This window comes from Mycobacterium shunyiense, from assembly GCF_058270035.1.
Map to the genome: position 1 here is coordinate 675,701 of NZ_JBZDPT010000047.1, position 173,108 is coordinate 848,808.

At 67.1% G+C, this 173,108-nt stretch carries 169 protein-coding genes, 2 pseudogenes and 1 riboswitch; of the genes and pseudogenes, 90 read left to right on the forward strand and 81 right to left on the reverse strand.

Annotation, left to right across the window (positions count from 1 at the left end):
• Positions 1 to 416: 416 nt before the first annotated feature.
• Positions 417 to 890 (forward strand): MmpS family transport accessory protein, encoded by a 474-nt coding sequence (locus tag AC4ELS_RS30430; protein ID WP_082963616.1) that lies wholly within the window; start codon positions 417 to 419, stop codon positions 888 to 890.
• A complete protein-coding gene (locus AC4ELS_RS30435) occupies positions 887 to 3,784 on the forward strand; it encodes an MMPL/RND family transporter (protein WP_463806346.1) in 2,898 nt (965 codons plus the stop codon). Before AC4ELS_RS30430 ends, AC4ELS_RS30435 begins: the two co-directional genes overlap by 4 nt.
• On the opposite strand, the gene AC4ELS_RS30440 is transcribed toward AC4ELS_RS30435, so the two are convergent.
• Positions 3,781 to 4,554, reverse strand: coding sequence for an ArsR/SmtB family transcription factor (locus AC4ELS_RS30440; RefSeq protein ID WP_064880025.1), 774 nt, complete (start codon positions 4,552 to 4,554; stop codon positions 3,781 to 3,783). The genes AC4ELS_RS30435 and AC4ELS_RS30440 overlap by 4 nt on opposite strands.
• A gap of 549 nt (positions 4,555 to 5,103) precedes the next feature.
• Between AC4ELS_RS30440 and AC4ELS_RS30445 the strand changes: the two genes are divergently transcribed.
• Both AC4ELS_RS30445 and yaaA read left to right on the forward strand, forming a co-directional pair.
• A complete protein-coding gene (locus AC4ELS_RS30445; RefSeq protein WP_448447244.1) occupies positions 5,104 to 5,760 on the forward strand; it encodes a C40 family peptidase in 657 nt (218 codons plus the stop codon).
• 53 nt (positions 5,761 to 5,813) lie between these two features.
• Entirely contained in the window at positions 5,814 to 6,560 is a 747-nt protein-coding gene (gene yaaA / locus AC4ELS_RS30450; protein ID WP_064879989.1) for a peroxide stress protein YaaA, read from the forward strand.
• Positions 6,561 to 6,563: 3 nt separating this feature from the next.
• Here the strand turns inward: yaaA and AC4ELS_RS30455 are convergent, their stop codons facing one another.
• The 5 genes from AC4ELS_RS30455 to AC4ELS_RS30475 are packed head-to-tail and all read right to left on the reverse strand — an operon-like array spanning position 6,564 to position 11,111.
• Entirely contained in the window at positions 6,564 to 7,481 is a 918-nt protein-coding gene (locus AC4ELS_RS30455; RefSeq protein WP_418007462.1) for a TauD/TfdA dioxygenase family protein, read from the reverse strand.
• 30 nt (positions 7,482 to 7,511) lie between these two features.
• Positions 7,512 to 8,582, reverse strand: a complete 1,071-nt coding sequence (locus AC4ELS_RS30460) for a PhnD/SsuA/transferrin family substrate-binding protein (RefSeq protein WP_082963495.1) — start codon at positions 8,580 to 8,582, stop codon at positions 7,512 to 7,514.
• Positions 8,572 to 9,330 carry an ABC transporter ATP-binding protein gene (locus tag AC4ELS_RS30465; protein WP_499050673.1) on the reverse strand — a complete coding sequence of 253 codons (759 nt, stop codon included), beginning with the start codon at positions 9,328 to 9,330 and terminating at the stop codon, positions 8,572 to 8,574. Before AC4ELS_RS30465 ends, AC4ELS_RS30460 begins: the two co-directional genes overlap by 11 nt.
• Positions 9,317 to 10,180 carry an ABC transporter permease gene (locus AC4ELS_RS30470; RefSeq protein ID WP_064879983.1) on the reverse strand — a complete coding sequence of 288 codons (864 nt, stop codon included), beginning with the start codon at positions 10,178 to 10,180 and terminating at the stop codon, positions 9,317 to 9,319. The genes AC4ELS_RS30465 and AC4ELS_RS30470 overlap by 14 nt, the downstream gene beginning before the upstream one ends.
• Before the next feature lies 1 nt (position 10,181).
• Positions 10,182 to 11,111, reverse strand: coding sequence for a TauD/TfdA dioxygenase family protein (locus AC4ELS_RS30475; RefSeq protein ID WP_082963496.1), 930 nt, complete (start codon positions 11,109 to 11,111; stop codon positions 10,182 to 10,184).
• 398 nt (positions 11,112 to 11,509) lie between these two features.
• On the opposite strand from AC4ELS_RS30475, the gene AC4ELS_RS30480 reads away from it, so the two are divergent.
• From AC4ELS_RS30480 to AC4ELS_RS30510, 7 genes are all read left to right on the forward strand, one after another.
• Positions 11,510 to 12,142, forward strand: coding sequence for a hypothetical protein (locus AC4ELS_RS30480; RefSeq protein ID WP_236734661.1), 633 nt, complete (start codon positions 11,510 to 11,512; stop codon positions 12,140 to 12,142).
• Positions 12,143 to 12,185: 43 nt separating this feature from the next.
• The gene (locus AC4ELS_RS30485) at positions 12,186 to 12,407 is read left to right on the forward strand and encodes a hypothetical protein (protein WP_055114366.1); all 222 of its coding nucleotides are present in this window, start codon (positions 12,186 to 12,188) and stop codon (positions 12,405 to 12,407) included.
• Positions 12,408 to 12,413: 6 nt separating this feature from the next.
• Complete coding sequence (locus AC4ELS_RS30490; RefSeq protein WP_499050675.1) at positions 12,414 to 13,904, forward strand: amidase; 1,491 nt, start codon at positions 12,414 to 12,416, stop codon at positions 13,902 to 13,904.
• An 81-nt stretch (positions 13,905 to 13,985) separates the two neighbouring features.
• Positions 13,986 to 14,879 carry a fructose bisphosphate aldolase gene (locus tag AC4ELS_RS30495; RefSeq protein ID WP_448447234.1) on the forward strand — a complete coding sequence of 298 codons (894 nt, stop codon included), beginning with the start codon at positions 13,986 to 13,988 and terminating at the stop codon, positions 14,877 to 14,879.
• A gap of 24 nt (positions 14,880 to 14,903) precedes the next feature.
• On the forward strand, positions 14,904 to 15,818 hold the full coding sequence (locus AC4ELS_RS30500; RefSeq protein ID WP_064879979.1) for an alpha/beta fold hydrolase: 915 nt from the start codon (positions 14,904 to 14,906) through the stop codon (positions 15,816 to 15,818).
• Positions 15,819 to 15,868: 50 nt separating this feature from the next.
• Positions 15,869 to 16,516, forward strand: a complete 648-nt coding sequence (locus AC4ELS_RS30505; RefSeq protein WP_499050679.1) for an MBL fold metallo-hydrolase — start codon at positions 15,869 to 15,871, stop codon at positions 16,514 to 16,516.
• A gap of 90 nt (positions 16,517 to 16,606) precedes the next feature.
• Positions 16,607 to 17,995 (forward strand): FAD-dependent oxidoreductase, encoded by a 1,389-nt coding sequence (locus AC4ELS_RS30510; RefSeq protein ID WP_463806351.1) that lies wholly within the window; start codon positions 16,607 to 16,609, stop codon positions 17,993 to 17,995.
• 7 nt (positions 17,996 to 18,002) lie between these two features.
• Here AC4ELS_RS30510 and AC4ELS_RS30515 read toward each other — a convergent pair whose 3' ends face one another.
• From AC4ELS_RS30515 to AC4ELS_RS30535, 5 genes are all read right to left on the reverse strand, one after another.
• Positions 18,003 to 19,271 (reverse strand): competence/damage-inducible protein A, encoded by a 1,269-nt coding sequence (locus tag AC4ELS_RS30515; protein WP_499050683.1) that lies wholly within the window; start codon positions 19,269 to 19,271, stop codon positions 18,003 to 18,005.
• 35 nt (positions 19,272 to 19,306) lie between these two features.
• Positions 19,307 to 20,539, reverse strand: a complete 1,233-nt coding sequence (locus AC4ELS_RS30520) for an enhanced intracellular survival protein Eis (protein WP_499050840.1) — start codon at positions 20,537 to 20,539, stop codon at positions 19,307 to 19,309.
• Positions 20,540 to 20,602: 63 nt separating this feature from the next.
• Positions 20,603 to 20,827, reverse strand: a complete 225-nt coding sequence (locus AC4ELS_RS30525) for a hypothetical protein (RefSeq protein WP_055114375.1) — start codon at positions 20,825 to 20,827, stop codon at positions 20,603 to 20,605.
• A gap of 9 nt (positions 20,828 to 20,836) precedes the next feature.
• Complete coding sequence (locus AC4ELS_RS30530) at positions 20,837 to 23,578, reverse strand: glycoside hydrolase family 2 protein (protein ID WP_499050686.1); 2,742 nt, start codon at positions 23,576 to 23,578, stop codon at positions 20,837 to 20,839.
• Positions 23,579 to 23,742: 164 nt separating this feature from the next.
• The gene (locus tag AC4ELS_RS30535) at positions 23,743 to 24,480 is read right to left on the reverse strand and encodes a glucose 1-dehydrogenase (protein ID WP_055114376.1); all 738 of its coding nucleotides are present in this window, start codon (positions 24,478 to 24,480) and stop codon (positions 23,743 to 23,745) included.
• A gap of 101 nt (positions 24,481 to 24,581) precedes the next feature.
• Between AC4ELS_RS30535 and AC4ELS_RS30540 the strand changes: the two genes are divergently transcribed.
• Complete coding sequence (locus AC4ELS_RS30540; protein ID WP_499050689.1) at positions 24,582 to 25,658, forward strand: NAD(P)H-dependent amine dehydrogenase family protein; 1,077 nt, start codon at positions 24,582 to 24,584, stop codon at positions 25,656 to 25,658.
• On the opposite strand, the gene AC4ELS_RS30545 is transcribed toward AC4ELS_RS30540, so the two are convergent.
• Positions 25,655 to 26,419, reverse strand: coding sequence for an HAD family hydrolase (locus AC4ELS_RS30545; protein WP_448447221.1), 765 nt, complete (start codon positions 26,417 to 26,419; stop codon positions 25,655 to 25,657). The two genes, AC4ELS_RS30540 and AC4ELS_RS30545, sit on opposite strands and share 4 nt — an antisense overlap.
• A gap of 68 nt (positions 26,420 to 26,487) precedes the next feature.
• On the opposite strand from AC4ELS_RS30545, the gene AC4ELS_RS30550 reads away from it, so the two are divergent.
• The 5 genes from AC4ELS_RS30550 to AC4ELS_RS30570 all read left to right on the forward strand — a co-directional run bounded on the left by AC4ELS_RS30550 (position 26,488) and on the right by AC4ELS_RS30570 (position 31,505).
• Positions 26,488 to 26,853, forward strand: a complete 366-nt coding sequence (locus AC4ELS_RS30550; RefSeq protein ID WP_064879967.1) for a VOC family protein — start codon at positions 26,488 to 26,490, stop codon at positions 26,851 to 26,853.
• Positions 26,854 to 26,985: 132 nt separating this feature from the next.
• Positions 26,986 to 28,116 (forward strand): nitronate monooxygenase, encoded by a 1,131-nt coding sequence (locus AC4ELS_RS30555; RefSeq protein ID WP_064879965.1) that lies wholly within the window; start codon positions 26,986 to 26,988, stop codon positions 28,114 to 28,116.
• The gene (locus AC4ELS_RS30560; protein WP_448447219.1) at positions 28,113 to 28,562 is read left to right on the forward strand and encodes a hypothetical protein; all 450 of its coding nucleotides are present in this window, start codon (positions 28,113 to 28,115) and stop codon (positions 28,560 to 28,562) included. The genes AC4ELS_RS30555 and AC4ELS_RS30560 overlap by 4 nt, the downstream gene beginning before the upstream one ends.
• A 130-nt stretch (positions 28,563 to 28,692) precedes the next feature.
• Positions 28,693 to 29,262 carry a TetR/AcrR family transcriptional regulator gene (locus tag AC4ELS_RS30565; protein ID WP_064879963.1) on the forward strand — a complete coding sequence of 190 codons (570 nt, stop codon included), beginning with the start codon at positions 28,693 to 28,695 and terminating at the stop codon, positions 29,260 to 29,262.
• Positions 29,259 to 31,505, forward strand: a complete 2,247-nt coding sequence (locus tag AC4ELS_RS30570) for a molybdopterin-dependent oxidoreductase (RefSeq protein WP_448447216.1) — start codon at positions 29,259 to 29,261, stop codon at positions 31,503 to 31,505. The genes AC4ELS_RS30565 and AC4ELS_RS30570 overlap by 4 nt, the downstream gene beginning before the upstream one ends.
• Positions 31,506 to 31,520: 15 nt before the next feature.
• Here AC4ELS_RS30570 and AC4ELS_RS30575 read toward each other — a convergent pair whose 3' ends face one another.
• Positions 31,521 to 32,111: a hypothetical protein gene (locus AC4ELS_RS30575; RefSeq protein ID WP_082941547.1), complete on the reverse strand. Its 591-nt coding sequence runs from the start codon at positions 32,109 to 32,111 to the stop codon at positions 31,521 to 31,523.
• Positions 32,112 to 32,320: 209 nt separating this feature from the next.
• Between AC4ELS_RS30575 and AC4ELS_RS30580 the strand changes: the two genes are divergently transcribed.
• Positions 32,321 to 33,568, forward strand: a complete 1,248-nt coding sequence (locus tag AC4ELS_RS30580; protein WP_064879959.1) for a cytochrome P450 — start codon at positions 32,321 to 32,323, stop codon at positions 33,566 to 33,568.
• Here AC4ELS_RS30580 and AC4ELS_RS30585 read toward each other — a convergent pair.
• Positions 33,522 to 33,791, reverse strand: a complete 270-nt coding sequence (locus tag AC4ELS_RS30585; protein ID WP_064880009.1) for a hypothetical protein — start codon at positions 33,789 to 33,791, stop codon at positions 33,522 to 33,524. The genes AC4ELS_RS30580 and AC4ELS_RS30585 overlap by 47 nt on opposite strands.
• A 160-nt stretch (positions 33,792 to 33,951) precedes the next feature.
• On the opposite strand from AC4ELS_RS30585, the gene AC4ELS_RS30590 reads away from it, so the two are divergent.
• The 3 genes from AC4ELS_RS30590 to AC4ELS_RS30600 are packed head-to-tail and all read left to right on the forward strand — an operon-like array spanning position 33,952 to position 36,160.
• Positions 33,952 to 34,728 (forward strand): helix-turn-helix domain-containing protein, encoded by a 777-nt coding sequence (locus AC4ELS_RS30590; protein WP_448447262.1) that lies wholly within the window; start codon positions 33,952 to 33,954, stop codon positions 34,726 to 34,728.
• Positions 34,729 to 34,784: 56 nt separating this feature from the next.
• Positions 34,785 to 35,507: a FadR/GntR family transcriptional regulator gene (locus AC4ELS_RS30595; protein WP_448447213.1), complete on the forward strand. Its 723-nt coding sequence runs from the start codon at positions 34,785 to 34,787 to the stop codon at positions 35,505 to 35,507.
• Positions 35,504 to 36,160 (forward strand): sterol desaturase family protein, encoded by a 657-nt coding sequence (locus AC4ELS_RS30600; RefSeq protein WP_448447211.1) that lies wholly within the window; start codon positions 35,504 to 35,506, stop codon positions 36,158 to 36,160. The genes AC4ELS_RS30595 and AC4ELS_RS30600 overlap by 4 nt, the downstream gene beginning before the upstream one ends.
• Here the strand turns inward: AC4ELS_RS30600 and AC4ELS_RS30605 are convergent.
• Positions 36,141 to 36,920, reverse strand: a complete 780-nt coding sequence (locus tag AC4ELS_RS30605) for a L,D-transpeptidase (RefSeq protein WP_064879952.1) — start codon at positions 36,918 to 36,920, stop codon at positions 36,141 to 36,143. The genes AC4ELS_RS30600 and AC4ELS_RS30605 overlap by 20 nt on opposite strands.
• 176 nt (positions 36,921 to 37,096) lie before the next feature.
• Entirely contained in the window at positions 37,097 to 38,500 is a 1,404-nt protein-coding gene (locus AC4ELS_RS30610; protein WP_448447209.1) for a DUF7159 family protein, read from the reverse strand.
• A 211-nt stretch (positions 38,501 to 38,711) separates the two neighbouring features.
• On the opposite strand from AC4ELS_RS30610, the gene AC4ELS_RS30615 reads away from it, so the two are divergent.
• The gene (locus AC4ELS_RS30615) at positions 38,712 to 40,169 is read left to right on the forward strand and encodes a peptide MFS transporter (protein WP_499050696.1); all 1,458 of its coding nucleotides are present in this window, start codon (positions 38,712 to 38,714) and stop codon (positions 40,167 to 40,169) included.
• Here the strand turns inward: AC4ELS_RS30615 and AC4ELS_RS30620 are convergent.
• Positions 40,163 to 41,116 (reverse strand): threonine ammonia-lyase, encoded by a 954-nt coding sequence (locus AC4ELS_RS30620; RefSeq protein WP_499050698.1) that lies wholly within the window; start codon positions 41,114 to 41,116, stop codon positions 40,163 to 40,165. The two genes, AC4ELS_RS30615 and AC4ELS_RS30620, sit on opposite strands and share 7 nt — an antisense overlap.
• 38 nt (positions 41,117 to 41,154) lie before the next feature.
• Here AC4ELS_RS30620 and AC4ELS_RS30625 point away from each other — a divergent pair, with 38 nt between their 5' ends.
• From AC4ELS_RS30625 to AC4ELS_RS30635, 3 genes are read left to right on the forward strand one after another with little or no spacing between them, the layout of a single operon-like run.
• On the forward strand, positions 41,155 to 41,577 hold the full coding sequence (locus AC4ELS_RS30625) for an acyl-CoA thioesterase (RefSeq protein ID WP_055114403.1): 423 nt from the start codon (positions 41,155 to 41,157) through the stop codon (positions 41,575 to 41,577).
• 49 nt (positions 41,578 to 41,626) lie between these two features.
• Complete coding sequence (locus AC4ELS_RS30630; RefSeq protein ID WP_064879944.1) at positions 41,627 to 41,839, forward strand: Rv3202a family protein; 213 nt, start codon at positions 41,627 to 41,629, stop codon at positions 41,837 to 41,839.
• 18 nt (positions 41,840 to 41,857) lie between these two features.
• Entirely contained in the window at positions 41,858 to 42,190 is a 333-nt protein-coding gene (locus tag AC4ELS_RS30635; RefSeq protein WP_448447201.1) for a hypothetical protein, read from the forward strand.
• On the opposite strand, the gene AC4ELS_RS30640 is transcribed toward AC4ELS_RS30635, so the two are convergent.
• The 3 genes from AC4ELS_RS30640 to AC4ELS_RS30650 form a co-directional block, all read right to left on the reverse strand.
• A complete protein-coding gene (locus AC4ELS_RS30640; RefSeq protein WP_499050701.1) occupies positions 42,132 to 43,034 on the reverse strand; it encodes a cytochrome c biogenesis CcdA family protein in 903 nt (300 codons plus the stop codon). The genes AC4ELS_RS30635 and AC4ELS_RS30640 overlap by 59 nt on opposite strands.
• Before the next feature lie 9 nt (positions 43,035 to 43,043).
• Positions 43,044 to 43,490 carry a protein disulfide oxidoreductase gene (locus tag AC4ELS_RS30645; RefSeq protein ID WP_499050845.1) on the reverse strand — a complete coding sequence of 149 codons (447 nt, stop codon included), beginning with the start codon at positions 43,488 to 43,490 and terminating at the stop codon, positions 43,044 to 43,046.
• Positions 43,491 to 43,663: 173 nt separating this feature from the next.
• Positions 43,664 to 44,545: a TIGR03854 family LLM class F420-dependent oxidoreductase gene (locus tag AC4ELS_RS30650; RefSeq protein ID WP_448447197.1), complete on the reverse strand. Its 882-nt coding sequence runs from the start codon at positions 44,543 to 44,545 to the stop codon at positions 43,664 to 43,666.
• 86 nt (positions 44,546 to 44,631) lie between these two features.
• On the opposite strand from AC4ELS_RS30650, the gene AC4ELS_RS30655 reads away from it, so the two are divergent.
• Entirely contained in the window at positions 44,632 to 45,072 is a 441-nt protein-coding gene (locus AC4ELS_RS30655) for a DUF6188 family protein (protein ID WP_499050704.1), read from the forward strand.
• A 17-nt stretch (positions 45,073 to 45,089) separates the two neighbouring features.
• Here the strand turns inward: AC4ELS_RS30655 and AC4ELS_RS30660 are convergent, their stop codons facing one another.
• Positions 45,090 to 45,563, reverse strand: a complete 474-nt coding sequence (locus AC4ELS_RS30660; RefSeq protein WP_064879934.1) for a hypothetical protein — start codon at positions 45,561 to 45,563, stop codon at positions 45,090 to 45,092.
• Between the two features lie 178 nt (positions 45,564 to 45,741).
• Here AC4ELS_RS30660 and AC4ELS_RS30665 point away from each other — a divergent pair, with 178 nt between their 5' ends.
• Positions 45,742 to 47,034: a cytochrome P450 gene (locus AC4ELS_RS30665; RefSeq protein ID WP_499050707.1), complete on the forward strand. Its 1,293-nt coding sequence runs from the start codon at positions 45,742 to 45,744 to the stop codon at positions 47,032 to 47,034.
• Here the strand turns inward: AC4ELS_RS30665 and AC4ELS_RS30670 are convergent.
• The 4 genes from AC4ELS_RS30670 to AC4ELS_RS30685 form a co-directional block, all read right to left on the reverse strand.
• The gene (locus tag AC4ELS_RS30670; protein WP_448447191.1) at positions 47,027 to 47,413 is read right to left on the reverse strand and encodes a cupredoxin domain-containing protein; all 387 of its coding nucleotides are present in this window, start codon (positions 47,411 to 47,413) and stop codon (positions 47,027 to 47,029) included. The genes AC4ELS_RS30665 and AC4ELS_RS30670 overlap by 8 nt on opposite strands.
• Before the next feature lie 71 nt (positions 47,414 to 47,484).
• Positions 47,485 to 48,903, reverse strand: coding sequence for an APC family permease (locus AC4ELS_RS30675; protein ID WP_448447189.1), 1,419 nt, complete (start codon positions 48,901 to 48,903; stop codon positions 47,485 to 47,487).
• A gap of 105 nt (positions 48,904 to 49,008) precedes the next feature.
• Positions 49,009 to 50,115, reverse strand: a complete 1,107-nt coding sequence (locus AC4ELS_RS30680; protein WP_064879928.1) for a glycosyltransferase — start codon at positions 50,113 to 50,115, stop codon at positions 49,009 to 49,011.
• An 83-nt stretch (positions 50,116 to 50,198) separates the two neighbouring features.
• Positions 50,199 to 51,101, reverse strand: coding sequence for a dienelactone hydrolase family protein (locus AC4ELS_RS30685; protein ID WP_448447188.1), 903 nt, complete (start codon positions 51,099 to 51,101; stop codon positions 50,199 to 50,201).
• A 67-nt stretch (positions 51,102 to 51,168) separates the two neighbouring features.
• On the opposite strand from AC4ELS_RS30685, the gene AC4ELS_RS30690 reads away from it, so the two are divergent.
• The 3 genes from AC4ELS_RS30690 to AC4ELS_RS30700 all read left to right on the forward strand — a co-directional run bounded on the left by AC4ELS_RS30690 (position 51,169) and on the right by AC4ELS_RS30700 (position 54,434).
• The gene (locus AC4ELS_RS30690) at positions 51,169 to 52,095 is read left to right on the forward strand and encodes an SDR family oxidoreductase (RefSeq protein WP_064879924.1); all 927 of its coding nucleotides are present in this window, start codon (positions 51,169 to 51,171) and stop codon (positions 52,093 to 52,095) included.
• A 100-nt stretch (positions 52,096 to 52,195) separates the two neighbouring features.
• On the forward strand, positions 52,196 to 53,986 hold the full coding sequence (locus AC4ELS_RS30695; protein WP_499050710.1) for an N-acyl-D-amino-acid deacylase family protein: 1,791 nt from the start codon (positions 52,196 to 52,198) through the stop codon (positions 53,984 to 53,986).
• Positions 53,987 to 53,990: 4 nt separating this feature from the next.
• A complete protein-coding gene (locus tag AC4ELS_RS30700; protein WP_064880003.1) occupies positions 53,991 to 54,434 on the forward strand; it encodes a nuclear transport factor 2 family protein in 444 nt (147 codons plus the stop codon).
• Positions 54,435 to 54,444: 10 nt separating this feature from the next.
• On the opposite strand, the gene AC4ELS_RS30705 is transcribed toward AC4ELS_RS30700, so the two are convergent.
• The 4 genes from AC4ELS_RS30705 to bfr all read right to left on the reverse strand — a co-directional run bounded on the left by AC4ELS_RS30705 (position 54,445) and on the right by bfr (position 58,080).
• Positions 54,445 to 54,831 carry a VOC family protein gene (locus AC4ELS_RS30705; RefSeq protein ID WP_413784894.1) on the reverse strand — a complete coding sequence of 129 codons (387 nt, stop codon included), beginning with the start codon at positions 54,829 to 54,831 and terminating at the stop codon, positions 54,445 to 54,447.
• 34 nt (positions 54,832 to 54,865) lie between these two features.
• Positions 54,866 to 55,348 (reverse strand): carboxymuconolactone decarboxylase family protein, encoded by a 483-nt coding sequence (locus AC4ELS_RS30710; RefSeq protein ID WP_064879916.1) that lies wholly within the window; start codon positions 55,346 to 55,348, stop codon positions 54,866 to 54,868.
• Positions 55,349 to 55,389: 41 nt separating this feature from the next.
• Positions 55,390 to 57,453 (reverse strand): MDR family MFS transporter, encoded by a 2,064-nt coding sequence (locus tag AC4ELS_RS30715; protein ID WP_499050712.1) that lies wholly within the window; start codon positions 57,451 to 57,453, stop codon positions 55,390 to 55,392.
• Between the two features lie 147 nt (positions 57,454 to 57,600).
• The gene (gene bfr / locus AC4ELS_RS30720) at positions 57,601 to 58,080 is read right to left on the reverse strand and encodes a bacterioferritin (RefSeq protein WP_055120222.1); all 480 of its coding nucleotides are present in this window, start codon (positions 58,078 to 58,080) and stop codon (positions 57,601 to 57,603) included.
• A 242-nt stretch (positions 58,081 to 58,322) separates the two neighbouring features.
• Here bfr and AC4ELS_RS30725 point away from each other — a divergent pair, with 242 nt between their 5' ends.
• Together AC4ELS_RS30725 and AC4ELS_RS30730 are read left to right on the forward strand one after the other, a co-directional pair.
• The gene (locus tag AC4ELS_RS30725; RefSeq protein ID WP_448447182.1) at positions 58,323 to 58,958 is read left to right on the forward strand and encodes a fatty-acid--CoA ligase; all 636 of its coding nucleotides are present in this window, start codon (positions 58,323 to 58,325) and stop codon (positions 58,956 to 58,958) included.
• The gene (locus AC4ELS_RS30730) at positions 58,958 to 59,173 is read left to right on the forward strand and encodes a (2Fe-2S)-binding protein (RefSeq protein WP_064879910.1); all 216 of its coding nucleotides are present in this window, start codon (positions 58,958 to 58,960) and stop codon (positions 59,171 to 59,173) included. The genes AC4ELS_RS30725 and AC4ELS_RS30730 overlap by 1 nt, the downstream gene beginning before the upstream one ends.
• On the opposite strand, the gene AC4ELS_RS30735 is transcribed toward AC4ELS_RS30730, so the two are convergent.
• Both AC4ELS_RS30735 and AC4ELS_RS30740 read right to left on the reverse strand, forming a co-directional pair.
• The gene (locus AC4ELS_RS30735; protein WP_448447179.1) at positions 59,170 to 59,925 is read right to left on the reverse strand and encodes an enoyl-CoA hydratase/isomerase family protein; all 756 of its coding nucleotides are present in this window, start codon (positions 59,923 to 59,925) and stop codon (positions 59,170 to 59,172) included. The genes AC4ELS_RS30730 and AC4ELS_RS30735 overlap by 4 nt on opposite strands.
• A gap of 36 nt (positions 59,926 to 59,961) precedes the next feature.
• Positions 59,962 to 60,702, reverse strand: coding sequence for an EthD domain-containing protein (locus AC4ELS_RS30740; protein ID WP_064879906.1), 741 nt, complete (start codon positions 60,700 to 60,702; stop codon positions 59,962 to 59,964).
• Between the two features lie 85 nt (positions 60,703 to 60,787).
• Between AC4ELS_RS30740 and AC4ELS_RS30745 the strand changes: the two genes are divergently transcribed.
• Entirely contained in the window at positions 60,788 to 62,809 is a 2,022-nt protein-coding gene (locus AC4ELS_RS30745) for an FUSC family protein (protein WP_448447177.1), read from the forward strand.
• Here AC4ELS_RS30745 and AC4ELS_RS30750 read toward each other — a convergent pair.
• Positions 62,806 to 63,435, reverse strand: a complete 630-nt coding sequence (locus tag AC4ELS_RS30750; RefSeq protein WP_064879904.1) for a PaaI family thioesterase — start codon at positions 63,433 to 63,435, stop codon at positions 62,806 to 62,808. The two genes, AC4ELS_RS30745 and AC4ELS_RS30750, sit on opposite strands and share 4 nt — an antisense overlap.
• 14 nt (positions 63,436 to 63,449) lie before the next feature.
• Here AC4ELS_RS30750 and AC4ELS_RS30755 point away from each other — a divergent pair, with 14 nt between their 5' ends.
• The 3 genes from AC4ELS_RS30755 to AC4ELS_RS30765 are packed head-to-tail and all read left to right on the forward strand — an operon-like array spanning position 63,450 to position 66,992.
• A complete protein-coding gene (locus tag AC4ELS_RS30755; protein WP_499050718.1) occupies positions 63,450 to 65,183 on the forward strand; it encodes a tetratricopeptide repeat protein in 1,734 nt (577 codons plus the stop codon).
• A gap of 35 nt (positions 65,184 to 65,218) precedes the next feature.
• Complete coding sequence (locus AC4ELS_RS30760) at positions 65,219 to 65,698, forward strand: nucleoside deaminase (RefSeq protein WP_448447173.1); 480 nt, start codon at positions 65,219 to 65,221, stop codon at positions 65,696 to 65,698.
• Positions 65,691 to 66,992 (forward strand): alpha-amylase family protein, encoded by a 1,302-nt coding sequence (locus AC4ELS_RS30765; protein ID WP_448447171.1) that lies wholly within the window; start codon positions 65,691 to 65,693, stop codon positions 66,990 to 66,992. Before AC4ELS_RS30760 ends, AC4ELS_RS30765 begins: the two co-directional genes overlap by 8 nt.
• On the opposite strand, the gene AC4ELS_RS30770 is transcribed toward AC4ELS_RS30765, so the two are convergent.
• Complete coding sequence (locus AC4ELS_RS30770; RefSeq protein WP_499050721.1) at positions 66,976 to 67,413, reverse strand: DUF1810 domain-containing protein; 438 nt, start codon at positions 67,411 to 67,413, stop codon at positions 66,976 to 66,978. The two genes, AC4ELS_RS30765 and AC4ELS_RS30770, sit on opposite strands and share 17 nt — an antisense overlap.
• Before the next feature lie 60 nt (positions 67,414 to 67,473).
• Here AC4ELS_RS30770 and AC4ELS_RS30775 point away from each other — a divergent pair, with 60 nt between their 5' ends.
• The 4 genes from AC4ELS_RS30775 (at position 67,474) to AC4ELS_RS30790 (ending at position 73,849) form a co-directional block, all read left to right on the forward strand.
• Positions 67,474 to 69,627 carry an adenylate/guanylate cyclase domain-containing protein gene (locus tag AC4ELS_RS30775; protein ID WP_064879894.1) on the forward strand — a complete coding sequence of 718 codons (2,154 nt, stop codon included), beginning with the start codon at positions 67,474 to 67,476 and terminating at the stop codon, positions 69,625 to 69,627.
• Positions 69,624 to 71,024 carry a mechanosensitive ion channel family protein gene (locus AC4ELS_RS30780; protein WP_499050723.1) on the forward strand — a complete coding sequence of 467 codons (1,401 nt, stop codon included), beginning with the start codon at positions 69,624 to 69,626 and terminating at the stop codon, positions 71,022 to 71,024. The genes AC4ELS_RS30775 and AC4ELS_RS30780 overlap by 4 nt, the downstream gene beginning before the upstream one ends.
• A 163-nt stretch (positions 71,025 to 71,187) precedes the next feature.
• Positions 71,188 to 72,183 (forward strand): esterase family protein, encoded by a 996-nt coding sequence (locus AC4ELS_RS30785; protein WP_463793721.1) that lies wholly within the window; start codon positions 71,188 to 71,190, stop codon positions 72,181 to 72,183.
• Positions 72,184 to 72,262: 79 nt separating this feature from the next.
• Positions 72,263 to 73,849 carry a molybdopterin-dependent oxidoreductase gene (locus AC4ELS_RS30790; RefSeq protein WP_448447258.1) on the forward strand — a complete coding sequence of 529 codons (1,587 nt, stop codon included), beginning with the start codon at positions 72,263 to 72,265 and terminating at the stop codon, positions 73,847 to 73,849.
• 2 nt (positions 73,850 to 73,851) lie between these two features.
• On the opposite strand, the gene AC4ELS_RS30795 is transcribed toward AC4ELS_RS30790, so the two are convergent.
• Together AC4ELS_RS30795 and AC4ELS_RS30800 are read right to left on the reverse strand one after the other, a co-directional pair.
• Positions 73,852 to 74,052: a hypothetical protein gene (locus tag AC4ELS_RS30795; protein WP_064879886.1), complete on the reverse strand. Its 201-nt coding sequence runs from the start codon at positions 74,050 to 74,052 to the stop codon at positions 73,852 to 73,854.
• 33 nt (positions 74,053 to 74,085) lie between these two features.
• On the reverse strand, positions 74,086 to 75,012 hold the full coding sequence (locus tag AC4ELS_RS30800) for an NADP-dependent oxidoreductase (RefSeq protein ID WP_448447164.1): 927 nt from the start codon (positions 75,010 to 75,012) through the stop codon (positions 74,086 to 74,088).
• A gap of 78 nt (positions 75,013 to 75,090) precedes the next feature.
• Here AC4ELS_RS30800 and AC4ELS_RS30805 point away from each other — a divergent pair.
• From AC4ELS_RS30805 to AC4ELS_RS30845, 9 genes and pseudogenes are all read left to right on the forward strand, one after another.
• Positions 75,091 to 76,358 (forward strand): annotated as a pseudogene (locus AC4ELS_RS30805) (HNH endonuclease signature motif containing protein).
• A gap of 99 nt (positions 76,359 to 76,457) precedes the next feature.
• Positions 76,458 to 78,782, forward strand: a complete 2,325-nt coding sequence (gene lon / locus AC4ELS_RS30810) for an endopeptidase La (protein ID WP_448447162.1) — start codon at positions 76,458 to 76,460, stop codon at positions 78,780 to 78,782.
• A gap of 102 nt (positions 78,783 to 78,884) precedes the next feature.
• Positions 78,885 to 79,676, forward strand: a complete 792-nt coding sequence (locus AC4ELS_RS30815; RefSeq protein WP_499050726.1) for a lysophospholipid acyltransferase family protein — start codon at positions 78,885 to 78,887, stop codon at positions 79,674 to 79,676.
• Between the two features lie 61 nt (positions 79,677 to 79,737).
• A complete protein-coding gene (gene cycA, locus AC4ELS_RS30820) occupies positions 79,738 to 81,177 on the forward strand; it encodes a D-serine/D-alanine/glycine transporter (RefSeq protein ID WP_064959155.1) in 1,440 nt (479 codons plus the stop codon).
• A 19-nt stretch (positions 81,178 to 81,196) separates the two neighbouring features.
• Entirely contained in the window at positions 81,197 to 81,586 is a 390-nt protein-coding gene (locus tag AC4ELS_RS30825) for a nitroreductase/quinone reductase family protein (protein WP_064879874.1), read from the forward strand.
• A gap of 1 nt (position 81,587) precedes the next feature.
• Positions 81,588 to 81,920 carry a TfoX/Sxy family protein gene (locus AC4ELS_RS30830; protein WP_448447157.1) on the forward strand — a complete coding sequence of 111 codons (333 nt, stop codon included), beginning with the start codon at positions 81,588 to 81,590 and terminating at the stop codon, positions 81,918 to 81,920.
• Positions 81,921 to 81,989: 69 nt separating this feature from the next.
• A complete protein-coding gene (locus tag AC4ELS_RS30835) occupies positions 81,990 to 82,214 on the forward strand; it encodes a hypothetical protein (RefSeq protein ID WP_003881986.1) in 225 nt (74 codons plus the stop codon).
• Positions 82,215 to 82,228: 14 nt separating this feature from the next.
• A complete protein-coding gene (locus tag AC4ELS_RS30840) occupies positions 82,229 to 83,095 on the forward strand; it encodes an oxygenase MpaB family protein (protein ID WP_448447155.1) in 867 nt (288 codons plus the stop codon).
• Entirely contained in the window at positions 83,095 to 83,346 is a 252-nt protein-coding gene (locus AC4ELS_RS30845) for a hypothetical protein (protein WP_448447153.1), read from the forward strand. The genes AC4ELS_RS30840 and AC4ELS_RS30845 overlap by 1 nt, the downstream gene beginning before the upstream one ends.
• Here the strand turns inward: AC4ELS_RS30845 and AC4ELS_RS30850 are convergent.
• Positions 83,314 to 84,012, reverse strand: coding sequence for a DUF998 domain-containing protein (locus tag AC4ELS_RS30850; protein ID WP_448447151.1), 699 nt, complete (start codon positions 84,010 to 84,012; stop codon positions 83,314 to 83,316). The two genes, AC4ELS_RS30845 and AC4ELS_RS30850, sit on opposite strands and share 33 nt — an antisense overlap.
• A 55-nt stretch (positions 84,013 to 84,067) precedes the next feature.
• Between AC4ELS_RS30850 and AC4ELS_RS30855 the strand changes: the two genes are divergently transcribed.
• From AC4ELS_RS30855 to AC4ELS_RS30875, 5 genes are all read left to right on the forward strand, one after another.
• Positions 84,068 to 84,649: a hypothetical protein gene (locus AC4ELS_RS30855; RefSeq protein ID WP_499050730.1), complete on the forward strand. Its 582-nt coding sequence runs from the start codon at positions 84,068 to 84,070 to the stop codon at positions 84,647 to 84,649.
• A 9-nt stretch (positions 84,650 to 84,658) separates the two neighbouring features.
• A complete protein-coding gene (locus AC4ELS_RS30860) occupies positions 84,659 to 85,387 on the forward strand; it encodes a DUF72 domain-containing protein (protein WP_448447147.1) in 729 nt (242 codons plus the stop codon).
• A gap of 11 nt (positions 85,388 to 85,398) precedes the next feature.
• Complete coding sequence (locus AC4ELS_RS30865; RefSeq protein WP_448447145.1) at positions 85,399 to 86,625, forward strand: NAD(P)/FAD-dependent oxidoreductase; 1,227 nt, start codon at positions 85,399 to 85,401, stop codon at positions 86,623 to 86,625.
• 153 nt (positions 86,626 to 86,778) lie between these two features.
• Positions 86,779 to 87,423 carry a hypothetical protein gene (locus AC4ELS_RS30870; protein WP_448447143.1) on the forward strand — a complete coding sequence of 215 codons (645 nt, stop codon included), beginning with the start codon at positions 86,779 to 86,781 and terminating at the stop codon, positions 87,421 to 87,423.
• Positions 87,423 to 90,572 carry a helicase HerA domain-containing protein gene (locus AC4ELS_RS30875; RefSeq protein WP_448447141.1) on the forward strand — a complete coding sequence of 1,050 codons (3,150 nt, stop codon included), beginning with the start codon at positions 87,423 to 87,425 and terminating at the stop codon, positions 90,570 to 90,572. The genes AC4ELS_RS30870 and AC4ELS_RS30875 overlap by 1 nt, the downstream gene beginning before the upstream one ends.
• On the opposite strand, the gene AC4ELS_RS30880 is transcribed toward AC4ELS_RS30875, so the two are convergent.
• Positions 90,542 to 92,029, reverse strand: coding sequence for an acetyl-CoA acetyltransferase (locus AC4ELS_RS30880; RefSeq protein ID WP_448447139.1), 1,488 nt, complete (start codon positions 92,027 to 92,029; stop codon positions 90,542 to 90,544). The genes AC4ELS_RS30875 and AC4ELS_RS30880 overlap by 31 nt on opposite strands.
• Before the next feature lie 128 nt (positions 92,030 to 92,157).
• Between AC4ELS_RS30880 and AC4ELS_RS30885 the strand changes: the two genes are divergently transcribed.
• Together AC4ELS_RS30885 and AC4ELS_RS30890 are read left to right on the forward strand one after the other, a co-directional pair.
• Positions 92,158 to 94,527 (forward strand): phosphoketolase family protein, encoded by a 2,370-nt coding sequence (locus AC4ELS_RS30885; protein WP_499050732.1) that lies wholly within the window; start codon positions 92,158 to 92,160, stop codon positions 94,525 to 94,527.
• A gap of 51 nt (positions 94,528 to 94,578) precedes the next feature.
• Complete coding sequence (locus AC4ELS_RS30890; RefSeq protein WP_499050735.1) at positions 94,579 to 95,343, forward strand: CPBP family intramembrane glutamic endopeptidase; 765 nt, start codon at positions 94,579 to 94,581, stop codon at positions 95,341 to 95,343.
• Here the strand turns inward: AC4ELS_RS30890 and AC4ELS_RS30895 are convergent.
• Positions 95,340 to 95,918, reverse strand: a complete 579-nt coding sequence (locus AC4ELS_RS30895; RefSeq protein ID WP_499050737.1) for a CGNR zinc finger domain-containing protein — start codon at positions 95,916 to 95,918, stop codon at positions 95,340 to 95,342. The genes AC4ELS_RS30890 and AC4ELS_RS30895 overlap by 4 nt on opposite strands.
• Positions 95,919 to 96,037: 119 nt before the next feature.
• Between AC4ELS_RS30895 and AC4ELS_RS30900 the strand changes: the two genes are divergently transcribed.
• Complete coding sequence (locus AC4ELS_RS30900) at positions 96,038 to 96,511, forward strand: hypothetical protein (protein ID WP_064879849.1); 474 nt, start codon at positions 96,038 to 96,040, stop codon at positions 96,509 to 96,511.
• Positions 96,512 to 96,520: 9 nt separating this feature from the next.
• Here the strand turns inward: AC4ELS_RS30900 and AC4ELS_RS30905 are convergent, their stop codons facing one another.
• From AC4ELS_RS30905 to AC4ELS_RS30925, 5 genes are all read right to left on the reverse strand, one after another.
• Positions 96,521 to 97,537 carry a zinc-binding alcohol dehydrogenase family protein gene (locus AC4ELS_RS30905; protein WP_110776926.1) on the reverse strand — a complete coding sequence of 339 codons (1,017 nt, stop codon included), beginning with the start codon at positions 97,535 to 97,537 and terminating at the stop codon, positions 96,521 to 96,523.
• Between the two features lie 13 nt (positions 97,538 to 97,550).
• Entirely contained in the window at positions 97,551 to 97,853 is a 303-nt protein-coding gene (locus AC4ELS_RS30910; protein WP_055114503.1) for a GlsB/YeaQ/YmgE family stress response membrane protein, read from the reverse strand.
• Between the two features lie 147 nt (positions 97,854 to 98,000).
• Entirely contained in the window at positions 98,001 to 99,053 is a 1,053-nt protein-coding gene (locus tag AC4ELS_RS30915) for an APA family fibronectin-binding glycoprotein (RefSeq protein ID WP_499050740.1), read from the reverse strand.
• Positions 99,054 to 99,293: 240 nt separating this feature from the next.
• The gene (locus AC4ELS_RS30920; RefSeq protein WP_499050743.1) at positions 99,294 to 100,388 is read right to left on the reverse strand and encodes a sulfate/molybdate ABC transporter ATP-binding protein; all 1,095 of its coding nucleotides are present in this window, start codon (positions 100,386 to 100,388) and stop codon (positions 99,294 to 99,296) included.
• On the reverse strand, positions 100,379 to 101,173 hold the full coding sequence (locus tag AC4ELS_RS30925; RefSeq protein ID WP_499050746.1) for an ABC transporter permease: 795 nt from the start codon (positions 101,171 to 101,173) through the stop codon (positions 100,379 to 100,381). The genes AC4ELS_RS30920 and AC4ELS_RS30925 overlap by 10 nt, the downstream gene beginning before the upstream one ends.
• A gap of 178 nt (positions 101,174 to 101,351) precedes the next feature.
• On the opposite strand from AC4ELS_RS30925, the gene AC4ELS_RS30930 reads away from it, so the two are divergent.
• From AC4ELS_RS30930 to ndh, 3 genes are all read left to right on the forward strand, one after another.
• Positions 101,352 to 102,026, forward strand: coding sequence for an SDR family oxidoreductase (locus AC4ELS_RS30930; RefSeq protein ID WP_064885613.1), 675 nt, complete (start codon positions 101,352 to 101,354; stop codon positions 102,024 to 102,026).
• 18 nt (positions 102,027 to 102,044) lie between these two features.
• Positions 102,045 to 102,971 (forward strand): LLM class F420-dependent oxidoreductase, encoded by a 927-nt coding sequence (locus AC4ELS_RS30935; protein WP_064959392.1) that lies wholly within the window; start codon positions 102,045 to 102,047, stop codon positions 102,969 to 102,971.
• A gap of 98 nt (positions 102,972 to 103,069) precedes the next feature.
• Entirely contained in the window at positions 103,070 to 104,443 is a 1,374-nt protein-coding gene (gene ndh, locus AC4ELS_RS30940) for a type II NADH:quinone oxidoreductase Ndh (protein ID WP_448447123.1), read from the forward strand.
• Here the strand turns inward: ndh and AC4ELS_RS30945 are convergent.
• The 8 genes from AC4ELS_RS30945 to AC4ELS_RS30980 form a co-directional block, all read right to left on the reverse strand.
• Positions 104,440 to 105,087, reverse strand: a complete 648-nt coding sequence (locus AC4ELS_RS30945) for an urease accessory protein UreD (protein WP_448447121.1) — start codon at positions 105,085 to 105,087, stop codon at positions 104,440 to 104,442. The genes ndh and AC4ELS_RS30945 overlap by 4 nt on opposite strands.
• Positions 105,087 to 105,773: an urease accessory protein UreG gene (gene ureG / locus AC4ELS_RS30950; RefSeq protein ID WP_448447119.1), complete on the reverse strand. Its 687-nt coding sequence runs from the start codon at positions 105,771 to 105,773 to the stop codon at positions 105,087 to 105,089. Before ureG ends, AC4ELS_RS30945 begins: the two co-directional genes overlap by 1 nt.
• A 29-nt stretch (positions 105,774 to 105,802) precedes the next feature.
• The gene (locus tag AC4ELS_RS30955) at positions 105,803 to 106,438 is read right to left on the reverse strand and encodes an urease accessory protein UreF (RefSeq protein ID WP_448447117.1); all 636 of its coding nucleotides are present in this window, start codon (positions 106,436 to 106,438) and stop codon (positions 105,803 to 105,805) included.
• 15 nt (positions 106,439 to 106,453) lie between these two features.
• Entirely contained in the window at positions 106,454 to 108,175 is a 1,722-nt protein-coding gene (locus AC4ELS_RS30960; protein ID WP_448447116.1) for an urease subunit alpha, read from the reverse strand.
• The gene (locus tag AC4ELS_RS30965) at positions 108,172 to 108,486 is read right to left on the reverse strand and encodes an urease subunit beta (RefSeq protein WP_448447255.1); all 315 of its coding nucleotides are present in this window, start codon (positions 108,484 to 108,486) and stop codon (positions 108,172 to 108,174) included. The genes AC4ELS_RS30960 and AC4ELS_RS30965 overlap by 4 nt, the downstream gene beginning before the upstream one ends.
• Positions 108,486 to 108,788 carry an urease subunit gamma gene (locus AC4ELS_RS30970; protein ID WP_055114519.1) on the reverse strand — a complete coding sequence of 101 codons (303 nt, stop codon included), beginning with the start codon at positions 108,786 to 108,788 and terminating at the stop codon, positions 108,486 to 108,488. The genes AC4ELS_RS30965 and AC4ELS_RS30970 overlap by 1 nt, the downstream gene beginning before the upstream one ends.
• A gap of 72 nt (positions 108,789 to 108,860) precedes the next feature.
• A complete protein-coding gene (locus AC4ELS_RS30975) occupies positions 108,861 to 109,262 on the reverse strand; it encodes a PaaI family thioesterase (RefSeq protein WP_082448985.1) in 402 nt (133 codons plus the stop codon).
• Positions 109,263 to 109,418: 156 nt separating this feature from the next.
• Entirely contained in the window at positions 109,419 to 110,189 is a 771-nt protein-coding gene (locus tag AC4ELS_RS30980; protein WP_448447113.1) for an iron reductase, read from the reverse strand.
• Between the two features lie 224 nt (positions 110,190 to 110,413).
• Between AC4ELS_RS30980 and AC4ELS_RS30985 the strand changes: the two genes are divergently transcribed.
• From AC4ELS_RS30985 to AC4ELS_RS31025, 9 genes are all read left to right on the forward strand, one after another.
• Entirely contained in the window at positions 110,414 to 110,830 is a 417-nt protein-coding gene (locus tag AC4ELS_RS30985) for a BlaI/MecI/CopY family transcriptional regulator (RefSeq protein WP_064885632.1), read from the forward strand.
• 14 nt (positions 110,831 to 110,844) lie between these two features.
• On the forward strand, positions 110,845 to 111,816 hold the full coding sequence (locus AC4ELS_RS30990) for a M56 family metallopeptidase (protein WP_448447111.1): 972 nt from the start codon (positions 110,845 to 110,847) through the stop codon (positions 111,814 to 111,816).
• Positions 111,817 to 111,867: 51 nt separating this feature from the next.
• Positions 111,868 to 113,334, forward strand: a complete 1,467-nt coding sequence (gnd, locus tag AC4ELS_RS30995; RefSeq protein ID WP_064957230.1) for an NADP-dependent phosphogluconate dehydrogenase — start codon at positions 111,868 to 111,870, stop codon at positions 113,332 to 113,334.
• Between the two features lie 46 nt (positions 113,335 to 113,380).
• Complete coding sequence (locus tag AC4ELS_RS31000; RefSeq protein ID WP_064957229.1) at positions 113,381 to 114,817, forward strand: GuaB1 family IMP dehydrogenase-related protein; 1,437 nt, start codon at positions 113,381 to 113,383, stop codon at positions 114,815 to 114,817.
• Positions 114,818 to 115,042: 225 nt separating this feature from the next.
• Positions 115,043 to 116,410, forward strand: a complete 1,368-nt coding sequence (locus tag AC4ELS_RS31005; protein ID WP_448447106.1) for a hemolysin family protein — start codon at positions 115,043 to 115,045, stop codon at positions 116,408 to 116,410.
• Positions 116,403 to 117,512 (forward strand): hemolysin family protein, encoded by a 1,110-nt coding sequence (locus AC4ELS_RS31010; RefSeq protein ID WP_498888406.1) that lies wholly within the window; start codon positions 116,403 to 116,405, stop codon positions 117,510 to 117,512. The genes AC4ELS_RS31005 and AC4ELS_RS31010 overlap by 8 nt, the downstream gene beginning before the upstream one ends.
• Before the next feature lie 75 nt (positions 117,513 to 117,587).
• Positions 117,588 to 118,505, forward strand: coding sequence for a 3-methyladenine DNA glycosylase (locus tag AC4ELS_RS31015; protein ID WP_499050750.1), 918 nt, complete (start codon positions 117,588 to 117,590; stop codon positions 118,503 to 118,505).
• Positions 118,506 to 118,583: 78 nt separating this feature from the next.
• Positions 118,584 to 120,782: a malate synthase G gene (locus AC4ELS_RS31020; protein ID WP_064885645.1), complete on the forward strand. Its 2,199-nt coding sequence runs from the start codon at positions 118,584 to 118,586 to the stop codon at positions 120,780 to 120,782.
• Positions 120,783 to 120,837: 55 nt separating this feature from the next.
• Positions 120,838 to 123,072, forward strand: a complete 2,235-nt coding sequence (locus AC4ELS_RS31025) for a substrate-binding domain-containing protein (RefSeq protein WP_448447100.1) — start codon at positions 120,838 to 120,840, stop codon at positions 123,070 to 123,072.
• 111 nt (positions 123,073 to 123,183) lie between these two features.
• On the opposite strand, the gene gcvP is transcribed toward AC4ELS_RS31025, so the two are convergent.
• The 11 genes from gcvP to secA2 form a co-directional block, all read right to left on the reverse strand.
• The gene (gene gcvP, locus AC4ELS_RS31030) at positions 123,184 to 126,024 is read right to left on the reverse strand and encodes an aminomethyl-transferring glycine dehydrogenase (protein WP_448447098.1); all 2,841 of its coding nucleotides are present in this window, start codon (positions 126,022 to 126,024) and stop codon (positions 123,184 to 123,186) included.
• Positions 126,025 to 126,177: 153 nt separating this feature from the next.
• A riboswitch (glycine riboswitch) is annotated at positions 126,178 to 126,276 on the reverse strand.
• Between the two features lie 130 nt (positions 126,277 to 126,406).
• Positions 126,407 to 127,027, reverse strand: a complete 621-nt coding sequence (locus AC4ELS_RS31035; RefSeq protein ID WP_036387126.1) for a MerR family transcriptional regulator — start codon at positions 127,025 to 127,027, stop codon at positions 126,407 to 126,409.
• A 246-nt stretch (positions 127,028 to 127,273) separates the two neighbouring features.
• The gene (locus AC4ELS_RS31040) at positions 127,274 to 127,768 is read right to left on the reverse strand and encodes a bifunctional nuclease family protein (protein ID WP_064885652.1); all 495 of its coding nucleotides are present in this window, start codon (positions 127,766 to 127,768) and stop codon (positions 127,274 to 127,276) included.
• Between the two features lie 111 nt (positions 127,769 to 127,879).
• Entirely contained in the window at positions 127,880 to 128,629 is a 750-nt protein-coding gene (gene ftsR, locus AC4ELS_RS31045; protein WP_064885654.1) for a transcriptional regulator FtsR, read from the reverse strand.
• A 3-nt stretch (positions 128,630 to 128,632) separates the two neighbouring features.
• Positions 128,633 to 129,112, reverse strand: coding sequence for a glycogen accumulation regulator GarA (gene garA, locus AC4ELS_RS31050; protein WP_055114548.1), 480 nt, complete (start codon positions 129,110 to 129,112; stop codon positions 128,633 to 128,635).
• 189 nt (positions 129,113 to 129,301) lie between these two features.
• Positions 129,302 to 129,697 (reverse strand): glycine cleavage system protein GcvH, encoded by a 396-nt coding sequence (gcvH, locus tag AC4ELS_RS31055; protein ID WP_055114551.1) that lies wholly within the window; start codon positions 129,695 to 129,697, stop codon positions 129,302 to 129,304.
• Positions 129,698 to 129,734: 37 nt separating this feature from the next.
• On the reverse strand, positions 129,735 to 130,487 hold the full coding sequence (locus AC4ELS_RS31060) for a DUF881 domain-containing protein (protein WP_064957236.1): 753 nt from the start codon (positions 130,485 to 130,487) through the stop codon (positions 129,735 to 129,737).
• Positions 130,488 to 130,671: 184 nt separating this feature from the next.
• Positions 130,672 to 131,004, reverse strand: coding sequence for a small basic family protein (locus AC4ELS_RS31065; protein ID WP_036449743.1), 333 nt, complete (start codon positions 131,002 to 131,004; stop codon positions 130,672 to 130,674).
• Between the two features lie 28 nt (positions 131,005 to 131,032).
• The gene (locus tag AC4ELS_RS31070; protein WP_064887613.1) at positions 131,033 to 131,932 is read right to left on the reverse strand and encodes a DUF881 domain-containing protein; all 900 of its coding nucleotides are present in this window, start codon (positions 131,930 to 131,932) and stop codon (positions 131,033 to 131,035) included.
• Positions 131,929 to 132,558, reverse strand: coding sequence for a CDP-alcohol phosphatidyltransferase family protein (locus AC4ELS_RS31075; RefSeq protein ID WP_236734935.1), 630 nt, complete (start codon positions 132,556 to 132,558; stop codon positions 131,929 to 131,931). The genes AC4ELS_RS31070 and AC4ELS_RS31075 overlap by 4 nt, the downstream gene beginning before the upstream one ends.
• Before the next feature lie 10 nt (positions 132,559 to 132,568).
• Positions 132,569 to 134,914 carry an accessory Sec system translocase SecA2 gene (gene secA2, locus AC4ELS_RS31080; protein ID WP_064957223.1) on the reverse strand — a complete coding sequence of 782 codons (2,346 nt, stop codon included), beginning with the start codon at positions 134,912 to 134,914 and terminating at the stop codon, positions 132,569 to 132,571.
• Positions 134,915 to 135,024: 110 nt separating this feature from the next.
• On the opposite strand from secA2, the gene AC4ELS_RS31085 reads away from it, so the two are divergent.
• Together AC4ELS_RS31085 and AC4ELS_RS31090 are read left to right on the forward strand one after the other, a co-directional pair.
• The gene (locus tag AC4ELS_RS31085) at positions 135,025 to 136,956 is read left to right on the forward strand and encodes an ABC transporter ATP-binding protein/permease (protein WP_499050753.1); all 1,932 of its coding nucleotides are present in this window, start codon (positions 135,025 to 135,027) and stop codon (positions 136,954 to 136,956) included.
• Positions 136,957 to 136,988: 32 nt separating this feature from the next.
• Positions 136,989 to 138,902 carry an ABC transporter ATP-binding protein/permease gene (locus tag AC4ELS_RS31090; protein WP_064957222.1) on the forward strand — a complete coding sequence of 638 codons (1,914 nt, stop codon included), beginning with the start codon at positions 136,989 to 136,991 and terminating at the stop codon, positions 138,900 to 138,902.
• On the opposite strand, the gene AC4ELS_RS31095 is transcribed toward AC4ELS_RS31090, so the two are convergent.
• From AC4ELS_RS31095 to AC4ELS_RS31115, 5 genes are all read right to left on the reverse strand, one after another.
• Positions 138,899 to 140,404, reverse strand: a complete 1,506-nt coding sequence (locus AC4ELS_RS31095; RefSeq protein WP_499050756.1) for an FAD-binding protein — start codon at positions 140,402 to 140,404, stop codon at positions 138,899 to 138,901. The two genes, AC4ELS_RS31090 and AC4ELS_RS31095, sit on opposite strands and share 4 nt — an antisense overlap.
• Positions 140,401 to 140,895, reverse strand: a complete 495-nt coding sequence (locus AC4ELS_RS31100; protein ID WP_064887626.1) for a VOC family protein — start codon at positions 140,893 to 140,895, stop codon at positions 140,401 to 140,403. The genes AC4ELS_RS31095 and AC4ELS_RS31100 overlap by 4 nt, the downstream gene beginning before the upstream one ends.
• A gap of 65 nt (positions 140,896 to 140,960) precedes the next feature.
• Entirely contained in the window at positions 140,961 to 141,626 is a 666-nt protein-coding gene (locus tag AC4ELS_RS31105) for an Rv1815 family serine proteinase (RefSeq protein WP_064887628.1), read from the reverse strand.
• 208 nt (positions 141,627 to 141,834) lie between these two features.
• Positions 141,835 to 142,443, reverse strand: coding sequence for a LysM peptidoglycan-binding domain-containing protein (locus AC4ELS_RS31110; RefSeq protein ID WP_064887630.1), 609 nt, complete (start codon positions 142,441 to 142,443; stop codon positions 141,835 to 141,837).
• A gap of 292 nt (positions 142,444 to 142,735) precedes the next feature.
• The gene (locus tag AC4ELS_RS31115) at positions 142,736 to 143,641 is read right to left on the reverse strand and encodes a sterol desaturase family protein (RefSeq protein WP_499050760.1); all 906 of its coding nucleotides are present in this window, start codon (positions 143,639 to 143,641) and stop codon (positions 142,736 to 142,738) included.
• A 75-nt stretch (positions 143,642 to 143,716) separates the two neighbouring features.
• Between AC4ELS_RS31115 and AC4ELS_RS31120 the strand changes: the two genes are divergently transcribed.
• Positions 143,717 to 144,052 carry a DMT family transporter gene (locus tag AC4ELS_RS31120; RefSeq protein WP_064887634.1) on the forward strand — a complete coding sequence of 112 codons (336 nt, stop codon included), beginning with the start codon at positions 143,717 to 143,719 and terminating at the stop codon, positions 144,050 to 144,052.
• Positions 144,052 to 144,387, forward strand: a complete 336-nt coding sequence (locus AC4ELS_RS31125; RefSeq protein WP_448447251.1) for a DMT family transporter — start codon at positions 144,052 to 144,054, stop codon at positions 144,385 to 144,387. The genes AC4ELS_RS31120 and AC4ELS_RS31125 overlap by 1 nt, the downstream gene beginning before the upstream one ends.
• Here the strand turns inward: AC4ELS_RS31125 and AC4ELS_RS31130 are convergent.
• From AC4ELS_RS31130 to AC4ELS_RS31140, 3 genes are read right to left on the reverse strand one after another with little or no spacing between them, the layout of a single operon-like run.
• Entirely contained in the window at positions 144,325 to 145,560 is a 1,236-nt protein-coding gene (locus AC4ELS_RS31130; RefSeq protein ID WP_499050763.1) for an MFS transporter, read from the reverse strand. The genes AC4ELS_RS31125 and AC4ELS_RS31130 overlap by 63 nt on opposite strands.
• A 28-nt stretch (positions 145,561 to 145,588) precedes the next feature.
• Positions 145,589 to 146,497: an SDR family NAD(P)-dependent oxidoreductase gene (locus AC4ELS_RS31135; RefSeq protein ID WP_448447077.1), complete on the reverse strand. Its 909-nt coding sequence runs from the start codon at positions 146,495 to 146,497 to the stop codon at positions 145,589 to 145,591.
• Positions 146,494 to 147,102 carry a TetR/AcrR family transcriptional regulator gene (locus AC4ELS_RS31140; protein WP_064887641.1) on the reverse strand — a complete coding sequence of 203 codons (609 nt, stop codon included), beginning with the start codon at positions 147,100 to 147,102 and terminating at the stop codon, positions 146,494 to 146,496. Before AC4ELS_RS31140 ends, AC4ELS_RS31135 begins: the two co-directional genes overlap by 4 nt.
• 102 nt (positions 147,103 to 147,204) lie before the next feature.
• Here AC4ELS_RS31140 and malQ point away from each other — a divergent pair, with 102 nt between their 5' ends.
• From malQ to AC4ELS_RS31160, 4 genes are all read left to right on the forward strand, one after another.
• Positions 147,205 to 149,340: a 4-alpha-glucanotransferase gene (gene malQ, locus AC4ELS_RS31145; RefSeq protein ID WP_499050766.1), complete on the forward strand. Its 2,136-nt coding sequence runs from the start codon at positions 147,205 to 147,207 to the stop codon at positions 149,338 to 149,340.
• A 79-nt stretch (positions 149,341 to 149,419) separates the two neighbouring features.
• Positions 149,420 to 149,830: a hypothetical protein gene (locus AC4ELS_RS31150; RefSeq protein WP_064887645.1), complete on the forward strand. Its 411-nt coding sequence runs from the start codon at positions 149,420 to 149,422 to the stop codon at positions 149,828 to 149,830.
• A 74-nt stretch (positions 149,831 to 149,904) separates the two neighbouring features.
• A complete protein-coding gene (locus AC4ELS_RS31155; protein ID WP_064887647.1) occupies positions 149,905 to 150,804 on the forward strand; it encodes a metal-dependent hydrolase in 900 nt (299 codons plus the stop codon).
• A gap of 11 nt (positions 150,805 to 150,815) precedes the next feature.
• The gene (locus AC4ELS_RS31160) at positions 150,816 to 151,940 is read left to right on the forward strand and encodes a PDR/VanB family oxidoreductase (protein ID WP_448447073.1); all 1,125 of its coding nucleotides are present in this window, start codon (positions 150,816 to 150,818) and stop codon (positions 151,938 to 151,940) included.
• Between the two features lie 4 nt (positions 151,941 to 151,944).
• Here AC4ELS_RS31160 and AC4ELS_RS31165 read toward each other — a convergent pair whose 3' ends face one another.
• Positions 151,945 to 152,442 (reverse strand): NUDIX hydrolase, encoded by a 498-nt coding sequence (locus AC4ELS_RS31165; protein ID WP_064887686.1) that lies wholly within the window; start codon positions 152,440 to 152,442, stop codon positions 151,945 to 151,947.
• A 280-nt stretch (positions 152,443 to 152,722) separates the two neighbouring features.
• Between AC4ELS_RS31165 and AC4ELS_RS31170 the strand changes: the two genes are divergently transcribed.
• Together AC4ELS_RS31170 and AC4ELS_RS31175 are read left to right on the forward strand one after the other, a co-directional pair.
• Complete coding sequence (locus AC4ELS_RS31170) at positions 152,723 to 153,022, forward strand: hypothetical protein (protein WP_064887651.1); 300 nt, start codon at positions 152,723 to 152,725, stop codon at positions 153,020 to 153,022.
• A 101-nt stretch (positions 153,023 to 153,123) separates the two neighbouring features.
• Positions 153,124 to 153,894, forward strand: coding sequence for an SGNH/GDSL hydrolase family protein (locus tag AC4ELS_RS31175; RefSeq protein ID WP_499050770.1), 771 nt, complete (start codon positions 153,124 to 153,126; stop codon positions 153,892 to 153,894).
• A 19-nt stretch (positions 153,895 to 153,913) separates the two neighbouring features.
• Here the strand turns inward: AC4ELS_RS31175 and AC4ELS_RS31180 are convergent, their stop codons facing one another.
• A complete protein-coding gene (locus AC4ELS_RS31180) occupies positions 153,914 to 154,477 on the reverse strand; it encodes a hypothetical protein (RefSeq protein WP_064887654.1) in 564 nt (187 codons plus the stop codon).
• A gap of 74 nt (positions 154,478 to 154,551) precedes the next feature.
• On the reverse strand, positions 154,552 to 155,352 hold the full coding sequence (locus AC4ELS_RS31185; RefSeq protein ID WP_499050772.1) for a ketosteroid isomerase family protein: 801 nt from the start codon (positions 155,350 to 155,352) through the stop codon (positions 154,552 to 154,554).
• Positions 155,353 to 155,442: 90 nt separating this feature from the next.
• Here AC4ELS_RS31185 and AC4ELS_RS31190 point away from each other — a divergent pair, with 90 nt between their 5' ends.
• From AC4ELS_RS31190 to AC4ELS_RS31200, 3 genes are all read left to right on the forward strand, one after another.
• The gene (locus AC4ELS_RS31190) at positions 155,443 to 155,829 is read left to right on the forward strand and encodes an Rv0313 family protein (protein ID WP_064887658.1); all 387 of its coding nucleotides are present in this window, start codon (positions 155,443 to 155,445) and stop codon (positions 155,827 to 155,829) included.
• 113 nt (positions 155,830 to 155,942) lie between these two features.
• Complete coding sequence (locus AC4ELS_RS31195; protein WP_064887660.1) at positions 155,943 to 156,380, forward strand: hypothetical protein; 438 nt, start codon at positions 155,943 to 155,945, stop codon at positions 156,378 to 156,380.
• Between the two features lie 81 nt (positions 156,381 to 156,461).
• Positions 156,462 to 158,132, forward strand: coding sequence for an acyl-CoA synthetase (locus AC4ELS_RS31200; RefSeq protein ID WP_499050775.1), 1,671 nt, complete (start codon positions 156,462 to 156,464; stop codon positions 158,130 to 158,132).
• A 72-nt stretch (positions 158,133 to 158,204) separates the two neighbouring features.
• Here AC4ELS_RS31200 and AC4ELS_RS31205 read toward each other — a convergent pair whose 3' ends face one another.
• Genes AC4ELS_RS31205 through AC4ELS_RS31215 form a run of 3 tightly spaced genes read right to left on the reverse strand, consistent with a single transcriptional unit; the run spans position 158,205 to position 160,709 of the window.
• A complete protein-coding gene (locus AC4ELS_RS31205) occupies positions 158,205 to 158,672 on the reverse strand; it encodes an SRPBCC family protein (protein ID WP_499050777.1) in 468 nt (155 codons plus the stop codon).
• 22 nt (positions 158,673 to 158,694) lie between these two features.
• Positions 158,695 to 159,876 (reverse strand): cytochrome P450, encoded by a 1,182-nt coding sequence (locus AC4ELS_RS31210; RefSeq protein WP_499050778.1) that lies wholly within the window; start codon positions 159,874 to 159,876, stop codon positions 158,695 to 158,697.
• Entirely contained in the window at positions 159,873 to 160,709 is an 837-nt protein-coding gene (locus AC4ELS_RS31215; RefSeq protein WP_499050781.1) for a mycofactocin-coupled SDR family oxidoreductase, read from the reverse strand. Before AC4ELS_RS31215 ends, AC4ELS_RS31210 begins: the two co-directional genes overlap by 4 nt.
• A gap of 86 nt (positions 160,710 to 160,795) precedes the next feature.
• On the opposite strand from AC4ELS_RS31215, the gene AC4ELS_RS31220 reads away from it, so the two are divergent.
• From AC4ELS_RS31220 to AC4ELS_RS31235, 4 genes are all read left to right on the forward strand, one after another.
• On the forward strand, positions 160,796 to 161,368 hold the full coding sequence (locus AC4ELS_RS31220; RefSeq protein WP_499050783.1) for a TetR/AcrR family transcriptional regulator: 573 nt from the start codon (positions 160,796 to 160,798) through the stop codon (positions 161,366 to 161,368).
• A complete protein-coding gene (locus AC4ELS_RS31225; protein WP_499050786.1) occupies positions 161,365 to 162,873 on the forward strand; it encodes an AMP-binding protein in 1,509 nt (502 codons plus the stop codon). The genes AC4ELS_RS31220 and AC4ELS_RS31225 overlap by 4 nt, the downstream gene beginning before the upstream one ends.
• A 194-nt stretch (positions 162,874 to 163,067) precedes the next feature.
• A complete protein-coding gene (locus AC4ELS_RS31230; RefSeq protein ID WP_499050788.1) occupies positions 163,068 to 163,628 on the forward strand; it encodes a hypothetical protein in 561 nt (186 codons plus the stop codon).
• A 5-nt stretch (positions 163,629 to 163,633) separates the two neighbouring features.
• Positions 163,634 to 164,950: a Dyp-type peroxidase gene (locus AC4ELS_RS31235; RefSeq protein WP_499050791.1), complete on the forward strand. Its 1,317-nt coding sequence runs from the start codon at positions 163,634 to 163,636 to the stop codon at positions 164,948 to 164,950.
• Positions 164,951 to 164,958: 8 nt separating this feature from the next.
• Here AC4ELS_RS31235 and AC4ELS_RS31240 read toward each other — a convergent pair whose 3' ends face one another.
• A complete protein-coding gene (locus AC4ELS_RS31240) occupies positions 164,959 to 165,882 on the reverse strand; it encodes a DUF7159 family protein (protein ID WP_448447052.1) in 924 nt (307 codons plus the stop codon).
• A 174-nt stretch (positions 165,883 to 166,056) separates the two neighbouring features.
• On the opposite strand from AC4ELS_RS31240, the gene AC4ELS_RS31245 reads away from it, so the two are divergent.
• Together AC4ELS_RS31245 and AC4ELS_RS31250 are read left to right on the forward strand one after the other, a co-directional pair.
• Entirely contained in the window at positions 166,057 to 166,911 is an 855-nt protein-coding gene (locus AC4ELS_RS31245) for an SDR family oxidoreductase (protein WP_448447249.1), read from the forward strand.
• The gene (locus tag AC4ELS_RS31250; RefSeq protein ID WP_064957206.1) at positions 166,904 to 168,169 is read left to right on the forward strand and encodes a spinster family MFS transporter; all 1,266 of its coding nucleotides are present in this window, start codon (positions 166,904 to 166,906) and stop codon (positions 168,167 to 168,169) included. The genes AC4ELS_RS31245 and AC4ELS_RS31250 overlap by 8 nt, the downstream gene beginning before the upstream one ends.
• Here AC4ELS_RS31250 and AC4ELS_RS31255 read toward each other — a convergent pair.
• Together AC4ELS_RS31255 and AC4ELS_RS31260 are read right to left on the reverse strand one after the other, a co-directional pair.
• Positions 168,166 to 168,561: a DUF4267 domain-containing protein gene (locus AC4ELS_RS31255; protein ID WP_448447050.1), complete on the reverse strand. Its 396-nt coding sequence runs from the start codon at positions 168,559 to 168,561 to the stop codon at positions 168,166 to 168,168. The two genes, AC4ELS_RS31250 and AC4ELS_RS31255, sit on opposite strands and share 4 nt — an antisense overlap.
• Positions 168,562 to 168,585: 24 nt before the next feature.
• Complete coding sequence (locus AC4ELS_RS31260; RefSeq protein WP_448447048.1) at positions 168,586 to 168,747, reverse strand: hypothetical protein; 162 nt, start codon at positions 168,745 to 168,747, stop codon at positions 168,586 to 168,588.
• A gap of 208 nt (positions 168,748 to 168,955) precedes the next feature.
• Between AC4ELS_RS31260 and aceA the strand changes: the two genes are divergently transcribed.
• Positions 168,956 to 171,235, forward strand: a complete 2,280-nt coding sequence (gene aceA / locus AC4ELS_RS31265) for an isocitrate lyase ICL2 (RefSeq protein ID WP_064957205.1) — start codon at positions 168,956 to 168,958, stop codon at positions 171,233 to 171,235.
• A 17-nt stretch (positions 171,236 to 171,252) separates the two neighbouring features.
• Here aceA and AC4ELS_RS31270 read toward each other — a convergent pair.
• Positions 171,253 to 171,465, reverse strand: a pseudogene (locus AC4ELS_RS31270) (SDR family oxidoreductase); the annotation flags it as partial.
• A 10-nt stretch (positions 171,466 to 171,475) separates the two neighbouring features.
• On the opposite strand from AC4ELS_RS31270, the gene AC4ELS_RS31275 reads away from it, so the two are divergent.
• Complete coding sequence (locus tag AC4ELS_RS31275; RefSeq protein WP_448457060.1) at positions 171,476 to 171,607, forward strand: type 2 periplasmic-binding domain-containing protein; 132 nt, start codon at positions 171,476 to 171,478, stop codon at positions 171,605 to 171,607.
• A gap of 53 nt (positions 171,608 to 171,660) precedes the next feature.
• On the opposite strand, the gene AC4ELS_RS31280 is transcribed toward AC4ELS_RS31275, so the two are convergent.
• A partial coding sequence (locus AC4ELS_RS31280; RefSeq protein ID WP_499050794.1) for an HNH endonuclease signature motif containing protein occupies positions 171,661 to 173,108 on the reverse strand: 1,448 nt, incomplete at its 5' end.

Genomic DNA, 173,108 nt, shown 5'->3' on the forward strand with positions numbered 1-173,108 from the left:
TCCGAGGATTTCCAACGGGCTGGGTCCGGCCGCCGACACGGCAGCGGGCCCAGCCCGATTCCGTTAGCTCCATCACAATCAGCATTCCGATGCCTCGGCATCTTCCGGCCTGACGGCCCCGTAAATGCATCCTGACCTGCGGCTACGCGCCGGGTCGCGACGGTGGCCCACCACCGGTGGCCGGGCAGCACCCTGGGCGCACGATCACAGCTGTGTCACCGTTTTGCCACTCATTTAAATAGGCTAATATCTCGCTAAGTTTTTAGTTAGCCATTCGGCTAGACAGCGAGGCGTAACGAGGTGAACATGGTGCACGGGTGCTCCCCCATCGGCTGCCATGCCACAAGCATGGCGATGTCGCCTCGCCGCCCCAATGCCCACTTTGCCCACAACCGACGGACCGGTGCCATTTCACGATGACCAACGCGACGAAAAGCTCTCGCCGGAAACAGTTTTCGATTTCTGGCCTAGCCAAGAAGTTCTGGATCCCCCTGATCATCGTCGTGGTGGTGTTGGTAGGTGGGTTCACGGTGATGCGGGTGCGCACGTTCTTCGGCGCAGGCAATGGCTCGGGGATCTCCAGCGCGAAGGTCGATGACACCAAGCCGTTCGACCCCAAGGTCGTGGTCTACGAGATCTACGGCGTGCCCGGTGCGACGGCGGACGTGAACTACCTCGATCTCGACGCCCAGCCTCAGCGCATCGACGGGGTGACCCTGCCGTGGACGCTGCGTCTGGAGTCCACCGCTCCGTCGGTGTTTCCCAACATCGTCGCGCAGGGCAACGGCGACTCCATCAGCTGCCGCATCACCGTCGATGACGAGCTCAAGGACGAGAGAACCTCCAACGGCGTCAATGCCCAGACCTTCTGCTTGGTGAAATCTGCATGAGCACCCCTGACGCCCCGACCGACGCCTTCGGAGTCACCGAACCGAAAAAGGCCCACCACGGCGGGATCGCCAAGTGGATCCGGCGCCTGGCCGTGCCGATCATCATCGGCTGGGTCGTTCTCATCGGCATCCTGAACACCGTTGTGCCCCAGCTCGAAGAGGTGGGCAAGATGCGGTCGGTCTCGATGAGCCCCGACCAGGCTCCATCGATGATCGCCATGAAGCGTGTCGGCGAGGTGTTCCAGGAGTTCAAGTCCAACAGCTCGGTCATGGTGGTGCTCGAGGGCGACGAGCCGCTCGACATCAAAGCGCACGATTACTACGACGAGGTCGTCGCCAAGCTCGAGGCCGACAAGGAGCATGTCGAGCACGTCCAGGATTTCTGGGGCGACCCGCTGACCGCGTCAGGCGCGCAGAGCTCCGACGGCAAGGCCTCTTACGTGCAGGTCTACACCGCCGGTAACCAGGGCGAGGCGCTGGCCAACGAATCGGTCGAGGCGGTCCAGAAGATCGTCGAGAGCGTCACTCCGCCGCCGGGCGTCAAGGCATACGTGACCGGCCCGGCCGCGTTGGCCGCCGACCAGCACATTGCCGGTGACCGCAGTGTGAAGATCATCGAGGCGTTGACCTTCACGGTCATCATCATCATGCTGCTGCTGGTCTACCGCTCCATCATCACGGTGATCCTGACCCTGGTCATGGTGGTGCTCTCGCTGTCGGCAGCGCGCGGTGTCGTCGCTGCCCTGGGCTACTACGACATCATCGGGCTCTCGACGTTCGCCACCAACCTGTTGGTGACGCTGGCCATCGCCGCCTCCACCGATTACGCGATCTTCCTGATAGGCCGATATCAAGAGGCCCGAAGTGTCGGTGAGGATCGCGAACAGTCGTACTACACGATGTTCCACGGCACCGCGCACGTGGTGCTGGGTTCGGGCCTGACCATCGCCGGCGCCACGCTGTGTCTGCACTTCACCAACCTTCCCTACTTCCGATCGCTGGGCATCCCGTTGGCCATCGGCATGGTCACCGGCGTCGTCGCCGCCCTCACGCTGGGACCGGCGATCATCTCGGTGGCCAGTAGATTCGGTAAGACGCTGGAACCCAAGCGGGCCATGCGCACCCGCGGGTGGCGCAAGATCGGTGCCGCGGTCGTGCGTTGGCCGGGACCGATCCTGATCGCCACCATCGCGCTGTCGCTGATCGGTCTGCTGACCCTGCCCGGGTACAAGACCAACTACAACGACCGCAAGTACCTCCCGGCGGATCTACCCGCCAACACCGGCTACGCCGCATCCGACCGGCACTTCTCGCAGGCCCGGATGAACCCCGAGCTGCTGCTGATCGAGAGCGATCACGACCTGCGCAACTCCGCGGACTTCCTGGTCGTCGACCGCATCGCCAAGCGAATCTTCCAGGTGCCCGGCATTTCTCGGGTCCAGGCCATCACGCGCCCGCAGGGAACGCCGATCGAGCACACCTCGATCCCGTTCCAGATCAGCATGCAGGGCACGACGCAGATGATGAACATGAAGTACATGCAGGACCGCATGAAGGACATGCTGGTCCAGGCCGACGAGATGCAAAAAACGGTCGACACGATGGAGAAGATGCTCGGGTTGACCAAGGAAATGTCGGACACCACCCACAGCATGGTGGGCAAGATGCACGGCATGGTCGTCGATGTCGCCGAAATGCGGGACCACATCGCCGATTTCGACGACTTCTTCCGTCCGATCCGTAACTACCTGTACTGGGAACCGCACTGCTTCGACATCCCGATGTGCTGGTCGATGCGTTCGATCTTCGACACCCTTGACGGCATCGACACCATGACCGACGACATCCAGAAGTTGATGCCGGACATGGATCGTCTCGATGCGCTCATGCCGCAGCTGGTCACGATCATGCCGCCGATGATCCAGACCATGAAGAACATGAAGAACATGATGCTGACCATGCAGGCCACGATGGGCGGTCTGCAGGATCAGATGGAAGCGATGATGGAGAACCAGACGGCCATGGGCCAGGCGTTCGACGCTTCCAAGAACGACGACTCGTTCTATCTGCCACCGGAGACCTTCGACAATCCGGACTTCAAGCGCGGCATGAAGATGTTCCTGTCCCCGGACGGGCATGCGGTGCGGTTCATCATCAGCCACGAGGGCGACCCGATGAGCCCCGAGGGAATTTCCCACATCGATGCGATCAAGAACGCCGCCAAGGAGGCCATCAAGGGCACCCCGCTGGAGGGCTCGAAGATCTACCTCGGTGGCACCGCGGCCACCTTCAAGGACATGCAGGAGGGCGCCAACTACGACCTGATGATCGCCGGAATCGCCGCGCTGTGCCTGATCTTCATCATCATGTTGATCCTCACGCGCAGTGTGGTGGCCGCCGCGGTGATCGTCGGCACCGTGGTGCTGTCCCTGGGCGCCTCCTTCGGTCTGTCGGTGCTCATCTGGCAGCACCTGATCGGCCTGGAATTGCACTGGATGGTGCTCGCGATGGCGGTCATCGTGCTGTTGGCGGTGGGTGCGGACTACAACCTGCTACTGGTCTCCCGATTCAAAGAGGAGATCCACGCAGGTTTGAACACCGGCATCATCCGCGCCATGGGCGGCACCGGGTCGGTGGTCACCTCGGCAGGACTGGTGTTCGCGTTCACCATGATGTCGATGGCAGTCAGCGAGCTCGCCGTGATCGGCCAGGTGGGCACCACCATCGGTTTGGGTCTGTTGTTCGACACCCTGGTCATCCGTTCCTTCATGACCCCGTCGATCGCAGCCCTGATGGGCAAGTGGTTCTGGTGGCCGCAACGGGTGCGTCAGCGTCCTCTGCCGGCGCCGTGGCCCACTCCCGTCCAGCGCGACCCGCAGGACTCGCTGGTCTAATCGGCCTGCTCCAGTCCCGACTTCAAGCCGGACAGTTTGACCGGCCAGCCGTGCGAGATCATCTCTCGCACGGGGCCGGCCGGGTCGAAACCGTCGTGGACCACGGTGAGCTTCACCTGGTCCCCGACCGGTTCGATGTCGAACGACACCCGTGACCGGGGTTCGGCCGCCGCCTCGGCAAGAGTCTCCTCGCTGAGATCGGAGGCGACCTGTGTCAGTTCGGGCGTGAAGGTGTGGAATGTGAAGGCGAGCCGCTGATAGGGATCGGACTCGACGACGACCTGCTCTGGGTCGTCGATCCGCAGCCCGAATTCGACCCAGGTGTAGGTCGAACCCTTCTGCCACTCGGATTCGATGGCGTGTCCCATGTAGCTGTCGGAGAATGCCGGGTTGGTGAGCGCCTGCCACAGCCTTTCCGGTGTGGTGCGGATATAGGTGGTGTACACGAACTCGCCCGGAACAGCGGGGTGCTCCAAGACCGTCTTGAGGTCTTGCAGTGCCTCTGCCCTCGTGGAGTCGTAGCGGTCGATCCAGCGGTCGGCGATGGCATTGATCGGTTCGGGGTTGAGGTAGTGCAGTTTCTCCCGTCCTTGACGCAGCGTGGTGACGAGGTTGGCCGCCTCCAGCACCGCCAGATGCTTGCTGACCGACTGCCGAGCCATCGACAAGCCGCTACAGAGCTGCCGCAGGCTCTGTCCGTCGCTGTCGTTGAGGCTGTCGAGCAGCAGCCGCCGACTCGGGTCGGCCAGCGCTTTGAAGACCTCGTCCACCCTCGCCATCCCGTCACAGCCCGGGCGCCCGGGCTTTCTCGGTCAATCATGCAGCCATTAGGCTGCATGTCAAGCGTCACCGGCGCCGGGGATCGCCATCGCAACCGCGAATCGGAGCGCCCGATCAGGGCTCGCCAGCCACCATTCAACGGGGTGACGCTGTTGCCGGATTTACCGCGTCATGTCCATCCGCCCGTGTTCGCGTCCCCGGAGACGCTCGCCGCCGCCCAGGACACCCTCCGGCCACGCAGGTAGTCGTCCTAGGACCGAAAAATCCTTACCATCAATGTAATTCGGCTTCTTCTTGCGCTGCGCAAGCCTTTGATCGACCCATCGCAGATCAGCACAAGCCCAGTGCCACAGCACTATTGGTGATTGTTTGACACGTCCACCGACCTCGGGCAAACGCATTCCGCTGGCAACCGAATTGCACGCGCAGGCAACCGCACTCAATCCGGAGATGCGTGAAACAGTCCATATCAGGCACCCCTTGTGAACGGAGTCACATATTTTGCCCGGCTGAAAACGGCTCTGCTAGCGTCCCGCCGCATGTTTGCTATCGCGACGCTTATGGCGCTTGTCCAGCAGGTTTCGGGCACGCCGTACATCTCGGGTGGAGACTCGCCGGCCGGCACCGACTGCTCAGGGCTGGCTTCTTGGGTCAGCAATATGGCAACCGGCCGTCCCGTCTACGGCGACCGGTTCAACACCGGAAACCAGGAGCGTGCGCTCCTGGCCCGTGGCTTCAAGTACGGGACCCAGCCCGGTGCCCTGGTGATCGGCTGGAACGGCGGCCACACCGCCGTGACCCTGCCGGACGGCACCCCGGTGTCCTCGGGCGAGGGCGGCCACGGAGTCCGGATCGGTGGCGGCGGTGCCTACCAGCGCCAGTTCAGCCACCACATGTACCTGCCGATGGCGGCAGAAGCGCCGCAGGAGGCGCCTGCTGACGCACCGATGGACCCGTTCGCACCCCCGCCGCCCCCGCCGATCGATCCCATGGCGGCTCCGGCGCCCATGGACCCCTTCGCGCCCCCGCCGCCGGTTGACCCGATGGCGGCCCCGGCCCCGATGGACCCGTTCGCCCCGCCGCCTCCCGCCGAAGCGATCCCGCCTGCGGCTCCGATGGACGCGCCGATCGTGCTGGACGTTCCGCCCCCTCCGGCTCCTCCTGCGCCCGACGAGCCGGCCCCGATGGCCGTCTGACATCACACCGGTCGGTGGCCGGCCAACCGCGAGCATTCGGATAGCGTCTGGATGTGCTCGTGCTCCTGCCACCATCGGAGACCAAACGCACCGGCGGGGACGGCCCGCCGGTGCGTTTGGACATTCTGAGCTCGCCAGAGCTCACCCCGCTCCGCAAGTCACTGATCGACGAACTGGTCACCCTCGCCGCCGACCCACCGGCCTGCCGGAAAGCGCTGGGCATCTCCGCGGGCCAGGACGCCGAGATCGAACGCAACGCCGCACTCCGCCAGGCGCCGACGATGCCGGCCATCGAGCGATACACCGGGGTGCTCTACGACGCCCTCGACGTCGGGTCGCTGCGCGGCGCGGCCGTCGCACGAGCCCGCCAGCGGCTGGCCGTCGGATCCGCCCTGTTCGGCCTCCTGCGCGCCGATGATCCGGTGCCCGCCTACCGGCTGTCCGCCTCGTCCAAACTGCCCGGACAACCGGGCCTCGCCAAACGTTGGCGCCCGCTGTTGGAACCCGTCCTCGCCGATATCGCCGCAGGCGAGCTGGTCGTCGATCTGCGGTCCGGCTCCTACGCCGGTCTGGGCCGGATCCCCGGTGCGGTCCGCGTGCAGGTCCTCGCCGAACATGCCGACGGCCATCGCACCGTGGTCAGCCACTTCAACAAAGCCCACAAGGGCCACCTGGCCCGCGCTTTGGTCAGCTCCCGCAGCGAGCCCGACAGCGCCGCCGGCGTCGCGGCGGTCGCCCGCCGCGCCGGCATGCACGTGGAACGCGACGGCGATGAGCTGACCGTCGTGGTCCCGGCCTGACGTTCAGGCTGCGTCGAACGGCTCGCCGTCGAGGGCCTGCGATGGCCGGCCGTCGGGACCCTGGGGCACATCCCCGACCAACGTCACGCGATAGAGCCGACGGTCGTGCTCGCCCGTGAGATCCGACGGTGCCAGGTGCACGGTCGCGCGGTTGTCCCAGAACGCGATGCTGCCCGGCTCCCACTTGAACCGCACGGTGTACTCGGGACGCACCAACTCGTCGTAGAACAGGCCGAGCAGGCGGCGACTCTCGTGCGGTGACACGTCAACGATATGGCTGGTGAAACCCGGGTTGACGTAGAGCGCACGCTCCCCCGTCTCCGGGTGGACCCGCACCACCGGATGCTCGGTCAGCAGCGGACGGCGATTCACCCGGCGCTGATAGTCCTCGGTTGCGGTCGTGCCGTCCGGTGGTGCGAACCGGTGCACCGCCCGCAGTCCGTCGGCGAGCCGCTGCAGCGGTGCGGACAGTCCGGCGTAGGCCGCGACGGTGTTCGCCCACTGGGTGTCCCCGCCGTAGGGCGGGATCACCTCTGCCCGGAGTATCGATGCGGCAGGCGGATTCACCGCGGCGGTGACATCGGCATGCCAGTTGGCCTTGTCGTAACCGCGACTGCTGCCGTACCGGGCCTTGAACCGGTCGGCGAAAATCGGATAGATCGTCGGGTAGTCCGGATCCGGGATGGAATCGAACAGTGGATGCGCCGGGGTCGGAGAGCCGAAGGCGCGGGCCAACCGAAGGTGATCGTCGTGGCCGATGAACTGGTCGCGGAAGAACACCACCTTCCATTTGAGAAGTGCGGCACGGATTTCGGCGATGTGCTCATCGAGTAGCGGTGCGGTGAGATCGATTCCGTGGATCTCGGCACCGATCCAGCCGGATTGTGGCCGGACGCTCAGTGCGGATGCCAGTTGTGTCATCGGTGTTGCCCTCGATTCAATATGGAGCCGTTAGGATTTCAGCGATTTCGGTGTGACACCGTCGAGTTCGTTCTGCGCGGTGACGATGTCGTTGTAGCGACCGTCCACAAAGGGCGACACATCGACGCGGCCCTTGATCGTTCCGGTCTCGTGCAGACCGTCGGCGACGGTCTGGAACAACGCCGTGGACTGCTCGTCGATCGGGTAGTACGAGGCGATCCCGTCCTCTTCGTACAGCTTCTTGCCCTGCTCGAAGGTGATGCCCTGAACCTTTACGTAGTACTGGTCGACCCATTGGTCGGCGTGCGTGTCCTTCCAGTTGTTGGCTGCGACGGCGCGCCCTAGGTAGTCCCCGATCGCCGCCACCTTGGCGGGATCATCGAGCACATCGCGGCGCACGATCAGGGTCTGAATGCCGGTGTTGATGCCCTTGCCGTCACCGAGGATCGGCGGCTCACCCAATTGGTAGTACTGGTTGCCCAGCACGATGGCGGCATCGACCGCGCCGGCGGCGAACGTCGGCACCACCTCTGCCCCAGCGAGTTCCACCGGCTGCACATCGGTTCGCAGGTCGAGGCCGTGGCGCTTGAGCAGCCCTGCGGTCACCATGTGGCGGCCCGACCCGGGCGGATAGGCGACCCGCTTGCCGCGCAGATCCTCGATGGTCCTGACCCCGCTGTCGGGGCGAGCCACCAGGTAGTAGCCACCGCTGGTACCCGGATTCGCCTGCAACCCGATGGTCACCAGGTCTGTGACGCCACTGTCCACCGCGATCGGTACCGGTGCCTCACCGATGGATCCGACGTCGGCCGCGCCCGACCGCAGTGCCTCGATGACCGCGGCGCCGCCGCTGAAATCAGCGAAATCCACCTCATAAGGTGTTCCCTGGCCGGCATTGGCCAGGTTCCACGGCAGCGACTGTGTCCCGTTCTGCTCGGCGACGACGAGCTTGGTGCCGGCCGGTACCTCGCTCTTGGCGGCGATCTTCACCGTATCGATGGCGCCGCCGGACTCGTCGTCGGACAACCCGCACGCGCTGAGCAACAGCGGAACCAACAACAATGCGGCGGACCGCAACCGAATTCGACGGTCAAATGGCATCTGATGATTCCTTGTCTTCGGATACGCCGAGTTCGGACAGCAACCGCTTTCGCAGCGCAGTGAATTCGTGGGTGTCACGGGCCCGGGGCTTGGGCACCGTGACGTCGACATCGAGAGAGATGACGCCGTCGGTCAGCACGATCACGCGGTCGGCGAGCAGGATCGCCTCATCGACGTCGTGGGTGACCAACAGGACCGCCGGGGTGTGTCGGCGGTACAGATCCATCAGCAGTCCGTGCATCCTGATCCGCGTGAGCGCGTCGAGTGCGCCGAACGGTTCGTCGAGCAGCAGCAGCTGCGGTTCACGCACCAGGGCCCGGGCCAGCGCAACCCGCTGCGACTCTCCGCCGGACAATGTGCGCGGCCACGCCTTCGCCTTGTCCGCCAGATTGACCTCGCGCAGCGCCGCCAGCGCGCGCTGTTGTACCGCGGCACCGGCGGGCAACCCGATCGTCACGTTCGCCAGCACCCGCTGCCACGGCAGTAATCGGGAATCCTGGAAGACGATCGCCCGCCGCCCGGGTACCCGCAGGTAGCCGTCCACGTCACTGTCGAGTGCGCCCAGTGCCCGCAGGAACGTGCTCTTGCCGGAACCACTTCGGCCGAGCAGGGCGACGAACTCGCCGGCCCGGATCTCCAGATCGAGACCGTCGATGATGACGTTGTCCCCGAAGCGCTTCCGGATGTCGCGGGCGATCACCACCGCCTCCGCGTCAACAGCGGCGGGCAGCGTGTCAGTCCCCGTCATAGGCCCGCCTCCAGGTGAGCAGCCGGCCTTCGAGGAAGCGGACCACCAGAATCGAGACAAGACCGAGAATCGCGTACACGGCGATCAACACGAAGACGATGTCGATCTGGAAGTACTCGCGGGCGTCGGTCATCATCCGGCCCAGACCCTTCTTGGCGTTGATCGTCTCGGCGAAGATCAATGACAACCAGGACGCCGTCAGCGCCAGTCGCAGGCCGACCAGGAATCCCGGAAGCGAGCCGGGAATGATGACTCGGTAGATCATTTCGGCCCGGCCGGCACCGAACGATCGCGCCGCCTCAACCAGCGTGGCATCGACGCTGCGGATCGCGCTGAACGTGTTGATGTAGATCGCCACGGCAACGGCGAGTGTGATCAGCAGGATCTTCGGCAGCTCGCTGATGCCGAACCACACGATCAGCAGCGGCACCAGCGCGAAGTTCGGAACCGCGCGCAGCACTTCCATGTTGGCATCGACGAAGTTCTCCCCGATCCGGGACAGCCCGGAGATGAGGGCCAGCCCGAGGCCGAGCACGATACCGAACGCAAGGCCGTATCCGACGCGCAACAGACTGGCGGTCAGGTGCTCCTGAAAGGTCCCATCGGCGATCAGCGCCCACGCGGCACCGAGCACGCGCGTCGGCGGCGGCACGGTGCGCTCGTCGAAGATGCCGACCGTCGAGAGCAGTTGCCACAGTCCGACCAGCAGCGCCGGGCCCAGTAGCCGCTGCACCGAACGCGGCACCAGCGGTTTGCGCTGTGCCCGCCGGACCGCCGCCCGCGGGTCGACCAGTCCGCTGGGCGGGTCGGCATGCGCGACACCGGTCGGTCGCGACAGCAAGGTGGCCATGTCAGGCAGCGCCGAAGTAGTCGCCCGAAATCGACTCCGAGGCAACACCATCGGGGCCCACCGGAACGTCGCCCACCAGGGTGATGCGGTGCAGCACCCGATCACCCTCGACATGTTCGAAGTCCCGCGGTGCCAGGTGCAGGGCGGCGCGGTTGTCCCAGAACGCCACACTGCCCGGCTCCCACCTGAACCGCACCGAGTACTCGGGCCGCGCGATCTCCTCGAACAACAGATCGAGCAGGTGCCTGCCCTCCCGGGGCGAGAGATTGACGATCTCCCGGGTGAAGGACGGATTGACGTAGAGGACCTTCTCCCCGGTCTCCGGGTGCACCCGGACCACCGGGTGGATCGTCGCCAGTGGATTGCTGCGCACCAGATCACCGATCTTCTCGGTGCTGCGTTCGGCCGATGCCGTCGAACCGAATCGGTGCTCGGCACGCAGTTCGTCGACGAGCGCCTGCACCGACGGAGACAGACCCGCATACACCGCAGCCACATTGGCGAACTGAGTGTCACCCCCGTAACCGGGCACCTGCTCTGCTCGCAGGATCGAATGCGACGGCGGGTTGACCAGCGGCGTGACATCGGCGTGCCAACCCGGACCGTTGGGACTCTGCCGCTTGCGGTACCTGGTGCCGTAGCGATGGTCGTAGGCGGCCGGGGACACCGTATGTATCTGCGGGAATCCGGCTGGGGCAGAATCACCCTCGTAGGGATGGCCCGGGGTGACTTCGCCGAACTGGGCACCGAACGCGATCTGCGACGCGTGGTCGAGGTCCTGCTCGCGGAAGAACACCACCTTCCACCGGTGCAGGGCCTCGCGGATCGCCGCCACCTGTTCGGGCGGCAGTGGCACGGACAAATCGGCCCCGTCGATCAACGCTCCGGTGAATCCCGACAGCGGACTGATAGTGAGTCCCGTGGAAGACATGGCCACACTCCCCTCGAAAGCGGCTGCATACATCGGCCATTCGAAGCTAACGAGGATGCCCGCAGGGCCAACCGGTTTGAATCGACGTGACGGGAAGTGCCGTCGTGGAGCGGGTGACCGATTTGTCGTTGCCGGCTGCGGGCCGAGTTGGTCATCCAAATCGCTTCTGCCTGCGGCGCACTGACTCTTTGCGAGGATATGACTGCGAATGTCACTGTTGCCGAGCTACTTTCAGCGCAGTGTTGACACAGGAGCACGACCGACCCACACCGCGAGCGGATTTCGGCCAATTCCCGGGTGTCACCCACAGCGCCCGGTCTCGTCGTGCACAATATGAGCTCGCGTCAGCGCCCGTCGCCTGTGCCACGCCCATACACCGCCGTTACCCGGGAGCAAGCTTGGTCACCTTCCCAGTCTCCACACCGCATCCGCCGTATCAACAGGTTCGCCGTGGACGTCACCGGAAGGCGCCGCAACGACAGTGGCTGCCCGTCGGGATCGGGGTCGCGGCCGCAGCAGTGGTCAGCTCCATGCTCACCGCATTCGTCATCATCACCACGTTGGCTTCCAAATTCTCGGCCCGGGATTCGGTGTACGCGGTCGGCGCCAGAACATATGAGGTGAAACCGAACCGCCTACCGGAACCCGTCGCCACCGAACGGTCTGCCGCCGCTCCGGCCACCGCGGCGTTCGCCTCCGACGGATCCGGTTTCGTCGACTCCCAGGCGCGGTGCCGTGACACCCAGACCGCCAGGGCCATCGGGCGCACCGAAGGTTCACTCGTAGTGATCTGCCTGGACCGCACCGGACGCCTGGAATACCACGGTGTACGGCTTTCCGACCGGGCTGCCCTGGCGGCGTCGGCGGACCTCACACCGGGCCGCAAGTTCGTCGCACGCAACTTCCAGGCGAACTACGCAGTCTCACCGACCGAGTTGCTGGTCACCTCGGGAAGCGCGGTCCTCAAACGCGAACCGATGGTCGAGTACCGCGAGATCCTGTCCACGCCGGTGGTCGTCGCGCCGCGATAACCGCGCTAAGCTGGCCGCTCATCGGCCGTGCGGCGGGAGATCGATGTCCACTTTCTGGCGGTACGTCCGCATCCAGGTCATGGTGTTCGTCTTCGGTATCGTCGGGCCGATCTTCCTCATCGTTTACTTTGCCGCGCAACCCGATCCGACACTCAAGTGGATGTATTTCGTGGGCCTGATCCTGACCGGGGCCGAGGTGCTCATCGCGCTCGAGCTGACCCGTCGCAGTACTCCGTCGGACACCACCGTCGAACTCCTGGAGTGAGGTGACATGGATTCGTCGTCGGCATTCGAACTTGCGGCCACCGATGCCATCGGGCAGGCGGCACTCGCCGCCTCTGGTGAGGTCAGTGCCGTCGAGTTACTCGAGGCTGCGATCATCCGAGTCGAGGCGACGCGCACCCTGAACGCCGTGATCACCGACCTGTTCGACCGGGGGCGGGCCCAAGCCGCAGCACTCGACGAGTCCGGCGTACTGCGCAACGAGCAGGCCGGGCCGCTGGCCGGGGTGCCGTTCCTGCTCAAGGATCTGGGTGCCGCGCTGGCCGGTGCCCGCGAGGCGATGGGCTCGCGCGCCTTGCGCGACCATGTCGCAACCGAAAACGCGTGGACGGTGGACCGCTACCTGGACGCGGGCCTGGTCGTGTTCGGCAAGACCAACACCCCGGAGTGGGGCAACCACTGCACCACCGAACCGTTGTTGTTCGGTCCCACGCTCAACCCGTGGTCCCCCACAGTCACCCCCGGTGGGTCCAGCGGAGGTTCAGCCGCAGCCGTCGCCGCCGGCGTGGTGCCCGCTGCCTCGGGCGGGGACGGCACCGGTTCCATCCGGGTGCCCGCCTCCTGCTGCGGCGTCGTCGGCCTCAAGCCGCGGCGCGGGCGATCGTCCTTCGCCCCCGATGGTGGCCACGGCCTCGAAGGCCTCGTGAACGGCCACGCCCTCACCCGCACGGTGCGCGACAGCGCGGCTCTGCTCGACGTCATCGCCGGCGCCGCACCCGGTGATCCGTACAGCGCCGCGGCTCCCGCCGTCCCCTTCCTTCAGGCGGCCGCGCAGACCCCGTCGGCACAGCGCATCCTGATCGCCACCTCGTCACCGTTTCCCACCGACCGGATCGACCCGGAGGTGGTGGCTGCGGTCGAAGCGACCGGCCGTCTGCTGGAAAGCCTCGGACACCACCTCACCCCCGGGGCCCCGATGATCGATCCGGATGCCGTCGCCGACGCCATCGCGGTGCTGCACACCGTCAGCAACGCAGAACTACATGCCCTGACCGCCGACCACCTGGGGCGAGCACCCCTCGAGGACGAATTCGAGGCGAGCACCTGGGTGATGATCCGGGAGGGCTTCACCACCACGGGACTGGCGTACGCGAACGCGATCTCGGCCATCCACGCCCAGACCCGCCGATTCGCCCGGGAAATGGCCGGTCACGACGTGCTGCTGGTGCCCACGCTGCTGACCGGTCCGCCGCCGTACGGACTGCTGAATCAGCCCCGGGGCACCACCCGGGCCTTCTTCGACGTCGAGTTCGCCACCACCGGTTGGACCGCCTTGGCCAACGTCACCGGTTGGGCCGCGATTTCGCTGCCGCTGGGCCAGACCGCCGAGGGCCTGCCGATCGGCGTGCAGCTGCTGGCACCCGACGAAACAGTGCTGCTCAGCCTGGCCGGCCAACTGGAGCAGGCGGCCCCGTGGGCCGGCCGTACCCCGCCCCGATGGGTGGGCGCTACCGCTGTGAGCTGGCCGCCTATCCTCTGAGTCGAACTGTGCGCCACTGTGGTGTGCGCCTCAGCAGCACAACTACATCAGGACACCGTCTTCAAAGGAGTAGACAACCTCATGGTGAACCAGCAGCAGGCCGACAAGATGACCACGGGCAAGGGCTTCATCGCCGCGCTCGACCAGAGCGGTGGATCCACCCCCAAGGCGCTGCGTCTCTACGGGGTCGAGGAAAGCGCCTACTCCTCCGAAGAGGAGATGTTCGACCTGATCCACCAGATGCGGTCACGCATCATCACCTCCCCGGTGTTCAACGGTGACCGCGTGCTCGCCGCGATCCTGTTCGAGCAGACCATGGACCGCTCCATCGAGGGCAAGCCCACAGCCACCTACCTGTGGGAGGACAAGGGCGTGGTGCCGCTGCTCAAGATCGACAAGGGCCTGGCCGACGTCGAGAACGGCGTACAGGTGATGAAGCCGATGCCCGGCCTGGACGATCTGCTCGCCCGCGCGGCCAAGGGTGGCATCTTCGGCACCAAGGAGCGTTCGGTGATCGGCGCGGCCGACGCCGACGGCATCGCCGCCGTGGTCGCCCAGCAGTTCGAGGTGGCCAAGCAGGTGCTGTCGCACGGGCTGATCCCGATCATCGAACCCGAGGTCACCATCTCGATCTCCGACAAGGCCGAGGCCGAGGACCTGCTCCGCGACGAGATCACCAAGAACCTCGACGCGCTGCCCGCCGACCAGAAGGTCATGCTCAAGCTGACGCTGCCGACTCAGGCCAACCACTACCAGTCGCTGGTCGAACATCCCAAGGTGATGCGGGTCGTGGCGCTGTCCGGCGGCTACTCGCGCGATGACGCCAACAAGATGCTGGCCGAGAACACCGGCGTGATCGCGAGCTTCAGCCGCGCGCTCACCGAGGGGCTGTCGGCGCAGCAGAGCGACGACGAGTTCAACGCCACGTTGGACAAGTCCATCCAGTCCATCTACGACGCCTCGGTCGCGGGCTAGACGCGGACCCGACGAGGCACACAGATGGTCATCCCGATCGATCGCCCCAAACTGGAGGGCAATGTCGCCGTCGGCGACGGCCGTCAGCTCGGCTTCGCCGAATTCGGTGACCCGCAGGGCCGTGCGGTCTTCTGGCTGCACGGCACCCCGGGAGCGCGTAGGCAGATCCCGACCGAGGCCCGGATCTACGCCGAGCGCAACCACATCCGGTTGATCGGGGTGGACCGGCCCGGCATCGGATCGTCGACACCGCACCAGTACGACCGCGTGCTGGATTTCGGTGAGGACCTGCACATCATCGCCGACACCCTCGGCATCGACAAGATGGCCGTCATCGGGCTGTCCGGTGGTGGTCCCTACACACTGGCCACCGCGGCCGCCATGCCTGACCGGGTGGTGGCGGCCGGGGTGCTCGGCGGCGTGGCGCCGATGATCGGCCCCGACGCGATCAGCAGTCCGCTGATGCAGCTCGGCGCTGCGGTCGCACCCATCCTGGAGGTGGCCGGTGCGCCGATCCGGTTGGCCGCCTCCGGACTGATCCGGCTGATCCGTCCGGTCGCCTCCCCCGCCCTGGAGATCTACGCCCGGATCTCCCCCGAGGGCGATCGGCGCATGCTGAGCCGGCCGGAGTTCAAGGCCATGTTCCTCGACGACCTGCTCAACGGCAGCCGCAAGCAACTGGCCGCCCCGTTCTACGACATCGTGGTGTTCGAGCGGGACTGGGGTTTCCGGCTCGACGAGGTCAAGGTTCCGGTGCGCTGGTGGCACGGCGACCATGACCACATCGTGCCGTTCGCGCACGGCCAACACGTGGTCTCCCGGTTGCCCGACGCGGTGATGACCGAGCTGCCCTATGAGAGCCACCTCGGTGGTTTGGGCTGCGCCGAGGAGATCATGGGCACCATGATCACGATGTGGGACAAGGCGAGCACCGACTGAGAGCCCGTCGGGGTTGACCTAAACCATTGTTTAGGGTCGAGGCTGTCGTCATGGCTACCTCGATGACCCGCGTCCGAACCGATCTGTGGGAAACGCGCACGGACACACCGTTTCCCGGATTGACCACCCACGCCTATCTGTGGACACCCGCCGGGCACAACGCACTGTTCTACTGCCCGGCCACTGACGCCGACTTCGCCGCGCTGGACACGCTCGGCGGGGTCGACGACCACTACCTCTCCCACCAGGACGAGGCGGGACCGATGCTGGCCCGCGTCGCCGCGCGGTTCGGTTCAAGGTTGCATGCGCCCGCCGCCGAACGCGAGACGATCGGGCGGCACAGCCCGATCGACGTCCCGCTGGGATCCCGCCACATCGACGACCGCGGTGTCGAGGTGATCCCCACCCCCGGGCACACTCCCGGCAGCACGAGCTATCTGGTCGAGGGCGCCCAGGGCCGGTACCTGTTCACCGGGGACACCATGTTCGTCGCCGGCGACGGTCGATGGTCGACGTTCGTGATCCCCGGCGTCGGTGACGCCGCAGCCATGGCGGACAGCCTGAATCTGCTGGCGAGCCTGCAACCCGATGTCGTCATCTCCAGCGCGTTCGGGGCGCGGGCGGTCACTGTCCTCGACGAGGGAGCCTGGCCGGCATGCGTCGAGCAGGCGCGGCGCTCGATACCGGTAACCAGCTGACGTTCGAGTAGCGCACTACTCTAGGCCCGGCTCCGGCCCGCTTCGATACTTCGAACAACTGGTGATGTGCCAGCGGTCCGGAGGTCGGCAATGGCAACGATCGGCAAACACGCGGTGGTGCTGGGTGCGAGCATGGGCGGGCTGTTGGCAGCCCGGGTGCTGGCCGAGTTCTTCGAGACGGTCACCCTCGTGGAGCGCGACGTACTCCCCGCCGGTCCGGCCCAGCGGCGCGGGGTGCCGCAGGGCCGGCATGCCCACGGACTGCTCAGCGGTGGGCTCCGGACACTGGAGAAACTCTTTCCCGGCCTCCCCGAAGACCTGGCCGCCGACGGCGCGACGGTGCTGGGCGGGGAGAACCTGTCCCTCATCTCGCTGACATTCAACGGCCACAAGCTCAATCTCAGCCGGGCGCCGGAGCAACCGATCGATTCCTATCTGGCCAGCCGACCGTTCCTGGAAGCACATGTGCGAGACCGGGTACGCGCCATCGACAACGTCGACATCCTCGACGGGCATGACGCGGTCGAGCTGCTGATGACCGGCACCCGGCGCGTGACGGGCGTCCTGGTGGCCGGCCACGACGGTGGTACCGGCAAGGCGATAGCCGCCGATCTGATCGTCGACGCGATGGGACGCGCCGGCCGGACCCCGGCGTTCCTCGAAAGTGCGGGATTCGGGCGACCGGCCGAATCCCGGGTCGAGGTGAAGGTCGCTTACTCCAGCCAACTGTTGCGCTTGACCGGCAGCGCGCCCCGCGATCGGCTCATCCTGGTCGGCGCCGTACCTGAAAGACCTTACGGCGGTTCATTGTTCGCCTACGAAGACGACACCTGGATGCTCACCACGGCGGGGATGAACGGTCATGAACCACCGTCCGATCTGGCCGGCATGATCGACTTCGTCGACGATCTGTTCCCAGCCGACGCGATCGCGGCCCTGCGCGGCGCCCAACCGCTGGAGCCGGTGGCCACCTTCCGTTATCCCGCGAGCGTGCGTAGACGGTACGAGCGCATGACCCGTTTCCCCGATGGCCTCCTGGTGTTCGGCGACGCCATCTGCAGCTTCAATCCGGTGTACGGACAAGGGATGTCGGTGGCCGCACTGGAGGCGCTGGCGCTGCGCGACTGCCTGTCCCGAGGTGCCGATGATCTGGGACCCCGGTTCCTGCGCGCGGCCGCCGGCTGCGTCGACACGGCATGGCAGATGGCGAGCGGCGCCGACCTGGCGCTGCCGCAGATACCCGGCCACCGCCCGGTCTCGGTACGGGTGTCCAACTGGTACACCCGGCACGTGCTCGCGGCGGCCGAGTCCGATCCAGTGGTGACCGAGGCGTTCTTCCGGGTGATGAACCTGATCGATCCACCCAGCAGACTGCTGCACCCGTCGATGTTGGCGCGGGTGGTGGCCCGCGGCGCCCCGCGTCGGCTCCGGGGGGTGCGGGCCGCCCCCGCGGCAACCCCGGTGGCGGCCGGCGCCTGAGGACAGGTCAGTCGCCGACTCCCGTGAGCGCCCGGCGCAGCAGGTGCATCGCGACCGTGGTGGCCCGCTCCCGGATGTCGGAACGGTTGCCGGGTAGCCGCAGCGTGCGGGTGACCGAAACCGAGCCGGCCCGCACCGCGAAACACACGGTGCCGACCGGCTTTTCCGGGGTACCGCCGTCCGGGCCGGCGATCCCGCTGATGGCCACCGCGGTATCGGCACCGAAATGGTGCAGCGCGCCGGTGACCATGGATTCGACCACCGGTTCCGACACCGCGCCGTACTCGGCGATCAGCACCGGGTCCACGTTCAACAGTTCGGCCTTGGCCTCGTTCGAATAGCTGACCACCCCGCCGGCGAAGTAATCCGAACAGCCGGGGATGTCGGCCAACCGGGCGGCCAGTAATCCGGCGGTGCAGGATTCCGCGGTGGCGATCCGGTGACCGGCCAGCAGGGCGGCCACCTGCTGGTCCACCGTCGCGCCGTCCTCGGAGTACAGCGCGGCACCGTGCCGGTCCCGCAGCAGGGCCAGCAGCGCCTGGTAGGCGCCGGTGGCGTCGGGCTCGTAGCGGGTGACGATCTCGAGTTCGCCGCGGCGCAGGCACGTCGTGATCTCCAGCGCGTCGAAGCCCGAGACGGATCCCTCGGCGTCACGCAGGGTCTCGGCCAGGCCGGATTCGGCGAGGCCGACCATCCGAATCATTTCCTGCCGGTACTCGGTCCGCCCCGAAATCGCTTGTTGCACAGCCTCGGTCGCGACAGCGGTATGCCACATCGGTTGCAGCTCGCGCGGCGGGCCGGGCAGTACCACCACCGTCGGACTGCCCGGAACCACCACACCGGGGGCGGTGCCGACGGGCGCCAGGACCTCGGCGCCCAACGGCACCATGGCCTGCTTGCGGTTGGCGGCGCGCACCGAGTCGAAATCCACTCCGGGCCGGTCACCGATCAACTTGCGCAGGATGGCGGCGATCCGCTCCTCCATCGCCTCGTCGAGCACGAGTTCGCGACCGCAGAACTCGGCCACCGTCGCCACGGTGAGGTCGTCGGCGGTCGGTCCGAGTCCGCCGCTCGTCACGATCAGGTCCACGCCCTCGTCGGCGAGGAACCGCAATTGTGCCGCGATGTCGCGGGGCCGGTCACCGCAGATGGTGATGTGTGCGAGTTCCACCCCGAGCTCGAGAAGCTGATCGGCCAGCCACGGACCGTTGCGGTCGGCAATCCTGCCGGTGAGAACTTCGGTTCCGGTTACGACGATGCCTGCGCGTGTGCTCACCCCGTGAACACTACGCAGCACGTGTCGGACACGGCCTAGAAGCTGTAGCCCAGCTCGGCCGGAACTTCACTCGCGAAAGCCGCACCGAGCCGCTGCACCAGGGCTGAGTCCTTGCTGCGCAATCGGTTTGCGGCAACGAACGCTTCCGGACGATGTGCGCCGAGATAGAGACTTCCGAGCACGTCGAGGTCGAGTTCGACGTCCGCCGGCGCGTCAGTGGGCGTACACCGTGCGCGGCCGTCGCGAACCTGCAGGGCGAAGCGTCCGCCGTCGCCGCGGAAACCGTCCGCGACCTCCAGGACGACGTCGAGGTCGGCTTGATACCGCCGCGCCTCGAGGGCCACCGGGATGTTCATGATCCTGATCCACAGGTCGTCACTGCTCGAGGTCACGCGGGCCAGCCGTGGATTGGTCAGCAGGTAGGGCAACGGATCGCCGGGGTGAGTCCAGGTGCTCACCTTCTCCATGAGGTCCATCCCGAGCAGGGCCCGCCACAGGGCGATGTAGGCGTCGGTGGTCACCGCGGTGACGTCGCGGACGCGCAGCGTCCGTGATTCCTCGCCGTGAACGCGATACAGCGCGTAGCCGTCGGGGTGCAGGAACGCGAACCATGCCGAACCGCCCTCGCGGGTGTCCTCCCGGTCGGCGAGCACGTCGTCCCACAGCGCCGTCGTACACGCCAGCCCGCCCGGGGTCTGCCGCCGCCAGCGGTCGTAGATCGCGAAGAAGTCGTCGCGGTGCTCGGCGGGTTTGCCCATGCGGACGCCACCGGGGTCGGGGACGGAGGCATGGAACTCGGCGAACCTGCGGTCGACGGTCATCAGGTGCACGGTGGTGGCGGGACCGTAACCGAATCGGCCGTAGATTCCACCCTCACTGGCGGTGAGTGCGGCGATCGGATATTGCGCCTCCGCGATCCGCTGGTGCAGTTCGGTGTACATCGAGCGCAGGATGCCGCGGCGTCGATGGGTGGGAGCGACGGCCACATAGCTGATTCCCGCCGCGGGCAGCGTTGCGCCGCCCGGAACGGTCAGGGTGAGGTCGAGGAAGATCGACTGTCCGACGATGTCGCCATCGCCGTCCCGCGCCACGACGCCACCGTCGGCCGGCACCAGCTCGCGCCATGCCGCCATCGAATCAGGGTGGTTGACCTCACCGAACGCGGTGTTGCCGAGCAGCGCCATGCCCGCCCAGTCAGCGTCGGTGATGCTCTGTATCGCGAGCGGTGTTGTCGAGGGTGCCACGTTGTCGATCACAGAATCCGACAGTGCCACACCGTCACCGGCGGGGGCGACCGATTTTCCGGCCGCCCGGTCAGGACGGCCGGTGACTCAGCGCTTGAGCCAGTTGTTCAGCGTCGCGAGTTCGCGGGTGTAGGTGGTCATGATGTCGTCCTGGTACAGCGTCGCCCCGCTGATCGTGGTCGGCCCCTGCCACACCACCCTGATCCGGTTCGCACCGCGCTGGTAGACGTCCACCCGGTCGAGGTCACGGTGCAGCCAGCCGCCGCTGTCGGCCAGCCGGCCGACCTCATGGCGCTCATCGGTTGTGGTCATCAGCCGATCCTATCGTCGTGCCCGCTGGTCGATCGGTACCACCGTCGGTGCACTGTTGTACCCGCCGACCCGGACCCAGTTCGGTCCGTGCTCCGATCCGGTCACCGTGCCGCTGATCTCCGTCGTCTCCCCGGGGTACACGGTGACGTAGTTGTCGGAGTATTCGATCGGCAGGATCTCGTCACCATCGCGGGTCGTCGTGATCTCGGCCCGCTCGAAGAAGGCGATCTGACGTCCCGGGTTGTGCAAGCGGATCACCACGCTCGCGCTGCCGTCGGTCGACTCGGTTCGGTGCGCGGTCACGTCCAACCGTGCGGGTCCCATGGTGTTGAGCGGTGTCAGGTCGGCCCAGCTGCTCTGCACCAGATCGAAGGCCTGGTCGTTGACCGGGGGCCCGACATCGTCGAGTTTCTGCGACTGCCAGTACGTGTTGTCGGCGACCACGGCGCCGGACTCGTCGAGCAGTTCACAGCGGATGAACACCACCGGTGAATCGAGGGCCAGTCGGGGCAGCGTCAGCCCGGAGGCCACCCCGTTCGACGGCACGGCCGGCACCTCGGAACTGCGGTCGTCGCGCATCCGGCCGGTCAGGTCGTAGGTGCGCACCCGCACCCGTAGACCCGTCCGCTCCTGCGGCGACTGGTTGACCACCTTGACGTTGGCGGTGTCGTGGTCGCCGGTCGCGTACGAGTCGAAGACCACCGACAGCGGGCGCAGCCCCTTCTTGGCGCCGAAATATGCGCCACCGGGCCGCAGGTAGTAGTCGAAGAGATGACCGAAGAACGACGGCCAGTGGTTGTTGAGCATCCAGTAGATGGTCATCTTGTGGTTATCCCACCCGCCTGCGGCGAACGCCTCGAACTGGGCGCGGGTCGACTCGTAGTGGGCAAGCTGGGCTTTGCGGGCGAATTCCTCTGCGCCGCGCGATGATCCGTACCGCTGCATGACCGCAGTGCGGATGCTTTCCAGGGCGGCGTTGCTGGGGTTCGCCCCGGCGTGGAAGTACCAGGCCTCGTTGATCGGCCAGAGTTTGTCCGGTGGGATGAACTTCTGCAGGCTGGCGAACGGCGGGATGTGCTCGTTGTCGCCCTGTTCGGCATTGGAACCGCGGGTGGCCTGATAGCGACCGTCGAACCAGTAGCTCGGCGGGCGCCACGTATACGGGCCTGCCATGTGGATCCCATCCCAGTCCGGCTCGCCGTTGGCGTCGCGAGCCAGCGACGACACCGTGTCGACGACGGTGTTGGGCCAGTGCAGCTCACCCAGGATGCGGCGGTAACCGTCGAGCACCGGCGCCGGGGGCTTGCCGTCGCTGCCGTTGGCCCACAGGAACGCCGACGCGTGCCCGCGCAGCGACAGGATCTGCGAGCGCATGCTCTCGTCGGCCACCCGGCGATCCTCGTCGTCCCACTGCCACCACTTCTCCCACTGGTTGCAGCACATCCACCCGTACATCAGCGGGATGCCCAGTTCGTCGGCCCGCTCGATGATGTTGTCGCCCGGGAACTTTCCCTCCAGGCGCACCATGTTCAGCCCGAGGTCCCGGACGTATCCGAGAATGGCATCCTCCCGCTGCGGGTCGTACTGGAACAGCAGATCGGGTGTGTATGCCGCACCCCGGACCAGGAAGTCGCGCCCGTTGACCGTCAGGTAGAAGCTGCCGCCGCGGCCCAGATCGGGAAACTGCTCGTCGTTGTCGCGATGCTGCGCGACGGTACGGATACCGAATCGGGAATCCACGGTGTCGATCGGCCGGCCGTACCGCACGAACTCCAACCGCAGGTCATAGAGGTCCGGCCGGCCCATGGTGTAGGGCCACCAGAGGTCCGGGTTGCTCACCTGCAACGCCGCGAAAGTGTCCGGATCGAACCGGATTTCCCGCTTCTCCCCCGGCGCCAGGCTGACCGCTTGATCCACCGAGATGGTCGGTTTTCCCGGCCGGCTGATCCGGGCCCGAACCACGCCACGCATCGGAATGTCGGCGGTGTTGCGGATGTCGGAGTAGACGGTGAGCCGCGCCTGCGTGGTGTCAGGCAGCGGCAACTCGGTGGTCACCAGCGGGTCGCTGAGCACGACCTGCCCCGAGTAGCTGAGGTAGACGGGTTTGAAGATGCCCGCGTTACGGTCGGGCACATAGGAATTGCCACGCAGCGGATTCTTGTCCGGGCCCTGGTAGCCGATGCGGTTCCAGTTGAGCCAGTCCCACCAGCTGTCGGCGAGCTCGACCCCGTCGATGTCCTGCAACGCCTGCTCGGGAGTGACCCGGACCGCCAGCGTGTTGGCGCCGCCGGGGTTGATCCACGGCGTGGCGTCGATCTCGTGGATCGTGTGCATCCCTACGAGCAGGGAACTACCGGCGATCATGGTGCCGTTGAGCCAGACCTCGGCGCGGTAGTTGATGCCGGGGAAATCGAGCCGGTAGCTGGAGCTGCCCTGCGGCGCGGTGAAGGTCGTCCGGTACCACCAATCCTGGCGGAACAGGTCGTCGGGCACATCGGCCAGGTTGTCCCCGACGTACAGGTCCGGGTAGGTGCCGTCGTCCTGCAACGCCGCCAGCACCGTCGACGGCATGTGCTTGACCTCGTGCCAGTCGGCCTCGACCGCGCCCGGGGTCGACAACGCGGCGCCGTCGGCCGTCACGGTGCGCGCCGAGGCCAGCTGCCAGCCCTGTGCCAGCTCCACCCGTCCCGACGGGGGCTCCGGCGTGGCGAACGGCGGGAAATCGGCGGCGCACAGCGAGAACACCAGCACCGCGGCAACGACCAGGCCGACGAAACCCGTGAGGCTCAGGCCTGCGCGGCGACTCCGGGCGGAAATGGGCAGCTCCTCACAGACCGGTACGGCACCGCGATGAGTCGATGCCCTGCCGGGTCATTCTGCCGTGGCCGGTACCGCCGCGCGCGGCCGGTGCGTCCTCAGAGCTTGTGCGGGACGTCGTTGACGAGGCCGCCGTCCATCACGAACTCCGCGCCGGTGGCGTAGCGGGATTCGTCGCTGGCCAGGAACACCACGAAGGTCGAGACCTCCTCGGGTTGTCCTGACCGTCCCAGCGGAATGGTCAGCATGTCCTCGGGGAAATGCTCGGTCATCGGGGTCCGGATGAATCCGGGGTGGATGGAGTTGACCCGGATCTGCTTGGGTCCCAGCTCCAGTGCCGCAGACTTGGTCAGGCCGCGCACCGCCCACTTGGAGGCCACGTACGGGTGCACCATGGCCGCACCGCGCAGGCCCTCGATCGACGAGACGTTGATGATCGAGCCACCTCCCGCGGCCTTCATCGCCTTGACGCACGCCTGCATCCCCAGGAAGGTGCCGGTCAGGTTGACGTCGATCACCTTCTGCCACTGGGCCATGTCGAACTTGCCGATCTGGCCGAGCGCGACGATCCCGGCATTGTTCACCAGCACGGTGAGCGAGCCGAACTCCGAGGTGGCCGTTTCCACGGCGGCGTTCCACTGGTCTTCCTCGGTGACATCGAGGTGCACATAGCGGGCCGAGTCACCGAGCTCCGCGGCCAATGCCTTGCCCTCGTCGTCGAGGATGTCACCGATCACCACCTTGGCACCTTCGGCGATCAGCGCCCGGGCGTGCTCGGCGCCCATTCCCCGCGCCCCGCCACTGATGAGTGCCACTTTTCCGTCTACCCGTCCCATGACGGGTGAGGCTACCGCCTGCAGTGCCAAATTAGAACCTGTTCCAATTTTGACGCGGGATCGGCATACTGCGATCAGACCGAACACTTGAGGAGACCTGTATGGCCATTCGCGTGGCGCTCGTCGGCACCGGAAACTGCGGCCGGTTGGCCCTGATCCAGCTCATCGACGACCCTCGGTTCGAACTCGTCGCGGTGGGCACCTCGACCGAGACGAAGGTTGGTCTGGACGCCGCTGAACTGGCCGGGCTGGGCGGCGTCACCGGGGTCACCGCCACGCTGGGCATCGATGCCGCGATCGCCGCCGAACCGGACTGCCTGGTGTACTGCGCGATGGGTGACACCCGCCCCGTGGAAGCCACCCGCGATGTGATGGCCACACTGGCCGCCGGGATCAATGTGGTCGGCTCGGCCCCGGGCGGCCTGCAGTTCCCCTGGGGCGCCATGCCGGAGAAGGCCATCGCGCGGGTGGAAGAAGCTGCCCAGGCGGGTAATTCAAGCGTGTTCATCACCGGTGTCGACCCCGGGTTCGCCACCGACCTTTTGCCGTTCGCGATCGCCGGTACCTGTCAGCGCATCGATCAGATCAAGACCATGGAGATCGCCGACTACGCCACCTATGACGGCACCGAGGTGATGTCGATCGTCATGGGATTCGGCAATCCGATCGACCAGCCCGGAATGTTGTTTCTCCCCGGAATCCTCAGCGCCGCTTGGGGGACCGCGATCCGGATGCTCGCCGCCGGACTCGGCGTCGAAGTCGAAGACATCACCGAGCACTACGAGTTGGAGCCCGCACCCGAGGACATCGAGGTCGCAACCGGCGTCATCGCCAAGGGCACGGTGGCGGCGATGCGCTTCCAGATCAACGGCATGGTCGGCGGTGAGCCGGTGATCGTCGTCGAACACGTCACCCGGGTGCGGGCGGATCTGCGACCGGACTGGGCGCAACCGGCCCAGCCCGGCGGCTCCTACCGCGTCGAGATCGTCGGCGAACCTTCGTACGTGGTCGACATCTGCCCGACCAGCCGCAAGGGCGACCACAACCACGCGGCGATCGTCGCGGCGGCCGGGCGAATCGTGAACGCCATCCCCGACGTGGTGGCCGCCGCGCCCGGCATCCACACCACCCTGGACATGCCGCTCGTCACGGGCAAGGGCCTGCACAGGCTGGGCTAGGCGCCGGGTCGGAGCCCGCGTTCGCCACGACGCCGGCCACCGGGACGCGGCAAGCTGAGCACCGGCCAGTCCTGTTCCGTGGCAGCCGAGGCCAGACCCGGCCGCGGATTCACGGGCCGCGGATGGCCCACCAAACGCATCAGTGCGCCGTCCTCGGGGCCGTCCGCGTAGAAATAGCTGTGGGCCAGATCGACCTGCTCGGTTCGGCAAAAGGCTTGCACCGCATCGGCTTTGCGGGCCCCCCAGATGATCGGTTCGACGATCCCGCCGGTGAGCCGGCCCTGGTCGTCGGTCAGAAAGTGATTGCACAGCACGTGGTCGATCCCCAGGTGCCGCGCGACCGGCTCGGCGTGGATGGTCAGGGCCGAGGAGCTCATCACGACGGTGTGGCCGCGGTCCTGGTGACGGCGCACCACGTCCCGCATGTGCGGGTAGACCCGCTGGTTGATGCGGCTCTCGAACAGGTACTCCCCCAGCTCGTCGAGCTCGAGCAGGGATTCGCCGCGAAGGTATCCGGCGGCCCGGACCAACAACCGCTCGAACGGCATCCGGCCGATCCGGTACCTGACCGAGGCTTCGACGATTCCGAGGATCTCGCCGACAGCGGCCTGGCGCCGGCGGATCCGATGACCGGCGTGCGCCGTGGCGGTGAACCCGTCCACCAGCGTGCCGTCCAGGTCGAAGAAGGCCCCCACCTGCGCACCGCCCGGACCGTCCCCGATCTCCTCAAGTGACTCGGGTGGCGAGAGCATGCGGCCCATGGGCCTAGTACACCAAGCCGCCACGACAATCGGCCAGTCGAGACCGGATCCGGGACTAGAACAGAGGGATGTCCGCACAAATGCAATCCATCGCGATCAAGGACGTCGCGGCCGTCATCGCCACGGGTCGATTCCAGGAGGCGAGGGCCTGGTACGCGCGACTGCTCGGCCGGGAACCTGATCTGGAACCTGTTCCAGGGGTCGCCGAATGGCAGCTGACCGCAACCGCCTGGCTACAGGTCGTCACCGATCCGGTCCGGGCCGGGAGATCTGCTGTGCGATTCGGCGTCGACGATCTGGAGCACACGGCCGCCGGCCTGCGCCAGGATGGTGTGACGATCGGAGAACCGCAGGTCATCGCCGACATGGTCGCTGTCATCGACGTTGCCGATCCCGACGGAAATGAAGTTTCGTTCGTCGCCGAACTCGCATGAAAATTCCGGGTCGTTCCCCAAACGAGCCCGAGGCCGTACTAAACTAGAACACGTTTCATTTCCATGCGGGCCGTATCGGCCGAGGACTCTCAAACCGCACCGCCACTACACCGCCACTACAAGGAGCTCCGAATGCACACCGCACTCTGCGACGAGCTCGGGATCGACGTCCCGATCTTCGCATTTACCCACTGTCGCGACGTTGTCGTCGCCGTCAGCAAGGCCGGTGGTTTCGGCGTGCTGGGCGCCGTCGGATTCACCCCCGAGCAGCTCGAGATCGAGTTGAACTGGATCGACGAGCACATCGGCGACCACCCGTACGGCGTCGACATCGTCATCCCGAACAAGTACGAGGGCATGGACGCCAACATGTCCGCCGACGACCTCAAGGGCATGCTGCAGTCCCTGGTACCTCAGGAGCATCTGGATTTCGCCAAGAAGATCCTCGCCGACCATGGCGTGCCGGTCGACCACAGCGACGACGACGCCCTGCAGCTGCTGGGCTGGACCGAGGCCACCGCGACGCCTCAGGTCGAGATCGCGCTGAAGCACCCCAAGATGACGCTGATCGCCAACGCGCTGGGCACGCCGCCCAAAGACATGATCGACCGCATCCACGCCGAGGGGCGCAAGGTCGCGGCGCTGTGCGGTTCGCCGTCACAGGCCCGCAAGCACGCCGACGCGGGCGTCGACATCATCATCGCCCAGGGCGGCGAGGCCGGCGGCCACAGCGGCGAGATCGGCTCGATCGTGCTGTGGCCCCAGGTGGTCAAGGAAGTCGCCCCGGTTCCGGTTTTGGCCGCCGGCGGTATCGGCAGCGGTCAGCAGATCGCCGCCGCCCTGGCTCTCGGCGCACAGGGCGCCTGGACCGGCTCGCAGTGGGTCATGGTTGAGGAGTCCGAGCACACCGAACAGCAGCACGCTGCGTACGCCAGGGCCACCAGTAAGGACACCGTGCGCAGCCGCTCGTTCACCGGCAAGCCGGCCCGCATGCTCCGCAACGACTGGACCGACGCCTGGGAGAACCCGGACAACCCGAAGCCGCTCGGCATGCCGCTTCAGTACATGGTGTCCGGAATGGCCGTCGCGGCGACGCACAAGTACCCGAACGAGAGTGTTGACGTCGCATTCAACCCGGTGGGCCAGGTCGTCGGCCAGTTCAAGAAGGTCGAGAAGACCTCCGCCGTGATCGAACGCTGGGTGCAGGAGTACCTGGAGGCGACCGGCAACCTCAACGCGCTGAACGAGGCCGCCGGGGTGTGATCGAGGCCGCCGGCAGCGGGTTCCTCGTCGCCGTTCTGTGGATGGACCTGATCTTCGACGTTCAGGTCCTACCCCACCGCAGGTCGGCCGAATTGCCGGAACCCGTGCTGGCGTCCATCGCCGGCTACTACCGCCGCGCGACCACCACATCGCGCCCGATGAGCCTGCTGATCGCCGCCGTCATGGTGGTGCTGTTGGCGGCATTGACTTTTCACGCAGTCGACGGTGCCGACCCGCGTTGGCTGACCGCGATGTTCGCGCTGCTCGCCGGCGGCCCCGTGCTGCTGGCCGTGCTGCGCACCGTCCCCAACGCCGTGGCCCTGGGCGCTCGCACCGCCAGCCCGGCCCAGCAGACGCGATTGGCCCGCGCCATCTGCAGCGACCATCTGCTCTGTCTGACGAGCATGTCCATTTTTCTCGTGCTGTGGCTGGTGACGGCCGCCTAGAGCATCAACGCGGCGAATTGCAGCCAGCATCAAGCATGAATCCGCCGCTCAAGTCGTGGGCGACGGGCGATAGACCTGCGCCTGCCCGTTATGTATGGTTGCATACATAGAAATGGCGAAAGGGCTTCGGATGACCAGTCCTCGCGAACGCATGGTTGCTTCGGCCGCACTGTTGATCCGGGAACGCGGCGCGCACCCCACCGCGATTGCCGATGTATTGGCCCACAGCGGCGCCCCACGCGGCTCGGCGTACCACTACTTCCCCGGCGGTCGTACCCAACTCCTATGCGAGGCAATCGATTACGCGAGCGATCACATCGCCGCGCAGATCGACCAGGCGGACAGCGCCGCGGCACTGCTCGACGCGATGATCGCCGGCTTTCGTAAACAACTGTCCGCCACCGACTTCCGGGCCGGTTGCCCGATTGTGGCGGTGACGGTCGAGGCCGGCGAACCCACGGCCGCCGAGCCCACTCCCCTCGACCGAGCTGGGGTGGCCTTCACCCGCTGGACCGGACAGATCACCCGCCGCCTGCAGAGCGACGGAGTGTCTACCGAACGCGCCGAGGAACTCGCCACGCTGATCCTGACCGCGATCGAAGGTGCCGTGGTGATGGCCCGGGCGACCCGTGACGTCAAACCACTCGATCTGATCCACCGTCAACTTCGCGCACTCCTGCCGGAAGGAATCCCGTCATGACCGTCGATCAATGGCAGCCCACCGCGTGCATCCTGTGTGAGTGCAACTGCGGCATCGTGGTGCAGACCGAAGGCCGGGCCATCACGAAAATCCGCGGCGACAAGGACCACCCGGCGTCGGCGGGCTACACGTGCAACAAGGCGCTGCGGCTGGACCACTACCAGAGCAGCACCAACCGCCTCACCTCGCCACTGCGCCGCACACCTGACGGCAGCTACGAGGAGATCGACTGGGACACCGCGATTTCCGAGATCGCCGCGAAGTTCCTGGCAGTCAGGGAAGTTCACGGCGGGGACAAGATCTTCTACTACGGTGGCGGCGGCCAGGGCAACCACCTGGGCGGCGCGTACAGCGGCGCATTCCTCAAGGCGATCGGTTCGCGGTACCGGTCAAACGCCCTGGCGCAGGAGAAGACCGGCGAGGCGTGGGTCGACGCCCACCTCTACGGCGGGCACACCCGCGGCGAGTTCGAGCACGCCGAGGTCTCGGTGTTCGTGGGCAAGAACCCGTGGATGTCGCAGAGTTTTCCACGGGCCCGCGTCGTGCTCAACGAGATCGCCAAGGATCCGGACCGCGCGATGATCGTGATCGACCCGGTGATCACCGACACCGCCAAGCTCGCCGACTTCCACCTGCGCGTGCGGCCGGGGACCGATGCGTGGTGCCTGGCCGCGATGGGCGCGGTGCTGGTTCAGGAAAACCTGTGCGACGAAGAGTTCCTGGCCACTCACGTCAACGGCGTCGAACCGGTCCGTGAGGTGCTTCGTGAGGTTCCGATCGGCGACTATGCCGCACGGTGCGGCGTCGACGAGACCCTGCTGCGCCAGGCGGTGCGCCGCATCGCGGGTGCCGGCAGCGTCGCGGTGTTCGAGGATCTCGGCATCCAGCAGGCCCCCAACAGCACGCTGTGTTCATACCTCAACAAGATGCTGTGGATTCTCACCGGCAACTTCGCCAAACGCGGTGGGCAACATCTGCATTCGTCGTTCGCCCCATTGTTCGGTTCAGGCGGGGTGGGCCGCAGCCCGGTCACCGGCGCCCCGGTGATCGCCGGCCTGGTGCCGTCCAATGCGGTGCCCCAGGAGATCCTCACCGACCATCCCGACCGCTTCCGGGCGATGATCGTCGAGAGCAGCAACCCCGCGCACTCGATCGCCGATTCGGCGGCCGTGCGGGCCGCCCTGGAATCGCTCGAACTCCTCGTCGTCATCGACGTCGCGATGACCGAAACCGCCCGGCTGGCAGATTATGTGCTGCCTGCGGCCAACCAGTTCGAGAAGCCCGAGGCGACGTTCTTCAATCTCGAGTTCCCGCACAACAGCTTCCACCTGCGCCACCCGTTGTTCGAACCTTTGCCCGGCACGCTGCCCGAGCCCGAGATCTGGGCCCGCCTGGTGCGCGCCATCGGTGCGGTCGACGATGCCGAACTGGATCCGTTACGGCGCGCGGCCCGCGACGGCCTGGACGCCTACGCCGCAGCGTTTCTCGGCGCTGTGGGCGCCAACCCGGGCCTGGGACGGGTCCTGCCATACGTGCTGTACGAGACGCTCGGACCGGTGCTTCCGGATGGCCTCGCCGGCGCCGCGGCGCTGTGGGGGCTGGCGCAGAAGACCGCCATGACCTATCCCGATGCCGTGCGTCGCGCCGGTCACGCCGACGGCAACGCCCTCTTCGAGGCCATCTTGGCCGGCCGGTCCGGGCTGACCTTCACCGTGCACGAATATCCGGACGATTTCGCTCTGATCGGCCACCCGGATCACAAGATCGCACTCGCGATGCCCGAGATGCTCGACGCGGTCCGAGCATTGCCGACCACGCCGTCGGCGCTGACCTCCGAGGAGTTCCCGATGGTGCTCTCGGCCGGCGAACGTCGGGCCTACACCGCCAACGACATATTCCGCGACCCGGCCTGGCGCAAGCGCGACAGTGAGGGAGCCCTGCGGATCAGCGCCGACGACGCCGAGTCCATCGGCCTACGCGACGGAGACCGGGCCAGGCTGACCACCGCGACGGGAAGCGCGGAGGTGACCGTGGAGGTCAACGACGCGATGCTGCCGGGGCACATCTCGCTGCCCAACGGATTCGGCCTCGACTACACCGACGGCCAAGGGCGGTCGATCGTGCCCGGCGTCGCACCCAACGAGCTCACGTCGTCGCAGTGGCGCGATGAGTACGCGGGCACACCGTGGCACAAGCACGTGCCTGCCCGGGTTGACCTTCCGGTCGTAACCCTGCCGGCCTGATCAGATTCCCGGCACTCAGGGCGCCGGGGCCGGGGCGGGCGCTGCCGGGGCGGCTGGACCGGCGGGCACAGCGACAGCTGGGCCGGCAGGAGCAGCGGGCAACACGGCGGGCCCGGCAGGAGCGCCTGGGTCGGTTACGGCCGGCCCGCCGGGCAGAGGTGCTGTCGGTGCACCGGGGGCTGCAGGCGCGGTCGGAACGTTCGGCCCGGGTACCTGGCCCGGGACAGGCGTGTTCATGCCGCGCTGCGCGAGCCCGAGTACCAGGGCTTCCTTACCGCTGATCTCCTGGTTCTGCACCGCGTGCCACAGATCCTTGAGGTAGCTCAGGTTGGGCGTCTCGGTTCCCTGTCCCGTGGGATCCATCGTGGCCCCCGGCGGCAGGGCATCGGGGCTCGCCAGGTGAGGGGTACCCGGGGCCGCGGCAACCGGTGCCGTCGGATCTCCGACCGCTGCCTGAGCCGCCGGTCCGGGCGCGGGCGCCGGCGCGGGGGCAGGCGCCGGATTGGGTGGCTCCGCGGCCGCCGCGGCGGCCATGGCCAACGCGACGACAGGACCCGACACACAGCCCGTCAACACGATCCCGAACCTACGGACGTCGACTCGCATAACTGGTTGGCCTCCTGCTGTTGCTCCAGGGACGAATGGTAACGCTGAGTGCATCGTCGCGCTCGTTCAACCGTTACAACGCAAGAATCGGAACACGTTCCAATACCCACGATGTGGGAGTTTCCGAAACCCGCTCCGAGGGGCCCCACCTGTGGTGTAGCAATGGGTTTACGCCACTACACAACGTCGTCGCGAGGAGCGCCAACGCCATGCCGACTCTGAACCTCCCGCCCGGATTCGACTTCACCGATCCCGACATCTACGCCGAACGGCTGCCCGTCGAGGAACTCGCCGAGATGCGCAAGTTGGCTCCGATCTGGTGGAACGAACAGCCGCTTGGACAAGGGGGGTTCGACGACGGCGGGTTCTGGGTCGTCACGAAGCACAAGGACGTCAAAGAGGTCTCGCTGCGCAGTGACGTGTTCTCCAGCCAGGAGAAGACCGCCCTCCCGCGCTACCGCGACGGCACCGTCCAGCAGCAGATCGAGCAGGGCAAGTTCGTCATGCTCAACATGGACGCCCCACACCACACGCACCTGCGCAAGATCATCTCGCGGGCCTTCACACCACGGGCGATCGAGCGCCTGCGCGCCGACCTGGCCGACCGGGCCCGGGACATCGTCGCGGCCGCCGCTGCCGCGGGTTCCGGAGATTTCGTCGAGCAGGTCTCGTGCGAACTACCCCTGCAGGCAATCGCGGGGCTGATGGGCGTGCCGCAGGAAGACCGCATGAAGTTGTTCGACTGGTCCAATCAGATGGTCGGCGACCAGGACCCGGAGTTCGCCTCCAACGACGCGATCAGCGCCTCCGTCGAGTTGATCATGTACGGGATGCAGATGGCGGCCGAGCGGACCAAGAACCCCGGCGACGACCTGGTCACCAAACTCCTGCAGGCCGACGTGGAGGGGCACAAGCTCTCCGACGACGAGTTCGGCTTCTTCGTCATCCTGCTCGCCGTGGCCGGAAACGAGACGACCCGCAACTCGATCACCCAGGGCATGATGGCCTTCGCCGATCACCCCGACCAGTGGGAGCTGTTCAAACGCGAGCGCCCCGGCACCGCGGCCGACGAGATCGTCCGGTGGGCCACGCCCGTCACGTCATTCCAGCGCACCGCCCTGGAGGACACCGAGCTGGCCGGCGTGCCCATCAAGAAGGGTCAGCGGGTGGTGATGTTCTACCGCTCGGCGAACTTCGACGAGGATGTGTTCGACGACCCGTACAGCTTCAACATCCTGCGGGACCCCAACCCGCACGTGGGGTTCGGCGGTACGGGCGCGCACTACTGCATCGGCGCCAACCTCGCCAGGATGACCATCGACCTGATCTTCAACGCGATCGCCGACGGGATGCCCGACCTGACGCCGTTGGCGGCGCCCGAGCGTCTCCGGTCGGGTTGGCTCAACGGCATCAAACATTGGCAGGTGGACTACCGCGGCCAGTCGGGTAGTCGATGACGGATCGCCAATAGTCCTCCGGGATTTCGGTATTCGACCGCAGCACTATCGCCAGACCGGTTGCCATCGCGATGCCGAGAAGCCCGAGCCACAGGCCGGCGAGTGCGATCGCGATCCATAGCACGGTTGTCAGGGCGGGCCACGGCGATACCACCGCGAGCACCGGCGCGAAGAAGAATCCGGTGCCGACGTAGGCGGCCGACCCGGCCCGGTCGGCCGCCATGACGAAGTGCAGCCAGCGTGGAATCGGTTGGTCGGACTGAGGTTTGTCGCTCACTGCCGCCTCCTTCGTGGGGTCTGGAGACCACAGTGGCCCGGGCCGGGTAAGTACTGCAATTACCCCGCAGGTAGTGGTTATCTCCCGGCGTGTGAGTGAGACTCGGATGGTGACGACTGCGGCAACCCAGACACCTATCGGATCGCTGATGCGCGACTGGCGATTACGCCGCCGCATCAGTCAGCTGGACCTGGCCATCGAGGCCGACGTTTCGGCGCGTCACCTCAGCTTCATCGAAACCGGGCGGTCGGTACCGAGCCGGGCCATGGTGCTGCGGCTCGCCGAGGCACTGGAGGTGCCGCTGCGGGATCAGAACCAGCTGCTCCTCGCTGCGGGGCTGGCACCGGTCTACGCCGAGCGGACTCTGGAGGACCCTGAGATGACGGGTGTGCGCGACGGTGTGGCCCGAGTGTTGGACGCCTACAACCCGTTTCCCTGCGTGGTCGTCGATCGCACCTGGAATCTGTTGCAGGCCAACGCCGGTACCGCAGTCATGCTGGACGGTGTCGCGCCGCATCTGCTGGCCCGGCCCAACGCGCTGCGGATCACCCTGCACCCCGAGGGCATGGCGCCGCGCATCCGGAACCTGGCCGAGTGGCGCCACCACCTGATCAGCCGGCTGCGCCGGGAGGTCACCGTGAGCGGATCAGCCGAGCTGGCCGCCCTTCTTGCCGAGATCGAGTCCTACCCGGGCGGGATGGAACCGGTGCGAGATCTCGGCGGAGTGGTCGTCCCACTGGAACTGACCGCGCCCGACGGCGCCGTACTGACCTTCCTGAGCACGGTCACCACCTTCGGGACGGCCCTGGACCTGACCGCCGCGGAACTGAGCATCGAGGCGTTTCTGCCGGCCGACGCCGAGACCGCGGTCGCACTGCGGTGAAAAGTTAGTGGTCTGACCACTTGACCTCTGACCCCAGGCCGGGCAAGGTGGGTCATATGGCGCTACAACCGGTGAACCGTCGCTCCGTACCCGAGGACGTGTTCGAGCAGATCGTCGCGGAGGTACTCAGCGGGCAGATGCAGCCCGGCGAGCCCCTGCCCAGTGAACGCCGCCTCGCCGAGGTGCTGGGCGTGTCCCGCCCGGCTGTGCGCGAGGCGATCAAGCGGCTCACCGAGGCGGGCCTGGTCGAGGTTCGGCAGGGCGACTCGACCACGGTGCGGGATTTCCGCAAGCATGCGGGCCTCGATCTGTTGCCCCGGCTCCTCTTGCGCGCAGGCGAACTCGACGTCGGCGTGGTTCGCAGCATCCTCGAAACCCGGCTGCACAACGGACCCAAGGTTGCCGAGTTGGCCGCCGAGCGGGCACCGTCCGAGGTGATCGCGCAACTCGGCCGCACGGTCGATGCCCTGGCGGCCGAACCGGACCCGGTCGAGCAACAACGTCAGGCACTCGGCTTCTGGGATCTGATCGTCGACGGTGCGGATTCGATCGCATTCCGCTTGATGTACAACACCCTTCGGCAGACCTACGAGCCCGCGCTGCCGGCGCTGGCCACAATGATGGCCGCGGAGGTCGGCCGTCCCGAGGCGTATCGCCGCATCGTCGAGGCCATCGAAGCGGGCGACCCCGCCGCAGCCCGGCTCGCGGCTCAGGACCTGCTGGAGCCTGCCACCAACGCGCTCATGGGCGCACTCGAGGCATTGGAGGAAACCCGATGACGCGCAATGCTTTCACGTTGGCCGACGCAGCACGGGAGTTCGTCAAGCACCCCTCCCCCTGGATGATCGGCACCGCGCTGATCGTCAGCGTCGCCGCGCGGTGTGCCGTCGGCGACTGGCAACCCACCGACGCGCTCGTACCCGCGGTGATGCTGGTGACGTTCCCGTTCTTCGAATGGATCGTCCACGTCTTCGTACTGCACTGGCGCCCAAGGCGATTGGGCCGGATCACACTGGATCCGCTGTTGGCTCGCGACCACCGGCTGCACCACGTCGACCCACGTGACATCCCGTTGATCTTCATCCCGTGGCGCGCACTGCTGTGGATTCTGCCCGTCGCAGTCGCCGTAGCCCTCCTGGTGTTCCCACGACTCGGCCTGGGGCTGACGTTTCTGTCCCTGCTGACCGTTCTCGGCCTGGCCTACGAGTGGTGTCACTACCTGATCCACAGTGACTACAAGCCGAAAAGCCGCGCCTACCGTGCGGTTTGGCGCAACCATCGCCAGCACCACTACAAGAACGAGCACTACTGGTTCACGGTCACCACCGCGGGGACCGCGGACCGGGTCCTGGGGACCTACCCCGACCTGGCGACGGTATCCACCTCACCGACCTCGAAGAACCTGCACGCGGCTATGCCTGCACGACAATAGGGTCGCCCAGGTGCACCGTGTTGAAGTACCAGTCGGCGTTGTCGGGGCTCAAGTTGATGCAACCGTGGCTGACGTTGGCGTAGCCCTGAGATCCCACCGACCAGGGCGCCCCGTGCACGTAGACACCGCCCCAAGTCACGCGAACCGCGTCGTAGACGGTGAGCTTGTACCCCTCCGGGTCGCTCAGCGGAATACCGATCGTGCGCGAATCCATCACCACGACAGGCTCTTTGGCCAGCGCGGTGAAGGTCCCGATCGGGGTCGGGTGCTTGGGCTTGCCCATCGACGCAGGCATCGTGCGGGCCACCGTGCCATCGATGCTGACCGTGAAGGTGTGCGCATCGATGTCGGCGACACCGAGTACCTGGGCCCCCGTCTCGAAACTCGTCTTCGCGCCGCCAGCAGTGACCGAGATCTTCGAATGAGCCGGCCACAGCTGATCCGGTTTCCACTGCATGACATCGTCACTCAGCCAGGTGAAGGTGCCAGTGGGGGTCTCGGGAGAGCTGATCTTCAGGCTGCTCTGTGCCGCATCGCGATCGGTCACCGGATCGGCGAAAGTCACCGTCAGCGGCATGGCGACGCCGACCACCGAGCCGGAGGCGGGCTCGATCTTCACACCGGGTGCGGGCGTGCTCACCGCAGCAGATGCCACATTCACTGTGCTCGCAGCGGCCAAGGTGGCGACACCGATCGCCGCAAACACTTTCAGTACCGACGCTCGAACGGTTCCGAATGACGACGATGGGGCGGTCAGCATTCCACCAGTGTAGGTGAGCGCCGATGGTGCCCCTTTTAGGCGCAGCGTGGCGACGGCAATTCGAGGTCGGCGGTGGCGCAGTGGGTTGCCCATGGTGAACTCATCGGCCGGGCAACTCAGAATGTTTCACCGCGCCTATCGGCGCCCCGGCATGAGTCTCAGCAACGTCACAGCGCTCAGGGCGCGGGGGGAACCGGCACCGGAGGCTCGGCCGGGGCCGGCAGCTGCTCAGGTGCCGGTGGCGCCACTTCTGTCGCGGCCGGGGCCGGCTCGGCCGCGGCCGGTGCCGGTTCGGTCACCGGAGCCTGTGCTGCCGTCTGTTGCACCGGTGCCGCCTCTGGCGGCGCCGGTGGCGCTGAGGGCGCCACCTCGGGGGCCGGCGGTGGGGGCGGTGTCACCTCCGATGGCGAGGACGGTGGCGGCGGCACCTGGCTCTCGGGCACGGGCTGTTGGCCCGGTTCCGCCGGTGGCACAGCCGGGACTTGTTCGGGCAACGGTGGCGCCTGCTCCGGCGGCACCGCCTCCAGCTCGGGCGCAGGAGGCGCCATCAGCTCGCCGGTGTTCTCGGGTGGCGCCGTGGTGGATTGATCGACGACGTGCTCTGGCGGGGCGTCCTCTACCACCGGTTCGAGCACCGGCGGGGCTTCGAGGGGCGAGGCCGGGGGCACCGGAGACGTGACCGCCGAGGTCTGCTGCACGGAGGCCGAATCCCCCGATGTGCTCACCACCGGACGCGTGCTCTTGTGGGGTGTCGGCTCCGAACCGGGCAACAGCTGCTGGCCGATCGCGAGGGAGAGCGACACGGCGAAGGCCAGCACTCCACCGACCAATATCGCCAGGGGCGTCAATTGCTTTGGGGGCCAGCGCCATCCGGCCTTGGCCGCGCTGTCGTCGGATGCCCATCGGCTCCTGCGTACCGCAGCCAACGCGGCTCCCCTGGCCAACGGCAACCCCGGTTCGGCAGGTGTGAAAACCGGCACAGCCAGTGCCTGCTCCAGTTTCGGCAGAACCGAGTCCAGGTCGACGGCGGACCCCACGACGACCAGCGCATCAGGGCGCGGGTCCGCCGCATCGAACATGTCTGACAGCCAGGTTGTCAGGCCGGCCACGGTTTCGATGCCACGGCTGACCGTGGTCTGCACCGGACTGTCGCCGCTGACGGTCATCGCCTGTACGACATCGGGTTCCAGCACACATACGCCGGTCGTGTCGAATCCGACGATGCCGGCGACGCGCCGAGCCAACGCGTCCGTCGCGTGCGGCAACCGGACCGGGATCACATCGGCGAATCCGGCGTCCGTGAACTTCTTCAGCAGCACCGCGGCCTCGGCGGCCGCCCCCGAACTCCACGTGACGCCGATGGCTGCCAGCCGCAAACCACGTTCTGCGGCAACCCTTTCGACACGCCGAACCGCCTTCACGACGTCGGCGCAGATGTCATCGGTACGCGCGGGTGCAAGGCCGCGAATGTCGAGCGCCTCGTGGTCAACGGTCGCTCCGTCGGCCTCGCAGCCCTCGACCAGGACCAGACCGACGGTGGACGGTGTCAACGACACACCGAGCACCGCGTCCACATGCACCCCCGAAAAGTGTGGCCGTCGTCCAAACGTTTCACGGTGACATTACCCGGTGGCAGCTTCATTCCCATCTCCTGCACCACCGGTGACCTTTCACCACGTGCGACGAAATGTGCTGTGCCGCAGAATCGCCAGTACACAACGCAGTCATAGTTTGCCGTCCGGCCCGTCAATTTCGGTCGACCGGTCCGTCGGCATGGCAAGGTGGTGACGCATGCAGGAAGTCCAGAATTCTCCGCGACACCGGACGTTCTTCGGCCAGCCGCTGGGACTGGCCAACCTGTCCGGGGTGGAAATGTGGGAGCGTTTCTCCTTCTACGGGATGCTCACCATCCTCGGCTACTACCTGTACTACGTGGCCGCCGACGGCGGGCTCGGGTTGCCCAAGACCACCGCCACCGGGATCGTCGGCGCCTACGGCGGTCTGGTCTATCTGTCCACCGTGCTGGGTGGCTGGGTCGCCGATCGCGTCCTGGGCATGGAGCGCACGGTGTTCTACGGCGGAGTGGTCGTCATGGCCGGCCATATCGCTCTCGCGGTCATTCCGGATCTGGCCGGCGTCGGTGTCGGCCTGGTGCTCGTCGCGCTCGGGTCCGGCGCACTCAAGGCCAACGCATCCTCGCTGTTGGGCACGCTCTACGCCTTGAACGACCCGCGCGCCGACGGCGGCTTCACGCTGTTCTACCTCGGCGTCAATCTCGGCGCCTTCGTCGGACCGCTGGCCACGGGATTGTTACAGACACACGTCGGCTTCCACTACGGCTTCGGCGCCGCGGCGGTCGGTATGGCGCTGGGGCTGGCGCAGTACGTGATGTTCCGGCGCAACCTCGGAAGCCACGGACGTGTCGTGGCGAACCCGTTGCCGGCGCGGTCCATCCGAAAGGTGCTCGCCGTCGTGGCGGCGTCGGCTGTGGCCGTGGGCGTGCTGTTCTCGGCACACCTGGTCAAACTCGCGAACCTGTCGCAGATCACCACCGCGGTGATCGCCGTGGCCTCGGTGCTGTATTTCGCGGTCATGCTGACCAGCGCCAAAGTGTCAGACACCGAACGGATCCGGGTCCGGGCCTTCATCCCGCTGTTCATCGCCAATGCGGTGTTCTGGTCGCTGTTCCAGCAGACGTTCACGGTGTTGGCCGTCTACTCAGACGAGCGGGTCAACTGGTCTCTCTTCGGCTGGACCGCGCCGTCGAACTGGATCGGGTCGATCGAGCCCGTCTGGATCATCCTGCTCTCGCCCCTGTTCGCGGTCTTGTGGACCCGGCTGGGCAACCGGGCGCCGACCACACCGCGCAAGTTCGGCTACGGGGTGATCGGGATGGGCGCCGCATTCCTGCTGTTTCTGCCGACAGCGCCGCACCAGGGCAAGGTGGTGCCCGCGCTACTGGTCGCAGGCATCATGGTGGTGTTCGCGGTGTCCGAGCTGCTGGTGTCACCGATCGGCCTGTCGGTCACGACAAAGCTTGCCCCAGAGGCGTTTCGGGCCCAGATGATGGCGCTGTTCTTCTTCTCGGTAGGGCTCGGCACGGCGATGTCGGGGGTGCTGGCCCAGCATTACGACCCGGCCCGCGAATTCGCCTACTTCGGCACGCTCGGGGTGGTGGCGATCCTCACGGGTGTCGTGGTGCTGCTGGTGTCACCGCGGATCAGCAGGTTGATGGAAGGTGTTCACTGACTGTCCGAGAGGATCTCTGCCAGCAACGGTAGCGCTATGTTTCCACCGGAGACGATCGCGACTGTGGGCCCCGGCGGCGTGGCCGCCGTGCGATATCCGGCCAGTGCCACGGCACCGCTGGGTTCGGCCACCAGATGTGCTTCACGCGCCAGTTCCCGTACTGCCGAACGGATCTCGTCCTCGCTCACCGTGATCACACCGTCGAGTACCCGTTGCAGGTGAGCGAAGGTGAGCTCCGACGGCGTCGCACGCAAGCCGTCGGCGATGGTCCGGTTACGCTGCGCTACAGGCCATTCCACCAGGTGGCCGGCGGCCAGACTCTCCGCGGCGTCCGCGGCGAGTTCGGGCTCCACGCCGAATATCTTGGCCCGCGGGCACAACGCGCGGATCGCGGTGCCCACCCCGGAGGCCAGACCACCACCACTGATCGGGATCAGGACTGTCGCGACCTCGGGCAGATCCTGCGCGATCTCCAGGCCGATCGTGCCCTGTCCCGCGATCACGTCGGGATGGTCGAACGGCGGCACCAGAACACCGCCGGTGCGCTCGACCAGTTCGGCGGCGACCGATTCACGCTCCCCCGCCCCGCACAACACGACCTGCGCCCCGTGGCCCCGGGTGGCCTCCACCTTCACGGCCGGGGTCTCCTCGGGCATGACGATGTAGGCGGTGACACCGAACGCCGCAGCCGCATACGCCACAGCTTGGGCGTGATTGCCGCTGGAGTAGGCCACCACTCCGGCTGCCCGGACCTCGGGAGCGAGCCGACCCAGCGCGTTGAACGCGCCGCGGATCTTGAAGGCGCCGATCGGTTGCAGATTCTCCGGCTTCAGCCACAACGGACGGTCAGCATCTGACCACCCGGCCGCCAGCAGCGGGGTCCGCACGATGTCGGGGGCTATCCGCCGGGCGGCGGCGTCGATGTCGTCGAGGGTCACCAGGTTCACCGGGCAAGTGTCTCCCGACGGTCGGTTACGGTGCTGACGTGACCCAGTACAGCTTCGGAATCGTTCCTCGTTACGCCGAGATCGACCAGCAGGGTGTGGTGTTCAACGGCCACTACCTCACCTGGTTCGACGAGGCATGCACCGGGCTGTTCGACCACCTCGGCGTGAACTTCACCGAGCTGATCGCCAACGGCATCGACATGCAGGTGGTGCACACCGAGATCGATTTCCGGGCTCCGGTCCGGTGGCGGGAGCCGGTGCGGATCGCCGTCGGGTGCGAGCGCATCGGCACCACCAGTTTCACCATCGGCTTCACCGTGCTGGGCACCGACGCCACGGGCGACGAGCACGCCCGGGTGTGCGGACGGAACGTCTATGTGGTGGTCTCGACCGACGACTGGGCCAAGCGGCCGGTCCCCGAAGACATTCGCGCCGCGCTCACTTCCGTTGCCGGTCAATGATTCTTCCGTCCGGGCTGTGCCGGGATACCCGCGGCGGTAATGTCAGGCCATGACACACGCTGAGCGTGGTGAGTTCGCCGACGACGTCCCGGAGGCCGACGTCGTGGAACAACTGATACCGATCGGGGTCGACGACGAGGACGACGCGCTGTCGGAACTGCCCCGGGTGCGGATCTCGACGGATGCCGATGCCACCGAGGCCGACCTGATCGATCAGGCGATCGCCGTACCACTGGACGACGAGTCCGACTTCGACCGCTGACAGGAAGGATCCCCCGGCATGCGCCTGCCCGATGCCCTCGACAGCATCTCCACCGATACCGCGACCACCTCGCGGGTGTTCGGTGACCCGTACCTGACGCCCGATGGAGCGACGGTGATACCGGTCAGCAAGGTCCGGCACCGGTCCGACAGCGGGCGAACCAGCTCAAGACCGCTGGGGATTTTCGTCGTCAAGGACGGGAAACCCACCTGGGTGCCCGCCGTCGACAACACGCGAATCGCCTTGCTGGGTGAACTGATCGGGTTGGTGGCAGCGACTTTGGCCACGGCCGCTATGGTGCGTCGTCCGCCGTGGCCGGACGTGCGTGGCGAGTTCTCGCGGCGACTCTGACCCGCCGGGTACGCCACCCGAGTCCGAGCACGACCAGTGTCAGCAGGGCGAGCACCCAAGGCCATGCGCCGTGCCGATGTACCCATCCCGCCAGGGCGCCTTGGACGCGTCCGGCGGCTGCGATCACAGGGTCAGCGGGATTTCCTGCGGCGCCGAACAATTGGATTTCATACCAGCCGTAGTAGGCGACATAGGCGCCGACGGCGATCAGCAGGGCTCCGCTGATCCGGCTGATGTACGGGACGACGCTGCGCAACCGGTCGATCACGACGGTGCCGGCCAGCGCCGTGGCCACGGCCAGCACGCCGACGACGAGGGCGAAACCCCCTGCGTAGGCGCCGAACACCGCCACCCGGTGCAGTGCGGTGTGTGATTCGAGGGTGGCGCCGGTGACCGCCAGGAAGGGGCCCACCGTGCACGACAGCGATGCCAGCGCATAGCCGACGCCGTAACCGGCCATCGAGCCCAGCCGTGCGGTGGGCGCCCAGCCGGGGCGGCGCGCCACCGCATCGGGCAACAGCAACCCGAGCCTGCGACCGGCCAGCAACCAGACCCCCAGCCCGAGCAGGATGATCCCGATGACCAAGGTGACGTACGGAAGGTAGCGCTGCACCGTGTTTGCGGCGGCGACCGTCAGCAGCCCGAAGGTGCCGAACACGGCAACGAATCCGGCGGTCATCACGATAGTGGCGACCAACGCCCGTCCCAGCGCGTTCACCGGCCCTCGCGGCGAGGCGCCCCGCACCACCAGCGCCAGGTACCCGGGCAGCAGTGCAAAACCGCACGGATTGAGTGCCGCGACGAGTCCGGCGCCGAACGCCAACCCCACAAGGTTGTCTGGCACGCCGGGCGGCTAGCTCTTCAGGGCCGCGACCCGATCGGCCAGTTCCTGCTGCGGCATCGCCGACGTGGGGTTGTTGACGAACGTGGACGACCCGTCGGCGCGGTAGAAGACGTAGGCCGGCTGCCACGGGACGTTGTAGCGGGCCCAGATCGACCCGTCGGCGTCATTGAGGTTGGGGAAGTTGAGGTGGTACTTGCCGACGAACCCCTGCATGGCCCCGACATCGGAATGTGCCGCCACACCGACGAAGCTGACCTGTGGATTGGCCGCCGCGACCTGGCTCACCGATGGTGCCTCGGCATTGCAGAACGGGCACCACGGCGTCCAGAACCACAGCACTGCCGGCCGCCCGGCCAGGCTCGACCCGTTGAACGGGGCACCCGACAAGGTGGTGCCGGTGAACTGCAGCCGGTCGTCGGCGGCTGCGGTCGGCGCGAGCACCAGCGCCGACACCATCGCGATCGTGGACAGCAGGCCGGCCAGCACGGATATGACCGATGGGCGCAACTGCGGAAATCGAAGTCGCATCCTCATGACAGTCTCCTTCGCTCAGGGCGCAGCGCACGCTCGGCCTGCACATACCCCCTGACACGACTGTTGACACTCTCCGGTTCAAAAGCAGACCGGCCTCAGTCCTGCCGCGGCAACAGTTCGGTGGTGAACCGGTCCAGGAACGCGGCGCGATCGGTGGGGCCTGCCGCCCTGATCACGAACTTGGTCAGGCCGGCGGCCAGATAGCCGTCGATCTGGCGGTGCAGGTCGGGCCAGTCCGCCGCCACCAGTTCGGCCGGGTCGACATCGGGCCTGCGGCGACGCACCGCGGCGAGCAGTTCGGCCGGCAGTTCGCCGTCGCCCACCGCGAGGCTGATGCCGTAGTGGTCGGGTTCGATGTTCCGGTCCGCGGCCTCCGCCGCGAACTCGATGCCCCGGCGCGCTGCCCCCGCCTCGTCCGGGGTGAGGAAGCTGCCCAGCCACCCGTCGCCGAGTCGGCCGATGCGGGTCAGTGCGGCCGGCGCCGATCCCCCCAGCCAGATGTCGATGGGTTTGGCGGGAAGGGGCTGCACCTGTGCGGAGCGGACGGTGAAGTACTCCCCCTCGAACGACACGTCGTGGCCGCTCAAAACGGATCTCAAGAGCTCGAGCGATTCGTCGAACACCGCGGCCCGGCGGCGGTCGGGAACCACGAAGATGTCCCGCTCGGCGGGCAGTGCCGAATGAAGCCCGAATACGGGCAGGACCCGCTTGGGCGCGAGTGCCGCCAGCGAGGCCAGTTGTTTGGCCACCAGCACCGGATGACGGCCCGGCAGGATGGCCACCGAGGTACCGACCTTCAACCGCCGGGTACGCGCCAGCGAGTAGGCCATGCCGATGAACGGATCCACCGCCGGGGTGTAGACCAGTTCGGAGAACCACAGTGAGTCGACCCCGGAGTTCTCCAGGTGATCGACGATGCCGCCCAATTCGTCCGGGGCCGTGTCGGCGCCCACTCCCACACCGAACCGGACCTTCATCGGACGTTTCCCATGTCATCCATGATTGACGCAACACCGAGCGAGCGCCTCTTGTGCCCGGTCGTCCGGCGGTACAGAGTAAGACAATGAGCGAACAATGGATTCAAGGGTGCTTGGTCCAGCGGATCGCATTTCGCGATGGCCTGGTGCTCAACCTCGATGACTACAACGAACTGGTCATCTCGGTCCCGCTGGAACTGACGCTGCCGGCCATCGGTGCCGACGCCTCGGAAGTGGTGTCGCTGGACCCGCGGTCACTGCGTAACGAGGTTCGGCCGCTCTTCGATTTCGCGGGGCAGCGTTGCACACATGCGGACTGGGAGGACAACGGCAGCCTCCACCTGACCTTTTCCGACGGCCACCGCATCGATGTCCGGCCCGAGGAGAACCGGACATCGTGGGAGCTGTACGGGAAGTACCACGGCTACGCCGCGTGCCTGCCCCACGGGCGGGTCCGCGTCGTCCGTCACGATCAGGATGACTTCGATCAGGACGGTGACGAGGGACCCACCCGCGAAAGCGGCTGACCGCTACCGACGGCGCATCAGCCGACGCCGAGGATTGGGACCCAGACGCCGAACAGCCATACACCCCACTGCCGGAACCCGTTGTCCCACACTGGGTTCAAGTTGTATCCCCAGTAGTTGATGGTCGGTGGAAGCGGGCCGCCCCGCCATTGGAACGGCGGCGGTGGGCCCCACCCCCACGGCGGCGCGCCCCGGCGGTCGTCCCACCAGTCGTGCCGGTTGTTCGCCCACCACGGACCCTTGTCGTCCCAATGGTCGCGGCGGTCGAAGTCAGGGCCGCGATCGGGCCCACGCCCGCGACTGTCGAAGTCGCGATCATGCCCGGGCGGCCCACCGTTGCAGAACGGGAAACAGTCGTCGTTACCGTGCCCCGGCTTGAGCGGAGCGGGCACAGCGGGCGACGCCGACGCCACCGGGACCCCCAGTCCGGTGATGCCCATTGCGAACGCGCCGGCTGTCAGCGCTCCCGCCACGAACTTGGCCAGTTTCATACCTGAACCTCCTACAGTCTCGTGACCCCGGCGCCGGCCATCCCCCAATGGCCCGGCGCCGCAACGCCTTGCAACTCACCTGGCTGCGAGCGGCGAAACGTGCACCCCAGAGGGGTATCGCCACGGCTGATCCGAGCGTTACCCGTTTTCCGGGTCCGCGCGGCCCTACCCTGGCGGGGTGGGTATCGCACCGCGGATCAATGGGGCGCGTCCCGGCGACGCGCCGCGCTCGGAGATCGACCTCGGATCGTGGCAGTTCTGGCGGGAGGATGACGATGTCCGGGACGGCGCATTCGGTGTGCTGCGCCGGGAGGACCCGATCTCCTTCCACCGGGCCTGCGTCCTCGACGGTTCCCCGGAGAGCGCCGGGCACTGGGCGGTGACCAGGTACGACGACGTCTTCCACGCCAGTCGCCATCCCGACATCTTCAGCTCCGCCTCCGGAATCACCATCGGCGATCAAACCCCGGAACTGGCAGAGTATTTCGGCTCGATGATCGCGTTGGACGATCCCCGTCACACCCGGCTGCGCAACATCGTGCGCAGCGCGTTCACGCCGCGGGTGGTGGCGCTGATCGAGGATTCTGTGCGTGACCGGGCCCGGCGTCTGGTCAGTGACATGGTGGCCAGGAATCCCGACGGGACCGCCGAGCTGGTCACCGAGCTCGCCGGCCCCCTACCGCTGCAGATCATCTGCGACATGATGGGTATCCCCGAACACGACCACCAACGGATCTTCCACTGGACCAACGTGATCCTGGGATTCGGCGACCCGGACCTGACCACCGATTTCGACGAGTTCGTCACGGTCGCGACGGACATCGGCGCCTATGCGACCGCGCTGGCCGACGAACGACGCGCGGCGCCCACCGAGGATCTGACGACCAGCCTGGTCCAGGCCGAGGTCGACGGGGAACGGCTGACCTCGGCCGAGGTGGCCTCGTTCTTCATCCTGCTGGTGGTCGCGGGCAACGAAACCACCCGCAATGCCATCAGCCATGGTGTGCTCGCGCTCACCCGCTACCCGGAGCAGCGGCAGAAGTGGTGGTCGCGGTACGACGAGCTGGCCCCCACAGCGGTGGAGGAGATCGTGCGCTGGGCGTCGCCGGTGAGCTACATGCGCCGGACAGTCACCCGGGACACCGTGCTGGGCGGGACACCGCTGCCCGCCGGCGCAAAGGTGACGCTGTGGTACGGATCGGCGAATCGCGACGAGTCGAAGTTTGCCGATCCGTGGATGTTCGACGTCACCCGCCACCCCAACCCTCACCTCGGATTCGGTGGCGGTGGGGCGCATTTCTGTCTCGGAGCAAATCTGGCGCGCCGTGAGATCACCGTGGCGTTCGAAGAGCTGCACCGCCAGTTGCCCGACATCGTCGTGACCGAGGAACCCGACCGACTCCTGTCGCCGTTCATCCACGGCATCAAGCGCATGCCGGTGGCCTGGCCCAGCCGCGCAGCGTCTACTTGACGGTCAGAGTGCCCAGCATCGCGGGGTGATAGAGGCAGTAGAACGGGTACTCCCCCGGCTCCTGCGGAGCCGTCAGCGTCGCCCGTCCCTTGCCGTCGACGTGGACGTCGAACGCGCCCTTGGTCCTGGACGTCACCGAATGCTCGACCTCGTCCTTGTTGAGGATCGTGATTTCGGTTCCCGGCGCCACCGGCCCCAGTGCACTGAATCCCATACCTTCGATCGCGATGACGGGGCCGGTCGGCATGGCCGTCCCCGGACTGGTGGTGACCGCCTCGGAATGCCGGCCGTGATCGGATGGCGAATTGGCTTGCCCACAGGCAACAGTCGTGCCGGCGAGCAGGAACAGCGACACGACCAACACTGCGAGTCGATACATCCGGCACCCCCTGGGAATCGTCTGAGACCGCAGACAATTATCGGCCCCACCGAGGGTGCGATGTGCCGGATTCAGCCGACCCGGCGACCCACGGCCACACCGGCCGTGAACGCGGCGACGAGGACACCGATGATCACCCAGGCCAGCACGCTGGAACCGCCGACCAGGTCGTTCAGGTTGGTCAGGATCAGCACCAGTGCGCCCAGCAGCCCGGCCAGACCCAGCGCGGGGGCGACACGCACCCGCCACACTGAATGGCCGTGCCGGTCGCGTGCGAAGAAGACCAGGACCGCCACGCTGGTGGCGATCATCAGCAGCACCACACCGACCGTTGTCGCCCCGGCGAACCAGGTGTAGAACTGGGCGGCCGGGTCCAGCCCGAACACCACCGCCACGAGGACGCTGATCGCCACGACCCCGGAGATCCACAGCGAGGCCTGATGCGGTGAGCCGTGCCGATCGTGCGGTCGGCTCAGCCGCGCGGGCAGCACGTCACGCTGCGACAGCGCGAACACGTAGCGCGAGGCCACGTTGTGGAAGGCGAGGATGCAGGCGAACAGACTGGTGAAGTACAGGACCGTGATGATGTCGGCGCCCGCCGTGCCGATGTAGCGGTGCGCGGTGTCGCCCAGGAAGGTGGAGCCTGAGTCGGTGGCGCGGGCGACGGCCTGCTCGTCGCCCCAGCCCGAGATCAATGCCCAGCTGGTGACCGCGTAGAACACCCCGATGAGGATCAGCGCCAGGTAGGTGGCCCGGGGAATCGTGCGCTCGGGAGTGCGGGCCTCGTCACGGAAGATCGCGGTCGCCTCGAATCCGACATAGCTGATGATCGCGAACAACAACCCGATGCCCAGCGACCCGGAGAAGATCGCACTCGGGTTGACGATGCCCGAGGACAGGCCGTGCTCGCCGCCGTTGGCCACGATCACCAGGTCCAGCACCAGCACGATCGCGATCTCGGCGGTCAACAGCACGCCGAGTACGCGGCTGGACAGCTCGATGTTGCGGTATCCGAGGTAGGTGGTGACGGCGAAACCCACCGCGGCGAACGCCCACCAGGGCAGCGTCGGCCCACCCGCCAGCTCGACGACGCTCGCCCCCGCCGGGCCGAGCAGCCCATACACACCCGCCTCCAACGCCACGTAGCTGACCAGCGCCACGAATGCGATACCGATGCCGGCCGGCAGCCCGAGCGACTGACGAACGTAGGAGAAGAAGGCGCCCGCCTCGTCGACATACGGAGTCATCGCGGTGAAACCCACCGCGAACAGCAACAACACCAGCGTGGCTGCGATGAACGTGGCGGGGAATCCGGCTCCGTTGCCCGAGGCGATACCCAAGGGCACCACCCCGCCGATCACACCGAGTGGTGCGGCTGCGGCCACCACCATGAAAACGATCGAGGCCACTCCCAGGTTGCCGCGCAGTTGGCGCCCGGCCGCAGGCGGCGGATAGTCCAACGATTCTGGGGCTGTGGTGGTTTCGGACATGCTCGACCGTCCTTCAGGCAGCGTGCGCAAATATGACCCGCGGAACATAGGCCGGCACGGTGCCGCAGACCAGGTCTGGCGTCAGCGTGCGCAAAACCCGGCTTGTTACCCGGCCCCGAGCACGTCGAGCATTCCCGCCGCCGACCGCGGCCAGGTGAACTGCTCGGCACGCTGACGCGCTCTGCTGCGCCGCAGCGGTTCGGGCCGGCCGATCACGGAGGTGACGGCCTGTGCGATGGCACGTGGGTCGTTGTCGGCGGTCGCTCCGCTGTCGCAGGTGAGGATCTCGGCCAGCGCCGACGTCCGTGACACCACCGCGGGAGTTCCGCAGGCCAGCGCTTCCAGTGCGGCAAGACCGAACGTTTCGTGCGGGCCCGGTGCCAGCGCGACGTCGGCCGAGGCCAGGATGGTCGCGACGGTGTCGCGGCAACCGACATATCCGGTGAAGGCCACCGGCAACCCGCTGGCCTGTCTCTCCAGTCGGGCCCGCAACGGACCCTCCCCGACGACCACCAATTGCGCGTCTACGCCCGAATCACGGAGCGCGGCAACGGTATCGATGCTTCGATGAGCGTGCTTCTCCACCGACAACCTGCCGCAGTGCACCAGAAGGGTCTGCTGTGGCGCAGCCCAGCGCCTGCGCATCTCGGCGCACCGGCGCCGTGGGTGGAACTGCTCGAGGTCCACCCCGAGTGGCACGGTCGCCACATTGTCCGCACCGATGCGGTCGAACTCCTCCCGCGCAAAACCCGTCGTGCACACGACCGCGTCGTAGTTCGCCGCGGTGCGGCGGTTGGCGAAGTCCGCCACCATGACCGCCGCCGATCGCGGCAGTACCTGACCGACCAGCCGGTCCAGGCGTTCGTGCGAAATCATCACGGTGGCCACCCCATGCCTGCGGCCCCACGGTCCCAGCGACCGCAGGGTCAACCGGTCCGAAACCTCGATCGCATCCGGACCGAGCTGTTGAAGCAACGCGGTCACCGGGCCCGGCAGCACCGCGCGGTAGCCCGCGGTAAACGGGATGAGCCTGGCGGGCAGGGAAATTCGCACGACACCGCTGCCGAGGACGTGCCGCTGCGGATGTGAACCCGGAACGATGAGGTAAACCTCGTGGCCCAGCGCGCAGTACTCCGCGCCGAGGCGGTCGACCGCGGTGCGCAGACCACCCGATCGCGGGCCATAGAAGTTGGCAACCTGGACAACCCGCATGTCACGATGAGAACCGGGCCGCGTGTGCGGTCAACAACGACGCCGCAACCGGGGCCTGAACAGCCGCTGAACAAGCCCGGGGATCAGGCCAGATGCGCCCCGAACCAGTCCTGGATCCGGCGCCAGGCATCGGTCGCGGCCGCGGGGTTGTACCGCTCGCCGGTGTCGTTGAAGAACGCATGGTTGGCGTCGGGTTCGGTGATCAGCTCGTGCACCATGCCGGCGCGTTCCAACGCCGCGCGTACCGTCGGTTCACTCGCGTTCACCCGCTGGTCCAGGGCACCGTAGAACGCGAGGACCGCGGCATCACGGGAACCACTGAAATCCGGATCGTCGGGAGCCGGGCCGTAGAACGGCACTGCGGCGGCCAGCGCCGGCGTACCGGCCGCCAGGAGTCGCCAGACCAGCCCGCCGCCCATGCAGAAACCGACAGCGGCGACCTTGTGGCCCGGCACGCGGCGTTGTACCTCTTCGATGCCGGACAACAGATCGGCAATCAACTGCGGCGGCTCGATCCGACTCAACGCAGCGGTGGCACCCGCCGGGTCGGCGAACGCCGCCGTGCCGCCCTGGCCCGAGAGCAGATCGATCGCCAGTGCCGAGTACCCGCTACCGGCGAACCTTCCGGCCACCGAACGGATGTGGTCGGTGAGCCCCTTGTTCTCGTGGATCACCAACACCGCGCCTCTGGGTTCCGGCGCGGCGGCCCAGGCTCCCTGCAACTCCCCCGCCGGGCCCGACCAACTGACGGGCGTGGTGGGCAGCGCATTTTGCAGTCCCGGCGGCTGTGCCGGTCCCGGTGGCGCGCTGGGGGCGGTGGCGGGCGCCGGCTCCTTCGCCTCGCCGCAGGAGGCGATCAGCGAGGCTGCCGCGGCCGCACCGATTCCCAGCAGCGCCAGCCGGCGCAGCGCCTCACGACGCGACAAAAGTCCGTCGAGGTGATCGGTCGCGATTTCCTCGGCAATGTAGCGCTGAAGTGGAGTCACCTCAGCCAGTATGGGCTGAAATGCCGAACTGCAGCTATAGAACTGCGCGCGGCGGGATACTCATCGGATGGCCTGGACACCCGACCCGGAGGCGCTGCGCGGACGCATCGCCGTCGTCGCCGGGGCCACCCGTGGCGCGGGTCGGGGCATCGCCGCGGCTCTGGGCGAGGTCGGCGCGACCGTGGTGTGCACCGGCCGCAGCAGTAGATGCGGTAGCCGCGACTCCGACTATGACCGGCCCGAAACCATCGAGGAAACCGCCGAATTGGTCACGGAACTGGGCGGTTCGGGCGTCCCAGTACAGGTCGATCACCTCAGCGTGGCGCAAGTACGCAAGCTGGCCGGGCGGCTCAAGGCCGACTACGGCCACATCGACATCCTGGTCAACGACATCTGGGGCGCCGAGGTGCTCAAGGGACCGCCGGACACCTGGGGCCGGCCGATGTGGCAGCACGACCTCGACGACGGGTTGCGGATGCTCCGTCTCGGACTGGACACGCACCTGATCACGTCGCACTGCCTACTACCGCTGCTCGCCGACCGTCCTGGTGGGCTGTTGGTGGAAATCACTGATGGTACAACCGAATTCAATGCCGAGAACCCACGACTGTCGGTGTTCTACGACCTGGTCAAGAACGCGGTGAACCGACTGGCGTTCAGCCACGGGCACGAACTCGCCGCGTTCGGCGCCACGGCGGTCGCGGTCACGCCGGGATGGTTGCGCTCGGAGATGATGCTCGACAACTACGGCGTCAACGAGGCCAACTGGCGGTGCGCACTCGACCTCGCCCGCACCGACGGTTACCCGGCCGCACCGCCGGGATTCGCCGAATCCGAGTCCCCCCGTTTCGTCGGCCGCGGCGTCGCCGCCGTGGCGGCCGACCCGCACCGGGCGCAGTGGAATCAACGTTCCGTCAGCTCGGCCGCACTGGCGCGCCAATACGGCTTCACCGATCTCGACGGACGGGTACCGGATGCCTGGGCACCGCTATAACCCCTGGTCAGACCGCGCCGTCGGCGTTCAGTAGACATTTTTTCAAATCTGTTCACCATTTTCATTGACACTGCCACCAACGGGACTGTTCTATGACTGGGTGAGCTTCGACACAATCATTCGCAACGGCCGATGGTTCGACGGCACCGGAGCCCCGTCAGCGGTGCGCAACATCGGAATTCGTGACGGGCACGTGGTCACCATCTCCCCGGACCTTCTCGACGACACGGACTGCCCTCAGGTCATCGACGCCACCGGCAAGTGGGTCATGCCCGGCATGTTGGACATCCATACGCACTACGACGTCGAGGTCCTGGGCGGCCCGTCGTTGTCGGAGTCGCTGCGCCATGGCGTGACCACCGCGATGCTCGGGTCCTGCTCGCTGTCGACCGTGCACGTCGGCGGCGTCGACGCGGGCGACCTGTTCGGCCGGGTCGAGGCGATCCCGCGCGACCAGGTGATCGCCGCCGTCGACGACAAGAAGACGTGGACCACCTGCGACGAGTACGTGTCGGCACTCGAATCACTACCGCTGGGCCCCAACTTGGCCGCCTTCATCGGGCACTCCGACATGCGGACCGCGGTGATGGGACTCGACCGGGCGACCCGCAAGGATCAGCGACCGACGGCAACCGAACAGGCCCGCATGGAGCAGATGCTCAAGGAGGCCATCGACGCGGGCTTCGTCGGGATGTCCTCACAGCAACTGCTTTTCGACAAGATCGACGGCGACACCTGCCGATCCCGCACGCTGCCGTCCACCTACGCCAAGTCCCGCGAGCTCCGCCGGCTCAAGTCGATGCTGCGGCGCGCCGGCCGGGTGCTGCAGTCGGGTCCCGATATCCAGAATCCGCTCAACCTGGCCTCGCAGGTGGCCCAGTCACTCGGCCTGTTCCGCAAGCAACTGAAGACCAGCCTGCTCTCGGCTGCCGACATCAAGGCCAACCCTTATGCGATCTGGATGATGGGCCCACTGGCCAAGGCTGCCAATGCGCTCGGCGGCAACTTCCGCTGGCAGCATCTGCCGGTGCCGTTCGAGGTGTATGCCGACGGTATCGATCTGGTGGTGTTCGAGGAATTCGGTTCCGGCGCAGCGGCTCTGCATCTGCGTGACGAGGTCGAGCGCAACGAACTGCTGCGCGACGAGTCCTACCGGCGCAAGTTCCGCAAGGACTACGACAGCAAGTTCGGCGTGCGGGTCTGGCACCGGGACTTCTTCGACGCCGAGATCGTCGCCTGCCCTGACGAATCCGTGGTCGGCAAGACGTTCGGCCAGGTCGGGCAGGAGCGCGGCGAACTGCATCCGGTCGACGCCTTCCTGGATCTGGTGCTCGAGCACGGCACCGCGCTCCGCTGGCGGACCACCATCTCCAACCACCGTCCCGAGGTGCTCAAGAAGCTCGCCCGGGATCCGGGTATCCAGCTCGGCTTCTCCGATGCCGGCGCCCACCTGCGGAACATGGCCTTCTACAACATGGGACTGCGCCTGCTGCGGCACGTCCGCGACGCCGAGCAGGCCGGTACGCCGTTCATGTCGATCGAGCAGGCCGTGCACCGGCTGACCGGTGAACTCGCCGACTGGTACCGGATCGACGCCGGCCATCTACGCATCGGGGACCGCGCCGATGTGGTGATCGTCGATCCCGAGCACCTCGACGACTCGCTCGATGCGTACGCCGAGGAGACCGTCGACCAATACGGCGGGCTGTCGCGCATGGTCAACCGCAACGACGACACCGTCACCGCGGTGCTCGTCGGCGGACGCACCGTGTTCGCCGACGGTGCGCTGACCGACCTGGTGGGCCAGCAGCGCACCGGCCAGTTCCTGCGGGCCGCGCACCGCGTCCCGTCGATCTCCGCCGAGGATGGGAAGTTGACCAGTGTCCGTTGAAGACATCTCGATCGAGGAAACCGTCCACGGCATGTGGAAGGCCCTGTCGGAACGCGACTGGGACCTGCTCAAGACATACCTGTCGGACGACTGCATCTACCTGGACATGCCGGTAGGCGCAGCCGCTGCCGCCAGAGGCCCGGAGGACATCGTCAAGCGGCTCAAGATCGGCCTCGAACCGCTTGCGTCCTACGAGAACTTCCCGGGCCTGCTGGTCGATAACGGCCGTGATGCCATGTACGAACACCACGAGGAATGGCACTGGGCCACAGGCGAATCCGCTGTCCTCAAGTTCGTCACGGTGCACCGGGTCGAGAACGGCAAGGTGACGCTGTGGAAGGACTACTGGGACATGGGCGCCCTGGCCAACCACGCCCCGCCGGACTGGCTGGACAACTTTGCCACCGCCGACATGTCGTGGGTGTTCGACGCCACCGGGCTGGTCTGACCGCAGCCGCTCAGTCGATACCCCACACCAGGCAGAACGGGTGGCCGGCCGGATCCCGGAACACCCGGAACAAGGTCTCCCCGACGGCATCGGTGACGCGGGTTGCGCCCAGCGCCAGCACCTGGCGCTGGGCGACATCCGGATCGTCGACCTGGATGTCCAGGTGAATCTGCTGCGATCCCCGCGGATCGGGAAACAGCGGCGGCTCGTGCTGCGGTGAGTACTGGCAGGCGAGCCGCCGGCCCGCCGGGTCGGTGACGACCACCCACGTGTCGTCCTCGGCGGCGACGTCGCCGCCGAGGACTTCGGCGTAAAAGGCCGCCAGCGCACGAGGATCCCGGCAATCCAGCACGATGGAGCGAAGGCTTCCGATCATGGCATGCGGTATTGCCGTCACGAAGCCTGCGTAAACCGGGCCGTGATCGCGCGGGTTACAGCGTGATCCTGCAGGTTTGACCGATGTCGAGGGTCCGCAGCATCCGGCCCATGCCCAGCCACATCGCACACGACAGTGCCAGGTCGGTGAGCAGTTCGGCATCGAACTGCTCATTGGCGCGATCCCAGAAGTCCTCGTCGTCGCGCAGTCCGGTGTGATCGCTCGCGAAGCGCTCGGCGAACTCGGCGGCGATGCGCTCCTGCGCGCTGTAGCCCGGCCAGGTCCGCCACTCGGCGGCGTGGTCGTAGAGGTCCTCGTCCACTCCCGCTGCGGCGCCGTCGGAGTCGCGGGTGTTCTGGCACACCACGCACTCGTTGTTGAGTGCGATCACCATCCGGGCGAGTTCGCGCACCCGGAGGGGCAAGCGGCCCTTGGTGTACACCGCGTTGGTGAAGTTGGCCATCGCGGTGCCGATCTCGGGAGACTTCAAGATCCAGCCGGCCACGTCGTCGTCGGGAAATTCTCCGATTCGGCTCATGGCCGAATCGTACGCAGATTCCGGGAGTTCTGGAACAAGTTCTAGTTTTTGGTTCCCGAGCCGGTCAGCTCGGTGGCGCGGTCGTCGTCTCCCCAGTCCCGCTGCACCACAATCCGGTGCGCGATGCGCTCGAGCGCGGCCTCGACCTGGGCCCGGTCCGGGCGGCCCTCGTACGTCGACGACTCCCCCAGTTTGTCGACGATCCGACCCACCAGCGCCGCCGAGACACCCTCGACCTGCCGCACCCCGGCCTGGGTCAGCCACAGATTGTCCCCGGTACGCAGCACATAGCCGTCCTGCACCAACCGGTTGAAGGTCGGCTCGAGCACTTCGAAGGGCACAACCAGGCGGTCGGCGATCTCGGTCAGGCGAGCCGAGCCGAACACCTGACCGTGTCGGTAGATCTTGAGCAGCGCCCACAACCCCGCGACATCCAGCTCGCACCCCGGCCCTCCGGCCACATTTCGCAACCGGATCTCAGGTGAACTGCGCATCAGCCGGCTGACCACGGTTTCGAGCACCTGGTCCGCCGATTCCGAGCTCGGCATGCCGAAGCCCTCGCCGAGATCCGCCGCCATGGTCGCCTCGGCCTCCAGCAGGGGCACCTCCTTGAGGAACAGCGCCACGATCAGGCCGATCAGCGCCACCGGCGCGGCACAGAGGAACACCAGGTCCAGTGCGTCGGCATAGGCGTTGACGATCGGGGCGGCGACCTCGGGTGGCAGTTCGTGCAGCGCCTTGGGTGAAGCACCCGCCACCGCCGGCGCACCGCTGGCAGCGAGTGCACCGGGCAGGCGATCCGACAGGAAGCCGACGAACAACGAACCGAAGATCGCCGCACCGAACGAACTGCCGATGGTCCGGAAGAACGTCACCCCCGAGGTCGCCACGCCCAGATCGCTGAAGTCGGAGGTGTTCTGGACGATGAGGACGAGCACCTGCATACACATGCCGATTCCGGCGCCCAGGATGAGTAGATAGAGCGACTGGATCGGAATCGGTGTCGCGGCGTTCATGCGCGACAGCAGCACGAAGCCGATGAGCATGATCGCGGTGCCGGCGATCGGGTAGATCTTGTACCGGCCGGTGCGGCCCACGAGACTGCCGCTGACGGTCGAGGTGACGAGCAGCCCGATGACCATGGGCATGGTGCGCAGCCCGGATTCGGACGGCGATACGCCGTCGACGAACTGCATGAAGGTGGGCATGAACGTCAGGGCGCCCAGCATGGCGAAGCCGACGACCAGCGACAGCACGCAGCACATGGTGAACACCGGATTGCGGAACAGCCGCATCGGCAGAATCGGTTCGACCGCCCGGGTTTCCGCCCGGACGAACATCGCCAGCGCCAGGACAGAACCGATGACCAGTCCGATGATGGTCGGCGAGGTCCACGCGAGTTCGCCGCCCAGGCTGGTGGCCAGCGTGAGACCGGATGCCCCGATTCCGACCCACACGATTCCGGCGTAATCGATCGCCGGGCGCGCGCCACGGGACGCCACTGCCGGGATCGTCGCGGCCGCGACGATCAGCACGACGACGCCCACCGGGATGCTGAGCCAGAACGCCCACCGCCAGCCGAGATGATCGGTGACGAAGCCGCCCAACAGCGGACCGGCAACGGTGGTGACACCGAAGACCGCACCCAGCGCACCCTGGTAGCGCCCGCGGTCCCGCAATGGGATGACCTCGGCGATCAGCGCCGAGGACGTCACCATGATCGCGCCGCCGCCGATCCCCTGCAGCGCCCGCGAGGCCACCAGCATCGCCATCGATCCCGACAGGCCGCTGAGGACCGATCCGATCAGAAAACACAGGACCGCCGCCTGGTACACCACTTTTCGGCCGAAGATGTCGCCGACCTTCCCGACCACGGCGGTGACGACGGTGGAGGCCAGAAGATAGCTGGTCACCACCCACGCCTGATGGCCCGCACCGCCGAGGTCCGCCACGACAGTGGGAAGCGCGGTGGCGACGATTGTCTGGTTGAGCGAGGCGAGCAGCATTCCGAGCATGACGGCAACGAACACCAGATTGCGCCTGCGCACGCTGAGGATCGGGGCGCCGGTCGGCTGCTCGCCGGTGGATGTTGTCGGGGTGGTCATAACTTCCTTTCGCCGGCCTGCCGGTTCACCAGCGATATCGTTAGACAGGCTATGAAAGTTACAGCACGAACAAAGCCGCCCCGAACAGCCGGCGGTTCACCGGCTACCCAGGGCGGCTTGGATTGAAACGGACCGACCTACCTGAGCTTATTGGGGCGGGCGGGAGACGCACTGCGCTGCGTAGAGCGCGTCACCCAGCTTCTCCATCAACTCGAGCTGGGTTTCCAGGTAGTCGATGTGTCCTTCCTCGTCCGCCAGGATCGTTTCCAGGATCCGCGCCGACGTCGCGTCCTGCTTTTCGCGGCACATGATGATCCCGGGCTTGAGGCGGGCAACCACCTCGTACTCGATCGCAAGATCGGCCTCGAACTGTTCCCGAAGTGTCTGCCCCACGCGCAGCGAAAAGAGCCGCTGATAGTTGGGCAAGCCGTCGAGGAGCAGGATTCGGTCGGTGATGGTCTCCGCGTGCCGCATCTCTTCGAAAGACTCGGAACGGGTATGTTCGGCCAGTTCGGTAAATCCCCAATTATCTTGCATCTTCGAGTGCAAGAAATATTGGTTAATCGCAGTGAGTTCGCTCGTCAATTGCTCGTTGAGCAATTTCAGAACATCTGGATCGCCTTGCATCGTCACTCCTAAGCACCTTGAGGGCTGGTCAAGTGTTGCCGTTTGCCGTGCACATCCAATCTAGTCCAGGAAGCACGGTGTGACGCAATGATTAACGACGAATTCGGCGTGTTCGTGCGACGCCTCCGGACCCATGGGGGCACCGAGCCCCGAGCGTGGCCACGAGGAGTGGACTGGCTGTCCTAACTAAGGTTAGACTGCGCTAATCTGCGATCACGCCCCGAAAGAAAGGTCGGCAACAAATGAGTGAGTACGATTTACACTCGCTCATTCTGTCCTGCGATTTCCGCGTCGACGACGTCGACGAAATGTGGAAATGGATGCGGAAACATCGCTCGGGACTATTGTCGATCGGCGCGCATCATGTCGTGCTTTACAAATCAATTTGGGAACCGGGCCGGGTATTGGTGACAATCGGCATTCGGCATGCGCGGTCCATCCGCGACGTACTGCGTTCGCCCGCAATTTTCGAGTGGTTCGATATTTCCGGCGTCGAAGATATTCCGCCGATATTCGGCGGCGAAGTGGTGGAGAAGATCGATCTGACCGGCCCGTCGCCGCAGGGCCACGTGGCCGGGGTGATCGTGGGTGCGGTGGCCACCGTCGACGACGTACCCACCTTGATGCGCAAGGTGCACGACGGCCTCGCACGCTTCGAGCAGGGCGGCATCCGCAAGATCTGGGTCTACCAGGCACTCGACGACGGCCAGGAAGTGATGATCCTGCAGGAGGTCGCCGACGAGATCAGCGCCCGGCAATGGATCGACCATCCGGATGCGGCGGCCGAGTGGATGACCACGGCGGGTTTCGGTGCCTACCCCAGCCTGTTCGTGGGCAAGTTGACCCACATCATGAACGTCGACGAGCAGGACGACTGATGTTCGTCTGCCTGTGTACCGGGGCGACCAGTCAGGTCGTCAACGAGATCATCGAGTCCGGCGCCACCACCTCGAAAGAGGTGGCCGAGGCGTGCGGCGCCGGTGCCGACTGCGGCCGGTGCCGACGCACCATCCGCGCCATCATCGCCGCCCATCAGGCGGCCGAGGGGTGCCCCACCCAGTTCAACGGTTGCCCGTCACGGGCCACCCACTAGCGCTTGCGGTCGGCGAACTGAGCCAGCGCGTCGACGTTGGCCGCCGCACCCACCAGTTCGACGAAGAACGCCTTCTCGCGCTCCACGGCCGCCGCGATCTGGTCGCGGATCGGAGCCACCATGGCCTGCTTGACGGCCACCAGGCTCGAAATAGGTTTGGCCGACAGGGTTTCGGCGTGTTTCCGAGCCTCGGTCAACAGCGCGTCGGGCTCGCAGACCTTCCACACCAGACCCATCTCGCGGGCCTCGGTGGCGCTCACCCACTCCGAGGACATCAGCAGCCACGCGGCATTCTGCCTGCCGAGCAACCGGGGCATCAGATACGACGAGGCCGCCTCGGGCGCCACACCCAGGCTGGTGAACGGGCACTTCAGCCGCGCCGCCGACGACATGAACACGAGGTCGGCGAACCCGAGGATGGTGGCGCCGATACCCACGCCTACCCCGTTCACCGCACAGATCAACGGCTTCGGGAAATCCGCGAGAACCTCGAGCATCCCGTAGAACCCGTGCTCGCCCGGGGTGGATTCCGGGTTGGTGATGCGCTCCTGCATCTCGACGAGGTCGTTGCCCGCACTGAATCCCCGGCCGGCGCCCGTCAACAGCACCACTGCCACGTCGGGATCCTCAGCCGCCGCACGCAGGGCAACGGTCGTCGCGTCGTACAGCGCCTCGTTGAAGGCATTGAGCGCGTCGGGGCGGTTGAGGGTCAGCGTGCGAACCCGGTTGTTGTCCTCGATCAGCAGGGTCATCTCTGTCTCCTCGCGTCGCGCCGTGGCCGCTGCAGCCTAACTAGAACACGTTCCACTCTTGTCGGCCGGGTCCGGTGAGCCGACGAACGGGCTGGAGTAGACGTACCGACTGGTCGGCACGGTGTCGATGTTGCTACTGGCGCCGAACGCATCGGTGCTGGCGACCATGCGGCGCATCCGATCGGCCAGATCGTCGTCGTCGGCGGCGCCGAAGAACGCGTGCAGATCCGACACGGCCTGCTGCCGGAACAGTTCCTCCACGATGCCGTCGATCGCCGGGGCGCCCTCGGTGAGGGCACGCACGACGGTGTTCTGGGTGTAGCCGAAGGTGTCCTGGGTTTCGATGGCCACCGCGGTGTGGTCGACGTGCCAGCGGTGCAGCCACGTGGCCTGATCGAGGTCGGCGGGCCGGCGCAGCAGCGCGATATTGGCCAGACCATCGGTGCGCTCGCCCACCCCGGTCGGCGGCGCAGGCATCGGGACCGATTCGGTCACCAGGTAGGCGGCAAGTGAATCACATTCGGCAGCAAGCACTTCCAGCGCCTCAGAAATCTGCTCGCCGTAATACTGCCGGGCCCACAGACTGACCACTGCGACCACCGGAGGGTCCAGCGTGGTCAGTGTCATCAACGAATCCCGCACTGCGTCGTCGCGGACGTTGATCGTCAGGCCGGGCAACCCGAGCGCCAGCAACTGACCGGCGACGGTAGTTCGCAGCCGCTCACACCACTGCTGATCCGATTGCGGGGCCCGTAGCAGAACGATGACTTTCTCCACAGACGGAGAACCTACCGGCGGACCGATCCGCGCCACGCGCGGGCGGATGTGCCACCGGCAGCCCGTCGCGAGTGAGAATGGTGGGGTGCACACGGGTGGACAGGCAGCCGACGCACTCCGGCTCAACACCCCCGACGCCGGTGCGGTGGCCCGAAGCCTGATCGGCGTCCTGGCGGTGACTGGGGTTGCCCTGGCGTGGGGTTCCGGCGCGACAGCGATGTGGACGCTGGGCGGCGGCGTGATCGCGAGTGCCATCGCGCTGCAACGCAGCCCCGGGGGCCGGGTCCCGCTGGTGGTGACCGGCTCGATCGAACTGGCCATCGCAGTACTGCTGGGCACCCTGGCCGGGGGGTACAGCCCCGTCTTCATCGCGGTGGTTGCGCTGTGGTGTTTCGCCGCGGGCATGCAGTGGTCACTCGGAGCCAACGCGGGGCTGGTGGCCTCGGCGGCCAGCGCACTGCTGGTGCTGGCGCCGCCGGTCGCACCGACATTGGGCCAGTCACTGCTGGCACCTGTTCTGGTCATCGTCGCCGGAGTGGTCCAGGCCGCGCTCATCGCGGTATGGCCGCCCCGACGCTGGCGCGCCCAGCGCGACGGACTCACCCGGGCGTACCAGTCGTTGGCCGGTGACGCTCGCAACGTCGCCGCCGACTGCACCGCGACCGTCGACGACGCCCCGCTCACGTGGTTGCGCGAGGTGTTCGCCGACAGCCAGGTGAGTCAACGGCCACGCGCCTACCACGGCGGCTATCGGCTCCCGGAGCGCCTCGCCGGCACCCTCGCCTCGTTGCGTTCCACCGCGGACCGCGACACCTCCACCGACGACGAGAACCCAGGTGACAGCGGACTCCCCCAGTTGCTGACCGCCGCCGCGGTGCTGCTCGACGCGATCGCCGACCACGGTCACACCGCGCGCCGCGATGCCGAGCACGCACTGGTCCGCGTCCACACCGCCGCCGCCGCCGTCACCGGGCCAGAAGCGGCGCTGGCACAACGCTTCTGCGAACAGCTGCGCGAGGCCGCGGTGCTGAGATTCGGGCAGCTGCACCGGCCCGACCTGATCGGCTCGCTGGCCTCGGCGCCCGCCGTGGTCCGATCACACCTGACCTGGACCTCGCCGATCCTGCGCCACGCCATCCGGCTGTCGGTGACCACCGCGCTGGCGGTTGCTGCGGCCCGCTACGGCGGGCTGGAGCACGGCTACTGGATGCCACTGACCGCCGTGGTGGTACTGCGGCCGGAAACGGCGCACACCTACACCCGGTGCGCCGGGCGCATGGCCGGCCTCGGCGTCGGCATCATCGTCGCCTCGATCCTCACGTTCGTGTGGCAGCCCGGGCCGATCGGTTCGGCCGTGTGCGCGCTGGTTTTCGTCGGACTGGCCTACGGCGTCGCGCAGTTCGGTTATCTCGCGGTCGGCGCGGCCGTGGGCGCGATCGTCATGTTCGCGGTCGGCGTGAGCGCGTCCGCGCCGTGGTCGGGCAACACGGACCGACTGTTCGCCGTGATGATCGGCGGCGCCCTGGCTGTGATGGCCCACGTGGCCCTGCCCGACCACGCCCTCATCCGGTTACGCCAACGCGCCGGGGAACTGTTGATGACCGAGATCGACTACGCCGCACTGGTGATCAAGGCATTCGTGCACGAAATCGACCACCCGGCAGAGATCCTGTCGGCGGCCTGGCAACGGGCCTTCCGGGCCCGCGCCGCATTCGAGGCCGCGTGGGGCGCCACCAGCCTGGAGCCGCCGGTCCTGCGGCGTTGGCTGCGGTCCTACCGCACCGCACTGAATTCGGTGACCAGCGCCTGCACCACCCTGGAGAACAGCCTGCCGACGCACCCTTCGTCCGCCCTGCACGGCGAGTTCATCGCTGCGGTGGACGATTACGTCGAGGCACTGCGCGGCGCGCCGCCGAGCCCCGCGGTGCCCTGGAGCCTCGACACCGCCGAACTGTCCACCGCACTGCGACGGGTTCACAACGTGGCTTCGACGCTGTCCGCCGACAACGGTGCGGCGCGCATCCTGATCGGCGAACTGAGCACGATCACCCGAAGTCTGCAGGAGATCGCGATCGACCGGGTGGAACCCGCGGGTGATACGCGCTAGCTGCGCGCCCATTTCGGCAGGATGAACACTCCTTCAGCCTCGGCGGTGATTCCTTCAGCATCGGAAACATGGCCGGAGGCAAACGCTTTGATGCCGTCCGTGCGGGTGATCCGCCCCTCGGCGTGCAGATCACCCAACGGGGTGGCCCGCAGATACCGGATGGTCAGGGTTCCGGTGAATCGCGGACGATCGGAGTCGCTGGCAGCCACCTCCCCCAGCACATGATCGAGCACCATCGCCACCATGCCGCCGTGCACATGGCCGGGCGGCCCTTCATAGGGCGCGCCGAGGTGAAAGTCGGTTCGTACCCCGCCGTCGGGCTCCTTGACCATCACCAGCGGCGGGGCGATCGGGTTGCGGATGCCGATCGCCGGGTTGCCCCACGGCATCCGGTCACCATCGGACGTGAAGCGCACACCGAAGGGACCGTCGATCTGTTTGGCCTGCAGGCGCGCGGTCGCGTCGTCGATCTCGGCCCGTACCGCGGCGACCTCCTCGGCATCCACCTCCGAGCGGATCGAGGCATCGATGAGCGCACGCACCGAGTCGGCCAGCGGTGACCACACCTCCCGCAGACGCTGCACGTCCGCGGAACTGAGACCTTCGACGTGCGTGTAACCCGGCATCCCAGCACTAGAACATGTTCGGCACGCCGGTGTCGAGCCACCCGGGTAGCGTCAGCCTCGTGACGGATCCCGCCCAGACCGAACCGTATTACCGGCTCGGGACCTATCACCGGCCGACGGACACCCCTTCGCCACCGGCCCAGGTCTGGTTCGACCGCGGCATGGTCTGGTCGTACGCCTTCAACCACGAAGAGGCGATCCGGTGCTTCGAGCGTGCCCTGCAACTCGACTCCGAGTTCGCCCTCGCCCGGTGGGGTATCGCCTATGCCGTCGGCCCCAACTACAACAAGGCCTGGGACGCATTCGACCCCGCCGATCTGAGCACGTCGCTGACCCGGGCCCGGGCCGAACTCGAGCGCGCTGCGACCGGCCGGGCATCGACGCTGGAGCGCGACCTGATCTCCGCGCTGCAGAAGCGATTTCCGACCGCCGACCCCGATGACGATGAAGCCCTGGCGGCCGGGCACGCCGACTACGCCGATGCGATGGCAGCCATGGCCGTGGCCCATCCCGACGACATCGATGTGCAGACCCTGGCCGCCGATGCCCTACTGAACGTGACCGCATGGGCACTGTGGGACGGCCGCACCGGTGAGCCCGCCCCGGGATCTCGTGTGGTGGAGGCCAAACGGATCCTCGACGTCGCGCTGGCGACCGCGGCCGGGCGGCAACACCCAGGGGTGCTGCACCTCTACATCCACGCGATGGAGATGTCGACGACACCACAGGCCGCGCTGCCGGCCGCCGATCTGTTGCGTGGATTGGTGCCCGATGCCGGACACCTGCAACACATGGCCAGCCACATCGACGTGCTGTGCGGCGACTACCGCAGTTCGGTGACGGCCAACCTCGCCGCGGTACACGCCGACCGCAAGTTCGTCGAACGCGAAGGTGCACTCAACTTCTATTCGCTCTACCGTGCCCACGACCTGCATTTCGTGGTGTATTCGGCCATGTTCGAGGGCAGTTCGCAGATCGCGCTGGACGCGGCGGAGGAACTGGCCGCCCAACTGACCCCCGAGGTGCTCTCGGTCGCCTCACCTCCGATGGCCGACTGGCTGGAGGCGTTCGTCCCCTTGCGCGTGCACGTGCTGGTGCGGTTCGGCCGCTGGAACGATCTGATCGCCGAACCTCTTCCCGCCGATCTCGAGCTGTACTGCACCACCACCGCGACGATCCACTACGGCCGGGGCGTCGCCTACGCAGCGACCGGGCAGGTGGAGCAGGCCCGCGCGGAACGGGACAGCTTCGTGGCGGCTTACGCGCGCATTCCCGACTCGCGCTACCTGTTCAACAACACCAGCCTGGACATCCTCGCCATCGCCGAACAGATGCTCAACGGCGAAATCGCCTATCGCGACGGCGATTACGACACTGCCTTCGGCTATCTGCGCCGGGCGATCGAACTCGACGACGCGCTGCCCTACGACGAACCGTGGGGCTGGATGCAACCGACAAGGCACGCCTACGGCGCACTGCTGCTCGAGCAGGGCCACGTCGAGGAGGCCGCCGGAGTCTATGCCGCCGACCTGGGCCTGGATCCGACGCTCAGCCGGTCCAGCCACCATCCGAACAACGTGTGGAGCCTGCACGGCTACCACGAGTGCCTCCGTCGGCTCGGCCGCGACGCCGAGGCCGCCATCATCGGCCAACAACTGGAGTTGGCGCGGGCACGGGCCGACGTTGCCGTGCGCGCCTCCTGCGCCTGCCGCCTCGACGTGGCAGATCCCTGCTGTGGCGGCGCGTGAGCTGCCCGAGGTCGGCACCGGCGTAAACTCGCCTCGTGGCCATCAGCGAGAACGACCTCGGTCAGCTGCGCAAATGTGTCGATTTGGCCCGTGAAGCACTCGAGGACGGCGACGAGCCCTTCGGCTCGATCCTGGTCGACGAGGCGGGGACGACGGTGTTCGCCGACCGCAACCGGGTCAAGGACGGGGATGCCACCCAGCACCCTGAGTTCGCCATCGCCCGCTGGGCCGTCGAGCATCTGAAACCCGAGGACCGGGCCCGCGCCACGGTGTACACCTCCGGCGAACACTGCCCGATGTGCTCGGCGGCGCACGCCTGGGTCGGTCTCGGCCGCATCGTCTACGCCACGTCCTCGGCCCAGCTGAGCGGCTGGCTCGCCGAATGGGGCGTCCCGGCCGGACCGGTGGCACCACTGCCCATCACCACCGTGGCTCCTGGTGTAGACGTGGACGGGCCGGCCACCGAACTGGCCGAGACCATGAAAGACCTGTACGCGGCGAAGTTTCGTGACTGAGCCCGCGTGGATCGCACATGCCATCTGGTGGCAGATCTATCCCCTGGGTTTCGTCGGTGCGTTCCCCGCGGACCCGCCGCCGTCGGCCGACGAGCACCGGTTACGCCGGATCGTCGGCTGGCTGGATCACGCCGTGCAACTCGGCGCCTCGGGCGTCGCGCTCGGACCGATCTTCTCCTCGCGCACCCACGGCTACGACACCACCGATCATTTCCGCATCGATCCGCGCCTGGGTGACGACGAGGACTTCGATCACCTGGTTGCCGAGGCCCGAGGGCGCGGGCTGCGCATCCTGCTCGACGGGGTGTTCAATCATGTCGGCACCGAATTCGCCCAGTACCGGCAGGCGCTCGACGGCGGACCCGACCACCCCGCGTCCCGTTGGTTTCGCCGCCGTGGCAACGGTTTTGACACGTTCGAAGGACACGGCGAGCTGATCGCGCTCAACCACGACGAGCCCGCGGTGGTCGACCACACCGCCTCGGTGTTGCGGCACTGGCTGAGCCGAGGCGCCGACGGTTGGCGCCTCGACGCGGCGTACGCGGTACCCGACCGGTTCTGGGCGCAGGTGCTGCCGTCGGTGCGCCGCGAGTTCCCCGACGCCTGGTTCGTCGGTGAGGTGATCCACGGTGACTATGCCGCGACCGTCGACGCCTCCACCTTCGACTCGGTGACCCAGTACGAACTGTGGAAGGCGATCTGGAGCAGCCTGAACGACGGCAACTTCCACGAACTGGACTGGGGACTCAAGCGGCACAACGACTTTCTCGGCACGTTCGTACCGCTGACCTTCGTGGGCAATCATGACGTGACCCGGATCGCCAGCCAGTTGCAGAATGCCACGCACCTAGAACATGCCCTGGTGTTGCTGCTGACGGTCGGAGGAACCCCGAGCATCTATGCCGGCGACGAGTCGGCCTACCGCGGCGTCAAGGAGGAGCGGCGCGGCGGCGACGATGCCGTGCGGCCGGAATTCACCACGGCACCAGAGGATTCCGATGCGCTGCGACTGCATCAGTATCTGATCGGGCTGCGGCGACGGCATCCGTGGCTGCACACCGCGACCACGTCACCGTTGCTACTGACCAACACGCAGTACGTCTACCGGACCGCCGCCGGTCCCGAATCGCTGATCGTCGCGCTCAACATCGGCGATGCACCGCTGCTCTTGTCGCTGCCCGACCTCGGAGTGGCATCGGGTCGGGTGATCGCGGGGTCGGGTGCACCACCCCAGGACGACCTGAGCCAGACGGAAGTTCCTCCGCACGGTTGGCTGATCATTCAGCCGCACTGAGCATTTCGAGAGTCCTCGGATCACCGAGTCCGTCGTAGAACTTGTCGAGCACGGCCTGGAAATCTGCGCGGTCGGCCGGATCGGCAACGGCGGCGAACAGCGTCATGGAGGAGCGGACCTTCAGGCAGTCCGGCCGGCCGAAGATCTGCTCGGCTGTGCGCCCCTCGACCTGCGCAACCAGCCGAGCGCATTCCCGAAGCCTCGAGCCCAGAGTCGGGTGGGCCAGGTACGCACGTGCCTCCTCGGCCGACGCGATGCCGTAGTGGGAAGCCGTCGAGCTCCGGCCGAGCCCGCGCAGCTGGGGGAAGACGAACCAGATCCAGTGACTGCGCTTGCGGCCGTCCCGCAACTCGGCGCAAACGTCGGCATAGACGCCGGCCTGGGCGTCGACGAATCTCTGCAAGTCCAACTGATCAGTCATGACGAAGTTTGTCGCGCAGCCTCACGCAATACATCGTGACAAGCTAATCTTCGGGATTCAATGACTACAACAGCCCCCGCCGAGCGCGTCGCTCCCACCAGGACTGTGCGTCGACGCGTCATGTCCCGGATCAGCATTCAGTCAAAGCTGCTGGTGATGCTGCTGGTGACCAGCATTCTGTCCGCCGCCGTCGTCGGCGCCATCGGCTACCAGTCCGGTAGGTCATCGCTTCGTCAGTCGGTGTTCGACCGGTTGACCGAGGTCCGGGAATCGCAAACACGTCAGCTGGAGTCGAAGTTCGCCGACCTCGAGGATTCCCTGATCGTCTACACCCGGGGAACGACGACGGTCGAGGCCGTGGAGGCATTCTCCGGCGCATTCGGTCAGCTCGGCAACTCGACGATCAACCCACAGCAATGGCAGTCGATCGTCGACTACTACAACGACCAGTTCAAGCCGGTGGAAGAGAAGCAGACCGGTGACACCGTGGATGTGGCCCGGCTACTGCCCACCTCCAACGCACAGAAATATCTGCAGGCGAACTACACGGCACCGGTCGCCGACCCGGAGAAGTCGATCAGGGTCGACGACGCCCGTGACGGCAGTGCCTGGTCCGCGGCGAACGCCCGGTTCAACGACTACTTCCGCGAGATCGTCGAACGCTTCCAGTTCGAGGATGCTCTGCTGCTCGACACCGCCGGCAACGTGGTCTACACCGCGTACAAGGGCATCGACCTGGGCACCAACATCGTCACCGGGCCGTACCGGCAGAGCCTGCTGCGCGACGCCTACGAGAAGACCCTGGCGTCCAACACCGTCGACTATGTCGGGGTGACCGATTTCGGTGACTACCAACCGGCCGATGAGCCCACGGCCTGGATGATGGCGCCGGTGGGCCCACCCGGTCGGGTCGAGGGAGTGCTGGCCCTGCAATTCCCGATTTCCAAGATCAACCGGCTCATGACGGCCGACAAGCAGTGGGAAACCGCCGGGATGGGCACCACCGGCGAGACCTTCGTGGTTGGTCCCGATGGTCTCATGAGGTCGGATTCACGTCTGTTCCTGGAGAATCCGCAAAAGTTCGAACGCGACGTCATCGACGCCGGAACACCGCCGGCGGTGGCGCAGAAATCGCTCAGTCAGCACGGAACCACGCTGGTGCAGCCGGTCGAGACGGAGGCCACGCGATCCGCCCTGCGCGGTCAGACCGGGACCGTGATCGAGGACGACTACCTGGGCAACGAGACGCTGCAGGCCTACGCACCGGTGACGCTGCACGGATTGAACTGGTCGATCATCGCCAAGATCGACACGGCGGAGGCCTTCGCGCCCGTGGCGACGTTCACCCGCACCCTGGTGTTGTCGACCGTCGTCATCACCTTCATCGTGTGCCTGGCGGCGATGATGCTGGCCCGGTTGTTCGTCCGGCCACTGCGCAGGCTGGAGGCCGGCGCCCAACAGATCGGCGCAGGCGACTACGACGTGTCGCTTCCCGTGCAATCCAGGGACGAGTTCGGTGATCTGACAACAGCATTCAACGACATGAGCCGCAACCTGGCGATCAAGGAAGATCTGCTCGCCGAGCAGCGCCGGGAGAACGACCGGCTGCTGCGCACGCTCATGCCGGAGTCGGTCGTGCAGCGCTACCGCGACGGCGAGGAGACCATCGCGCAGGACCACCACAACGTGACGGTCCTGTTCGCCGACACGATCGGGTTGGATGAGCTGACCTCCGAGATGCCATCGGAGGAAGCGCTGGCCATCGTCAACCGCCTGGTGCACCAATTCGATGCCGCCGCAGATGATCTCGGCGTAGAACGGGTGCGCACCCTACGCAACGGCTATTGGGCCAGCTCCGGGTTGAGCGTGCCGCGGCTCGACAATGTGCGGCGGACGGTCGACTTCGCCCTCGAAATGCAGCGCATCATCGAACGGTTCAACACCGAGGCCGGGACCGAGCTGGAGCTGCGTGCGGGCATCGATACCGGCGCGGTGAGCAGCGGCCTGGTCGGACGCTCCAACCTGGCTTACGACATGTGGGGTTCGGCGGTCAACCTCGCCTACCGGGTTCAACGCGGCTCACCGCAGCCGGGCGTGTACGTGACCGAGCGGGTGTTCGAGGTGATGGGCGACACTCGCGATCTCGAGCCGGCGGGCACTGTTCAGGTCGACGGGGCCGACGAGCCGATCTGGCAGCTGCGGGACCGACGATGAGCGGCGTGCTCGACGCTCCCTGGTTCTACTGGGCCGTCGGTGTGGCGGTCGGCTTTCCGGTCTGCCTGGTTCTGCTCACCGAACTGCAGAACGCACTGCGCCGGCGCGGCAGCTTTCTGGCCGGTCCGGTTCACCTGGTCCGCACCTACATCCTGCCGCTGGGTGCGCTGCTGATCCTGCTGATCCAGGCGATGCAGATCTCCGGAGAAGCCACGCCGGTGCGGATCGTCTCGACGGTGTTCGGGTTCGTCGTGCTGGTGCTGTTGCTGTCCGGACTCAACGCGACGCTGTTCCAGAGTGCACCGGAAGGCAGCTGGCGCAAACGAATTCCGTCGATCTTCCTCGACGTCGCCCGGTTCGCACTGATCGCCATCGGTATCGGCTTGATCTTCGCCTACATCTGGGGCGCCAACATCGGTGGGCTTTTCACCGCCCTCGGTGTTTCCTCTATCGTGCTGGGCCTGGCCCTGCAGAACTCGGTCGGCCAGATCATCTCCGGGCTTCTCGTGCTGTTCGAGCAGCCGTTCCAACTCGGCGACTGGGTCGATGCGCCGTCGGCGCGCGGACGCGTCGTCGAGGTCAACTGGCGCGCAACACATATCGACACCGGCAGCGGCCTGCAGGTGATCCCGAACTCCGTGCTGGCCGGAGCATCATTCACCAACCTGAGCCGCCCACTCGGTGCGCACACCATCACGGTGATCACGGTGTTCGCCGTCGATGACGCCCCCGACGAAGTCTGCCGCGTGCTCAACGAGGTGGCCCGCCGACTGCCCCAGCTACGTACCGACGGCACGGTGTCCACGGTCCCGGCCGGCGCATTGCAGTACAAGACCGAGATCCCGCTGCATTCCCCCGCCGACGATTTCTCCGCCAGATCCACCTTCCTTCGCTGGACCTGGTACGCCTCGCGGCGGGCCGGTCTGCACCTGGACGAGGCCGAGGACGAGTTCGCGACCACCGAACGCGTCGAACAAACGCTGCGTCTCATCGCACCGACGCTGCGCCTGAGCCCCGAGGACCAGGGCGAGTTGCTCCCGCACGCCCGGCTCACCCGTTACGGCAGGGACGAGGTCATCCAGGTCGTCGGGCAGGTTCCCAAGCGCATGACTTTCATCGTCGCAGGCACGGTGCAGTTGGCCGTGACCGGTGCGGACGACCTGTTCGTCCCGGTGCTGTCCCTGGAACAGGGCGACTTTCTCGGGCAGACCGCTCTGACCAGAGAACCGGTCACCACCACGGCATACGCGCTGACCGAGGTCACCGTTGCGCAATTCGACCGCGACTGCATCGAGGATCTGGTGGCGCGAAAGCCGGTGCTGCTTCAGGACATCGGCCGGGCGATCGAGGAGCGCCGGGCCACCGTCAAGCAGGCGCTCACCACGGCCGGACGCTGAGCCTCCCGGCAAAGGGTCTCGGCGCCGAGTTCCAACCGTTAGTAAACCGCGATCTGCGCGACCGGTGTTGTTACGCGTGTGACTGATGTGGCACATGTTTCACTACCGGAGACAAGCGGCAAACTGCTTGAGATACGTGCAGAAAGGACGGTTGGTTGCCGTTATGAAGTTCCTCAACAAGATTCGCGGAGCGTGGATGCGTCGACTGGCGGCCGGGGCAATGGCCGCAGCCACACTTCCCGCGCTGATCGGTATCGCAGGAGGTTCGGCGACCGCTGGCGCATTCTCCCGTCCGGGGCTGCCGGTCGAGTACCTCGATGTGTTCTCGGCGTCGATGAACCGCAACATCCGGGTGCAGTTCCAGGGCGGCGGACCGCATGCGGTCTATCTGCTCGACGGCCTGCGCGCCCAGGACGACTTCAACGGCTGGGACATCAACACCCCCGCGTTCGAGTGGTACAACGACTCGGGCCTGTCGGTGATCATGCCGGTCGGTGGGCAGTCCAGCTTCTACACCGACTGGTACCAGCCGTCGAAGGGCAACGGTCAGGACTACACCTACAAGTGGGAGACCTTCCTGACGCAGGAACTCCCCACCTGGCTGGCCGCCAACCGCGGCGTGTCCCAGACCGGCAACGCCGTCGTCGGCATCTCGATGGCGGGCAGCGCGGCGCTGACCTACGCGATCCATCACCCGCAACAGTTCATCTATGCCGGAACGCTTTCGGGCTTCCTGAACCCGTCCGAGGGCTGGTGGCCGATGCTGATCGGCCTGGCGATGAACGACGCCGGCGGCTACAACGCCGAGAGCATGTGGGGCCCGTCGACCGACGCGGCCTGGAAGCGCAATGACCCGATGGTCAACATCAACCAGCTGGTCGCCAACAACACCCGCCTCTGGATCTACTGCGGCACCGGTACCCCGTCGGACCTCGACGCCGGGACCAACGGCGGCAACCTGATGGCGGCCCAGTTCCTCGAAGGGCTGACACTGCGGACCAACGTCACCTTCCGGGACAACTACATCGCGGCCGGCGGCACCAACGGGGTGTTCAACTTCCCGGCCAACGGAACCCACGCCTGGGGCTACTGGGGACAGCAGCTGCAGCAGATGAAGCCCGACATCCAGCGGGTGCTCGGCGCACAGTCCGCCACCTAGAGATCCACCCACCCGGGGAGCCTGTCGTCACCCCTAACGGCAGGCTCCCTGCCTGGTGTCCGGAGTAGGTTGGGTGACGATGACTCAGTCCTCGTCGTCCTCGTCGGGCCCCTCGTCCGAGCCCTCGCCGAACGCGCGCATGCTCGGCGGAGTTGCCGCCGCCGCGGTCGCGCTCGGCGTCGCCACGCTGGCGGGCATTCCGTTTGGGGCACCGGCCGATCCACGCAACGCGGTCGGCTCGGCGGTCGTGGACCTGACCCCGGGTCCGGTCAAGGAATGGGTGATTCAAACCCTGGGCAGCCTGGACAAGCTGTTTCTCGCCGTCGTCGTGCTGGCGGTCATCGCCACCGTCGCCGCCCTCGCCGCGACGTACGAGACCAGGCACCGTCCGATCGGCAGCGCGATCTTCGTCGTCGCCGGACTGATCGCCTGCGCGGCCGTCCTCTCCCGGCCCGGCGCAGCAGTGCTCGACATCGTGCCCACGGTGGTGGGCACCGCATGTGGGGTGGCGGCGCTGCGACTGCTCGTGCAGCGGGTCTGGACCACCCCCGACGCCGACGCCGACGCCGACGCCGATACTGAAGCCGAGCACGTCGACACCTCCAGAAGGACATGGTTGGCCACCGCCGGTCTACTCGGATTCGCCGCGGCGACCGGGCTTCTCGGTTTCGTCGTCACCCGGGTGACGAGTTCGGTCGCGGCAGAACGCGAAATCTCGGTACTGCCCCGGCCCCGCGTGCCGGCTCCCCCGGTTCCGCCTGACGTCCAACCGAAAAACGTTGCCCTGCCGAGTTTCATCACGGACAGCGCCGACTTCTACCGTGTCGACACCGCGCTCAGCGTTCCCCAGCTGAGCCGCGACGCGTGGCGGCTACGCATTCACGGCATGGTCGCCCAAGAGATCACCTACAGCTTCGACGATCTTGCCCGGTTCGAAGCCGTCGAGAAGGCCGTCACACTCACGTGCGTGTCCAATCAAGTTGGTGGCGACCTGATCTCGAACGGGATGTGGACCGGCTACCGACTCGCCGACCTGCTGCGGGCGGCGGGTGTGGACCCGGGCGCGGACATGTTGCTGTCGACCTCGGTCGACGGATTCACCGTGGGCACACCGGTCGAAGCCCTGAACGATGGCCGCGACGCGCTGTTGGCCGTCGGCCTCAACGGACAGCCGCTACCCGTCGAGCACGGCTACCCGGCTCGGCTGGTGATCGCCGGACTCTACGGCTACGTGTCGGCCACCAAATGGGTCACCGATCTGGAATTGACCCGCTTCGACCGGGCCGAGGCCTATTGGACCAGACAGGGCTGGGCGCCGCGCGCCCCGATCAAGACCGAGTCACGCATCGACGTCCCGAAGCGGGGCCAGCAGGTGCCGGCGGGGCCGACGATATTCGGCGGTGTGGCCTGGGCGCAGAACCGGGGCGTCCGCGGCGTCGAGGTCCGAATCGACGACGGCCCATGGCAACCCGCCCAACTGGGGGCCGCCTATTCCGACCAGACCTGGCGGTTGTGGAGCCTGCCCTGGGAGGCGAGCGGCCCAGGCGACCACACCATCACGGTGCGGGCCACCGACAACACCGGGGCGGTTCAGACGTCAGACCAAGCCTCGACCGTGCCCGACGGCGCCACCGGCTGGCATACGGTGTACTTCACCGTGGCGTGACGCTATTTCGACGAGAGCTTGCGCCAGCTGAAAGCCGCGATCACGATGCCGATCACCGCGGTGATCGGACCGATGACCGACCAGGTGACGGTGTTGCTCATCGGGCTGCCCTGGAGCACCCCGAATCCCTGTAGCGCCCAGATGAGACCGAACAGCGCCACGAGCACACCGACCGCGAACGCCACGACATATCCCCTGTTCATGATTGGGATGCTACGTCGCGCAGGCACCATCGGTCACGGCTGCAGCACCAATTTCCCTCTGGTATGGCGCTTTTCCAGCTCGGTGTAAGCAGCCCGGACATCGTCGAGGCCGAACACTCCGGCAATCGGCACGTCGAGTTCCCCGTCGGCTGCGAGATTCGCCAACTCCGCGATGATCGCGATGTCAGCGCCCTCGGCATTTCCGGCACTCTGGACACCGAACTCCTCGGTGGCCGGGAAATCAATGATGGTGTCGACGCGTTCGGGAGTCACACCCAGCTCGTCGACGGCCAGCTTCACGTATCCGCCGCCGAAGAAATCGAGGAAAGCGTCGACGCGCCCCGACGGGGACGCGGCGCGGATCCGGGCGGCCAGAGCGTCGCCGTAGTTGACCGGGATGGCGCTGTGCGCCCGCAGCCAGTCATCGTTCGCGGACCCGGCGATGCCGAGCACTGTGGCGCCGGCGCGCTTGGCGAGCTGCACCGCGATGGTGCCGACACCGCCGGCGGCACCCGCGATCGCCACCGTGTCCCCGGGCTGCAGTCGCACGGCGCGTACCGCGGCGTAGGCCGTGGCCCCCACGACATACAGCGATCCGGCTACCTCCCACGGCAGGGCGGGCGGCTTGGGGGCCAACTGGGTGACGGGCACGGCCACGTATTCGGCGTGGCTGGCGCGCGCGTCGGTGAACCCGAGAACCTCGTCCCCGACCTCGAACCCGGTCACCTCCGGCCCGAGCTCCGCCACCACACCCGCGAGGTCGCTGCCCTGCCCCGAGGGAAAAGTGGCCGGAAACCGGTCGTGCAGCGCACCACGACGGATCATGGCCTCACCGGGATTGATCCCGGCGGCGCGGACCTTCACGAGCACCTCGCCGACAGCCGGCACGGGCCGCGGCACATCACGGACCTGCAGGACGTCGATCCCGCCGTATTCATCGAACTGAACTGCCTTGCTCATACGGCGTACGACGAATCGGCAACCGAAAACATTCCGGACTGCCCGCATCTGTCCGACCCCGGGCGTAATATCGCACACATGTTCGAATCGATCGCGAAGGTTGATCCCACCGCCGACGAGGCGGCGCTGCAGGACCGAATCGCCGAACTCGAACGCCTCAAATGCGCCGCCGCAGCCGGACAAGCCCGCGCCACCGTCGCCCTGGAGTCCGCCCGACACGCCGCCGAAGCCGCCACCAGGGTCCCTGTCACACGACGTGGCCGCGGGCTGGGTTCAGAGATCGGACTGGCCCGCATGGATTCACCGGCCAACGGCCGCCAACACCTCTCCGAGGCCCGCATCCTCGTCCACGACCTGCCCCACACCCTCGCCGCCCTGGAATGCGGGGTGCTCACCGAAGCCCGCGCCCGTCTGATCGTCCGCGAAGCTGCCTGCCTGTCCCCCGCCGACCGGAACCGCCTCGACCATCAACTCTGCGCCGACCACACCAGCCTGATCGGCCTCGGCGACACCCGCATCCGCAACGACGCCAAAACCATTGCCTACCAACTCGACCCGATAGCCGTCATCGACCGCGCCGCCCGCGCACCCGAAGACCGCAATGTCACCTTCCGCCCCGCTCCCGCGCCATGGCCTTTGTCACCGCACTGCTGCCCGCCACCGACGCGGCATCCGTACGCTCCGCACTCACCGGTGCAGCCGACCGCTGTGCCGACGGCCGCAACCGCGGCCAAGCCATGGCCGACACCCTGGTAGCCCGCGTCACCGGCCGCGACGTCACCACACCGGTCCCGGTCGCGGTCGACCTCGTGCTCTCCGACGACACCCTGTTCGCCGGCGGGACCCAACCCGCATACCTGCAGGGCCACGGGCCCGTCCCCGCCGCAACGGCCCGACACATGATCGGCAACGCACTCGCCCATGACGACTCCTGGGCCACCTTGCGACGGCTCTATGCAGCCCCCGACACCGGCGCCCTCGTCGCCATGGAGTCCCGATCGCGACGCTTCCCGAAAGGCCTCGCCCGGTTCATCACGCTCCGCGATCAAACCTGCCGCACCCCGTACTGCGATGCCCCGATCCGCCACATCGACCACATCGACCCCCACCACAACCACGGGCCGACCTCCGCGGCCAATGGCCAAGGGCTCTGCGAACACTGCAACTACGCCAAAGAAGCACCCGGGTGGCAGGTCGTGGCCGGAGTCGACGAGTTCGGCCGCCACACCACCGACCACATCACCCCCACCGGCGCCACCTACCGATCCACCGCGCCGCCACTGGCCGGCGGCCTGCGGATACTCACCCGCGAAATCCACGTCGTGATCAACAAACGCGCCGCTTAGCTTCCGTTCACTCACGGCGAACTCGGACACCCGGACGCGCAGGGAACAAACCTGGCCCCACCAAGGTTGAGCGCATCAGACTGAACTTTGGAGGTATTGATGCCTGAACAAATCGCAGTGCCCGTCCTGTTCTTGAGTGAGCCGATCGTGCTGCCCGGAATGGTGGTGCCCGTCGAACTCGACGACGCCGCCCGCGCGGCCGTCGACGCCGCTCAGGCCAGCGAATCGGGCAAGCTGCTGATCGCGCCCCGCCTGGACGACCGCTACCCCACACACGGGGTGATCGCGTCGATCGTGCAGGTCGGGCGCATGCCCGGCGGGGCAGAAGCCGCCGTCGTGCGCGGTGAACGCCGGGCACACATCGGCTCCGGAACCACCGGGCCGGGCGCGGCCCTGTGGGTCGAGGTGGAAGAAGCCGCCGAACCCGAATCGGTGACCGACGACACCAAGGCGCTGGCCGCCGAGTACAAGAAGCTGCTGCTGGCCATGCTGCAGCGGCGCGAGGCCTGGCAGATCGTCGACGTGGTCAACAAGATCACCGACCCGTCGGCCCTGGCCGACACGGCCGGCTACGCCTCGTACCTGACCGATGTGCAGAAACGTCAGCTCCTGGAGACCGAGGACGCGGCCGAGCGGCTGCGTGTGCTCATCGACTGGACCGGCGAGCACCTGGCCGAGGTCGAGGTCAACGACAAGATCGCCGAGGACGTCCGGTCCGGGATGGACAAGCAGCAGAAGGAATTCCTGCTGCGCCAGCAGCTGGCGGCCATCCGTAAGGAGCTGGGCGAAGGCGAACCCGAGGGCTCAGACGACTACCGGGCCCGCGTCGAGGCCGCCGACCTTCCGGAAAAGGTGCGGGAGGCGGCGCTGCGCGAGGTCGGCAAGCTGGAACGCTCCAGCGACCAGAGCCCCGAGGGCGGCTGGATCCGAACCTGGCTGGACACCGTGCTGGATCTGCCGTGGAACGAGCGCACCGAGGATTCGACCGACCTCAAGGGTGCCCGCGAGATCCTGGACGCCGACCACCACGGACTGGACGACGTCAAAGACCGCATCGTCGAATACCTGGCCGTCCGGGCCCGTCGGGCCCAGCGCGGCATGGCCGTCGTCGGCGGACGTGGTTCGGGTGCCGTGATGGTGCTGGCCGGTCCGCCCGGGGTCGGCAAGACCTCGCTGGGAGAGTCCGTGGCCCGCGCGCTGGGTCGCAAGTTCGTGCGCGTCGCCCTGGGCGGCGTCCGTGACGAGGCCGAGATCCGTGGCCACCGGCGCACCTACGTCGGGGCGCTACCCGGCCGCGTCGTTCGGGCCATCGGCGAAGCGGGCTCGATGAATCCTGTTGTGCTGCTGGACGAGATCGACAAGGTGGGCTCCGACTACCGAGGCGATCCGTCGGCCGCGCTGCTGGAGGTGCTCGACCCGGCGCAGAACCACACGTTCCGCGACCACTACCTGGAGCTGGATCTGGATCTGTCCGACGTGGTGTTCCTGGCGACAGCCAACGTCATCGAGAACATCCCGTCCGCGCTGCTGGACCGCATGGAGCTGATCCAGCTCGACGGCTACACCGAGGACGACAAGGTCGCCATCGCCCGTGACTACCTGCTCCCCCGGCAGGCCGAGCGGGCGGCGCTGACCGATGCCGAGGTGACGGTGACGGACGCGGCACTGCGCAAGATCGCCGCGGACTACACCCGCGAGCCGGGCGTCCGGCAGTTCGAGCGGTTGCTGGCCAAGGCGCTGCGCAAGGTGACCACGAAGTTGGACTCGACAGAATCCCCCATCACGATTGATGAGCCGAATCTGGTTGAGTACCTGGGCCGTCCGCGGTTCACGCCGGAATCCACCGAACGCACCGCGGTGCCGGGTGTGGCGACCGGTCTGGCCGTGACCGGCCTGGGCGGCGACGTGCTCTACATCGAGGCCAACTCGAACGAGGGCGAGTCCGGGTTGAAGCTGACCGGTCAGCTGGGCGACGTCATGAAGGAGTCGGCGCAGATCGCGCTGTCCTACGTGCGGGCCCACGCCGAACAGCTGGGCGTCGATCCCAAGGCACTGGACCGCCAGATCCACGTTCACGTGCCCGCGGGCGCGGTGCCCAAGGACGGGCCGTCGGCCGGCGTCACCATGGTGACCGCGCTGGTGTCGATGGCCACCGGGCGGCAGGTGCGCGGCGATGTCGGCATGACCGGTGAGGTCACGCTGAACGGCCGGGTGCTGCCCATCGGTGGCGTTAAGCAGAAGCTGCTGGCGGCGCAGCGGGCCGGGTTGAAGACCGTGTTCATCCCGGCGCGCAACGAGCCCGATCTGGATGAGGTTCCGGCCGAGGTGCTGGAGGCTTTGGAGGTCAAGCCGATGACCGACGTGGCCGACATCATCGCCCTGGCGCTGGAACCCGTCCGCGAGTCGACGTCGGCCGCCGCGTAAAGCAGCCGACGGCTTCCCGTCAAAACCGCCGTCCGCCGTTGTGACCGAAAGTCGCAACGGCGGACGGTTTATTTATTCGGTATTTGGGTCAATCTGGCGGCGATGGACGAAAGCGAGCTCGACCAGTGGGACCCCGCCGTCACCCGACAGATGAGGTCGTTGGCGGGACCAATCGCGAAGTGGTGGTTCCGCTCCGAGGTCCGCGGTCTGGAGAACATCCCGGGACACGGCGGTGCGCTCGTGGTCGCGAATCACTCCGGCGGCATGCTGACGCCCGACGTCCTGGTCTTCGCGCCGGAGTTCTACCGCCACTTCGGATACGACCGTCCGCTGTACACGCTCGCCCATTACGGCGTACTGCTCAGTCCGACCGGGGATCTGTTCCGGCGGCTCGGGGTGATCCACGCCAGCCGGGAGAACGCTGCGGCTGCCCTGCAGTCCCGCGCGGTGGTGCTGGTGTTTCCCGGCGGCGACTACGACGCCTACCGGCCCACCTCCGAGTCGAACACCATCGACTTCAACGGGCGAACCGGATACGTCCGCACCGCGCTCGCCGCCGGTGTCCCGATCGTGCCGACCGTCTCGATCGGCGCCCAGGAAAGCCAGCTGTTCCTGACCCGGGGCAACTGGCTGGCCAAGCGCCTCGGGCTGCCCCGCATCCGCCTGGACATCCTGCCGGTGAGCATCGGGCTTCCGTTCGGCCTCAGCGTCCTCGTGCCACCCAACCTGCCCCTGCCGACCAAGATCGTCACCGAGGTCGTGCCCCCGATCGACATCACAGCCCGCTTCGGCGCCGACCCTGATGTCGACGCCGTCGACGCGCACATCCGGGAAGTCATGCAGACGGCACTGAACCGGCTCGCCTCACAGCGCCGGTTCCCGATACTGGGCTAGCCGCCGAGGAAATGCCGGGCTGGCTGCAGCCGTCATCTCCTCGCCTGCAATCCTTCACGGTGTGACGTCAGATACATCCACGGACGAACGGCACCTTTCCCGTCAGCTGTCGAACCGGCACATCCAGCTGATCGCCATCGGTGGCGCGATCGGAACGGGCCTGTTCATGGGCTCCGGAAAAACCATCTCGCTGGCCGGCCCGTCGGTGCTCTTCGTCTACATGATCATCGGCTTCATGCTGTTCTTCGTCATGCGGGCCATGGGCGAACTGCTGCTGTCCAACCTGCATTACAAGTCGTTCGCCGATTTCGCCGCGGACCTGCTCGGCCCGTGGGCGGGGTTCTTCACCGGCTGGACGTACTGGTTCTGCTGGATCGTCACGGGCGTGGCCGACGTGGTGGTGATCGCCGGCTACGTGGCCTTCTGGTGGCCGGACCTGCCGCTGTGGATACCAGCGCTCGCCACGGTCGTGGTGCTCATCGGACTGAACCTTCCGACCGTGCGGGCGTTCGGTGAGACCGAGTTCTGGTTCGCCTTGATCAAGATCATCGCGATCGTGACGTTGATCGTGATCGGCCTGGTCATGATCTTCACTAGCTTCACCGCCCCCACCGGCGCCCAGGCGTCCTTCGCGAATCTGTGGAACGACGGCGGCTTCTTCCCCACCGGTCCAATGGGATTCGTGGCCGGATTCCAGATCGCGACCTTCGCGTTCGTCGGGATCGAACTGGTGGGCACCACCGCCGCCGAGGCCAAGGACCCCGAGCGCAACCTGCCCAAGGCGATCAACTCGATCCCGGTGCGCGTCATGCTCTTCTATGTCGCCGCGCTGACCATCATCATCGCGGTCACGCCGTGGCGCGAGATCGATCCCAAGCTCAGCCCTTTCGTCGCCATGTTCAGCCTCGCGGGCCTGGGGATCGCGGCGTCGGTGGTCAACTTCGTGGTGCTCACCTCGGCGACGTCGTCGGCCAACTCCGGTATCTACTCGACGTCCCGAATGGTCTACGGCCTGGCCGCCGAAGGTGACGCACCCGGACTGTTCGGTCGGCTGACCTCGCGACGCGTGCCCGCCAATGCGTTGTTCCTGTCCGGCGTGTTCCTGCTGTCGGGTGTGGTGATGGTGGCCGCCGGCGACTCGATCGTCGCCGCGTTCACGTTGGTCACGACGATCTCGTCGCTGTGCTTCATCTTCGTCTGGACGATCATCCTGGTGAGCTACCTCGTCTACCGGAAGCGTCGGCCGGAACTGCACGAGGCATCGAAGTTCAAGATGCCCGGCGGCGTCGTGATGTGTTACGTCGTCCTGGCCTTCTTCGCGTTCCTGCTGTGGGCGTTCACTCAGAAGGAAGACACCCTGCAGGCCGAACTGGTGACACCCGCGTGGTTCCTGGTTCTGGGTATCGCCTGGATGGTGTTGCGGCGTCGCCCAGGACATCTGGCCCGCGAAGCCAAGTTCCACGCCGACCTCGAGTCCGCCGAGTCGAAGGATTCCGACTGATCCTCGGTAGGGTTGCGCCATGGTGGACCTTCGTGATCTGAAGCGACGCGTCATCCACGGCGCCCAACGCCGCATCGTCAACCCGGTCGGGCGCCAACTCCCCCTGACCATGCTCGAGACCGTCGGCCGCAAAACCGGCCAACCGCGGCACACCGCCGTGGGCGGCCGGGTCATCGGAAAGTCCTTCTGGATGGTGTCCGAGCACGGCGACCGATCGCACTATGTGCTGAACATCAAGGCCGATCCTGCGGTACGCGTCCGGATCAACGGGACCTGGCGGACCGGAACGGCGCATCTGCTGCCCGACGACGACCCGGTGGCCCGGCTCAAAGAGCTACCGACGCTCAACAGCGCGGTGGTCCGCACCGTGGGCAGCGACCTGCTCACCGTTCGCATCGATCTCGACTGACATGGCCTTCGACCCCGACCTGGCCAACCGCATCCGCGAGCTGACCGCCTCCGAGGGCGGTCTCGACGAGAAGCGCATGTTCGGGGGGTTGGCGTTCCTGGTCAACGGCAACATGGCGGTGGCCGCGACCCGGGAAGGCGGCCTGATGGTGCGGGTCGCGCGGGACGACGGCGAGAAACTGCTGCAACGCGAGCACGTCGAGCCCATGGTGATGGGTGGCCGGGAGATGCGCGGCTGGCTGCGGGTCGCCGGCCCCGGCGTGAAGACCAAGCGGCAGCTCCAATCGTGGGTCGCCCGGGGTATCGACTACGCCAAGAGCCTGCCGCCCAAGTAGTTTTCGGGACGCCGACCAGAATCGCCATTAACATAGAGCCCGCCTGACAACGACGGGGGCGCACTTCTCATGTTGACCGCAGTACGCAAGATTCTCGGCTTTCAAATGACCATCGCCGAGTGGATCGGGACCGCCATCATCCTCGCGGTCCCCTATCTGCTCATCGGCCTGATCTGGTCGCTCACCCACACCAGCCACCTGGCCGGCATGCACGGGGCCGACGCCGTGGTGTCCTTTCTGGGCTCCATCGTGTCCTGGCCGGTGCTGCTGTTCACCAACGTGTGCATGGCCTGACGGGGAGAGTGCGCATGACCTCCACCTCTGCGAACCGGATCTCGATCACCCGGCGAACGTCGCGCTGGTCCGACGACGACGTCACCATCGCCGATGCGATGGACCTCTGGGGCTTCGCCGCAGGCGCGGCCAACGTGATCATGCAACTGTCCGCGCCCGGCGTCGGCTACGGCGTCGTGGAGAGCACCGTGGATTCGGGCAATCTGCTCAAACATCCGTGGAAACGGGCCCGCACCACCCTGAGCTATCTGGCGGTGGCCATCCTGGGCAACGCCGAGGACCGGGCGGCGTTCCGCGATGCCGTCGACACCGCGCACCGGCAGGTCCGTTCCGGGCCGGCAAGCCCAGTGCAGTACAACGCCTTCGACCGTGACCTGCAGATGTGGGTGGCAGCCTGCCTGTTCGTCGGGCTCGAGGATGTCTACCAACTGCTGCGTGGCGAGATGACCGAAGCGCAGGCCGAGCAGTTCTACCACTCCGCCGCCACACTGGGCACCACCCTGCAGGTCGACGAGCAGCAGTGGCCGCCGACACGGGCCGATTTCGACACCTACTGGGATACCGCCTGCGCGCAGGTGCAGATGGACGATGTGGTCCGGCAATACCTGCATGACCTCGTGGATCTGCGGATGATAAACCCGTTGCTGCGCATACCGTTCCGGCCGCTGCTGAAGTTCCTGACCGCCGGATTTCTCGCGCCGGTGTTCCGGGACGCCGTCGGCTTCGGTTGGGGCCGCGGACGGCAACGGTTGTTCGAATGGCTGTTTCTGGCCGTGGCGTTCGGCAATCGGTTCCTGCCCGTGTTCATCCGGCAGGGCGGCAGCTATCTGCTGCTCGCCGATGTGCGCCGGCGGGTGGCGGCCGACAAGGCGCTGATCTGATGCACCGGATTCACCGGATCCTGGGCCACAAGCTCAGCGTCGAACAGGTGCTGGAGACCTTGATGTGGCTGGCCCTGCCCTACCTGGTGATCGGGCTGGTCTGGACGTTCTTCCATCCAGAACAGGTGCAGCTGATCGAGTCGAGTCTGCTGACCAGATTCCCGGCCGGGGCCGACCTGGTGGCCTTCGGCCAGGTGACACTGCTCTGGCCGGTGCTGTTATTGGGCGCCGACGTGTGCGTCGCGATGTGAGCGCAGCAGTCGCGCGCCCACGGCAGCGATGAACAGCCACAGCATTGCTCCGACAACCCAGACCGGCACGTAGTTGAACGTCTCGGGGTGCGCGGCGGCGCCGGCGCCCATGTAGGCGAGGACCGCCAGGATCGCGACCCCGGTCGCCGCCGACACCACCGCCCACACCCGATCGCCGATGCTCGCGAAATACCTTGCCAACACGAAACATCCGCACGTCATGGCCAGGAAGCCCAGCCCGCCGGCCACGCCGTGGATCTTTGCCGAGGTGCTCATCACATCGACCCCGGGATAGCCTTGCGGCGCGTCCGGCGGAAACCCGAACGCCGGATCAGTGGGGTTCAACCCCGCCACTACACCGGCAAAAAGTCCGTAGAGCATCACGCATACCGCCGCGACCCGGCCAGACAGCACACCCGGGGAGGCGCGCCAGATCCCCGCTCCGAAGGCCATCAGCAGCAGGCCGGAGACGATGAAGTTCGTCGTTTGAACCCAACCCCAATCACCCAGGGCCAGAGTAGAATTGGCGTGCCGCGTCAGATCGAAGCCGGGACGGGTGAACGCCACGATGAGCGACACCGTCGAGATCAGCAATCCAGCGGCCACTCCGGCGGCGAGCAACGACGTGGTGAATCGGGGCGCCGCCGGGCGCGCGTCGGGAGTCACGGAAAGTCGACGCTACCGTTCCGGCCTCGACGACAGTTGGCTAGGGTCTTGCGTCGTGAAGGCTTGCCTCGTCCGCTGTGCAATCTTTGGAGTCGCCGCCGCCGCGCTCACCGGATGCACGTCGGGAACCGTCGTAAACACCGACGATGCCGCCGCGCCCCCACCGGCCAGCACCACCGCATCACCGCCACAGTTCGGCACCGCAAACCTGGCCAACGCCGCCGAGTACGCCATCGAGGTCAACGGCCGCAAGGGCTATTACTTCAGCACCCCGAGCGGGCGCTGGCAGTGCGCGATCCTGCCCCGCGACCGCGCCGGGTGCCAACCGGCCGGTGGCACCTCGACGATGAGCGTGACGGGTGCCCCCGACACGGTGCCCGATGCCACGGGCGCTACCGCGGCACCGAATGCCCTTGTCCTCGACCGGGACACCGACGCGCATTTCGCCAACCTCGCGCAGCCCGATTTCGCGCAGTCGGCCGCGGTCGTACTGCCGTTCGGCAAGGTGCTCGCGGTGGCGGGATTTCGCTGCAACGTCCAGGAGCAGTCCGGGGTGTCCTGCGTGCGGGAAGTGACAGGCCGAGGTTTCACGTTCTCTGCCGAGGGCTACACCCTGCACTACACAGACGTCCCCTAGAGATGACAGATGATCAGGATCGGCACCTCTGGCTGGTCGTACGACCACTGGAACGGGGTGCTCTATCCACGCGGCACCCCGGCCAAGTCCCGGCTCGCCCACTACGTTGACGAGTTCGACACCGTCGAACTCAACGGCAGCTTCTACCGCTGGCCCGCGGATGCGACGTTCACCGGGTGGCGCGACCAGATGCCCGAAGGTTTCACCATGTCGGTCAAGGCGCAGCGCGGCCTGACGCATTACCGGAGACTGCGGTCGCCCGAGAGCTGGACGCCGCGGTTCGAGAAGTACTGGCAGCTGCTCGAACCGCACAACGAAGCACTGCTGGTCCAGCTTCATCCGGCGATTGAGCGGGACGACGAGCTACTCAGCGGTTTCCTTGCCCAACTCCCGCGCCCGATCCGGGTGGCGATGGAGTTGCGGCATCCCTCCTGGCACGAGCCTGCGGTGTATGGGCTGTTGGAGAAATACGGCGCCGCGTATGTCGTGATGAGCGGTCCCGGCTTGACCTGCCGGGCCGTGACCACCAGCGACCTGGTGTACGTCCGCATGCACGGCCCGGCAGACGACGGCCTGTACGCCGGCTGCTACTCCGACGACCAGCTGTCGGAGTGGGCCCAACAGATCCAGCAATGGGACCGCGACGACCACCGCGTCGTCGTGTATTTCAACAACGATCTCGGTGGCCACGCGGTGCGCAACGCCCGAAAGCTGAGGCTGCTGGTCGCCGGCGAGTAGGCTGGACCGATATGACAACGTCGTCCACAATTGCGATCGTCGGCGGTGGCCTGGCCGGAGCCAAGGCCGCTGAAGCACTGCGGGACAACGACTTTGATGGTCATGTTGTGCTGTTCGCCGCTGAGGACCACCTGCCCTACGAGCGTCCGCCGCTGTCCAAGGAGTACCTGGCCGGCAAGAAGACGCTCGACGATTTCACCGCCGATCCGGCGGCGTGGTACCGCGACCACAACGTCGAACTACGGCTGGGAACCGAGGTCGCCGCCGTCAACGCGGCCGAGCACACGCTTGCACTACCTGACGGCACCACCGTCGGCTACGACAAGCTGCTGCTGGCCACCGGGTCCGCCTCACGGCGACCACCGATCCCCGGAGCCGACGCCGCGGGCGTGCACTATCTGCGCACCATCGACGACGCCGCAGCCCTGAGCGCGGCCCTGACCCCGGGTTCGTCCCTGGCCATCGTGGGGGCCGGATGGATCGGACTGGAGGTCGCCGCCAGTGCGCGCGGCCGCGACGTGAAGGTCACCGTGGTCGAGGCCGCACACCTGCCGCTGCTGGCGGCGCTGGGCGCCGAGGCCGGTGAGGTGTTCGCGAAACTGCACCGTGAACACGGAGTCGACCTACGCCTGGACCAATCGGTGCAGGAGATCACCACGGACAACGGCACCGCCACGGGACTGCGGCTCGGGGACGGCTCGACCGTCGCCGCGGACGCGGTCCTGATCGCCGTCGGCGCGGCACCCAACATCGCACTGGCCGAACAAGCGGGGCTGGCCATCGCCGACGGCGGGGTGCTCGTCGACGCGTCGCTGCGCAGCAGCGATCCCGACATCTACGCCGTCGGCGACATCGCGGCCGCGCAACATCCGTTCTTCGGGGTGCGAATCCGTACCGAGCACTGGGCAAACGCGCTCAAGCAACCCGCGGTGGCTGCCGCGGGGATGCTGGGCAAAAGCGCCGAATACGACGAACTGCCCTATTTCTTCACCGATCAGTACGACCTCGGCATGGAATATGTCGGCCATGCACCCGAATATCAGCGCGTCGTTTTCCGCGGCGACGTTGCTGGGCGCGAATTCGTGGCTTTCTGGCTCGACGCCGACAACCATGTTCTGGCGGGGATGAACGTCAACGTGTGGGATGTCCTTGACGACGTCAAGGCGCTGATCCGATCGGCCGAGCCGGTCGATCCCGACCGCATCGCCGACCCGGCGCAGCCGCTGTCGATCCGGTAGCTGCGGGCACTTCGCCCACTGGGTGGGCGAAAGCCCTGCGGCGCAACAAGTTTCTCGCGCGGTCAGGGGTACGCGCTAACGTGCATGGAACACGTGCCCGGCATCAACCCGTCCGCGTGCAAAAAGCGACGACGGCAGGAAGGTGAGCAACCGGTGAATGTCACGCCCGACGACCTGACCGGCACCGAGCAGGCGGTCCTGCTGGTACTGATGGCCGAGTCCCGTCCGGTGGCCAACGCCGAGCTGGAGCGGCTCGGGCCCAAACTCGACAAACCGAAACGCGACCGGCTCAACCGGTTGGGCCTGATCGAGTCCACCGGAGCCCGGCCGCTCGTCCATGAGCTGACCGACACCGGATGGGCGCTGTGCCGATCCCTGTTCGGCACCGACGCGCCGGCCAGGTCCACCGGACAGGGCAAGGCCCTGTACACGCTTCTTGGTGCGCTGCACCGCTACTTCGAACACGCCGACCTCGTTCCCGCCGACGTGTTCCTGCCTGCCGAGGTGCCCGCCACGGCAGCCGCGCCTGCGCCCGCGGCCGGTCCCGAAATCCAGCTGCGTACCGCCTATGCCGGGCTGACCACCCGGCCCGGCGGCTGGGTGAGTCTGCTGCGGCTCCGTCAGGCCGTGCCCGGGCTGCCCCGACCCACCGTCGACGCCGCGCTGATCAGCCTCTACCAGCAGCCTGGCGTCAGCCTGATCCCCGAGGAGAACCAGAAGGTGCTCACCCCCGCCGACCGCGAAGCCGCGGTGGAGATAGGCAACCAGGACAAACACCTGATCGCGATCGAGTCCTGATGGAGTTACAGCATCGCGAAGCGCTCAGCGCGCTTCGCCTGACCTGGGCACCGACCGCCGACGATCTGTGGCATTCGCAGGGCGCGCTCCACGTGCGCGGGCTGCACGACCGGCCGATGGCCGACGTGATGGCCGCCTTCGGCGATGCCGAACGCGAAACCGACTCCAGCCCGCTGGGTGTGGTGGTGCGGGGCCCGGCCGGATCCGGCAAGACCCATCTTCTCGGCCAGGTGCGCGAACAGGTGCAAACCGGCGGCGGCTTCTTCTTCCTGGTCGAACTGCTGGATGCCGCCAGCTTCTGGCAGTCCGCCCGCTCAGGGATCCTGGAGAGCCTTGGCCGGCCGGGCAGCGAGCGCGAGACCCAACTCAAAGACCTGCTGTGGGAGCTGTCTTCGGTGGCCCACATCTCCCGGGCCAGCCGGCGGGCCGTGATCGGCGACGACGACCTGACGCCCGAGATCCTGAACGACTTCGTCAACGCGCTGCACAAGGTCCACCGCCACACTGTCAAACGCGCCCACCACACCCTGCGCGCCCTCGTGCTGCTCGGTGCCGGTGACCTCGAGCTGCAGGACATCGGCGAGGCCTTCCTGACCGGCAGCGGCGAAAGGGAGTCCTGGGGGCTGCCCGCACCGACGCTCACCGCGCAGGAATCGGTCCGCGACATCTCACGGCTGATCGCCCTGGCCGGGCCGTCGGTCCTGGCGCTCGACCAGATCGACACGCTGCTGGCCCAGTCCACCGAGCGCACCGACACTGCCGACGCGGGCCCCGACAGAACTGCGGGCAACACCGATCTCGAGCACATCGCACACGGCCTCATGTCGATCCGGCAGACCATGCGTCGCACCGTCGGCGTGGTGGCCTGCCTACCGGCTGCGTGGGAAGCCATCCAGGATCGCGCCACTGCCACCGTTCAGGACAGGTTCCGCACCACCGCGCTGCTGCAGGGGCTGCCAACACCAGACGTCGGTCGCGCCATCCTGGAACGCCGGTTCACCGCCAGCTACGCCTCGATCGGGTTCACCGCGCCCTACCCGAGTTGGCCGATCCTGCCGGCAGCATTCGACGAAGCCACCCAGTACACGCCGCGTCAACTGCTCAAACGTGCCGACACGCATGTCCGCCGGTGCCTGGACCGCGACACGATCGAGGAGCTCTCCAGTCTCACCGCTGAGGCTGCCGGCACGCCCGAAACCGGCTCGGGCGGCGCTGCCCAGGGCGACACCGGCGAACTGGACCGCCGCTTCGCCGACTACCGGCGCCGCGCCGTGACGGTCGCTGCGCTCGACCCCGACGGCGAGGACACCACCATGCCCGGCCTGCTGTCGGCGGCGCTCGACGCCTGGATCACCGAACTCGGTGAGGCCGGGCAGGCGTTCCGTCCCGACCCGCTCCCGGGTCAACGGGTGGTGCTGCACGGGCGGCTTCGCCAGACTCTCGACGCGACCACCGACGACGAACGGCACTGGGCATTCCGCGCCATCTCGTCCGGCAACGCTGTCGCGGTGCAGAACAGGATCCGGAAAGCTTGGGAGGCAACCGGTTTCAATCCAGACCGGCGCCAGCTGTTCCTGCTGCGCAACACCGCGTGGCCCAAGGGCGCCAAAACCACGGTGATGATCGCCGAGTTCGAGGCGGCCGGTGGACGGGTGCTGCCCATGAGCGAGGACGACGTGCGCACCATGACCGCGCTGCGTGACCTCATCGACGACAACCACCCCGACCTACCCGATTGGCTGCGCCGCCGCCGTCCGGCCCACGGGATCGGCTGGCTGCGGGCCGCCCTCGGAGACATCGCGGGTGATCCTCCGCCACCGGCCCAGATCGATGTGGACGCCGAGCTCGCGACCGGACCCATACGTGTGCAGCCGCCCGCGCCGGCGATCGAACACTCGCCTACCGCGGTGACCCTCGGCCTGGACAGCCCAGGCGGGTGTCCGGTGTCGGTCGACCTGGCCGCGCTGCGCAAGCACACCGCCATCTTCGCGGGCTCCGGGTCGGGGAAGACCGTGCTGATCCGCCGGCTGGTCGAGGAGTGCGCGCTGCGGGGCGTCTCGTCGATCGTGCTCGACCCCAACAACGACCTGTCCCGGCTGGGTGCCCGCTGGCCCGAGAACCCGCCGGGGTGGACGCCGGCGGACGACGAGCGCGCCGACGCGTATTTCGACAATGCCGAGGTCGTGGTGTGGACTCCGCGCCGCTCGACGGGACGCCCGTTGTCGTTCCAGCCGCTACCGGACTTCGCCAGTGTCATCGACGACGACGACGAGTTCGCCGACGCCGTCGAATCTGCCGTCGCCGCCCTCGAACCCCGCGCCCTGATCGTCGGGAGCACGGCCAAGGCCGAGCGGTCCCGCGCGGTGCTGCGGGAGGCGCTGCGCTACTACGGGGCGAGGCCCTCGACCAGCCTGGACGGCTTCATCGACCTGCTCGCCGACCTGCCCACCGAGGTCAGCGCCCTGGGCGGGGCGAACAAGCTGGCCGCCGAGTTGGCCCAGAACCTGCGCGCGGCGACGGTCAACGATCCGTTGTTCGGCGGCGCCGGCGCCACAGCCGACCCGGGGGTGTTGTTGACACCGTCGCCGGGCTACCGGGCTCGGGTGTCGGTCATCAACATGGCCGGCCTGACCAGCGACCAGCAACGCGAAGGATTCGTCAACCAGTTGCAGATGGCGCTGTTCGCCTGGATCAAACGCAACCCGGCCGGTGACCGGCCGTTGGGCGGATTGCTGGTGATGGACGAGGCGCAGAACTTCGCCCCGTCCAGCCATACGACCGCGGCGACACACAGCACCCTGGCGCTGTCGTCGCAGGCCCGGAAGTACGGGCTCGGGTTGGTGTTCGCCACGCAATCCCCGCGCGGTCTGCACAACCACATCCCTGGCAATGCGACCACGCAGTTCTATGGTCTGCTGAACTCCCCCGCCCAGATCGCGGTGGCCCGGGAGATGGCCCGGGTGAAGGGCGGCCACGTGCCCGACATCAGCAAGCTGCGTTCAGGCCAGTTCTATCTGGCGTTGGAAGGCAATGCCTTTCACAAGATCCAGACTCCCTGGTGCCTGTCCTACCACCCGCCCAGCCCACCGACCACCGACGAGGTGCTGGCGCTGGCCGCTCAGAGCAGGGTCGCGCTGCCGTCGGCGTGAACCCGCACCGTCGCCCCGGCGATGTCGGATGTCATGGTCGCCGCTGCCTGTGACTCGTCGACGATCCGGGCCAGCGTACGTCCGTCATCGGGGGTACGCACCGCCAGGAAGGCGCGCTCCGCGGTGCCGTCGCGACCGACCGGCGTGGTCCACGATTCCACCGTGCCGGTGCCCGTGAACTCCACCTGCAGTGCCCGGGTGGGCTCGGCGTCGACCTCGGACTGCACGTCCTGCCAACGGAATTCATGAGTCGGTGGCTCTGTGCCGTACACCCCGAAACTGTGTTTGGTGAGGTAGCCACCATTGGCGGTGATCAGCCCCCGGGCCCCGGGATTCGCCACGAGTTTCTCGGCCATCGTGGCGATCGAATGGGACACGTAGTTGTTCCACGGCCCACCGGCGAAAGTCAGCCCGCCGGTGACCGTCAGCGGCCGGGCCGGATCGGCCAGCGGCAGACCGATTTCGGCCGCCGCCACCTGCACCGCCGACGGGAAGCAGGAGTACACGTCGACGAAGTCGACCTCGTCGACGCCCACTCCGGCCAGTTCGAGAACGCGCCGTCCGGCGATCCGGATCGCCGGCGACTTGTAGAGCTCGGCCCGCTCGCCGATCGCGTAGGTATCGTGCGAATCCGTTCCGGCATATGGGAAAACCCAACGGTCGGTGGGGATCTGAAGATACGTTGCCTTCTCGACGGTAGTCAGGATCAGCACCGCACCCTGGTTGACCATGTTGTTCGAGTTCATCAACTTGGTGTAGGGCCAGCTGATCATCCGGTTGTCCGGGCCCGGCTGCCAGATCTGCTCGGCAGGCACCGTCTCCCGGCTCCAGGCGTGCGGGTTGTCGGCCGCCACCGCACTGAACCGAGACCACAACTCGCCGATCCGCCTGCGGTGCTCATCGCTGGTCTCACCGGCCGCGATCCGCAGTGCCTGCTCGAACATCGGATACACGTAGGCCGGACGGTCCAGATTGATCCGGAGCTCGGCCTCACCGGCCATCGACACGCCCTCGTGCGCACCCGGCGCCTCCGGCACCGATTCGTCCTGACGGGTCCAGTCCGGCTTGGTCCCGAGTTTGCGCAGCCGGCTTCGGGTGCGCCAGGTCTCGGCTCCCGCGATCAACACCACCTCGGCCCGTCCGCCCTGCAGGTCCAGACAGGCCTCGTTCACCAACGACTGCGGGACGTTGCCGCCCACCCCCGTATAGCGTGTCGCCGCCTTGCCGGCCCGGATGCGTTGCGCCAACAGCAAACCCGGATCCCGGTAGTGCCAGGACAGCAGGTTCACGATCCGCACCGAGTCGACAACCTCCAGCACCCGCGGATCTGCGGCCTCCCGGGCGGCCGCGACCATCAGATCGACCGGCTCGACATCCGGATTCTCCGCCCGGTGGTTGACCTGGCCGTAACCGACGAGGACCGGAGTGCGTGGGTCGACCGTGCTGCGGACGGGCATGCTGTCGAACCTAACCGACGCGAACGCGACTGCGTCGACGGTGCGCTTCGCGCGGCGTTGGTTGAGCGGTACGAATTCGGGTACCCGGAACGCGCGCACCATTCACCGACAACCGCCACTATGGGGACATGAGCGACGCGACTGGATCACCGGCACTCACCGACACAGAACTCGAGCAGCTCAACGCTTACTGGCGGGCGGCGAACTACCTGTCCGTCGGCCAGATCTACCTCCTGGACAACCCGCTGCTCGACGAACCGTTGGCCGCCGAACACGTCAAGCCGCGACTGCTGGGCCACTGGGGCACCACCCCGGGGCTGAACCTGCTGTACGCCCATCTCAATCGGATCATCCGGGAACGCGACGCGAACATCATCTACGTCACCGGACCCGGTCACGGTGGCCCGGGGCTGGTGGCCAACGCCTACCTGGAAGGCACCTACAGCGAGTTCTACTCCGCCATCGGGCAGAACACCGACGGACTGCGGAAACTGTTCCGCCAGTTCTCGTTTCCCGGTGGGATACCGAGTCACGTGGCCGCGGAGACACCCGGCTCCATCCACGAGGGTGGCGAACTCGGATACGCCCTGGTGCACGCCTATGGGGCCGCGTTCGACAATCCGGACCTCGTGGTGGCCTGCGTAATCGGCGACGGCGAAGCCGAGACCGGACCGCTGGCTGCCAGCTGGCATTCGAACAAGTTCCTCAACCCGGTCGTCGACGGCGCGGTGTTGCCCATCCTGCATCTCAACGGCTACAAGATCGCCAACCCCACAGTGCTGTCCCGGATTCCGCAAGAGGAACTCGAATCACTGTTGTACGGCTACGGCTACCGGCCCATCACCGTCGCCGGGGACGACCCGGCCAACGTGCACCAGCAGCTGGCCGCGGCCATGGACGAGGCGTTCGATCAGATCGCCGCGATCCAACGTGCGGCCCGTCTCGACGGGGAGGCGGGCCGTCCACTGTGGCCGATGATCATCCTGCGCACCCCCAAAGGCTGGACGGGTCCGCATGAGGTGGACGGCAAACTGGTCGAGGGCACCTGGCGCTCGCATCAGGTGCCGTTGTCGGAAACACGGACCAACCCGTCGCACATGGCTCAGCTCGAGACATGGCTGCGCAGCTACCGACCCGACGAACTGTTCGACGCCGACGGCGCGCTGCGGCTCGATCTCCGGGCCCTCGCCCCGTCGGGCACCCGGCGGATGAGCGCCAACCCGCACGCCAACGGCGGCCTGCTGCTGCGTGACCTCGACCTGCCCGACTTCGCCGACTACGCGGTCACCGTGGAGAGCCCCGCCACGGGCACCGCGGAGGCCACCCGCGTGCTCGGCACATTCCTGCGGGATGTCATCGCGAACAATCCGGACCGCTTCCGGCTGATGGGTCCCGACGAGACCGCCTCCAACCGCCTGGCCGCCGTGTTCGAGAAGACCGACAAGACATGGCAGGCCGAGACACTGCCCGTCGACGAGAACCTGGCCCCCGACGGCCGGGTGATGGAGGTGCTGTCCGAACACCTCTGCCAGGGCTGGCTGGAGGGCTACCTCCTCACCGGACGGCACGGGCTGTTCAACTGCTACGAGGCCTTCGTCCACATCGTCGACTCGATGATGAACCAGCACGCCAAATGGCTGTTCAGCAGCTCGCACCTGACGTGGCGCCGGCCGATCGCGTCACTCAACTACCTGCTGACCTCGCACGTCTGGCGTCAAGACCACAACGGCGCGTCGCATCAGGATCCTGGCTTCATCGACCACGTCGCCAACAAGCGCCCCGAGGTGGTGCGGGTGTACCTGCCGCCGGACGCCAACACGCTGCTGTCGGTGGCCGACCACTGCCTGCGCAGCCGCCAGTACGTGAACGTGATCGTGGCGGGCAAACAACCGGCCCTGACGTATCTGACGATGGACGAGGCCATCGCACACTGCACCCGCGGGTTGGGGATCTGGGAGTGGGCCAGCAACACCACCGGCGAACCCGACGTCGTGCTCGCCTGCGCCGGTGACATCCCGACCCTGGAGACGCTGGCGGCGGCCGACATCCTGCGTCGCCGGCTCCCCGAGGTGAAAGTCCGGGTGGTCAACGTCGTCGACATCATGCGCCTGCAACCCGAGTCCGAGCACCCGCACGGCCTTTCCGAAAGCGAATTCGATTCGATCTTCACCACGGACAAACCGGTCATCTTCGCCTATCACGGCTACCCGTGGCTGATCCACCGGCTGGCCTACCGCCACACCAACCACGACCAGCTGCACGTGCGCGGGTTCAAAGAGCGGGGCACGACGACCACACCGTTCGACATGGTGATGCTGAACGACCTCGACCGCTTCCATCTGGTCATGGATGTGATCGACCGGGTCGACGGGCTGGCGGTCAGGGCCGCCGGCCTGCGCCAGGAGATGGTCGACGCCCGGCTGGCGGCCCGCAGCTACACGCGCGAGCACGGCGAGGACGATCCGGCGATCTCGGACTGGACCTGGACTGCGGGGTGATCACCCGTTGTGACCTGGGTAATTGCGCCGCACCGGTACGATTGCGACGTTATGTCTGATCAGAGCGCCGTGGCCGCGCACCCACATCCGCTGGTGGCCCAGCTCTCTGCGTTGCATCACTTCCGCATCTATGCCGACATCGGCATCGTCGTCGTCATCCTCACGGTGACCAACCTGATCGCGCACTTCACCACCCCGTGGGCCAGCATCGCCACGGTTCCGGCCGCCGCGGTCGGCCTGTTGATCCTGGTGCGCGCCCGAGGCCTGGGCTGGGCCGAACTAGGGCTCGGCCGCGAGCACTGGCGCGCGGGTGTGGGCTATGCGCTGGGCGCCGTCGCACTCGTGGTGTCGGTGATCGCAATCGGGGCGGCGCTGCCGTGGACCCGACCGATGTTCATGAACGACAACTACGCCACCGTCTCCGGCGCGCTTCTGGCGTCGATGGTGATCATCCCGCTGCAGACCGTGATCCCCGAGGAACTGGCGTTCCGCGGTGTCCTGCACGGAGCCCTCAACCGGGCCTGGGGTTTTCGCGGCGTGGCCGCGGGCGGTTCGCTGTTGTTCGGTCTGTGGCACATCGCCAGTTCGCTCGGGCTGACGAGCGAGAACGTCGGCTTCACCCGACTGTTCGGCGGCGGCGTGTTCGGCATGATCGCCGGTGTCGTACTCGCCGTGATCGCCACCGGCGTCGCCGGCTTCGTGTTCACCTGGCTGCGCCGGCGCAGCGGCAGCCTGATCGCGCCGATCGCCCTGCACTGGTCGCTCAACGGCGTCGGTGCAATGGCCGCCGCCCTCGTGTGGCACCTGTCGACCTAACTGCCTGCGCGTCTGCGCGCTCTGAACTCCCGGTTCTTCAGCATGTTCCCGCAGCTGGACATGTCGCACCAGGTACCGCCGTGGTTGCGGGACCGGTCATAGAACGCCCACGTGCATTCGTCGTTCGCACATGCCTTCAGGCGGGCCCAGGTACCGTCCCGCTGCGCGTCGCGCATCACCAGCAGCAGCTCGAGCAGGCGCTCACCCACATTCTCGCCTGCGGCTGACAACTCCACTTGCCCGTCGGGGGCCAGCTCGACCTTTGCGGTCGAGGTATCGGTGAGTGCCTTCAGTATCGCGAGGTGATCGGCCTGCGGTGCCGGGCCGCCGCTGTGGTGGATCAGCAGCGCACGCAGCGCCTCGCGCACCTTTCGCACCAGGTCGAGTTCGGCTTCCGTCGGGCTGGCACCGGCAGCGAGCAACCCGTTGGCGACCAGCCACGGTGTTGCGTCGTCGGGATGGGCGAGGCGATCTGTTCCGGCAGGCAGTTCGATCGTGTTGACCAAGGCCTGGATCCGGGCCAGCGGCCCGGGCGCGGGTTTGGTCTCGGTGTCGCCGGTCCACCTCGTCGTCATGACACCAGCGTACCGCCGTGACCGCTAAATTGGTTTGACTAGTCACTCGTGACCGGCGTACGGTCTTAGATAGTCATGATTAACGGACTCGGACACCACGGAAACTACGAGGTATCGCCATGAACGACAACCGAATTTCTGCGACACCGGCGCTCACACCCCGTCGTGCACCCGTCCCCCGCCGCCCGTCCATCCGGGCCCGCCTCACCGCACGGATCCGATCCGGCCGCCTCGACGCCATGCTGGCCGTGGGCACCCCGACACCTCCGGGAAGCGCCATCGCGGCCCGCGCCGCACGACTCACGTCGATCACCGAGCGTGTTGCCATCGCTCGGGTGTTACGCCGCTGTGTACACGAAGGCGCCAACGACACCATCGTCTGGTCGTCACGAATACCGTTGCACCGAAAGAACATTGCTGCAGCCGAGACGACGATCGACGCCATCACCCTTCGGCTGCATTCGCCACTGCCGGTCAATGCGCGCGGGATGGCCCGACTCAACAGGGTGATCAACGACGGGCTCGGCCCTCTGTACGCCTACGGCCACGGCGATCTCGACGGTCGGCTGGGCGCCGCGCTCGCAGCGCTCTGAAGGTCTCCGCTACCCGCGGAGCACCGCCGCGCCCGCGATGCGGCCGGCACTCAGGTCGGCCAGCGCCTCATCGGCGCGATCCAGGGCGTACTCGGGTGTACTGACCGCCATCCGGTGCGCACCGGCGAACGCCAGGAAATCGCGGGCGTCGGCGCGGGTATTGGCGGTCACCGAGCGGATCTCCCGCTCCTGGAACAGGTGCCGTTGATAGTTCAAGGCCGGGATGTCGGTGAGGTGGATGCCCGCGATCGCCAGGACGCCGCCACGATCCAGGGCCGCCAGCGCAGGCAACACCAGATCCCCGACCGGGGCGAAGAGGATTGCGGCATCCAACGGCTCTGGCGGCATGTCGGCGCTGCCCTGCACCGACGACGCGCCCAGCGCCAGGGCGAGTTCGCGGGCCCGCTCGCCACGGGTCATCACATGCACGCGGGCACCCTGCGCCAACGCCACCTGCGCCGTCAGGTGCGCGCTGCCGCCGAAACCGTAGAGCCCCAACCGCCCAGCCGACGGTAGGTCGGTGCGCAGCAGGGCGCGATAGCCGATGATGCCGGCGCACAGCAGCGGCGCCAGCTCGACGTCGGAGTATCCGGTCGGTAACCGCAAGGCGAATGCCGCCGGGACGGTGGTGAAGTCGGCGTAACCGCCGTCGGCATCCCAGCCGGTGTAAAGCGAAGACGGACAGAGATTCTCCCGTCCGCGCAGGCAGTAGACACACTGCCCGCAGGTGTGCCGCAGCCACGCCACACCAACCCGATCACCGACGGCGAACCCGCCACCCGCATCGGCACCGACCGCGACGACCTCTCCGACGACCTCATGCCCGGGGATCACCCGTGGCCGATGCACGGCCAAATCCCCTTCGGCCACATGCAGATCGGTACGACACACCCCGCAGGCCAGGACCTTGACGAGCAGTTCGTCAGGCCCGGGCTGCGGGGTGGACACGGTAACCCGTTGCAGCGGATGGGAACTCATCGGACCGGGGACCACGACCTGCCAGGCCGTCATGGTCCCCGTGTCCATCATCGACGCCGGATCAGTTGCCTCTGCGCACCAGTCCGACGAGCCAGAGCAGGATCACCGACCCGAGGATGGCGGTGAAGAGGGTGAACCACCAGCCGCCGCCTCCTGTGTTGAGGAAGAAGCTGAGCAGGAATCCACCGATGAGCGCACCGATCACGCCGATGACGATGTTCATCAGAATGCCGGAGCCACCGCCCTTGACGATCTTGCCGGCGATCCAGCCGGCGATCGCACCGATGATGATGTAGCCGATCCAGCCGACGCTGGTCAGCGTGGAGGAACGAGCCAGGATTTCGGTTGCTGCCATTACATCCATTACAGGTCTCCTACCTGTCACTGGCTATGCCCAGCGGGCTCGCTGAGCCACACCCCAGATGTACCTCCCGAACGTAACAATTCGGTTGGCCAAATGGGAACGATCAGCGCTCGCCTGCGAGATTCTGGCGTTCCGCGTACCCCGGCGTCAGGCCGGGGGCTGCATCTCCGGCGGAGCGTTGGTGACCGGGACCGGCACGCCGACACCCGGGTGCGCCGGGTCGGCCGGCGGTGGCGGCGCGTTGGGGTCGGGAGCGGCCGACGCCGGCGGCGTCCACGGCCGGATCGAGTTGGCCAGGGTCGCGGCCGCCGCCTTGTCCACCGGATGGCTCGCCGAACCCAGCCAGACCACAAACCAGCGTTCCGGAGCCCGCTGTCCGCGCGGGGTGCCCGGGGCCGGCGGTGCACCGACCACGCCGGCCCAGATCTGGCCGTTGGGCTTGTTGGTGTCGGTGAACTTCACCTCGTAGTACGAGGCGACGCCGGACAGCCCGTTGGCGTCGAGCGGCACGGTCTCCTGATTCACCCGAGTTCCGGGGAACGGCATGAAGAACTCACCCATGTCGGAGGCCAACCGGACAGCTGCCTTCGCATTGTCGGCCTCGGCGCCCGCGAACAGCTTCAGGTCCAGGCGGCCCAGTAGCACGCTGGTGTCGTTCGGCGGCTCGGGTGTGCCCTCGGGCGGAAGCTTGGTCAACAACGCCTGCCCGTAGGACAACTGGGTCGCGTCGGACACCTTCCACCCGCCGGGTACGACATAGCTGAAGCCGCCGGCGGCGTTGTCCACACGGCCGGGTTCCGGCGCGGGGGCCGGGGCGGGAGCGTTCGGGTCGACCGGCGCAGGCGCGGGCGCGGGTGCGTTGGGATCGACAGGCGGAGCCGGAACCGGAGCTCCGGGGGCGGGCGCCGGGGCCGGAGCCGGCGCGCCAGGTGCAGGTGCAGGTGCAGGAGCGCCAGGTGCAGGCGCGGGGGCAGGCATGGGGGCTCCGGGAGCCGGAGCGGGCGCAGGAGCAGCCGGTGCCGGGGCGGGAGCCCCGGGCACAGCCGGGGCGGGCGCCGGGGCCGGGGGCACCGGCTCGGGATCCGCATATGCCACCGCCGGCAGCGCAACAGCCGCGGCGGTCGCGCCGGTCATCGCAACCAGCGCCAGCTTCTTCGACAGACCTCTGCGCCGATGTGACATCGCATCCGACTCGTCCATGGGGAAGAAACTACCGTGTTACGGCCGTGACGCAAGTGTGAGTTGCTCTTAGAGTGCTCAAAATCGAGATTGCTATGCACAGCGAATAGCCAGGTAAACAAGCCAACGATTGATTGCTGACGCGCGGGTGTGCCGGGCGCCACGCCGGAGCTGGCAACCCGCCTCAGGACACTCCCCGCGCCGGACCCTCAACAGGTGATTCGGACCTGCGTATGCCCGCGTTACGCCGCGAACCGCGAGTCACTTCCGGTGCCCCGCCGGGTGGACGGCAACCTCCTGCGCCTTCACGGAGAAATACACCGTGTCGCCCGGCACCAGCCGCAGCTCGGCCGCCGACTCCGCGGTGATGTCGGCCGCCAGGCCGGGCGCACCGTCAGGCTGCTCATCGGCCCGCACCCGGATGCCTGGACCCCGGCTGTCGAGCTCGGCGACCGTCACCGGCACGGTATTGCGCGGACTTCCGTGCGGTTCGTCGCGGTACACCGAGACCGACGCCGGCGAGAACAGGGCGACGGCCGGTTCGCCGCGCTGCACATCGGTTGCCGGCGTGCCGTACCAGTTCGCCTGCGATGCGGTGGTCAGCACGCCATCGGCGCCTGCCGTGCCCCCGATCAGGTTGACGCCGGCGAACCTCGCCGCGAAATGACTCTTTGGTGCCGCCAATACCTCTGCGACAGAACCACTTTCAACGATGCGCCCATCCTCCACCACGATCACCCGGTCAGCCAGCGTCAGGACATCGAGCAGCTCGTGGGTGATCAGCACCGCGCACCTGCCGCCAACGGCCAGAACCCGGCGCAGCACCTTGCGCGTCGACGCTGCCACCGCCACGTCCAATCCGGTCAGCGGTTCGTCGAGCAGCAGGACCTCGGGATCGGCGGCCAGTGCCCGGGCCAGTGCCACCCGCTGCGCCTGGCCGCCCGACAGCCTGCGAGGTCGCCGGTCGGCCAGATCGACAGCGTCGACCTCGGCCAGCCACCGGCGGGCGCTGTCGGAGGCGGCCCGGCGGCCGACCCGGCGTCTACTACGGGCCCCGAATGCCACGTTGGCCAGCACGCTCAGGTGCGGAAACAGCAGCGGGTCCTGCAACAGCAAGCCGACCCGGCGGTCGTGCGTCGGCACCTGCACGCCGGCCGCAGTATCGGTCAGCACCCGGTCCCCCACCCGCACAGTCCCGGCGTCGAGGCCGACCAGTCCGGCAATCGCGTGCAATGTCGTCGACTTTCCCGCGCCGTTGGGGCCGAGTACCGCCAGCACCTCACCTGCCGCCACATCGAATTCCAGTTCCAGGCCACGGTTTTCGACGACAGCACGCACATGAAGCGTCATGTCCATCCGCCCGCCCGCAGTCGGCGACTGCCCAGCCCGACGACGACCACCGCCGCCACCGCCACCAACAGCACCGACAACGCCACGGCGGCATCGGCGTCGCTCTCGCGCTGTAGATAGATCTCCAGCGGCAAGGTGCGGGTCACCCCCTGGCGCGACCCCGCGAACGTCAACGTGGCACCGAACTCGCCCAGGGACCGCGCGAAGGCCAGGACAGCCCCTGAGACCAGGCCAGGCCCCAGCAGCGGCAGCGTCACCCGCCACCACACGGTCCCCGGCGACGCGCCAAGCGTCGCCGCCACGACCTCGAAATCGGTGCCCGCGGTGCGCGCAGCGCCCTCCAGCGAGATGACCAGGAACGGCAGCGAGACGAAGGTCTGCGCGAGCACCACCGCCACCGTCGTGAACGCGATGTGCACCCCGGCGGCCTCCAGGTAGCGGCCCACCAACCCGAGCCGCCCGAATGCGTACAGCAGCGCGATGCCACCGACCACCGGCGGCAGCACCAGCGGCAACAGGATCAACGGTCGCACGATCCGGGTGACCGAACCTGAGCTGCGGGCCAGCACCAGGGCCAACGGGACCCCGAACAGCACGCACAACACCGTGCTGGCCAGCGACGTCTTCAGGCTGAGCGTCAACGCCGCCGTGGACGACGGACTGGAGATCAGCGACCCGAACTGCGGCCAGTCCACCTTTGCCACCATCGCCACCAGGGGCAGCACGACAAAGATCGTGCCCACCGTGGCAGGGACATAAATCCAGCGCGGAAGACGTGGCGAATTCGTCACGATGCGGCCCCACCGACCACGTCGACGCAGGTCGCAGCGCTGGGTCGGATCATCTCGGCAACCTTATGCGAGCCGTCCCTGGGCGCGCCGAGTTTCCTGACCTAGCTACTGTCCAGTAACATTGGCCGATGGTCGCCCCCGTCCGGTGCGGTGACCCCCAGGTACATGGAGGTACATCATGGCGGAGGTGCTGGTCACCGGCGGCGACACCGAACTCGGCCGCGCGATTGCGGCAGGTTTCCTCGATGCCGGCCACAACGTGATCATCGCCGGCGCCCGCCGCGAGGATCTCGAGTTGACGGCCAAGCAGCTCGACATCGCCTCGATCGTGTTCGACAACACCGATCCCGCCAGCGTCGAGACCGTCCGCACGCAGTTCCCCCACCACCTCGACACCCTGGTCAACGTCCCCGCCCCGCAGTTCGAGGCCAAGGACCCCCGCACCTTCACGCTGGCCGATCAGGCCACCGCCTGGCGCCACGCCCTGGATGCCACCGTGATCTCGGCCGTGCTGACCGTGCAGATCGTGGGTGACCAGTTGCGCTCGGGCGGTTCGATCGTCAACGTCGTGCCCGCCAGCCCGCGCGAAGGCAGCATCGAGGCCGCCGTCAAGGCAGCCCTCGGCGACTGGACCGCCGGTCAGGCCGCGTACTTCGGCACCCGCGGTATCACCGTCAACGCCATCGCTCCCGGCCTCTCGGCCGAGCCCGGCTACGACGGCCTCGGCGCCACGCCGCCTTCGGTCGCCGACGAGTTCGCCCGTCTCGCAGTATTTTTGAGCACGCCGGCAGCTCGCCACATCACCGGGCAGACGATGCACGTCAGCCGGGGTTCCATGGCAACCCTGGGATAGCGCGCTAGGGTCGGAGAAGTGACAATCCGACTCGGACTCCAGATCCCCAACTTCTCCTACGGCACCGGCGTTTCCGAACTCTTCCCGACCGTCATCGCCCAGGCACAGGAAGGCGAGGCCGCCGGCTTCGACTCCGTCTTCGTGATGGATCACTTCTACCAGCTCCCCGGTCTGGGCACCCCGGACCAGCCGATGCTGGAGGCCTACACCGCGCTCGGTGCGCTGGCGACCGCGACGCAGAATGTGCAGCTCGGCACCCTGGTCACCGGCAACACGTACCGCAACCCGACCTTGCTGGCCAAGGCGATCACCACGCTCGACGTGATCAGCCAGGGCCGCGCAATCCTCGGCATCGGCACCGGCTGGTTCGAACTCGAACACGACAGCCTGGGTTTCGAATTCGGCACGTTCACCGAGCGGTTCAAGAAGCTCGATGAGGCGCTGCAGATCATCGTGCCGATGCTCGAGGGCAAGCGCGCGACGTTCAGCGGCACCTACTACCGGACCGAGGAGGCATTCGCCGAACCTCGCTTCCGCGACCACATTCCGCTGATGATCGGCGGCAGCGGCGAGAAGAAGACGATCCCGTTGGCGGCCCGGCACTTCGACCACCTCAACATCATCGCGAACTTCGACGAGCTACCCCGCAAGCTCGATGTGATCCGGCAGCAGTGCGAGCAGATCGACCGGGACCCGGCGACGCTGGAGACCAGCATGCTGGTGATTGCGTTGATCGGCGAGCACTTCACCGCCGATGCCATCCCACCCGACTTCCAGCAACGTGCCGTGTTCGGCAGCGCCGAGCAGATCGCCGAACAGCTGAAGACCAAGCTCTTCGACACCGGGGTCGACGGGGTCATCCTCAGTCCGGTGACCATGGGCGGTTACGTGCCCGGCGGCATCACCGAGGTCGCCGACGCATTGAAACCCCTGATATCCGGGTAAACATTCGGTTCGGTTGCCCATCTCACCGCACAGGTCGGAATGGCGCCGACTAACCTAACGGTTATTACGAGTGGCAAACACGTTCGCGAGGAGCAGCAATGAGCCATCCCGGAGCTACGGCATCGGATCGGCATAAGGTAGTCATCATCGGATCGGGTTTCGGCGGTCTGACCGCCGCCAAGACCCTCAAACGTGCCGACGTAGACGTCAAGCTGATCGCCCGCACCACGCACCACCTGTTCCAGCCGCTGCTGTACCAGGTGGCCACCGGCATCATCTCCGAGGGCGAGATCGCCCCCGCCACCCGCGTGATCCTGCGTAAGCAGAAGAACGCCCAGGTGCTGTTGGGCGACGTGACCCACATCGATCTGGAGAACCAGACGGTGGATTCAGTGCTGTTGGGGCACACGTACTCCACCCCGTACGACAGCCTCATCATCGCCGCAGGCGCCGGACAGTCCTACTTCGGCAACGACCATTTCGCCGAGTTCGCGCCCGGCATGAAGTCCATCGACGATGCGCTGGAGCTGCGCGGCCGCATTCTCGGTGCGTTCGAGCAGGCCGAGCGCTCCAGCGACCCGGTTCGCCGGGCCAAGCTACTCACCTTCACGGTGGTGGGCGCGGGCCCGACGGGCGTGGAGATGGCCGGCCAGATCGCCGAATTGGCTGATCAGACCCTGCGCGGCAGCTTCCGCCACATCGATCCGACCGAGGCCCGGGTGATCCTGCTCGACGCCGCACCGGCGGTGCTGCCGCCGATGGGACCGAAGCTCGGCAAGCGGGCCCAGGAACGGCTCGAGAAGATGGGCGTCGAGGTTCAGCTCGGTGCCATGGTGACCGACGTCGACCGCAACGGCCTGACAGTCAAGGACTCTGACGGCACGCTGCGGCGTATCGAATCGGCCTGCAAGGTGTGGTCGGCCGGTGTGTCGGCCAGCCCGCTCGGTAAGGACCTGGCCGAACAGTCCGGAGTCGAGCTGGACCGGGCCGGTCGGGTCAAGGTAGAGCCGGACCTGACACTCCCGGGCCATTCCAATGTCTTCGTTGTCGGCGACATGGCCGCGATGGAGGGTGTGCCCGGCGTCGCCCAGGGCGCGATCCAGGGCGGCCGCTACGCCGCCAAGCTGATCAAGCGCGAGGTCGCAGGCACCAGCCCGAAGATCCGGGCCCCGTTCGAGTACTTCGACAAGGGCTCGATGGCGACCGTGTCCCGGTTCTCGGCAGTGGCCAAGGTCGGCCCGGTCGAGTTCTCCGGGTTCTTCGCCTGGGTGTGCTGGCTGGTGCTGCACCTGGTGTACATCGTCGGATTCAAGAGCCGTCTGGTGACTGTGCTGTCGTGGGGCGTGACGTTCCTGAGCACCAAGCGGGGGCAGCTCACCATCACCGAACAGCAGGCCTACGCCCGCACCAGGATCGAGGAACTCGAAGAGATCGCTGCCTCGGTCCAGGAGACCGAGCGGGCCGCGTCCTAGAGCCCTGGGACCTCAGGGGGCAGCCGGTCACCTTGCCAGGTGGCCAGGCTGCCTCCGGCGGCCAGCGCCAACAAGGTGCCTTGCGCCTCGAACACGGGTTCCGGGTAACGCAATTCGCTGATGCAGGCCCGAGGGGCGGCCAACACGTCGTCACCCACCGCGCCGCGGCCCAGTTCGATCCGATGCCGCAACAACGGCGTCGAGCCGACGTCGGCATGCATCGCCGACGACCAGTTACCCTCCTGCTCACCGGATCTGCCGATCTGAACCCGTTCGCGAATCCGCACCTGCGCAGCCTGGGACAGCCGTAGTCGCGTGGTGGTGCGGTGCGCCGAACCTCCCGCAACGACGGTCGGCTGCGGATCGAGGTCCAACTGCCCGGCGATCTCAAGCTCCCAGTGCGCAGCCGACCGCAACGTGGCGGCGCCGGGCAGCACCATGGTTGCCGCGGCGGTGCGAATCCGCAGCCGGGCACCGGCTTCCACCACCACCCGCACCGTGACGGTGTCGCCGCCGAGTGGGGTGGCGGCCGTCGAGACCAGGTGCACCGTGCCCGTTTCGGTGCACCGTCCGGCCAGCCCGCCGCGGGCCTCGATCCGCGGCAGCCGACCCGGCGAGGCCGTGATGGCGACTTCGGAGTGCATCACGACGACGGTGCCTGCACGGCCTTCAACTGTTCACGCACCCAGGTCAGCACCGGCCCCGCGGACGGATCCTCGGTCAGTGAGATCAGCGCCGTCGGGCGGTCTGCTCGCACCTTGGCCGCATCGCGGCGCATCACGTCCAGATCAGCACCCACCATCGGGGCCAGGTCGGTCTTGTTGACCACCAACAGGTCTGAGAACGTCACGCCCGGGCCGCCCTTCCGCGGCACCTTGTCTCCCCCGGCCACGTCGATCACGAAGATCTGCACGTCGACCAGACCCGACGAGAACGTCGCGGTGAGGTTGTCGCCACCGGATTCGACGAGAATGAGATCCAGCGCGGAGTTGGCGTCGATCAGATCGTCGATCGCATCCAGGTTGGCGGTGATGTCATCGCGGATCGCGGTGTGCGGACATCCCCCGGTCTGCACCGCGGCGATCCGCTCGTCGGGCAGCACCGCATGCCGGCGCAAGAAGTCGGCGTCTTCAGTGGTGTAGATGTCGTTGGTCAGCACCGCGAGCGACAACTCATCGCGCAACTGCCGGCACAACGCCGCCACCAGAGCGGTCTTTCCCGATCCCACCGGACCGCCGACACCGATGCGCAACGGCTCACCGGGCTGACGGGCCCGCTTGGGCCGGTCTACGTGCGTGTGGGGTTCGCCGTCGAGGAAATGCGGTGGCATGGTGGACCTTTCGAGATTGCAGAGCAGAATTACGAGACGAACAGCGGTCGGTCCCGTTCGGTGTGGCGTTGGGCCAGCACGTCGAGCAACGGGTCAGAGAGGTCGGCCAAACCGGTGACCGCCTCGGCCGCCACCTCGTCGCACAACCCGGACAGCTCGAAGGTCAGGGCCGCGACATCGGCAGGATCCAAGGCGAGCAACCGCTGCGCGGCCGTCGCCGAACCGGTCATGGTGGTGTACACCACCGACAGGGCGGTCTGGTCCGGCGCCAGCGCCGCGGCTGCGCCGACCGCACCGGCGGCCACCGGCAGATGTGGCCGGGTTCCGAGCGTGTCCCACGACTGCTGCGGCCAGACCCGCCGGGCCAGCCGGACCAGTCCGCGCCCCTGCGCGCGCGAGGCCTCCCGCGCCGCCGGAGCCGGGGTACGGGCGTCGGTTTCGGCGTCGGCCGCCCCGGCGTCCAGAGCACCGGTGTGCACCGCCACCGCCAGCGAGGCAGCGACCACTCCGTTGGTGCGGATGCGCCGGATCAGGTAGGCGCGCAACGTTGCGACGTCGGTGAGCAGACCACTGGTGACCGCCTCCTCGACGCCGCCGGAATGCACGTGCCCACCGGTCGGCAACCGTGAATCGGCCAGGGTCAGAAGCGTTGCCAGGCTGCTCATCTATCGGCCACTCATCTAGAACAGGAAATATCGTTGAGCCATGGGCAGTTCGACCGCGGGCTGCTCCTGCCACACCTGTCCGTCGATCCGCACGGTGAAGGTATCGGGCTCGACCTCGATGCGGGGCATCGCATCGTTGTGCGGCATCTGGGCCTTACCGACTTGCCGAACATTCTTGACCGCGGCCAATTTTCGACGAATGTCGAGGCGGTCCGCCAGACCGTCCTCGATCGCCTGCGGTGCGACGAAGTGCACCGAGGTGGCGGCCGCCGCGGCGGGAGCCGCCCCGAACATCGGCCGCGGCAGTACCGGTTGCGGCGTCGGGATCGAGGCATTGGCGTCGCCCATCGCGGCCCACGCGATCATGCCGCCCTTGAGCACGGCGTGCGGACGCACGCCGAAGAATGCGGGTTCCCACAGCACCAGGTCGGCCAGCTTGCCGACCTCGACCGATCCGATCTCCCCGTCGAGACCGTGGGCGATGGCCGGGCAGATGGTGTATTTCGCGACATAACGGCGCGCGCGGTTGTTGTCGGCCGGCCCGTCTCCCGCCAGGGCGCCGCGCCTGCGTTTCATCACGTGTGCGGTCTGCCAGGTCCGCAACACCACCTCGCCGATCCGGCCCATCGCCTGCGAGTCGCTGCCGATCATCGAGATGGCCCCGATGTCGTGCAACAGGTCCTCGGCGGCGATCGTCGACGGCCGGATCCGGCTCTCGGCGAACGCCAGATCCTCGGGCACACTCGGGTTGAGGTGGTGGCACACCATCAACATGTCGAGGTGCTCGTCGAGGGTGTTGACCGTGTGCGGCCGCGTCGGATTCGTCGAACTGGGCAGCACATTGGGGTGGGCGGCGACGGTGATGATGTCGGGCGCATGCCCGCCACCGGCACCTTCGGTGTGATACGCGTGGATGCTGCGGCCCTTGATGGCGGCCAGGGTGTCCTCGACGAAGCCGGCCTCATTCAGGGTGTCCGTGTGGACATTGACCTGCACCCCCGCGGCTTCGGCGACGGTGAGACAGGCGTCGATGGCCGCCGGGGTGGTCCCCCAGTCCTCGTGCAGCTTGAAACCTGCTGCGCCACCGCGCAACTGCTCCCACATCGCCTGGGAGCTGACGGTGTTGCCCTTGCCGAGAAGGGCGACGTTGAGCGGCCAGGAATCCAGCGCTTCGAGCATCCGGGCCAGATGCCACGCTCCCGGCGTGACCGTGGTGGCCTTACTGCCCTCGGCCGGACCGGTGCCGCCGGCCACGATGGTGGTGATGCCGCCGCCGAGGGCCTCCTCCATGAGCTGCGGACAGATCAGATGAACGTGACAGTCGATCGCGCCGGCGGTCAGGATGCGACCGTTGCCCGCGATGATCTCGGTGGATGGGCCGACAACCAGGGCCGGATGCACTCCCGTCATGATGTCGGGGTTGCCGGCCTTGCCGATCCCCACGATGCGCCCATCGCGGATCCCGATGTCTGCCTTGATGATTCCCCAGTGGTCGATGATCACCGCGCCGGTGATGACGGTGTCGGGTGCGCCGTCTGCGCGGGTCGCCCTCGACTGCCCCATCGACTCGCGCAGCACCTTGCCGCCGCCGAACACCGCCTCGTCGCCGGCGCGCTCGGGCCCGCCGCTGCGGTCCTCGGTGATCTCGACGAACAGGTCGGTGTCGGCCAGCCGGATCCGGTCACCCGCGGTGGGGCCGAACAGCGCGGCGTAGCGCGCCCGGGTCAGTTCGCTCATGGGATGTCCAATCGGCCGGGCGCGTCGAAGCTGATGCCGTGCACCTCGCGGGCGCCGCCCAACGGGACCAATGAAATCCGCTGGGCCACACCGGGTTCGAAACGAACGGCAGTACCGGCCGGGATGTCGAGGCGGTGTCCGCGGGCGGCAGACCGGTCGAAGTCCAACGCGCCGTTGGCCTGCGGCAGGTGTACATGGCTACCGACCTGCACCGGACGGTCACCCGTATTGACCACATCGAGGATCAGCCGTGGTGCACCGGGATTGAGCGCGATGTCGCCGTCGCCGAACACGATCTCGCCGGGGATCATCACGCGATCGGGTGGTGGACGGTGACCAGCTTGGTGCCGTCGGGGAAAGTGGCCTCGACCTGGACGTCGTGCAGCATCTCGGGCACCCCCTCCATGACCTCCCCGCGGGTCAGCACATCGCGTCCGCTCACCATCAACTCGGCGACCGTGCGGCCGTCACGCGCGCCCTCCAGCAGGTGATCGGTGATCACCGCGACGGCCTCGGGATGGTTGAGCAGTAAGCCACGAGCCTGTCTGCGCCGAGCCAGGTCTGCGGCATACGAGATGAGCAGGCGGTCCTGCTCATGCGGGGTCAAACGCATAGTGCGCGATATTGCCATGGCGAGCGGGTTTCGGCAGCGCTCGCTCGGCCCGCACGACGGGCGCCGGAAGACCTACTCGGCGATGTTCTGCAGTCGTACCTGGCCGCGCGCCACGAGCTTGTCGTTCTCGTCGGTGATGGTGATCAGCCACAGCTGCTGCCGGCGACCCCGGTGGATTGGCGTGGAAACTGCTGTGACAGTGCCCGATCCGATGGCGCGCAGGAAATCGGTGTTGTTGTTGACCCCGACAACGGTGCCGCCGCCGTTCTCCGACAGCCAGATGTGGCCGGACACGCTGGCCAGGCTCTCGACGATCGAGCAGTACACGCCGCCGTGGACGATGCCCCAGGGCTGCAGCAGCTTGTCGTGGATCTCCAGCTGTGCGCGGCCGCCGTCGGGGGTGAGCTCGAGATAGGTCAGGCCCAGTTCGGTGTCGAAACCTTTGCCCAAACCTTCAGGGGTATCAGTGGTCACAGCCCTCGTGTCTACACGCCGTATCTCCATAAAGATGCGGGCGGGTCCCGCGTATCAAACGCGGGACCCACCCTCGAGCGGACCGGGGGTCTCTGCAGCCCTCAGGACTCCGGCGCGGTCCGTTAGTCTCGTATCTACATACTAGGCAAGGCTATCCTAATTAAGCAAGACCTTCCCCGCCCGGCCACTGCCACGAACCGGCAGACCAAAGCCGACCAGGGCATCGAGGACCGCCTGACCGCGCCGCATGCTCACGACCTCACTCGAGCCGGCGAGCAGTGGGACCTGCGTGGCGGCACCGACCACCGCCGCGCCCACCATGTGCCACATCGCTGCGATCGACATCGCGCCGTCACTGATGTCCACCAGGCGGCTGAACAAGGGTTCGAGCGCGCGATGACTGCGATGAGCCACCCAGGTGGTCAGCGCCGCCTCACTGGGCAACGCGACGATCCCGTCACGGCAGGCACTGGTGAAGCGCGCGACCCGGCCGCAGTAGTGAGGATCCTCCGGCAGACCGCGCAGGGTCGGGTCGACCACGCCGACCCAGTCGATCGCACCCTCGGAGTCGACATGGACCCACAGGTTCTCCAGGCCGGTGTCCCAGGCGCGGCCCTCCAACACCAGCAGCGGCACGACCCGGCCGATCACGACATGAATGAACGTGGCGGCCAGCTGCTGGGCGACCGCGGCGCGATTGCCCGTCTCCTCCATCGCGGCGTCGAACATCCCCTGCAACCGGTCGGCGGACAGCGCCTCGGCCAACGGCCACCACCGCCTACGTGAGAGGTCACCCACCACGGCCACGCCGTAGACCCGCGGACACTCCGGATACAGCTCACGTAAACGCCGACTCGACTCGTGCAGCGGCAGCGTCCGCTCGATGGCCATACCCGCGATCAGCGGATCTTCGATCAAGACCGTCATGTCACCTCCGAAGGCTCCTGTTTGAGTTAGGTTAGCCTTACTATAGTCACGTGAAGGATGAGAGCTACCCCCTGTGACTCGATTCACAGCAGGCCCCAGATATGGCGCTGACCTTGCCCTAACCCGATGGAGAAGGCGGTCCGGAGCGCGACCTCAGATGCATACGACGCGCGGTAGTAAACCCGTAGTACGCTGGCTTTACTGCTCAGGAGAGTGAACGGAACATGGCCAAAATGACGCGTCTCGGGGAGCTTGAGCGCGAGGTGATGGACCACTTGTGGTCTGCACCCGAACCCCAAACCGTGCGCCAAGTCCATGAGGCGCTGGCCGCCCGCCGCGACTTGGCCTACACCACGATCATGACCGTGCTGCAACGACTTGCGAAGAAGAACCTGGTCGTACAGCACCGCGATGACCGTGCGCACCGCTATGCGCCCACAAATGGGCGCGACGAGCTGGTCGCCGGCCTCATGGTCGACGCGCTCGACCAGGCCGCAGACTCGGGTAGCCGGCAGGCCGCGCTGGTCCATTTCGTCGAAAGAGTCGGCGTCGACGAGGCTCAGGCCTTGCGTCGCGCATTGGCCGAACTGGAGAGCAAGCACCAGCTGCGCCCACCGGCTGGCAATTCGGGCCCTGCCTGAGAGAGACTTACGGCGTGTCCGCGCTGGCCTTCACTCTCGTCGCGCTGGCCCTCGTGGGGCCGGTACCGGCGGTGCTGGCGCGTGCGGCGTGGCCACTACGCGCCCCGCGTGCGGCAATCGTGCTGTGGCAGTCGGTCGCACTGGCCGCAGTGCTGTCCGCTTTCTCGGCCGGTATCGCGATCGCCAGCCGCCTGTTCGTTCCCGGTCCGGACGGTCGGCCGACCGCGACCATCATCAGTGAGATCAGGGCCCTCGGTTGGCCGTTATGGCTGCTCTACGTCGTGGTGTTCACGCTGACGCTGTTCATCGGCGGCCGGCTCTGTGTAGCCGTGATCCAGGTGGCGGTGGCCACCCGGCGCCGGCGCGCCCATCACCGCATGATGGTCGACCTGCTCAGCAAGTCCCGCGATGCGGTGCCCGCCCATCTCTGTACGGCACACCGGCCGTTCGCCGGTGACGGACTGCGCATCCTCGATGTCGCGCAGCCACTCGCCTACTGCCTACCCGGCGTCCGCAGTCGCGTCGTGGTGAGCGAGGGAACGCTCACCACGTTGTCCGACAACGAGGTTGCCGCGATCCTCACCCATGAACGGGCCCACCTGCGCGCCCGGCATGATTTGGTCCTGGAGATGTTCACCGCCGTCCACGCCGCCTTCCCGCGGTTCGTCCGCAGCGCCAACGCGCTGGACGCGGTCCGGTTGCTGATCGAGCTGCTGGCCGACGATGCCGCGGTCCGCACGGCAGGCCCCACTCCCCTGGCCCGGGCGCTGGTCGCCTGCGCGAGCGGCCGCACCCCCTCAGGCGCACTGGCTGCCGGCGGGCCCACCACCGTGATCCGCGTGCGACGCCTCGGCGGCAAGCCCAACAGCGTCGCCATGGCCGTCACCGCGTATCTCGCCGCGGCCGCAGTCCTGGTGGTCCCCACCGTCGCCGTCGCCGTTCCCTGGCTCACCGAGCTTCACCGCCTGTTCGCCGGGCTGGGATAAACCCCTGTCCAACAGGCGTTCTGACACAACAAAACAACGAAAGGCTGCGGCATGACGTCGTCAAGCACACCGTCCAGCACCACCGGTACCGCGCAGATCGGAGTCACCGGCCTGGCCGTGATGGGCTCCAATCTCGCCCGCAACTTCGCCCACCACGGCTATACCGTCGCGCTGCACAACCGGTCGATCGCCAAAACCGATGCGCTGCTGGCCGAGCACGGCTCCGAGGGCAAGTTCGTGCGCAGCGAGACGATCGCGGAATTCCTTGACGCCCTGGAGAAGCCACGCCGGGTGATCATCATGGTCAAGGCAGGCGACCCGACCGATGCGGTGATCAACGAGCTGGCCGACGCCATGGAGCCCGGCGACATCATCATCGACGGCGGCAACGCCCTCTACACCGACACCATCCGCCGGGAGAAGGCGATCCGCGAGCGCGGGCTGCACTTCGTCGGCGCAGGTATCTCCGGCGGTGAGGAAGGCGCGCTCAACGGCCCGTCGATCATGCCCGGCGGCCCCGCCGAGTCCTACAAGTCGCTCGGCCCTCTGCTGGAAGAGATCTCCGCACACGTCGACGGTGTGCCGTGCTGCACCCACATCGGCCCGGACGGCGCCGGACACTTCGTCAAGATGGTGCACAACGGCATCGAGTACTCCGACATGCAGCTGATCGGCGAGGCCTACCAGCTGCTGCGCGACGGGCTCGGCCTTGAGGCCGCACAGATCGCCGACGTGTTCACCGAGTGGAACAAGGGCGACCTTGACAGCTACCTGGTGGAGATCACCGCCGAGGTGCTGCGTCAGGTGGACGCCAAGACGGGCAAGCCGCTGGTGGACGTGATCGTCGACGAGGCCGAGCAGAAGGGCACCGGGCGCTGGACCGTGAAGTCCGCCCTCGACCTCGGCGTTCCCGTCACCGGCATCGCCGAGGCCGTGTTCGCCCGGGCGCTGTCGGGTTCGGTGCCCCAGCGCAAGGCCACCACCGGTCTGGCCTCCGGCGAGCTCGGCGACAAGCCTTCTGAATCAGCGCAATTCATCGACGATGTCAGAAAGGCGCTGTACGCCTCGAAGATCATCGCCTACGCCCAGGGCTTCAATCAGATCCAGGCCGGGTCGGCCGAGTACGGGTGGGGCATCACCCTGGGCGATATGGCCACCATCTGGCGCGGCGGCTGCATCATCCGGGCGAAGTTCCTCAACCGGATCAAGGAGGCATACGACGACGATGCCGACCTGGCCACCCTGATCGCCGCGCCGTACTTCCGTGACGCAGTCGAGGCGGGTATCGACAGTTGGCGCCGGGTCGTGATCAAGGCCACCGAGTTGGGAATTCCCGTCCCTGGCTTCGCCTCGTCGCTGTCCTACTACGACGCGTTGCGCACCGAGCGGCTGCCCGCGGCACTGACTCAAGGCCTGCGCGATTTCTTCGGCGCGCATACCTACGGGCGTACCGACGCCGAGCCCGGTCAGAAGTTCCACACGCTGTGGAGCGGCGACCGCAGCGAGGTTCAGGCCTAGATTCAGCGGCCCTGACGGGGAAGCCCGCGCCACTAGACTCAAGGGCGTGAGGTTTCTCAACGGACACATCCCGCCGTACGACCTGACCTACAACGACGTCTTCGTCATCCCCGGCCGGTCGGATGTGGCGTCGCGGTTCGACGTCGACCTGTCCACCAACGACGGATCCGGCACCACCATCCCGGTGGTGGTGGCGAACATGACGGCGGTGGCGGGTCGGCGCATGGCCGAGACCATCGCGCGGCGCGGCGGCATCGTGGTGCTGCCACAGGATCTGCCGAGCACCGTGGTGGCCGACACCGTGCAGTTCGTCAAGAGCCGCGATCTCGTGGTGGACACGCCCGTGACGCTGGGCCCCGACGACTCGGTGTCCGACGCCGCGGCGCTGCTGCACAAGCGTGCCCACGGGGCGGCGGTGGTGGTGTTCGAGGGGCGTCCGATCGGGCTGGTCACCGAGGCCAGCTGTGCCGGCGTTGACCGGTTCGCCCGCATCCGTGATGTCGCGGTGCCGGACTTCGTCACCGCTCCGGTGGGCACCGATCCGCGAAAGGTGTTCGACCTCCTCGAGCACGCACCCATCGACCTCGCGGTGCTCACCGAGGCGGACGGCTCCCTGGCCGGCGTGCTGACCCGCACCGCGGCGGTGCGGGCGGGTATCTACACACCCGCCGTCGACGCGGCCGGGAAACTGCGCATCGCCGCAGCCGTCGGGATCAACGGCGATGTCGGCGCCAAGGCCCGCGCCCTGGCCGAGGCCGGGGTAGACCTGCTGGTCATCGACACGGCACACGGCCATCAACTCAAGATGCTCGACGCCATCAAGTCGGTGGCATCGTTGAACCTCGGCCTGCCGCTGGCGGCGGGCAACGTGGTCTCCGCCGACGGCACCCGCGACCTCATCGAGGCCGGCGCCTCGATCGTCAAGGTAGGGGTGGGCCCCGGCGCCATGTGCACCACCCGGATGATGACCGGCGTGGGACGCCCGCAGTTCTCAGCTGTCGTCGAATGTGCAGCTGCGGCAAAGGAACTCGGTGCGCACGTGTGGGCCGACGGCGGGGTCCGGCACCCGCGCGACGTGGCGCTGGCGCTGGCCGCCGGTGCCGCCAACGTGATGATCGGCTCCTGGTTCGCCGGAACCTATGAATCCCCGGGCGACCTGCTGCACGATCGGGAGGAACGGCCGTACAAGGAGAGTTACGGCATGGCTTCCAAACGTGCGGTGGCCGCCCGTACCGCCGGGGACAGCCAGTTCGACCGCGCCCGCAAGGCCCTGTTCGAGGAGGGCATCTCGTCCTCGCGGATGAGCCTCGACCCGGGGCGCGGCGGAGTCGAGGACCTGCTCGACCACATCACCTCGGGGGTGCGCAGCACCTGCACCTATGTCGGCGCAGGCACTCTCGCCGAACTGCACGAGAAAGTGGTGCTGGGCGTTCAGTCGGCCGCCGGTTTCGCCGAGGGGCATCCGCTGCCGACCGGATGGTGACCGCGATACTATTGAGGCTCGGAGTAAGGCGTCGACGGCTGCATATTGCCCGGTCGTCCGCCGCGACAGATCGAACGAAAGGGTTCACGTGCCGCAGGCACCCACCGAGGCCTCCGGTTCTGAACCGGCCTTCCGGGTGGAACACCAGTCACTTCTGAGCGCCGAAGCCGACGACCCCTCTCCTAGTCGGCCGGGCCCCCGGCCCGGCGTTCCCCTGGAGAGCTGATGGGCAGCTCAACGGACGTAATTTTCTCGTTGCTGTCGATCCTGGCGATCGTCCTCCTCACTCTCGGCACCGCGGTGTTCGTGGCCGCCGAGTTCTCCCTGACCGCACTGGAGCGCAGCACGGTCGAGGCCAACGCCCGCACCGGCGACCGCCGCGACCAACTGGTCCGCCGCGCGCACCGCACCTTGTCGTTCCAGCTCTCCGGCGCCCAGGTGGGCATCTCGATCACCACCCTGGCGACCGGTTACCTCGCCGAACCCGTGGTCGGCGAACTCATCCGCCCCGGCCTGGACGCCCTCGGTGTACCACCCAACGTGGCGTCCGGTCTGGCGCTGTTCCTGGCCATCCTCATCGCGACCTCGCTGTCCATGGTGTTCGGCGAACTCGTGCCAAAGAACCTGGCCGTGGCCCGCCCGGTCCCGACGGCACGTGCCGCAGCACCGCTCCAGCTGTTGTTCTCGATGCTGTTCACGCCGGTCATCCGGCTGACCAACGGCACGGCCAACTGGATCGTGCGCCGCCTCGGCGTCGAGCCGGCCGAGGAACTGCGCTCGGCACGTTCGGCCCAGGAACTGGCGTCGCTGGTCCGGAACTCGGCCCGCAGCGGGTCTCTCGATCCCACCACCGCGCTGCTGGTCCACCGCTCGCTGCAGTTCGGTGAGCGCACCGCCGAGGAACTGATGACCCCACGCTCCAAGATCGAGGTGCTCGACGCAGGCGATTCGGTGTCCGACCTGTTGGCCGTCGCGATCCGCACCGGGTACTCACGGTTCCCGATCGTCGAGGGCGACCTGGACGAGACCATCGGCGTCGTCCACGTCAAGCAGGTGTTCTCGGTTCCGCGCGAAGACCGGGACCGGACCCGGCTGGCCGGGCTGGCACTGCCCGTGGCCACGGTGCCGTCCACCCTCGACGGCGATGCCGTGATGACCCAGATCCGGGCCAACGGGTTGCAGACCGCACTGGTGGTCGACGAATACGGCGGCACCGCGGGCATGGTGACAGTCGAAGACCTGATCGAGGAGATCGTCGGCGACGTGCGTGACGAGCATGACGACGCCACCCCCGACGTGGTGCCTGCCGGCGCCGGCTGGCAGGTGTCCGGGCTGCTGCGCATCGACGAGGTCGCGACCGGCACCGGATTCCGTGCTCCCGAGGGCGAATACGAAACCATCGGCGGGCTGGTGCTGCAGGAACTCGGACACATACCCGAGACCGGCGAAGCCGTGGAGCTCATCGCGTTCGACCCGGACGGCGACCCGGACAAGCCGACTCGATGGCTGGCCACGGTGGTGCGGATGGACGGCCGCCGGATCGATCTGCTCGAACTGACCAGTCTCGGAGCGCGGGAGAACGGGCATGGGTGACATCCTCGGTGTGCTGCTGACGGTGCTGCTGCTGGCCGCCAACGCGTTCTTCGTGGCCGCGGAGTTCGCGCTGATCTCGGCCCGCCGGGACCGGCTGCAGGCACTCGCCGAGCAGGGCAAGCGCAGTGCGGTGACCGTCATCAGGGCGGGCGAGCACCTGTCGCTCATGCTGGCCGGCTCCCAACTGGGCATCACGATCTGCTCGATCCTGCTGGGGCGGGTCGGCGAACCCGCCGTCGCTCATCTGCTGGAGAAACCCTTCGCGCTGATCGGCGTGCCCGACGCGGTTCTGCACACCGTCTCGTTCTTCATCGCCCTGGCCGTCGTGGTGACCCTGCACGTGCTGCTCGGCGAGATGGTGCCGAAGAACATCGCCATCGCGGGGCCCGAGACCGCCGCGATGCTGCTGGTCCCGCCGTACCTGGTGTACATCCGGGCGGCCCGGCCGTTCATCGCCTTCTACAACTGGTGCGCCAACGCCACACTGCGCGCGTTCCGGGTCGAACCGGTCGACGAGCTCGAATCGGCCGTCTCGACCGTCGAACTGTCGGAGATGATCGCCGAATCGGTGTCCGAAGGCCTGCTCGACACCGAGGAGCACGGTCGTTTGACGCGGGCCCTGCAAACACGCACCCGTACGGTCAGTGATGTCGCGATGCCGTTGGACGAGATCCACGCCATCCGGGTCGCCGCCCCGGGTTCGGGGCCCACCGTCGGGGATGTGGAGCGGGCACTGGCCGACACCGGCTACTCGCGCTTCCCTGTTGCCGATTCCTTCGGCGAATTCATCGGGTACCTGCACATCAAGGATGTGTTGCCGCACATCAACGACCCCGATGCGGTGCTGGATCTGTCCATGGTGCGTCCGTTGCCGCGCGTCCCGGCCTCGTTGCCGCTGCCCGATGCGCTGTCCCGGATGCGACGCAGCAACAGTCACCTCGCGCTGGTCGTCAACGAGGAGAACCGCGAGGAGCAGGACGGTCCTGACGGTGCGAGCGATGCGCCCGCCGGTCCGGACGGGACCGTCACCGCGATGGTCGCGCTCGAGGACCTCGTCGAGGATCTGGTGGGCACTGTGCGAGACGGCACCCACCGCATCTGACCCGTCTGATCCTCCCTCGAATGCATCGGTAGGCTCGAGCCGCACGGCGGCGGCGGGCCACCCAGTGGAGGAGACATGGAAGGACGCGTTGGATCGGACGCGGCCGGACTGACCCTGCCGGATGCCGACGAGGTCCTGGCGGGCCCGGATTGGGCGGCACGCGCCGAGTCACATCGGCGCCGCGCCGACGACTTCCTCACACCACACGTGCGTCGCCGACACGCCGGTGAGCCGCACCCGGTATGGGATTTCCTGTTCACCTACTACAGCCTGCGACCCCGTCAGCTACGCCTGTGGCATCCCGGCTTCGGGGTGGTGCTGGCCGGCGGAGAGGCAGATTCGTATCTGCGGCGCACAGGTTACGGTCCGCATCCGCACGGTGTCACGGTGCGGACCGACTACCTGCTTTCCCGCATCGAGACGGTCCGCTTCGTGGCTCGGTTGATGCGTGCCACCGCAGCGCGGGCGCCCCGGATGAACTGCTTCGGACTACACGAGTGGGCCATGGTCTACCGGACTCCCCAGCTACGTCACGACAGGGTTCCACTGCGCCTCGGCGCCACCGGAACCGATGCCGTCGTCGAGTCGATGCCGTTGCGGTGCAGCCACTTCGATGCCTTCCGTTTCTTCACCGACTCCGCCGCGCCCCGCAACGACCGGCAACTGAGCCGCGAGCAACAGCTCGACACCGAGCAGCCCGGCTGCATCCACGCCGCCATGGACACCTACAAATGGGCCTACAAGCTGGGCCCTCTGGTGTCGTCGGAACTCGTGATGGACGCACTCGAACTGGCCGCCGACGCGCGGGCGGTCGATATGTGTGCCAGCCCATACGACTTGAGGCGCTATGGTTTCGAGCCGATCGCCATCGAAACACCGGCCGGGCGCGCCGAATACGTCAGGGCCCAGCAGCGCATCGCCGAACGGGCAGCGCCGTTGCGGATCACTCTGGCAAACCGGTGTGAGCTGTTGCTCACCAGGCTGGACGGCTGAAAGGCCGACGTTACCAATGGGTAAGCTGGATAAACGGCAGGCACCGCACGGTGCCTGGAGCCGAGGGAGGAAACGCGCATGACCAATCGCGTGACTGTCGGAAACCTGCGCGTGGCACAGGTGCTGCACGACTTCATCACCAACGAGGCACTGCCGGGCACCGGCGTCGACCCGGACAGCTTCTGGTCCGGTGTGGACAAGGTCGTCGCTGACCTCACCCCGAAGAATCAGGACCTGCTGGCCCGTCGCGACGATCTGCAGGCGCAGATCGACAAGTGGCACCGCGCTCATGTGCTCGAGCCGGTCGACCCCGAGGCCTACAAGCAGTTCCTCACCGATATCGGCTACCTGTTGCCGGAGCCCGCCGACTTCACCATCACCACCTCAGGTGTCGACGACGAGATCACCTCGACGGCCGGTCCGCAGCTCGTGGTGCCGATCCTCAACGCCCGCTTCGCGCTCAACGCCGCGAATGCCCGCTGGGGCTCGCTGTACGACGCGCTGTACGGCACTGACGTCATCAGTGAAGAGGACGGCGCCGAGAAGGGGTCGGGCTACAACAAGGTCCGTGGCGACAAGGTGATCGCCTACGCCCGCAACTTCCTGGACGAGGTCGTGCCGCTGGCCGCGGGAACCTGGGCCGAGGCCACCGGCCTGAAGATCGACGAAGGCCAGTTGCTGGTGGAGTACGGCGACGGCCTGTCCTCCGGCCTGGGCACCCCCGAGCAGTTCGTCGGCTACACCGGTGAGCTCGGGCAGCCGCAGTGGTCGGTGCTGCTGGCCAACCACGGCCTGCACATCGAGATCCTGGTCGACCCGGACTCCCCCATCGGCTCCACCGACGCCGCAGGCATCAAGGACGTCGTGCTGGAATCCGCGATCACCACGATCATGGACTTCGAGGACTCGGTGGCCGCCGTCGACGCCGACGACAAGGTGCTCGGCTACCGCAACTGGCTGGGCCTGAACCGGGGCGACCTGGCCGAAGAGGTCGCCAAGGGCGGCAAGACGTTCACCCGCGTGCTCAACCCGGACCGCACCTTCACCACGCCGGACGGCGAGGGTGAGCTCACCCTGCCCGGTCGCAGCCTGCTGTTCGTGCGCAACGTCGGGCACCTGATGACCAACGACGCGATCGTGGATGTTGATGGGAACGAGATCCCCGAGGGCATCCAGGACGCGCTGTTCACCGGCCTGATCGCCATGCACGGGCTCAAGGACGACGAGGCGAATGGCCCGCTGAAGAACAGCCGCACCGGCTCGGTCTACATCGTCAAGCCCAAGATGCACGGACCCGACGAGGTCGCCTTCACCTGTGAGCTGTTCGGTCGTGTCGAGGACGTGCTCGGCCTGCCCGGCGGCACCCTCAAGGTCGGCATCATGGACGAGGAACGCCGCACCACCGTCAACCTGAAGGCCAGCATCAAGGCCGCCGCCGATCGAGTGGTGTTCATCAACACCGGCTTCCTCGACCGCACCGGCGACGAGATCCACACCTCGATGGAGGCCGGCCCGATGATCCGCAAGGGCGCCATGAAGGCCCAGCCGTGGATCAAGGCGTACGAAGACAACAACGTCGACGTGGGCCTGGCCACCGGCCTGGCCGGCAAGGCCCAGATCGGCAAGGGCATGTGGGCCATGACCGATCTGATGGCCGACATGGTCGAGCAGAAGATCGGCCAGCCCAAGGCCGGTGCCACCACCGCATGGGTGCCCTCACCGACGGCGGCCACCCTGCACGCGATGCACTACCACCAGGTGGACGTCGAGGCCGTGCAGAAGGAACTGACCGGCAAGAAGCGCGCCACCATCGAAGAGCTGCTGACCATCCCGCTGGCGGACTCCTCACTGACCTGGTCGCCCGAGGAGATCCACGAAGAGGTCGACAACAACTGTCAGTCGATCCTGGGCTACGTGGTCCGCTGGATCGATGCCGGCGTCGGCTGCTCGAAGGTGCCCGACATCCACAACGTCGCGCTGATGGAAGACCGCGCGACCCTGCGGATCTCGAGCCAGCTGCTGGCCAACTGGCTGCGTCACGGCGTCATCACCGAAGAGGACGTCAAGGCCAGCCTGCGCCGGATGGCCGCAGTCGTCGACGAGCAGAACGCCGGTGATCCCGACTACCTGCCGATGGCGCCCAACCCGGATGCCAGCATCGCGTTCGGCGCGGCGCAGGAGCTGATCCTGTCCGGGGCAGCGCAGCCCAACGGCTACACCGAGCCGATCCTGCACCGGCGCCGCCGCGAGTTCAAAGCGAGCACCGCGGGGAAGTGATTAGACTTCGGCGGGTCCGGATGACTAGTCGGCGCGAGACGTACAGGGGTTAGGAATGGGCAGGCACAGCATTCCCGACCCTGAGGATGCACCCGACGAGCCCGATCACGGGCACGTCGGGGACTCCGATTACCGGGACGATTACGACCGTCCCCGCGGCGAGCAGTCCCGGTACGCCGAAGACGACTTCGACACGCCCGGGCGTCAGCCCGATCGCGGGTACCGGGACGAGCCGGGCTACCGGGACGACCGCGGCTACCGCGCCGAACCCGAACCCGCGTACCGCGCACCGCAGTACGCCGACGGGGACGACGACTACGAATCGGACTATCACGACTCGGAGTACGCCGATTACGACGAAGCCGAGTACGTAGAGGAAGACGGGTACGAGGACGAGTACGTCGACGGCTACCGCGACCAGTACGCCGCCGACGACTACGACGCGGAGTATGCCGACGATCAGCCGACCGCCCAGTTCGGTGCGGTCGGCGGTGTCGGTGATCCACCGCCGCCGACCGGTCCGACCAGCCGCCAGCGTGGCGAGTGGGACGGTGAGTGGACCGGCAGCCACCGCGCAGTCGAGTCCGGGCGCCGAGGTGTCAGCGTCGGTGTGATCGTCGCACTGGTCACCGTGGTGGCCGTGGTCGGCGCAATGATCCTGTGGAAGTTCTTCGGTGACATGCTCGCCGGCCGCAGCGACGCTGCAGCCGCGCGCTGTGTCGACGGCGAACTCGGGGTCGCCGTGATCGCCGACCCGACCATCTCCTCCCGCATCGAGGGACTGGCCAACACGTACAACGAGTCGGTCAGCCCGGTGGGTGACCGCTGCGTCAAGGTGCGCGTGCAGTCCGCCGATTCCGACCGCGTGGTCAGTGGCTTCGCCAACGCGTGGCCCAGCGAGCTCGGCGACCGTCCGGCACTGTGGATTCCGGCCAGCAGTATCGCCGAGGCACGGCTGGAGGCGACCGCGGGCGCCAAGACTGTCAGCGACAGCCGGTCCCTGGTCACCTCGCCGGTGCTACTTGCGGTCCGTCCGCAGCTCAAAGATGCCCTGGCACAACAGACCTGGGCTACCCTTCCCCAGCTGCAAAGCAGCCCGGCGGCGATGAACGCGCTCAAGCTGCCCGGTTGGGGCACGCTCAAACTTGCCCTGCCGACCCATAGCAATGGCGATGCCGCGTTGCTCGCTGCCGAGGCCGTCGCCGCGGCGACGGCTCCTTCGGGTGCGCCGGCCACGTCCGGTATGAGCGGCGTGAACAGCCTGTTCCACGGGCAGCCCAAACTCGACGACTCCGAGCTGGGCACCGCCTTCGACGCGTTGCTCAACGCCCCCGATGCGGCGACCGCGCCGGTGCACGCGGTGGCCACCACTGAGCAGCAACTGTTCCAGCGGGCCACCTCGGTCGACAACGTCAAGTCCTCGTTGGCCGGCTGGCTGCCGCCGGGTCCCACCGCCACCGCCGACTATCCGACGGTGCTGCTGTCCGGGGACTGGCTCGAGAAGGAACAGGTCACTGCGGCCAGCGAGTTCGCCCGCTACCTGCGCAAGCCTGAGCAGCTCGCCGAACTCGCCAAGGCCGGGTTCCGCGCCGAGGGCACGTCGCCGCCATCCAGCGATGTCACCAGTTTCAGCCAGCTCGCGGCACCGCTGTCGGTGGGCGACAACTCGATGCGGGTGACGCTGGCCAACGCCACTGCCACGCCGTCGGGGAACCCCGCGGTCACGATCATGCTCGACCAGTCGATGCCGACCGAAGAGGGTGGCAAGTCGCGCCTGGCCAACGTCGTGGCCGCGCTCGACGGCCGGCTCAAGGCACTGCCCGATACCGCCGCGGTCGGCCTCTGGACTTTTGACGGCACCGAGGGACGATCGGAGATTTCAACCGGCCCGCTGGCCGAGCCGGTCAACGGACAGCGGCGCTCCGATGCGCTGATCTCGACGCTCGACGAGCAGTCCGCCTCGGGCGGCGGCGCGGTGTCGTTCACCACGCTCCGCATGCTCTATACCGAAGCGCTGTCGAAATACCGTGAGGGCCAGAGCAACTCAATCCTGTTGATCACCACCGGACCACACACCGATCAGAGTCTGGATGGGCCCGGGCTGCAGGACTACATCCGCGGCGCATTCGACCCGGCCCGTCCGATCGCGGTCAACGTGATCGACTTCGGCACAGGCTCGGACCGGGCCACGTGGGAGGCCGTCGCGCAGGCCACCAGCGGCACCTACCAGCATCTGGCCAGCTCGACCTCACCCGAGCTGGCCAGCGCGGTCAACACCATGCTGGGTTGATCCGCAGTACCGCACCCGTGACGCCCCGTTTTCCACATCAGGGACGCGCGATTCTCTACATCAGGGTTGTGCGGAGCGACCGGGCACAACCCTGATGTAGAAACCGACGTGTCAGGCGAACGCCTCGACCGGCGGGCAGGAGCACACCAGGTTCCGGTCGCCGTAGGCACCGTCGATCCGACGCACCGGCGGCCAGACCTTGGGGCGGAATCCCTTGCCCAACGGGTAGGCGGCCTGCTCGCGGGTGTACGGGTGATCCCAGTCCGTCACCAGCAGGCACTCGGCGGTGTGCGGGGCGCCGCGCAACGGGTTGTCCTCGGCTGACCACTCCCCCGAGCCGACCCGGTCGATCTCGGCGCGGATGGCGATCATCGCGTCGCAGAACGCGTCGACCTCGGTCAGGCTCTCGCTCTCGGTCGGCTCGACCATCAACGTGCCTGCCACCGGGAAGCTCATGGTGGGTGCGTGGAAACCGTAGTCCGCCAGGCGCTTTGCCACGTCATCGACGGTCACGCCGGTGTCCTTGGTGATCCCGCGCAGGTCCAGGATGCACTCGTGGGCGACCATCCCGTTCTCCCCGGTGTAGAGCACCGGGTAGTACTCGTCGAGGCGACGGGCCACGTAGTTGGCTGACGCGATCGCGGTCAGCGTTGCTGCGCGCAGACCCGTGGCCCCCATCATCCGGATGTAGGCCCAGGTGATCGGCAGGATCGAGGCCGACCCGTAGGGCGCTGCGGAGACGGTGTGCTCATCGGGCAGCTCGTCGGCCAGCGGATGGCCCGGCAGGAACGGCGCCAGATGTGAGCGCACCGCGACCGGCCCGACACCGGGGCCGCCACCACCGTGCGGGATGCAGAAGGTCTTGTGCAGATTCAGATGACTGACGTCGCCACCGAAGCGGCCCGGCCGGGCCAACCCGACGAGCGCGTTGAGGTTTGCGCCGTCCACGTAGACCTGGCCGCCCACGTCGTGCACCGCCGCGCAGATGTCGGCGACGTCGTGCTCGTACACCCCGTGCGTCGACGGATAGGTGATCATCAGCGCCGCAACACGATCCGCATGTTCGGCGATCTTCGCCCGGAGGTCGTCGAGGTCGACGTCACCGTTCTCACGGCAGGCCACCACCACGACGCGCATGCCGGCCAGCGCAGCCGAGGCGGCGTTGGTGCCGTGCGCGCTCGACGGGATCAGGCAGAGGTCGCGCTCGGTATCGCCGCGCGAGTCGTGGTACGCCTTGATCGCCAGCAAACCGGCGTACTCCCCCTGGGAACCGGCGTTGGGCTGCAACGAAATCTGGTCGTAGCCGGTGATCCCGGTGAGCCAGTCCTGCAGATCGGCAATCACCTTGCGCAGGCCCGGGTTGTCCGATGCCGGCGCGAACGGGTGCTGACGGCCGAACTCGGGCCAGGTGATCGGCTCCATCTCGGCCGCCGCGTTGAGTTTCATCGTGCAGGAACCCAACGGAATCATGCTGCGGTCCAAGGCAATATCCTTGTCCGCCAGCATCCGCAGGTACCGCATCATCTCGGTCTCGGTGCGGTAGGAGTTGAACGCCGGATGCGTGAGGAACTCCGAGGTCCGCGTCGCCACAGCCCCACTTGCGTTGGCAGCGGCATCGGCGGGTGCCACCTCGAAAGCCTCCAGGACCGCGGCCACATGCTCGTCGGTCGTCGCCTCGTCGCACGACACCGACACGTGGTCGGCGTCGACGCGCCACAGGTTGATGCCCTTGGCCTTGGCCGCCGCGACCACCGCGTCAGCGCGTCCGGGAACCCGGGCCAGCACGGTGTCGAAGTACTTGTCGTGCACCAGCGCATCGCCGAGTGCGGCCGCGATCGCGGCGGCATGGCCCTGCACGCGGCGGGCGATCGCCGTCAACCCTTCGGCACCGTGGTAGCTGGCGTACATCGCGGCCATCACGGCCAACAGCACCTGCGCGGTGCAGATGTTGCTGGTGGCCTTGTCCCGGCGGATGTGCTGCTCACGGGTCTGCAGCGCCAGTCGGTAGGCCGGCGACCCATCCGCGTCGACGGAGACACCGACCAAACGGCCCGGGAGCTGCCGGGCATGCTTGGCGTGCACCGCCAGATAGCCGGCGTGCGGGCCGCCGAATCCCATTGGCACACCGAACCGTTGGCTGGTCCCGAAGGCGACGTCGGCCCCGATCTCGCCCGGCGGGGTGATCACCGTCATCGCGAGCAGGTCCGCGCCAACCGCCACCAGTGCGCCACGCTCATGCGCCTCGCCGATCAGCCCCGTCCAGTCGTCCACCCGGCCACTCGCTCCCGGCAGCTGCACGACGACGCCGAAGAACTCACCCTCGGGCAATCCCTGGCGCAGGTCCGTGGTGACGATCTCGATGCCGAGCGGCTGCGCGCGCGTGGCCAGCACCGCCGCGGTCTGCGCGTACACATCGGTGTCGACCAGCAGTCGGTTCGTCTTGGATTTGGTCGCGCGGTGCATGAGGGTCATGGCTTCGGCCGCGGCGGTGCCTTCGTCGAGCATCGAGGCGTTGGCCACCTCGAGTCCGGTCAGGTCGCTCACCATGGTCTGGAAGTTCAGCAGCACCTCGAGCCGGCCCTGGCTGATCTCGGGCTGATACGGGGTGTAGGCGGTGTACCACGCCGGGTTCTCAAGAATGTTGCGCCGCAGCACGGCGGGCGTGAACGTGTCGAAGTAGCCCTGACCGATCATCGACACCGCGGTCGTGTTGGAGTCGGCCAACGCCCGGAGCTCGGCCAGGGACTGCTCCTCGGTGGCCGGCGCGGGCAGAGCTTCGAGGCCCGGGGCGACCCCGTCGGACGCCAGCGCGTCGAGAATGCCTGCGGGCAGCGCCTTGGCGGCGAGCTCGTCGAGCGATGCCACGCCGATCACGTCGAGCATGGTGGCAACGGCAGTGGCGTCCGGGCCGATGTGACGATCGGCGAAACGCGATTGAAGCTGGTCGGACACGACACTCTCCTGAGGCGCAGACGTGATGAAACGTCGTAGGCGTCCCTCTCCCTCTGTCGTCGACCCGGTCCGGGCGCCTGAGAGATTCAGCCCCGGCTACAGGACCTTTCCCCATGGGCGGGTGCCCATGGGCACCACTTTCCAGAGGCATCGGGGCCTGACGCGGTCCTGGGGGCCTGAGAGGTTGACGGAGAGGTATTGCTCCTTCGGCGTCCGTGGCTGGCTGTCACGAAACTCTCCCGCGCGAGGGCGATGCGTCGGCAATTCTACCGGCAGCGCACCGGTGCTCGCGAACAGTTCCCCCGCAAGCGGGACGGCTCCCAGCAAAAGTTCCCCTCAACGACGGTCGAGGGGAACCTAGGTGTCTGTACGCGGCGGAGGATCAGCCGATCTTGCGGTCGCGGCTTTTTCGCCGCGACGCCAGCTCGTCCTCGGGCGATGCGATGGATTCGCCGCCGTCGGCACGTTCGCCCGGGAAGTCTGCGATGGTGCCGGTCAGCTCGCGCATGGCGCCGGATACCGCGATGCCGAACACGCCCTGGCCGCCCTGCAGCAGATCCACGACCTCTTCGGCCGAGGTGCATTCGTAGACCGTGGTGCCATCGGAGAACAGGGTGATGTTGGCCAGATCCTGGACGCCACGCTGGCGCAGGTGATCGACCGCAACCCGGATGTTGTGCAGCGAGATGCCGGTGTCCAGCAACCGCTTGACGATCTTGAGGACCAGGACGTCCTTGAACGAGTACAGACGCTGGCTGCCTGAGCCGGCGGCGCCCCGGATGGACGGGACCACCAGGGAGGTACGCGCCCAGTAATCCAACTGCCGATAGGTGATACCGGCGATCTGGCAGGCGCTGGGACCGCGGTAGCCCACCAGCTCGTCCGGCACCGAGTCATCGGGGAACAGCCCACCCTGCACGGGTTCGCCAGCTGGCCTGACAGGCGGCTCCGCGCCGCTCCCGGTGGTCAGATCCAGCTCTTCCTGCCGTGGCGTGTCACCCACTGTGAATCCTCTCGCCGATCGAACTCGCCCGCACCGTAGTGCCATGTCCTGCAGCGCAGCCATCTCTTCCGCGACGGTTTGCTGCGAGCTCGAATGTGTCGAGCATACGCTTCCCGCCGAGCCGTGATTGCCCGCTGCGATGAAAGTATGGCGCCCGAATTCCCGCCCGATTGTCTCCCGCGCCGCGTGTCGACACCGGTATACCCACTTGAGATGTACCCGTGACCTGCAAGGCGCGGGCGACAGTCATGTCGCCTTGAAGTCGTCCGGCGAAACGCTGTCGAGGAACTCCTTGAACTTTTCGACCTCGTCCTCACGGACGGTGCCCGTAGCCTCTTCGTCGTTCTCGTCGGGAATCAGCAGGCCGGCCTCGGCCAGCACCGCCTCCTCCACGTAGATCGGCACGCCGACGCGCAGAGCGATCGCCACCGAGTCCGAAGGCCGGGCCGACACCGTGATGTCGCGGTCGAAGATCAGGTCGGCGTAGAACGTGCCTTCCTGCAGGTCGACGATCCGCACCTCTTTGAGTGAATGTCCAAGGGCGGCAATGACATCTCGGATCAGGTCGTGAGTGAGCGGCCGGGCGGGCTCGACGCCCTGCTGTTCCAGCGCGATCGCGGCGGCCTCCGACTGCCCGATCCAGATCGGGAGATAGCGGTCACCGTTGGATTCCCGCAACAGCAACACGGGCTGGTTCTGCGGCTGTTCCACTCGAATGCCGACCACGCGAACCTCAGCCATCTGTGCCTGCCCTCCGCACCGCCGTGCCGTTTCGTCGAATCTTTCGTCCTTCGCCAGTTCGCCTCAGGGGTCCCGACTTAGACGAACTGGCCGTCGAAACGAGTCTAGTCCTCAGCGATCCAGAACGTCGCGTACGGCGGACTTGATCAGCGACGTGTGCAGAGTGATCGCTAGGGCGGCCACCTCACGGGCCAGGTCATCGGCCCGGTCCCGCGCGCCGGCCTTGCCCGCCTTGCCCACCGGGCCGGCGATCTGGGCGATCAGGTCGGATTGCCGGTCTGCCGCGGAGCGAAATGCCCGCAGGTGCCTGGGCTCGACGCCGTAGTCGCCCAGGGCACGTGCGCACTGTGCGATCACCACGGAATGCTCGTCGAAGAACCCGGCGGGCCCGGCGGTGATGATGCCGTTGCGAACCAACGCCCCCAGCATCTCCTCGTCGATGCCCGACCGGGTCAACAGGTCTTCACGGGAGAGCCGGACCTGTGTCGGCGCCACCGCCGACAAGCCGGCGGCGCCGTCCACTCCCTCGCCCCCACTCTCGGACACCCCGACCAGTCGGGGCACCGCGTAGGCCGATCCGGCCTCCGGCAATTCACCGTCGGGCTGGGCGTCCAACTGCGCCTTGATCACCTTCAACGGCAGATACTGGTCACGCTGAGCAGTCAGGATGAACCGCAACCGCGCACAGTCGTATGCAGTGAACCGCCGGTACCCCGACGCGGTGCGCTGCGGCGTGATCAGTCCCTCGGCCTCGAGGAACCTGATCTTGGAGATGCTGACGTCCGGAAAGTCGCCCCGCAGCAGGTCCAGCACTGCGCCGATCGACATCCCGGCCAGCGCAGGTCTGTCGGGGGCAGTCATCGGCTAGCTGGTCGGGCCGCTGTCGTCGTCAGACCGGGGACCGGTGAGGAACACCAGGCGGAACTTCCCGATCTGCACTTCGTCGCCGTTGGCGAGTACGGCCGAATCAACCGGCTCGCGGTTGACGTACGTGCCGTTGAGGCTGCCGACATCGACGACCTGGAACTCACCGCTCTCCAACCGGAACTCGGCGTGTCGACGACTCACCGTGACGTCATCGAGAAAAATGTCGCTGTCCGGGTGCCGCCCGGCCGACGTGGTCGGCTGATCGAGCAGGAAACGCGATCCGGCGTTCGGTCCACGCTTGACGACCAGCAATGCCGAACCCGCGGGCAGGCCCTCGACGCCGGAGACGGCGCCTTCGGTACCTGCCGTTGCGGGCGCATCCAGTTCGTTCAAAAAGTCCGCGCGGAAAACCGATGTGGTTTCCACCGTCACGTCTTCCGACTGGTCGGCCCCCAAATTGCTGTCCTTGTCCGTCACCCGCTGCTCCTCACTGGCTGCTGTGGCGTTGGCCGGCGCGGCCCCAGCCCATCGTCGGTCTCACGTCGACCGTACCGCGCATCAGGCATCGTTGTGTCCACCACCGCCGGATCCGATGGGGAAGATATCTGCGCGCCGGGTACGGCCGAACCGGTCTCGGCGACCGGCCTTCGAAACCCTAACAATTACTCACTCGGTCACGGCGGCGCGGTAGCCGTCCGCGTCGAGCAAACCGGCCAGGGCGTCCTCGAGCGTGCCCTCCTCGAGCCGCAGATCGACCAGCCAGCCTTCGCCGTAGGGGTCGGAGTTCACGAGCTGAGGACTGCCGTCCAGATCACCGTTGACCGCAACGACTTTCGCCGCGACCGGAGCGTAGAGATCCGACACGGACTTCGTGGATTCGACCTCGCCGAACGCATCGCCGGCGGCCAGCTGGGCGCCGACGTCGGGCAGCTGGACGAACACCACATCGCCGAGGGCGGACTGTGCGTAGTCGGTGATGCCGACGCGCACCGTGTCGTCACCGGTGCGCTGTACCCACTCGTGCTCCGAGGTGTAGTAGAGGTCGGCTGGGATGTCGCTCACGGCGCTCCTTATTGTCGGGCGGTTGGTGTTGCTGTGCTCACTTGACGGGCTGAGCGTATTGGCGTGGTTTCGGTTGCCGCAAGGCGGTGACGTCGACACGCTCGGCTTGTTGTATCACCATCGTGCCGCCGACACGCTTGACGCTGTCCATTGCCCCGCCGGGAATGTTCATCGCGGCGGCCAGGGTCGGCGGGTCCCCAATGGCCAGAACCGAATACGGCGGCCGCAGGGTCACCTCGTCGACGGTGAGCGCCCCGGGGGTGCCGACGATCCAGGTGTCGATGCCGACCCGTACGGCGGCCTGCTGATCGCCGCCGCGGATCTCAAGGGCCTCGGCGCCCGCGGCGCGCAACTCGTTGATCACATCGAGCATGGTCTCGGCGGGAACACCGGGCGCGTTGTCTTCTATGGTGAGCGTCACGCCGGGGCCGGTCGCGGCCACCGTGCCGATCTGGATGGCCAGGGCCTCCAGCCGGGACTGGGCATTCTCGATCGCGGCCTGGTCGCTGCTGCCCGAGGCCTGCAGCTGCTGCAGCGTCCGCTGCAGGTCGGCCACCTCGGTGTTGAGCGACCCCTCACGTTGCTGCAGGGAGTCGAGCAGCACCAGCAGATCCGCCGGGCGCGCGGTCTCCAGCGAATCTCCTGACTCGTTCTGGCGGACCTGGGTGACGATCGCCATGCCCAGCAGGATGCACAACAACACCCCGAGCGCGCCGAACACCAGCTGCGAACGGCTGCGGCGCACGATCCGCAGATTCCGGAACCGGCGTGGCGAGACGTCGGCGGGCATCTCGTGGCGGCCGTGGTGTTCGGCAGCGTGCTCTGCGTGATGGTTCGGCTCTGGCTCTGGCTCGGACTCCGTTTCGGGCCCGTCCGGCTCTGTCGGCTCCGTTGGCTTGGTCGGCTCGGCTGGCCCTGTCGGCTCGGCCGGATGGTCCGGCTGGTCCTTGGGTGGGGGCTCGGCGTCGCTCATGTCAGGCGCCGAACAACCTGCGCCGCAGTGCGGCGGCGTTGCCGAAGATCCGGATGCCGAGGACCACGATGATGGCCGTCGACAGCTGGGTGCCGACGCCGAGCTGATCACCGACGTACACGATCAACGCGGCCACCAACACGTTGAACACGAACGAGACCACGAACACCTTGGCGTCGAATATGCGCTCCAGGTAGGCGCGCAACCCACCGAACACCGCATCCAACGCCGCCACGACGGCGATGGGCAGGTATGGCTCGACGAAGTCGGGAACGCTGGGGTGGAACACCAACCCGAGCACGATCCCGACGACCAGTGCGACGATCCCGATCATCTAACGGTCCATCCTGTGCACCTCAGGCCTATCCAATCTGTTTGGCGAAGTTGACATCTCGCACCGACACCGCGGGCACGGTCAGGCCGTCACCCGCACTCACGTTCACCCCTACCCCGTAGGAAGTCTCCAACAACCGGAGCCGCTGCAGGCCCGGGGTCCGGTCGAAAGCGTCGGCCATCCCCTTCGGCGGTCCGATGGCCACAATGGCATACGGACTGGTGATCGGCTGGTTGTCGACCAGAATCCCGCCTCCCGCCTGACGGATCGTCACCCCGGCACCGACCCGCACACCGCCTACCGAAACCGCCTCTGCGCCACTGGCCCACAGCGAATTCACCACCAGCTGCAGGTCCCGGTCCAGGATGATCTGCTGTCCACCGGCAACCCGCTGTTTCGACACGTCGCTGAGGTCCTTGGACAGACCGGGATCGGTGACCGTGACGGTCAGCCCGGGACCGATCATCGGGATGGCGGCCGCTTCGATGTTGGCGGTGTCCAGACTGCCGAGCAGATGCTGGCCGTTCTCGTCCATGCCGAGTCTGCTGCGTCGCTCGGCGTCCACCTGATCGACGAGTGCATCGCGTTCGGAGCTGGCCTCGTCGGCACCGATCTGCGCCGCCCGCACCCGCCCGGCCAGGGTGTGCTGGGCTTCGCGGGCCGCGGGCGCCGCGGTCTGGGCCTGGCCGGCGGCCACCGCGAACACTGTCGCGATCGCCCCCGCACCCACCACCAACCACGCGAAATCCCGGATGCGCCGATGCGGTCGATCACCGGTCTCACGGGCCGCCGCGGCCGCGGCGTAACCCGGGTCGAGGTGCTCCGAGAGCAACGACCGAAGCAGCGAGGGCAGTGGGATCCGCTTGGGCGCGTGGGCCTCATGGTCGTTGAGTCCTGCCCCCGACTCGTAGCCGCCCAGCGTGCTCATGATCTGACGGGAAGTTGTCGCATCACCATGCCCACCTGCACCAGGTACAGCACGGCCGACCACAGGTACAGCGCCACGCCCCACAGCAGGAAGGCCCATCCGCAGGCCAGCGCCACCCGGCTCCACGTCGCGTCCCACTGCCCGAGCAGGATCCACGGGAACCCGGACATCAGCGCGAAGGTGGCGGCCTTGCCCAGATACGTCACCGGCAGTGCGGTCAGTCCGCGTCGACGCAGAAGCGGCAGCGTGGCGGCGAGTACTATGTCGCGCCCGAGCAGGGTCAGCACCACCCACCACGGCACCACGCCGTACAGCGCGAGGGCGACCGGCACGGTGACCATGTAGATCCGGTCGACGAGGGGGTCGAGCAGTTCACCGAGCCGCGACGACTGATTGTCGACGAGGCGCGCGATCTTGCCGTCGGCCCAGTCGGAGAAGCCGCTGAACATCAGGATCGCCACGGCCCAGCCGTTGGCGTGTGCGCCGAACAGCAGCCACAGGAATACCGGCACCAATACGAGGCGCAGCGCACTGAGCGCGTTGGGCACCGTCAGCACCCGATCCGACCCCGGTGGTGCGGCCCGACTCGTTGCGCTCCTGCCCTCAGGAGCAGGTGCGTGATCCATGTCTAAAAACTTAGCGGAACACGCCCGGCAGGCTCAGCGCCGACATGGTGTCGTCGTTGAGCGGATTGTCGTGGACCATGTACGTCCACGTCGATGTCGGCCGCGCCAGCTTCGACAGATCGATGCCCGGCTCGTCCTCGATGTCGTCGGCCGTGTCGAAGGTCTGCTGGGCTGCCTCGATGGCGTCGGCGGCCAGCGAGGCGAACGCGTCGACGGCCATCCGGTGGAACTCGTCGAGCGGGTTCTGCCGGCCCAGCGCCCGCAGATGGATGCTCTCGCGGATGTCGGCGAGGAATGCCAGGTGATCACACCAACCGCGGTCGAGGTGGTAGAGCATGATCAACCGGCAGATCTTGGTGAGCTTCTCCTCGGCGTCCTCACCCAGGCCTTCGGCCAGTTTGGCGTAGCGCTCGGGTGAGCGGGCCTCGAGTTCCTGGCGGGCGGTATCGGTGCGCAGCAGGGTTTCGCGACGCTCCACGATGATCGCGCGCTGCTGGGCGATGAGTTGGTTGTAGCGCCAGGTGTTGGCGTGCACATCGAGCAGCCGGCCCTCGGCGACCCGCTGCGCGTGGTCGAGCAGACCGGCCGCCTTGGGCGCGCTGACACGGCCGTCCTCGTCCGTTTCGGTCGGCAACTTGGTTTCGTCGAGGTGAGCTGCCACCACCTCGTCCTCCCAACTGGAGAAGAACACCGTCGACCCGGGATCGCCCTGACGTCCGGCGCGGCCACGCAACTGGTTGTCCAGGCGCTCGGTGTGGTGTCGGCCAGTGCCGACCACGTGCAGCCCGCCGAGGTCGGCCACCTTCTCCTTCTCGGCCGAGTCGTCCGCCACATCGGACCCACCCAGGCGGATGTCGGTGCCGCGGCCGGCCATCTGGGTCGACACCGTGACCGAACCGAGCTTGCCTGCCTCGGCGATCACGGAGGCTTCTTCGGCGTCGTTCTTGGCGTTGAGCACGACGGCGGGGACGCCCGCCTTGACCAGCCTGCGGTGCAGGTCTTCGGACTCGGCCACGTCGTGCGTGCCGACGAGGATCGGTTGACCGGTCTCGTGCACCTCGGCGATGTGCTCCACGATGGCGTGGTTCTTGGCGGCCTCGGTGAGGTACACCCGGTCCGTCTCGTCCTCGCGGATGTTGGGCTTGTTCGGCGGGATCGGCGACACCCCGAGCTTGTAGAACTGGCGCAACTGCTCGCCGGCGGCCAGCGCGGTACCGGTCATGCCGCACACCGTCGGGTAACGGTTTACCAGCGCCTGCACGGTGATGGTGTCGAGCACTTCACCGGTCTCGGTGGTCTCGATGCCTTCCTTGGCCTCGACGGCGGCCTGCAGACCGTCCGGCCAGCGCTGCAGGGAGGCGATCCGGCCGCGGGACGCGTTGATCAGGTGCACCGCGCCGTCGCGGACGATGTAGTGCACATCGCGTTGGAGCAGCACGTGCGCGTGCAGCGCGACGTTGACCTCGGTGAGAGTGGTGGCGACGTGCTCCTCCGAGTACAGGTCGATGTTGCCAAGGCGGGCCTCCAGCTTGCGGGCGCCGGCCTCGGTGAGGTGCACGTTGCGGTTGTCGTCGTCCGTGTCGAAATCTGTTCCGGCGGTGAGGTCTCCGACCATGCGGATGACCTCGACGCGCGGCTGCTCCCGGTGGCTGGTGCCGGCCAGCACCAGCGGCACCAGCGCCTCGTCGACCAGCACGGAGTCGGCCTCGTCGATCAGCGCGACGTCGGGATTGGGTGACACCAGATCGTCGACGTCGGTGACCAGCTGGTCCCGCAGGACGTCGAACCCGATCTCGTTGACCGACGCATAGGTGACGTTGCACTCGTAGGCGGCACGCCGCTCTTCGGCTGTCGAGTCCTCGGTGATCCAGCCGACCGTCAGCCCCAGCGCCTCCAGCAGCGGACCCATCCACTCCGCGTCGCGCTTGGCCAGATAGTCGTTGATGGTGATGACATGCACGTGCCGGCCGCCGATGGCGTAGCCGGCCGCGGCGATCGCCCCGGACAGGGTCTTGCCCTCACCGGTGGCCATTTCGACGACGTCACCGGCGAGCATGCGCAACGCGCCGAGGAGCTGTACATCGAAAGGCCGGAGGCCCGTCGTCCGGTCGGCGGCCTCGCGCGCCAGCGCCAGGAACTGTGGCATGTCGGCGGAGGCGGCCAGGTCCTCCAGCTCGAGCAGTTTGGCAGCCTTGGTGAGCTGCTCGTCGTCGAGCTTGGCAGCCTTGTCTTCGAACGCGGCTGCACCCTTGACCTCTGAGAGCGACCGGGCCTCGTTCCGCTCGGTACTGGCCCCCAGTAGCTTCCAGAACTTGCTGCTCAAGCGGCCCGGTTTGGCGCTGGACGTCTTCGGCACATGTTCACGGTACGCGGGCGCGCCGAGTGTCCCGGAAACCGGATCGGTGCAGCCACGCCCGGATGACGTCCGGCCGGGCTCATGCCAGCTGATGGGGGTACTTTGCCCGCATGGAGATGTTCACCCCGACACTGGACTGGGGCAACGAGCTCGGGACATCGCTGGTGTGGATCGCCAAGGGCTGGCTGATCGCGGCGGTGTCCACGCTGGTGATCCTGTTGCTGATCGCCAGGTTCACCGCCTGGGGCAGGCAGTACTGGCGGATCACCAGCGGGTATTTCACCGGGCGCGACAGCGTGATCGTGTGGGCCTGGCTGGGTGCGATGCTGCTGTCGGTGATCGCCGGGGTGCGACTGGCGGTGCTCTTCAGCTATCAGGGCAACGACATGATGACCAGCTTCCAGGTGATCGCCGGCGGCATCTCCAGCGGCAACGAGGCTGTGAAGGTCTCGGGTAAAGACGGGTTCTGGCTGTCGCTGGGCGTGTTCGCGCTGCTGGCAGCGATCCATATCGCCCGGATCATGCTCGACATCTATATGGCGCAACGGTTCATGCTCCGTTGGCGGGCCTGGCTGACCACCCAGCTCACCGGCGACTGGCTGGAGGGCAAGGCCTACTACCGCACGCGCTTCATCGACGACACCATCGACAATCCGGACCAGCGCATCCAGGCCGACATCGACACTTTCACCGCGGGCATCGACTCACTGCCGAACCGTCCGAGCGCCAGTTCGACGAGCACGCTGTTGTTCGGCTCCATCTATTCAGTGGCCTCGATGATTTCGTTCACCGCGATTCTGTGGAACCTGTCCGGCGAAATCACCTTGCCTCTCGTCGGCATCGACCTGCCCCGGGCCATCTTCTGGATCGGCATCGTCTACGTTCTGTTCGCCACCGTCGTGGCGTTCTGGCTCGGCCGGCCGATCATCCAGCTGGCCTTCAACAACGAGAAGTACAACGCGGCCTTCCGCTATGCGCTGGTGCGGCTGCGTGACGCTTCTGAAGCGGTGGCCTTCTACCGCGGCGAGATCGCCGAACGCACCGGGCTGCGGAAGCTGTTCGCGCCGGTGGTGTCGAACTACCGGAACTACATCAACCGGATGGTCAAGTTCCTGGGCTGGAACAACTCGATCGACCAGGCCCAGGAGCTCATCCCCTACATCGTGCAGTTCCCACGGTTCTACAGCGGCGAGATCACCTTGGGCGCGCTGAACCAGACCGCCAGCGCCTTCCGCAGCCTTCTCGACGGGTTGTCGTTCTTCCGTAACGCCTACGACCAATTCGCCGGCTACCGCGCCGCGATCATGCGTCTGCACGGGCTGGTCGTGGCCAACGAAGAGGCCAGGGCCCTGCCCGAGGTGACCACCCTGCCGTGCGTGGACGGCACGGTGAAGCTCACCGACGTCGAGGTCCGCACCCCCGACGGCAGGCAACTCGTCAATCCGCTCGACCTGCACCTGCAGGTCGGTGACACGTTGGTGATCACCGGGCCCTCCGGCAGCGGCAAGACCACGCTGCTGCGCAGCCTCGCCGAACTGTGGCCGTTCACGTCGGGCACGCTGACCCGCCCGTGCGGGCCCAACGAGACGATGTTCCTCTCGCAGTTGCCGTACGTCCCGCTCGGTGACCTGCGCGCCGTGGTGACGTATCCGGGTGAAGAAGGGTCCGTCGATGATGAGACCCTCAGGCGGATCCTCGACGAAGTGGCGCTCGCGCATCTGGTCAGCCGGCTCGACGAGGTCCAGGACTGGGCCAAGGTGCTGTCTCCCGGTGAGCAACAACGGATTGCGTTCGCCCGGATCCTGCTCGTCAAGCCCAAGGTGGTGTTCCTCGACGAGTCGACGTCCGCACTCGATGAGGGCCTGGAGTTCATGCTCTACCAGCGGGTGCGCACCGACCTGCCGGATACCATCCTGGTCAGCGTCAGCCACCGCACGACGGTCGAGCAGCACCACACCCACGAACTCGAGCTGCTCGGTGAAGGTGAATGGCGACTCGGCCGGATCGAAGACGACGCGGCCGGCCTGGTCAAGCAACCCTGATCGGGCGGTAGTTCCCGGTAACTTCCCGGGGTATGGAGATGTTCACCCAGTCTCTGGACTGGGGCAACGAGATCCTGGGATCCCTGGTCTGGGTCCTCAAGGCGTGGGCGATCGGCTCGGTGGCGCTGGTCGCGGTCGCGGCCCTGCTGGCTCGCTTCACCACATGGGGTCGTCAGTTCTGGCGGGTCACCGGCGGCTATTTCATTGGGCGCGAGAGCTTTCCGGTGTGGGCGCTGCTGGGTGTCCTGCTGTTCTCGGTGATGCTCTCGGTGCGGATGGACGTGTTGTTCAGCTACTACGTGAACGACCAGACGACTGCGCTGCAGGTGGCGTTCTCCGGTGCCGGTTCAGGTGACGAGGCGGTGCGCCGTTCGGGAATCGACGGGTTCTGGCACTCGATCCTGATCTTCGCGTTGTTGGTGACAGCCGATATCACCCGCACCCTGCTCGACCTGTATCTCATGCAGTACTTCATCATCCGCTGGCGGGTCTGGCTCACCAACCGGCTGACCGGCGACTGGCTCGACGAGCGTGCCTACTATCGCGGCCGGTTCATCGGCGGTTTCGGCGGTACCCCGATCGACAACCCGGATCAGCGGATCCAGCAGGACATCGACGTCTTCACCACCGGCACCGGTCCGGAGACCAACACGCCGACAGTCGCCACCGCGCAGACTCTGGTGTTCGGCTCGGTGTACTCGATCGTCTCGGTGGTCGCATTCACCCCGATCCTGTGGAACCTCGCCGGCCCGTTGACCCTTTTCGGCGTCACCGTGCCGAAGGCATTGTTCTGGATCGCCCTGCTGTGGGTGGCGATCACGACGGTCGTGGCGATCTGGATCGGCAGACCGATGATCCGGCTGACGTTCCGCAACTCGCTGACCAACGCGGCGTTCCGCTATGCACTCGTGCGTATCCGTGACGGGGCCGAGGCAGTCGGTTTCTATCACGGTGAACGCACGGAACGCGGCACGCTGTCCGATCGATTCGCCAACGTGATCACCAACTATCGCAGGCTCGTGCGCCGGGGCGTCGCGTTCCTCGGCTGGAATCGGTCCATCAACCAGATCATCGATCCCCTGCCGCTGATCATTCAGGCACCTCGGTTGTTCGCGGGTCAGCTCACGTACGGCGACGTCTTGCAGTCGGCCAGCGCGTTCAACAACGTGCAGAGCTCATTGAGCTTCTTCCGCTCGGTATACGACGCATTCGCCGGATACCGGGCCGCGATCATCCGTCTCGACGGACTCGTCAGTGCGAACGAACAGGCAAGGGCGCTACCACGTTTGGACACCGGGATGAGTGCCACCGGCGGGGTGGAACTCGAGGACGTCGAGGTGCGGTCACCTCAGGGCGACCTGCTGCTGCACAACCTCGACCTGCAACTCGCACCCGGCGATTCTCTGGTCATCACCGGGCCGTCCGGTACCGGTAAGACGACGCTGCTGCGTAGCTTGGCGCGGCTGTGGCCGTACGGGTCGGGCACCGTGCGTTATCCCGAGCAGGGTGAGGTCATGTTCCTGTCACAGCTCCCCTATGCCCCGCTGGGCGATCTGCGGACGGTGACCTGCTATCCCTCACCCACCGGTACCTACACCGACGACGAGATCCGGGCCGCTCTCGACAAGGTCGCCCTCGGTAATCTGACCTCTCGTCTGGGCGAGGACGCCGATTGGGGAAAGGTGTTGTCCCCCGGCGAGCAGCAGCGGATCGCGTTCGCCCGGATTCTGCTGGCGAGGCCGTCTGCGGTGTTCCTGGACGAGGCCACCTCGGCGCTCGATGCCGGTCAGCAGTACGCGTTGTACTCGACCCTGCGCACCGAGTTGCCCGATTGCATCGTGGTCAGCATCAGCCACCGGGACAGCGTGAACCGGCTCCACGACCGTCGGCTGGAACTGCTCGGCGACGGTCGGTGGCAGCTCGCGTCCGTCGGCTCGCCGACTTAACCGGCCTGGCGCGCCGCTGCGTGCGTGCCGGCGCGGCGCCCGAAGAACGACCCTTCGCCGAGCTGCACTCCGCTGGCGTAGCCCTCGCCGTCCTGGGCGATGTTGGACGCGCAGGCGCCCGCCGCGTACAGGCCCGTGATGACGCTGCCGTCCTCACGCAGCACCTCGCCGTCGATGGAGACCGTCAACCCGCCCATCGTGAATCCCGAATACATGGCGATCCCGAGGGACAGGTCGAACGCCGCGTACGGCCCGGTGTCCTGCACCGCGATGTAGTCGGGTTGCTTGTGGAAGTCGGGATCTTCACCGTTGGCCGCGTTCTTGTTGTAGCGATCGAGGGTGGCGGCCAGGTTGCCGGCCGGGATGCCCAGTGCCTCTTCGACTTCGGCGATCGTCTCGTAGCCGTCGATGAACTTGATGAGCGGCATGGCCGGCATCTCCATGTGTTGCTCATCCACGATGAGGTACGCCTGCTGGTCAGGCTGTCGCAGAACGAATGCCGAGGTACGCGAGTGGTAGGAGTCCTCGGTGACGAAGCGTTGGCCCTGGTTGTTGACGATCACGCCGGTCAGCAGGATCTCCGGCGGGTAGGCCGCGGCGGTGATGAACAACTGGTCCATGCCGTTGGCCACGCCGCCTGCGGCGACACCCATCCGGATACCCAGGCCGTCGTCGTTGGGGTTGCCCAGGATGTAGGGCTCCACCTCACCGTGGTGCTTGGTGCGACGTTTCTTGCCGAGCGCCGGGGTGTACTCGGCGACCATCTCGGGGTTCATCGCGAATCCGCCGGCCGTGATGATGACCGATTTCGCTTTCACACAACCGGTTTCGCCGAAGTGCTTCCACTTCACCCCGACCACTGGGCGGTCATCCGCACTGTCGTCGACGATCAGGTTGGTGGCACCCACCTCATAGCGGATCGTGACGCCCAGCGTCTCAGCGCGTTTCAGCAGGAGATCGATCACCATCGCCGCGCCGCCCAACTCACCGGGCACGGGAACCGAGTGCCCGCGGGGCGCCGGCTCGGCCTTCTCGGTGAACGGCCAGACCTTCTCGTTGCCGGTGTAGGACAGCCCCTCGGTACCCGGCGGGACCACCACCTTGCCCGGGTAGAAGCTGCGCTCGAACTGAAAGCCCAGTGCCTCAAGCCAATTGAAATGCTCGACACTGCCGTCGCTGTAGGCACGGATCTTGGCCAGATCGGGTTCGCGCGAGACGGCGACCAGATACTTGTACATCTCCTCGGCGGTGTCGGGATGCCCGGTGGCCTCCTGCACCGCGGTGCCGCCGCCGAGATAGAAGTGCCCGCCCGCCATCGCGGTGGTGCCGCCGGCCGCCGCGGCCTTCTCCAACACCAGGACCCGGGCGCCCTCGGCGGCAGCACTGACCGCTGCACAACCTCCGGCGATGCCGAATCCGATCACCACGACATCGAACTCGTCGGACCAGGATCCGACGGCGTCGACCTCGGAGGCCTCTAGGACCGCGGGGATTTCCTTCACTGCTGCTCCTGTTTCACATACTCGAAGAACGCCCGGATCTCGGGCGGGATGTAAGCGATCTCCAGATACGGCACCCCGGCTCCGGCGGCCGACAGGTAGGCGAATTTCATTCCCCCGGGCATCTCGCCCTGACACACCGCCGGGGTCCCGTCGTCTTCGGCGTCGCGCACCCGTGCGTCGAACGCCGCCGGGTCGGCTGCCTCAACACAGATGTGGTGCAGGCCGGACCCGTGCGCTTCGAGGAACTCCGTGTAGACACTCTCACCGCTCACCGGTGCGATCAGTTCCAGTTGGGTGTCACCGGCGTAGCTCAGCGAGATGTCGGCCACGAAATCGGCGGGCTTGCCGCGGTATTGACACGTCTCAGGGCCGAAATGCACCGCAGGCATGCGCACCCACCGTCGCGCGCCCAGCAGGGTGGACAGGGCCTGTTCGGTGGCAGCCAGGTCAGCGGTGACCCAGGCGATCTGGACAGGTGTCTGATTAAGCATCGCGATGAGAATATCGCCCACCCGTCTGGATGGCTAGAACGTGTTCTAGTTAGGGGAACGGCGAGTCACGGCTGCCCGACGAGATTCGACACCTCGCCGGCGAGCGGTGCGCCGTCACTGCGGGCCTGGACGCTGGCGTTCTGCCAGGAGACCGCGGCCGGATAGTTACCCCACGTGCTGTTGAACATTCCCACGATGGCAGCACGACCATCGGGGGTGACGATGTATACCGGACCACCGGAATCGCCTTTTTGACTCACCACGCCGTTGGCCATCGTGAACCAGCCGTTGTTCACGGCCTCGACAGTGCCGCAGGTCTCTCCGGTCACCACCCCGAAGTGACAGACCGGGGCGCCGGGCGTCGGCACCACGGCGGGATCCTCGACCAGCATCCGCCCACCCGGCAGGATGTTGTTCACCACGACATCGCCTGCCAGTTGGATGGTCTCCCAATCGGAGATCATGTGATTGGTGTCGACCGTGGCCCCGTCGGGCGTGTTGTCGCGGTAAGAACCCATGTGCCCGATGAAATTGCCGTCCCGGTCGTTCACCGGCCCACCGCCGCGGCAGTGCCCGGCGGTGAATCCGACCCGGCTCCCCGGGTCCACAAAGCCGAGGGTGCACAGATTGGTGCCTTGGCGAATCTCCATCCCGGGGTACACCAGCGAACCCGCCGCAGCCGCCGTCGGTACCGGACATGCCAGCAGCCCCGCCGCCGGCACCACCGCCATCGCCCGTATCGCCCCACCAAGCCAACTGTTCACGGCCGGCCTCCCTCGTTTTCGGACGTGGTGAAAGTCACCCTACCGACTTCAATATCGGTCAGGCGGCAACTTCGTTACCGGGGGTACCCACGACGCGCGAGATCCAATGCCAGAAACGACGACGGCCCGGACCAAGTGGTCCGGGCCGCGCGTCCGTTCAGGTCTTCCGTTCAGGTCACGGAATCGTCAAGACCTGGCCGGGGTGAATCAGATCGGGATTGGCGATGCCGCTGGCATCGGCGATCTGCTGGTAGCGGTTGCCATCGCCGTAGAAGCGCTCGGCGATCGCCCACAGGGTGTCGCCGGACACCACGGTGTAGGTGCGCGGCTCGGGAGCCGGCGGGGGTGGCGGCGGCGCTGCCGGCTCGGGTGCGGCCACGGGCTCCTCGACAGCGGCCGGGGCAACCTCAACCTCGGGCGCGGCGGCCTCGGGCGCCGGTGGCGGCGGCTCGGAAGTCTCGGTCTTGGACGACCATGCGGGACCGTCCGCGGCGTACAGCACCAGGTTGCGGTCGTCCTGGAGAACCAGCTTGACGTCCTTCTTGCCCTTGGTGTCGGTGTGCCACACCGGCTTCTCCGAGGTGTACAGCACGAAGTTGCCGTCGGTCTGCACCTCGGCGCGCACCACGTCCTGGCCGTTGGTGGAAGTAGACCAGACCGCTTGGCCACGTGCCTCCAACACGAGGTTGCCGTCATCCTGCAACGTCAGCGTGTACGCGCCGTTGTTGGAGGTGAGCGAACCACCCTTCTCCAGCTTCTGTCCTTCGGTCAGTGTGTCTCCCACGCATTGCCCCTTTCGTGACCGTGATCCGGGTTGTCGCACCCGGGTTCTGTCGACCTTACTGACTTCGAGTTTGCTTTGGTGCTATTCGGCTCGGCTCGAATTCAAACGTCGCACCAACACTGGGAAACGCCGGGTATCTGGACGGCAGACGGCGCAAATCGGCGGCGCCCGGCGTGTCGCACATCGAGCCGCGGCTACCGATCAGCCCGAGTCACTCGGAATCGTAGGTTGCGTCAATTCCCATGCCGGCCAATGATTCTGGCCGCACGTTCGAGAACTGGGCCGACCCGTGTCAGCCGACCGGCTGTGTTTCGGAAGATTCGGCTGGCTGCCAGCCGGGTGGGCCGAATACGAAGCCCAACCGGTCACGCAGACGGCGGGCCCGCCGCATGTCGCGGGCGATCGCCACGTACTCGTGGGTCTGCAGTTTCCAGATGTTGAAGGTGTTGACCGGCTTGGTCAGCCCGTAGTGCGGACGGAACACCTCCGGCTGGAACGTGCCGAACATCCGGTCCCAGATGATGAGGATGCCGCCGTAGTTACGGTCCAGGTACAACTGGTCGCGCCCGTGGTGCACCCGGTGATGTGAGGGGGTATTGAAGATGAATTCGATTGGCCGCCACAACTTTCCGACCCGCTCAGTGTGCACCCAGAACTGGTAGACCAGGTTCAGCGAAAAGCTGGCGAACACCAGCCACGGCGGAATCCCGAGCAGGGGCAACGGAATCCAGGCCAGGATCTCACCGCTGTTGTTCCATTTCTGGCGCAGCGCGGTTGCGAAGTTGTAGTACTCACTGGAGTGGTGGGCCTGATGCGTCGCCCAGATCAACCGCACCCGGTGCGCAATGCGGTGGTAGGTGTAAAACAGCAGGTCCACCCCGACGATCGCGACCACCCAGGTGTACCACCGGTCCCCCGGCAGGTGCCACGGTGCCAGGTAGGCGTAGATGGCGGCATAGCCCAGCAGCGCCAGCAGTTTCCATCCGGCAGTGGTGAGGATCGACACCAGACCCATCGAGATGCTCGCCCAGGCATCGCGGGTGTCGAACGCGCCTGCAGGCCGTCGTTGGGATTCGATGTGCTCCAGGCGACGGGCGGCGAGCCATTCCACGGTCAGCAACACCAGGAAGAACGGAATCGCGAAGAACACCGGATCCCGCATCGGCGGGGGCAGGAAGTCCAGGACGGACCCGATCATGTGGACTCCTCGTTGAGCTGGGCGAACTCTCCTACGGTACTCACCCACCGAAGCGGGCTCGGATAGGTTTGTCCGGTGCAGAAGTGGGCGTTGCTGATCGCGGCCGTCATCACCGAAGTCACCGCCACGCTGTCGCTGCGCGCGGCCCAGGACCATTCGGGATGGCTGGCGCTGGTGGTGTCCGGCTACCTGGCCGCGTTCGTGTTGCTGACCCTGGTGCTGCGGGCGGGCATGCCCGTCGGCGTCGCCTACGGAATCTGGGGTGCGCTGGGTACCGCGGCGACGGCCGTGCTGGCCGCGGCGTTGTTCGGCGACCCGTTCACCTGGCCGATCGTGGCGGGTATCGGTCTGATCATCGCCGGCGTGCTGCTGGTCGAACTCGGGTCGCACCCGCGTCAGGCCGAATCATGATGTGGCTGGCCCTCACCGGAGCGATCCTGGTCGAGGTGTTCGCCACGCTCGGGCTGCGCGCCTCGGACGGATTCCGGCGCAAGGCGTGGATCGTGCCGGTGATCGCCGGCTACGTACTGTCGTTCTACCTGCTGTGGCTGGCCCTGTCGTTGGGGGTGCCCGTGGGCATCGCCTACGGCATCTGGACTGCGTGCGGGGTCGCGCTGGTCGCGATCATCGCCCGGTTCTTGTTCCGGGAACCGCTGACCCCGGTGATGCTGCTCGGTATCGCGCTAATCGTGTCGGGTGTGTTCACGATCGAGCTGGCCGGCATCGGCCCCGGGACGGTGCCCTGACTCGGTTACTGCCGACGGCCGCCCCGGCAGCACCCCGGCCAGCAGCGCGGCCACCAACCCGGCCAGCGGTACGACCAGGAGACCGACCCGCAACCCCGCCGCATCGGCGACGAGCCCCACCAGTAGTGGCGCACCGAAGAAACCCACCCGCATGAGCCAGGTGACCACGGTCAGACCGGTCCCCGGTCGCAACCCCGGCAGCTGATCGGCGCCGTGCATCGCAGCCGGCACCAGGGTGGCCACTCCCAGACCAGCCAGCGCGAAACCGGCGATCGTCGTGGCGATGTTCGGGAAGGCCAGCGCGGTCCCCATCCCGGCGGCGGCGATCACGCCGCCCGCCCGTGCCACCGTCGCCTCGCCGAACCGGTCGACCAGCCGGTCGCCGATCACCCGTCCCACGAACATGAAGCCGACCAGCGCGATGTATCCGAAGACCGCGACGGCAGGCGGCGTGTGCAGGTAATCGCGCAGATACAGCGTGGCCCAGGAACTCCCGGAATCCTCGACTGTGGCGCCCGCGATCGCGATCAGCACCAGGGCCAGCAGGATCAGGTACACCCGCGGCCCCGCCCTCGTTCCGGCCGGTGCATGCGCTGCCGGATGATCGTCATGGTCGGGTCCGGGCAGCAGGTAGCGGTAGGCGACCACCGCCACCGCGCTCAACAACACGGCGGCCACCGAGAGATGGATGGCCCGCGGGATTCCCAGGGCGATCGCTGCGGCACCGGTGAGACCACCGAGGATCGCGCCTGCAGCCCATACCGCATGCAGTGAGTTGATGATCGACCGGCCGTGTTCGCGCTGCAGCCGCAGTCCGTGTGCGTTCTGCGCGACATCCACCACCGAATCGCAGGCCCCGGCCAGGAACAACGCGGCGGCCAGCAGCAGTGGGGTGCTCGCCATGCCGGCTGCGACGACGAAGGCGGCCAGCGCCACGGTGCCGATGACCGCCACCCGCGCGCTGCGGAACCGTCGGATCAGGGTCGCCGCGGTCAATCCCGCCACCAGCGCGCCGCCCGAGAACGAGGCGACGGCCGCGCCGTACACGGCATTGCTCAGGTGAAGGTCGCTCTTGATCTCCGGATAGCGCGGCAGCAGATTGGCGAAGATCGCGCCGTTGGTCAGGAACAGCGCCCCGACCGCGATCCGGGCCCGGCGCAACGCGGATGCCACTGAGCCGACACTACTGCGCGTCCCCGGGTCAGTGGACCGCCGGCACCAACCGTTCGCTGACCTGCCACAGGTCTGCCGCCTTGGCCTCGTCGTAGGAATCTCGTGAGGAACGGATCCGGCGGGTGCCTTCGAAGTACGCGCCGGTGACGCCGTCTAGGACCGGATCGGCGACCAGCGCGGCGAGATTGGCGCCGGAGCGTCGGATGCTGTTGACGTTGGGCAGTACCCGCAGGGCCGGCATGAGCAGGCGCCAGGCCAGCCGCTGGATGCCCGAATAGTCCCTGGCGAGCCCCGAACCCGGCATCAGGCCGGGGTCGAACGCGTTGACCGTGATTCCGCCGGACCCGTGGCCCAGCCGCCGGTCCAACTCGTAGCTGAACAGCATGTTGCACAGTTTGGAGGTGGTGTAGCGACGCCGACCTTCTTCGCCGGTCAGCCCGCCGGGTGGCGGACGAAGAAGTTCCTCGGCCGAGTTAAATTGCGGCGCAGGCATACCCGTGAACCGATCCGGATCGTGGGTGCCGCTGCTGACCACCACGATTCGCGCCGGGGCAGTGAGCGCGGCGAGCAGCTGCTGCACCAGGGCGAAATGACCGAGATGGTTGACGCCGAAGGTCATCTCGTAGCCGTCCACCGTCGTCTGGGCGCCTGCGACCAACTGGAGTCCGGCGTTGCACACCAGCGCGTGCAGCGGCGGTAGGTCGCGGTGCGGCAAACCGGCGGCGAAGTTCCGCACCGACTGCAGCGATGCCAGGTCGAGCTCACCCACCGTGGTACGTCCGGGACAGTCCAGGCGAGCCGCCGCCTCGGCGCCACGTTCGGCGTCGCGCACCGCGAGCACCACATGCCAACCCGGATCGGATTCCAGGAGAGTCCGGGCGCATTCGAAGCCCAGCCCCGTGTTCGCGCCGGTGATGATCACGGTCTTGTCGGTCACTGTTCCTCCAGGAGTATCGGGATGAGCACCGTGACCGCCTGCCACAGCCGCCGGTACATGCGGGCCACGTCAGTGGTGGCCGGATCGAGGTGCGCGGCGAAGAACACCCCGTCGGACTGGGCCACGGCGAATGCGGTGAGTTCGGCCACCACCTGCTCGATGCGACGTGGCGGTAGGCCGGCGGGCAGCTGGCTGCGCACGGCGGCAGAGAACCGTGCGATCGCGGTGTCACGCACGCGGCGCACCACCGCCGTCACCGTCGGATCATCGCCGCGTTCCAGCGACAGCAGGTACAGGATGCGGAGGAATTCCGGGCGCTGTGCCTGCAGATCCGCCAGAACCGCCAACTGCTCGTCGATGCTGCCGCTGCTCGGTATCGCCGCGAAGAAGCGGTCGGCTCCGCGTTCCATCACCGCCGCGAGGACACCGTCCTTGGATCCGAAATGCCAGTAGATGGAGCTGGCCGGGAGGCCGCAGGCCTTGCGGATGTCGCTGATCGAGGTGGCGGCGTAGCCACGGGTGGCCATGAGTTGTTCGGTGGCGTCGAGAATCTGCCCTCGGGAATCCGCACCCTGCTGTTGTCGCCGCGTGGTTGGAGTGGCCACCTGAAACCCCGTCTGTAAGGATCGTTACAGACAGCGTAGAGCGTGGGCAGCCACCACGCCAGTGGCACGCACGATCGGCTTCTGGGCAGCAAGATTGACACCATGACTTCTTCGTCACCGATGCTGCTGGAGCTGGCCCGCCGCTACGGCGTCGCCCCGGAGTTCGACGACTGGACCGGCCGCCGCACCGCCGTCGCAGAGTCCACCCTGGTCGCGGTGTTGGAAGCGTTGGGCGTGGCGGCCGGCACCGAACAGGAGCGGGTGGACGCCCTGGCCGTCCACGACCGGCAGTACTGGCAGCGCCGCCTGCCGCGGATCGTGCTGGGCCGCGCAGGAATGCCGGCGAGCTTCTGGGTCCACGTCACGCACGGAGATCCGGTGCACCTCACGCTGTTGCTCGAAGATGGCACCGAGCGCGGCGGCCTGCGGCAACTCGAGAACAACCGGCCTCCATACGATCTCGGGAACCGGTTGATCGGTGAGGCCACGTTCGAACTTCCGGCGGACCTGCCCCTGGGTTATCACCGGCTGCGATTGGACGGGACCGATATCGAGACGCCGGTGGTGATCTCCCCCGCAACCGTGGGCCTGCCCACCCGACTCGGCGAGCGGCGCGCCTGGGGACTGACTGTTCAGCTCTACAGTGTTCGCTCCAAAAACTCTTGGGGCACAGGCGATCTCACCGACCTGGCAGATCTGGCGGTGTGGTCGGCGGCCGAGCACGGTGCCGGGTTCGTCCTGGTCAATCCGCTGCACGCAGCCGCTCCCACTGCCCCGATGGAGCCCTCGCCGTATCTGCCCACGTCGCGGAGGTTCGGCAATCCGCTCTACCTGCGGGTCGAGGCCGTCCCGGAGTTCGCCTCGGTCCGGCACCGCAGCCGTATCCGGGCGCTGCGCGCCGCGCTCAACAAGCGTGCGGACCGCAACCCGACCATCGACCGCGACGCGGCCTGGCAGGCCAAACGCACCGTACTGCAGCAGGTGTACCGGGTTGAGCGTTCGGCGGGCCGGGAGCTGGCGTACGCCGCCTACCGGGCCCGGCAGGGCCGCAGCCTGGAGGAATTCGCAACCTGGTGCGCGCTGGCCGAACGGTACGGTGCCGATTGGCACGCCTGGCCGCACGCACTGCAGCATCCGGCGAATCCGGAGGTCGCCGCGTTCGCAGCGGCCCATCCCGATGCCGTGGACTTCCATCGCTGGCTGCAGTGGGTTCTCGACGACCAACTCACCGCGGTACAGGCCACGGCGGTGCAGGCCGGGATGGAGTTGGGCGTCATGAGCGACCTCGCGGTCGGCGTGGATCCCGACGGCGCCGACGCCTGGGCCCTGCAGGATGTGCTGGCTCTGGGGGTGACCGCCGGCGCCCCGCCGGATGAGTTCAACCAACTCGGCCAGGATTGGTCGCAGCCCCCGTGGCGGCCGGACCGACTGGCCGAGCAGGCCTACGAGCCGTTCCGGGCGTTGGTCGAGATGGCACTGCGGCATGCCGGCGGGGTGCGTATCGACCACATCATCGGAATGTTCCGGCTGTGGTGGATCCCGAAGGGTGCCGCACCGACCGAAGGCACCTATGTGCGCTACGACCACGACGCGATGATCGGCATCATCGCGCTCGAAGCGCACCGGGCCGGTGCGCTCGTGGTCGGCGAGGATCTCGGCACGGTCGAACCGTGGGTGCGTGACCACCTGCACGAGCGGGGCCTGTTCGGCACCTCGATTCTGTGGTTCGAGTCCGACGGGTCCGGGCGGCCCCTCCCGGCCGAACGCTGGCGCGAATACTGCCTGTCCTCGGTGACCACCCACGATCTGCCGCCGACAGCGGGGTATCTCGCGGGCGAACATGTGCGGTTGCGGGACGAACTCGGGCTGCTCACGCGGCCCGCCGACGAGGAGTTGACCTCGGACCGTGCCGCGCAGGCCGCCTGGCTGGACGAATTGCGCCGGGTCGGCCTGCTCGGACCCGATCCGGACACCGATCAGATCGTGGCAGCGCTGTATCGGTATCTGGCCCGTACCCCGTCGAAGCTGCTGACCCTGGCGCTGGCCGACGCGGTAGGTGAGTTGCGTACCCAGAATCAGCCGGGAACGACCGACGAGTACCCGAACTGGCGGATCCCGTTGGCCGGCCCGGACGGCCGTCGACTGCTGCTCGAAGACGTGTTCGCCGATCCGCGGGCAGCGGTGTTGAGCGAGGTGATGGCCGAGATCACCGGGCAATCCGGCCGCGCCGGGATGTAACACCCGGGGCGTCTGCTCCGGTTTCACATTCGTCACCGCTGCGATATGTTCGCAACCGCACCCGACTGACGGAGTTCACGTGAAGAAGCTTGTTGCGCTCGGTGGCGGTCTGCTCGCCGCCGGTTCGATCGCCCTGATGGCGGCAGGTGCCGCCACCTCACAGCCGAGCTCCGCTTCGGTCAACGTCGTCGGTGAGCCCTATATGAAGGCACTGGCGATCCTGAAGAGCCAGGGAGTCAAGGCCACCTTCGGCGGCTCGTTCGGCAGCGCCCTTCCACAAGCCGAGTGCCTGGTCGATTCCCAGAAGGTCAACTCCAGCGGCAAGATGATCCTGATGCTGGACTGCAGCGAGGCCGCGGCCGAGCAGGGTGCCGAATCGGCTGTCCCGGGCGGCCCGAGGGTCGGCAGTAACGGCGTGACCACGGTGACGCCGACGCCAGTGGTCCCGATCGCCGGCGCCCCAGGCGCGGGCACGCCGCCACCGGCCTGACCCGCACCTGGTACCGCTGTTCCCACCTAAATCCGTACACTGCTGAGAGTCCACTCATCCCAGGGAGGCTCTCGATGTTGCGTCCGTTGCGGTTCGACAATGAGATCGACCCGGGCCCGGTACAGATCCAGGCCCGTAAAGTGCACTTCGATCTCGACGGCATACCGTTGCACTGGATTCCCGGCCACCCCGTGGCCGCGACGATGGTCAACCTGTTCAACGTGGTGCTGCCGATGGCCGAACACTGGTTCGTCGCGACGTTCAACGAAGCACTGCCCTATGTGCGCGATCCCAAGCTCGCTGATGACATGCGCGGCTTCATCGGTCAGGAGGCGACCCACGCCGAGACCCATGATCAGGTGCTCGACGAGTTCCTCACCGCCCACGGCGTGGATTACCAGCCGCTGATGGCCATGGTCGAGCACGTGTTCACCAAGATGCTGGGCCCGACCGATTCGACCGACCCGCGGCGCCGGCTGTCCAACCTGTGCGACCGACTGTGGCTCATCGCCGCCATCGAGCACTACACGGCGGTACTCGGTGACTTTGTGCTGAACTGCACGTGGGAGGACTTCGATGCCGACCCGACGATGACGGATCTGTTCCGCTGGCATGGCAGCGAGGAGGTCGAGCACCGCAGCGTCGCCCACGACGTCGCGGTCTACTTCCAGGACAGCTACTTCAGCCGGGTACGGGCCATGTCGATCGCCGCGACCGCCGTCTATATGTTCTTCCAGCGCGGTTGCTGGGCCATGGTCAAGAGCGATCCGACCCTCGACATCGGCTGGTGGCGGATGAATCGGTTGCGGATGCGCGATTCCAAGCTGGGGCTGCTGCCGAAGTTCTCCCGGATGTTCGGTTCCAACACCCTGGCCTACTGCCGACCCGGTTTTTCGCCGGAGGAGATGGGCTCGACCGCCCAGGCAGTGGCTTACCTGGCGAGCTCCCCCGCGGCGCGGGCCGCCCACCTGTGACGGGCGCAGCCATGCCGACGCTGTCACTGATATCCCGGTACCGTCGGCTGCCACCGAGTGCGTCGGGGCGGTTCCGGCACGATCCCATGCTCGGTCTGGCCGAGGTGTCGATCGCCACCATGTGGGGTGTGAACCGCTTGCTGCGGCGTCCCTCGCCTCCACCTGAACTGGACCGCACGATCACGTTGACCGTGGTCGGCCGGGAAGTGGTGGCTCACGACCAGGACGTCATCGCGCTGACCCTGGCCGCGGCTGACGGCGGCACGCTGCCGCAGTGGTATCCGGGTGCGCACATTGACCTGCACCTGGCCAGCGGCCGGGTGCGGCAGTACTCACTGTGCGGTGATCCCGCAGTCCGCGACCGCTATCGAATTGCGGTGCGGCGCATACCCGATGGCGGGGGCGGTTCGGTCGAGGTGCACGACAGTCTGCAGGTCGGGAGCCGGGTGAGCACCCACGGCCCGCGCAATGCGTTCGCGTTGACGGTGCCCGGCTATGGCTCCCCCACCCAGCGGTTCCGCTTCATCGCGGGCGGAATCGGCATCACCCCGATCCTGCCGATGCTCGGGTTGGCGGCGCGGTTGGGTGTCGACTGGTCGATGGTGTACGCCGGGCGCAGCAGCGACAGCCTGCCGTTCCTCGACGAGCTCGCCCGGTTCGGAGACCGCATCGAGATCCGCACCGACGATGTCCACGGCCTGCCCGGTGCCGGCGATCTTCTCGGCGACTGCCCCGACGGCACCACGGTGTACGCCTGCGGTCCGGCGCCGATGTTGACGGGAATCCGCGCCGCACTCGCCGGCCGTGATGACGTGGAGTTGCATTTCGAAAGGTTCGCGGCGCCACCGGTTGTCGACGGTGCCGAGTTCTCGGTGAGGATCGCCTCGACCGGCGCCGAGGTGACGGTCGGAGCCGACGAGACCATGCTCGCCGCACTGAGCCGGTCCGGGGTGAACGCTCCGTACTCGTGCCAGCAGGGTTTCTGCGGCACCTGCCGCATTCGGACCGTGCCGGGAACCGACGGGACTGTGCAGCACCGCGATACGTTGTTGACCGACCCGGAGCGCGACGCCGGCTACCTGCTGACCTGCGTGTCACGGGCGGAGGCCGGCCACCCGCTGACCCTCGACCTCTGAGCCGCTACCCGTCGTCGGCGAGGCCTTCGCCATAGCCTGCGAGTTCGGGTGCGGCCATCAGCTGGTCCAACAGCGGGCGTTGCCCCGTCAGCAGCTTGATGCGCGCAGTTGCGACGGAAACCCAAGCAACACGGTCGATTTCGGGAAACTCGACCAGTCGTCCCGACCCCTTCGGCAACTCGATACTGAACGTGTTGCTCACGGCGGTGGCGGGGTCGAAATCCCCGCCCACCGCGAATGCGGTGACCACCTTGCCGCCGGCCTGCCGCACCGGGTCCAGATCGATGCGCGGACCTGCAGGCGGTGGCGACCCGAGTTCCTCGGCGAACTCGCGTTGCGCCGCCGCCCACGGGTCCTCGTCGTCGGCGTACTCCCCCTTTGGCACCGACCACGCCCCGGCGTCCTTTCGCGCCCAGAACGGCCCGCCCGGGTGAACGATCAGCACTTCCACGTCCGCCCCGGCGAGGCGGTACAGCAGGACACCCGCGCTCAGCTTCGCCACGCGCTGCACGCTACTCGACGAGCTGATCGCGACGACTTCACCGCAGCACAACGGTGAGGTGCACCACTTTGCCGGCGGGACGTAGTTCGCCTCACTCCAGTGGAGGTTCCGAAGTGTGACGCAGCCCTCGTCAATGGGTTTCGGTCAGCCGGAATTTAAATTGTGAACTGCCGGTTAACTCTTGTGTAACACCTAAATCGAGGTGACGACGGCGCTTGGGTGGGCAGCCGGCGTCGGCATCACGCGCGAAACAACAGAAGAGTGAAAGAAGGCACCAAAGATGATGAGGATCGGATTTGCCACTGCACTTGCAGGAGCGGCTGCCGCAGCGGTGATCGGCCTGGCCGGACCTGCCCAGGCGGCACCGACCGGCCCGGGCAACGCCCAGCAGACGATCAGCGAACTTCAGGCGCAGGGCTACAAGGTGATCGTCAACCACGTCGGTTCGACCCCGTTGGACAAGGCTTCGGTAGTGTCCGTACGCCCGGGCCAGACCTACAGCCGGACGGATTCCAGCAGCCCCGGCGGCGATTTGCAGACCACCGTACTGAACAAGACAGTTTACGTAGATGTGAAGTAAGCCCAAACATCGCGAAACATCAAGGAGGGGCGCCCTTTTCGGGCGCCCCTCCTTGGTGTCCACGCGAAGCGGACGGGCGGGTCCGCGCTAGAGTCGCCAGCGTGCGACGTTTTACCCGATATGTCGCCCTCGGCGACAGCCAGACCGAAGGGTTGTGGGATGGCGACGACGCAGTCGGCCTGATGGGCTTCGCCGATCGTCTCGCGGTCCGTCTCGACGGGCTCTATCCGGGATTGGGTTACGCCAATCTCGCCATTCGCGGTCACCGCATCGGCGATGTCCTGAACACCCAGCTCCCCACCGCGTTGTCGATGCGACCAGACCTGGTCACCGTCTGCATCGGCATGAACGACGTGACCCGCCCCGGGCGCGCCTTCACCCGTGCTTTGGGTGACCTCGACGCCGTCTACCGCACGCTCGCGGCCACCGGTGCGACCGTCGTCACCACCACGTTCCCTGACATCACCCAGATCCTGCCGGTGGGCCGGTTGCTGGGAAAGCGGGTGGTCCGGATCAACGACGCGATCAACGATGCCGCCGATCGGTACGGGTTCCACCTCGTCGATCTGTACTCGGCCCCCTCGATGCGCGACCCGGAGACCTGGAGCCCGGACCGGGTCCACGGCTCGGCGAAGGGACACGTCCTGTTCGCGGCGGCGGCCGCCGAAGCGCTCGGATTGCCTGACAGCAACCATGATTGGGCGCTGGCCACGGGCCCGGACCAAATCCAGTCTTTTCGGTCCAGGGCCTACTCACAACTGCTGTGGACGCAGAACATGCTCATGCCGTGGCTGTGGCGTCACCTTCGCGGCCGGTCGGGAGGTGCGGGCCGCTCAGCCCGGCGGCCGGCCCTGATGTGCCTGAGCGCCTGACCGAAGCCTCGGACGTCGGTCAGATCCCGCCCCAGGTGGAGTCGAGCTCCTTGGCGACGTCGATCACCTTCGCCTGCTCCGACGCCGGACTGTCGATCTCACCGGCCACGTGCGCGGCGATGAAACGTTTGATCTCCGCGTCGACGCCGGCCAGGATCCGCAGCACCTCGGCACGCAGCGACGTGGAGGTGACGTGGATCGAGATGTCGGACGGCCGCGGCTTCTTGACATCGAGGATCAGCAAGAGCGGCTCGGCGGCCAACGCCGTGGCTCGCAGGGCGATCTCACCGAACACCATGAACTTGGGCCGGTCGATGCGCAGGTCGATCACCATGTCGATCTCCAACGGGATCCGGATGGAGAACGTGATGGTTTCGCCCACAATGCGGCTCACGCGGGGCTTTTGGATCTTGACCCGGGCGGTGACCTTGGCGATCTTGCCGGGCCCCTGCGCGATCGGACCCATCTCGAACGCGTCGCCGGCGATCGAGCCGATGGCGTCGCCGACCCGTTCCTCGGATACCGCCACCTCGAAGAACCGACGCCCGAATTCCTCGTAGGTGATGTAAGCGTGATCAGCCATGATCCTTCTACGGTCTCACGACGGTGTGCGGTGACGGTGAAGCCGGGCCGTAATTGCTGTCGACGTCGCGTCGTTCAGGCCTCGTCGGCGAAGTACCGCAACCGGGCGACACCCAGCGGTGCGTTGCTCAGATCGACGATCAGTACAGCCCGGCGGCCGTCGAGGTCGAGCCCGGCCACCAGGTGATGCCCGGACGCGATGAGCTTGCGCCAGGAGGCACCCGAGGCACGTTCCACCAACCCGGACGTGCTCAATGGGGTGTCGTCACCGGAGTAGATGTCGGTGTCGGCGGTCAACCGCCGCTGCACCGCCACCGTGTCGCCGGCGCACAGGTCGTCGAGCAGCCCCGAGACCAGCCGCCTGCCTGCCCGCCCGGCGCCTGCCATCCCCTTGGCGAAGCCCACGGCACCCGCGGGTCCCTGGTTACGCAGCAACGCCACGGCCAGGCGCAGCCCGACCGGCACGGCGCCCAGTCCGGCGCGGGCGAACTGCCCGATCATCGCGGGCAGCTGCCAGTACGCCTGCAGTTGACCGATCCTCGGCCCGTCCGGACCAGGAGCGACGACGTAGCGCAGGTAGGCAGGAATCCGCATCGAGACCGATGTGCTCATCACGACCTCGAGCTCGAGATCGCGGATCACCGTGGACCCGGCGACGAGGTCGACGTCGCGGTGGAAGGTGATGTCACGCGGGGCGATGAAGGTGTCGTAGAACCGCTCGATCTCGGCGGCCCCGCGGTGTGGCCGGGAGCCCACCGGGTCCTCGACCTGTCCGCCCGCAGCGAACAACCCCACCCATCCTCGGCGGTCGTGTGCGCCCGCTGCCTGCGGTGACAATTCGACGGTGGCTAGCAGGTCGTCCCGTGTGAAGGCCATATGGTTCGTTTACCATCCCGCCCGCCGCCGCGTGCGCGCACACTGGTGTTTGACACCTTGAGATTGCCCACAACCACCGAGGAGAGCGCCATGAGTGGCAGTGGACCGTTCGGATTCGACCCTGAGGACTTCGACCGCGTGGCCCGGGAGGCCGGCGAGGGGCTGCGCGACGCCCTGGACGGGTTGAGCAAGTTCATCGCGAGGCCCGGCCAGGCCGGCGGCTGGGCGGGGCTGCTCGATGAGTTCGCCCGGTTCTCCCAGCCCAGAACGGAGCCGGAGACCACCGGCGAGAAGGGCGACGGGGTGTGGGCCATCTACACCGTCGACGACGCCGGCGGCGCCCACATCGAGCAGGTATACCCCAGTGAGCTCGAAGCGCTGCGGGCCAATGCCGGCAACACCGATCCGGGCCGCCGCGTCCGGTTCCTGCCCTACGGCATCGCCGTCAGCGTGCTCGACACGGATACCGGCGAGTAACAACGGCCCGAAATGTCGTCTGCCGATCTTCCCGACCGGCTAGGATTCTGGCCCAAAGTCAACGAACTGCCCGGCCCGGCTCGACCGGCGGCCGGCAATGCTGAGGGTGGGACATGATTCGCGAACTCTTCGCCACTACGGCGGTCGCCGCGGCGGCACTGGCTACAGCCATTTCGGCGGCGCCGGGTGCTCTTGCCGACGACAACAGCAACATGTACCCGGACAATCCCGGGCGCTATCCCACCGACGTTCCCGGCATGAGCTACGAGGCCTCCAACGGTGCGCCGTGTTTCAGCTGGGAACGGAACGTCTTCGGCCGCGGCCCGGGCGGCACCGCCATGCAGTGCAAGTGGATTCCCAACCAGTGGCCTCCGGTGTACACCGGCTTCTGGACCTACGCCTACCCGTTGAACGGCGTGCAGGAGATCGGGTCTCCGTGCCCGGGGCCGCAGGAAGCCGCTCAGTCGCCTGACGGCCGACCGATGCTGTGCCTGGGCGAGCAGGGGTGGCAGCCCGGCATTTTGACCGGAGACGGTTTCTTCCCGGTCTGAGGCGCGGGTCACATCCCGCCGGCCATACAGCCGAGCGGTGCATGTATGGTCGTGGGGCCCGAATCCGTGACCAGGAGTGCCATGAGCGACGTCAAGTTCGACCTGTCCACAGTGTTCTCCACGGTGGCCAAAGCCGTCCCCGATCAGACCTTCCTGGTGTGGCGGGATCGCCGGTTGAGTTACGCCGAGTTCGACGCGCGCGTCGACGGCTTCGCCCATTACCTGGTGTCGGCCGGTCTCGGCACCCACACCGAGCGCGACGGGCTGGCCGGGCACGAATCGGGCCAGGACCACCTGGGCATCTACCTGCGCAACGGCAACGAGTACCTCGAGTCGATGATCGGCAGCTACCGCGCCCGGGTGGCACCGTTCAACGTCAGCTACCGGTACGTGGAGGAGGAACTCCTCTATCTGCTGAAGGATTCGAACGCCCGCGCGGTGATCTACAACGCCGAGTTCGCGCCGCGGGTGGCCGCGATCCGCGCCCAGCTGCCGAATCTGCAGGTGCTCATCCAGGTCGCCGACGAATCGGGCAACGAGCTCCTGCCGGGTGCCGTCGATTACGAGACGATCCTCAAAACCGCCGCGCCGCAAGCCGGCATGCCGTCCCCGTCGGGGGATGACCTGTATGTCCTCTACACCGGCGGCACCACCGGTATGCCCAAGGGCGTGCTGTGGCGTCAGCACGACATCTTCCTGTCGTCGATGGGTGGCCGGCCGTTCGGCAGCGACACCTTCATCGCGTCGTACGAGGAGCTCGCCGAGCGGGCCGCCACCGCGGGTGGCGGGCTGTCGCTGCTGATGATCCCGCCGTTCATGCACGGTGCCGCGCAGTGGGCCGCCTACAACGCAATCACCATGGGCGGAAAGCTCGTCATCCCCGACGATGTGGTGAAGATGCGCCCGGGCAACGTGTTGGAGCTGGCGGCCCGCGAACGGGTACTGAGCATCCCGGTGGTCGGCGACGCGATCGCGCGACCGCTGATCGACGAGATCGAGACGGGCGACTACGACCTGTCGGGTCTGTTCACGATCACCAACGGCGGAGCGCCGCTGTCCCCCACCGTGCGTAAGCGCATCCTGGCCGCGCTGCCGCACCTGATGTTGCTCGATGCCGTGGGTTCCTCGGAGTCGGGCACCCAGATGAGCACCGCGTCCACCGCGGGCACCGATTCCGAGGCGGCCACCTTCAACGCCCAGTCCGACACCGCGGTGGTGGCCGAGGATCTTTCCCGGGTGCTCGGCCCCGGCGAGAGCGGCGGCTGGCTGGCGCGGCGCGACCTGATCCCGCTGGGCTACCTGGGCGACGAGGCCAAGACCGCACGCACGTTCCCCACCATCGAGGGGGTCCGTTGGGCCGTTCCGGGCGACCGGGCAAATGTCTTGGAAGACGGGCGCATTCAGCTGCTGGGCCGGGATTCGGTCACCATCAATTCCGGCGGCGAGAAGATCTTCGTCGAGGAGGTCGAGCGGGCCGTCGCCGCGCACCCCGCCGTTTACGACGTGGTCGTCGTCGGTCGCCCGTCGGAGCGTTGGGGTAACGAGGTCGTGGCGGTCGTGCAGTTCGCCGAGGGCGCCTCGGCCACCGACGAGGAGCTCGCGACGGTGTGTGAGCGCGCGATCGCGCGCTACAAGATCCCGAAGGCGTTCGTCCGCTCCCCCCAGATCGTGCGCTCCCCCGCGGGCAAGGCGGATTACCGGTGGGCCAAGTCGGTGGCCGCCGAGCACGCCGAGGCCGTCAGCACCTCGTAGCTTCGAAGCCTGCCCCGTTCTTCCTTGCGCGAGCAGACGCGGAGGTACCCTGGAACCGCGATTTCCTGGTACCTAAGTGTCTGCTCGCCGGAAAAGGTTCCCGATGGCCGCGAGCATCGTGGTGTGGGCAGCGACGGCCTGCCCCACGGTGATCGCCAACAGCGGCCTGGGCGCGGCGATGGTCAGCTCTTCGATGATCCGGGTTCCGACCTCGGACGGAGCGAAATCCACCTGGCTGTCCAGCTTTACCTGCGGGAACTGCCGGGCCTGCGCGGTTATCGGGCCCGCGGTGGGGACGACGAGCCGGGCCCGGTAGGTGATCGGAAGCGCGAACGGCCCCATCGGGATTCGATCGCGCACCTGATAGTCCTGCCGGTATCCGTCGGCCAGGTCCTCCCTGGAGATGCTGCGTACCCACTGCACCAGTGGGTGTACCCGCGAGATGTGGTCCAGGTCGACGTAGAACGCCCGCACCTGCTCGGGGGGCGCCGGCACGTCACCGCTGACACTGCGCCGGGCCTGCCCGATCCAGATGCTCACCGGCTCAGTTCACCACAGTCGGTCACACCACGAGGCGCAGTTGCTCCCAACCACGCACGGTGGAGGTCGGTGCCAGTTGCGCGCTGTCGTAGTCGATCTCCCATTCGGGGAATCGGTTGAGCAGTTCATCGAGTGCGACGCGGCCCTCCAGCCGGGCCAGGTTGGCGCCCAGGCAGTAGTGCAGCCCCTTGCCGAAGGTCAGGTGGCTGATGTTGTCCCGGTGGATGTCGAAGGTATCGGGGTTGCGGTAGCGACGCGGGTCGCGGTTGGCCGCCCCGAACAACAGCAGCATCGCGCTGCCTGCCGGCACCGTGGTGCCGGCGTACTCGAAATCCCTTGCCACCCAACGCGCCACATGCGGACCGGTCGGTTCGAAGCGCAGCGTCTCGTCGACCGCGCGGGTCAGCAGTGAGCGGTCCCGCTCCACTTCCCGACGCTGGTCGGGATGTTCGGCAAGCACTTTCGCCAGCCAGCCGATCAGCCGCCCGGTGGTCTCGTTTCCGGCGCCGGCCACCACCTGGGTGTAGTGCAGCACCTCCTTGCGCTCAAGCTTGCGCGCGACGCCGAACTCGTCGGTGAACTCGACGTTCAGCAGGGCCGTCATCAGGTCGTCGGACGGGTTGTTCGCCCGCCACTCCACGTAGTCGGCGTAGATCCGGCCGTCGGCGATGCGGTCGGCCTGCACCACCTTCATCGGCGCACCCGGCTTGGTCCGCAGATTGGCGTCGTTGGCGTCACGCACCCCGATTTGCTCGGATTCCGGTATGCCGAGCAGCATTCCGATCACCCGCATCGGCATCATCGAGGCCAGTTCGGCGATGATGTCGAATCCGCCCGAGCCGACCAACGGATCCAGGCAACGCACACAGAACTCCCGGATCTGATCCTCGATCTCGGCCATCCGCCGCGGTGTGAACACCCGCGACATCAGCCCACGCAGCAGGGAGTGCATGGGCGGGTCCTCGAACATCATCACGCCCGGCGGCATGTCGAAGTCGGACTGGATCAGCTCGAGGATGTCACTTCGGCTGTTGGAGAACGTTTCCCAGTCCGATAAGGATTTTTCGACGTCGGCGTGCCGCGACAGGGCCCAGAAGTCGTAGCGCTCGTTGTAGTACAGCGGCGCTTCGTCGCGTAGCCGGGCGTAGACCGGATACGGGTCGGCGACGATCCCGACGTCATAAGGGTCGTAGTACACGGTCATTTCAGGCAGCTGCCGGCGTCGACGGGCAGGGTGACCCCGGTGATGTAGCGGGCCTCGTCCGAAGCCAGGAACAGCACTGCGTTGCTGATGTCCTCGGGTGTGACCCAGGGGATCGGCAGCATGTGGAACGTCTGGCAGATCGGGGCCAGATCGTCAGGTCCCGGGTTCTCCAGGTCCGGCCGGAACATCCGGTAGGTCTTGTCGTTCATCAGCATCGGGCTGTTGACGTGGGTGGGGTGCACAGAGTTGACCCGGATCGAATGTTGGCCCAGTTCAACGGCAAAGCTGCGCATCAAGCCGACCACACCGTGTTTGGCGGCGACGTAGTGCCCGGTGAACGGGTAAGCCTTCGTCCCGGCCACCGAGCTGGTCAGGATGATCGACCCGCCCCTCCCACCGTCGAGCATATGGGGCACACCGGCTTTCACCGTCTTCCAGACCCCGCTGAGATTGACGTCGATCATCTCCTGGCAGAGGTCTTCGTCCATCCGGTCCAGCTTCACTCCGGTTGTTCCGATGCCCGCATTGGCCGCGATGATGTCGAGCCGCCCCAGCTGCTCGACGCCGCTGTCGACGGCGGCCTTGAGTGCGCCGAAATCGCGCACGTCCACCTCGGCGGTGACGATGCGCCGGCCCAGGTCCTTCACCAGATCGGCGGTCTCGGCCAGGTCCTCGGCCGTCGCCCCCGATGCCGGCGACCGGTCGAAGGTGGCGCAAATATCCACCGCGATGATGTCGGCGCCCTCGGCCGCCAACCGCACCGCATGGCTGCGGCCCTGACCCCGCGCCGCTCCGGTGATCAGCGCGACCTTGCCGTCGACCCGTCCTGTCATCGCCCACCTTCCAACTTTGGGCGATCGCCCAATAATTACACTCAGGCCATGTCTAGCAGCCGTCGCCGCGCGTGGTCAAGGGTGCGATGAGCCCGCCGAGCACCACCCGCCGAGCACTGATCCGGGCCACCGCCCAGGTCATGCTCGAGGAGGGCTACGCCGCGGCGACCTCACGGCGGGTGGCCGCGCAGGCCGGGGTCAAACCCGCACTCGTGCACTACTACTTCCCCAGCATGGACGACCTGTTCATCGCGGTCCTGGCGGCCGGCGCCGAGACGAACCTCAGCGCTCAGCAGGAGGCCTTCGCCCAGGACGCTCCGCTGCATGCGCTGTGGGAGCTCAACAACACCCAGGGCGCGGCCCTGTGGATGGAGTTCATGGCCCTGGCCAACCACCGCAAGGCCATCCGCAGCGAGATCGCGGGTTACGCCGACCGGTTCCGTGGTCTCGAGGAGGCCGCGATGGCCTCGGCGCTGCAGGCCCACGGCATCGACACCGACGAGTTCCCGCCCGTCGTGATGTCGATGATCGCGGCGAGCCTGGCCCGCATCCTCGTGCTCGAGCAGGGTCTGGGCATCAGCCGTGGGCATGCCGAGGCGCAGGATTTCGTGCGGCGCTATCTGGACCGGTTCGATCAGCCCGAGGAGGATCCGGCATGAGCCTGCTGCACGAATTGGTTTCGGCCGCTGCTGCCGGCGCGCCCGAGCGCCCGGCCGTGGTGACCGATGACGGCAGCACCGCGACGTTCGCCGAGTTCGATCGCCAGATCCGTGGCGTCGCGGGCTGGGTGGCGGACCGGACCGCTCCTGGTGATCGGGTGGCCGTGGTTGCCGACAACAGCGCCGCCTACGCCCAGCTGTACTACGGCGTGCCGCGCAGCGGACGGGTGCTGACCCTGATCAACCAACGTCTCAGCCCGACCGAACAGACGGCCCAGTTGGCCACCGCCCGGCCCACCCTGCTGCTGGGCGACGAGCGGTACCTGTCGGCTCTCGCACGCACGGTCACGCCGGCCGTCGCATTCGAATCCGACGAATGGCGGGCCGCACCCGAGTCCGATCTCCCACTGCCCGGCATCACCAGGCCCGACGATCCGGCCTGGCTGCTGTTCACCAGCGGATCCACTGGCGTTCCGAAAGCTGTTGTGCACAGCCATCGTTCGGTTCTCAGCGCGGTGTGGGGTTCAGTGGCGGGCCGCTCGGTGCGGCCGGGCGGGGTGTACCTGTTGCCGTTTCCGATGTGCCACGTCGCCGGTTACAACATGCTGGTCCAGCACGCGGTGGCCGCGACAGTCGTCCTGTGTGCCCAGTACCGCCCGGAGAGTTTCGCGCAGCTGGTACGCAGCCACGGCGTCACCTCATGTTCGTTGGCGCCGACCATGCTGCACTCGCTGCTCGGCCATCTCGAACACACTGGGACCGGTCTGCCCACCCTCGACGCGATCGCCTATGGGTCGGCGGCGATGCCGCTGGACCTGCTGCGTCGGGCGATCGACACCCTCGGCGTCGACTTCCACCAGGGCTATGGGATGACCGAAACCGGCGGCAACATCACGTTTCTCGGCCCCGAGGACCACCGGGCCGGGGCTGCGGGCCGCCCCGAGTTGCTCACCAGTGCCGGCTATCCGCACGACGATGTCCAGATCGGCATCGCCGACGCGGACGGCGGTCTGCTGCCGCCCGGCCAGGTGGGCGAGATCATGGTGCGCGGCGCGCAGGTGACACCTGGCTACTGGCCTGAAGGGGCAAGCACCGAGGACGGTTGGCTGCGCACCGGCGACATGGGTCGCACCGACCCCGACGGACGACTGTTCGTGGTGGACCGGCTCAAGGACATCATCGTCACCGGTGGTGAGAACGTGTCCTCCCGCGAGGTCGAGGATGCCCTGTCCGGACATCCCGGGGTGGACCAGGTAGCGGTGGTCGCGGTCCCCGATGACTACTGGGGCGAAGCCGTGTGCGCGGTGGTCGTGCCGAAACCGGCGCACCGACCGACCGCCGACGAGCTGATCAGCTATGTGCGCAGCGCGATCGCGGGTTTCAAGCGGCCGCGGGTGGTGTTGTTCACCGAGGCGCTGCCGCTGACCGGTAACGGCAAGGTGGCCAAGGACCGGGTTCGCGCCTTCGCTCGCAGTGCTGTTCTGGACGGGGCCGGGCACTCGTAGTTCCTGGCCCCGGGGTGGTCGTGGCCAACCCCTCGACGGCCCCGACACAGCGGACAATACGCCGCGCACGGACGTTTTCCGGGGTTTCTATGAAACACCCCGGCAAATTTCACGGCGCGTCAATGCAATCCACGTGTCAAGCGGCCCGACGGTGCTAGCGTTCGGCGTTACCTGAGCGCACCTGGGGGTTCTGAATGACTACCGATCAGCCTGACTGGACCAAGCCCGCAGCGATGGCCATCCCGCCGGAGGGCTATTTCGAACTCAAGGAGGGCCGATACGGCCCGACGTATCCGAGAACGCCCGCCTGCCATGGGTTTTCCATCATCGCAAAGGTGAAGGAAGGCCGTGAGGAGGCGGTGCGCGCGTACGGCAAGCAAATTGAGGAAGCCGTCGCCGCGAGCCCTGAAGTCCTTGCGCCACTGCGGCTGCACTACTTGCGCTGGCAACTGTTCGACGTCGGTTCGGGCCTGCATTTCCAGTACCAGGGCATCTTCGACACCGACTTCGACAAGTACACCGAGGACGCAGTGCAATTGTTCAGCGCTACCGGCATCACCACGGTGTTCACCAACCTGGAGGGCTTCCCCGAGGACTGGAAGGAGAACCCGCAGGCGTTCATCGAGTTCGTCCGGGCCCACCAGGTGCCGAGCTTCCTCGAATACGGTGAGTACCCCTACGTCACTGCCGACGAGATCAAAAAGGCCCTGCGCCTGAAGTCCGCCTTCTCCTCCATGCTCGACCAGATGCAATAACAGCCGTGCTCGAGTTCGACGACATCCAGCACATCCTGCTGACCCGCACACCGGCCATCACCGGGCGCTACGAGTTTTTGACCTTCGACACCCCTGCGGGCGGACGGGCCTGGCTCACCGAACTGCTCGACAAGGTGTCCTCGGCCGCGGACGCCAAGGCCACCATGGACGAATCCGACCGCTGGGTCACGCTGGCCTTCACCTGGACCGGACTGCGGGCACTCGGCGTCGACGAGGAGTCGCTGGCCACCTTCCCGGATGCGTTCCGGGAAGGTATGGCACGGCGCGCCCCGATCCTCGGCGACACCGGCGCGGCCGCCCCCGAGCACTGGTTGGGCGGCCTGGCCGGCGACGATCTGCATGCGATCGCGATCCTGTTCTCCCGCACCGACGAGCAGTACCGTCGCTCCATCGCCGAGCACGACAAGCTGCTCGACCGAACCCCCGGGGTACGCAGCCTGTCCTACCTTGACCTGAATGCGACTCCGCCGTTCAACTACGCCCATGACCACTTCGGATACCGCGATCGGTTGTCGCAACCGGTGATGAAGGGCTCCGGGGAGGAGCCCACGCCGGGTTCCGGCGACCCACTCGAGCCCGGAGAGTTCATCCTGGGCTACCCCGATGAGGACGGACCGGTCGCGAACCTACCCAAACCGGATGTGTTGTCCCGCAACAGCAGCTATATGGCTTACCGCCGACTCGAGGAACACGTCGCGCTGTTCCGCGACTACCTCCGCGAGCGGTCCGATTCGCCGGAAGCCGAGGAACTGCTGGCCGCGAAGTTCATGGGCCGGTGGCGCAGTGGCGCGCCCCTGGTGCTGGCGCCCGAGCAGGACGATCCCGAATTGGGCGCGGACCCCATGCGTAACAACGACTTCAACTACAAGGAAATGGATCCCTTCGGCTATGCGTGCCCGCTCGGGTCGCATGCGCGCCGGCTCAACCCACGCGACACCGCGCACTACATGAACCGCCGCCGCATGATCCGGCGCGGCGCCACCTATGGCCCCGCACTCCCCGACGGCGCAGCCGATGACGGGGTGGATCGCGGCATCGCGGCGTTCATCATCTGCGCCGACCTGGTGCGCCAGTTCGAGTTCGCGCAGAACGTGTGGATCAACGACAAGTCGTTCCACGAGCTGGGCAACGAGCACGACCCGATCTGCGGCACCCAGGACGGCACTCTGGATTTCACTGTGCCAAAACGCCCGATACGTAAGGTGCACAAGGGAATTCCGGCGTTCACCACACTTCGGGGTGGTGCGTACTTCTTCCTGCCGGGCATGTCGGGGCTGCGGTATCTGGCGAGTCTGCCGTAATTCAGGACCTACGGCATCGCGCCGAGGAACCACAAGCCTGCCGGCGCCGGGCTCGGTGGCGGCGCCAGGCTCAGCTGGGCGGCCGGAAGGGCCGCGGAAAACGCGGGGCCGGGCGACGGGTCGGCCGCGATGTGCGGTTCGGCAGCGGGTAGCGCAGCGGACATGGGTAGGTGTGGCTGTGCGGCCGGAAGGTGCGGGAGGGCTGCCGGGACAACGTGGGACACAGCTGTTTCGGCCGCTGCGACCGATTCGGCGGCCGGTTCGGTGATCGGTGCCCGCGCGGCCCGTTCGGCCGCCTGAATAGCGACTTCCGGCTCCACAGGTGACTCCGCTACCGGCCGGGGGACGTCCCGCGGGGTGAGGACGGTGACGAGTTGCGGCTGCGCACCCGCAGTGACGCCGGCTTCGTCGGCGGCCGGGTCCGGCACCGGCTCGACGAACTGCGAGCCGACGGTGAGCAGTCCCACCGCGACCGCCGCGGCAGTCGCGGCCACTGCCCGCACGGCGTTGTACCTGCGTGGGGCTGGGGCCCGCGGCGCGGCGAGCCTCGGCGTCCCGGCGACCGCATCGGTCGCGACCGCCAGCGCGGCGTCGCGGGCGGCGGTGCCGGATTGTCCCGGGACCAGCCGCACATCGTCGAACCCGGCGGCGGCGAGCAGGTCGAAGAGTTCGGCCACCGGATCGCCGTCGCCGTGATCGGAGGCGACGCCGGCCGCACATACGCCGATCGCCACCACCTTCTGACCACTGGCGGCCGCGATGGCCTGCGCACTACGGGCTGCGGCCGCCGCTCGGCCGGGCAGGTCACCGGCGGCGTCGACATGGAAGGCGTCGTCATCGAGGGGGGTGAGATCTGCGGTGGGGCTGTCGCCGTCGACGAGTGTCCAGGCGATGCCGTGCGAAGTCACCGACAGCCCCAGCACTGTCTTCACCCTGCGCCCTCGATTCTTCTCGCGTGACCGGCTCCCGGCCGCGACGAGCGTATGACGCATCAAGGGCATCGGCATCCGGGAGAAGAGGTCGGTAACCGGCTGGGCACCGAGAATTCACCCGGATGCTATTTTGGCCGCCGAACCAGCCCGAATCCGGGCGGCAAGGAGGCGATCATCGGCACATACGCGGTCACCGGGTCCGCATCCGGCATGGGCTTACAGGCGGCCCGACGGCTCCGCGATCTCGGGCACACCGTGATCGGTGTGGACCTCAATGAAGGCGATGTGGTTGCCGACCTGTCCACTGCGCAGGGACGTCGGGCGGCTGCCGACGGCGTGCTGGCGGCGTGCGGCGGAATGCTTGACGGGGCGGTGCTGGCTGCCGGGCTCGGCCCGGGTCCCGGCTCTGACCGCAACCGGTTGATCGCCGAGGTCAACTTCCTCGGCGTGGTCGAACTACTCGAGGCCTGGCAGCCCGCGCTGGCCAAGGCAAACCGCGCCAAAGTCGTGGTGATTTCCAGTAATTCGACGACAACGGTGCCGGTGGTCCCACGCCGGACCATTCGGGCGTTGTCGGCGCGCGACACCGACCGGGCGGTCCGCTCGCTGCGTCTGCTGGGCCGCAGCGGGTCGGCCATCATGTACGCGGCGTCGAAGATCGCGGTGAGCCGCTGGCTGCGGATCAATGCCGTCTCCGCAGAGTGGGCCGGTGCGGGTATTCGTCTGAACGCGTTGGCTCCCGGCGCCATCCTGACTCCACTTCTGCAGGCTCAACTCGCCGATCCGCGCGAGGGTGCCGCCGTGCGGAAGTTCCCGGTACCGATCGGCGGATACGGTGACGCGGGCCATCTCGCCGACTGGATGTGTTTCATGTTGTCGGACTCGGCCGATTTCCTCTGCGGCAGTGTAATTTTCGTTGACGGCGGCTCCGACGCCTTCTTCCGCCCGCGGGAGTGGCCCACCGCGGTGCCGCTGCGCCGTCTGCCGCGGTATCTGTGGCGGTTCGCCCGCGGCGTACGACATGGCTGACACTGGCCCTTCCCACGGGCGGCAGCGCGCGTGGGCTGCGGTCGCGCTGCTCACCCTGGTCGGAACCCTCAACTACGTCGACCGGTTCCTGCCCTCGGTACTGGCCGAGCCGATCAAACACGAACTCGCCCTGTCGGACACCGCGATCGGGGTGATCAACGGATTCGGCTTCCTGATCGTGTACGCGGTCCTCGGCGTCGCGGTGGCCAGGGTTGCCGACCGCGGAGCGTTCGGCGCGGTGATCGCCGGCTGTCTGACGCTGTGGGGCACCATGACCATGCTCGGCGGTGCCGTGCAGTCCGGGTTTCAGCTCGCGCTCACCCGGGTGGGCGTCGCGGTCGGCGAGGCGGGCAGCACCCCGGCCGCCCATGCCTATGTGGCCCGTAACTTCCCTCCGGAGCGTCGCGCGGCACCGCTGGCAGTCATCACGTTCTCGATCCCGCTGGCCAGCGGCGCCAGCCTGATCGGCGGCGGCCTGTTGGCCGAAAACCTGGGGTGGCGAACGGCTTTCGTTGCGATCGGTGCATTCAGCGTGGTATTCGCCCCACTGGTGCTGTTGATCGTAGGGGCCCGCCAGTCGCTGCCCGTTGCGGTACACCGGGAACAGGACGTGACCGTCAAGTGGTGGGGTCTGCTGCGCAAGCGCAGCTTCCTGGCCGTCATCGGTGGGACAGCATTCGTCTCGGCCGCCGGTTACTCGCTGACCACGTTCTCGCCGGCCTTCCTGATGCGGACGCGTTCCATGTCACTCAGTGAGGTCGGGTGGGAGTACGGCCTGGCCACCGGGCTGTCCGGGGTGCTCGGACTGCTGATCGTGGGCCGGCTGGCCGATCGGCTGGCGGTGCGCGACCCGCGCTGGTTGCTGTGGATCGTGGTGGCGACGACGGCGTTGCTACTGCCGGCCTCCGTGTTGGCGTTCACCGTCGAAAGCCGCCTGGCGTGCGTGTGGTTCCTGGCGCTCAGCTACGTCATCGGCACGGCGTACCTGGCACCGTCCATCGCCGCCATCCACCGCCTGGTGCTGCCGGCGCAACGAGCTACCGCCTCGGCGATCTTCCTGTTCTTCAACGCCATTCTCGGGTCCATCGGCCCGTTCGTCACCGGCCTGATCAGTGACGCACTGACCGCCGATCTCGGCGTGCACGCACTGGGCCGGGCCCTGCTGATCCTGGTTCCGGTACTGCAACTGCTGGCGATGGGCTGTTATCTCGTCGCCGCCCGCTGGTACCGCAGCGACATCATCGAGACGAACGGCTAGCCCGTCGGGGTGCCCTCGGCACGCGCCCGGCAGCGGGTGGCACCCCACAGCCCGACGGCGATGCCGACCACCGCTCCCCCGAGGCCAACGATCTTCTGTGACCGTGGCAGCTGGTCGTGTACCGCCATCCCGCCGAGCAGGTCTGCGGCGTCGGCGCCGCCGGAGGCCAGGAACCACCCGCGGGTGTCCTTGCCGCGCAGTCCCGCCGTCAACAGCAGTCCGCCGATCAGCGCGTCGCGATAGCCCATCGACCGCCACATCAGCTGCGCGGTTGCGTCTGGTGTTTCCCGGGCGCCCCACCACCGGTCGGCCCGCTTCGGGTCGACGAGAAACGAGACTCCCGACGCGAATCGGATGGCACCGGCGGCCAGCGCGGCCCGGTCGATCGACATGCCGTGCAGCCTAGCGGCCCGGTGTCAGGCCTTCCGGTGCTTCTTCGGATCGATGACCGTCGGCGGTCCGTCGGGATGCAGCGCACCGCCCTCGTTGAGCCAGTCGGCAATCTCCGCGGCATCTTCGCGCGTGACTGGCCGACGCCTACTGAACAGCGATTTCACCTTCTTGGTCAGCTTCGGCATACCCCCGATGGTAAGGGCGAATCGAGGCGACGACCGAGGCTTGGCGAAGGCTGTGAAACCGCTTGTCAAACTGGCTGGAATACAGAGCTTTTCGACGATGCCCGGCGATGGGTGGCGCCGGGCACTGCGACGATTTTTCCGCAACCGGTCCCTCGAATCGTCTCCGCCGCGATAATCGAGGTAGCCGAGCTCGAAGAGGAGCAAACCCATGGCCACCATCGAAGCCAACGCAGAGACATCACCGTTCCGGGAGGATGTCGAGGCCACCCAGGCCTACATCGACAGTCCCCGGTTCGCGGGCATCACCCGGCTGTACTCGGCGCGTCAGGTCGCCGAGCAGCGTGGCACCATCCCGTCGGATTATCCGGTGGCCCGTGAGGCCGCCACGGCGTTCTTTCCCTACCTGCGCGATCTGTTCGCCCAGAAGCTGAGCATCACCACCTTCGGACCGTATTCGCCGGGTCAGGCGGTCGTGATGAAACGGATGGGGATCAGAGGGATCTACCTGGGTGGATGGGCCACCTCGGCCAAGGGGTCCATCAGCGAGGATCCAGGGCCGGACCTGGCCAGCTACCCGCTCAGCCAGGTGCCCGACGAGGCGGCCGGGCTGGTCCGGGCCCTGCTGACCGCCGACCGCAATCAGCAGTATCTGCGGCTGCGGATGACCCCCGAACAGCGCGCAGCCACCCCGGCCGTCGACTACCGGCCGTTCATCATCGCCGACGCCGACACCGGTCACGGCGGCGATCCGCATGTGCGCAACCTGATCCGCCGCTTCGTCGAGTCCGGGGTGCCGGGTTACCACATCGAGGATCAGCGTCCTGGTACCAAGAAGTGCGGCCACCAGGGTGGCAAGGTGCTGGTGCCCTCGGATGAGCAGATCAAACGGCTCAACACCGCACGGTTCCAGCTGGACATCATGCGAGTGCCCGGCATCATCGTCGCCCGCACCGATGCCGAGGCCGCCAACCTGATCGACAGCCGCGCCGACGAGCGCGACCAGCCGTTCCTGCTGGGGGCGACGAACCTGTCGGTGCCGACGTACAAGTCGTGTTTCCTGGCGATGGTGCGCCGGTTCTACGATCTCGGCGTCACCGAACTCAACGGGCATCTTCTCTATGCGCTGCCCGCCGGCGAGTATGCGACCGCCGAGGCCTGGCTGGAACGCGAGGGCCTCACGAACACGATCGCCGAGGCCGTCAAGGCCCACGTGGCCGGCGATTCGGTGGACGCCATGTTCGACAAGGTCGAGTCGGCGTTCGTCGAGGCGTGGCAGGCCGACGCCGGCCTGAACACGTACGGCGAGGCGGTCGCCGAACTGCTGGAGTTCCGGGAACGGGAGGGTGAGCCGGCCGCGATGAGCGCCGCGGACTGGCGTGACTTCGCCGCGCGGGCGTCGTTGTACACGGCGCAGGAGAAGGCGCGCGAGCTGGGCGCGGACGTGGCCTGGGACTGTGAGCGGGTCAAGACCCCCGAGGGCTACTACCAGGTGCGCGGCGGCATTCCGTACGCCATCGCGAAGTCGCTGGCGGCCGCGCCGTTCGCCGACATTCTGTGGATGGAGACCAAGACCGCCGACCTCGCGGACGCCAAGCAGTTCGCCGACGCCATCCACGCCGAGTTCCCCGATCAGATGCTGGCCTACAACCTGTCACCGTCATTCAACTGGGACACCACCGGCATGACCGATGACGAGATGCGGGCGTTCCCTGCCGAACTCGGCAAGATGGGGTTCGTCTTCAACTTCATCACCTACGGCGGCCATCAGGTCGACGGCGTGGCGTGTGAGGAGTTCGCGACCTCCCTGCAGCAGGAGGGCATGCTGGCGCTGGCGCGGCTGCAACGCAAGATGCGGCTGGTCGAATCCCCTTACCGCACACCGCAGACACTCGTCGGTGGTCCGCGCAGCGACGCGGCGCTGGCTGCCTCCTCGGGCCGTACCGCCACCACCAAGGCGATGGGCGCCGGCTCCACGCAGCACCAACATCTGGTGCAGACCGAGGTGCCCAAGAAGCTCCTCGAGGAGTGGCTGGCGATGTGGGGCGATTACTACAAGATCGGCGAGAACCTGCGGGTGCAGCTGCGGCCCCGCCGCGCTGGATCGGACGTCCTCGACCTCGGCATCTACGGTGACGGTGACGAGCCGCTCGCCAACGTCGTCGTCGACCCCATCAAGGATCGGCATGGCCGCAACATCCTGACGGTGCGCGATCAGAACACCTTCGCCGAGAAGCTGCGCAAGAAGCGTCTGATGGACCTCATTCACGTGTGGCTGATCCACCGGTTCAAGCCGGAGATCGTCTACTACGTGACGCCGACGGAGGACAACGTCTATCAGACCGAGAAGATGAAGGCGCACGGCATCTTCAGCGATGTGTACCAGGAGGTCGGCGAGATCATCGTGGCCGACGTGAACCAGGCCCGCATCGATGAACTGCTGGCACCCGATCGTGAGGCGCTGGGACGGTTGATCCGCAAGGAGGACTAGGGCTTCGGTGGTTCAGCTCACTGCCGCATGTGTGACGCGCCGCCGATGTACCAGGTCTGTCCGTTGATCCATTCGGCCTCGTCGGACAGCAGGAACGCGGTGACAGCGGCCAGGTCGGCGGGCCTGCCCAGACGGGTGACCTTGGCGGCCATCAGAAACATCTGCTGTATCTGTTGATCGTTCTGCCGTTCCTGGGTCTCCCCCATGACCAGGCCCGGCATCACAGCGTCGGGTTCGGCGATGAAGAATGTGATCGAGGCGGGTTTGACCTACGGAGTGCTGCCGCTGTCCGCGTGCCATCGCGAAATCGACGATGGGCGTTTGCGATTCGCCCCGATCGAGGATGCGACGCTCACTCAACGGCTCATCTGAGATGGCCACCCGGCCGTGGAATCCGATGGAGGGATGATCCCCACTCCAGCTGTTCAGAAGGGTGGTGGGGGTCCGTATTGTTCGGCGAGCCAGGCTTGGTAGTCGCGTTCGTAGGCGAGGTCGTTGTTGAGTTCGGCGCGCAGGCGTCGTTCTTCGGCGATGCGATCTTGGCGGTCTTGTTCGCGGGTCCGGCTGCGTTTGGGCATTTTGGCGGCCCGGTTCAGGTTCGGGTCCAGGCCGGGCGCGCCAGGTTCGGGGTCGGGGAGGTTGAGGTCCCCGGTCGGTTGGGCCAGAGTCGGGAACAGGGCGGCACCGTGGGGTTCGGTCACATGGGTGTGTCCGGTGGGGGTGGTGAACTCGATGGTGCCGTCGGGGAGTTGACGATCGGTCCAGCCGGGGCAGAACGTTTTCACCAAATGGTGTGCCCGGCAAAATAGTTTGGTGTTCGACGGATGCGTCGGCCCGGCGGGCCAGGGCGCGGTGTGATCGACATCGCAGCGTTCAGCCGGGGCGTCACAGCCGGGGAACCGGCACGTCAGATCGCGCCACCGGATGAACTCCGACAAGGCCACCGAGGGGCGGTACTGCGGCTCGCCGGCCGCAGCGGGCATGCGCACCGGTTTGACCTTCGCGGTGGCGGCCAGATCATGCACGGACTCGGCGGGCAGGATGCCATGGCCGACCAGATACCCCGGATCATCACAGGTCCCGTTCACGGTGGATTGGTCGGCCAGCACATGCACCACCGCCGCATCCGCGGCCGCCCGCTGCTGTGCGGCCGGGCAGTCCTCGCGCCGACACAGACACGACATGCGGGATTCGAGTCGGGCCACCGGCCCCACCGCATCGGCGCGGCGCTGCTCGCGGGTACGCGGATCGTGGCTGCAGACCGTGGCGGCGACGGCATCGAGACGTTGATTCAGCGCGACCCCGTCAGCGGCGTGCACATTGGCCCAGATCGAGGCCATGCCGGGGCTGCTCGCCTCGACCTGAACAAACCGCCCGTCGTCGATCGGGGGCGGGACCCGCACCCCATTGGGGTCGAGTTTGGCGATCCATTGATCCACCCGATCCCGCAACTGCCGCTCAGACAACCGCATCCACCGATGCGCCCGGGCCGCGAGTTCCTCATCCAGTCCGGCCCACACTGCGGGGTCGACGATGCCGGTGCGGGCGATGAGCATCCGCACCACCCGATAATCGATATCCCCGACGGCGAACCGGGCCGCCACCAACGGCAGTTTGTCGCGTAACACCCGGGCGTGATGAATCTGGGTACCGGCCCGGCCCCGACTGATCCGCAACGCCGCCGACACTTCAGCAGAGACTTCCTCGAACGGGTCGGTGGTCCAAAAGATCGACTCGGCCAACTCCTGCTCCCGCAGGCTGTCCAACGCCCCAATCGCAGCCAGCCGCCCCGCGATCGCCGCCGACTCCGCGCGCGCCGCGGCACTGATCTTGTCGATCAGCGCGACATCGGAATCAGTGTCGAACATGTGTG

What these genes read in the sequence shown, in the direction of transcription:
- ndh (WP_448447123.1), top strand. Translation starts at nt 103,070, where the DNA reads ATGAGCCATCCCGGAGCTACGGCATCGGATCGGCATAAGGTAGTCATC.
- AC4ELS_RS31010 (WP_498888406.1), top strand. Translation starts at nt 116,403, where the DNA reads ATGGGTGACATCCTCGGTGTGCTGCTGACGGTGCTGCTGCTGGCCGCC.
- AC4ELS_RS30535 (WP_055114376.1), bottom strand. Translation starts at nt 24,480, where the DNA reads ATGGGACGGGTAGACGGAAAAGTGGCACTCATCAGTGGCGGGGCGCGG.
- AC4ELS_RS30690 (WP_064879924.1), top strand. Translation starts at nt 51,169, where the DNA reads ATGGCCTGGACACCCGACCCGGAGGCGCTGCGCGGACGCATCGCCGTC.
- AC4ELS_RS30490 (WP_499050675.1), top strand. Translation starts at nt 12,414, where the DNA reads ATGGATTCGTCGTCGGCATTCGAACTTGCGGCCACCGATGCCATCGGG.
- AC4ELS_RS30650 (WP_448447197.1), bottom strand. Translation starts at nt 44,545, where the DNA reads ATGAAGGTCCGGTTCGGTGTGGGAGTGGGCGCCGACACGGCCCCGGAC.
- AC4ELS_RS30770 (WP_499050721.1), bottom strand. Translation starts at nt 67,413, where the DNA reads ATGACTGATCAGTTGGACTTGCAGAGATTCGTCGACGCCCAGGCCGGC.
- AC4ELS_RS31075 (WP_236734935.1), bottom strand. Translation starts at nt 132,558, where the DNA reads ATGGATCACGCACCTGCTCCTGAGGGCAGGAGCGCAACGAGTCGGGCC.
- AC4ELS_RS30835 (WP_003881986.1), top strand. Translation starts at nt 81,990, where the DNA reads ATGTTGACCGCAGTACGCAAGATTCTCGGCTTTCAAATGACCATCGCC.
- AC4ELS_RS30915 (WP_499050740.1), bottom strand. Translation starts at nt 99,053, where the DNA reads ATGGACGAGTCGGATGCGATGTCACATCGGCGCAGAGGTCTGTCGAAG.
- AC4ELS_RS31070 (WP_064887613.1), bottom strand. Translation starts at nt 131,932, where the DNA reads ATGAGCACGCTGGGCGGCTACGAGTCGGGGGCAGGACTCAACGACCAT.
- AC4ELS_RS31015 (WP_499050750.1), top strand. Translation starts at nt 117,588, where the DNA reads ATGGAAGGACGCGTTGGATCGGACGCGGCCGGACTGACCCTGCCGGAT.
- AC4ELS_RS31025 (WP_448447100.1), top strand. Translation starts at nt 120,838, where the DNA reads ATGGGCAGGCACAGCATTCCCGACCCTGAGGATGCACCCGACGAGCCC.
- AC4ELS_RS30900 (WP_064879849.1), top strand. Translation starts at nt 96,038, where the DNA reads ATGAACGACAACCGAATTTCTGCGACACCGGCGCTCACACCCCGTCGT.
- AC4ELS_RS31060 (WP_064957236.1), bottom strand. Translation starts at nt 130,487, where the DNA reads ATGCCCGCCGACGTCTCGCCACGCCGGTTCCGGAATCTGCGGATCGTG.
- AC4ELS_RS31250 (WP_064957206.1), top strand. Translation starts at nt 166,904, where the DNA reads ATGGCTGACACTGGCCCTTCCCACGGGCGGCAGCGCGCGTGGGCTGCG.
- AC4ELS_RS31215 (WP_499050781.1), bottom strand. Translation starts at nt 160,709, where the DNA reads ATGACAGGACGGGTCGACGGCAAGGTCGCGCTGATCACCGGAGCGGCG.
- AC4ELS_RS31105 (WP_064887628.1), bottom strand. Translation starts at nt 141,626, where the DNA reads ATGGCGGTGGTGCCGGCGGCGGGGCTGCTGGCATGTCCGGTACCGACG.
- AC4ELS_RS30580 (WP_064879959.1), top strand. Translation starts at nt 32,321, where the DNA reads ATGCCGACTCTGAACCTCCCGCCCGGATTCGACTTCACCGATCCCGAC.
- AC4ELS_RS30800 (WP_448447164.1), bottom strand. Translation starts at nt 75,012, where the DNA reads ATGAGCAAGGCAGTTCAGTTCGATGAATACGGCGGGATCGACGTCCTG.
- AC4ELS_RS30460 (WP_082963495.1), bottom strand. Translation starts at nt 8,582, where the DNA reads ATGCCATTTGACCGTCGAATTCGGTTGCGGTCCGCCGCATTGTTGTTG.
- AC4ELS_RS30660 (WP_064879934.1), bottom strand. Translation starts at nt 45,563, where the DNA reads ATGAAACTGGCCAAGTTCGTGGCGGGAGCGCTGACAGCCGGCGCGTTC.
- AC4ELS_RS31185 (WP_499050772.1), bottom strand. Translation starts at nt 155,352, where the DNA reads ATGGCCTTCACACGGGACGACCTGCTAGCCACCGTCGAATTGTCACCG.
- AC4ELS_RS30455 (WP_418007462.1), bottom strand. Translation starts at nt 7,481, where the DNA reads ATGACACAACTGGCATCCGCACTGAGCGTCCGGCCACAATCCGGCTGG.
- AC4ELS_RS31170 (WP_064887651.1), top strand. Translation starts at nt 152,723, where the DNA reads ATGATGAGGATCGGATTTGCCACTGCACTTGCAGGAGCGGCTGCCGCA.
- AC4ELS_RS30895 (WP_499050737.1), bottom strand. Translation starts at nt 95,918, where the DNA reads ATGACGACGAGGTGGACCGGCGACACCGAGACCAAACCCGCGCCCGGG.
- AC4ELS_RS30500 (WP_064879979.1), top strand. Translation starts at nt 14,904, where the DNA reads ATGGTCATCCCGATCGATCGCCCCAAACTGGAGGGCAATGTCGCCGTC.
- AC4ELS_RS30880 (WP_448447139.1), bottom strand. Translation starts at nt 92,029, where the DNA reads ATGCCCGTCCGCAGCACGGTCGACCCACGCACTCCGGTCCTCGTCGGT.
- AC4ELS_RS31200 (WP_499050775.1), top strand. Translation starts at nt 156,462, where the DNA reads ATGAGCGACGTCAAGTTCGACCTGTCCACAGTGTTCTCCACGGTGGCC.
- AC4ELS_RS31155 (WP_064887647.1), top strand. Translation starts at nt 149,905, where the DNA reads ATGTTGCGTCCGTTGCGGTTCGACAATGAGATCGACCCGGGCCCGGTA.
- AC4ELS_RS30865 (WP_448447145.1), top strand. Translation starts at nt 85,399, where the DNA reads ATGACAACGTCGTCCACAATTGCGATCGTCGGCGGTGGCCTGGCCGGA.
- AC4ELS_RS31065 (WP_036449743.1), bottom strand. Translation starts at nt 131,004, where the DNA reads ATGATCGGGATCGTCGCACTGGTCGTCGGGATCGTGCTCGGGTTGGTG.
- ureG (WP_448447119.1), bottom strand. Translation starts at nt 105,773, where the DNA reads ATGCCACCGCATTTCCTCGACGGCGAACCCCACACGCACGTAGACCGG.
- AC4ELS_RS31160 (WP_448447073.1), top strand. Translation starts at nt 150,816, where the DNA reads ATGCCGACGCTGTCACTGATATCCCGGTACCGTCGGCTGCCACCGAGT.
- AC4ELS_RS30710 (WP_064879916.1), bottom strand. Translation starts at nt 55,348, where the DNA reads ATGAGCCGAATCGGAGAATTTCCCGACGACGACGTGGCCGGCTGGATC.
- AC4ELS_RS30920 (WP_499050743.1), bottom strand. Translation starts at nt 100,388, where the DNA reads ATGGACATGACGCTTCATGTGCGTGCTGTCGTCGAAAACCGTGGCCTG.
- AC4ELS_RS30600 (WP_448447211.1), top strand. Translation starts at nt 35,504, where the DNA reads ATGACGCGCAATGCTTTCACGTTGGCCGACGCAGCACGGGAGTTCGTC.
- AC4ELS_RS31275 (WP_448457060.1), top strand. Translation starts at nt 171,476, where the DNA reads ATGAAGAATGTGATCGAGGCGGGTTTGACCTACGGAGTGCTGCCGCTG.
- AC4ELS_RS30655 (WP_499050704.1), top strand. Translation starts at nt 44,632, where the DNA reads ATGAGCGAACAATGGATTCAAGGGTGCTTGGTCCAGCGGATCGCATTT.
- AC4ELS_RS30430 (WP_082963616.1), top strand. Translation starts at nt 417, where the DNA reads ATGACCAACGCGACGAAAAGCTCTCGCCGGAAACAGTTTTCGATTTCT.
- AC4ELS_RS30505 (WP_499050679.1), top strand. Translation starts at nt 15,869, where the DNA reads ATGGCTACCTCGATGACCCGCGTCCGAACCGATCTGTGGGAAACGCGC.
- gnd (WP_064957230.1), top strand. Translation starts at nt 111,868, where the DNA reads ATGACGTCGTCAAGCACACCGTCCAGCACCACCGGTACCGCGCAGATC.
- AC4ELS_RS30475 (WP_082963496.1), bottom strand. Translation starts at nt 11,111, where the DNA reads ATGTCTTCCACGGGACTCACTATCAGTCCGCTGTCGGGATTCACCGGA.
- AC4ELS_RS30715 (WP_499050712.1), bottom strand. Translation starts at nt 57,453, where the DNA reads ATGACCACCCCGACAACATCCACCGGCGAGCAGCCGACCGGCGCCCCG.
- AC4ELS_RS31020 (WP_064885645.1), top strand. Translation starts at nt 118,584, where the DNA reads ATGACCAATCGCGTGACTGTCGGAAACCTGCGCGTGGCACAGGTGCTG.
- AC4ELS_RS31260 (WP_448447048.1), bottom strand. Translation starts at nt 168,747, where the DNA reads ATGCCGAAGCTGACCAAGAAGGTGAAATCGCTGTTCAGTAGGCGTCGG.
- AC4ELS_RS30540 (WP_499050689.1), top strand. Translation starts at nt 24,582, where the DNA reads ATGGCCATTCGCGTGGCGCTCGTCGGCACCGGAAACTGCGGCCGGTTG.
- AC4ELS_RS31180 (WP_064887654.1), bottom strand. Translation starts at nt 154,477, where the DNA reads ATGGCTGATCACGCTTACATCACCTACGAGGAATTCGGGCGTCGGTTC.
- AC4ELS_RS30795 (WP_064879886.1), bottom strand. Translation starts at nt 74,052, where the DNA reads ATGAACAGGGGATATGTCGTGGCGTTCGCGGTCGGTGTGCTCGTGGCG.
- AC4ELS_RS30615 (WP_499050696.1), top strand. Translation starts at nt 38,712, where the DNA reads ATGCAGGAAGTCCAGAATTCTCCGCGACACCGGACGTTCTTCGGCCAG.
- AC4ELS_RS30910 (WP_055114503.1), bottom strand. Translation starts at nt 97,853, where the DNA reads ATGGATGTAATGGCAGCAACCGAAATCCTGGCTCGTTCCTCCACGCTG.
- AC4ELS_RS30525 (WP_055114375.1), bottom strand. Translation starts at nt 20,827, where the DNA reads ATGACCACAACCGATGAGCGCCATGAGGTCGGCCGGCTGGCCGACAGC.
- AC4ELS_RS30605 (WP_064879952.1), bottom strand. Translation starts at nt 36,920, where the DNA reads ATGCTGACCGCCCCATCGTCGTCATTCGGAACCGTTCGAGCGTCGGTA.
- AC4ELS_RS30970 (WP_055114519.1), bottom strand. Translation starts at nt 108,788, where the DNA reads ATGCGTTTGACCCCGCATGAGCAGGACCGCCTGCTCATCTCGTATGCC.
- AC4ELS_RS30980 (WP_448447113.1), bottom strand. Translation starts at nt 110,189, where the DNA reads ATGACGGTCTTGATCGAAGATCCGCTGATCGCGGGTATGGCCATCGAG.
- lon (WP_448447162.1), top strand. Translation starts at nt 76,458, where the DNA reads ATGCCTGAACAAATCGCAGTGCCCGTCCTGTTCTTGAGTGAGCCGATC.
- AC4ELS_RS30965 (WP_448447255.1), bottom strand. Translation starts at nt 108,486, where the DNA reads ATGATCCCCGGCGAGATCGTGTTCGGCGACGGCGACATCGCGCTCAAT.
- AC4ELS_RS30435 (WP_463806346.1), top strand. Translation starts at nt 887, where the DNA reads ATGAGCACCCCTGACGCCCCGACCGACGCCTTCGGAGTCACCGAACCG.
- AC4ELS_RS31085 (WP_499050753.1), top strand. Translation starts at nt 135,025, where the DNA reads ATGGAGATGTTCACCCCGACACTGGACTGGGGCAACGAGCTCGGGACA.
- AC4ELS_RS30955 (WP_448447117.1), bottom strand. Translation starts at nt 106,438, where the DNA reads ATGAGCAGCCTGGCAACGCTTCTGACCCTGGCCGATTCACGGTTGCCG.
- AC4ELS_RS31190 (WP_064887658.1), top strand. Translation starts at nt 155,443, where the DNA reads ATGAGTGGCAGTGGACCGTTCGGATTCGACCCTGAGGACTTCGACCGC.
- AC4ELS_RS30465 (WP_499050673.1), bottom strand. Translation starts at nt 9,330, where the DNA reads ATGACGGGGACTGACACGCTGCCCGCCGCTGTTGACGCGGAGGCGGTG.
- AC4ELS_RS30785 (WP_463793721.1), top strand. Translation starts at nt 71,188, where the DNA reads ATGAAGTTCCTCAACAAGATTCGCGGAGCGTGGATGCGTCGACTGGCG.
- AC4ELS_RS30550 (WP_064879967.1), top strand. Translation starts at nt 26,488, where the DNA reads ATGTCCGCACAAATGCAATCCATCGCGATCAAGGACGTCGCGGCCGTC.
- AC4ELS_RS30860 (WP_448447147.1), top strand. Translation starts at nt 84,659, where the DNA reads ATGATCAGGATCGGCACCTCTGGCTGGTCGTACGACCACTGGAACGGG.
- AC4ELS_RS31220 (WP_499050783.1), top strand. Translation starts at nt 160,796, where the DNA reads ATGAGCCCGCCGAGCACCACCCGCCGAGCACTGATCCGGGCCACCGCC.
- AC4ELS_RS30790 (WP_448447258.1), top strand. Translation starts at nt 72,263, where the DNA reads ATGACTCAGTCCTCGTCGTCCTCGTCGGGCCCCTCGTCCGAGCCCTCG.
- AC4ELS_RS30670 (WP_448447191.1), bottom strand. Translation starts at nt 47,413, where the DNA reads ATGTATCGACTCGCAGTGTTGGTCGTGTCGCTGTTCCTGCTCGCCGGC.
- AC4ELS_RS30780 (WP_499050723.1), top strand. Translation starts at nt 69,624, where the DNA reads ATGAGCGGCGTGCTCGACGCTCCCTGGTTCTACTGGGCCGTCGGTGTG.
- AC4ELS_RS30875 (WP_448447141.1), top strand. Translation starts at nt 87,423, where the DNA reads ATGGAGTTACAGCATCGCGAAGCGCTCAGCGCGCTTCGCCTGACCTGG.
- AC4ELS_RS30930 (WP_064885613.1), top strand. Translation starts at nt 101,352, where the DNA reads ATGGCGGAGGTGCTGGTCACCGGCGGCGACACCGAACTCGGCCGCGCG.
- AC4ELS_RS30825 (WP_064879874.1), top strand. Translation starts at nt 81,197, where the DNA reads ATGGTGGACCTTCGTGATCTGAAGCGACGCGTCATCCACGGCGCCCAA.
- AC4ELS_RS30830 (WP_448447157.1), top strand. Translation starts at nt 81,588, where the DNA reads ATGGCCTTCGACCCCGACCTGGCCAACCGCATCCGCGAGCTGACCGCC.
- bfr (WP_055120222.1), bottom strand. Translation starts at nt 58,080, where the DNA reads ATGCAAGGCGATCCAGATGTTCTGAAATTGCTCAACGAGCAATTGACG.
- AC4ELS_RS30750 (WP_064879904.1), bottom strand. Translation starts at nt 63,435, where the DNA reads ATGCCGGGTTACACGCACGTCGAAGGTCTCAGTTCCGCGGACGTGCAG.
- AC4ELS_RS30840 (WP_448447155.1), top strand. Translation starts at nt 82,229, where the DNA reads ATGACCTCCACCTCTGCGAACCGGATCTCGATCACCCGGCGAACGTCG.
- AC4ELS_RS31210 (WP_499050778.1), bottom strand. Translation starts at nt 159,876, where the DNA reads ATGACCGTGTACTACGACCCTTATGACGTCGGGATCGTCGCCGACCCG.
- AC4ELS_RS30730 (WP_064879910.1), top strand. Translation starts at nt 58,958, where the DNA reads ATGTTCGTCTGCCTGTGTACCGGGGCGACCAGTCAGGTCGTCAACGAG.
- AC4ELS_RS30590 (WP_448447262.1), top strand. Translation starts at nt 33,952, where the DNA reads ATGGTGACGACTGCGGCAACCCAGACACCTATCGGATCGCTGATGCGC.
- AC4ELS_RS30960 (WP_448447116.1), bottom strand. Translation starts at nt 108,175, where the DNA reads ATGAGCGAACTGACCCGGGCGCGCTACGCCGCGCTGTTCGGCCCCACC.
- AC4ELS_RS31115 (WP_499050760.1), bottom strand. Translation starts at nt 143,641, where the DNA reads ATGATCGGGTCCGTCCTGGACTTCCTGCCCCCGCCGATGCGGGATCCG.
- AC4ELS_RS30885 (WP_499050732.1), top strand. Translation starts at nt 92,158, where the DNA reads ATGAGCGACGCGACTGGATCACCGGCACTCACCGACACAGAACTCGAG.
- AC4ELS_RS30635 (WP_448447201.1), top strand. Translation starts at nt 41,858, where the DNA reads ATGCGCCTGCCCGATGCCCTCGACAGCATCTCCACCGATACCGCGACC.
- malQ (WP_499050766.1), top strand. Translation starts at nt 147,205, where the DNA reads ATGACTTCTTCGTCACCGATGCTGCTGGAGCTGGCCCGCCGCTACGGC.
- AC4ELS_RS30630 (WP_064879944.1), top strand. Translation starts at nt 41,627, where the DNA reads ATGACACACGCTGAGCGTGGTGAGTTCGCCGACGACGTCCCGGAGGCC.
- AC4ELS_RS30725 (WP_448447182.1), top strand. Translation starts at nt 58,323, where the DNA reads ATGAGTGAGTACGATTTACACTCGCTCATTCTGTCCTGCGATTTCCGC.
- AC4ELS_RS30735 (WP_448447179.1), bottom strand. Translation starts at nt 59,925, where the DNA reads ATGACCCTGCTGATCGAGGACAACAACCGGGTTCGCACGCTGACCCTC.
- AC4ELS_RS30565 (WP_064879963.1), top strand. Translation starts at nt 28,693, where the DNA reads ATGACCAGTCCTCGCGAACGCATGGTTGCTTCGGCCGCACTGTTGATC.
- AC4ELS_RS31195 (WP_064887660.1), top strand. Translation starts at nt 155,943, where the DNA reads ATGATTCGCGAACTCTTCGCCACTACGGCGGTCGCCGCGGCGGCACTG.
- AC4ELS_RS30570 (WP_448447216.1), top strand. Translation starts at nt 29,259, where the DNA reads ATGACCGTCGATCAATGGCAGCCCACCGCGTGCATCCTGTGTGAGTGC.
- AC4ELS_RS31100 (WP_064887626.1), bottom strand. Translation starts at nt 140,895, where the DNA reads ATGCTTAATCAGACACCTGTCCAGATCGCCTGGGTCACCGCTGACCTG.
- AC4ELS_RS31125 (WP_448447251.1), top strand. Translation starts at nt 144,052, where the DNA reads ATGTGGCTGGCCCTCACCGGAGCGATCCTGGTCGAGGTGTTCGCCACG.
- AC4ELS_RS30510 (WP_463806351.1), top strand. Translation starts at nt 16,607, where the DNA reads ATGGCAACGATCGGCAAACACGCGGTGGTGCTGGGTGCGAGCATGGGC.
- AC4ELS_RS30645 (WP_499050845.1), bottom strand. Translation starts at nt 43,490, where the DNA reads ATGGTGTCGGCGCTGGTGCTCGCGCCGACCGCAGCCGCCGACGACCGG.
- AC4ELS_RS30680 (WP_064879928.1), bottom strand. Translation starts at nt 50,115, where the DNA reads ATGCGGGTTGTCCAGGTTGCCAACTTCTATGGCCCGCGATCGGGTGGT.
- AC4ELS_RS30445 (WP_448447244.1), top strand. Translation starts at nt 5,104, where the DNA reads ATGTTTGCTATCGCGACGCTTATGGCGCTTGTCCAGCAGGTTTCGGGC.
- AC4ELS_RS30890 (WP_499050735.1), top strand. Translation starts at nt 94,579, where the DNA reads ATGTCTGATCAGAGCGCCGTGGCCGCGCACCCACATCCGCTGGTGGCC.
- AC4ELS_RS31230 (WP_499050788.1), top strand. Translation starts at nt 163,068, where the DNA reads ATGACTACCGATCAGCCTGACTGGACCAAGCCCGCAGCGATGGCCATC.
- AC4ELS_RS30675 (WP_448447189.1), bottom strand. Translation starts at nt 48,903, where the DNA reads ATGTCCGAAACCACCACAGCCCCAGAATCGTTGGACTATCCGCCGCCT.
- AC4ELS_RS30755 (WP_499050718.1), top strand. Translation starts at nt 63,450, where the DNA reads ATGTTCGGCACGCCGGTGTCGAGCCACCCGGGTAGCGTCAGCCTCGTG.
- AC4ELS_RS30945 (WP_448447121.1), bottom strand. Translation starts at nt 105,087, where the DNA reads ATGCACTCCGAAGTCGCCATCACGGCCTCGCCGGGTCGGCTGCCGCGG.
- AC4ELS_RS30815 (WP_499050726.1), top strand. Translation starts at nt 78,885, where the DNA reads ATGGACGAAAGCGAGCTCGACCAGTGGGACCCCGCCGTCACCCGACAG.
- AC4ELS_RS30905 (WP_110776926.1), bottom strand. Translation starts at nt 97,537, where the DNA reads ATGGACACGGGGACCATGACGGCCTGGCAGGTCGTGGTCCCCGGTCCG.
- AC4ELS_RS30845 (WP_448447153.1), top strand. Translation starts at nt 83,095, where the DNA reads ATGCACCGGATTCACCGGATCCTGGGCCACAAGCTCAGCGTCGAACAG.
- AC4ELS_RS30470 (WP_064879983.1), bottom strand. Translation starts at nt 10,180, where the DNA reads ATGGCCACCTTGCTGTCGCGACCGACCGGTGTCGCGCATGCCGACCCG.
- AC4ELS_RS31090 (WP_064957222.1), top strand. Translation starts at nt 136,989, where the DNA reads ATGGAGATGTTCACCCAGTCTCTGGACTGGGGCAACGAGATCCTGGGA.
- AC4ELS_RS31225 (WP_499050786.1), top strand. Translation starts at nt 161,365, where the DNA reads ATGAGCCTGCTGCACGAATTGGTTTCGGCCGCTGCTGCCGGCGCGCCC.
- AC4ELS_RS30495 (WP_448447234.1), top strand. Translation starts at nt 13,986, where the DNA reads ATGGTGAACCAGCAGCAGGCCGACAAGATGACCACGGGCAAGGGCTTC.
- AC4ELS_RS30485 (WP_055114366.1), top strand. Translation starts at nt 12,186, where the DNA reads ATGTCCACTTTCTGGCGGTACGTCCGCATCCAGGTCATGGTGTTCGTC.
- AC4ELS_RS31005 (WP_448447106.1), top strand. Translation starts at nt 115,043, where the DNA reads ATGGGCAGCTCAACGGACGTAATTTTCTCGTTGCTGTCGATCCTGGCG.
- AC4ELS_RS30555 (WP_064879965.1), top strand. Translation starts at nt 26,986, where the DNA reads ATGCACACCGCACTCTGCGACGAGCTCGGGATCGACGTCCCGATCTTC.
- ftsR (WP_064885654.1), bottom strand. Translation starts at nt 128,629, where the DNA reads ATGACTGCCCCCGACAGACCTGCGCTGGCCGGGATGTCGATCGGCGCA.
- AC4ELS_RS30985 (WP_064885632.1), top strand. Translation starts at nt 110,414, where the DNA reads ATGGCCAAAATGACGCGTCTCGGGGAGCTTGAGCGCGAGGTGATGGAC.
- AC4ELS_RS30545 (WP_448447221.1), bottom strand. Translation starts at nt 26,419, where the DNA reads ATGGGCCGCATGCTCTCGCCACCCGAGTCACTTGAGGAGATCGGGGAC.
- aceA (WP_064957205.1), top strand. Translation starts at nt 168,956, where the DNA reads ATGGCCACCATCGAAGCCAACGCAGAGACATCACCGTTCCGGGAGGAT.
- AC4ELS_RS30585 (WP_064880009.1), bottom strand. Translation starts at nt 33,791, where the DNA reads ATGGCGGCCGACCGGGCCGGGTCGGCCGCCTACGTCGGCACCGGATTC.
- AC4ELS_RS30575 (WP_082941547.1), bottom strand. Translation starts at nt 32,111, where the DNA reads ATGCGAGTCGACGTCCGTAGGTTCGGGATCGTGTTGACGGGCTGTGTG.
- AC4ELS_RS30595 (WP_448447213.1), top strand. Translation starts at nt 34,785, where the DNA reads ATGGCGCTACAACCGGTGAACCGTCGCTCCGTACCCGAGGACGTGTTC.
- AC4ELS_RS31255 (WP_448447050.1), bottom strand. Translation starts at nt 168,561, where the DNA reads ATGTCGATCGACCGGGCCGCGCTGGCCGCCGGTGCCATCCGATTCGCG.
- AC4ELS_RS31040 (WP_064885652.1), bottom strand. Translation starts at nt 127,768, where the DNA reads ATGGCTGAGGTTCGCGTGGTCGGCATTCGAGTGGAACAGCCGCAGAAC.
- AC4ELS_RS30775 (WP_064879894.1), top strand. Translation starts at nt 67,474, where the DNA reads ATGACTACAACAGCCCCCGCCGAGCGCGTCGCTCCCACCAGGACTGTG.